Origin of the sequence: Methylophilus sp. TWE2, assembly GCF_001183865.1 — a bacterium.
Lineage (GTDB): Bacteria > Pseudomonadota > Gammaproteobacteria > Burkholderiales > Methylophilaceae > Methylophilus.
In genome coordinates, this window is sequence record NZ_CP012020.1 from 1,830,661 (window position 1) to 2,061,346 (window position 230,686).

Here is a 230,686-nt window from a genome sequence, read left to right on the forward strand (position 1 = left end):
TACCTGGAAGACTTTCTCTTTCCACCACAACGCTCACGCTCACCTGTGAAATCACTTTCCGGTGGTGAGCGCAATCGTTTACTGTTAGCACGTCTGTTTGCGCGCCCGGCCAATGTACTTGTGTTGGATGAACCAACCAATGACCTGGATATTGATACACTGGAGTTATTGGAGACTCTGTTACAGGATTATTCGGGCACCCTTTTTCTCGTCAGCCATGACCGGGCTTTTCTAGAAAATACCGTCACTCAAGTGATTGCTTTTGAAGGAGAAGGCAAGTTAACCGAATTCGGTGGTGGATACGATGACTGGTTAAGATTCAGCCAGGCTCGCTTGAGTAAACCCGCTCCAACGCAAAAAAAATCTGCTGTGGTTGCGACGTCAAGCACACCTACACAGACAGTCACTTCCAGAAAAAACTTGAGTTTCAAGGAGCAGCGTGAGCTGGAATCGCTCCCCGCAGAAATTGAGGCATTGGAACAAGAGCAATCAGAGATTCAGGCACAATTTGCGCAAGGTGATATTTACAAACAGGCGCCAGATAAGGTCAAACAGCTACAGGACAGGCTTGATGAGATCGAAACACTGGTGCTGGAAAAAATCACGCGCTGGGAAACATTGGAGAGCTTGAGTTAGGGCCTACCTGCGGGGACTTAAAAATAAAACAGCCGAAGGATCACTTCGGCTGTTTTATTTAACGGGGACTAAACGGAATAACTGCCACGTGCGGTATCGGCACGATGTGTTTGGCCATTTTTACCGTAAAACTGTGGGGCAGCGCTCTTGCCGTTCAACGCATCCAGTTTTTCCTGGTTACGCTGAAAGTTTTTGTTAATCAAAATGCCATTGAGGCGATTGAGCTCTTTAGCCTGGACCAACTGTTGTTGGAAGCTGACCCATGCCTGCTCTAGCACAGTGCTGGATTGTTTTTTCAACCAAGCAGACATGCCCTGCTCATTAGGCTCAAACCCAGCGGCAGCAAGCGCCTCATAGCGGGCGTTGGCAGCTGCGCCCAGGGCTTGCAGCAGTTCAACGCGCTTGTCGACCATCTGCTCTATAGCATCCAGATCAGCAGACACCAGGGCGGACTGCTCAGACTGCAAATCATTCAAAAGCTGTGAAACCAGCGCTGCGTCTTTCTCAAAACTGACTTGAGAAGATAAATGATTTGCAGAAGTCATGAGGGTCACCCTTTATTGTTTGGTTGTATCAAATCTTTGACGCTCTGCAACAGGCCATCTGCCACTTTAGCGGTATCTACCGAAAAGTCACCACGCGCAATTGCAGCTTTAATTTCTTCAACCTTGTTGGCATCAAACACTTCGCCAGCTGCCAACCCGCTCTCCAGCGATTGCAACTGCACAGATGCAGAAGACAAGGTCACGTTATCTGTTGAGGCAGCAGTTGTGGATACACCTGCTGCTTTGTCGCTGCCTTTATTGGCAGTACTTTTATCCAACGTTGGCTTGTCTACGCCAACACCCAGTTTTTTAATAGAATCTGAAATGTTCATGCCGTACCTCTTCTGATTTTGAATATGTTCAGGGCTTATCACATCCATCACCCTCATTCGTTAACAGTACTATCGGCATAGTTTAAGCGAACTTTAGTGCTTAATATAGTTTTTATCGCATGTTTATAAATTTCAGACATTTTCAATTAAAAAAACGTTACCCATCTGGTTAAAAACGCACGTCAACCTTACCAGAAGACTGTGCAACGCCTTTGATAATCTGGCCACTGCTGACTTTGACATCCACCACCTGGCCGACATTCGCGGTTTGCATGGCAGTACCATCTGCAGTGATGACAAACCCGTCGCCACGGCTATTCAACTGTACTGTTTGTCCCTGTCTAATCACCGGGATCGCCTTCAGTAGCTCAGGTCTTAATACTGTGCCCAGTGGCAAATTGAGTGCAGCCTGCTTGCCATCAAGCATAGACACATCTGTAATAATCCCTGCAGGTAACTTGCTCAAATCCCCGGATTGCATGACCACATCCGTTGTTTGCACGGGTGAGCCCTGGCTTACAGGCAAGCCTGTCACGGCATATTCACCCCATACCTGAACATCAGCCTGTACATAGAGTGTCCAGGGTTTGGTTTCAGATTGCAGGCAACGGACACCGATGTGGGTTTTACCCCATAAACGGGCACCTTGCACAGTAAACCCTTCCATCAAGCCGCATTCAGCAATGCGGATACGGCTGTCCAATGGCTGGATCTCAATATTCACCTTGCCCGGATACCCTTGTGTCTGGCCCTCTACATACTGCAATACAGTTTGATATACGCGGCTGTGCATGTCACTCGCAGGAACCACTGCGCGCTGATTGGCAATGACAGCGCGGTCGGCCGATTGCACAGGTGAGCTCATCAACCATAACAGGCTGAAGATGACTGACATCAGAAGTTGGACTGGGCGTTGTTTCATGTGCACCATTCTACGCATCCGGGGCAAACTTAATTGCGGAAATAGAGAGGATTTCCTGCGTTTAATTCAAGAATCATTGTATAGGTGACAGCGTACACTAGGCATAGCTAGTAAAAGTCATGTGCGTGAACCAAGCCCGCTTAACTGGTTAACGACCGCAGATGACAAGAACTTTAGAGGTTCGAAAAAATATTCGAACAAGGCTTCAGAGTACAGCCTGGAAAGGACAAGACGATGATGAACAAACTGGACGCTTCACTGAATTTTCATCAGACCGCATTGCGCGTGCGCAATCAGCGTCAGGAGCTGTTGGCTTCCAATATTGCCAACGCGGATACACCACAATACAAGGCGCGTGATATCGACTTCAAGTCTGCCATGCAATCTGCTCTGCAGCAGAGTACTTCAGGCAAATCTGCTGCCAATGCTGGCGCGATGCAACAAACCAATACCAGCCATATGAATGGTCAGGGCAGCAACGGGTATGTGGGGAGTGCCAGCGACCCGCTGTTCCGCTCGGTGGTGCAAGGTTCTGTCGATGGCAACACGGTAGATATGGACGTAGAGCGTAATGCCTATGTGGATAACGGCATCCGCTACGAAGCCAGCCTGACCATGATCAGTGGCCAGATTAAAAAGATGCTGTCTGCCATTAACGGCCAGCAGTAATTAAAGGAGGTCTGTCATGTCTCTGTTTAACGTATTCAAAATTTCCGGCTCTGCCATGAGTGCGCAGTCCATGCGCCTGAACACCGTGGCCAGTAACCTGGCTAACGCCGACAGCGTGGTCAGTTCTGATGGCAAGCCTTACCAGTCCAAACAAGTGGTGTTCAAGGCGGTGCAGGACGCTGCTAACCAAAGCAGCACGGTTGAGGTCGACCGGGTGATTGAAGATACCAAGCCAGGCAAAATGGTCTACGACCCCAAACATCCGATGGCCAATGCCGACGGTTATATCACCATGCCTAATGTCAACGTGACTGAAGAAATGGTGAACATGATTTCAGCCTCACGCGCCTATCAAAACAACGTGGAAACCATGAATGCGGCAAAAACCATGTTGCTTAAAACATTGAATATTGGTCAATAACCTTTAGAAAGGGCACTCGTATGACCACCGTAAATAGTAACAACCAGGTTTCACAGGATTTACTGAACTCAGTGAATACCCGCAGTAAGACCAGCACTACAGATGAAACACAGGATCGTTTCATGACCCTGTTGATCACGCAAATGAAAAACCAGGATCCGCTGAACCCGATGGACAACGCGCAGGTGACTAGCCAGATGGCGCAGTTGAATACTGTGACCGGGATCAACAAGCTCAATGAAACCATGAGCAGCCTGATCGGTAGCGTACAACTGGGCCAAGCCTATCAAGCAACCAGCATGATAGGCCGCAATGTCCTGGTGGAAGGTAAAACGCTAACCCATACAGAAACTGGCGGCTATTTTGGCGTCAATGTGCCTAATGGCGCAGATAGCCTATCAGTCGCGATTAAAAACGGGGCTGGCACGACGATTCGTACGCTGACCTTTGGCAAACAGGATGTTGGTGTGAACGCATTAAGCTGGGATGGAAAAATGGACGATGGCACAGTTGCACCAAGTGGCGAATACTCCTATGAAATTACGGCAAAAACCGCTGACAAAACCGTCAGCAGTACCGCGCTAAGCCTGGCACAGGTGCAAAGCGTCACTACCAGCACCAGTGGTGCCAAACTGAATTTAAGCAATAACACGACAGTGTCTGCATCAGACATCTCAGAGATTTTCTAATTCTTAATATTTTGAGTCCTTACCTAGGAGAGATAACATGGCTTTTTCACAAGGCTTGAGTGGTTTAAACGCAGCATCCAAAGCACTTGAAGTAATTGGTAACAACGTGTCTAACGCCAACACGGTTGGTTTTAAACAGTCTCGTGCAGAATTCGCTGATGTGTTCGCAGCCTCACTGAGTGGCGCAGGCGCAACGCAAATTGGTATTGGTACCAAAATTTCAGATGTCGCGCAGCAGTTTACCCAAGGTAACATTACTTCCACCAATAACACCCTGGACGTCGCGATTAACGGCGCAGGTTTTTTCCGCTTGAGCAACAACGGTGCGATTACCTATACACGTAATGGCCAGTTCCAAATGGATAAGAACGGCTATATTGTGACCAGTGATGGTAAACGCCTGATGGGCAACAGTGCAGACAACCTGAATGGTTCCAGTCCGGTAGAGATTCAGATCGACACCAGCGACTTGCAACCTGTGGCCAGTACTAGAATCACCGGCACATTGAACCTGAATTCAGCCAGCGCAAACATCGATCAAGCAGTCACACCATTCAGCTCCACTGACCCAACCAGCTATACCAACTCCACCGCGATCACGGTGTATGACAACCTGGGTAACTCACATAATGTACAAAACTACTATGTGAAAACCGCGGCCAACACCTGGAGTGTATACACCACAGTAGATGGTACTGATGTGACACCAGTGCCTACCCCATCCATGGTATTTAATGCGGGTGCCTATGACTCAACCAACTCCAGCGTGACGCCTATCAGCTTTACACCTACCACCGGTGGCGCCACCATGAATATCAGTTTTGATTACTCCAAAAGCACGCAATATGGTTCTTCTTTCAGCGTGAACAAGCTGAGCCAGGATGGTTACAATTCAGGCCGCATTGCCAGCTTCACCATTGGCGATGACGGCATTATTCAAGGTCGCTACACCAACGGTCAATCCAAGGATCTAGGCCGCGTCATCCTGGCAAACTTTGTCAACCCTAACGGATTGCAATCCCTGGGTGGTAACCAGTGGATGGCCAGTTTCGAGTCTGGCGACGAGCTGATCGGTGCGCCAGGCAGCAGCACGTTGGGCTTATTGCAATCCTCTGCCGTTGAAGATTCTAACGTTGACCTGACCGCAGAACTTGTGAACATGATCACAGCACAGCGTATCTACCAGGCCAACGCGCAAACGATCAAAACACAAGACCAGGTCATGCAAACACTGGTCAACATGAGATAGTGACTGTTAACGATTAACCTTCTGATAGAGGCTGCATTATGGACCGTCTGATTTATACCGCAATGACTGGTGCCAAGCATATTCTTGAGCAACAGGCGACCACTGCCCACAACCTGGCAAACGCAACCACCACCGGCTTTAAAGCCCAGGTGGATAGTTTTCGCGCCGTGCCTGTGTTGGGCGATGGCCTGCCTACGCGTGCGTTTGTGGTCGATGCCACAGTAGGCACCGATTACAAATCTGGCAGCATACAGCAGACAGGCCGCGACCTGGATGTCGCTATTGAAGGCCCTGGCTGGATCGCCGTGCAACGGGCAGATGGTTCAGAAGGTTATACCCGCAATGGTTCCCTCAAGATTAATGAGAATGGCCAGTTACAAACCGAATCGGGCATGAATGTGATGGGGGATGGCGGCCCGATCAGCATCCCGCCTAATGTGATTATCAGCATAGGTGGTGATGGCACGATTTCCGCCGTCAATGATTTAACAGCACCGGGTGCCACCAACATCCTGGGCAGGATCAAGCTGACCAACCCGCCTGAAGCCTCGCTCAAGCGTGCCGCAGACGGCTTGTTTGTGACCAGCAATGGTCAACCAGCACCTATGGACGTGAACGTTAAAGTGACCAATGGCGCACTCGAAAGCAGTAATGTGAATGTGGTAGAAACCATGGTCAATATGATCAGCCTCGCGCGGCAATTCGAAATGCAAATGAAAATGCTGGAGAACGCGCAAAACAACGCAGGAAAAGCAGACCAGCTCTTCAGTATGAATGGCTAATGCTTGGACTAATATTGCAGTATGAACAAGGCTTTAAGCCCTAGGAGTGAATGATGATACGCTCATTATGGATTTCCAAGACCGGTCTGGATGCACAACAAATGCAAATGGACGTCATTTCAAACAACCTGGCCAACGTCAGTACCAGTGGTTTTAAGAAATCACGTGCCGTGTTTGAAGATCTGCTTTATCAGAATTTGCGCCAGGCCGGCGCCCAAAGCTCACAACAAAGTCAGTTGCCTAGCGGCCTGCAATTGGGTACAGGCGTCAAGCCAGTAGCGACAGAACGCATTTTCACCCAGGGCAACCTGCAGCAAACTGGTAATGACAAAGATGTGGCCATTCAAGGCCAGGGCTTTTTCCAGATTTTGCTGCCAGATGGCACGACTGCCTACACGCGTGATGGTTCATTTCAAGTCGACAGCCAGGGGCAACTGGTGACAGCCAGTGGCTTTCCGGTTCAACCGGCGATTAACGTTCCACTGAATGCACAAAGTATTACGGTTGGTCGCGATGGCGTGGTCTCCATTACCACGCCCAACTCCACGGCCACCACCCAGATAGGCCAGCTTCAGTTAGCTACTTTCATCAATCCGGCCGGCTTGCAGGCAAAAGGTGAAAATATGTTCGTGGAGACCACGGCGTCCGGCAATGCCAACATCAATACGCCGGGGACGAATGGCGCCGGCCTGTTGACACAAGGCTACGTGGAAACTTCTAACGTGAATGTGGTGGAAGAGCTGGTGAGCATGATTCAAACACAGCGTGCTTACGAAATTAACAGCAAGGCCATCACTACATCTGACCAAATGTTGCAAAAGCTGTCGCAAATGTAATGTTTATCTGAGATCCATACGAATGTTGAAAAATGCCCTTATGAGCCTGTTACTCTGCCTTGCGCTATCCCAGCTGTTAAACGGCTGTTCAATCACGCCCTCGACGATTGTACAAAAACCGGAAACGCCGCGCATGGCGATGGCACGCCCCGATGCCAGAACAGAGGGAGCTATTTTCAACAGTGCCGCTTACAGACCTTTATTTGAGGACCGCAGACCACGTTATGTCGGGGATATTTTGACCGTACGCATTACCGAGAATACCTCGGCCAACAAAGGCTCCGATAACGAGCAAACCAAGGATGGTTCAGTCACAGGTGCGATCACCGGGCTGTTTGGTCACAACGTGCCTAAAGCATCATTCAATGCCGCCTCCGCCCTCTCTTTTGAAGACAAGGCCAGTGCCAATGCCAGCAATGCCTTCAATGGTTCTGTCACCGCCACAGTGGTCGATGTGCTGCCAAACGGTTATCTGGTCATCAGCGGTGAAAAACAGATTGGCTTTGACAAGGGCACCGAATTTGTCCGCTTCTCCGGTGTGGTCAACCCTGACCTGATTACCGTGGGTAATGAAGTCATGTCTACAAAAGTGGCGGACGCACGTATCGAATATCGAAGCAATACCAAAATGGATGCTGCGGAAGTACTCTCCATGTTCTCCCGCTTCTTCCTCAGCATGATTCCGTTGTAGGAGAGACGCATGCAGACACTTAAATACCGTTTACTCACTGGGCTGGCAAATCTGATCGTTGCATTCAGTCTGCTGGTCATCAGCCCGCTTGCCCAGGCAGAACGCATCAAGGACATCAGCAATATTCAGGGCGTCCGCAGTAACCAGCTCATCGGCTACGGGTTGGTGGTGGGCCTGGATGGCACCGGTGATATGACCGTACAAACGCCGTTTACCGTACAAAGCATCATCAGCATGCTCAATCAGATGGGCGTCACCGTACCACCTGGCACCAATCTGATGCTAAAAAATATTGCAGCAGTGATGGTCACCAGTTCTCTTCCAGCGTTTGCCCAGCCCGGTCAAACCCTGGATGTCACTGTCTCCTCCATGGGGAATGCCAAAAGCCTGCGTGGTGGCACCTTGTTGATGACGCCTTTAAAAGGCGCAGATGGCCAGATTTATGCCATGGCCCAAGGCAATCTGGTGGTTGGCGGCGTAGGTGCAGCTGCGAATGGTAGCCAGACCCAGATCAACCATTTAAGTGTAGGCCGTATTTCAGAAGGTGCCACCGTTGAACGCGCCTTGCCTAATACCTTGTTGCATCAGGATATTGTCAAACTCGAACTGAAAGAAAGCGACTTCTCAACCGCCAACAATGTGGTTGAAGCCATCAACAAGAAGTTTGGCCCGATGACCGCCCAAGCCGAGAGTGGCCGCGTGATCCAGGTGCGTCCGCCTGAAAGCATGAGCCGCGTCTCTTTCCTGGCCAACCTGGAAACAATTAACGTTGCCCTGGCTGCGACGCCCGCCAAGATTATCCTCAATGCACGCACTGGTTCGGTGGTCATGAACAAGGCGGTGACGCTGGATAGTTGCGCGGTTTCCCACGGCAACCTGTCTGTGGTGATTAACACTTCCCCTGTCATCAGCCAGCCTGGCCCATTCTCCAACGGCCAGACAGTGTCGACGGCAGTGTCAGAAATCAATATCAACAAAGAACCTGGCAAGGTACTCAAGCTGAATAACGGCGCAAACTTGTCTGATGTGGTGAAAGCCTTGAATGCGATTGGCACCACCCCTCAGGACTTGCTGGCCATTTTGCAGGCCATGAAAGCAGCAGGCGCCCTCAACGCCGAGCTTGAGGTTATCTAGCGGGAGGCAGTGATGCAACCACGTATAGACCCTACTACTCAAAGTCTGGCCATAGACGGCAATTCACTGAATGGCCTCAAGCGTGCCAACAATGACTCGCCAGAGGCGATCAGAGCGGTTGCACGCCAATTTGAAGCGGTACTGATGAACATGATGCTGAAAAGCATGCGTGACACGGTGCCGCAAGACGGTATCACCGATAGTGAACAAGGCAAAATGTTTACCAGCATGCTGGATCAGCAGTTGAGTACACACTTGAGCCAAAAAGGTCTTGGCCTGACAGATGTGCTGGTCAGGCAGCTCAGTAAATTCAGCCAAAAACCAAGTGACGCAACAGAGGCTGGCAAAGACGCCAAATCCTCTGGCAAGCTTGACTCCACTGCCCCACTCACACACAGCAGCCACGCTGGTGCCAAGACCGTATTAGCGCAAGCGGCCCAGAAAATACGTGAGGCCTATCAGCAATGGGAATCCACAGACAGCGATGCCGTGAATAACAACCGGGACGACTGGGCACAAGGCATTCCGGAGCTGCCACCCCTGGTCGCTGACACCCAGGAAAATATACAGAGCTTTACCCTGCCACAGGCACCTTTAGCCACGGCCATGCGTGAAGTGGCGGGTAAAACCCAACAGTTTATCCAGAGTATGTTGCCACATGCCCAGGCAGCCAGCAGTGTATCGGGCATTCCAGCAAAATTCATGATCGGCCAGGCGGCATTGGAAAGTGGCTGGGGCAAGCACGAAATCAAAACTGGCAACGGCACCAGCAGCCACAACCTGTTTGGCATTAAGGCGGATGCCAGCTGGAAAGGCAAGGTGGTTAACAGCACCACCACTGAATATATCAATGGTGTGAAGCAAACCCGTGTCGAAAAATTCCGTGCGTATGACAGCTATAGCGATGCATTCAAGGATTATGCAAAACTAATTTCACAAAATCCGCGTTACCAGCAAGCCATGAATAACACGCATGATGCCAGCGCGTATGCCCATGCCTTGCAGCGTGCAGGCTATGCCACCGACCCACAATATGGCAAGAAACTGACGCAAGTCATCAAGCATTTACAAGGTTAAAAAAGAAACTGCCCTAAAGAAACAAAAATAATTGCCGTTAGGCATATTAACGATCACTTTAAAGTCGTGCCTGACTCTCTGCAGGGGGCTGGTACATGAGGAAAAAACATGTCAAATGTACTCACCATTGGTAAGAGCGCACTCAACGCCGCACAAGTAGGCATTGCCACCGTTGGCCATAACATCGCTAATGCCGCGACGCCGGGCTACAGCCGTCAGGTCGTTGTACAGGCAGCGGCACAGGCGCAAAACTTTGGTTATGGCTTTGTTGGCCAGGGCGCCAATGTCGTCGGCATACAGCGTGTTTACAATGAGACGTTGGCCAAACAGGTGATTAATGCCACAGCAACGGCCAAATCCAGCAGCGCCTATTACAGCAATATCAGCCAGATTAATAACCTGCTGTCAGACAGCACCGCTGGCTTAAATCCTGTGATCACGAGTTTCTTCAGCGCGGTGAGTGCCGCCGCTGCAAACCCAAGCGATACAGCGACACGCCAGACATTTATGTCTTCAGCGCAGTCCATGATCAACCGCTTCAACTCGGTAAATAACCAGCTTCAGGATATGCGCAACAGCATTAACACGCAGATCACAGCGAGCGTAGACACGATCAACAGTTATGCCTCACAAATCTCCATCCTGAACGACACGATTAACAAGGCGCTCAACTCTACAGGCAATCCACCCAACGACCTGATGGATCAACGCGATCAACTGGTTGCCAAAATCAGTGAACAAATCCAGACAACGATCATTAAGCAAGATGATGGTTCTTACAATGTATTTGCGGGCAGCGGCATGCCACTCGTGGTCGGCACGACGCAATATTCTTTGTATACACGAGCAAGCGATACCGACCTTGGTCGACTCGAAGTTGCCTATGGTAACCCGGCGAGTCCAAAAATCCTGAGTAACGAAACGCTGACCGGCGGGATACTTGGCGGTGTACTTAAATTCAGAACTGACACGCTGGATGTTGTACAAAACCAGATTGGACAACTTGCCTTGACGTTAACCAGTCAATTTAATGCGCAACAAACCCAGGGGCTGGACCTCAACGGCATTGCTGGCACCAATCTATTTAATACCATCCAACCACAAGTGTCACCAAGTAGCCACAATCCAAGCACCTCGCCGCAAATTACAGCGTCATTTGACAAAACCAGCCTGGTGACAAGCAGTGATTACAGCGTGAGATACACCTCAGGTAACTATGTGATCACACGGCTCAGTGATAATACGTTGATGCCAGAAGGCAATACAGGCGGAGTGAGCCTGCCGCAAACATTCAATGGCATCACGATTGATGTTGGTGCAGGTACTCCGGCAGAAGGGGACTATTATCTTGTTCAGCCTACCCGGGGCGCTGCCAGTAATCTTTCTTTAAATTTCACTGATGTGAGTAAACTCGCACTCGCCGATGCCACGGGTGGTCCAGGGAACAACGTCAATGGCCTGCTTTTAGCAAAGTTGCAGACCGGTTATTTCGTTGACGGCGGCAACACCCTTACCCAAGGCACAGTGCGGCTGGGAGGCAGTGATACCGATCCGGTATATGGCACTTACTCAAGATCATTTTCTCAAATGGTGAGTGCCGTTGGCACCAAAACCAATGAGCTGAGCATCACCAGCCTGGCAGACGCAACTGCACTTGAGAATGCGACCAATGCGATGCAATCGGAATCAGGGGTTAATTTAGACGAAGAAGCGACGGATTTGCTACGCTACCAGCAGGCCTATCAGGCAGCCGGAAAAATGATGCAAATTGCAAGCCAGCTATTTGAAGTATTACTGCAAATGGGTCAATAAGCTTTTCAAGGATAGGCGATCATGAGAATCAGTACCAATACTATTTTTCAATCTGGCACGAACCGGTTAATGGGCCTGCAAACAGATTTGAACAAGTTGAGTATTCAGACTGCCACTGGTAAAAGAGTAAACTCCCCTGCCGATGACCCTGTGGCTGCAGCCAGATTGTTAGAGCTGAATACCGCAAAAGATTTAAATGCGAACTTTGCCAGTTCGCGACAAACAGCAGAAACACTGTTGGAAACCTACGAGACTAGTCTCACCAATGTGACTAATACCATTCAGGCGATCCAGTCAACGGTCATTTCCGCAGGGAATGGGTCATACACAGACTCGGAACGCGCAAAACTCGGCAATGAGTTAAAAGGTTACCTGGATACTTTATTAAACCTGGCCAACAGTAAAGATTCACAGGGTAATTACATGTACGCAGGCTATGCGACACAAACAGTGCCTTTTGAACTGAATACTGTGAGTGGTCAGTATGAGTATAAAGCCAACTCAACACGCACTGAGTTACAGGTAGACATACAAAGTAAAATGACTGTGACCTACACAGGCGATCAGATTTTTGGTCCAGATGGCGCCAATGTATTCAAAAGCCTGCAAGACATGATCACTCTATTGCAGACCCCCATTACGGACAGCACAACGCAAGCGACTTATTCTGCTGGCCTTGCATCGACAATTGATCAAATGCAGGGCTGGCTGAATAACGTACTGGATGCTCGCTCAGAAATTGGTAGCAACCTGAATTTTATTGAGACCATGAACACCACAGGCGAAAGCTTGAACTATCAGTATGATGCATCGATTTCTGAACTGCAGGATCTGGATTACGCGCAGGCCTTGTCAGATATCTCCAAGAAAACAAGCATCTTGCAGGCAGCACAAAAAGCATTTGTCGCCACCTCAAATATCTCCCTGTTCAGCCTGATTTGATTCTGAATACCTGGGCTGGTTAGCGCAACACCTGTAACATCAGTTGCTGCGCATCTATCAGCCAGCGGTTGACCGGATTCACTAAGGCAGGCAGGCTGAGCAGCGTCATCAGGAAACCCACTGAAATAGTAATCGGGAAGCCGATACCGAAAATATTGAACTGCGGTGCCGCTTTGGTGAGTATCCCCAGCGCCATATTGGTAATCAGCAAACTGGCCACCACGGGCAGTGACAACATCAAGCCTTGCGAAAATATATGCCCACCCAGTGTGGCGATGGCCTGGCTATTGAGTTGCCAGTGTTCGAGTGCTATGGGCATGGTTTCAAAACTCTGTAACATCACAGCCACCACAATCAGGTGGCCATCCAAGCTCATAAACACCAATAGCGTCAGCATGGTCAGAAACTGGCCAACGGCAATGGTTTGCCCCTGGGCCTGTGGATCATAAAAGCTGGCAAAGCCCAAGCCCATGCTCATGCCCATCATGAAACCGGCCATTTCCACGGCGGTAAATAGCAGGCGCATGACAAAGCCCATGCTGATACCTATGAGAAACTGTGCCAGCAAAGAAAGTAGGCCCTGCCAGGAAAACACTTCAATGGCGGGGACCTGAATAGAGGGGACAATGGCAAGGGTGATGACGAAACCAACGGCAAGCTTGATGCGCTTGGGAATGGCAGGATGGCTAAATAGCGGAACGACGGCCAGGCAGCCCAGGATACGGGTCAGTGGCCAGAATAGCTGGACAATCCACAATTGCAGATCTGACGCATGGATATTCAGCATACCGTGTAAGCGTCTGTTTAATTAACCATTTGTGGGATCATGGTGAAAATATGATGCATATAATCCACCATAGTCATCAACATCCAGTGGCCCGCCAATAGTAACACTGCCATCACGCCGACCAGTTTGGGAATAAAAGACAGTGTCTGTTCATTAATCTGCGTGGCGGCCTGAAAAATACTGACGATCAGGCCTATCATCAGCGCTGTGCCCAGCACAGGTGCTGCCACCAGCAATGTGGTTTGCATGGCCTCACTGCCCAATGAAACAACTTGCTCAGGACTCATGACCTACTCCTAGGATTCAAAATAAAAAGGTTAAATAACAAAGCTTTGCGCCAGCGAACCCAGTATCAGTTGCCAGCCATCCACCAGTACAAACAGCATGAGTTTGAATGGCAAAGACACAATAGACGGTGACATCATCATCATGCCCATAGCCATCAGGATACTAGCCACCACCATATCGATAATCAAGAATGGGATGTAAATGGCGAAACCAATCTGGAAGGCCGTTTTCAACTCACTGGTCATAAATGCCGGTACCAGTATCCTGAGCGGTACGTCTTCTGGCGTCTGGATAGCTTCTGTATGCGCCATATTGGCAAACATGGCCAGGTCACTCTCACGCGTTTGCTTGAGCATAAAGCCTTTCAAAGGCAATACACCGCGCTGCAAAGCTTCCTGCATGGTGATTTTGCTTTCTGACAATGGCTGGTAGGCGTCGGTATAAATCCTGTCGAAGACCGGCCCCATGACAAAAAAAGTAATGAACAGCGCCAAACCAATCAATACCTGGTTGGATGGCGCAGACTGCGTTCCCAAGGCTTGGCGCAATAAGGACAGTACAATGACGATTCTGGTAAACCCCGTCATCATCAGCATGGCTGCCGGGATAAAGGTCAGCGAAGTGAGAAGGATCAGTGTTTGCAGGCTCAGTGTATAGTCCTGGCCTCCGCCAGGTGCAGGGGTCACTGTGCCAATAGGCAAGCCCTCTGCCGCCCAGGATAATCCTGGCAGAGCCCACAACAGCCCCACTGGCAGCAACACAGAAAAAATAGACTTTACAACTGAAAATACCCGCATGTACATGGCACCCGAAACTTGCTTGTCCCTGGCGTGTAATGCCTGGCACAAGTCCATCAATAAGTAGGGTTATGGTACGCCAGCGCTGGTAAAATCAAAGGTCGGAAATGAACGACTCAAGACTTGTTTTTGAGGGATTTGACGGTTTGTTGCACCGTGGCCTGCATGGCCTGTTGTAAACGTACAGCAAAAGAAGCATTCGGATCTACCCCATGGGAGGATGTTGCGTTCGCGCCCTCCTCTGCTGGCGTTTCAGTGATCACTGGGTCCACCTCGCCCAGGGCCGTCATTTGCCCGGCATTGATGCCAACCACTAGCCAGCGACCTGCTACTTCCAGGACAACAACACGTTCCCTTGGGCCTAACTGCAAGCCACCGACCTGTTTGATCACGCCACGATGGGCCATGTTTTGTCCTGGCATGACGCGTCTTAACAGCCATGCGATGGCGGCAATCACCAACAAGACGATTACGGTGCCAAATACCATGCGCCCCAAGCTATCACCGGTACTAGGGACGGCAGATGCCGTCGTTGCAGGCACAGCTGCGTACGCCACTCCAGTGGTCATCATGCTGCCCATCCAGGCGAGTAACAGCTTGCTGCAATACTTCATGGCACGATTATCAGACATCCAGTTAACGGTTCAGTTTGCGGATACGTTCGGCCGGCGTGATGATATCGGTCAAGCGGATACCAAACTTGTCGTTCACCACGACCACTTCACCCTGGGCGATCAGGCAGCCGTTCACGAGTACATCCATAGGCTCGCCCGCCATGCCGTCCAGCTCAACCACCGAACCCTGTGCCAGTTGCAACAGGTTCTTGATCGAGATCTTGGTACGACCCAGCTCTACCGTCAACTGTACCGGGATATCCAGGATGAAATCAATATCATTCTGCGTCCCTTCCAGTTTATTGTTAGCGCTAAACTCGTTAAATACCGCGGTCTTGCTGGTTTGTTCCTGTAGCGCTGAAGACTCAGCCTGGGTCTGTTCGGCTAATGCCGCCCCCCAGTCATCTTCTGCAATCGTCTGTACATCACCGGGATCAGATACTCCCATGGCAGCCATCGCTGCATCCATATCCTCATCAGCACTATTCGTGGCGGGATCCATAGCCATTATGACTCTCCTTGCAATTGCTCCTGACTACCGTCAGCGCGAATTAACTTTTCAACCTTGAGGGCATATTGCCCGTTAAACACTCCATAACGACATTCCATGACCGGAATGTTGTCAATCTGTCCTTCTATCGTGTCACTGATATTAATCGGTAACACATCGCCTTCTTTCAGCTCCAGCAAATCTGCCACGGTCATCTTGCGTTTCGCCAGGTTTGCCACAATTTCCACTTCTGCTGCCTGTATCTGTTGCGTCATTAGCTTGACCCAGCGCTTGTCGCCACCCAGATTTTCACCTTGCAGTGGTGATGTCAGCAGGTCCTTGATCGGCTCGACCATGGAATAAGGCACGCAGAAATGCATTTCACCGCTATTGGGTCCCAACTCAATATTGAAGGTAATCGCGACGACCACTTCGTTAGGCGTGGCAATATTGGCAAATTGCGTATTCATTTCAGAACGCAGGTATTCGAACTTGACTGGATAGACCGGTGCCCAGGCTTTTTCATACGACTCGAACATGATATTCAGGATACGCTGGATAATGCGCTGCTCAGTGGCCGTAAAATCACGACCTTCGACACGGGTATGAAAGCGGCCATCGCCCCCAAACATGTTATCTACGACCAGGAACACCAGTGTTGGATCAAGCACCAGAACGCCTGTTCCCCGCAAAGGGTTCATATGAATGAGGTTCAGGTTGGTAGGTACCACCAGGTTACGGATGAAATCCGTATATTTGATGATCCGTACCGGGCCGACCGACACCTCTACCGTCCGGCGCAAAAAATTGAACAGCTCTACGCGCAATAACCGTGCATATCGCTCATTGATCATTTCCAGCGTGGCCATCCGGCCGCGCACAATCCGCTCTTGGGTCGCCAGGTTATAAGTACGTACGCCGGACTCGTCCTTGCCAGACGAATCACTTTCGTCATCCCCCTCAACACCTTTGAGCAGGGCATCAATTTCGTCTTGAGATAGGAACTTGTCAGCTGACATAATGATTCACTTTAAACAACAGGCTTATACCATTACTGGATCACGAATGAGGTAAACAATACTTGGGTCACTTTAACCGGTTTGCCATGTGCGGCGAGCGGCTTTTTGAGTTCGGCCAGCAACTCTTCACTCAGTTGAGTCTTACCTTCCGGCGTAGAAATATCGGAGGCTTTTTTACTGGTTAACAGTAACAACACACGGTTACGCAACGCGGGCATCTGGGCTTTCATTTTTTCAGCCAGCTCGGCACCTTTGACTTCTATTGTCAAATCCAGCTGCAAGAACTTGTCATCCGGGTCGGGTAACAGGTTCACGGTAAATGTTTCAAACTGCACATACGTCGGCGCCGTTTTAGGGTCAGCATGACCACCAGCCTCTTCAGGTGCCTCTTCTGCCTCTTCTTCACTCACCGCTTCGTCTTCTGCGCCTTCGGCTTTTTCGGCCTTATCGCCATGTTTATCCTTGGCTTGATGCGCCTCCGGCTTTTTCATCAGGAAATAAGCAGCAGCACCGCCACCAGCAGCCAACGCCAGTACAACGGCCAATATCACGATCAATTTCTTCTTGGATTTAGGCGCCGCCTCTGCTGCGCCTTCTGCTTTTGCTGGTTCTTGAGCCATGACACAAACCTTTCTTACGTAAAACTTTAAGTGTTTATGATGACATTATGCGCAACACTGCGTGGTGGAGATTGCCAGATAAAAGGGTTAAATCGGCGCTTAATCTGGATTTACGGCAGGCCGGCTTGCGATGCGCTTGCCGACCCTGGGTATTTGATGGGGTGCGTTAGACGAAAGTATCAACCAGGCCGCGTGCAACCGTCGTTTTCACGGCTGTTTGAAGGGCTGCACCGTCTGGCTCACCCGTGGTGCCTAAAGACGACGGGCCGCCCTGGCGTGTGGTTTGCTGCTCAAAATGCTGCTGTGCCTGTTGACCATCACCGACAAAGGTTTGGCCTAACTGCAAGCCTTGTGACTGCATGCGGTCACGTAAATCCTGCATGCCATCTTCAAGCGCCTGACGCACTAATGGGTTATCAGTAATAAAACTGGTGTTGACGGACTGGTTATCCACTTTAAGCACGACCTGGATAGGTCCCAGGTCAGGGGGAGACAAGGTCAGGCTGGCCACATCATCGCCACTGCCTACCATATTCATGACATGCTGGTTCATGGCCGTTTGCCAACGCTCATTGCCAAATGGAACTGCCATTTGCGACATGGCCACCTGCGTGGTTTGGGCAATCCCCGCCGCATTCAACCATGAACTATTAGGTAACGCTTGCGCGACTGGCTGTGATGCCAGATTCAAAAGGTCTGCCGACACCTCTGTGCCGCGTCCCTCTTTGATTGCAAAGGCCGCAGCGCCGGTTTCCCGGCTAGTGTCAGCCATCAACTTGGCATTCACCAAGGTTTCTGGCAAAACAGCGTCTTTTCCTGTAGAAGCCTGTGGCGTATCACTCAACACCTGCTTGAAGTCCATGCCTTTATCCTCTGCTGTGGTGTGCACGGCAGGTCCGGCTGGCAGAGGGGTTGTGGATGCTTTCTCCATAGACTCAGCGGTCTGTGGCAAAGTATTGGTGGTGACCGTCTCAGGGAGGAGTTGCTTGTCAATCGTAGCCACACTAGCAACTTCTGCTGCGGCATCCTCTACCAATGCTACCTTTGGTTGTGTCTCCGCTGGCGCAGATGGACGCATGGCAATCATGGTTTGCATCCACGGCGAAATGCCGGCTGGGGGCTGGTCATTAGCCGCCAGCTCTGCGAGCAAGCGTTTCTTGCGTTCCTGCGGTGTTTCAGTCACGGCCGCGGTATCTTTCAATACCTCGGTTTCTGTCTGTGCCGGAACACTCTCTGTCGGGGCTGCTGTTTCAGCAGGCTTTTGCTCGTCCTGTTTACTAGAGGATGCTTTTGGGGTATCCGCGTCGTTCTTGACAGTATGACTATTGTTGGATGGCTGGGAGGATGGTGGTGTTTTGTCTGCTGCAGTCGCTTTGGGAGTTTCCGCTTTGCTAGAAACCGGGATGACTGGTTTGCTGCTTTTCTGCATCTGCTTGCGCAACGCCTGGGCAAATTCATCGGAGCCACTATTTTGTGGTTCCTGTAATGCCTGGCTGGCAGATGCGGTCTTGACGGCATCTGCCCCTGTATTCAGTAAAGCAGCTGAATTTAAAAACGCCATATGACTCTCCCGGACTCTCTCTGTTTACAGACGTGACCGTTTGGCACGACTGGCAAACTCATCCATCATTTTCTGGTCACGCTTGTTTTCTGCTTTCGCCTGCAAGGTTTCTGCACGCGTGATCAGGACTTCAAAAGATTTTTGTTTGCGCTGTTTTTCCTGCAATAGCTGTCGTTTGTGCTGCACATTCGCCTGGCACTGTTCGATTTGAGCATTTTGACTCCTTACCGCCAATTCCAATTGCGAGAAAAAGCCCTGAAAATTGCGGTATAAATCTGCTTTGAGTCCTTTTTGTGCGGCTGACTGCCATTGTTGCTGGTATTCCTGCTGATATTGTTCCAGCATGGTACGCTGCTGCTCAGCCTGTTCCAGCTGCTGCATGGCCTGCGCCAATATTTGCATGGCCGTTTCCACTTCATCTGCAGCCAGCTGGTTCAGCAAAGCCAGCGTTTGGGTAGACTGTTTTGCCATAAAATACAGCTCACGCTAGGCAATTGTGTTGGCCAGTTGCTGCAAGCTCTCTTGCATATAGGCACACTCATCAATATCTTGCTGTAAAAACGCATTGATCTGGTCGCGCTTGTGAATGGCGATATCCAGCATGGGATCAGACCCTGGCTGGTAAGCCCCGACAGCAATTAAATCCTGGTTGCGTAAATAGCGTGAATAAAGCTGTTTGAGTAATCTCGCCGCCTGCTGGTGCTCTTTACTGGTGATATTGTGCATGGCGCGGCTGATCGATTGCTCAATATCAATCGCGGGATAATGTCCACTTTCTGCCAGGTTACGATTCAGTACAATATGACCATCCAGGATCGCACGCGCCGAATCGGCAATCGGATCCTGCTGGTCATCGCCTTCGGTCAGCACGGTATAAAAAGCGGTAATAGAACCCTCGCCCCTGGCACCATTCCCGGTACGTTCCACCAGTGCCGGCAATTTGGCAAAGACTGATGGAGGATAACCTTTGGTCGCTGGCGGCTCGCCAATTGCCAGGGCGATTTCACGTTGCGCCATGGCATAACGGGTCAACGAATCCATGATCAGCAATACGTTTTTACCCTGCTGGCGAAAACGTTCAGCGATCGCCGTCGCATAATTTGCCCCCTGCAAACGCATCAGCGCAGACACATCTGCCGGTGCGGCAACCACCACGGATCTAGCCAGGCCTTCAGGGCCCAAAATCTGTTCAATAAACTCCTGGACTTCACGGCCCCGTTCACCAATCAGACCCACCACGATCACATCTGCCGTCGTATAGCGGGCCATCATGCCCAGCAATACGCTCTTACCGACACCGGAACCGGCAAACAAGCCCAGACGCTGACCACGGCCAACGGTGAGCATGGCATTGATAGCGCGCACGCCCACATCTAAGGTATCTTCGATTGGGGCACGCATAAGAGGATTAATCACGCGGCCATTCAATGGCGCGGTCACTTCGGTTGAAATCGGGCCCAGGCTATCAAGCGGGTTGCCAGCAGCGTCTACCACACGGCCGAGCAAGCCATCACCCACAGGGAAATGACGTGCACGGTCTTGTGCACGGCGACGCGGCGGGCGGCCAAATTGCGGTTTGGGTAAAGTCTCCGTCACTTCCATGCTGAAGACTTTGGCACCTGGGGTCACGCCATCGACGGCAGTTTGTGGCATCAGCAGCAAGTTTTCACCATCAAAACCAACCACCTCGGCTTCTACACGCCCACCATCTTGCAAAGGAATATAACAAGCTCCGCCAATCGGCATCTTAATGCCGGTGGCCACCATCACCAGGCCAGTAACTTTCACGATACGTCCGGCCACCTCCAGGGGTTCCACCAGGTTAATCAGCTCGGTACAGTCTTTAAGGTAACTTTGCCAACGCTGGTTATGTATATTGTCCTGCGCTACGCGCTTAGCCTCGGCCATCAGCACCTGAGCTAAATCTATCACGGCTTCTGTCGTTGGCTTTGGCTCATCGGCAACCAATGGCGTGACATCGTCACCGCGTGCTTGGCTGAGGGGATTAGTGATATCTTGTTCGGTAGTTGATGTCATAACTTGGATCAATCGCTATTCTGACTCTCTGGCGTGATTATGGGTGATCATCGACTACTCAGTGCTATTCAATGGTTTGTGCCAGTCGTCAAAACGCGATAAGCCCTGCACCAGTCGTTTCCATCGCATCTCATTCGTCGCATCAATCTGGTTCTCTGCAGTTTCTACCAGACAGCCACCACGTTCAATCTGGGCATCTTCCACCAATTGCCAGCCCTGCTCCCGCAGTTCTTCACCGATATGGCTGCGCAATACTTTGGCATCTTCGTGATTCACAATAATTCTGGCAGGCTGTTTGACCTGTGGCAGGTAATGCATGGCATCGAGTACGACAGGAATGACAGCTTGCGGATCTGCCTGCAGTTTGGTTTTCATCATGGCCTTGGCCAGATCCAAGGCCAGGCTTAAGACAGATTCAGCAATATTCACATCCTGCATGGCCAGGGCCTGCTGGAAATTGGCTGACATTTGCAACAGCTGTGTCCGCTCTGCGTCTAATTGCTTTTCAGCGCGCCCCATGCCATCGACATAACCGGTTTTAAAGCCTTCTTCATAAGCTTCCTGACGGACTTGCTTGAGAATCTGACTGACTGTGCGCGCATTTTCCTCTGCCTGTGCACGATCGCGTTTAACACGTTCACTGGAATCAGAGTCATCAAAGCTGGCCATCTCCCAGCGCTGGTAAGCACTCATTTGCTCTTTTGGAATTGCAGAAGCTACCATATGACACTTTCCTGACTGAATGCTTTAAACATATTGTTCGCTGTCACCTTTGCCTGCCAGCATGATCTGGCCTTCATCAGCGAGGCGACGTACAATTTGCAGAATTTGTTTTTGCTGTCCTTCGACTTCTGACAGCTTGACCGGACCGCGGCTTTCGAGATCTTCACGCATCATGTCAGCCGCACGGGAAGACATATTGCGGAAGAATTTTTCCTTCATCTCGTCTGAGGTGCCTTTCAGGGCCACAATCAACATATCGGACTGTACTTCACGCAACAACACCTGTATGCCTCTGTCGTCAATTTCCATGATGTTGTCAAACACAAACATCTGGTCCATGATTTGCTGGGCCATGCCATCATCGTAGCTTTTGAGGCCGTCCATCAACTTGGCTTCATGTTCGCCGCTGATGAAGTTCATGATCTCGGCCGCTGTTTTCACGCCGCCAATGGCCTGGCGCTTGATATTGTCATTCCCCGCCAGCATTTTGAGCATGCCTTCATTGAGTTCGCGCAGGGCTGTCGGCTTGATACTATCCAGGGTGGCGATACGTAAAATCACATCCTGGCGCAGACGCTCAGTAAAGTGTCCCAGAATTTCTGCAGACTGCTCAGGTTCCAGGTGCGACAGGATGGTCGCGATAATCTGCGGATGTTCATTCTTGATAAAGTCCGCCACACTGAACGCATCCATCCACTTCAGGCTTTCAATACCGGCTGCATCCTGCGATTGTGGAATACGGTTCAACAAGTTAGAGGCTTTATCATCGCCAAAGGCTTTAATCAGTACCGAGCGGATATAGCTGTCTGAATCCAGGCCAAAATCGCTGCTGCTGGCAAAGTCCACCATGAACTTCTCCAGCACCTCTTCCACTTCTTCACGAGGCACGGGCTTCATGGACGCCATGACGATGCCCAGGCGTTGTACCTCTTTAGGCGTCAAATGCTTCATGACCTCGGCGGCTTCATCTTCACCGAGCGCCAGCATTAGAATTGCACTTCTGTTTAATCCCTGGTCGCTCATGCGTTATTTCTCCGCCGAAGTCCAGCTGGAAACCACTTGGGCGACCATACGTGGATTTTCTTTAGCTACCTGCTTGGCGGCTTCTAGCGTTTGGTCTAGGCTGCTGGGCAAGGCAGTAGCATCACCACTCAAGGTGACCAAGGCATCCTCGCCATCAGCACCGGCGCCCGCAGCGACTGCACCATCAGGGCCGCCCAATGCGGCAGTGCCTGCCAATGCCAGCTGTTTTTTGTCTGCGCCTGTCAACTTATTCGCCATGGGCTTAAGCAACTTTTTGTAAATCATCATCAGCACAATCAGGCCGGCGATAAAGCGCAAGGCATCTTTGCCGTACTCGATAGCGAGTGGATCTTTCCACAATGGAGGCTCTGCCAATTTTTCCTGGGCTTCGGCAATAAAGGGGGTGTTCACCACAGAGATGCTGTCACCGCGCTCTTTATTGAAACCCATTGCCTGCATGGCCAGGTCGCTGACCTGCTGCTTCTCGGCAGCATTCAAGGCGCGGTAAGTGGTTTTGCCTGTGCTGTCCACGACCGGAATATGGTTGACCACCACAGCCACATGCAAGCGCTTGATACCGCCCTTGGGCTGCTGGATATAGCTGACAGTCTTATCCAGCTCATAGTTGGTTGTCGTGTCTTTTTGTGTGTTTTGTGGCGGAGCAGGTGGCGGAGTCGGCGTAGCACCCTCCTCGCCTGGCGCCTGCGCACCAGGAGCATTAATCGGTGCTGTAGACTCACCTGGAGGTTGGTTAGATAGCGCGCCTGGCACAGCACCGTTGTTGCCGCTAGCGCTTTGAGACTCACGGCTTTGCGCACTACGGATCGCCATATCATCAGGCTTGGTATTGGGTTTATAAGACTCGTTGGCCTGCTCGGTCATGGAGAAATCAATTTCCGCACTGGTTTCCGCATGGACATTTCTGGCACCTACGATAGGCGTGATGATGGCCTCAACGCGGCGCGCAATGCTGTTTTGCATACTTTCCACATACGCCATCTGCTCAGGGTCCAAACCGTTCTGCTTGATCTTATTGGCATTGTCAGATAGCAGATTGCCGTTCTGGTCTACCACGGTGACATGGTCGGCAGACAGATTAGGAACACTACTGGCAACCAGGTGTACCACGGCGGCGACTTGCTGTGCATCCAGGCGGCGGGCATTATGCAAGTTAAGCAAGACGGAAGCGGTTGGGTATTGTTGCTCACGGACGAATACACTAGGCTTGGGAATCGCCAAGTGGATACGGGCAGCCTGTACAGCCGAAATAGACTGGATACTGCGTTCCAGTTCACCTTCGAGACCACGCTGGAAGTTCACCTGCTCGACGAACTGCGAGACCCCGAATTTTTGGTTCTCAAGCAATTCAAAACCGATATTGCCGCCTTTGGGCAATCCTTGAGCAGCCAGTTTCAGGCGCGCCTGGTGTACTTGGTCAGCAGGGACCAGAATAGCGTTGCCACCTTCAGCAAACTGGTAGGGAATATTCAGCTTCTCAAGTTCAGCGACAATGGCTCCGCCATCTTTATCGGCAAAATTCGAAAACAACACGCGGTAATCCGGTTTCTGGCTCCACAACCAGAAGACGACCATGACAGCCACAATCGCAGCAATCCCCGCGACCAGCAACAGCTTCTGCCCCAGTTGACCGAACATATTCGGTGTACTGTTGGACTCATCATTTGTCGTAAGTAAGGCAGCATCAGCAGCCATCTAAACCTCCATGTTTACTACTCTTGGTATTTCGGCCTTTATCCACTGCGGGATTGCCAGGCCAGAAACACTCTCCGGAACTTGAGCACCTGTTAAGGACAACTCACATGGATCACATTATGCGCTGACTCACTATTTTCAAATTGCCAAATAAGACGGATTAATGTTGCCTATTTTTCAGAGCAGTCCCGATAGTGGAATGCTAAAGTGTCTACCATGACGATTAAGGGCTTTATCTGCCCTGATAATGAAAGGAGACCACCATGAACGCAGGCGGTATTGATGCACAACGCATCACGTCCATGCTGGCACAATTACGTGCAGCGGCACAAAAACCTGAAGGCCTGGGTAACAGCGCAATTGCCACCCCTGTCCAGAAAACCAATGCAGCCAGCCCGACGAGCCAGGTCAGCTTCAGTGATGCCCTCAAGGCCTCACTGGACCAGGTCAACAATATGCAATTGCAGTCCGAAAAACTGGGCAAAGATTTTGCCATGGGCGATGACAGCGTCAGCCTGTCTGATGTCATGATTTCAGGCCAGAAAGCCAACATTGCTTTTCAGGCAACCGTCCAGGTGCGTAATAAACTGGTCTCAGCCTATCAAGACATGATGAATATGCAGGTGTAAACCTACCTCATCTATGGCTTCATCTATGCAATTGGATCCAGATCTTAATCTGGCTCACTCAAACCGCAGGGGGTTCCCGCATTTCCCCTTGTTCCAGTTGATACAACCAGGCCAGTATTTCAGCGATTGCCTGGTATAACTGTGGCGGGATATGGGTATCCAGTTCCACCTGCATCAACAGGCTTAACAAGGCTTGCGACTCATGCACATAAACCTCATGCTCTTTGGCAATGGCAATAATCCTTTCAGCCAGTAAACCGTTCCCTTTTGCCACCACACGTGGTGCCAGATCACCAGCTTCATAAGCCAGGGCCACTGCAGACTGGGTGTAGGCTTTATCCCGCTGCATATTGCCGCCTTTGTGCTTTTGTCTCATCCCCAAGAATCTGTAACGCCTCCAGTTTTAAACCGGCAGACTGTAGATTCATGGCTAACTGGCTACGACTGGCCTGCATAGTGCCGAGTGCCTGCGAATCACTAGGCTGCACACGTATGCTGAAACGTCCGTTGACCATCGCAATATTAACAGTCACTTCCCCCAGGTTGGGCAAATGCAAGGTCAGGTCGCTTTGCAGGCTATTCAATACAGGCTCATCTGAAGATTGCGGAGAACTTTCCTGCTCGTTGACCTGCCATTTCATAGTTTGGCCAGGCCACACCTCGCCATGCCAGATCACGCGTTGCTGCTCGAGGACTTGCAGTTGCTGCGCCACCATTTCCGGAGGGGCAAAATGCGGTTTGTTTTGCGGTTCTTGCAGCAACTGGTGCCAGGGGCGGCTGCCCAAGGTCGCTTCTTTTAAATGGGACTCATAAAACAGGCCTGAATGATCCATGGCGTGCTTGAGGTCATTCGCTAGTACCTGCGGCTTCTGCGGACTATGACTGACCACGGCTTGCGCTTGCAGCGCTGAGGTTTGGTGGTCAAACGCCGACGAATTCAACCAGCGCTGCAAATGCTTGGCAGGACTACTCAACTCCACCAGACTGGCTTGCCCGGCAGCGGTTTTTGCCATGTCCTGCAAATGCTCTGCATGATCAGGCTGCGACATATCAGTCAACATAGCTGTTTGCCCCAGGTTTACTGGACCGCTGTGCGGATGATGAGGCTGCAGCCCCCATTTAACCTGCGGTAATCCCTCTTTACCTGCACTTTGTTGCGCCAGGCCAAGAAACTGCATCTGTAAGGTCTGCTGTTGTACCAGATGTGCGGGCAACTGCATTTGCACCAGCGCTGGCGGTTGATTGGGAAGCTGGATTTGAACCTTGAATTGTGCCAGTTCAGCGGCTTTGCCTGCACCGGCCTCTTTTTGTACGATCAGTCCGGTAAATTGCATGCCGGGACGCATGCGCTCCCACAAAGGCGCTTCGGATTGGGTGCCTTCTACGGGCAGAATCGAAGAAACAGCACGCAAGTTCTCTGCTTCATTGGCAATGAAACGTTGAGTGATCACTTGCGGGATGGGGAGCATCTAGGTCACATCCGGTGGGATACGCGCATGCAACTGCGCGTCAAAGATCATATCGGTAATCCGGTGCATCACTGGATACAGTAGATTGCGGATTTCTGCATCATCCGCCAGGATCTTCTGTACCAGCACTTGCTTACGGGCATGATATTCCGGTGCAAGACTTTCAGACGCCAGACGCATGTTCTGCTCCAGTGTCTTCACTACCTCAATCTTAAGCATGTAAGATTGTTCCAGTTCAGTCACCTTTTCCCAGGCATTCTGCCTGGCCGCAATAAGCATCTGCTCCATCAGTTTTGCAGCGGATTCATACGTATTAATCAGTGCCTGTGACATCTTAAGCTCCGGCAGTGGCCAGACGGCTGGCTTGCCCCATATGTTTTAATTCGTGAGTTTTCTGGGCAACCATCTGGCTTAACGCCATGTCTGCCTGGGCTGGTCTGGCAATCGCTGTTTTCTCCAGCGCTTCCCAGGCCCCTTTTAATTCCATCAGCAATTGCTGGATTTCCTGTACTTTTTTCACGTCCTGGCGCACGCTGGCTTCCATCAAGCTACGTGTCATGTATTGGTAAAGCTCATCCAGTTTTTGAGCAATATCACCGCCAGCACGCTTGTCCAGGCAGGCACGCAAACCACTGTCTACAATCGTCACCGCTTGGGTAAGGTATTGGCCTTTTTTTGCAATATCATGCTGCGCCATGGCTTGTTGAGCATGAATGCAGGCAGTAATGGCGCCATCATATAACATCACAATCAACTTCAATGGGCTGGCATCCACCACACCGGTTTCCAACCCTACGCTGGCATAAGCATTGACACCTGATTTTTTCATCCCAAACATTTTTTACTCCGTATTCTGCTTAAAAGCGCATGGTTAATATCAATTGCCAATCGCTCCCTGCAGACAACTACCGCTTTGACTAACTGTTGGCGCTGATCGCAGCCAGTTGTGAAGTCAGGTTAGTACTTGTGGTTTGCAAACTACTGAGCAGGGCATCCAGCTTTGCATACTGGGCGCGGTAACGTGCTTCAATAGAAGGCAGCTTGGCATTAATATCATCGGCCTTTTTATTCAAATCTTTAATCGAAGAGTTCAATCCGTCTGTTTTTGTGGTCAATGGACCATCAGATTTCAGCCACTCTCCCAATACGCTGCTGAGCTCACCTGCCAGGCCTTTGCTAAACGTAATGGTGCCGCGGCTACCTGTCGCCGTGCCTGTCACACTGATTTGCAAGCCATAGCTGGCATTTCCGCCCGCGCCTGTTAGCACCGATCCTGTGGTATTTGCCGTCACGCCATTGATGGTACCGATCGCGTTGATGCCATTTCCACCTAGCTGTGTGATGTTGACCGCATAGGTGCCCGACTGCGTATCGGCTTTACTGCCCATAAACGTGACCTGGGAGTCAGTCGTCGTGGCAGACGGTGAAAACAGCTTGGCCACGTCACTCACATTATTGGTGATGGCTTTTTGTAATTTGGTACTGTCTAGCGATAATGAGCCATCCGAGCCCATACTCACCCCGATATCCGACAAGGTTTTATATGTCGTCGCTGTAGGCGAGGAGGCCGATAGCATGGACTTAAGCTTCACCATCATATTGCGCGCCGTAGAGTCGCCAAGTAACACGCCATTGGCACTCGAACCCGCGGACACAAACTTGGTCAGGTTACGCATACTGGTATTCAGCGAATTATAGGCATCCACGAAGCTTTTTACCGAACTCTCTATCGTCGTTGTATCTGTATCGACGCTCAGTGCATTGGCCGTGGAGGTGACCCCTTTCAGGGTCAGGGTCACGCCCTGGATGACATCAGAAACGGTATTGCTTGACTTGCTGATGCTCAAGCCGTCTACAGTAAGCAGCGCATTCTTGGCCGCGACCAACTGGGTCATGCTATTGCTGGTTGCCAGCGGATCATAAGCCAACGCAGACAGGCCGGTGCTATCGGTATTATTACCATCATTATCCGCCACCGAAATCTTCAGGCTGTTTACCTCACCGGTATCCTTGGAGGTAATCACCAGTCGGTTGCCACTGCCATCATTGACGATGGAAGCGGTGACAGAGGCGTTTTTGGCATTAATCGCATCGCGTATCCCTGCCAGCGTATTGTTGCTGGAAGTGATGTCAATCTCGATATCTGATTTGCTGGCATTGGCGGTGAAAGAAGCTGGCGTACCGCCGTCAGCGGCGGTGTAGGTACCAAAAGAGATCGTCAGCTTACCTGTACCGATAATGTCTGTGGCGCTACTGTAAGCGGCAGAGGCAAGCTTCTGCGAAGTTGCCAATTGCGTGACGCTCACACTGTAGTTGCCCTTGACTCCCGTTCCATCAGCAGTCGCACTGATGGTGTTGCTATCAGAGGCAGTGACTGTTTGGGCATTGAATTTAGCTGCTGTGGCTAATTTGTCTACCGCGGTCTGAAAAGTACTTAATCCGCTTTTCAGGGTACTGTAAGCGGAAAGTTTGGTGTTGTAAGAGGATATCTTGGTTTTAATAGCGGTGAGAGGCTGCTGCTCGATCTGCATTTGAGCAGTGACCAACGAATCGATCGGCAGACCAGATGCGCCTGTAGAGGATACAATTGATGCCATTTTTAATCTCCCAACCTTTATTTAAACGCGATATCAGGCTGTTTGTCTCACCACCAGCCCACGTAATTTATCCAGCGTTTTACTGATGGCCAACACTTCCTCATTGGGAATCTGGCGCAATACCTGTTGTGTTTCGGTATCCACCACTTTCACAATGATACGGTCGGTATCCTCATCGATAGAAAACTCTATCGTTTGCAACGCCGGGGCTACATACTCATTTAACTTCTTCACTGCACCACTCAGTGCAGCTTTATCGTTCACATCTACGGCAGCGCCTTCAGAGGAAGCCTCAGCATATTTAACCAGCTTCAAACTGCTGGCTGCCCGGATTCCCTGTAATCCACCACCGACACCACTGACTGTTGAATCACTCATGATGCTGCTCCTTTTACCTAGGCCAAATCCACAGGAGCTAGGCCTGTGGATTTGGCATTACCATCGGATGAATTAACCTCTCAGTAATGACATCACGTTGTTAGGTAACTGGTTAGCTTGTGCCAACATCGCAGTACCAGCTTGTTGCAGAATCTGTGCACGTGTCATCTTGGCGGTTTCTGCAGCAAAGTCAGCGTCAGTGATACGGGACTTAGCAGCTGCCATGTTCTCAGAAGCCACACCCAGGTTGTTCACTACGGAAGCGAAACGGTTCTGGTAAGCACCCAAGGTCGCACGGTTAGTGTTCAAAGTTGTCAACTGTGCATCAATCGCAGTAATTGCTGATGAAGCTGCCGCCGCTGTAGACAAGGAACCAGCCAAGGAAGCCGCTGCAACAGAAGCTACGCTGATGGTATCACCGCTGTCAGCACCAATCTGGAAGCTGTAACCTGTACCAAAGGCTGCCTGACCGTTAAATTTGGTTGCTGTACCCAAACGAGTCAGTTCTGACTTCAATTGACCGAATTCTGTATTCAGGTTTGCACGGTCACCAGAACTGTAGGAACCGTTAGCAGCCTGTACAGCCAGTTCACGCATACGTTGTAATGCGTCTGTTGCACTTGCCAAACCACCTTCTGCAGTTTGCAGGAAGGAAATCGCGTCGTTTGCGTTACGTGTTGCAACTTCCATACCGCGAACTTGTGAGTCCATACGGGTTGCAATCGCCATACCAGCCGCGTCGTCTTTGGCGCTGTTAATACGCAGACCAGAAGACAAGCGTTGAATAGAAGTATTCAGGCTTGACTGGTTAGCAGTCAGGTTACGTTGTGCGTTCAATGAAGCCAGGTTGGTGTTAATTACTGAAGCCATGTTAAATCTCCTTTAGAGTCGTATATCCAGTTAAGTGTCAAATCGTCATGTTACTTTCAACGTTGATCGCTATTTACCACTTAATGTTTGCTATCTAGCGTTGTTAGTTGTGTTATCGACCGCTTGCGAAATTTCTTTAATACTTGTTGCAAATTTCTTTTTCGATCAATCATGCACTTGAAACTATTTACGACCCCTCCACCAAAATCTTTAGCCTTTAATCAAAAACTGCACAAAATTGTTTATACCAATGCATTCTATAAAAAGAAACGCCATCACTATTAACCGAGCTAAACAGAGAATCAGTCTTAATTCGGCTTTTAAACACACCCTTAGCCAACAAGCATTCATGCCACCCATCTCTCATAAGATATAAGGCCCCTTTTCCGCGCTTATCTACAAATCATTCCAAAGCAAAGCCATCCATAATCAGGCTATCCATTTCGCATACCTTATATATAGGCCTTATATATCTAGGTAGCAAAGATTATGAAGGAGTTTTGCATGGCATCCGTTTATGTAGGTATGACTGTAGACATTCTGCACCATGGCCATATCAATATTATTGAGCAGGCGAGGAAGTATGGCGACGTGACGATTGGCCTTTTGTCAGACGCAGCGGTGGCAGACCATAAACGCCTGCCCTACCTGACCTATGAACAGCGCAAACAGATCGTCAGCAATATTCGTGGTGTAGTGAATGTCGTGCCGCAGGAAGAATGGGATTACGCGCCTAACCTGCTCAAATACAAACCAGACATCATGGTGCATGGTGATGACTGGCTGGAAGGTCCTTTGGTGCCCTACCGTGACCGCGCCCGTGCAGCGCTGGCTGAATATGGTGGCCACCTGATCGAGATTCCTTATACACGCGGTGTGTCTTCCAATGAAATGTTGAGCCAGATCCAGGCCCTTGGTACCACACCGGATATCCGTCGCCGCACCTTGAAACGCCTGCTGACGGTCAAACCGCTTTCACGCTTTATTGAGGCACACAACCCGATCTCGGCATTGATTGCCGAACACGTCACAGCACAGCGCAATGGCAAAACCTGCCAGTTTGACGGATTCTGGTCCAGTTCATTAACGGATTCCACCGCGCGTGGCAAACCTGATATTGAAGCAGTGGAGATCAACAGCCGCTTATCCAATATCAATGACATCTTTGATGTCACCACCAAACCTTTAATTATGGACGCCGATACCGGCGGCAAACTGGAGCATTTTGAGCTCAATGTGCGCAGCATGGAACGCCTGGGTATTTCTGCCACCATCATCGAAGACAAGATCGGCCTCAAAAAGAATTCTTTGTTTGGTAATGAAGTACCGCAATTGCAGGACGAGATCGAGCCTTTCTGCGAAAAAATCGCTGCTGGGCGCGCTGCGCGTGTCAGCGATGATTTTATGGTGATTGCGCGTATCGAGAGCCTGATTCTGGAAAAAGGCATTGCCGATGCCGTGCAACGCGCACAAGCCTACGTCGGTGCGGGTGTAGACGGCATCATGATTCACAGCCGCCAGAAAACGCCAGACGAAGTCTTTGAATTCGCCAAGATTTTCAAATCAGAGTTCCCAACGACGCCTTTAGTGTGTGTGCCCACCAGTTACAACACCGTGACGGAAGAAGAACTGGCCTTGCGCGGTTTCAATCTGGTGATTTATGCCAACCACATGATGCGTGCGGCCTATCCGGCCATGCAAAATGCGGCCATGGAAATCCTTAAAAACGGCAGGACCGCAGAAATTGAGTCCAGCCTGATGTCGATTAACGATGTACTGGAACTGATCCCAGGCACTAAATAGGCGTCACCAAATAAGCGGGAGACCAACATGATACATGCCGAGGACTTTTTAAGCGCGTTGCAAGCCGAACAGGTACAGTTCTTTGCAGGCGTCCCTGACTCGTTACTCAAAGAGCTATGCGCCTGCTTTTCAGACAAACTGGCCGCAGGCCAGCATGTGATCGCAGCCAATGAAGGTGGCGCCATTGGGTTGGCCATCGGTCAATACCTGGCAACCAGACAACCGGCCCTGGTCTATATGCAAAATTCCGGCCTCGGCAATATCGTCAATCCAATTGCGTCATTGGCAGATCCACAAGTCTACGGTATTCCTATGTTGCTAGTCATCGGCTGGCGTGGCGAACTCGATGAACATGGCCAGCAGATCCACGACGAACCCCAGCATGTCAAACAAGGGCAGATCACCCTGTCTCAGCTGGATGTCATGGATATTCCATACCAAGTCATGACCAGCGAGATCGAATCTGCCCATGCACAAATTCAGACATTATTGAATCAGGCCATTGAGCGACAAGGCCCGGTTGCCCTGGTGGTACGCAAACAGAGCTTTGCGCCCTACAAAAAAGCAGAAACAAAACCTGAACCGGTCGCCACACTGACTGAGAAATTGCCCACACTGGAAAGCCGCGAACACATGATCCAGCAGATCGTCTCCGCATTACCAGCAGAGGCGGCAGTGGTGGCCACCACAGGCATGGCTTCACGCGAATTATTTGAATACCGCAAAGCCCAGCAGGCCGGACATAGCCGTGACTTCCTCACGGTAGGCGGCATGGGGCATGCTTCACAGATTGCCTGCGGCATTGCCTTGGCGCAGCCAGACCGACAAGTCATTTGTATTGATGGCGATGGCGCTATGCTGATGCATATGGGCAGCCTGACCATCAGTGCACAGCAATCTAATCTGCTGCATATCGTATTAAACAATGGTGCCCATGATTCCGTCGGTGGGCAGCCTACCATCGCCGCACAATTACCATTGGCTGAGATTGCCAGTGCTGCGGGTTATGCGCGGGTCTTCAGTGTTTCTGGGACAGAAGATCTAAAAACTGTGTTGCAACAGGCAGTGCACAGTAGAAAAAGCAGCTTTATAGAAGTGCTGTGCCGTAAGGGCGCACGTGCAGATCTGGGTCGTCCAACGCGCACCCCTACACAAAACAAACAAGACTTCATGCAGTTTTTAAACGAGGTGGAATATGCCTGAAGCCACCATTCATAGCCATGTCGCTGCGCAAAATGCACGCAAAGCGCTGTTCACAGCGGGGCCTGCCAGTTTGCTGGAGGAAAACCTGCTCGGTCTGCGGCCCTGTTTTGGCCGTGGTGACCAGGATTACAGCCAGGTAGATGAAGCTGTGCTCACCGCACTGAAAACCATGACCGGCCACGCCCAAATTGCGCGTTTGCAAGGTTCTGCCAGCCTGGCGCTTGAAATTGCCAGCCTGAACTTCCTGTATGGCAAGGTATTGGTCGTAGATAGCGGCTATTACGCCCAGCGCCTGGTCAGCTTCGCACAAATGGCGCAACGCAATGCCGGCCAGGTCTCATCAGTTACGGTCTGCGACTGGCAGGAAATCACTACCGCCAATGGCAACTACGACTGGGTCGTCGCTTGCTATACCGAAACTAGTGCCGGATTATTGTTACCCATAGGCGATTTACGCACCCTGGCAGACCGCGTGGGCGCCCAGTTGATGCTGGACGCGACTGCCTCTATCGGCCTGGAAGCCGATCACGGGCTGGCAGAGGTCATTGCCTACAGTTCTTGCAAAGGCCTGTTTGGCCTGACAGGCGCCTCATTTATTGCCTTTAACCAATTACCTAAAAACGAAATCGATTCGTTTTACCTCAGCCTGGCCACACACCTCGATCGGCGCATGACGGGTCCCTACCACGCCATCGCCTCTTTATACGAGGTGCTACCCAAACATGCTGATTTACGCGAGGCTGTGTTTATCAACAAGGCCAGGATGCTAAAAAAAATTGCATCTTATGCCACGCATCCTATGCCCTACCAACCCGCCTTATGTACTTGGGTCGATGCCAAGGTAACCAGCCAGGATGCACGTGCAGTGCTATACCAACCTCGCGGCATCAGCCATGGTAGCGTGGTATGTCATTTGGGAGAGGCGCATCTGGGCAGCCAGGCACGCGGCGATATTCTTGATTTACTGGAGTTACAGCCATGACGGCACCACAAAAACGCATTATGGTCGATATGTCCGCCACGCTGATCCACCATGGCCATGTCCGCCTGTTAAAAGCCGCCAAACAATTGGGTCATGTCATCGTCGCCCTGACCACGGATGAAGAGATTCGCAGCAAAAAGGGCTACGAACCCGAACTCAATTATGCGGCGCGCGCAGAGGTGCTTCTAGCCATGCGTGATGTGGACGAAGTGGTCCCCAGTCCATGGCTGCTAGACGATGCTTTTTTAGCGTTGCACCAGATTGATTTACTGGTACACGGTCACGATAACAGCAACCCGATTGCAGCCGAAAAATTACATATCCTGCCGAGAACCGAGGGCATCAGCAGTACGCAGCTGCGTGCCCGCGTGCTCAAGGCAGTCAGTCAAAAAATGGAAGCGAACGTATGAGTAACCTTTGGCAAAACATTTGGGAAAAACGCAGCTTGCAACCGCAACATGCCATCACGCTGGATACGCTGATTGCATTGGACGGTTTTGATAGTGGTGCAGGCAAAATCGCCCTGCCCGACTGGCAGGAATATACCCACCGCATCAGCGAAAAACTGGGCATGCAGTCCGGTGATTCTGTCTTTGAGGTCGGTTGCGGTGCTGGAGCCTTTTTATATGCTTTGCGTCAGCAATATCCGCTTAGAGTTGGCGGGCTGGATTATGCAGCCGGATTGATTCAAGCGGCTCAACAAGCCATGCCGGATGGCGACTTCAGTGCACAATCGGCACAAACCATGGCCATTGATCCTCAATACGATTTTGTCATTGCCAATAGCGTATTTCATTATTTTGACGAAGCGATGGCCGCAGAAGTGTTTAATGCCATGTGGCAAAAAGCCAAGGTTGGCGTCGCCATACTGGATATCCCACATGCCGCGACTAAAGAGGAATGTGAACGTGCCCGCCGCGATGCGCTGAGCGAGGCAGAATATGAAGAAAAATACCGCGGCTTGCACCATACCTATTACAACCCAGACTGGTTTGCCAATCAATTGCCGGGCAAACCTCACCAGGTATTTGAAAGCTGCGTGCCTAATTATGCACAAAGCCAATATCGTTTCAGTGTCATTTTCTCAAAACGCTTGCATGGATAAACCATCATGACGAATACAAATTCACGTCGCCCCGTGTTCACCTTCTTTTATACCGACAATTGTGAGCGCCAGGCGTTAGCGCCTGTGGCCGATGAAATGGCCAACCGCGGTTACCCGGTACAATGGAGTATGGACTCGAAGCAATATGCCGAAGTCGGTGTGTATTGCGAGCACGCCTGTAAACCCAATGCCGGTTTCTCAGTCGTGTTACTGCATGACTTGGCGCAGCGTCATGATATCTGGCCACACTTCTGGCATTACGAACCCTGGACGGCATTTGACATGGGTATCTTGCCGGGACCCGCTTGGGTGGAGCGTTGGCAAACACAAGCCAACTTCAAACAAGCACGACCCAAATTGGGGATGTTTGATCTGGGCTGGCCCAAAGCAGACCTGGTGTACCGCAACCAGGAAACCTTCAAGCAGGAAGCGCAAAAGTTGCGCGAACAACTGGGGCTCAAATACGAGCATTCCATCCTCTATGCGCCTTCATGGGAAAACCACGGCAAGCAGGACGAGTTTGTGCAAAGCCTGAAGGACCTACCGGTCAACCTGTTGCTAAAACAGGCCCCCTGGTCAGAAAAATACCGCTGGGTACTGAACAATATTGACGAGATGGATGCCTTGCACAGAAACTGCGCAGACAACGTGTATGTGATAGACCGTGAAATCAGCATCATGTACTGCCTGGGCCTGGCCGATGTGATGGTCTCGGATGAGTCCAGCGTACTGACCGAAGCTTTGCTACTGGATGTGCCGGGCATTGCCGTGACCGACTGGCTGATCCCGGATACCAACCCACCGCGCCACGCCAGTGTGCCCTATGATTACGTGATTAAAACAGTGAGAGCAGACCTGCGCAAAACCGTAGAACACGTGCTGCAGCACTCTGCGGAGTACCAGCAGCAAATCGCGTTCAACAAACAGCACCAGTTTGCCCATTTAGGACAAAGTGCCACCTTAATTGCAGATAATATCGAAGCAGCCTTGTCTGGTGAGACTGAATTACCGACGCCAGCTATCAAGGCGCAAGTCGATATCGACCGCATCACCTACCAGCATGCCGAGAAACTGGCCGCCGAAGGTGACCTGCAACTCTCTACCCAGATGATGCTGGAACTGATTAAAAAAGACAGTGGCTGCTGGGAGCCGTATAACGACCTGGGCACCCTATTGGTCAATCAGGGGCAACTGGAAGATGCTGAACTGCTACTCGAAAAAGCGGTGCTGCTGGCACAGGAAAATCCTACCATCCCATTGAGTAACCTGACCGAAGTGTATTGTCTGCAACAAAAGGCCGACAAGGCCTTAGCTACCCTAGCTAAGCTCAGCAAATATACGCCTAACCCTGGTGGCTCAATCCCGCATATCCGCCGTTGCATGGAAACCATGTTTTAGGTTTACACTACTCACTAAAAAATCCGGCCTCGTGCCGGATTTTTTATGGCCTTTAACGCTGCGAGTCACATATAAAAAAAGCATGCACATTTCTGTGCATGCTTTATGCCGATTACTCACAGACTAAGTAAACAGCTGACGCACTGGCAACTCTGCACGCGTAAACTCAGCGGTTAAACCGTTCACTTGATGCTCAGGGGCACCTTGCGTCATATTTTGCAGGCGGTTGAACACACTGATAAAGGCCTGCAACTGGTCATCCCTATAGTGGTATCCATTGAGTTCCAGCACCGCCAACGTCAAGCTGCCAATATTGCCTGGAGTGCCGGCATGTGGTTTGGCGCAACTGCGAACGCGATGCAAGGTGAGGAACAAGCCACGTAATGCTACAAATGCCACAGGCAAAGGAATCGCAAAATCCCACTCCAGGTCAAAGAAATGTCCCTGCCCGCTCTTGTCCATGACAAAGTTAGTGGGGGTGGCATCAAAATACTGCGAAGGCAATAATGCTGAATACCCCGCAAATTCTGGCAAGGTCTTGCCAGCATTGAGGGTAGCAGCTTCCAGGCCTTTCAGCCAGGGCGAAGCCCAAGCGGCCAGGTCTTCTACACGCCAGCCAGGACGGTTCATGAGCTGGGTGAGTTTATCCATCCACAACTGACCGCCATGATAAGGCGCCTGCTCCCAGGCAGCCTGCAGCAATCGTGCTGTTTCGCCGGTATTGCGGGTACGCGTCACCACCCCCTGCCCGTCATACACGAACTGGGTTTCCTTGCTAAATACCGCCTGGCGCTGGCTGCCATAATGCGCGGCCAATACTTCAGGATGTAACTTAGCAGACTGGCGTTGCGGGTAAGCCACAAACATAAATGAGTTGGCGACATCTTCTACCAGATTGTTACGTGCAATCACTTGCCAGGCATTTTCCAGCGAGAATGTTGGATGGCGTGGGGATTGCCTGTCATGCACGACAGAACCTGCCGCCAGTGCACCAACATCCCAGCCAACTGCACGATGTGCCTGGTTAAAACCTTCCGGGTAAATCACGCTGACCGGGGTTTTGTAGTCAGGCAATGGCACATACAATTCAGTGGTTTCAAAACCGGCACTGCGGATCAATGCATCCAGCTCCACGCGGCCAAAGGTAATCGGGCTGGTTGTGCTGTAAGAATCATTGATGCCGTACATGGCCTGTCCCATATGGTCTTCAGGCGCACCGCAGAAATATTTGAGGCCAAGCTGATTTTCAATGGCGACAATCAGCATGCCATCTTCTTTAAGGAAAGACTTGGCAGTCTGCAACAGGAAGCGCAAAGGATCGGGTTCCTTGACATACACCTGGGCATATTCAAGCACGCCGATCAACGTCACCACATCAAATTTCTCGTCCGTTTCAAATGACTGGATCAAATCAGAATAAATCGTCACATTCTTGAGATCTGCGCACCGCTGGCCAATGACGCGGGCACGGTTCGGGCTACCTTCCAGCGCAACTACCTCACCGCCCAGCTCACCCAGGAAGCGCGTGATCGCACCACAACCCGCGCCAAGCTCCAGAATCTTGCCGTTGGCAATCTTGTCTGCAAACGGGCGTAACAAATTGGCACGCTGTGACGTCAAATGGTAGTAGCTAGGCCAATCTGTCGCTTTGGCTGACAACTCAGTAGAGAATACGCTCTTGTCACGGGACTGGCGGATCATGTCGTACAAACGCTGTTCTGCATTGCCGACATCCTGATAGCCAAAGGCTTCGGTTTGCGCACGCTGGTAGAAGTTATCTTCAGCACGGTAAATATAGGGGCCTTTACTGCCCTTGGCCGCAGCGCCAGTTGGGGTTACAGCCTGGCGATACTTTAGCTGCAAGGCATCCGCATCTGCGGTGGCCAGGCCGTTCTGGCGGGCAAAAGTAATCACATCCAGCACCTCGCTGCTGGGTGCTGTCAAGGACAATACTTCAATATAAGCCTGCCAGTAAGCGGCCTGCTGAGGTGCCAGGATCACGGCTTGCTCCAGCAAAGGCAATGCGTCTGTGGTTTTACCAGTCTGCGTCGCTAGCAAGCCCAGCTGGAAATAAGTCGGTGCATGTTTGGCGTCAATATTCAAAATTTCCTGATAAAGGCTCATCGCCTGTGCAGACTCGCCTTTCTCCTGCATTTGTACCGCCAGTTGAAACACCTCTGCAATCGAATCTTTCAATTCATTGGCTTGAGGAGTTGGGTTGAGTGTTGTGTTCATAGAATAACCTTTATCAGGGGTTTCAGTCACAGAGGTGACAGGAGAGTTCGAAGAAATTGCAAATGGTGTAGCCGCTTGGCCTTGGCACCAGGTTTGCCACATATGGCGTAGCGCTTGTGATAATGCTTGCGCCAACGGCGCTGGTTGCGCCAGTGGCGAACCGGCAAAGCGTGGGCGCAACTGCGCGCGCAGGCTTGCCAGGGCTTGTAAATCAGAAAGTACAATCTGTGCTTGTTGAAGAAGATGCTGCGACTGATCTGCCACCCAGTCTTGTAATCCCAGATGTTGCATCAGAGCCATGGCACCGCGACTCGCCAGTCGGTCACCCGCCACGCATAGGGTAGGCACACCCATCCATAAGGCATGTGCGGTCGTCGTCACGCCATTTGACGGGAAGGTATCCAGGCACACATCTATCAGGTGATACTGTTTCAAATAACCCGCCATGTCTGTGCGCGGGAAAAATGACAGACGGTCTGCTGTGATGCCAGCCTGGGTAAACCAGTCTTGCAGATGGTTATAACTACCTGCCTCACCCATGCCGCCCAACACCATGCGGCTACCTGGATGAGCTTGCATCAATGAGGCCCAATGCTCAACCGCGGTATGGGTAATTTTGTTCGGGCGGTTAAAGCAGCCAAAGGTTAAATAACCATTAGTTAATGCAGGCAGGTCATTCACTGCTGGTGCTTGCGGATGCGGCTCAAACGGTGCATTCACAGGTAATTGAACCAGTTTCTCGCTGAACTGCTGATCAAACTGACCAGGCGGCAACAAGGCGCTATCGGCCAGGTAATAATCGATGGCAGCCAGGCCTGTACTATTGAGGTAACCCAGCCAGCTGACCTGCACAGGCGCTGGTTTTCTGGCAAAAGCCAACAAACGGTTACCTGAGGTGTGGCCAGACAAGTCAATTAGGATATCAATGCCATCTTCACGGATGCAGTCAGCCAGTGCCTCATCAGACAAATTTGCAACGACACGCCACTGTTTGAAATAAGGCCGCATCTCGGTTGTGACTTCATCTTCTAGCGTGTAATTGGCGTAAGCAAACAATACCAGCGTGTTATCTTGTGCCAGGGCAGGCAATAACGGCAGCAGGAAATGCGCAACCGAGTGTGCCCGTAAATCTGCAGAGACAAACCCTACACGTAATGGACGCTTGGCATCTCGCGAATTGGCGTGTTGTTGCCAATGTGTTTTCAGAGGAGTTTCGTATAACTCGGCATAGGCGGCATGGGCTTGCTCTAAGGCGGCAGTATCTACGCTTTCAGCATGGGTCATGCAAAACAGCAGGTTACTGAAACAGTCCGCATACTCAGGCTTGATCAGCAAGGCCTGCTTGAATTGCTGAATCGCTTGTTCGACTTCACCCAGGTCTTTGAGCACTATGCCCAGATTGTTATAGGCCGCCGCATAGTCAGGCTTAAGCTGGATGGCATTCCTGAAAGCTTCAGCCGCTGCCACCAGATCATTCTGCGCTTTGAGCACCAGGCCATAATAGCAATGCTCCTCTGCATCCCCGGCATTCAGCAACAGTGCTTGTGCAGCGGCGTCACGCGCATCCTTTTTCTGGATCATGAGCACATCAGCCAGCATTTTCCAGCCACCAAGCCAGGCGGGATACTCTTGCAGCAAGGTTTGCAAGGCTTGCTCCATCTGTGCGTAGTCTTGCTGCTCAAACAGTTTGAGAATCGCCTCTTGTTGCTGGATTGAAGGGTGTGTATTTGGTGCAGCTTCCGGCAAAGCGATCTGCCATTCCTGCATCAGGGCTTGCAATGCTTGTGCATGCTGGCCATGACGGATAGCGGTTGCCACCACTTGCTCCAACGCGGCCTGTTCATGGGTAGTGTGTAAGGCTGTGAGATAGCTGCTCAACAATTGCCATTGTGCAGGCGCCAGAGCATATGCTTGGGCAAAGTGTGCGATAGCTTGTGTCTGCTGGCCTGTGTGCCATTCAATCAGGCCCAGGTTATGCATCGCTAGCGCATGCTGGGCATCCACCGCCAGAATTTCCTGGTAAAGCTGTTTGGCAGTGGTGAAATCCCCCTGTTGCTGTGCGGCTGAGGCCAAGTCGAACACTTCTGCCATGGAGTCTTGCAAGGCGCTAGAAGCCGGTTGCTCAACCGTTACAGGCTCCCATTTCTGACGGTAGCTCAGGTAGGTTTCACGCCAGCGTGCACTACCAAACGCGCCGCCACTTTGGTGGGTCATACGCACAGGCCATACGCCTAGCTTCAAGCCAGCCTGCGTAGCTGTACGGCAGAAGTCAAGATCATAGAAATGAAATTCGAATTGGGGATCAAAACGTACGCCACTTTCTAATAGCGTTTTCTTTTGCGCCGCAAGGAATACACCATCCATAAGCTGGCAATCACCAGCAGCATCGCCATAACTGGAAGACGGCCCAAACGCGTGCATGCCATGGCTGACTGCACCGCGCAGGTATTTGGCATCGTCCCAGGTGAACTGCAAATCAATAAAGCACCAGCCAGGCTGGCCAGGTTGTATGCGTGCGTTACCAGCCACGCCGATCACATCAAAGTGTGTGAGCCCACGTTGTATGGTTTGTACAAAGGTATTTTCATCGAGCCAGACATCGTCGTGGATCAAGACCAGCAGCGCATTCTCTGGCGCGGCTGCGATGGCCGCATTAAATACCTCGGACAAGCCCCGCGTATTTTCATAGGCAACTACTGGCACCAGGCGCTTATCTTGCTGCATATGGCGCTTGAGTGAACGGCCCAAGGCTGAGTCACGCCAGAAAGCGGTTTCGGTCATGCGGGTAGCACTGACGACCCAGACGGGCTCACTGCCGGAAAAAGCTTCTTGCACGGGTGCCTTTGCCAACAATTGCTGTGGCTTTAAGGCAGGCAGCACCTGTTGCCACAGGCCAAACAGCAATTGTTCAAAATCCTGCGCAAACTGTTTGGCATTCATTAATGGCGAAGCCAACACCTGTGCGCGCAAAGTTGCCCTTAGTAAGGACAAGGCATCCAGATCACTGGCGAAGGTAATTGCCTTGTGCACATACTCTTCCCGTGTGTTGGCAATCCAATCCGGCAAACCGGCACAATGCATAAAACTGGCACCCTGACGGGCAATCAGCGTATCGCCAAGCAACGTCACGGTAGGCACACCCATCCACAACGCTTCGCAGGTGGTCGTACCGCCCGTAAACGGGAATGTATCCAGAATCACATCAATCTGGTGATGATTACGCAGGTATTCTTCCCTTGCCACCATCCCGTACAAGGTGCAGCGTGTGGCTGCAATGCCATATTTTGCCAATCTTGCCAGGGCCTGTTCGCAGATCAATTGATCGCTGAACGCCTTGGTTTGCCAGAACAATCGGGCGTTGGGCAGTGCTTGCAGGATTTCGCCCCAGCAGGCCAATACCTCATCGCTGACTTTGCTGTAATTCTGGAAACAACCAAAGGTGACCGCACCGGTACTCAGTGCTGGTAAAGGATTCACTTCAATCTCAAACGGCGGCGCAGTGAAACACATGCGTGTGTGTGGCAGGTGCACCACCTGCTCGGTAAATTGTTTGGCTACGTCGGCATTGATACTGACTGGATCGGCAATCACATAGTCCATGACTGGCAAACCGGTTGTCCCCCAGTATCCCAGCCATGTCGCCTGCACTGGGGCAGGTTTATGGGCAAAAATAGGTAGACGTGTACCGCCAGATAAACCAGACAAATCCAGCAGGATATGGATGCCGTCTTCACGAATATGTTTGGCTGCCTGGGCGTCGGTGAGGCCAGCCAGCGAACGCCACTGGTTACATAAGTCTTTGAGTTCGTGCGAGAAGGCATCTTCACGGCCATCTGTGGAATATCCATAAATCTCCAGTCGGCTGGCATCAAATGTCTGCAACCACTGGTGCAGGAAGTAACCAACGGGGTGTTTACGTAAATCGGCAGAAACCAGGCCAATACGCAAGCGCTGCTCCTGGGCATGCACTTGCCAGCTATCGTAAGGCGTCACTTCCTTCATCATGGCCGCGCCCAGCCTATGAGCGTAATCCAGGCTCTCATTGAGCGGCAAGGTATTGCTGTAACTATTGGCAAACAGCAGGTTTCTGAGTGCCATCATATGGCCAGGTTCAATGACGAGTGCTTTTTGCAGGGTACGGATGGTGGTCTCAATCTGCCCCATATCCAGGTAGACATTGGCCAGGTTGATGTAACCTGCCATAAATTCAGGATGAATCCGCAAGGCTTGTTCTAGTTTAGCAATCGCCTCTGTGTAGCGGCCCAGCATGCGCAGGCTGATACCATAATTACTCAAAACACTCTCAGAGTCCGGCAACTGCTCCAGGGCTTTTTCAAAGTGCTGGCAAGCCTTGTCAAAGGCATTCCTGGCGTTCTCGATCAGGCCCAGGTTGGCTTGTACATAAGGGTTATCCGGATCAGCTTGCAACGCTTTGTGGCAATAAGCTTCAGCCTCAGCATATAAATGCTGGTTGAACATTTCAGTGGCCAGGTTATTGAGTGCCTCTGCGCTGAAATCCTGTTTCAGCATGATCTGGTCAATATAAGCCTGGTACTCCCGCATGCGGTGGGTTGCGCGATAGAGTCTGGCCAGGTTTTTCAATAATGATAATTCGGCAGGATCCAATGCCAGGCCAGCCAATAACCACTGTTCAGCCTCTTCTGTATCACCGTGTTGCAAATACAATGCACCCAGATGGCTATAAGCCTGTACATAGTCGCGCTGGAGAGCGATGGTCTGCTGAAAAGCATCCATCGCTTCTGTGGTATTGCCCAATTGCTCCAAGGCCACCGCCATATTGAAAAAGATGACGGCATTATCGGGTTCAATCTCCACCGCTTCACGGTAATATTGAATCGCTTCCAATGGCTTTTCTGCTTCATGCAGCAAGGTCGCCAGTTCAAAATTGACACGGCCATCCTGCTGATGAATATTCAGGCCACGGCGCAACACTTTTTCTGCCTCTTTCAATTTCCCTGTCTGTTTCAGCACGCTAGCCCAGTTAGCATAGGCCTGGCTGAAAGCGGGGTTTAACTTGAGTGTCTGGCGATAATATTTGATGGCTTGGGCATCGTCTTGCAATTGTGCATAGACATTGGCCAGGTTATAAAGGACCTCGGCATCTTTTTTCAGGCACTTGCTTGCTTGCAAAAACGCCTCAGCGGCGGCCGTTAAATGATCTTGTTGTTGATACAGGCTGCCAAGTAACTTCCAGGCCAAGCCTTCTTCAGGAAACTCACGCGTAATCTTTTGCGCCAGCGTCAGGCACTGCACCCACTCGCCCTCCTTCCAGGATTGCATCAGCGCTTGCATCCAATGGCTGCAATCCTGCGCAGTTGCGGCAGCTGTCGATTGCAAATGGCCCGGCGAGTGTTTCATAAAAGAGAAGTCCAAAGATTTTCTCTTATTATTCAAAACTATGAAGCAGATGCATCGCTTAAAAAAAGCGGAAAAAACCAGTTATCTTCACTGTTCGCCTGATGCGCATTTGAATGGTATTGCCCGCTAAGCCGCATGGATATTGGCCCCATGGGCAAAAAAGGAGGTTAGGCTGTGATTGATGCAAGAAAATGATTATTCAAGAAAAGATGGAATCCACCGTAAATGTTGGCCAGCATAAAAAAACCTCCGAAGATATCGGAGGTTTTTTCTAGGCAACCTGCTCTTGCGGCACCGGAATATCAGGCTCCCAGCGCACCAAGGTATACAGATCACATTGCAAATAAGCACACAGCTTATTCAAATGGTCGGTGCTAGCATTGTAGGTCTGGTCTTTTAACATGCGATGCAATGTCATGCGGCTGATCCCGCTGGCATCTGCAATTTCGGTAATGGTGATGGTTCTGCCCCACTCTAATTGTTTTTTTAAAATAACCGTCTTTAACTCTACGTAAATCACACAACTTCCTGACAACTTTTGATTGTTCGCGTTTTACTACCGCTTTGCTAAACTTGGGTAAAGTTTAGCTGACGCATAGATGCTGGAGATTGACCAATATCAATCCCTCCTCAAAAACGCAATGACCTGAGGACAACCAACATTATACAATTTTATAAAGTGTTGGCGATGAGTGAAATGACGCATGTCATACTGATTTGGTTCACGCAATAGAGGATGACTTTACACGCTTTAATGCGAATACATTTTTAAAGGCTAAAATTAACGTTTTCCCCTACCCAATACTTGCGAATAGGCACGCGTCAGTTCCGCGCCCATCAGGAATATCTGCGCTGAGTAATAGACCCAGATCAATAACACTAAAATAGACCCAGCCGCCCCATAAGCACTGGAAAAGGCACTGTTGCCGATGTAGATGCCGATCAGCCACTTGCCGATGGTAAACAAGACCGCCGTTATCACAGCGCCTATCCACACTTCTTCCCATGCAATGTGGGCGCGTGGCATGGTTTTGTAAATCATGGCAAACATGCCGGTGGTCAACGCAAAACTGAATAAGGTATTTAGCACGCCTGCAATCAACATCCAGCCTGTAAACATCGGCGACCACCATTTGCTAATGGCGGCCAGCCCGGCACTAAATACCAATGACACCATCAACAGAAAGCCTATCCCCAGAATCATGCCAAACGATAGCAGTCGCACACGCAATAAGTGCCATAAGCCGCTGCCTTCGCGCACAGGCGCTTTCCAGATACGGTCTAACGAATCCTGCAACTCACCAAACACAGAAGTCGCCCCTACAAGTAATAACACCACACCAATCACCGTTGCAGCGATGCCTTCGGTGGGATGACTCACGCTCTCTAGCAGGGTTTGTATCGCCATGGCTCCGCGTTGCCCCATCAGACTATGCAATTGGCCGATAATCTCGCCACGTGCTGCATCCTGGCCAAACACGAGGCCTGCAATTGAAATCACAATCAACAACAGCGGTGCAATCGAAAATAGCGTGTAATAAGCCAGCGCAGCGCCCATGCTTTGCGCGTAATCGTCACGCCATGCATTAAAGGCTGTTTTAAAAAGAAGCCAGATTTGTTTAATCGACATGCCAGAAACGCTTTTCATTACTTTGTCCATCTTGAGTGACTAATGCTTTGCAAATAACATAAGGATAGTAAATTCTGAGGAGGAGGTGCATCAGTTCATGCCGCGCTAACATGTCAGAAAGGGCTGACGAGCGGTCTAATTTTTTGAGCTGGTTGACTGGAAATGAAAAAAGGACTTAGAAAAGCTCTAAGTCCTTTTTGATACTGGTGCCCGGAGCCGGAATCGAACCGGCACAGCCGTTAAGCCGAGGGATTTTAAGTCCCTTGTGTCTACCAGTTTCACCATCCGGGCGAAGTCTGACAAGTTTTGTATTCTAACACCTGATCAGCTTTGCATAGCATGGGTGTTTAAAGAGGAATATGGAGCGGGAAACGAGTCTCGAACTCGCGACCTCAACCTTGGCAAGGTTGCGCTCTACCAACTGAGCTATTCCCGCATATCTGGAGGCGCGAGCCGGAGTCGAACCGGCCTAAACGGCTTTGCAGGCCGCGGCATAACCGCTTTGCTATCGCGCCAGAACCAACAACATAAAAACAACTTATGTTAAAAAGGGAAAGCTGCGCTTTCCCCAGAATTTGGAGCGGGAAACGAGTCTCGAACTCGCGACCTCAACCTTGGCAAGGTTGCGCTCTACCAACTGAGCTATTCCCGCGTATTTCCTTGCGTCATGCGTCGTAAGGAAGCTGGCATTTTAATGATTTTAAGACCGGTGTCAAGGAAGATTTTGAAAATAATGTTTCTTTTTATACTTGCTTTTTAAGGGCTTCTAACAATTCAAGTTGCTCATATTTTTTACTCGTGTGCCAGACAAGGCGCGATTAAAAAATTTGCGAGCACGCGATTCAAGCATTGCCTGCTTACCCCATGATATGGGCAACGCCGTATTGCGACGGAAATTGAATTGATAGAAGTACTGTTTAGATGGTTTCGCGTATTGCCGGCCACGCTGCACGCAGGTAATACCCCATAGAAACCAGGGTCAGCAAAGCGGCAATCACGATCAACCATTCGCCCAGCCATTGTATATTTACCCCAAACAGCGGGTCGTACCAGAGTAGCAAAATAATGGCGACCATTTGTGCGGCGGTTTTGATTTTACCGACCATAGCAACGGCGACATTGGCACTTTTACCGATGCTGGCCATCCATTCGCGCAAGGCACTGATGGCAATCTCACGGCCAATAATAATTAGCGCCACCACGGCACCAACCCGATGCAATTCAACCAACACAATCAGGGCTGCGGCCACCATGAGTTTGTCTGCAACCGGGTCAAGAAAGGCGCCAAACTTCGACATCTGGTGATATTTGCGTGCCCAGTATCCGTCCAGCCAGTCAGTCAGTGCCGCCAGGATAAACACGCTAGCAGCAGTTAAATTCACCCAATGTGCGGGCATTGCATCAGGCGTCACGGCATTCGCTGGCAGGTAAAAGATGCCAACAAACACCGGAATCATGGCAATGCGCAACAGGGTAAGTATATTCGGGATATTCCACATGTTATTTTTGATGGCTGAATACTAAGGACTTAATGCAATCGCTCGTAAATGGTTTGTGCCAGGGCTAGGCTAATGCCTTCCACTTGGGCAATCTCGTCTATGCTAGCACTTTTTATCGCATCCAGGCCACCAAATCGCGTCAACAAAGCTTTGCGGCGCTTGGCCCCTACCCCTTCAATCTCTTCCAGGCTGGAGGTAATCCGGGCTTTGGCACGTTTGGCGCGGTGACCGGTGATGGCAAACCGGTGCGCCTCATCACGAATTTGTTGCAGCAAGTGCAAGCCTGGGTTGTCCACGGGTAAATTCAGCATTTCACCGGTATCCGAGAAAATCATGGTTTCAAGACCGGGTTTGCGCTCTTCGCCCTTTGCAATGCCAATCAGCAAAATGTCGTCGAGACCCACCTCTTGCATGACTTCCATCGCCACACCCAACTGGCCTTTGCCACCATCAATAAAAATCAGGTCTGGGCGCTTGCCTTCTCCCGCCGCGACTTTGCGGTAACGGCGCGTCAGCACATCGCGCATGGCCGCATAATCATCGCCTGGCGTGATACCTGTGACGTTATAGCGGCGATATTCGCTGTTTTGCATATCACCACGGTCAAACACCACGCAACTGCCCACCGTCGCTTCACCCATGGTATGGCTAATATCAAAGCATTCAATGCGCTCGGTGTTCTCGGCCAGGTTAAGTGCCTCACGCAACGAGACCAAACGTGCCTGCTGATTGGCCGAAGTCGCCAGCCGTTGTTGTAGCGCCAACTCAGCATTGGTCTGCGCCATCTTGAGCCAGACTTTTTTATCGCCAATCGCATTGGTCAGCACGCGGATTTTGCGTTCGGCCTGCTCACTGAGCATGGTTTCGAACTCGGTTTTGTCGATCTCCGCCCCGCACACCAGCAACGGCGGCGTGTTTTGCGCCACATAATACTGGGTAATAAACGCCTCTACCGTTTCTACCAGCTCGGCATCCTGCGCGTTCTTGGGGAAAAAGCTCTTGTCGCCCAAATGGCGTCCACCCCGGATCATCACCAGGTTAATGCAGTGCTGGCCCTCAATCTCAGCGCAGGCAATCACATCCGCATCACTCACGCTAAAGTCACTGACAAACTGCTTGGCCTGCACCTGGCGCAAGGCCTGAATACGGTCACGCAACACCGCTGCCTGTTCATACTCCATCGCCTCGGCAGCGGCATTCATCCCATCCGCCAAAGAATCCATCACCTCACTGGTTTTACCGAGCAGAAACAGCGCCGCGTGGCGCACATCACTCGCATAATCCTCCTGCGAAATCAGGTTCACGCATGGCGCGGTACAACGTGCAATCTGATACTGCAAACAAGGCCGCGAACGGTTAGCAAACACCGTGTTTTCACAGGTGCGCAGCTTAAACACCTTTTGCAGCAGCTGTATGCTCTCGCGCACCGCTGGCGAGCTGGGGAAAGGCCCAAAATACTGATGCCCCTTGCGCTGCGTGCCCCGGTGAAATGCCAGCCGCGGAAACGCATCGCTTGTGAGGCTAATATAGGGATAAGACTTATCGTCGCGAAACAACACGTTATAACGCGGCATGATGCTCTTGATAAGGTTATTCTCAAGCAACAAAGCCTCCGCCTCAGAGCGCGTAACGGTTGTCTCAATATTGGCAATCTGCGACACCATCATTTTGGTACGCGGACTGGCGAGGTTTTTATTAAAGTAACTCGAAACCCGCTTTTTTAAATCTTTGGCTTTACCTACATAGATCACAGTATTTTCCGCGTTGAGCATGCGGTAAACACCAGGCAGATTGGGTAGGTTTTTGAGGATGGGCTTCGGGTCAAACATGACGGCATTTTAGCATCATGAGATTTGTGTGGGTTCAATATGCATGCAGCCATTAAATCTCTTACTTACAACAAAACTCAAAGTAAAGACTCGTGCACCGGTTTGTGAGACTCGCAAGATCTCTGCTTTAAATAACTCACCATATCAAACGTATGCTCGTTTGATTGTTGTAGCCAATTAACATCTTCTAAAAGTTAGGTACATGTGTCTACTATTTTAAGGCAAGTCCACAGTCCCGCTTGAATGATGGGTTAGGGTTTAGAAACGTGACCACAAATGCCCCCTGAGATTACGCCTATTAAAGCAATAACAATTAATAGCATTAAAGATTTTGTACTGCCAAATATAACAAGTATTGGTAAAACCCCCAGTAGGCCAGACAGTGCGCCATAGAGTAATTCTTGATAACGTTTTGATTTACTGTAACTTGGCATTAATGAGTTAAATATTAACCCAGCCAAAGAAGCTGGGATTATTCCGATTAAGTAGGCAAATATAATAATTATGAAGCCATCTTTATGTGCAGTAGGTGAAATTAGTAAAAAGGGTACTGCCCCAATAAGCGGCCCAAAAAAAGCAAAAGTTATAAAAACCCTTCGCTTTGAATGTGCAAAAAACAAATAGTTTTTTGTTTTGGCTGTACTTGCACAACTAACAGAATTACTTAGAAGACTTTTACAGTTTGGACAGATGTTAAACTGACTCGCTAAATCCCAAGACTTGTCTGATTCAGGAATAATGAGACGACACTTCTCACATGTAACTATTCTCAAATTGAGCCCTAACGTTTGAATTGAGCGGCCTGCGCGGCTTTTCGCGCAGGTCCGCTCGAATGATGGGTTGGGCCATGGACGTTCAAAAGAATGGCTCCTCAACCAATTCGGACGGACTGACTTTAACCGTCACGCCGTATTTCTCGTTTACGTCATTAACCAAGCGGACAAACCAAGGCGGCGCCTTGGGAGACAAGAAGACTTCTTCGATAAGAACTTCAAGAGCGCACGGCACAATCTTTCCGAGGTCTTGGCACTCGAAGTCCAGAAGCAACGCTCTAACTTCTCTTTCGTGCTCGAAGGATTTTCGCTTTCGCCAGAATGCATCATTGACGCCGGCGTAGTTCTTTTTCAGGTCGATGTATTTGATGCGGCCAATGTCTATCGATGGGTCTCGACCGAGGGACACGTATAGGCTCTGATATGAAGTTCGGACAGCTACAGCGTTGGCAAGAAAGCTAGAGTAGAGGCGCCACATCGCCTCAGATTCGTGTTCGCTTTCATGCCAGCAACTGACAAAGGTCCTTCTCTTATGAGCTTCGCCGCCCGCTTCCAGATCACTCAGAAGCCTTTGAGCTTGCTCGTCCACTTCGCTGTCTGATAGCTCGCACTTGTATCCCTCAGGAGGGTTTTTGATTGCTGAGCGGAAGAACTCCAAGTAGTGCGAATCCCACTTCGCCTTATTCTTCTTGAGTCCCTTCGCACCTTCGAATATGTCTTCAAAGCAGTCAGTGCGCGTGAAGTACAGGCCACGAGAGGAAAGTAGGCTCACATATTTTGTGAAGTCCATGTAACGCCATAACTTACTGGATTGCTCTGGCACATCGTAAGGTCGTGGCGAGAAGTAATGCCTGACAGCTGTCTCTTTGAGCTTGTTAATGCAACCGTCGCATACATACAGAGGGCTATCGTCGTACCCATAACCAAGGTGTGACGTATCACCCTCCCTAAAGGAATGGCCGCAAGATACGCAGTGGTCATGGTTCTCGAATGACAGACGGCGAAGCTCCGTCGTAAGCCTATTTGTCATCTGCTGCATAGCGATCTCGTGAGGGCCCAACGTTTGAATTAAGGGGCGCCGTTAGGCGTCCCGCTTGAATGATGGGTTAGGCTTCATTGTGTGGGGCATCACTCACGCGAGTTAAATCCATGTGACTAACTGCCCACTTTTCGAATGAAGCGCGTAAATCTTGTTGTGGACCCTCCTTGGCAACAACATATGCACAAGCCATGTAGGCGCCCACAGTTCCCGTATAAGCTTCAAGTACTGATAGGGCGTCGCGTTTCTCCAATTTGTCCCCGCGGACCTTTTCCAAGAATTGAACCAACGGTAGAAGTTCGTTCTCCGAAATTACAGTGCGAATGTTGTGACCGAGTTTATTTCGAAGTGCGTTTAGGTGCTTCAGGCTCGCCATGAAGTTGTATTGCTCTGGGAGTTCCCAAGACTCGATAATAGAAAGTTTTTGGCTGAATGTGAGTCGGGCATTTTCAATAGAAAGGCCTGAGCGCATATTGGCTCCTACAAAAGCTTCAATATAGTTTTCTAAAACTAAATGACAGCACAGAAGATAACCAACGGTTGTGTAACTAATATCTGAAATCTTGTCCCACGTAACAGAACCTTCAATAAGAGGACCAACTAGCGGAGGAAGTGGTGGCAGTTTCATATAGCCTAACGTTTGAAGTAAGGGGCTGGCGACAATGCTGGCTCAACCCTCGTTATTAATAATTGCTTATTCAAAGCGCAATTTCGCCAGTCCCGCTTGACTGATGGGTTAGGACTATTCAATTACTGATACCCTATCAGTAACGCACAAGTGAGCTGTTTTAGTTTTTTGCAACTTTTCGACTAGCTGATTTCTCAAAATCTCCATTTCCTCACCACTTTCAATAAATGCAAGCTCTTTTGGGTGAAGAAGGGTTACTACTAATAACTTTACAAACCCAAAGGGAGTGTCAAAACCTTTGGGAATAGTTTTTGCTGGAAATCCAATCACTAATCCCACCTCATCTTGCTCATTTCTGAACAGTGAAGGGGCTTCAGGAATAGGCAAGATGGTTGAGACTGTTTCATACCGTTCAATCAGTTGGTCAAAACCACCATGATAGGCTACGTTCTGACTCACTTGATGGACTAAGTCAAAGAGCCATGAACCTGAAATATTCTCAATCGTGCCTACCATTTCAGCGCAAACCTCAACTCGAAAACCAAGTGGAATTTTTTCATCTTCAAACGGGTCACATAGGCCATCACTTACAATAATGATTGATTCTGGGCGCCTAATAACTTTCCAAGCTTGGCGCAAGTTGGGCCAACTAGGGCCTCCCATAAAGGCGGGATTAATAAGAGGTGCTATTACGTCGGAATCAACATCCCCCAGAGTTTTGTAAAATGCGTCTCGTGCTTCGTAAGTAGCCTGAAAAATAGCTTCAGTGTCTGTATTAGCTTCAACTTCAGAGATGGACGGATTTAAGTCATCTTCGATAGGAGCTTCGTTGTTTCGGCGTAATAGTTTATCTAACCATTTCATAGATAGTCCTAACGTAATGTAGACACCGAAATCGGTGTATATCCTGAAGCAGAGCTATTGTTAACATCAACCATTGCTTTCAATAACGCTTTGTTTATATTTATCAATTTAATAATCAGCAGCAAAAATATTTGCTCAGCTTAGTAAGAAAACACACCCAACTAAAAGCAACAAGCTACCCTAACAACTCCCCACCTATCGCCCAATCCTCATACTCAACCTCTTCAAACACGATATAAGTGTAATTAGCTGCTTTATGTGCATGCTTTTGCAGGGTTTCAGTAATCTCTTTGGCAATTTGTTTTTTCTGCTCTTTGGTGACAGAGCCGGCTAGTTTGACGTTGACATAAGGCATATTGACGCTCCTTTTGTGGTTGATTGAATAATCTTTAAATTAGTGGTGATGACCTGCACCGCCGCGAAGAATATCTCTGATGAGGTTGAGCGTGACCACGAGCAGCAGTACTGAAATCAGGATAGACAAGATGGGGTCTATGCTCATCCAGCCGGTAAAGTAGATGACCACCCCCGCGACCACGGCGGTAACCGAGCCGAGTAAGTCGCCTAACACATGCAAGAAGGCGGCGCGGTGATTTAAGTTTGCATCACCGCCATGATGTTCATGTTGATGGTGCATGTGCTTGGCAACAACGACGTTAACCAGTAAGCCTACAAGGGCAATAATGCTGACATAACCGCCTGCGACTGGCCGCGGGTTTTGCAGGCGTTCGATGGCTTCGTAGACAATCCAGCCAGTGACCAGCAGCATGGAGACGGCGTTGATCATGGAGACCCTACGCTCAGTTTGCTTGGAGGCTGGATGCCCGGTACGTGCCTGATGGGCTGCCCACATCGCCAGGCCAAGTGCCAGCACATCAAACAGCATGTGCCAGGCGTCACTGAGCAAGGCTAGCGATTGTGTCCACCAGCCGCCGACAAACTCGACCACGGTAAAGATGGAAATCGCGAGAAATGGCAGCGAGAACGGATTGCCATGTTCGTGATCATCATGGCTATGCGCATGGTCATGGCTGTGGTCATGCCCGTGATTATCTGCGTGATCGTGACCATAAGGGCAGCGACCAGATGAGTGGGAATGTTCGTGAGGTGTATGGCTAGGTTTCATGGTTGCATGCTAATGCAAATTAGCTGTTTTTCACAATAGGGCACTTCTATAAATTCAATTTACGTCGCGATACGGCGTTGCTCGCAAAAAACTCTTTCTTACATATTGCTTATATGCTGCGTCAGATTTTTTTAATCGCGCCTTGTCTAGCTCATGAATTCTAAACGTAAGCAACTTGATTTTATAAAAGCACCCTATCGACTTTCCGACATAAAACAGTCTCTGTTGAAAAATCTGGGATAATGCTGGCTTGTAGAGAAAATCACCATGTTAAGTTACAGACACGCCTTTCATGCTGGCAATCATGCCGACGTTTTAAAACACTGGATGTTCACCCTGGTGCTGGATTATTTTAACCAGAAGGATAAGCCTTACTGGGTGATTGATACCCATGCGGGCGCCGGGCTGTATCGCCTGGATAGCAGCGTGGCGAATAAAACGGCGGAATACTTGGATGGCATTTTGCGTTTGCAGCAAAGCGAGGCGCCTGAGGCTTTTAAGGTTTATCTGGAGGCTGTGGCGGCGGCAAATCAAGATCAGACCAAGCTCTACCCGGGTTCACCCTGGCTGGCAAGTCATTTGATTAACCCGGTGGATAAATTACGCTTATTTGAGTTGCATCCGGCCGATGCGGCTTTGCTGGAACAGCAATTTTCAGCACAAAAACGGCAAATCACCATTCAACCGAAAGACGGCTTTGAAGGCATCAAGGCCTGTTTACCACCGCCGACTAAACGCGGTATTGTATTGATTGACCCGCCCTATGAAGTTAAAGACGATTACTCACGCGTGGTCAACTGTATTAAGGACAGCCTGAAGCGCTTTGCTACCGGCACTTACCTGATATGGTACCCTCGCCTGCAAAGGCCTGAGCCGCAACAAATGATAGACAAGCTACGCAGCCTGGATACCGATTACCTGCATGTCACGCTGGATGTGCAGAAACCCGCCGCCGATGGCTTTGGTATGCACGGTAGCGGAATGTGGGTGATTAACCCGCCGTGGACACTGCGTCAATCCTTAGAGCCGCATCTGGATTGGCTGGCCAAGACCCTGGCGCAAGATACAACAGCACGTGCACATTGCGAGGGTCGCCAGCGTTAATAGCGGATTCTGGCCCTATGCTGCACATCCAGCTCAGTGTCTAAAGAGACTGTGAAGGTGTGGACGGCGATAGTTTGCCGGGTGGAGGTTTGTATGCGCACACGCCACTCGCCGGCTGTCACGTTGCTCTTATAGGTGTAACCCCTATAGCCGCTATCACGCCCGCCAGTCAATGAGAACCCTGGTGTGGAAACACTGACCCACTCCCCGCCGACTTTCTTCTGCCAGTCATGTAACAATTTGGTCTGCAAGCCCTGTGGAGCAAACACTGCCGAGAAACACACCAGCTTTTGGCCTGGTTGCAGATAAAAATGATCGCTATCGACACGCCAGAATTGCCACCAGGGAGATTTTTCAACCGTCATCCAGTAGCCTTCAGGGGTTTTCTCCAGTTCATAAGCTATGACCACGGCCTGCTTGACCAGCGGCACGGGCGGAATCATGTCGGCACGATAGGCCAGCATAAGCAAGCCTGCGATCAACCATACTGGCCAGATACGCCCGACATGTCGCGGTGCACGCTGGTATAACACATAGGTGACCGTCGCGCCGAGCAAGGTACTCAAATAAAACCAGATGGCATGTACGCTGCCAAATACAAACGGAAAGGCAAAATTGCACCAAAGGATGGAGCACAATCCAAACATGCTCCAGCACAGGCTGAACCGGCGGTATTCACCTTCCATGAATTCATTGGCAACCAGCAATACCCCTAATATCAATGTGACGACCCAGGCCAGTCCATAACTTGAACTCTTGAAATAAAGAATAAACAAGGCGCTCAACAGGCTGCCAAACAAAAACTGTAATATCCAGTATGGCCAATCCTGGACTGGCCAACTGGAAACACGGTTTTGCAGCCACTGCCAGTTTAATAGCCGTTCACCCAACCGCCTGACGGAAGAATAGGGTTCAGCCAGCTGGTGCATGAGCAGCGCTGCCACCAACAAATACAAGGCAAAGATCACCATATCAGACATGGCTACCTTTTTGCCGATGGTAATGGCATCCCAGACAAAGCCGCCCACAAAAAATGAGATGGGCAATATCATCCGGCTACGCGCCAGCAAACGTGATAGCCTGCCAGGTGATGAGTGATCAGAAATGGTCATGCAGATAAAGCACTATGGAATACAGGACGTCGGCATTTTTATCATAGATAACGCCAACGACAATAGTATTTTGCACCCTAAAAAGTAAACTTTCTTTGATAATCAAATTTAGCCTGTTAAACTTTAAATTATCTTAAGAAAAGTCCGTTAACTATCAATATAGGTTAGATTTCGCTTTGCGAAACGCTAGCTAGCGGCAACCCCTCATCGATTATCAAGCATGCGAGATTTAATCAGACAGTTAAAACAGAAAGTCACAGAGATAAAGTCTGTCAGTAATGAAACTGAACAGGCTTTAATCCGTGTTGTTTTTGTCAGTTTTATCACGCTCTATCTTTTCTTCAATCACAGCAGTTATGAACCGATCTTGCTGTGCTTGGTTTATCTATGCTTTGGCTTCCTAATGTTATATAACATCCTGAAGGATCCGGAGAAAAATGAAAAGCGGCAATGGACGGCTATGATTATGGATATCACTGCCACGTCGTTGGAGCAAATGATTTCAGGCGCCATGGCCGGCGTGTTTATTGGCGTTTACCTGTGGCTGATTATTGGTTATGGCTTGCGCTATGGTACCAAGTTTTTTAAAGGCTGTTATTTGTTTAGCCTGATTGGTTTTGGCGTGACGCTTTACCTCAACCCTTATTGGGTGGAGCACCAGCATTTGGCTTATGGCTTCTTCCTCACCCTTTTGCTGATCCCTCCACATACCTTGCGCCTGCAAATCAGCCTGGAAAAAGCGACCAAGGAAGCCGGCCAGGCTAACGAAGCCAAGACCAACTTTGTTTCCAACATCAGCCATGAAATGCGCACCCCGCTAAACGGGATTATTGGTGCCAGCGAGTTACTGGCGCAAACCAAACTGGATGGCAAGCAATCCGAGCTGTTAAAAATGGTAGGCACCTCAGCCTCCAGCCTCAAAAAACTGATTAACGATGTGCTGGATATCAGCAAGATTGAAAAAGGCAAGGTAGAGCTGGAAGACATCACTTTCTTCCTGCCAGACCTGGTTCAGCGATTGCAACTGATGTTCCAGCTTGAGGTGGGGCGAAAACAGTTATGGCTGAGATTTGATCTTGGCCCAGAAACAGAACGCCACTATGTGGGTAGCCTGCACCATATCGAGCAAGTACTGGTCAACCTGATTGCCAATGCCATCAAGTTTACACAGCATGGCGGTATTGATGTCACGATCAGTGATACCAACCAGCTGACTTTCCGCATTCGTGATACTGGCATAGGCATTAAAGCCGAAGTTTTGCCGATGATCTTTGACAGCTTCACCCAGGCAGATAGCAGCATCACCCGACGTTACGGTGGCACTGGTTTAGGCACTTCGATTGCCAAACAGCTGGTTGAGGTGATGGGTGGCAATATCGAGGTTTCCAGCCAGGTCAATGTGGGGACTACCTTTGTGGTCAATTTGCCACTGATGCACGCAGCAGCACCGGCACAGCCTGTCAAAGACGAAATCAATCTGGATAGTCAGTCAAATGTGGTGCCGCTGAGTAGCCATAACAAGTTCCGCAAGAAAATTCGCGTACTGATTGCGGATGACAATGTGGTCAACCGGTTAATCCTGAATGAAACCTTGCAAAAAATGCACTGTATCGTCAAGGCCGTTGAGAATGGCGATGATGCCCTGGATGCGTTGGAGCATCACCAGTTTGACCTGATGATACTAGATTACAACATGCCGGAAATGAACGGCCTGGAAGTGTTTAACATTTACCATGCACTACCGGGCAGCAAACCGTTGAGAACAGTGATTCTCACCGCGGATGCCACAAAAACGACACAAGAGCGCTGTTTACGTGCAGGCGTATATCAGGTGCTGACCAAGCCAGTCGTCTCGCGGCAAATCCAGACCTTGATAGAAGCGATTGCCAGCACGATAGACACTGAGCAATCCGCACAAACCACGCCCGTCCGCCGCAAAAAATCCAAGCCGGCAGAAACGCGGGCTGCGTCTGCTATCGCAGATCAAAAGTTTGTGGACGCAAGATCTCCTGACTCACCCATGAGGTCTTTAAAGCCAAAATCTGCCCCCCTCATTGCCAGCCTACCCCCCACTGTGGAACCATTGCTGGACGATGAGCGCATGGCTCATTTGCTCAAGCTGGGTGGCAGTGAAGCTTTTCTCCACAAATTGATTACAGAGTTTTTAGAGACTACCGATGAATTGATGCGTTCACTGGGCACGCATTGCATGGACCTTAACTTTGAACAAGTGCATAAGCTGGCACACATATTGGCAGGCGAGTCTGCCAATATGGGCCTGATTCCTTTGAGTAAACACAGTCGTCGCCTGCTGGGGTTAAGCATGGAAGATGCCCAGACCATTTCCGGCCTATATCAAGCCGTGGCAGATTGCTATGATGAGACACGCGTACAGTTGCAACACCAACGTAGCAAGCTCTCACCCAAACGCTCCAACAAATAAGCCGGGCACCTTCACCATGTTCACTCACTATTGATTCACTACCTGGGGCTGCGGCGCATTTGGGATAGGCTCAGCTTCACTGGTACTAGCAATTGTACTTTCTTGATTGTCGGGGAAAAGACGTGACTGGGCGCGGTAGAACCTGTCCATCACCTTCAGATCGCGCTCAGTCAACCGCAAGGCATTCTCAACCCACACCTCCACGATATCCTTGAGTTCGTCATAGCTTAACGGATTGATCCTGGCCTTGGCTTTTTGCGCAGATAAAAAGCCTTCTGCGCGCTTGTTATTCTTATGGATAAACTCATGCACAGCCTGCTCGCCCTCACCATCCTCGACAACGATATCAATCAACCCCATCTCCAGGCACTCTTCAGCGGTATAGCGCTCACATCCCAGAATCATCTTGTCTGCGACAGCCATACCAGCCTTGCGTGCAATAAAGCTATATGCCCCCATACCCGGAATCATGTTAAAGAACAGCTCAGGAAAGCAAAATACCGCTTGTTTTTCAGCAATCAGCAGGTCACTGGTGAGGGCTGCTTCTATGCCAGCGCCTAACACTTCGCCTTGCAGCAGGGAGATTTTTGTCACATGGTCCAGCTGGAAACGAAATGCGCGTTGTGCCACCACATCAATACTGAGTTTGGCATAGGCCTGTAATTGCGCCCTGTCTTGCTGGCGGATAGCCGCAGCCATTTTTTGTAAATCGCCGCCCATATTGAAATAGCCTGGGGTCGCCGAGGCAAAAACAGAATAGCGGATTGGCAATATCGTCTCCGCATCCGTCTGCACATAGCCGCCGCTGCGCTGGATATCGGCATGGTGCTCATGCAGATTCATCAATAAATCATGATTAATGCAGGGAATACGCTGAGGTTGATGCAAATAACTCCACAGTGCTTGGCGTTCAGCATCAAAACGGCAAAAGACCTGACCGTAATCATGTGACTGTAAACGTTGTTGATAATTAACCAGGCCTTGTTCGAACGGTTTCATGAGTTTCTCCTTGGACATTGAAAATCTGTTGAGTGAATCAGGGAATTGACGTATGTGCATCATAGACGTCAGCCAATACATCATAATCAAAACAGAACTGTGCCGTCAGGAGAGTTCTCAGGATTTACAGTTGCAAGGATATTTCCGGCCGTAAAAACAACAAAGGGAGCTCACGCTCCCTTTGATCATGCCTTCAATACAACAGCTACGCCGTTTCTTTAATTGGAATGATTTTCTTCACATTTTCTAGCGAGCCAGCATATTGGGTCATCTGGTTAAAGTTGAGGTATTTGTAAATCTCTGCCGTGTTGGTCAGCTTGGTGCCCAAGGTATCCAGGTACTCTTGCATGGTTGGGATACGACCCAGTTTGGCACAAACCGCTGCCAGTTCAGCAGAGCCCAGGTAAACACGGGCATCTTTACCCATACGGTTATCAAAGTTACGGGTAGAGGTCGAGAACACGGTCGCCTTGTCAGCCACACGTGCCTGGTTACCCATACACAGTGAGCAGCCTGGTACTTCCGTGCGTGCACCAGCGACACCAAAAGTTGAGTACACGCCTTCGGCTCGCAATTGTGCTTCATCCATACGTGTTGGTGGAGCAATCCATAAACGGGTCGGGATACCACCAGCCCCTTCAAGGACCTTGCCAGCCGCGCGGTAGTGACCAATGTTGGTCATGCAACTACCAATAAAGACTTCGTCAATCTTGTCGCCCACCACAGCAGATAATGGCTTGATATCATCCGGGTCATTCGGGCAAGCCACCAGTGGTTCTTTAATCTCACTGAGGTCAATTTCGATGACGTGCGCATATTCGGCATCAGCATCAGGCTGCAACAGTTCCGGTTTTTCCAGCCATGCTTTCATGCTGGCAATGCGGCGCTCCAGCGTGCGTGCATCCTGGTAGCCATTTTCTATCATGTTCTGCATGAGCACGATATTGGAGTTGAGGAACTCAATCACCGGCTCTTTATTCAACAGCACAGTACAACCGTTGGCTGAACGCTCAGCCGAAGCATCAGCCAGCTCAAACGCCTGCTCCACCTTAAGGTCGGGCAATCCTTCGATTTCCAGTACGCGGCCGTTGAATACGTTTTTCTTGCCCTGCTTGCCAACAGTCAGTGTGCCTTCCTGGATGGCTGCGTAAGGAATCGCATTCACCAGGTCACGCAAGGTAATGCCTGGCTGCATTTGGCCTTTAAAGCGTACCAGCACTGATTCAGGCATATCCAGCGGCATGGCGCCAGTAGCTGCCGCAAACGCCACCAAACCAGAACCAGCCGGGAAGCTGATGCCAATCGGGAACCGGGTATGCGAGTCACCGCCAGTACCCACAGTATCCGGCAGGATCAAGCGGTTCAACCAGGAGTGGATCACGCCATCACCTGCGCGCAAGCTGACGCCGCCACGGCTGGACATAAATTCAGGCAACTCATGCTGCAATTTGATATCGACTGGTTTCGGGTAAGCCGCCGTATGGCAGAAACTCTGCATGACCAGATCGGCACTAAAGCCCAGGCAAGCCAACTCTTTCAGCTCATCACGTGTCATCCCGCCCGTGGTGTCTTGGGAACCTACAGTGGTTGCTTTAGGTTCGCAATAGGTACCTGGGCGCACGCCCATACCTTCTGGCAAACCACAGGCACGACCCACCATTTTTTGCGCCAAGGTGTAGCCTTTACCAGTATCTTTGGCAGGGATGGATTTAATAAAGATGTCCGTGTCACCCAAGCCCAGCGCTTTACGTGCATTGGCAGTCAGGCCACGGCCAATAATCAATGGGATACGGCCACCTGCACGCACTTCATCCGGCAAGGTGATTGGATTCATTTCAAATGTGGCCAATACTTCACCTGCCTCAGACAATACTTTGCCTTCAAATGGCTTGATCACAATCACGTCACCGGTGTTCAGTTTAGAAACATCACACTGGATAGGCAAAGCGCCTGAGTCTTCTGCAGTGTTAAAGAAAATCGGTGCAATCTTGCTACCAATCACCACGCCGCCTGTGCGCTTGTTGGGGATGTAGGGAATATCGTCGCCCATCCACCATTGTACGGAGTTGATGGCCGATTTACGGGAAGAACCTGTCCCGACCACGTCGCCAACATAGGCCAGCGGCAAGCCTTTTTGCTTCAGGCCCTCAATCACTTTGAGCCCATCAGACATGCGGTTGATCAGCATGGCTTTGGCGTGTAATGGGATATCCGGACGGCTCCATGCATCTTGCGCTGGACTCAGGTCATCAGTATTGGTTTCACCATCCAGCTTGAACACCACCAGTTTGATTTCTTCAGCCAAAGCAGGCTTGTTGGTAAACCATTCGGCATTGGCCCAAGCCGTCATCAAAGCCTTGGCATGCGGGTTACCTGCCTTCATTTTGGCGTCGACATCATGGAAAGCGTCAAACATGAGGATGGTTGTAGACAAGGCCTTGACAGCATTCGCGGCCATTGGGGTATCCAGCAAAGCCACCAGTGCCTGGACGTTGTAGCCCCCCAGCATGGTACCTAACAGCTGTACGGCTCTTTCTGCACTGACTAAAGGTGAAATCGCAGTGCCATTTGCAACATCTGCCAAAAAGGCCGCTTTGACATAGGCCGCCTGGTCAACACCTGCAGGAATACGGTTTTCCAGCAGATTTAACAGCAAGGCTTCCTGCCCGGCGGGAGGAGATTTTAATAACTCGACCAATGCAGCGACTTGTTCCGCATTGAGGGGTAAAGGAGGTAGATTTTGCGAGGCGCGTTCTTTTACGTGGGTTTCGTATACTTGTAACATGATGTAGGCTCTATCAATAAAACAAAGTCGGGGGATGGGCCAGCGCTTATCTGTAACGACATGACCAGAGGCTGACCGCGAGGATTTCTTCTTGTTTGATTATAATCCAGTCCATAGGCCAGAATGTTAACTGCTTGTAACATTCCGGCAATTGATGCAAATGACAGCCGCCGACAGCAACAAAACAACACTACAGTCAGGGGGTACTGTCTCCATATAACTCTTTGGCAAATGGGGTACTACAGCTCTTACCGTAGGCGGAAGATTCCCATTTATCCAGCAATTCTTTTTGATAGCCTTTGCCATGCTGTTTCTCCAGATAGGCACGCACCTCAAACACATCGGCAAAACCGTTGTGATCAGTGTCCATCATGGCGACCTGATCTTCCAGGCTAGGGCCACTGTACCGGCCTGTACTATCAGTGAAGTATTCCAGCGCAGATTCGGCATGCACGGGCAAACTCAATACTATGGCCAAGCCAACTGCGAACCCAATTACCCCAGTATTCATTTTTATCATACTCACTCCATTTTGACGCTTAGTAGTATGACGTATCTTTCACCAATTCGTGCCCGGTCTCTGTGATTGCACTCACATTATCGGTAGCCACTTATACCGCTTGCAACGCAATGGTTTTTTTCCATAGTGCCGGACCGGTCTGGTGTACGGACTCACCATCCGCACTCACTGCCACCGTCACTGGCATATCCACCACTTCAAATTCATAGATGGCTTCCATACCCAAGTCTGCAAAAGCCAGCACGCGGGATTTTTTAATCGCCTTGCTGACCAGATAAGCGGCACCACCCACCGCCATCAAGTACACCGACTTGTGCTTGGCAATCTCTGCCAAGGCCTCTTCGCCACGTTCGGCTTTGCCAATCGAACCCAGCAATCCGGTATTCAGCATCATATCGGTATAGCTATCCATGCGCGTCGCCGTGGTCGGACCTGCCGGCCCCACGGCTTCGTCACGCACGGCATCGACCGGGCCAACGTAATAAATAAACTTATTGGTAAAATCTACAGGTAGTGGTTCACCTTTGGCCAGCATGGTCTGGATACGTTTATGCGCAGCATCGCGCCCTGTCAGGATTTTACCTGTGAGCAACAAGGTATCTCCGGTTTTCCAAGTTTGCGTTTCCTCACGTGTCACCGTTTCCAGGTTCACGCGTTTAGCTTGCGGGCTGGGGGCCCAATCCACATCCGGGTAAACATCTGCACTCGGTGGCGTTAACTCAGCCACACCGGACCCATCCAGCGTAAAGTGCACATGACGTGTCGCTGCGCAATTAGGAATAATGGCCACGGGCAAACTGGCTGCATGGGTTGGATAATCCAGGATTTTCACATCTAATACCGTGGTCAGGCCACCCAGGCCTTGTGCGCCTATCCCTAGCTGATTAACCTTTTCATAAAGTTCCAGGCGCAATTCTTCAATGCGGTTTTGCGCACCACGTGCCTGCAACTCCTGGATATCAATCGGGGCCATCAATGACTCTTTAGCCAGCAGCATGGCTTTCTCAGCACTGCCGCCTATGCCTATCCCGAGCATGCCTGGTGGGCACCAGCCAGCGCCCATCTTGGGCACCACTTCCAGCACCCAGTCAACAATGCTTTCGTTAGGGTTGAGCATGACCAGTTTGGATTTATTTTCCGAGCCGCCGCCTTTGGCAGCCACCTGGACTTCGACTTTATCCCCCGCCACCATTTCAATATGCGTAATCGCGGGCGTATTGTCTTTAGTGTTTTTACGTGCCCCGGCGGGGTCATTCACGATAGACGCTCGCAGCGTATTGTCGGGATGCAGGTAAGCACGGCGTACGCCTTCGTTAACCATTTGCTCGATGGTCATGTCCCCCTCAAATTGCACCTGCATGCCTATTTTGACAAACGCCACCACAATGCCGGTATCCTGGCACAAGGGGCGTTTGCCTTCGGCGCACATACGGGAATTGGTCAAAATCTGCGCAATGGCGTCCCTGGCAGCAGGTGAGGCCTCTTTTTCATACGCCGCTGCCAACGCCCGGATATAGTCTTCCGGGTGGTAATAAGAGATGTATTGCAAGGCATCGGCAACACTCTCGATAAAATCTTGGGTTTTAATCAGGGCCATTTTCTGTGTCTTTCAGACGGGCATTTCAACGGGCATTGCTTTTCTGATAGGCAATGGCAGGACTCACATCTTTACGCAAGATTTTACCATTTTTGGTCCGTGGAAACTCCTTGGCCAGGTAAACCATTTTAGGCGCCTTGTAAGCCGCCAGATGTTGTTTACCAAAGGACATCAGCTCTTCGGGTGCGATTTCAGCATCCGGTTTAGGGATCACATAAATCACTACCAGCAGTTTGTCTTTTTCAATTTCTTCACCGACAGCAGCACAGTCCGCCACGGCAGGATGGCCTTTATATACACGCTCAATTTCATAGGGCGAAACGCGGTAGCCAAAGCTCTTGATAATGTCATCTTTACGGCCAAGGAACCACAGATAGCCGTCAGCATCGTATTTGGCATAGTCTCCGGTAAAGAAATAGCCATCGTGCTTATATTTGGCAGTCTCTTCCGGCAAGTTCCAATAGCTCAGGAACAAGCCTGGGTCATTATCTGGCACGCAAATCATCCCCTCCTCACCTTCGGCCACGGGCTCGCGAGTTTCGGGATTCAGCAAGACAATCGCATGACCAGGCTGCGGGAATCCCGCCGAGCCAGCCCGGATCGGACGGAAAATACTTTGCGACAGGTAATAAGAAAACTCACTCATCCCAACCGCTTCATAAATATCCAGCCCGAAACGCTCACGCCATTGGCTCAACACCTCGTCAGACAAATGCTCTCCCGCGCTCATAAAATGGCGCACGCTGGGGATATCCACTTGTGTTGCTGTCGTTTTTTGTAGCAGCTGACGGTAAATCGTGGGCACACCAATAAAGATGGTTGCCTTGTGTTTGGCGATCAAATCCAGCCATTTTTGCGCATCATTTTTACCTTCGTGCACAATCACGGTCTTGCCCAGGTATAACGGATCCATCAGGCCGGTGCCCAGCACATAAGTCCAGTTAAACTTGCCGGAATGCATAATGCGGTCTTGCGCCGTCTCACTGTAATTAAACCAGTATTGCGCCGCTGGCTGGCGCCCAAGCAAAGCACGGTGCGCATGCAATACGCCTTTAGGATAACCAGTGGTGCCTGAGGTATACACCAGATAGGCCGGATCGTCACCGCGGGTAGCATAAGCAGGCGTCACTTGTTGCACGGCCTTTAATGCGGTCTCAAGAGACAACACATTGAACCCTTCGACAGGCACCATTTGATCGGTCAACTGGGTGAGCAACACATGCTTGAGATTGGGTGTTTGCGCAATATTCTGCTGCATTTTGGCTGACATGCCGGCCCAGGCTGCTGCATCCGTCACCAATACCACCGCACCGGAATCTTTTGCCAGATAAGCCACTTCTTCTGCGGTTAGCAAGGTGGAAGTGGGCACAGAAATCGCCCCGGTTTTCATCGTGCCTAAAAAGGCAGTCGGATAATCCAGGCTGTTAGGCAAGCGGATCAGGACACGGTCACCAGGCTGAACGCCTAAATCACGCAACATCTGGGCAAACCGATCAGTTCTCTCCGCCAGCTCGGCAAAGGTAATCGTACCGGTACCAAACGTGTCGTCTTCCACAATCATGGCAATTTCATCGGCTTTTGGCGTACCCATGTGACGATCACTGCACGCCACCCCGATATTGAAAAATTCAGGGATTTCCCATTGCCATTGTGGATAAGGGGCTAACTGTGTCATGTTCAAACCTTTCCAATCACTCTATGCACGCATGGTTGATGCGATGCTGTTATATGCATTTCTTTTGAAAATGCTTTTTTCAAACCTATCAATACGTTTAAATTCAGAATTTAGCGATGAAGTGCTAGGCGCACAGCGCGCAGAAAGCGGAATGTACTTAAAGTACATGAGCATTTCGAGCACTGCGCAACAACGCAATTCGCCCGCGCAGCCATTGATTTAAAGCAAGATGCCATAAGGCCAGTTTTGGCGTACAACCTGCGCCGGCATCAACTGCAATACATGCAATGCAAATTCCATGTCACTCACCTTAAGCGCGCGTAATGCATGCGCTCTTAATAATGTCTGCAATGCCTTACCAAACATCGGCGGATCCAGCATCTCACCCTCAAACTTGATCGCCCCACCCAGCAAGGCATCCGCTTCAATCGCTGCTTTCAGGATGGCCACTTTCTGGTTAATTTCAGTCGGTGAAGGGGTATATGCGGTTTTACACAAGTGGATATGGCCCGGATGAATCACCTGCTTGCCGGTGAGGCCCATGGCCGCCTCCTGGCAAGCGTGCTTGTACACCACACGCGACTCGTTATCGCCATGCAAATCCAGCCAGCGGCGCACATCGTGCGGCTCAACAAATTTATCGGGCATGATATTGCTGCCGATCAGTGTTTCCACGCCGCCGATCACGCCTTTACCGGCAATCCTCGCCTCAAAAATCAGCTGGTTGATAAAGTAGAACAACTCTTCAATCCAGTGCTCTGGCGTAATATGGATACCCAGCGCTTTGGAAAAATCGTGGATACCAAACACCACATGCTTCACAGTGTCGTATTGCATTAAATCCGGCGCAATCTTGAGCGACTTCGGGTGCTCAATAATCGGCTGTATGGTGATATGCGGATTGATACTGAGTAAAAAGCTGGATAAATCACGCACTTCCGCAGCACCGTAGGACTCACCCGCCTTTGCCAGCATGACGACGTCGATATACTCGCCCATGTCACGCACCAGTTTCATGTCTTCTTCGTACTCATCGGTACGGAAAGAGTTGGCACGGATGGCGATGGTGACGCGTTCATTCACCTTGCGTAGCTTGGGTAGCTCCTGGCGCAGCAAGGTACGGCTCATTTCTTTTTGCCGGCAGCCATCTTCCAGGTCAAAAATCAGCGTATGCGCATTGGTAAAGTGCGCATGCTTGACCATGCGGTTGGCTGCCTGCTCCATATCCTCATAAATGCCCAGACTAGGCGCATATTTCACCGGCGGGTAATACAGCTGTATGCCTGGCCAGTAATCTCCCAACGCCCTGGCATCCAGCGCAATTGGTTCCTCTCCCATATGCTGACTCATGCTGCTTCCTGTTCTGCCGAAGGTCGGCTGGCTCTTAGTTTTTCAAGAATGATGCTGGATTGCGCCATGCCAGGTTGTGGATTGACGCCCTGAACCAGATCCCAGAACACGTTATCGGGCAACTCAAGCAAGGCATCCAGCTGTTCCATTTCAGCCAGTGTCAGCCCGCTAAAATGCTCACTGACAAACCGTTGCAAGACGATATCCAGCTCCAGCATGCCCCGACGGCAACGCCATGCCAGGCGCCGTTGCTCTGCTTCACGTAAAATTTCAGCATTTAACATCGTCCACTCCTATAACACCTTGATACCAAATATTTTCTTACCGGGTTTGGCTTCGCTGTGCGCTTTGGCTTTTTCAATCTTGAGGTCTTTAATCGCTGCAATGGCCGCGTTTGGATTCAGTTTTTTCGGGCAAACATCCGTACAGTTCATGATGTTGTGGCAACGGTATAAACGGTATGGGTCTTCCAGATTTTCCAGGCGCGCGTCCTGTTCCTGATCACGGCTATCGGCAATAAACCGGTAAGCCTGCATGAGGCCGGCCGGGCCGACAAACTTGTCCGGGTTCCACCAGAAACTGGGGCAGGAAGTCGTGCAGGCACCGCACAAAATGCACTCATACAAGCCATCAAGCTTGGCCCGGTCCTCAGGGCTTTGTAAACGCTCAGTGTCTGGCGGCGTGTCATGGTTTTGCAGGTACGGCATCACTGAGTGGTAGTTATCGAAGAACTGTGTCATGTCGACGACCAGATCACGGATTACAGGCAGGCCGGGCATGGGTCGCAGCACTACAGGCTCTTGCAACTCGCTCAATTTTGTAATGCAGGCCAGTCCATTTTTACCATTGATGTTCATGGCGTCACTGCCACACACGCCTTCACGGCATGACTTACGCATACTCAGCGTTTCGTCCAGCTCTTTAATGCGCATCAGGGCGTCCAGCAGCATTTGGTCGCTGTCTTCCAACTGGACATCGTAGTCCTGCATATAAGGCTTTTTATCCACGTCGGGATTGAATCGGTAAATTGAGAAAAGCATATCAATACACCCTTTTTTTCAATTCAAATGGTTCTACCGTCAGCGGTTTCAAACGCACGGGTTTGTAAGCCAGCTTTTGTTCATTGGCAAAATACAGCGAATGACTGAGCCATTGGGCATCATCGCGCTCAGGATAATCTTCACGTGCATGGGCACCACGGCTTTCCTGGCGGGCATTAGCTGCTTCCATAGTGGCGAGCGCAACCTGCATCAGGTTATCCAGCTCCAGTGCTTCGACACGGGCCGTATTAAAGACTTTGCTTTTATCGGTAATTCTTAAGTGCTGGGCGCGCTGGGCGACTTGTTTGATCGCATCAACACCGCCTTCCAGCAGATCAGGAAAGCGGAACACACCGCAGTGTTTTTGCATGGTTTGGCGCATGGCCAGACCCACTTCTGCCACCTTCTCCCCCTCGCTCGCACTTTCCAAGCGGTCCACACGCGCCAGCGTGGCATCCGCCACATTGGCTGGTAATGGCTTATGTGCTTGATTGGCAGCGATGTCTGCCGCCATTTTGTCACCGGCAGCTTTGCCAAAAACCACTAAGTCCAGCAGAGAATTAGAGCCCAGACGATTCGCGCCGTGGACAGAGACGCAAGCACATTCGCCGACGGCATACAGCCCATTCACTACGCGCTCAGATTGGCCATCGTGCACCACTACCTGACCATCCAGATTGGTCGGGATGCCGCCCATCATGTAATGTGCCGTAGGCACCACAGGGATCGGGTCATTCGTCGGATCCACACCGGCAAAGGTTTTGGCGATTTCACGGATACCAGGCAAGCGCTTGCTGATAATGTCTTCACCGAGGTGATCCAGTTTGAGGTAGACCGCATCTTTGTGTTTGCCTATGCCGCGGCCTTCTTTAATCTCAGTCGCCATGGCACGGGATACGACATCGCGGCTTGCTAGGTCTTTGGCACTGGGCGCGTAGCGCTCCATAAAGCGCTCGCCGTCACTGTTGACCAGGTAACCGCCTTCACCGCGTACGCCTTCGGTAATCAATACGCCAGCATTCAATACGCCGGTCGGGTGAAACTGCCAAAACTCCATGTCCTGCAAAGGCAAGCCTGCGCGTGCCGCCATACCAAGGCCATCCCCGGTATTGATATACGCATTGGTACTGGCCTGGAAAATACGCCCACCGCCGCCCGTCGCCAGCATGGTGGCCTTCGCGTGGATGACGTGGATATCACCGGTTTCAATTTCGAGCGCAATCACGCCCAAAACATCGCCATCAGCATCCCGAATCAAATCGAGTGCGAACCATTCAATCAGAAACTGGGTATTGGCTTTAACATTGCGCTGGTAAAGCGTATGCAACATGGCATGACCGGTACGGTCAGCCACGGCACAGGTACGGGAGATCGGGGTTTCACCAAAATTGCGTGTCATACCGCCAAAGGGGCGCTGGAAAATACGGCCATTTTCCAGGCGGTCAAACGGCATGCCAAAATGCTCCAGCTCGATAATCGCCTTGGCTGCATTGCGGCACATAAACTCAATCGCATCCTGGTCGCCCAGGTAGTCCGAGCCTTTGATGGTGTCGTACATATGCCATAACCAGCTGTCATCGGAGACATTGCCGAGCGCGGCTGCAATCCCGCCTTGTGCCGCCACCGTGTGTGAACGGGTGGGGAACACTTTGGAAAGTACGGCCACATCGGCACCGGATTCCGCCAGCTGCAGTGCAGCACGCAAGCCTGCCCCGCCGCCGCCGACAATAACGGCATCTACCTGATGATGCTGTAGTTTGCCTGCACCTGTCATATTAGAATCAGCCATGCTAGTCACCTTAAAAATCCATCCCAAATAAAATCCATACCACAGCTAACCCATTGCCCCACACGGCGAGATTCACCAGCCATTGCAGCACTGCGCGAATACCCAAATGTGGCACATAATCCCTGAACACATCGCGGACACCTAACCACGCATGCAGCAACATGCACACAAAAAACCAAGCCGTGAGCAGTCGCCACCAAAATGGCGCAAACAATGCCTGCCACTCACTGAAACTCTGTGGCGACAACCACATCATCCTCAACCAAAACAGCAGCAAAACCAGCGCCATAGACAGTGCGCACAACCGCTGGGTCAACCAGCGTCGCATCCCGGGATATTTGGCCGTTAGTAACTCAAACAACATGCTGGCCTCTCTACCAAATCGCCCAGATCACAAACAACATGGTCACCGCAACCATCCACAAGACCACCCGGCTGGAAAAACGGGCTTTCTGCAAGGTGGTCATCCAGTGCACATCCATGGCCAGATGGCGAATCCCGGCATAAAAATGGTGGAAAAAAGCCGCTGCCAGCACAGTCACCAGCAACTTCACCGGCCATTGCTGAAACTGTGTCACGACCCTGGCGTAACCCTGAGCGCTGGAAAGAGACAAATACAACGACCATAGCAACAGTGGCTGGATCAGGAACAGCAACACGCCGCTGGCGCGGTGCATAATCGACACCACGGCGTTCACCGGTAACCGGATCGTGAATAAATCCAGATTCTTCGGGCGCTGTTTCTTTTGCTTCTTAACAATCATGCCGGCTCACTCACCTGCTTTGGCGGCACGCGCAACTGCACCACCCACGTATTCCATCAAACGCGGATCAAATGGCTTGGGGATGATGTAGTCTTTGCCAAAAGACAATGACGTCAGTTGATAAGCTTCCAGCACTTGTGGCGGCACGGGCTCGCGCGCCAACTGGCTCAGTGCTTGCGCCGCAGCTACCTTCATCTGCTCGGTAATCTGTTTTGCCTGCGCGTCTAGCGCACCACGGAACAGGTAAGGGAAACACAAGGCATTATTCACCTGGTTAGGAAAATCACTACGGCCGGTGGCCATAATTGCATCATCCCGCAAGGCAAACACCTGGCTAGGCAATATTTCAGGATCAGGATTGGCCAAGGCAAAAATCACTGGTTTAGCTGCCATGGTGGCGACCAACTCGGGCGGCAAGCCATTTTTGGCAGACACGCCAATAAACACATCAGCGCCCTGCATAGCTTCTGCGAGTGTTTTCACCTTGCCAGCTTCAATCGCCAACTCACGGTTATTGTCATGCAAATCGTCACGGTCGCTATCCAGCACACCTTTGCGATCGACCATGGTGATATTGGTCGCGCCCATTAACTTGAGCAATTTTGCACAGGAGCAACCCGCCGCACCCGCGCCTAAAAACACAATCTTGGCGCGGGGCAACGTTTTGCCTTGGAGATCGAGTGCATTTAATAAAGCAGCTGCCACAATAACGGCCGTGCCATGCTGGTCGTCATGGAAAACAGGAATATCCAGGCGTTTCTTTAATTCATTTTCAATATAGAAACAGTGCGGAGCGGCAATATCTTCCAGGTTAATGCCGCCAAACGTAGGCGCAATATTGACCACGGTCTGGATAAATTCATCCGGTGTCGCGGCATTGACTTCAATATCAAACACATCAATATCGGCAAAACGCTTAAACAACACACCCTTGCCCTCCATGACTGGCTTGCCTGCCAAGGCGCCCACATTTCCCAACCCCAACACGGCGGTGCCATCGGTAATGACCGCGATCAGGTTACCTTTATTGGTGTACTTATAAGCATTGGCCGGATCCGCTTCAATTTCGAGCACAGGTGCCGCAACCCCAGGCGTGTAGGCCAACGATAAATCCTGCTGTGTCGCACAAGGCTTGGACGACTCCACGCTCAGCTTCCCAGGCTTGGGAAACTGGTGGTAATCCAGCGCGCGTTGCTTTAAATCGTCCATTCATCAACCTCTTTCTTCAATGATGCAGTTACCTTGCACCTACAAGACCGTTCAAAACACATTTTGGCTAGGTGGATGATCGCAGCCATTACAACCAGTACAGCCCGCGATATCCAACTTGCGAAAATGCGCTTTCAAAAGTCACGCCCTTTATTCAGAATGATTCAAAACTTCAGTAGCAAGGCGAATGAGCGAAGACAGTGCGAGTCGCACGGCAAGCGAAATTCAACGCCGCTAATGAAGATTTTTCAATCATTCCAATTCACTCATATAGTGGTGGTCGTCCGTCAGACACAACCCCAAGCGCCACTCCATCGGTTTATCGCCATAAGTAAACGACACACGTTCTATGCTCAACAGTGGGTAGCCTTCTTTCAAACCCAGCGCCTTGGCGACTTCCGCGTCAGCAGCCACCGCCTTGATACGTTCTTCCGCGCGTATCATGCGGATACCGAACTGCGACTCATACATGCTGTACATGGAGCCATTGCTCTCCTCCACCTTGGCACGGTTCAATCCTTTGAAGGGTGCGGCTGGCACAATGATGTGGTCATAAATTAAGGGGCGACCGGAAAACGTCAATAACCGCTTCACATCTATCGTCGTCGCGCCCGCTTTCATTTCCAGCACCTTACCAATATGCACACTGGCCTTGCTTTTAACGCAGGAAAGAAACTCGTTCTGCAGCATTTCTTTCTGGCCATTTTCTGCGGTCAGGCGCAAGAAGCGCAGCTTGACGTCATCCTGGTTATGCGTCGCAACAAAAGTACCCTTACCCTGGCGGCGGATCAGGATATTTTCTGTGGCAAGGCTATCAATCGCCTTGCGCACCGTGCCCTGGCTGACCTTATATCTTTGCGCAAGATCAATCTCACTCGGAATCATATCTCCTGGACGCCACTCCCCACCAATCAGGCTTTGCGTGATCAACACCTTAATCTGGTCATACAGCGGCCGGTAACTTGGTGACCCTAACTGCTTATCCATAGATTCGACTCCGTTCATGATTCGCATTATTTATTCGCATCTGTGTAAGTTTTTTAATTTATATCACAGCGCTTTTTTGTTGTCCACTATTTTATATCTTATATAAGACATAAGATATTTGTTGACAGAGTTTTTTTATTCATGAATAATGAATCTAATTTCTTGCCGTAACAAAGGAAACCCTATGTCATATGCACTCAGACCAAGGCGCTCGATGCTATATGTTCCCGGTTGCAATCAGCACTACCTGGAACGCGCACGCACACTCGCAGCGGACTCCGTCATCCTTGACCTGGGCGACCCCATTTTGGTCGACGCCAAGATTCAGTCACGCCAAAATGTAGTCAATGCAGTCAAACAAGGCGGCTACGGTAAAAGAGAAGTGGTTGTACGTGTGAATGACCTGCATTCCATTTGGGGCCATGACGATATTCAGGCCGTGGCGAACATTGGTGCCGATGCCATTCTGTTCCCTAATATAGAATCGCGCGAAGATGTGTTGCAGGCACAACAGTTACTGGATGAGGCCGGCGGCAAAAATGTCCCCATGATGGTCATGATAGAAAGTCCGCTCGCGGTATTGAATGCCAAGGAAATTGCCGCTGCATCAGAGCGCGTGATCTGTATGGTGATGGCGACCTCTGACCTGATTTCGCAATTGCATGCCCGCGTCACCCATGAACGCTCCGCGATCCTGACCTCTTTATCACTGGTGATCCTGGCAGCACGCGCTTATGGCAAAGGCGTGATTGATGGCATCACCTCCGACTTCAAGAATATGCATTCGTTTGAATACGCCTGCCGTCTGGGGCGTGATATTGGCATGGATGGCAAATCACTGGTGCATCCGGCTCAAATTGCTTATTGCAACGATGCCTACACACCTCAACGTGCTGAGGTTGAGCATGCCAGGTTGATCATCAAGGCCCTGAAAGAGGCAAACGAGGCCGGGCGTGGCACGGTCGTGGTCAATGACAAGCTGGTAGAGCATCACCATATCAAAGCGGCACAACGGCTGATACAGTTGGCAGAAGCCATCAGCGAACTGGAAGAAGAATTTATTTAACCATCATGACACTATTGAGACGCCACACAGGAGGACACCATGCAGACTAAGATTCATGCAGGACGTTTCTTCGAGGACTTCAAGCTACACGAAATGATCCAGCATGCCACGCCGCGCACAATCACCGCAGGCGATTGCTCGCTGTATATCGCATTGACTGGCGCACGTAATCCGTTGCACTGTAGCGAGCCACTGGCGCAAGCCTTAGGCTATCGCACCACACCGGTGGATGACCTGCTGGCGTTTCATATTGCGTTTGGCAAAACCGTGCCAGATATCTCGGTCAATGCTGTGGCCAACCTGGGTTATGCAGATGTTCGGTTTATCCAGCCCGTTTACGTGGGCGATACACTCACCACTTCTAGCGAGGTCATTGGGCTGAAACAGAACTCTAACGGCAAAAGTGGCGTCGTCTGGGTACGCTCTACCACAGTCAACCAGCAACAGCAACCTGTGCTCAGCTGGATTCGCTGGGTCATGGTGCACAAGAAAAATCTGGATACATCAGCACCAGAAACTGTCATTCCCGAGTTACCAGAGTTTGTGAGCACTGAATCATTAGCCATCCCCGCCAACTTTAAGCTAGATAGCAGCCTGGCTAAGGCCACAGGTGGCCAATACTGGTGGGATGACTACGAAGTGGGTGAATGCATGCGTCATCCGTCCGGCCTGACGATTAATGAAAGTGACCATACCATGGCCACACATTTATACCAGAACAATGCGCGCCTGCATTTTGATGCTCACCTCATGCAAAGTACACCGCAAGGCCAGTGTCTAGTATACGGCGGAGTGGTCATCTCGGCCTGCCGTGCGCTGAGCTACGAAGGCCTGGAAAACGCGATTGCGATTGTGGCCATTAATGGTGGCACCCATGCCAACCCGAGTTACTCAGGTGACACCATTTATTGCATGACCAAGGTACTGGACAAATGGTCCCTGCCTCACCAGGAGCTGGGCGCACTACGTTTACGTATGGTGGGCGTCAAAAATATGCCACCTGCTACCCTTGAGAACATCAAAACCACGCAGGGCTACCACCCGCATGTGGTACTTGATCTTGACTATACCGTTCTTATTCCACGCAAAGGAAACTAAACATGGCTGTTCATCCAAACCAAGCTCTTTTTGGCGGTGAGAAACCGTTTCCGGTCATTCCAGCTTGCGAGCATTTTGCCGGCAGCGAAAAACTGATACTGAAAGCCCTGTCCCTGCAAGATCCAGCCACGCCTAATGGTGTAGGCCCGGTATTTGATATTACCTGTGATTGCGAAGACGGTGCGGCCAGTGGCCAGGAGCAGGCCCATGCCGAGATGATCGTACGTGTGCTGAATTCTGAAGCCAACAAATACAGGATGGCCGGAGCGCGTATTCACGACTACACCCACCCGCACTGGAAAAAGGATATTGATATCCTGGTCAGTGGCGCAGGCGAGGTGCTCAGCTATCTCACTATTCCCAAATGTACCGATATCGCGCAAGCACGGGAGATGATCACCTATATTCAGCAGGTGGCGAAACAGCATGGCATTCGTCGTGAAATTCCGGTCCATATCCTGATTGAAACCCATGGTGCCCTGAGACAGGTACATGAAATTGCGCAACTGCCCTGGCTGCAGGTGTTGGACTTTGGCCTGATGGACTTTGTCAGTGCCCATCACGGCGCCATCCCGGCCACAGCGATGCGTAGTCCAGGCCAGTTCGACCACCGTTTGCTGGCGCGCGCCAAAACCGAAGTGGTTTCAGCAGCACTGGCCAATGGCGTGGTCCCCGCGCACAACGTTACTCTGGACCTGAAAAACGTGGAAGTCACTTACAGTGATGCCTCACGCGCACGCAATGAGTTTGGCTTTATGCGCATGTGGAGTATCTACCCCACCCAGATTCAGGCCATCGTCGATGCCATGAAACCAAACTATGACGAAGTGACCGATGCCGCCAATATTCTGCTGGCAGCACAGGCCGCTGACTGGGGTCCGATCCAATATGCAGGTGAATTACATGATCGTGCGACCTACCGTTACTTCTGGGAAGTGTTACAAAAAGCCAAGCAAACGGGTGTGACCATGCCAGAAGATGCGGAACACGCATTCTTTTAATACTCAGCCACAGAGATCATAGAGCGCACAGAGAAAATCCGAGATGTTTTTTATTCCGCTTAATGGACCTCTCTGTGCCCCCTGAGCTCTCTGTGGTAAAAAAATAAGGGTTTAACTATGCAACAAATCACTACAGCAGGTGCACGTTTCCGCGCAGCGCTGGCAGCCGAAAAGCCGCTACAAATCATAGGCGCGATTAATGCCTACCATGCCATGCTGGCCACCCAATCCGGGTTTAAGGCCATCTATCTGTCTGGTGGCGGTGTCGCTGCGGGTTCTTTAGGTCTGCCTGATCTCGGCATTTCTGGTCTGGAAGATGTGCTGGTAGATGTCCGCCGTATTACTGATGCTGTGGATACCCCATTGCTGGTCGATATTGATACCGGCTTTGGCGGCGCATTCAACATTTCGCGCACCATTAAAAGTGTCGCCAAGGCTGGCGCAGCCGCCGTGCATATTGAAGACCAGGTCAGTGCCAAACGCTGTGGCCACCGCCCCAACAAGGCAATTGTCAGCCTGGACGAAATGGTAGACCGCGTCAAAGCGGCGGTGGATGCCAAACCTTATGATGATTTTGTCGTCATGGCTCGCACCGATGCACTGGCGGTAGAGGGTTTGCAATCCGCCATCGACCGCGCCTGTGCCTGTGTGGAAGCCGGGGCCGACATGATTTTTCCGGAAGCGATGACGGAATTAGGCATGTATAGGCAGTTTGTAGATGCCGTCAAAGTCCCCGTATTGGCGAATATCACCGAATTCGGTTCTACGCCTTTGTTTACGGTAGAGGAGTTGGCCACCGCTGGCGTAGGCATGGTGCTGTATCCATTGTCTGCATTCCGTGCCATGAACCAGGCCGCACTCAAGGTCTATCAGGGGGTGCGCAAGGATGGCACCCAGAAGAATGTTTTAGACCTGATGCAGACACGTGCCGATTTGTATGAGCACCTGGGCTATCACGCTTTTGAACAGAAACTAGACGCGCTTTATAAGAAATAGATTCGTAACTACAAGATTGAGTGATTTAAGGAGGTTTTTATGAATACCACCACTGATCCCACTATTCCTGCCACCGACGCCCCCAAACGCAAAAAAGGCGTGGCGCTGGCAGGCGTGGCTGCGGGCACCACGGCCATCTGTACCGTGGGGCATAGCGGTAATGACCTGCATTACCGTGGTTACGATATCATCGAGCTGGCTAAACATGCCACATTCGAAGAAGTCGCTTATTTGCTGATACACGGCGAGCTGCCCACCCAACCACAACTCACCGCTTATCATCAAAAGCTCAAAAAGCTACGCGGCCTGCCCAGTGCACTTAAAGCCGTACTGGAACAGATTCCAGCCAATGCGCATCCCATGGATGTGATGCGCACGGGTTGCTCAATGTTGGGGACACTGGAACCAGAATCCGTTGACCGTAATATCGCGGGCGCACAGGCATTAGGTGACCGCCTGATTGCCTGTTTTGGCTCCATCCTCATTTACTGGTACCACTTTAGCCACCGCGGTGTCCGTATTGAGGTGGAAACCGACGATGACTCTATCGCGGCACATTTCCTGCATATCCTGCATGGCAAAAAACCTTCCGAGTTGCATATCAAGGCCATGAACACCTCACTGGTGTTGTATGCCGAACATGAGTTCAATGCCTCCACCTTCACCTCCCGTGTGATTGCGGGGACTTTGTCGGATCTATATTCGTGTATCACCGGTGCCATCGGCGCCCTGCGCGGCCCCAAACATGGCGGCGCCAACGAGGCGGCCATGGAAATTATCGAGCGTTACCAGAATCCCGATGAAGCTGAGGCAGATATCAAGGCCCGCATGGCACGCAAGGAAATCATTATTGGCTTTGGTCACCCGGTCTATACGATTGCGGACCCCCGTAATGAATCCATTAAAGCCGTCAGCAAGTCACTCTGTGAAGATGCCGGCAATATGAAGTTGTTCGATATCTCGGCCCGCATTGAAGAAATCATGTGGAACGAGAAAAAAATGTTTCCTAATCTGGACTGGTACAGCGCATCCAGCTATCACATGATGGGCATTCCTACAGGCATGTTCACGCCGATTTTTGTGATTTCACGCACTACCGGCTGGGTTGCGCATGCCATAGAGCAGCGCATCGACAATAAGATTATTCGTCCGAATGCAGAATACAACGGCCCAGATAACCGGCCATTTGTGGCTTTGAAAAAACGTTAATTTTTTGCCACAGAGGACACAGAGAGCACAGAGAAAATCCTGCTTTTGACCTCCTCTGTACACTCTGTGTCCTCTGTGGCTTCATTTTTTTATTTGAAAGAATCTATTATGTCCTCCCATATTTCTAACGTCCGCCCTGACCCCGACCAGGTGATTGTGGATATTGCAAATTACGTAGCAGATTTTGAAATCAAGTCCGATGAGGCTTATGACACGGCTCGAAACTGCCTGATGGATACCTTGGGCTGCGGTTTCGAGGCCTTGGATTATCCAGCCTGCACCAAATTACTGGGGCCAGTCATTGCCGGTACCATCGTGCCCAATGGCGCCAAAGTACCTGGCACCTCTTACCAGCTGGACCCAATCCTGGCGGCCTTTAACATCGGCGCCATAATTCGCTGGCTGGACTTTAACGATACTTGGCTGGCAGCAGAATGGGGACACCCTTCTGACAACCTGGGTGGTATCCTGGCCTCGGCCGACTATATTTCGCGTAAAAACGTTGCTGAAGGCAAGGCACCGCTGACCATGAAAGATGTGCTGACAGCGATGATCAAGGCACATGAAATTCAAGGCGTGCTTGCTCTGGAAAACAGCTTTAACCGTGTCGGCCTGGACCACGTCATCCTGGTTAAAATAGCTTCAACCGCTGTCGTCACCAAATTACTTGGAGGCAATAAACAAGACATCATTAATGCCGTGTCTAATGCGTTTGTCGATGGCCAAAGTTTACGTACCTACCGTCATAGCCCCAACACTGGCTCACGTAAGTCCTGGGCTGCGGGTGACGCGACTTCTCGCGCTGTGCGCCTGGCATGGATGACCTTGCAAGGTGAAATGGGCTATCCCAGTGCACTGACCGCTAAAACCTGGGGCTTTTATGATGTCCTGTTCAAGGGTAATGCCTTCAAGTTTCAGCGCCCTTATGGCAGTTACGTCATGGAACAGGTACTTTTTAAAATCTCCTTCCCTGCTGAGTTCCATGCCCAAACCGCTGTTGAATGTGCATTCCAGCTGAATAAAGAGGTTGGCAACCGTCTGCAATCACTCGACGACATCGCTAATATTGAGAAGATTGTCATTACTACTCACGAATCAGCGATCCGTATTATCGATAAAACCGGCCCCATGAACAATCCGGCTGACCGCGATCACTGTATTCAATACATGGCTGCTGTCGGCTTGCTCAAAGGCAGCCTGACTGCGTTGGATTATGAGGATGAAGCGGCTGCAGATCCACGCATTGATGCTTTGCGCGATAAAATGACTTGTGTGGAGAAAGCAGAATACACGCGTGATTACCTTGATCCGGAAAAACGCTCCATTGCTAATGCCATCCAGATCTTCTTTAAAGATGGTACGCAATCTAGCAACATCGCAGTGGAATACCCGATTGGTCATCGCCGCCGCCGCGGAGAAGGCATCCCGGAGCTGGTGAAAAAATTCAAGGTCAATCTGGCACGGCGCTTTGATACAACGAAGCAGGCGGAGATTCTGGCTTTATGCCAGGATCAAGCTAAACTTGAAGCCACAGCAGTCAACCAGTTTGTCGATATGCTGACCGTCTAAAAACATACAACTAGACGGCATTCGAGGGGGCGCATTCAAGCGCCCTTTTGATTGGGTTGAATCTTGATCAAGCCATTTTTGATCATAAAAAAAAGCGACCCGAAGGTCGCTTTTTTCAAATCAAACTATTGATTATTGATCAACAATCAGTTTTTGTTGTGACAACAGATTATTGATAATTGCCGCATCAGTGCTTTGACCAGAGGTCAGATCCACACCGCTCAACACAATCTGCTGGGTTGTGTTTCCACTGCTAAAGCTACCAGACACATTGTGGGCATCATTCGCAAAGCCACCATTTGAACTAATATGAATGATAGTATCGCTACCAGATTTCTCAAAGTGCATGTAGTTTTGCAGATTGTTTGGATTTTCGCCTTGTAGCAAATCACGAATATCCAGTACATCACCACCCTGTGCCACTGTCGCCTTGTTAAAGTCGGTAATCGTGTCACGTGCAGGATTACCAGCAACACCTTCATCACCGCTATCCCATTTGAAGACATCTACACCAGCACCCCCTGTCAGCGTATCGTTACCTTTACCACCAATCAGGATGTCATTCCCCTCATTACCATTCAGGGTATCGTTACCAGCACCACCACGTAGAATGTCGTTACCAGCACCACCGTTGAGAGTGTCATTACCGTTGAAGCCATAGATAATGTCATTACCAGATGTACCGGTCAGAACGTTGTTGCCAGCATCTCCTCCAGTGATCACATTACTGTTGCTTGCACTACTCAACAAATCAATATTGATCAAATTGGCTGATGTTGCAGAATCCTGCAGGTTTGTACTGTCGGTTGCAGTAATTGTAAAGCTTTGCAGCAAGCTTAGATCTACCAGTTGCTCATTAACCCTCACAGTCGACAAGAACTCGTTTAATGCCAGATTGTCAACAGTTCCGCCATCAGCAGCTGTAATGACCATTTTTCCGCTTGCGCCAAGTAAACCAAGGAACCCGTTATTTTGTGTGTAATTCACTGACAAGCCCAACTCATTAGCTACCGCTTGTGAGAAAGACATATAGGAAGAACCCAGAGTTACCCCAAGCAATGTGCTATACGCAATGGTCACATTTGTAATGTTGTTATTCACGTCACTTGCGGTGAATGCTTGACGGCTAGAGAAGTTAAGCAAATCAACATTCAACAAGCCAGGCAGTGTCAACAAACCAGATGCTCCCAAGGCATTACCCACCTCAGGCGCGACAGCTGGAGTTGGCACATAAGTGTTATTTTTAGCAACATTCAATGTCAAATCAGCGGTGCTAGTATCACCATCATTATCACTCAAAGTGTAAGTCACTTTGGTGCTGTCAACAGGCTGTGAGGTACTAGAAGTTGTAATCTTGATGTTATCTAGCAACCCACCAGTACTGTTTGTATCTACAGACTTGAACTCAATACGCATCTGGTTACCTGTACCTGTGAAGGTATATGAGAAATTACTCATTGTCAGGTTTTTAGTGTTGACTGTGTCAATCACTTTACCGTCTACAAGCACCTGGATCGCTGAGTCAGTACCTGAAGTGTAACCTGAGCGTGCTGCGTAATCAAAACTCAAGACAACAGTTTCATTTTTACCAGGGTTGATCAGCGTATAGATATTGCTATCGCCCCTGAAGTTCTCAAGCTCAAGCACGTTGCCGTAGCTGCTTGACAAGCCATAAGTAGTACTTGGGTTAACTTCAATCTTGCCGCTTGGGTTATTCGTAAACCATCCTGCAGGCAGATCAGTATATTGACCATTACCACTTGCATTAAAGGTTGTATCTACCAAAGTGATCTTGGTCTGACCAGGCGTAAATGTGTACTTACCGTTGTCCATGTCAACCACAAAGTTGCCTGAAGCAGTTTTCACAGTCAGCTCATGTGTGCTTGTGTTGTAGGTACTGTTATTTGTACCAGCCACTGTAACCGCACCTGTTTTAGCATCAAAGGTATAAGTCGTACCTTCAATAACAAGCGATTTCACGTAACCTCCATCAGCACCGAAACCGCCGCCATCAGTCAGTGAACCTGAAACTGGGGTAGCCACAGTCTGACTCAAAACTGCATCAAGTTGCGCAAAGTTAGCCACACGAATTGCATTAGTATCAACTTCCGTGATGCCGTTGTATGCAATCTGGTTCATACTGTTAGAAACTTGAGTATCTGAAACGCCACTTCCAATACCAAGTGCGTATTCATTAATATCATTAGCTTTCAGGAATGCCTCCCAAGCCTGTCTATCAGCATCACCTGTTTCACGCCCGGCATTGGGCTCACCATCAGAGAAGAAATAACCCACATTTTGTCCACCAGCAACTTTACCGCTGGAATTAAATGCTGATTTTGATCCATCTAATGCTGAGTCATAATTTGTCCCCCCTACCGCTGACAAGTTTGCAAGCACCTGTTTAGCTTCATCAATCGTTACCCATGTAGATGTTTTCTGAGAAGATCCATCAGCGAAGGTCACAATCATGACACGTACATCACCGCCTAAATTGGCATACTGATTAAGCAAGGTGTTGATAGAAGCTACCACACTATCCAGACGGGATGTGCCATTGACACCGTCTCTGATCGCCATACTGCCAGACACGTCAAGGGTCAACATGATATTGGTGCCTGCTGCACCATTAGCAGTGACGGTCTGATTCGTTGCCGTCGGTGCATCATCAGATACATTCACCGTTATAGAGCCAGTGGTTGTAGTGTCAGTATCTTTTGCGTTAACCCCAAACTTCAGAGCCAGAGAGTCCTCGCCTTGTGCTGGATGATCAATCGGACCTGACAAGCGCACTGCATAGTCACCTTTGTTATCAATGGTGACACGAATCACTTCTTGGCCATTGGCTGAACCAATCAATGTGCCTGTATTGTTACCAGACCAAGTAATGGCCACGCCGCCAGAAGTGTAATTTGTAGTTGGCGCGGTCAGGGTTACGCTTTGTAGATCACCATTAGGATCGGAGATACCCATACTACCTGAAGCAATCACATTCTGATCACCAGAGTCAATCAGTCCATTTGGTAAGCCATCTTCAGAAACACTAGCTGTTGCGTCTAAGGTCACAAACACAGGTGACTGATTCAATGTATATGCATAGTTGTTACTTGGCACGCTCGGGTTGCCAGCATTATCAGTAGCTGTAACGGTGTAATTATGCAGTCCTTTATCGATGTTAGATGCCGGAGTGAATACCCATTTACCATCTTTATCGGCAGTGGTTGTTCCAACAATCGTACTACCATCAAAAATTGTCACCGTGCTACCTGCTTCGGCTTTACCACTTAACGTTGGTGTAGGATCATCAGCTACACCACCACTTGGTACATTATCTTTAACTGGACCAAAATCATCAAAAATATTGTCAATTGTTGGTTTGTTAGGCGCAACCACGTCAACCGTGTAAGTTAATTGAGTTGTAGCTATACCAACGTTACCTGCAATGTCAGTTGTAGACACTTTTGCATCGATTGTTTTATCAGCATCTGCAACCAACTCTGAGCCTGGAACACTGACAGTGAAACCTAGTTTGCCATCTGGACGGGTAATGACCACGGTGTTGTAGTCTTTACCATTGATGGTCACCACCACTGGATCACCCAGTTTGGCTTCGCCACCAACAGTACCAGTCACAGGCTGATTTACGCCTGGCTGAGACTCAGCGATGTTAATGATGCCATCACCACCAAAGTTAGCATCGAGCGCAATGGTTGCTGCTGGCGGAGTTAAATCTGTTGTGTAAGTGAGTTGAGTGGACTGGCTTGCAGTGTTACCAGCATTGTCTGTCACCGTCACACGCGCATCTATCGTCTTGTCTGCATCGGCAACTAACTCAGAACCTGGCACGCTGACGCTGAAGCCTAATTTGCCATCCGTACGGGTAATAACCACTGTGTTGTAGTCTTTACCATTGATGGTCACCACCACTGGGTCACCCAGTTTTGCATCTCCACCCACAGTGCCTGTCACAGGCTGATTTACGCCTGGCTGAGACTCAGCGATGTTGATGATGCCATCACCACCAAAGTTAGCATCCAGTGCAATCTCCGCTTTCGGCGGGGTCAGGTCCAGGCTGTAAGTCAGCTGGGTAGACTGGCTTGCTGTGTTACCAGCATTGTCTGTCACCGTCACACGCGCATCTATCGTCTTGTCTGCATCGGCAACCAGTTCGTTACCTGCAACGTTGACACTGAAACCCAACTTGCCGTCTGGGCGCGTAATCACTGTCGTTGCGTACTCTTTGTTGTTGATGGTCACAACCACTGGATCACCCAGTTTCGCGTCACCACCCACAGTACCAGTCACTGGGGTGATGGAAGTCGCTTTCGCTTCTTCAATGTTGATGATGCCATCACCACCAAAGTTAGCATCCAGTGCAATCTCCGCTTTCGGCGGGGTCAGGTCTACTGTGTATGTCAATTGTGTCGATTGAGTGCGAGAGTTGCCAGCGTTATCACTTACAGTCACTTTGGCATCAATCGTCTTGTCAGCATCAGCAGCCAATTCATTACCTGCAACGTTCACACTGAAACCCAGCTTGCCGTCAGGACGTGTAATCACCGTCGTCGCGTACTCTTTGTTGTTGATCGTTACAACAACAGGATCGCCCAGTTCAGCATCACCGCCAACAGTACCTGTTACGGCAATGGTTGTTGTTGCTTTTGCTTCTTCAATATTGATAATACCGTCGCCTGCAAAGTTCGCATCCAATGCAATCGTTGCAAACAGGTTAGGGTTGATCGCCAGTTTGTAATCTTGCGTATCAGTTGCTGTTGCACTATTACCCGCAGCGTTCGTTGTCGTCACGCTCGCAAATATTGTGCTGTCAGCATCTGCTGCCAAATCAGCACCTGGAACATTGATTGAGAACTTGCCGCCATCCAGCACGGTGCCAGTAAATGGCTTGTTGTTAATCGTCAAAGTAACGATATCACCAACCTTGAACTGTCCACTGACTGTACCCGTCACAGCAATTGATGCCGCGGTTGACTCAGCAACGTTCACGATACCATCACCAGCCACGTTTGCATCCAGGCTGATTGCCAACGCAGGTGGCAACAAGTTCACTGTGTAAGTTTGTGTGTCGGTTGCTGTTGCACTGTTACCAGCGGCGTTCGTTGTCGTTACGCTTGCAAATACTGTTGCATCAGGATCCTTCGCCAAGTCTGCACCTGGAACATTGATCGAGAATGTGCCATCGGTCGCAACTGCGCCTTTAAAGTCTTTACCATTAATTGTGACCGTCACAATGTCGCCAGCTTTAAACTGACCACTCACGGTACCAGTGACAGGAATTGCAGCGGCTGTAGATTCAGCCACGTTCACAATACCATCACCAGCTACGTTCGCATCTAGGCTGATCGCTACTGCTGGTGGCGCGGTGTTCACAGTGTATGTCTGTGTATCAGTTGCTGTTGCACTATTACCCGCAGCGTTCGTTGTCGTCACGCTCGCAAATATTGTGCTGTCAGCATCTGCTGCCAAATCAGCACCTGGAACATTGATTGAGAACTTGCCGCCATCCAGCACGGTGCCAGTAAATGGCTTGTTGTTAATCGTCAAAGTAACGATATCACCAACCTTGAACTGTCCACTGACTGTACCCGTCACAGCAATTGATGCCGCGGTTGACTCAGCAACGTTCACGATACCATCACCAGCCACGTTTGCATCCAGGCTGATTGCCAACGCAGGTGGCAACAAGTTCACTGTGTAAGTTTGTGTGTCGGTTGCTGTTGCACTGTTACCAGCGGCGTTCGTTGTCGTTACGCTTGCAAATACTGTTGCATCAGGATCCTTCGCCAAGTCTGCACCTGGAACATTGATCGAGAATGTGCCATCGGTCGCAACTGCGCCTTTAAAGTCTTTACCATTAATTGTGACCGTCACAATGTCGCCAGCTTTAAACTGACCACTCACGGTACCAGTGACAGGAATTGCAGCGGCTGTAGATTCAGCCACGTTCACAATACCATCACCAGCTACGTTCGCATCTAGGCTGATCGCTACTGCTGGTGGCGCGGTGTTCACAGTGTATGTCTGTGTATCAGTTGCTGTTGCACTATTACCCGCAGCGTTCGTTGTCGTCACGCTCGCAAATATTGTGCTGTCAGCATCTGCTGCCAAATCAGCACCTGGAACATTGATTGAGAACTTGCCGCCATCCAGCACGGTGCCAGTAAATGGCTTGTTGTTAATCGTCAAAGTAACGATATCACCAACCTTGAACTGTCCACTGACTGTACCCGTCACAGCAATTGATGCCGCGGTTGACTCAGCAACGTTCACGATACCATCACCAGCCACGTTTGCATCCAGGCTGATTGCCAACGCAGGTGGCAACAAGTTCACTGTGTAAGTTTGTGTGTCGGTTGCTGTTGCACTGTTACCAGCGGCGTTCGTTGTCGTTACGCTTGCAAATACTGTTGCATCAGGATCCTTCGCCAAGTCTGCACCTGGAACATTGATCGAGAATGTGCCATCGGTCGCAACTGCGCCTTTAAAGTCTTTACCATTAATTGTGACCGTCACAATGTCGCCAGCTTTAAACTGACCACTCACGGTACCAGTGACAGGAATTGCAGCGGCTGTAGATTCAGCCACGTTCACAATACCATCACCAGCTACGTTCGCATCTAGGCTGATCGCTACTGCTGGTGGCGCGGTGTTCACAGTGTATGTCTGTGTATCAGTTGCTGTTGCACTATTACCCGCAGCGTTCGTTGTCGTCACGCTCGCAAATATTGTGCTGTCAGCATCTGCTGCCAAATCAGCACCTGGAACATTGATTGAGAACTTGCCGCCATCCAGCACGGTGCCAGTAAATGGCTTGTTGTTAATCGTCAAAGTAACGATATCACCAACCTTGAACTGTCCACTGACTGTACCCGTCACAGCAATTGATGCCGCGGTTGACTCAGCAACGTTCACGATACCATCACCAGCCACGTTTGCATCCAGGCTGATTGCCAACGCAGGTGGCAACAAGTTCACTGTGTAAGTTTGTGTGTCGGTTGCTGYTGCACTGTTACCAGCGGCGTTCGTTGTCGTTACGCTTGCAAATACTGTTGCATCAGGATCCTTCGCCAAGTCTGCACCTGGAACATTGATCGAGAATGTGCCATCGGTCGCAACTGCGCCTTTAAAGTCTTTACCATTAATTGTGACCGTCACAATGTCGCCAGCTTTAAACTGACCACTCACGGTACCAGTGACAGGAATTGCAGCGGCTGTAGATTCAGCCACGTTCACAATACCATCACCAGCTACGTTCGCATCTAGGCTGATCGCTACTGCTGGTGGCGCGGTGTTCACAGTGTATGTCTGTGTATCAGTTGCTGTTGCACTATTACCCGCAGCGTTCGTTGTCGTCACGCTCGCAAATATTGTGCTGTCAGCATCTGCTGCCAAATCAGCACCTGGAACATTGATTGAGAACTTGCCGCCATCCAGCACGGTGCCAGTAAATGGCTTGTTGTTAATCGTCAAAGTAACGATATCACCAACCTTGAACTGTCCACTGACTGTACCCGTCACAGCAATTGATGCCGCGGTTGACTCAGCAACGTTCACGATACCATCACCAGCCACGTTTGCATCCAGGCTGATTGCCAACGCAGGTGGCAACAAGTTCACTGTGTAAGTTTGTGTGTCGGTTGCTGTTGCACTGTTACCAGCGGCGTTCGTTGTCGTTACGCTTGCAAATACTGTTGCATCAGGATCCTTCGCCAAGTCTGCACCTGGAACATTGATCGAGAATGTGCCATCGGTCGCAACTGCGCCTTTAAAGTCTTTACCATTAATTGTGACCGTCACAATGTCGCCAGCTTTAAACTGACCACTCACGGTACCAGTGACAGGAATTGCAGCGGCTGTAGATTCAGCCACGTTCACAATACCATCACCAGCTACGTTCGCATCTAGGCTGATCGCTACTGCTGGTGGCGCGGTGTTCACAGTGTATGTCTGTGTATCAGTTGCTGTTGCACTATTACCCGCAGCGTTCGTTGTCGTCACGCTCGCAAATACTGTACTGTCAGCATCAGCTGCAAGATCAGCACCAGGCACGCCAATCGAGAATTTGCCACCGTCAAGCACACTACCCGTAAAGGTCTTGTTATTGATGGTCAGGGTCACTGTGTCACCCACCTTGAACTGGCCACTCACAGTACCAGTCACAGGAATAGAAGCAGCTGTAGATTCCGCAGCGTTCACAATGCCATCACCAGCCACGTTTGCATCCAGGCTGATTGCCAACGCAGGTGGCAACAGGTTCACTGTGTAGTCTTGGGTATCGGTTGCGGTAGATGTATTACCTGCAATATCAGTAGTTGAAACTTTGGCATCAATTGTTTTATCAGAATCAGCCGCCAGATCAGCACCAGGCACGTTGATGGAGAACTTACCACCAGCCTGAACAGTACCCGTGAAATCTTTGCCATTGACGGTCACAGTGACTACATCACCTACTTTAAATTGCCCACTGACAGTACCAGTGACTGGAATCGCAGCAGCTGTAGACTCAGTGATATTGACAATACCGTCACCAGCCACATTTGCATCCAAACTGATTGCGAGTGCAGGAGGTGTCAATGCTACAGCATAGGCTTGTGTATCAGATGCTGTGGTACTGTTGCCAGCATTGTCTACAACAGTAATTTTTGCCTCGACAGTACGGTCAGCATCAGCAGCCAAATCTGCACCGGGCACATTAATCGAGAACGATCCATTTGCAGCAACCGCGCCCGTAAATTCTTTACCATTCACTGTTAACGTAACAATATCACCTGCTTTGTAATCGCCGGTAACCTTACCAGTCACCGGAATTGCAGCAGCATTGGACTCTGCAATATTGATAATACCGTCACCAGCAATGTTCTGGTCCAGAATAATTGTGAGTGCAGGCGCGTCAATATCGACGGTAAACGTCTCACTATTTTTTACTGTTGAGTTACCTGCTTGATCTGTCACAGTAATCACTGGGGTATAAGTCCCACTTGGCAGAGCGGCGCCTGTAAGATCGACAGTCCACACAGCGGTGCTGTTTGGACCAGCAGTCACTGTCGCAACATAATCTTTACCATCAATTGTAATGACTACACGATCAGATACTTTTTCTGTGGTACCAGTCAAGGTTGGCGCACGATTGTTGGTGTAGTTATCCGTCTGGCTTGCACCAGTGTCATCTTTTACGGTTTCTGGCAATTGACCGCTGATTTTAGAGGCATCTGGAGGGGTGCCGTCTACAATAAAAGTCTCGCTATTTTTTGTAGAGGAGTTACCAGCAAGATCAGTGACCTTGATTGTTGGGGTATAGGTGCCATCAGCTAGTTGGGCACCTGTGAGATTTACATTCCAGATACCAGTGCCGTTAGGACCAGCACTGACAGTAGCGACATAATCTTTGCCATCAACGGTGATAACAACTCGATCAGTGGCTTTTTCAGTTGTACCAATCAACGTTGGCGCACGGTTATTTGTATAGTTATCAGTCTGACTAAATCCAGTGTCATCTTTAACGGTTTCTGGTAACTCGCCATTGATCTTGCTCAGATCCGGTGCAGTACCATCAACAGTAAAGGTTTCACTTGGCTTAGTCGTCTCATTACCTGCCAAATCTTTCACTGTAATCGTTGGAGTATAAACAGCGTCTTTGAGATTTGCACCAGTTAGGTCCACCGTCCAAACAGCTGTCCCGTTAGGTCCGGCCGAAACGGTAGCGGTATAGTCTTTACCATCAAGGTTAACTGTAACAGTATCTGTTACTTTCTCAGTCGTCCCAATCAGGGTAGGTTGACGATTGCTAGTAATATTGTCGGTTTGGCTGATGCCAGTGTCATCTTTTACAGTCTCAGGCAACTCGCCTTTAATGTCATTAGCATTTGGTGGGGTCCCATCAATAATCGCCGAGTCGGAATTTGGAGGCGATGTCTGGCCGGATTGATTGGTAATGGTTGCTGTGACAACAAGAGTGTCTCCATCAGCAGGGACAGGGACAGAAATTGTTACGAAGCCATTTGCAATGTCTGTACCAGTTAACGGGCGAGTAATCGTCCCGGTGTTGTGCGTTAAATTCACCACATCGCCAGGCTCCATTCCAACTGGCAAGGTCACACGAGCATTAGTGAACCCTGGATTACCCGACAGTGCCAGCTCATTTTTATTCAGATATCCGTCGTTGTTGACATCGCCCTCAAGAGAAACACCAGGTGCTCCGCTAGCAGGCGTTAAAAAAACAAAGTTTGGCGGAATACCACCCTGAGTTGGGCCGCCAACAAAGCCATTACCGCCGTCATAATTTGCTGCACCGGGCCCTTGAGTTTGAATGCGATCCAAATTAACAAAACTGGCATTACCATCACTACCAGCAGCACCAGCGGCAGGATCTTCAAGTACTTCAGTAATATCACGGCCTTCATTTAATGCAGTCAATACTGCATCAAATACCGCTTGATTTACTGCGTTTTCGGTAACATCTGAGACATCCACTTGCGCTAGATTGTCAGTAATCTTAACTGTTTGCGCTTCCGCAATATTGACAACCTCGCCATTTGCCAATTTCACAGAGACGATAGCACCAGAAGCAGTGATAACTTTATCCCCTGCATGTAGCGCTTCACCTATTTTCAGCATATGACGATTGCCGTTGGTATCTACTACGATAGCCATACCCTGAATATTTGTAACAGTTCCAATTACTGTAGCCATTTTTATCCTCACTTATGGTTGAGACAATTCTGATAGTGTCGTATTAAACTTGAATACAAAACGGAAATCTATTGTACTGAAGTACAATATTTGATCGAAGCACGCACGCCATTTCTCTTAGATCAATAAAAGAGAGACATAAAAAAAGCGGCGCCTATTGGCACCGCTTTTTTACTTTGGATTAACCAAAGTCTTTAATAATTACACTTACCGATTACTGTGCAACAGACTGGAAGCGTATGATTTCTACACGACGGTTAGCGTCATTACCATTCACAGGGTCGTTCTCAGCAATTGGCTGCGAGAACCCGTATCCTTTGACAACAAGGCGCTGTGCATCCATGCCTTTTTTCACCAGATAATCAGCAACAGCTTTGGCACGCTTCTCTGAAAGCAGCAAATTGTACTTCTCTTTTGAAGTGTTACGTTTATCAGTATGGCCTGCAATCTCAACCTTGTCATTACCCCATTCTTTAATGACATCATAAACAATATCCAGATCGGCATAAGACTCTGGCAAGATGATTGCGCTGTTTGCCTGGAACAAGATACGAGGTGTAAACTTCATTGTCGCTTTTTCTGTCTTGGGCTTAAATGCCTCACCTTCCCAAGGCTTAGCGTTTGCTAACAATGCGGCCTTGTCTGGCACGACTTGTGCTGGTACTACCGCCTTACAGACGTTTTCACGGTCCATGTACTCTTCACGCGGATACTCACCAACATCAGTACGTGTGACTCCAAGCTTGCTTAGCAAAAGACCTTGTCCAGCATAAGTCCTGGCATAAGCCGTATTCAAATCCATTTCAGCATTAGTGAAATTACGACGGGCCTGGAAATATTCGTTTTCAGTATCCAACAAGTCAAGCAAGGTACGCTGACCGATATCATATTGTTTACGATAAGCCAGACGGGCATTTTCAATCGAATCCTGATGTTGCTTGCGGTAAGCTACTTGCTCACTTAACTGCTTGATATTGTTGTACGCAATGGCTACCAGTTGACGCGTATCAATACATGCTTTATCGCGCAAATCATGAGAGCGATTCAAGGTTTCAACAGCGGAGTCCAGATTAGACTTATCGGTAAAACCATTAAAGATGTTCCAGCTTGCGGTCACCTCAAGTGTATCTGCAGCTAGAGTACTGTTTCTGCTTTTATCGTTGACATCAAGTATCTTACGCCCTTGCAAATCCAATCTTGGCATGAAAGGCGCTTTACGACCTGTCACAGATTTTTCAACTGCAATAATATTTTCGATGGCCGCCAGAATATTAGGGTTCTGCTTGTAGGCTGTTTCCAGTACCTGATCGGCACTCTGCTGTAGACCATCACCGGTCATCATCACCTCATTGAGATTTTCAGGGGGTAACTCACCAACAAGGCGTTGAAAACGTGCTGAAACATCATAGAGGTTATTCGTTTCTGTCACCAGATTTGCCTCAGCGAGGGCCAGACGACCAGTCGCTTGTTCAAGATCCACCTTTTTGCCTACACCAGCATCCACTCGCGATTTGATTTTGTCAAAAACCTGCTTATGCACAACAAAATTGTCTTGCGCATAAGAGACTAAACGACGGAATCGAATCAAATCATAGTATGCAGCTGCAGTGTCTAGTGCAATCCCTTGCATCTGCCCTTGTAATTCGTAAAAGCGTGACTTGGCCACATGATCTAAACGGCCAACCTCTGAAGGCGTCGCTAAACCGTCAAAAAGCATTTGACGTAAGGTGAGCGTAGACTGCTGGTTGGGTGTATTGGTATTGTTGACATTAGGTACCAGCCTTTCCTGATTCCTAAATGTTTGATCAACCGTCAGGTTTGGCAAATATCGACCTTTGGCCGCTGCCTCATCCAGCTCTGCCGCTTTAAAAGCATGAAAGCTGGCTTGTACCTCCGGGTTTTCTGCTACCGCTTTCTCAATGATTTTTTCAAGGCTTTCGGGGCTTGCTGCCCAAGTCACTGATGAATATGAGAACACGCCCAACATGAGCGCAAAGGTAATTTTTTTTAGTTTCATGTGCAGACTCTTAACAAGTTATAAAGATTCATCCTCAATCAGTATAACCACGGAATTATGTCGGCACAAGCATTGATAGCCTATCGAAGCGATAGGCTAAAGAAAGTTTTAGTGAAAAAAGTCACAAATTTCGGTTGTAAGAAACCACAAAACAGTAAAAAGTCCCCAAATAAACGTTAATTTTCTAATAAAAACATAAAATAAAAAAAATTATCAATTAAGAGTTAAGCGGTACTTTATTTAAGAAATTTTCTTTCATATCATTTTCATGCGAAAAATGCCCTTGGTTTGCCTGGCCTTGTAATACTAAGGCCAAATGCAAACGATCACGTACCTTCAAGGTATCAAATACTGAAGTAAGATGCGCTTTGACAGTTCGCTCAGAGATTGAGAGCGCCCTGGCAATCTCTTTGTTACTATTGCCTTTGGCCGCTTCCAGAGCAACTTCACGTTCACGCTTAGTCAAGCCCTCAAGGACCTCTTCCGCAGCATTTGCCTGACGATTAACTCGTGTAGTCAATGTAATCAAATGCTTTAGCAGATCTCTTCCCAGCCAGACGCCACCTTGTGACACGACGCTGTATACTTCTTTAAGGACATGATGATGTGCATAGGCATGCAAATAGCCTACAGCCCCCACTTCGAGTGCTTGCATCGCTTCTGCTTGATCAGGGTTATTTGATAAAACAATCACTTTGGCAGAGGGTAGAAAATTCAGTACCTGCTGCACATGCTGCCGCCACTGGGCGCCATGTTCAATTTGGGCATGTACCCAAATCACAGAGGCCCCGGCAATATCTGCGGAGACTACCTCTGAGATTGTCGTTGACTGAGGAAAAGCTTTAAGCCATGACTCTATTGACTCTTTTAATGTTGTTATAAATATATGCTTCATAGTATTAGCGCTCAGTTAATGCGTAAGATTTAGCTTTTAACACTGGTTTCAATAAGTATGACAGCACTGTTTTCTTCCCTGTCAAAATGTCAACCTGTGCCACCATGCCAGGAATAATGGGCAAATGATCGCCCAGATTATTCTTGTTTGTCCTTACCTTAACGACATAATATGCGTTTCCTTTATCGTCTATGGTGGAATCTGCTGCAATATCTTGCACATATCCATCTAAACTGCCATAAATAGTGTAATCATACGCCGTCAACTTCACCACTGCAGGTTGTTGCGGACGGATAAATGCAATGTCCTTGGTTTGAATTTTTGCTTCAATCACCAGCGCATCATCCGAAGGCACCACTTCCATGACCTCTTTGCCTGGTTGAATGACGCCCCCTACAGTGTTGTAATAAAGTTTACTGACTTTGCCATTGACGGGAGATGTCAACGTTGATTGCTTGACCTTATCAGAAAGCGCCAGGCTTGACTGTGTCAGGCTATTAATCTTAGCTGTCGTTTCATTCAAATCTGTCCGAACCTTACTTAAAAATGATTGTTGCGCCTCTGACACCTTGCGACGTGCTTCGGAAATGGCAGCAGTCAATCTAGCCATTTGTGCTGAAGCCTGGTCGATATCCCCTTTGGCGCGGTTGGCATCACGCTCCAGCCTGAGAATTTCGATCTCGGAAACAGCCCCACTGCTTAACAAAGGTCGATTAGCAGCAAGCTCTTTATTAGTGGAGTCATAAGTTTTGATCGCCACTTCTTTTTTGAATTGTACTTCTGACAGCTCGCGTTCGCGCTGCGACAGCTGATCCCTGGCAATATTGATTTGGGAATTCAATTCATCACGTGCGGCATTAAACAGCTGCAGCTCCTGTAAATAAGTATCCGGGGCTTTCTCTTGCACCTCAGTCGGCGGATTAAAGCTACCACCATTAGCCAGTGCTTTCAATCGTGCTTCTTTAGCCCTCAGTGATAAATACTGACTTTCGTTTTCTTTTAAGGAAGAAATGGCCCGGGTTTCGTCGATCTTAATGAGCGGTTGCCCCCGTTTAACAGTAGCACCCAATTGCACCAGAATATCGACAACGATACCACCATCCAGTGACTGCACGACTTGCACTTGACGCGACGGAATCACACGTCCTTCCCCACGCGTCACTTCATCGACTTGCGCCAGGCTTGCCCAAACCAGCAACACCAGCAAAATGGCAAAAATACCATACATGATAAGCTTGGCGTGCAGCATAGTGTCTTCCACCATGACATCATGCGCTTGCTCGCTCCACGTGCGCGATTCTGCCGTATCGGTTTTGACTATTTTATCGACAAGCGCATGCACGGGTTTACCAAGTCGCACCCAAATACTGTCTGGCTTGGTGATCTGTCCGATCTGATCGTATATTTTTTTTGCCATCTTATCTAGCCTTACCCACTTTGCCTGCACGCAATGCGGCGGTCACATCTTCTTTATTACCGTCAGCCACAATCTGGCCAGAATCAATCACAATCAAGCGTTCCGCCAGCTCCAGCATGGCATTGCGGTGACTGATGACAATCAGTGTTTTGCCTGCAGCAGCTTCAGCAATGTTACGCTTCACGGTTTCTTCACCAGAGTGATCCATGGCACTAGTGGGTTCATCCAGTAACACGATTTGCGGTCTGGTGACAAATGCTCTGGCAATACCAACACCCTGACGCTGACCGCCAGAGAGTGTATCGCCACGCTCCCCCACTTCCAGGTCAAAACCCTTAGGATGTGTATTCACAAATTCTGCAATACCGCCGACTTGTGCAGCTTGCAGAACAGCCTGGTCATCGGCATGCTGATGACGCAAGGTAATATTGTCGCGCAGCGTACCGTAAAACAGATGATTATCCTGCTGGACATAACCAATACAGCGGCGCAATTCTGCCGGGTCAATCTGTCGTGCATCGATGCCATCAATCAAGATCGCGCCTTCGGTTGGCTGGTAAAGCCCCAAAATCAACTTGTTGATCGTGGTTTTACCGGAACCCATACGGCCAATCAAACCAACATGCTCTCCAGGACGAATCCTGAAAGAAATACGATTTAGCGCCAGCTCATCTGAACCGGGATATTTAAAGGAAACATTTTTAAACTCAATTTCGCCTTTAAATGCGGGCCTCGATAGAAAACTGACCTCTTTGCTACGCTCTACTGGCTTACTCATAATATCTTCAAGAGATTTTAAAGAAGTAGCGGCGGTATGGTATTGCGTAAACAAACTGGCAATTTGAGAGATGGGCGCCAATGCGCGGCTTGTCAATTGTGAGCAGGCAATCAGTCCGCCCATGGTCAAATCACCATTAGAAATCAGGTAGACACCAAGGATGATGATGGCCACACTGATGATTTGCTGTAAGGCATAAGAACCGTTAGTGATTGAAGAAGACAACAATTTGAGTTTGCTGCCGACTTCAGATAAGAAGAGCGCACTTTTTTCCCATTTTCCCTGCATCTGCCCTTCGACACCCATGGATTTGACGGTTTCCAGTCCAACCAGGCTTTCAATCAGGGCGGCATTGCGCTGGGCACTTGCACGGTACATGGTTTCAGATAAATCGTGCATTTTGGTTTGCACGCTTAATGAATAAACCAGAACGATGGTCCCTCCTACCAAAGCTGGCAAGACCATATAAGGACTGATCCAGGCAATCACGATGAGAAAGATAATGCCAAAAGGTAAATCAATCAGCGTGACCACCGTGGCCGATGTGATGAAATCCCGCACGCTTTCAAATGAACGCAAATTAGAAGCAAACGATCCGACAGAGGTAGGCTTCGCTTCGTACCGCGTGCCAAGTACCTTTTCCATGATTTGCGAGCTAAGTTTTACATCGATGCGGGCACTGGCCCAATCCAGGAAATAGGCGCGCATAGAACGCAGCAACAAATCCCCCAGTACGATCAGGCCAACCCCAATCCCAAGCACCCATAATGTCTCTACCGCCTTGTTTGGTACGACGCGGTCATACACGTTCATGGTAAACAGCGGCATAGCGAGCGCAAATAAGTTAATCAGGAAAGCCGCAACCATCACGTCGCGGTAAATGCCTTTATTCTCGGCCAGCGTCCCCCAAAACCAGTGCCTAACTTTCACTCTGCCGACTTCTGGCGTGCGTGCGTCAAAAATAAAGTTCTGCTTGGTGACCAAGGCATACCCGGTGTATTCCGCTGCCAGATCAGCCAGGCTCATGGTCAGTGGTTCAGGAGACAGATCTGGAAATACGACTTGTGCGAAATGCTGGCTATCATCCACTTTGAGCAATTGGCAGGCTCGATTGTGATTGAGTAACAGTGTGATATCAGCCTGCGGCTGCAGCAATGCGGGAATGGCTTCCTGTTTGACGCTGACATCCAGCCGCAATCGTTCGGCTGAGCGTTTAAATAATTCGGGGTTAAGTTTGCCATTTTCCAGCGGCAGGCCAGAAGTCAAGGCATCCCGTGTCGTCGCCAGGCGATTGTGGCGGCAAATATAAAGCAGGCACTCCAGCAGAGTGTCTTTCTCGGTTTTATTAAAAAATTGCGTCGTTTCCATGGTAGCTGACTTGTTATTATCCTTATCCGAGCAAAATCATTTTCTGATTGACCGACTATTGATTGTAGGGAGGGTCAGGCAAGATCAAAACGACGAGTATATGGCATAACACCCCCGAATTACAAAAATTGACAGTCTCACAGCACCCCGAACTGTAGATCCTCCTGCACAAAAGGCCCGGTCACCGCTTCTATGCCCACCGCGTTTAAACTATCAAGCTCTTGCTGATCCTGAACGCCCTCTGCGATTGGCACAATCCCCATGGTGCGTACCATCATGCACAAACCACGCATCAAGGACTGCTGCTGCGGCCTTAAATGGATGTCGCGAATCAGCGACGCATCAAACTTGATGTAATCCAGCCCAAGCTCATGCAAATCGCCCAGTTGCGCCAAGCGGGTCACGACATGTTCCACGCCCATCATGCATCCCAGCGATTTCACCAGGTGGACGAACTCCCTAAACCTTATAAAGTCACTAAACGCTGCTTCTTCGGTCACTTCAAAGCTCAGGCGGGACGGCTGTTTAACTGTCAGAATCAAGGCTTGCAGTTTGTCCTTGTATTCATCACTTCGCATGGCGGCGGCCGATACATTGACACTGAGGCCGGCATTATTTTTCGTCAGCATGTCTACCGCATACTCCAGTGCCAGGCCATCCAGCGTTTGGATCATATCGAGTTGGCTGGCCCAATCAATAAATGCGCCAGCTGCCAGCCACTGATCTCCTTCATCAATACGCAGGCGCAATGGGCACTCGTAGTGGTACAAATGCTGATCTCGCTGCATCACCGGGAAACACGCCAGCTTGATCTGTTTGAGTTCAATCGCCAGCAGGAATTGTTCTTTCCATTGATTGAGGTAATTTTTCCTCGAGGTGACGATACTGTTGGCATTCATCAAGCGCATAGGCACAGCCGCCTGGTCTTCAGCCAAGTCCAGAATAAACTGCATCACACGATGCACATCAACAAAATCATCGCCTTTTTTGGTTTTAGTATGCGCGAGCACAAACTGAAACTGTAACAACTGTTGTGCCGCGTTCAATTTTTCCAGCACCAGCTTTAACTCCGTTGTCACGGCAAAATCATCCAGCGGCTGACGGCTGAAAATACCGAAAACACCTCCCGAAAGACGCCCGCAAACCACATCCTGGTAATGCACCATCTGCTGTTGAACGGCATCACCTACTTTCTTAATTAACTGGTTGGTCACACTATAGCCCAACTGCTTGTCGATCTCAGGCAGATTACGCAGTTGAACCAATATCAACATGCCCTCAACAAAACCATCATTTTTAAGGGCAACTGAAGCGGTATTGGTAAAATGCGACTGGTTCATCAACCCAGTGACTTCATCATAGTTGATTTGCTGGTTAAAGGTATTCAGGCGCTCGGATTCCGCCGTGACCATGGATTTGACACGATCGGACAGCGTATTCATGGTACGCACCAACTTCTGGAACTCCTCAGTTGCCGGCTCTTCAATCGTGATGTATTTACGTTCGCCCAATGCCTCGGCTTGCGCAATGACATCATCCAGTGGTTTGAGAATTCTCTTCAGCCAAAAGCCCGAAACCACATAACTTAAAAAGGCGACGACCAGTGTCCACAAAACAGCATGTCGCGAAGTCTCCCACAACTGGTCATAAGCCAGCGAGGGTTCGCTCTCTAGCACTAAAGTACCATACTGTTGCCAGCCGGACTGGATATTGGCAATGCCTGGCTGAATGCTGATGGGAAATACAGACTGGAACCAACGTGGCGCAACAGAATGCGGATTTTGATTGACCCGCTCTATCATGGTCTTGTTGTCGGGAGAAATGATCGCGATACGGCGATAGTGCCCCATATCGAATTGGGCACTGACAATCAGCTCCACTGTCACGTTGTCTTTTTGGATATTTGAAAGCGTAATTGCCAGGCCATTCGCATTATCATTATTTTTCTTTTGCAACTGTTCAGCCATAAATCGATGGTCATCGTATACGCTTAAGAACAAACATCCCGCCGCAACCATTAAAATAATGACAGAAATCGCAATTCGTATTTGTTTTACCAAAGACATTTGAAAGCCCTCTTACTTTCCTGGGGTAAACCGGCCAACCACCCGGCATCAGCACAGGTGTTGTTTACTAGCCTAGCACTAAGCCCCCATAATAACCACAGCCCTAACAGGTTTTTAATCATTCCAGCCCATCCTGTCGCATACGTGTCAATACGTCCCGCCATTTGGAAATATTGGAAGGAGAACCTGCACGCATATTCGGGTTATTGGCCACGAACAACCCTTTATCATTAAAACTGAAGACCGGAGCCAAATCTCCACGCCTGGAAGCAGGCAATAATTCAAAATTAAGATTATCGAGTACCAGCGGGTCACTCGTGGGCGAGGCGTAATAAGTCAATACCATATGAGGGCGAATAGCACCGCTAGGCATGCGCGCACGGACATAGGTCAAGCGCAACTTGTCTTGTGACACACCTAGTTTCTTCAGCAGGGTATATTTAGCGATACTAAAGTCCTCACAGTCTCCAGCGCCTTTACCAAACGTTTCCAGCGGGCTGGCCCAATAATCTTCCATCCCCCACAGGTTAAAATCATCAACAAACAATACGTGCTGGTTGGTGAAGTCATTCACCATAGCGACCTTGGTCATTTCGCTGGCCCCTGAAATCTGGGCAAATAACTCATTGAGTCGCATGACATTCTGGTAGGCCTCTTCGCCATAGCGTGCCCGGATTTTTTCCAGCATTGCCAGCACATAATCATCCGCCAGGGTCGGCGTCCATAGCAAACTCAACGCCAGGCACAAGCCTGTCAGCAGTCGAACCAAAGATGAATGTACGTGGCGTCTCATGTGAAATGTATTCTCAGTGAGCGATTATGTCATGGCAAAATCAAGCACAATTTACCAAACAAAGCGGTTTTAATCGACAAATTCCGTCTGCTTTGCGCCATCTCTCACAGACGGCAAACGATATTCAGCAAAGACAAGCGGATGCGGATTGGGTAAAATATCGGCTTTTGAATCAATAAGCTTTTTACTCATGACGTCTCTCACCACGCTCAATGCGCTGTCCCCGCTGGATGGCCGTTATCAATCCAAACTCGACCCTTTGCGTCCGTTTTTCAGTGAATATGCGCTGATTAAATACAGAGCCTTGGTTGAAGTGTCATGGTTAAAAGCACTCAGCGCAGCCCCCGAACTGGCCGAAATCGCGCCATTTAGTGCAGAAACAATCGCCGAACTGGACGCCGCCATTGCAGCCTTTAGTGAAGCAGACGCGACGCAGGTCAAAGCCATTGAAGCGCGTACCAATCACGACGTCAAGGCACTCGAATACTGGCTCAAAGAGAAATTTGATGGTAATCCTGAAATCAAAAAGGCCAGTGAGTTTATTCACTTTGCCTGTACCTCAGAAGATATTAACAACCTGTCACATGCGCTGATGCTTAAATCGGCGCGTGACAGTGTCATGCTGCCTAACCTGCAAGCGGTGCATGCACGACTGACTGAACTGGCTAACGCCTTGGCAGACCAGCCGATGCTGTCCCGCACGCACGGTCAAACAGCCAGCCCCACCACCATGGGTAAGGAGCTGGCCAATGTGGTCTACCGGCTGCAACGCCAGTTCAAACAATTGCAAGCCAATGAAGTGTTAGGCAAAATCAACGGTGCAGTAGGCAACTTTAACGCACACTTGTCTGCCTACCCTGAGTTCGACTGGGAAAGCTTTGCCAAACGTTTTGTCGAATCCCTGGGATTGACCTACAACCCTATGACCATCCAGATTGAGCCACACGATTACATGGCTGAACTGTATGACACCTTGGCACGCATCAATACTATTCTGATCGACCTCAACCGTGATATCTGGGGTTATATTTCTGTGGGCTACTTCAAGCAGAAAGTCAAAGCGGGTGAAATCGGCTCTTCGACCATGCCACACAAGGTCAACCCGATAGACTTTGAAAACTCAGAGGGTAACCTCGGCCTGGCGAATGCTGTCTTGCGTCACCTGGCTGAAAAGTTGCCGATTTCACGCTGGCAACGCGACCTCACCGACTCCACGGTATTGCGCAATATGGGTGTTGCGTTTGGTTACACCTTGCTTGGTTATGATTCCTGCCTGCGTGGTTTGAACAAGCTAGAAGTCAATCCGCAACGCCTGCTCGAAGACCTGGACAACAGCTGGGAGGTCCTCGCAGAACCAATCCAGACTGTGATGCGTCGGTATGGCATTGAAAACCCTTACGAGCAGTTAAAAGAATTGACGCGTGGCAAGGGCGGCATTAACAAGCAATCGCTGCATGCTTTTATTGAGACCCTGCAAATTCCGGCTGAAGCCAAGCAGGCATTGTTGGCACTGACGCCTGCAACTTATACCGGCAAGGCTAGTCAACTGGTTAAACATATCTAAACTGATGTTCCGTTGACCAGTGATTTTGTCTTCCTTCCTCAATATCCGGGTTTAGAACAAGTCGCAAGAAACATTTTTTGCCGCTTGTTCTGCGCCACGTCTAGATGCTGGCTGTTACTTTCACTCTTTCTGGCATGTTTTTCCATCAACGGCCAGGCGCAAGAAAGCGCCTGGTTTGAGGTCAAGCCGGGTGACAGCTATCAAACCCGCTTCTTGCTCACCACCGACATTCCATCCGATCAACAATCAACTCTGCGTGAACTGTTACAAAAACACCTGAGCATCCATGAAGCGATGCAAAATCCGCGCATGAACGAGAGTGAATGGCGGCGTTTGATACAAAAAACCCCGCAGGAAATTGCCGATTTACTGGCGACAGAAGGCTATTTCAAAGCCAAAACAACGGTTTATCAACCTGCTGCCCAAGTCGCAGAGTTTCGCCTTATCTTGCCCCAGCAAGCGAAAGTGAGCACAGTAGACGTGGCGATCACAGGTGAAATACAGCAAACTAAGCATCAAAGCACACTGGAAACCGCACAAAAAAGCTGGCCGCTGCCAGTGAATAGTGTGTTCACGCAATCCGCGTGGAGCTCGGCAAAAAAAGAACTGCTCGGGAGCTTGCTGCGGGCAGAATTCCCCAATGCAAAAATCACACGCTCGCAAGCGCTGGTCAATCCGCAAACGCAAGCAGTCTTTATCCAGCTGGCCGTAGATTCCGGCCCCGCAGTCCGCTTTGGACAAGTCCGGATTCATGGACTGCAGCATTACAAGGAATCTATGGTTCGCCCATTGAACACCATTAAAACAGACACACCCTATCGCCAGGCCGATTTACTCACTTTGCAAAATAGTTTTATGAGCACGGGCAAATTCCGCTCTGTGGAAGTTTCAGCCAAGACAGACTCTTTGAATGCTGACCATACGGCCGATGTGGATGTGACAGTGAACGAACTGGAACAAAACACGGTGCGTATCGGTGTAGGCGCCAGCACCAACACCGGCGCACGCATTGTCTTTAACTACACAGACCGCAACCTGTTTAACCGTGGCCTGCTATGGGACAGCAGCCTCAGGCTGGAACAACGCCTGCAAGCCGCCACCTCAAACATCACTTTTTTAACTGACGAAAAAGGCTTCCGTGACAGCATCCAGAACAGCGTCATCCGCACAGACCTTGAAGGGCAAACCACAACCGCCTTACAAAATGGGGTACGCCGTTATTGGGGTCAGCCCAATATTTTTGAGCAATATGTAGGAGCAAACCTGCTGTATGAGTTCCTGACGGTGGATGGGGACGCTTCCCAATTCAACAAAGCAGCGACGCTGGCCTACGGTTTAAATATGCGCAGACTGGATCATCCACTCGCTCCCACCAAAGGCTGGATATTAAATACCCAGTTTCAACTGGCACCTTTGGACCGGTTGTCTGATGGCCGCTTCCTGCAATCTCAGGCGAGGTTGCAGGCGTTTTACCCGTTAACACAATCAACCCAGTGGCTGGGCCGCATTGAAGTGGGCACGGTGACTGGCGCACGCAGTGTCCCGGCCACTTATCTGTTTCGCGCGGGCGGCGACCAGTCTGTACGAGGCTATGCATTTCAGTCGTTAGGCGTCAAAGAGGCTGACGCAATTGTGGGTGGACGCGTATTGCTAACGGGCAGCACAGAAGTGGTGCAATGGCTAACGTCCTCGTGGGGAGCTGCGCTGTTTGTCGATTTTGGGAATGCCGCTAACAGCTGGAAAGATTATGACCCTGTGCTGGGGTATGGCTTGGGCGCGCGCTGGCGCAGCCCGATTGGGCCGGTTGGCGTGGATATTGCACACGGACAGGAAACCGGGGAATACCGTTTGCATTTTAACCTGGGAGTGAATTTCTGATGTTGCGCATGCCTGGGCTCAATTACTTATGTCGACTAATGCTGACCACCGTGCTTTGCCTATCACTGGTAATCACACCACAGATCGTTTGGGCGGCTAATGTGCTATTGGTCACCAGCCTCAAAGAGTTTGAAACCGACCTCGGCAACGCAACAATCAAAGTGGACGGCATAGACTCGCATATGAAACTGGGAGTGACGCCAAAGGGTGAGCTGAATGTCACCCAGTTTTCAGCCAGGCAGGTCACACTACGCTTTAAACCTGCGGCAGAAGTGCCGCCTTCTGTTCCCAGCACAGGCCAGAAACAATTGCCGCAGCATATTCACATTCCACTGCCCTTTCATTTACTGTCGGGGCACATTGAACGACTGACCATCATTCAGGGCGAAGAAACGACAGATATTACCCACATCCAATTTGACCTGGATGCCGAACCAGACGCCATGCAATTCCGTATTGGCAACGCAGATAGCCCATGGGGCAAGATCAGTACGCATTTCCAGATGCAAAACAAGGCTCCCTTCTCTTTGAATGGCTGGATGGATATCCAGCAGGCAGTGGGATCATTGCCTTATCACTTACGCGCAAATCTCAGTGGTGATTTCACGCGTGTCAACCTGACGGCTAATCATCACTACCAGCCGCAAACGCGACCGTTTGCAATCATCCCGGCCAATCAACAAAATACCGATATAGTTGAACTGAGCGCGTCCATCGGGCTGGATGAACACCGCACCAGCCATTTCCAGTTTCATCTCAAGCAATTGCAAGCCAGGCATATCCATCCGCAATTGGCTGGCCAAATGGATTTAAACATCGTGGCAGACGGCAACCTGACCGAGCAAGGCCAGATCATGGTCAAGGTAGATGCGGGCAATAGCCGCCTGCAAGCACAACCATTGATGATTCGCGGCCAGGCCGCATTGCAGGGTGGGCAGTTAATGCAACTCGACCTTTTGGCACAACTGGATAAAAATACGCTTACGATCCATACCTCGCCATCAAGCAAGCCGCGAGAACCCCGCCTGGCCTGGCAAGCTGACCTGCTCGACCTGACGCAACTGATGCCAGGCTTTGCCGGACAGGTCAAAGGCCGTGGTGAGATTGTGCAAGCGGATGACGGTTTTAAAACAAGTTACAAAGTGTCTGGCCAACAGCTGCAATTGCCGAATGCGCTTAGCCTGACTGGCTTTGAAGCACATGGACAGGCTTCCAGCCAGGCGCAATCCTCTATTGAAAATCACGTCACACTCAAAGAATTATCCCAACAGGATGCACAAGGCATAGCCAGTCCGCCGATTGACGCCGAAATAAACCTCAGCGGCACCCTGGCGCAACACCAACTGAGGCTAAACATACGCGACGCTGATCCCATATTGCATAGAAACCTGCTACTGGCAGTGAACGGCAGCTGGCAAAATGCCCTGTGGCAAGGCCAGCTCACGCAATTGCAGGATGCCGATGCCAAGATTTTCCAGCTGGCAAAGTCAGCCTCCATGCGCTGGCAAAGTGAGTCAGGCTTTCAATTGCAAGACCTCGACCTGCATGTTGGCGACGGTCAATTGCAGCTGTCACAATGGCGTTACCGTCCGGCAACACCAGCCAACCCAGTCACCCAGCAAGCAGCGGAAAAAGTGCAGCTACAAACACAAGGCAGACTGAACAACTTCCCAATCCAGGCGCTGATCCATTGGCTTATTCCCGCGCAGACAGAACCATTGCCAACCGAACACCTGCGACTCTCTGCACAGTGGGACTGGACATTGGATAGCCAACTCAATGGCAATCTGCACTTACAGCGCAATTCTGGTGACTGGCAGGTTTACGACCAAACAAACAACGCCTGGCAAGGCCTGGGGATACAAACCTTGGTGGCTGATATCAGCTCACACAATAACCGTCTTAGTATGCAAAGCACCATTCAATCGAGCGGCGCTTTAGATTTGCAGTTTTCAGCGAACACCGTCGTCACACCCACCTTTAATGGCCTCGTGATCGAAAAAGCAGCCCCTGTGACAGCGCAACTAAAGGCCAACCTGCCGCAATTAGGCTGGCTAACTAAGCTGCTGCCTGACATTCAGCCCTCGGGCCAACTTTCAGTCACTGCCCAAGCGAATGGCACGCTTTCCCGTCCACAATTGCAAGGCGAACTCCAAGGTAAATCTCTATCGTTTCAGATTCCATCACAAGGTGTGTGGCTGGAGCAAGGCCAGGTACATGCCACGATGACGGACGATCAGGTACACTTTGACCAGATTCACTTTGCGGGCAAAAGTGGGGAATTAACGGCCAATGCGACTTTAAAGCTCCAACCAGAGCGCTGGCAACTGGATGGCACCATGCAATTAAACAAGTTACAGGCTCTGTCTCGGGTAGACCGCTGGGTCCAACTTAGTGGCGATACCAGTTTGAGCATGAACAGCCAACAAACCACACTTAGCGGCAGCCTCAAAATACACAAAGGGCTATTTGAACTGCCTAAGGCCGATAAGCCTACACTGGATGAAGACGTAGTGATTGAATCACCACAAGCCAGCCAGGCCCCCCCTGCCTCCACCCTGCTGTTCAAAAACTTTATGGTGGATTTTGGGGACAAGCCACTGGTATTACCTTTTAAGGAATCAGAGCAATTCATGCTGCGCGGACAGGGCCTGAATGGCGCACTCAGCGGGAAATTACAATTGAATGGTTTGCTCAACGAGCTGGCCGCCGCTGGTACGCTGGAAATCACCGGCACTTATCTCGCTTACGGGCAATCGCTGAACATTGAAACCGGCCGACTGATCTTTAGCGGCAAGTTACCTAACATTGGCCTGAATATCCTGGCGACACGGCAGGTAGAGTCTACAAAAGTCGGCATACAAATCAATGGCAGTTTGCAAACGCCACAACTCAAACTGGTTTCTACCCCTGAAACCAGTAATGAAAACAAGGTTTCGCTATTGGTCCTGGGGCAACCCATGTCACAAGTCGGCAGCAATGATATGGCCTTGCTATCTGTGGCGGCAGGCGCATTATTATCCCAAGGCGATTCTGTCTCCTTGCAAACCAAAATTGCCCAGGCAGTTGGCCTCGATAGCATAGACGTACGCGGCACGGGCCCGACCAACTATGCGGTCAGTGTCGGCAAACGCATTAACCGCAATCTGGTCATTGGCTACGAAAAAAGCATTGTCGGCCTGCTAAATGTTGGTAAACTCACCTACCAACTGACCAACCGCATTTCCATCGAGACCAGAACGGGTTCTGATAACGCACTGGATGTGTTTTATGGATTTAGTTTTGACTAATTAAGCCCTTTATACGCATGAATAACGACAAAACCAATCCAAGACTAGCAGTCCTGATTGATGCGGACAACACGTTTAACGTGATTCCCATTATTGATGCGCTATTTGAAGAAATTTCCAAGTTTGGCGATGCCAGCATACGTCGCATTTATGGCGACTGGACACAGCATCAGCTCAGCCGCTGGAAAGAAGTACTGCCCAAACACGCGATACAGCCGATGCAGCAATATGCCAATACCAAAGGCAAAAATGCGACCGACAGTGCACTCATCATTGACGCCATGGACTTACTCTACACCGCGCCACTGGATGGCGTCTGTATTGTTTCAAGTGACAGCGACTTCACCCGGCTGGCAATCCGTTTCCGCGAGTCAGGCAAATGGGTGTATGGCTTTGGTGAAGCTAAAACGCCTGAATCCCTGCGGGCAGCGTGTAACCAGTTTGTCTTTATCGAGATTCTTTCACAAGACAAAAAAACCGACGCGGAAGATACCGTTACATTAACCAATAGCGATAAAATCTTAGTAGACAAAGCAGAGGGTTCTGCCAAAAACACGGCCGCTGTACCAGAACTGGTGACGCTGAGCCCTGTGGTTAAAAAGACCTCTCAACAGTTGGCGATGGACACAAAACTGGTCTCCCTGATTCGCTCGGCGATTGAAGCGTTGTCTGATGATGACAGCTTTGCCAACTTGAGCGAGGTCAAAAAACATATCATTAAAAACTACTCGGCATTTGATTCCAGAAACTATGGCTATGCCAAGTTTAGCGAGCTTATCCAGACCATCGGTTTATTTGAGCTAGATACAAAAAAGCAGCACGTTAAAGACAAACGAAAAAAATGACAGACATCCTGATTCTTTATTATTCACAAGGCGGTGCCGTCAAAGAAATGGCGCAGCTCATTGCCCGCGGCGTTGAAAGTATCCCCGGAGCGAATGCCCGTCTACGCACGGTGCCCAAAGTCTCGGCTAATTGTGAAGCAACCGAGGCTCAGATTCCTTCCTCTGGCGCCCCTTATGCCTCATTGCGTGACCTTGAGGAATGCGCCGGGCTGGCGCTGGGCAGCCCTACCCGTTTTGGCAATATGGCCGCTCCCATGAAATATTTTCTCGATGGCACCTCCGGCTTGTGGCTCAAAGGTGCACTGATTGGCAAACCAGCCGCAGTATTCACCTCCAGTGGCTCGCTGCATGGCGGTAATGAAATGACGTTGGTGACCATGATGATTCCGCTGATGCATCATGGCATGCTGATGGTAGGCTTGCCGTACTCCGAGCCACAGCTTGGCACCACCAAAACCGGTGGGACGCCTTATGGGGCGAGTCATATCGGTGGCGCCATGGATGATCAGCCGATCTCTGATGATGAGAAGAAGTTATGCCTGGCCTTAGGGAAACGCCTGGCCGAAACTGCACTCAAATTGCAATAACGTTTTAGGAAGCTTAAGTATGTCTGCCGCCCTTGCCCACGAAGCCCGACAATTTTTATTCTCCACCCGCCATGCCATTTTATCGACCCATTCGATGAAATATCCCGGCTTTCCATTTGGCTCGGTGGCGCCATTTGTCTGTAACCAGCAAGCAGAGCCAGTCATCCTGATCAGCGCCATCGCCGAACACACCAAAAACATCCTTGAAAACCCGAAAGTTTCGTTACTGGTATTTTCTGGTGCAGATGATTTGCAGGCCAATGCGCGGTTAACACTGATGGGTGAAGCCGTGCATTGCGACAAAGAGGATGAGGACTTACGGGCACGCTATTTGCGCTACCTGCCACAGGCCGCTGGCTACTTTGATATGCACGATTTCCATTTCTACCGCATCCAGATTGAGCATGTGCGCTATATTGCAGGATTTGGCCGCATGGGCTGGTTTGAAGGCAACGCGCTGAATGAGGAACTGGCTGATAGCATGCTGGCTGCACAAGAGGGTGGCATTGTGACCCACATGAATGAAGACCACAAAGACAGCCTGCTGCAATATTGCCAGCATGTGCATGGCGTCACGGCTGACCATGCCGAAATGATCGGCCTCGATGCAGATGGCTTTGATGTGCAATATCACCAGGGGGAGGAAACGCAGGGCCTGTTGCGGTTTTCGTTTGAACACCCGGTATTAAACGCCATGGATGCCCGCAAAGCCTTGGTAGCCTTATCGCAAGCGTGCAAATCATGATACCGCGTCTTTTATCCAGCAGCCGCATTGCGGCGAGTATCAGCCTGCTCGGCTTGATTGTGTTATGCCTGGGGTGGGAAATATTCTGGGCGCCGCTCAGGCCTGGTGGTAGCCTGCTGTTCCTCAAAACGCTGCCGCTTTTGCTGCCCGTCTTTGGCATACTGCGTGGTAAGCGATACACCTATCAATGGTCGGGCATGTTGATTCTGTTTTACTTTACGGAAGGCGCTGTCAGAAGCTGGTCAGAGACCGGCCTTTCACGTGGCCTGGCAATGGCAGAAGTCTTACTCAGTTTGGTATTTTTTGCCAGCGTGATTGTGTATGCCAAATATACCGGTCAGCGTTATCAAGCTGCCTGAGAGCTGGCAGATGAGAGTGCCTTTACAATAAATTCTTTCATGCACGGGCGCTGACAAGCCGGGTAAACCTTATATAATATTGCGCATGAGAATTCTGTTATCCAACGATGATGGCTACCTGGCACCAGGACTGAACATACTAGCCTCACACCTAAGTAAAATTGCTGATATTACGGTAGTGGCCCCTGAGCGTAACCGCAGCGGCGCCAGTAATTCACTGACCCTGGACAGGCCATTAAGCGTCAAACAGGCGGCTAATGGTTTTTTCTATGTCAACGGCACGCCCACCGATTGCGTCCATATTGCTCTGACTGGCTTGATGCAAGAGATGCCAGACATGGTCATCAGTGGCATTAATGATGGCGCGAATATGGGGGATGACACTATTTACTCAGGCACGGTTGCCGCTGCAACCGAAGGTTACCTGTTAGGCATCCCGTCTTTTGCGGTCTCCATGTCGCAGCATCAACCCACGCATTTCGAAACCGCAGCCCTTATCATTGTTGACCTGGTCAAACAATATAACCACAGTGAGTTCACTGAGCCTACCTTGCTCAACATTAACGTGCCTGATGTTCCGTTTGAGGAGATTAAGGGCCGCCAAATCACCCGCCTGGGCAAACGGCACAAAGCCGAGCCTGTTATCCAGCTGCAAACGCCACGTGGAGAAACGGTCTACTGGGTAGGCGCTGCCGGGCAGCCGAATGACGGTGGTGAAGGCACTGACTTCCATGCGGTGGCACAAGGCTATGTGTCCATTTCACCGATACAGGTAGACCTGACCAAGCATTCGCAGATTGCGCCCATGCAACAATGGCTGCAAGCCAAAAATTAATTCCTATGGCGATCGCACGAACTTCCAATAAAACCGGTATAGGCATGACCTCATCACGCACACGTGAGCGCATGCTTGCGCGGCTGCGTGAACAAGGCATACAGGATGAAGTCGTCATTGCCGCGATGGCAGATATCCCGCGTCATATTTTTGTCGACGAAGCATTATCCATTCGCGCCTATGAGGACGTCTCATTACCGATTGGTTATGGCCAGACCATTTCGCAACCTTATATTGTGGCCAAAATGACGCAAATCCTGCGTAACGGCAAGCCTCTAAATAAGGTGCTCGAGATAGGCACTGGCTGTGGTTACCAGACTGCGGTACTGTCGCGTGTCAGCACAGAAGTTTATTCCCTGGAGCGCATACGTCCATTGGTCATGAAAGCCAGAAACCACTTGCGCACGCTCAAATGCACTAATGTCAAACTTGATCACGCCGATGGTAGCCTGGGTTTGAAGGACTATGGCCCGTTTGATGCCATCATGGTGACCGCGGCCGCCAGCCATGTCCCACAGGAACTCGTTGAACAACTCGCTGTTGGTGGCCGTATGGTGATTCCGGTCGGCACGACAGAACAAGTGTTGCATTTGATTGAGCGCACAGCGCAAGGCATACAAAACACCGCACTGGAAGCAGTCAAGTTTGTTCCATTATTGGGAGGCACAGCATTATCATGAGATTACGCACTTTGCTTACGGTATGGGGCACCGCCTGTACACTCGCAGCCTGCGCACTCAACTCGCCCATGCCACGTGCGCCAGTCACCAGCAGCTCAGTCTCGCAAGAAAACAAATCTGCCACGCCAGTGACCCTGGGAGCAAACCAGTATCTGGTGCAAAAAGGCGATACACTATATAGCATAGGTCGCAAATTTGGCATCCCATTTACAAAACTGGCGGAATTTAACCAGTTACAGTCACCGTATGAAATTCATATCGGCCAGGTACTGAACCTGAAGGCAAGTAGTACCAATACTGCCAATAACAAACCCAACGATACTGCCAGCGCAACGGATGATGCTGAAGTCGTGACTTCAGCCATCTCACGCCCAGAGCTCAGCCCATCTGCGGACACAGCCGCTGCACCGACGACGGCACCAAATAGCACCGCACCTGCAACTGCAGATGCTGGAAAGAATGTTGCCAGCGACCTGGAAGCCATTGCAGACGCCGACATTCAATGGCAATGGCCATTGCCAGGCAAAGTCAGCGCAGGCTTCGACGCACAAACCAACAAGGGGCTGAATATCACCGGCAATCCCGGCCAAGCCATCACTGCAGCAGGCGCTGGCAAAGTGATCTATAGCGGCATGGATGTGCGTGGTTATGGCAAGCTAGTGATCATCAAGCATAATAGCAATTTGCTTTCAGTCTACGCCCACCAGGGCAATTCGCTGGTCAAGGAAGGGTCATTTGTAGCCTCTGGCGAAAAACTGGCAACCCTGCCTTTGCCTACAAATAACAAGCCGGCTATGCTGCATTTCGAGATCAGGCAAAAAGGCAAACCAGTAGACCCGGCAACCTATTTACCTGCCAATCCGGCAGCAAACAGTAATACCTAATGCCCGCCGCAGCCTGGCGGGCTTATTTGAAGCAAGTCCACTTGGGAATCCACGCGAAGGCGTATTACCATTGCTTGAAGGAGCGCTGTATGGATCCAAATCGTTACAGCAAGAACCGCACTATTCGTCCGGATGGACCATGGCAGATTCTGAAGGCAATGCTGACCTTGGGATTAATGGTTTGCGCCTTTATCGGTATTGCCGTACATGTTTTTGGCAGTGACCAAGGCCCCTCAGACTGGCTACAATGGATAACTGCCTCGCCATTGAATGCTGCCCTGCTTGTCATTGGATTACTGGCCGCTTTTGCGTTTCACCGCTACATCACCCATATCAGCACCCAACAACGGCGTTCCGCCAGTGACCTGCCGGTCTATGCCATGATGTTGCTTGGTGCTTATTTTGTTTACCAACTGATCACTACCGGTCACTGGTAATCAATAACCCCGCCATCTCGGGCAGGGCTGACTTTCAATCAAGCAATCAAGCCGTTTTAGCCATCACCAGAGGTTGCACACTGCACCGGTTCAATCCGCTCACAATGGCTTTGATCGAGGCAGTGACGATATTGGTATCCATACCCACGCCATAACATACCTTACCCTGGCAAACCACCTCAACAAAAGCACATGCCGTGGCTTCGCCAGCAGAAGGACTTGCTCCCAGCGAGCGCTCTTCAAAGCTGCGCACCTGAACCTGTATGCCAATATTGTGTAGTGCATGAATCGCTGCATCCACCGGCCCATTACCGTGTCCGCTGACAATGGTCGGCACGCCGTCCACCGCAATATGCATGCGGATAGCCTGGCCTTGTACATGTGACTCCAGTTGATAATCCTGGAAGTGGATAGGCATGACGGCTGATACATAATGCTGGTTAAACAGTTGCCACAGCTCGGCATGCCCGACCTCGCTACCATGCTGGTCGGTGTATTGCTGCACCACGCTAGAAAACTCGACCTGCATGCGTCGCGGCATAATCACGCCATAATGGCTTTCCATCAGGTAAGCGACGCCGCCTTTGCCAGACTGGCTATTCACGCGAATAATTGAGTCATAGTTCCGCCCCAGGTCTTTAGGATCAATCGGCAGGTAAGGCACATTCCAACGGGCCTGTGAAGACTGGCTGGCAAAGCCTTTTTTAATTGCATCCTGGTGTGATCCAGAGAAAGCCGTAAATACCAGGTCACCTGCATAAGGATGGCGCGGATGAATTTCAATCTGGGTGCACTCCTCCACTGTGCGGCCAATGGTATCAATATCGGAAAAATCGAGGCCAGGATGCACGCCCTGTGTATACATATTCAGTGCCACCGTCACCAGATCGACATTGCCGGTGCGCTCACCATGCCCAAACAGGCAGCCTTCCACGCGGTCAGCCCCGGCCATGATGCCCAGCTCAGTCGCGGCCACGGCTGTGCCACGATCGTTGTGAGGATGCAGACTCAGCACAATACTGTCACGGCGGGCCAGGTTGCGGTGCATCCATTCAATCTGGTCAGCATAGACATTAGGTGTTGCCACCTCTACCGTGGCTGGCAGGTTGATAATGATCTTGCGCTCAGGCGTTGCACCCCACGCCTCAGTCACTGCGTCACAGACTTCCTTGGAAAACTCAAGCTCTGTCGCGGTAAAGGTTTCAGGGCTATATTGCATGATGACCTCGGTCTCAGGCATGTCAGCCGCCAGTGCCCTGACCAACTTGACCGAATCCACCGCCATGGCCTTGACTTCCGCCTTGCTCATATTGAACACCACATCTCTAAAGGTGGGAGAAGTCGCATTGTAAATATGCACAATCACTCGCTTCGCACCACGGATTGACTCCATGGTGCGACGAATCAGGTGCTCACGCGCCTGGGTTAATACTTCGATTGTCACATCGTCAGGAATACGCTTTTCCTCAATCAGGCCGCGCACAAAATTAAAATCGGTTTGCGAAGCTGATGGGAACGCCACCTCAATCTCTTTAAAGCCCATCTGACATAACATATTAAACATGCGCAGCTTTTTCTCCGCATCCATCGGCTCAAACAATGACTGGTTACCATCGCGCAGATCGGTACTCATCCAAATAGGAGGGTGCGTAATCACCGCATTCGGCCATTGACGATCAGGGAGTTGGACAGGAGGAAAGGCCTGATATTTTTTTGCGGATTGTGTCTGCATGATGTACTCCAAAAGATTTGTTTTTGACATGAGACATCATAGCGACTTGGCAAAAAATTAAATTGCTAATTGATTCAAAAAATCAAAATATTAAAAATATTATTTCAATATATAAATAAATTTTGTAATATTATTTCAATATTAAAATTAAATAGAAATTTTTATGAAATTAGACCGTTTCGACAAGTCAATTTTAAGCATCCTGCAAACCGAAGGCCATATCAGCAACCAAGACCTCGCCGACCGTATCGGCCTCTCCCCTGCGCCTTGCCTGCGCCGGGTAAAAGCGCTCGAACAAGCCGGGCTGATTCTCGGCTACCAGGCGATAGTTGACGCTAAAAAGCTAGGCCTGAGTCTGATGGCGCTTATCGGCATTTCGATGGATCAACACACCCCAGAGCGCTTTGCCAATTTTGAAAGCAGCATTACGCAAATCCCCGAAGTGCTGGAATGCCTGCTCATTACCGGCCAACAATCTGACTACCTATTGAAAGTGGTCGTGAAAGACATGGACGACTACCAACACCTGCTACTGCATAAAATCACCAAGATTGCAGGCGTCACCGGGGTGCATACGAGTTTTGTATTGAGAAATGTGGTGGCACGGACGAAAGTACCAGTGGAGTGATCTTTGAGCAGAGGAGATACCTGGAATTCTTTTGTTCATTAGCCATTTCACATTCCCTAAGAGTTAGGTCGATGTGTCTACCTTTTAAAGCAAGCCCTCAGTCCGCAGGCATAGCTCTCTTGAGAGTGCTATAGACTTGCACAGTGGCTCCAATGGTCCCCAATTTTGAAATTCAGCGGCAACCTGAGGCGGTCCGCTCGAATGAAGAGTTGGGCATCTATTTTGCCCACATAAAACCTGTAAAACTGTCAGAATCTATTATTTGAATTTCGTGTTTCTCTGTGTATTGTTTACCAAACCAACCACTGTATGCGATTTCCACTGGAATTGAGGCCTTGTAGCGCCAGAAGCCACCTACCTCTCCCTTCGTAGTCCCGAATGAGCAAGAGATTTTATCGCCATTATGTAATATACGAATCTTTCTATCCGGCTCAAAGCAGGCAAGCCACTTCCTCCTATTGTCATCACTAGCATCTTCCCCTAAAGCACGATTTAGCAAAGAAGGGTCGGTTGATATCGTTATGTCTCTGGCCGGAATCTGTCCAGAGTTCAGTAGTACCAAATCGTAGGCGATCATTACATTTCCCGCTTGATGGGTCCTAACTGAAGCAGTTACTAGTGGACGAAATGCCTTTCTCCAAGAAAATATTGATGTCCCTAAAGAGGCAATAGAAATAATGAGGGCGACTCCGGCAATTAGCGTGTCTACGCTCAGCTTAAGCAGCATCCCGCATACGCTAAATTCCATAACAATGCTCCTTGGAAATGCCCAACTCTAATTATAGAGACAGATAGGTCTCAATAATAAAAATTGGATTTTTGATATAAATGGCTAAATCGCTCGCTTCTTATTGGTTTCGTTGTTTATGCGTCACCTTATTAAATTACTAATACAGAGACAGAGCATTACTTTTTTTGTGATTGTAGACGATGGAAGAAAACTTTCAAATTTATGCTGCGACATACAAATAGTGATGAAAATGAATCACCTCAAAAAAGCAAAAAGCCATGCTGATCATGGCTTTTTAAGCTTAGGTGAATTCAGCAATTATTGCTTACCGTCTTCCGCCTTGTAGTACTCTCTCACCGCAGTCATGTCAAACTCACGCGCCCATTTGATAATCTCATCCAGTGCGGGTGCGCCAATCTCACCGACTTGCGCATGGATGCCAGCACGCTCACGAATCACTAACAAGCCTGGAATCTGCTTAACTTCAAAATAATCAGAGATTTCAGGATCAGTTTCGGTATTGACCATGCCAAACACGATGTCAGGATTTTTTGCTGCCGCCGCTTCGAAGGTGGGCGTAAAAGCCACACATGGATCACACCACGGTGCCCAAAAATCGACAATCACAAACGCGTTATTCTCGATGGTTTCTTTAAAATTTTCTTTAGTCAGCGTAACGACTGCCATAGGATCTCCATATCCAATCAATGTATTTTTTATAGTGTCATTTTAGCAGAGGATGGCAGCCACGCTAATCGCTTTTACTGCCATGCTGCAAAGTTTAGAGAATGGCCTGATCCCATTGACCATTGAAAAAGAGCTCATTGAGCGGTTTACGGCTACGTGGAGCAGTCTCACGCTCTTTGGTTTCACCACTCAAGCTTTCAACCTCAGCCTGGTAGCCGACAGTGACCATGGCCAAAATCTGGTAACGCTCAGGCACGTTAAACGTAGTTCTGGCTTTATCGGCATCAAAGCCACCCATCTGGTGCGCCATCAGACCCAGCGCAGTGGCTTGCAGGCACAGATTTTCAGTAGCAGCGCCGGTATCGTATGGTGCCCATTTGTTGGGTTTGTCGTTATGACTAAACAGGGTATCGGCGCAAATCAGTAGCAATAGCGGCGCATTGACGGCCCAGCTCTGGTTTCCAGGTACCAGGCAATCATAAGCGGCCTGCCATGCTTGTGAATTCTCGTTCTTATTACACACGACATAGCGCCATGGCTGATCACCGAAGCATGAGGGTGCCCAGCGTGCAGCTTCAAGAAGGCTGACTACCTGGTCTTTGGTGACTGGTTTGCTTGCATCATAGGCACGGCCGCTCCAGCGGTTGGCAATCAGTTCATGAATCGGTTGCTGTGTAATGGCTGGTTTCTGCATGGACATATCCTCATAATTGTTTTTTCAATGAATAGAGTAATTCCAGCGCCTGTTTAGGTGTCAGGTCGTCCGGTTGTATACGCTCTAATTCTGCGACCAGTGGATGTAATGGCGGTTCCTCTGGCTCAGGGTTACCCGCAAATAAATCATTTTGCGGAGTAGCTGCAATGGTCTGGTTCTCCAGCTGCTGGAGCTTGCGTTTGGCCAATTGCACAACTGATTTTGGGATACCTGCCAGCTGTGCCACCTGTATCCCGTAACTCATGGTCGCAGCGCCTTCTTCCACCTTATGCAAAAAGACGATGCCTTGCCCATGCTCAACGGCATCCAGATGCACATTGGCCGCATGTTTGGCTTCATCCACAATCCGCGTCAGTTCAAAATAATGCGTGGCAAACAAAGTCAGTGATTTATTTTTTTCCAGCAATTGTTTGGCGACAGCCCACGCGAGGCTGAGGCCGTCAAACGTACTGGTCCCGCGGCCGATTTCATCAAGCAGCACCAGGCTGTTGGCAGTCGCGTTATTGAGGATATTGGCGGTCTCGGTCATTTCTACCATAAAGGTAGAGCGACCGCCTGCCAAATCGTCAGAGGCGCCAATGCGGGTAAAGATGCGGTCTATCTCGCCAATGACTGCACTTTGTGCAGGCACAAAACTGCCGCAGTAGGCCAATAAGACGATCAGGGCCGTTTGCCGCATAAAAGTCGATTTACCACCCATATTGGGGCCTGTAATCAGCAGCAACTGCCGGTAGGGATTCAGGCAAACATCATTGGCAACATAAGGTTGGGCAATATTTTCTACCACTGGATGGCGGCCAAGCTGTATATCCAGTCCACTTTCGGCACGGAAGCGGGGCTGCACATAATTGAGCGCCCGCGCGCGCTCCGCAAAACAGGCAAGCACGTCCAGCGTGGCGACTGCGGTAGCAATCCGTTGCAAGGTGGTGACATGCGGCAGCAAGGCATCCAGCACCTGCTCGTAAAGCATTTTTTCGCGTGCCAGTGCACGCTCGTTGGCACTCAGCACTTTATCTTCAAAGGCTTTCAGTTCTGGCGTAATAAAACGTTCAACGTTTTTCAATGTCTGGCGGCGGCGGTATTCCGGTGGCGCGCTCTCAGCTTGCAGTCGGCTGATCTCGATATAGAAACCATGCACACTGTTATATTCCACCTTGAGGTTGCTAATGCCGGTACGCGCTTTTTCCGCAGCCTCAAATTGCAATAAGAAATCACCGTGGTCGGTCTGAATAGACCGCAACTCATCCAACTCGGCATCGTAACCTGTCGCAATCACACCGCCCTCACGCAGCACGGCAGAGGGCTCGGCTTGGATCGCTTGCACTAATATCTGCAAGGCCCCGGCTGGCGCCTGCAACTCGGTGAGCAAGCTCAGTAACAAACCAGTTTGTACTTGTGGCAAGCTGCTGACCAGCGCGGGCAATTGCAACAAACTATCGCGCAAGCCAGACAAGTCACGCGGCCTGGCAGATCTGAGCGCCACACGTGCGGTCATGCGCTCAATATCGCCAATCGGGTGCAAGGCCTGCTGTAATGCACTATCCAGAAATTGTTCGAACAGTTCAGCCACAGCCAGATGACGTTGCTGGATGGCCTGCTGGCTACGCAGCGGATGATGCAGCCAATGCCGTAGCAAACGGGCGCCCATGGCGGTTTGCGTGGAGTTCAGCAGCGAATACAAGGTCGGGCTGGCCTCACCACGGATAGTGGTATCGATTTCCAGGTTACGGCGCGTTGCAGCATCCATTTGGAGATAATGGTTGCTTTGTTCCACACGCAAACCTGTAATATGCGGCAGCGCTGTACGCTGGGTGTGCTTTACGTATTCCAGCAAAGCCCCTGCAGCCGTCACTGCAGCAGGCATTTCACCGCAGCCAAAGCCTGTCAGGTCATGCGTATTAAATTGTTGCGTCAGGCTACGCTGCGCTGTCTCCAGGTCAAACTGCCAGGGTGCCAGCCGTTTTTTGGCACATCGCGCTTGTTGAAATACATCAGCAGTGTGATCTTCAGCAATCACTAATTCCGCAGGATGAATACGCTCCAGCTCTTGCGACAAATGTCCAGGCGCAATTTCACTTAATACAAATTCGCCTGACGCCAGGTTCAACCGCGCCAGGCCCAGCACGCCCTCCCCTTTGGCCACACACAGCAAGGTATTGTCTCTGGTTTCATCCAGCAAGGCAGCGTCGGTCAGGGTGCCCGGCGTCAGGATACGTGTCACCTCACGTGCCACTGGCCCTTTGGATGTTGCCGGATCACCTACCTGCTCGCAAATCGCCACCGCCTCACCCATTTTTGCCAGCTTGGCCAGATAGCCCTCAGCAGCATGGTAAGGCAAGCCCGCCATCTTGATCGGCTCACCATTGCTGGCACCGCGGCGAGTCAACGTAATGCCCAGCAACCGCGCTGCCTTTTCTGCATCCTCAAAAAACAGCTCATAAAAATCACCCATGCGGTAAAACAGCAGCATATCGGGATACTGTGCTTTCAACGTCAGGTATTGACGCATCATGGGGGTGTGGTTTTCGAAGGACATGCGGCTATTTCAGAACGATGATGATAATGTAAAGTGACTTTAGCAAAACCCTAGCATCTTACAACAAATGCGGCACGCATCACCATTGTGCTTTATATGCGTTACATCAATATGTGGTCGTAGCCAGCGCTTATACTTGATTCATTGCTCAAGCTGACAAACATAGCTACAGGGGGATGTCGATGAAATTAACGTTCATGGGGGCCACTGGCACCGTCACCGGTTCCAAATATTTGCTTGAAGCAGAAGGTCAGCAAATCATGATTGATTGCGGCTTATTCCAGGGACTCAAACAGTTAAGGCTCAAGAACTGGGCATCCTTGCCTGTGGATGCCAGCAGTATCCATAGCGTTATCCTCACACACGCGCATATGGATCATAGTGGCTACCTGCCTTTACTGGTAAAGCATGGATTTTCCGGCAACATCTACTGTAGCCATGCCACTGCAGATTTGTGCAAGATATTGCTTCCAGATTCAGCCCACCTGCATGAAGAAGAGGCTGCATTCGCAAACAGGCGTGGCTTTTCCAAACATAAACCTGCACTGCCACTCTACACACAGGAAGATGCGGCTGAAGCCATTAAATTGCTCACGCCGATTGAGATGGAACAGGAAATTGAGCTTGGGTCAGATATAAAACTGATGCTTTATCCTAGCGGCCACATTCTGGGGGCAAGTTTCGTGCAAATCACGCATGCACAGAAAACCATTGTGTTTTCAGGCGATATCGGGCGCTCAGATGATGTACTGATGCCCCCGCCTGCTTCCATCAAGCATGCCGATTTTCTGGTGGTGGAATCCACTTACGGCAATCGTCTCCACAGCCCTGAGGACCCCAAAATAAAACTTGCCAATATTATCCAGCATGCTTATCAGCGCAAAGGGGTGATTGTTGTCCCGGTATTTGCAGTTGGGCGGGCGCAGGAGTTGCTGTATTACATTCACATGCTCAAAGCCTCAGGCATGATCCCGGAGGATATCCCGGTGTACCTGAACAGCCCGATGGCCGTCGAAGCGACTGAGATTTACCACCACTATCCGACAATGCACCGCTTGAACCAGTCGCAAACAGAAGTATTGTTCCGGACGGCACATCTGGTGAACAGCATTGAAGAATCGAAACGCTTGAATACCCTGGATGGCCCCATGATTATCCTGTCCGCCAGCGGCATGGCTTCAGGCGGGCGTGTGATACACCATTTGAAACAATTCGCGCCGGATCCACGCAATACTATTCTGTTTGTAGGCTTTCAGGCGGCTGGCACGCGGGGTTATGCCATGCTGGATGGAGCAAAAAGCATCAAAATCCACGGTGAGTATGTGCCCGTGCGTGCCAGGGTGGAGTCGATTTCAAATCTGTCAGCACATGCCGACTACATGGAAATTCTGGAGTGGTTGAAAGGCTTTGATCAGCCCCCCAGGCAAACTTTCGTGACGCATGGCGAACCAGTCGCTGCCGATGCCATGCGTATGCATATTAAAGAGACGCTGCATTGGGAGGTCACGGTCCCGGAATACCTGCAGACCGTGACATTGGATTAGCGCTTACTGTGCGCTGGCAGACTTGAGGCGCTCGCTCAGGTGGGGGGCGCAGACTTGCAACATCTGGCCAAAGATCTTTGGGTTGGCAGCCACAATGTTCCCTGTACGCAACCAGGTTTCGTTACCTTCAAAGTCACCCACAATGCCGCCAGCCTCTTGCACCAGCAAGGCACCTGCTGCAATATCCCACGGGGAGAGGTTGATTTCAAAAAAACCATCCGCAAACCCGGCAGCAACATAAGCCAGATCCAGAGCAGCAGAACCGGGGCGGCGCAGACCTGAGGTTTTCTTAGCCATATCGCGGAAAATATTGATATAGGTTTCAAAGTAGCTAAAGTCTTTGAACGGGAAACCTGTAGAAATCAGCGCCTCCTGTAATTTGGCACGCTGGGTGACACGGATGCGTCGATTATTCAAAAAGGCACCACTACCTTTGGTGGCGGTGAACAGGTCATTGCGTACCGGATCGTAAATCACAGCCTGGGTCAGCACGCCTTTTTCCTGCAGGGCGATAGAGATACAGTAGGCCGGAAAGTTGTGCAGGAAATTGGTGGTGCCATCTAATGGATCGATAATCCAGATGCTGTCGGACTCGCTGTTGGATTTACCGCTCTCTTCACCATAAAATCCATGGTTAGGGTAAGCATCCTTCAATACCGCAATAATGGCCTGCTCTGCACCACGGTCTACTTCACTGACAAAGTCATTGGTATCTTTCTGCTCGATTTTGAGGGCGCCAATATCCATGGCGGCACGGTTAATGATTTTGCCAGCTTCACGCGCGGCGCGGATGGCGACATTCAGGGTTGGATGCATGCTGTGGGATTCTTGATTACACTGATAAAATGCTATTTTAGCTTTTTAAGCGCTGTGTCACAAACACAACGACCAAATATACGCATGTCCTCTACCCTAGAATCCAGCATTTTTAACAATATCCGCGTCGTGCTTTGCCAAACCAGCCATCCTGGCAATATCGGTTCGACCGCGCGCGCCATGAAAACCATGGGCCTGCGCCGACTCTATCTGGTACGCCCCAAACATTTTCCAGATGGTGAAGCCAAGTCACTGGCAGTCAATGCAGGAGATGTGCTGGATGATGCCGTCGTCACGCAAACCCTGGAGGAGGCATTAGCCGATTGCCAGTTTGTGATCGGGGTCAGCGGCAAGGAACGCTCGCTGTCGCAACAGGTGATGACCGTACGTGAAGCTGCCCAAGAGGTGAAAGCAGTAGCAGGCACAAGCCAGGTGGCACTGGTCTTTGGCACTGAAATGAGCGGACTGAGCAACGCTGAAGCTGACCGCTGCCATGTGCTGGCGACGATCCCGGCCAACCCGGAATACACCTCACTCAACCTGGCTCAAGCGGTACAAATCATGTGTTATGAAACGCGCATGTCAGTGACCACCGGCGAATTACACTATCAGGAAAAACCTGTCGAACTGGCGACACAGGAAGACCTGGAGCGCTTTTACGAACACATGCGTGACGTGCTGGAGCATATCGGCTACATCAATCCACGCGCGCCAAAAAAACTGTTTGAGCGGCTGCGCCGGCTTTATGGCCGGACCAGACTGGAAAAAGAAGAAGTCAACTTGCTGCGCGGGATTTTGACACTGACGGTCAATCCCAAAAAGCATACCAAGTACTAATCAGCAACGATGGGCGCTAGCCCGATTTTTTGCCGTGCCTGATTGCAAATGTCAGAACCTGCGGCAAATTCGCGGCAGGTACTCGAACGCAAGGCGTAAATCTGGCAGCCAACTGACTTTCCTACCTCGCCTTGCAACGCAATACAGCGGACGGGGGTTTGCTCCGTGCCTTGCATGCAGACATAGGTATCATTGACCTTGCGCGTCAGGTGCGCCGGTACATTGCCCATGGGGTGCGTATCAGTCTCAGCCCAATAAAAAGAAACCCGGAAACTGGCGCAGCAGGCACCACAGGATTGGCATGCGTCAGACATGAAGCTCGCACTCAGATAAAACTTTTATTGTACCGAGTTGCCTCAGTGCTTCCAATCTGATTTTTAGACGGCCTCTTCAGTTAATGGCATAATGCGCGCATGTTTAATCACATCAAAGAAGATATTTCGATTGTGTTTGACCGCGACCCGGCAGCACGTACCCACTTCGAAATTTTGACCACTTATCCTGGTGTTCACGCCCTGATTCTGCATCGTTTCAGCCACTGGCTATGGACTCACCGCTTATACTGGCTGGGACGCGCCCTTTCTCACTTTGGGCGCTGGATTACCGGTATCGAGATTCACCCGGGGGCCACCATAGGCCGCCGTGTTTTTATCGATCATGGTATGGGCGTTGTCATTGGTGAAACCGCCATTATTGGCGATGACTGCACGCTCTATCACGGCGTCACCCTGGGCGGCACCAGCTGGAACAAGGGCAAACGTCACCCTACCCTCGAATCTGGCGTCGTCATTGGCGCCGGGGCAAAAGTCCTCGGTCCGATTACCATCGGTAAGAATGCCAAAATCGGTTCTAATGCCGTGGTTGTCAAAGATGTGCCTGAGGGCGCAACTGCGGTAGGTATTCCGGCCCGCATTCTCGAAGAAGAAAAGGCCAAGCAACGTCAGGACGCCGCGCAAAAAATGGGCTTCAATGCCTACGCGGTGGGTAATGACGAGAATGACCCCATGATCAAAGCCATCAACAGCCTGCTCGATCATGCCCACAAACAGGAAGCCGAGATTGCCGAACTCAAAACGCAGTTAGCCAAACTCAGCGATGCCGAGACCGACAGCAATGTGGGTGAAGCCTTTGCCAAAAAGCCTGAATAACAGCGCATCCCTGGGTCATTTTTGTTAGCCAAAGACTGTTCCCAGGCTGTTCCACGTTATTTCATTTCATACAGAACTTTTCAGTCATAATAATTGACTAAAACAGTAGGTTATTATATTATTCACCTCTGTTTTAAAAGGTCATCTTAAGATGCGATTAACCACCAAAGGACGTTTTGCTGTTACTGCAATGCTGGATATTGCGCTGTTCGAAGCAGACAAGCCTGTGACACTGGCTGGCATCAGCGAACGCCAAAGCATTTCCCTGTCTTATCTTGAACAGTTATTCAGTCGTTTACGCAAGCAGGGGCTGGTTTCCAGCGTGCGCGGTCCAGGTGGCGGCTACCGCATTGCCAAAGCGCATCACGAAATTTCCGTATCTGACATTATTACGGCGGTAGATGAGCAAATTGATGCCACCCAATGTGGCGGTAACGAAAACTGTCACGATGAAGGCCGTTGCATGACACATGAGTTATGGGCCTCACTCAATGGCAAGATTCTTGAATATTTATCGGGCGTGAGCCTGGCTGACATGGTCGATATGCAACGCAATAAAGGCGCGGGCACTGTCGTATTTTCACCTAGAAAATGTGGATCTGAAGCAACAATCGCTGCTTAAGGCCTGGTGATTTCCATGAAAACCGCTTTCTTTGACCATAACAGTACCACCGCGCTTAAATCGCAGGTGTTGGAGGCCATGCTGCCCTGGCTCACACAGCCTAGCGGCAATCCTACCAGCCGTCATGTCTATGGGCGCAATGCGAAAGACGCCATGGACCTGGCCAGAAAGCAGATTGCAGATTGCGTCGGTGTTCAAGCTTCACAAGTGGTATTCACCTCTGGCGGAACAGAAGCCAATAACTTTGCGATCAAGGGCATCACAGCCAACTTGAGCCCTGCGCAATTATTAATCAGCGCCATTGAACATCCCTGTGTCACCCGCCCCGCCCAATCATTGGCCTGGCATGACTGGAAAGTCGCCCAGCTGGCAGTCGATCATCAAGGTGTAATTGACTTGGCGCAAGCGGAGCAAGCCTTAAAAACACGTACAGGCCTGGTGTCTGCCATGCTGGCGAATAATGAAACAGGTGCCATACAGCCGATTGCTGAATTGGCCGCCCTGGCAAAAGCCCACGGGGCGCTACTGCATACTGATGCGGTGCAGGCATTCGGTAAAATTGAAGTGAATATGAGCATCTTAGGCGTACATGCCATGACCATTTCCAGCCACAAAATTGGAGGACCGGTGGGTGTGGGCGCGCTGATTCTGGATAAACGCGTGGATATCGCGCCATTATTACACGGTGGTGGTCAGGAGCGTGGTTTACGCAGTGGCACCGAAAACGTGGCGGGTATTATTGGTTTTGCGCAAGCTTGCCAATTAGCGATGCAGACTTTGGTTAGCCGTCAGGACAACGTGATCAGTTTACGCCGCCAGCTGGAGGCAGGTTTAAAGACAATCGGGGCCAAGATTTTTTCGCCCGATGTTAGGCGCTTACCCAATACCAGTTTTTTTGCCATCTCGAATATTGAAGGTGAAACACTGGTCACTGCGCTCGATAAAGCAGGATTTGCTGTCGCCAGCGGTTCCGCCTGCTCCAGCGACAGCACAGAGCCTAGCCATGTATTGCTGGCAATGGGCATAGAACCAGACCTGGCGCGCGGCGCAGTGCGTGTCAGCTTGAGTGATAGCAATAGCAGTGAAGAAATCACACAGTTTTTAGCAGCGTTGCAACAACAAGTGCAACGACTCAAAGGATTAAGTGCCGTTGCGGCATAAGACTTTTATTGAAAGAGCAAACATGTCTGAAAGAAAGCCGATTTACCTGGACTATTCTGCGACTACACCGGTTGACCCCCGTGTTGCGCAAAAAATGATTCCTTACCTGACCGAAGACTTTGGCAATCCCGCGTCGCGTAGCCATCCGTATGGCTGGACGGCCGAACACGCTGTTGAAAATGCACGTGAAGAGGTTGCCAAACTGGTGAACGCCGATCCGCGCGAAATCGTGTGGACTTCTGGCGCGACCGAGTCCAACAACTTGGCCATCAAGGGTGCTGCCCACTTTTACGCGGGCAGCAAGGGTAAGCACATTATTACTTCTGCCACAGAGCATAAAGCTGTGCTGGACACCGTGCGGGAGCTGGAGCGTGAAGGCTATGAAGCGACTTACCTGCAACCTGAAGCCGATGGCCTGATCTCGCTGGAAAAATTCAAGGCTGCCATTCGTCCGGATACCGTAGTCGCATCCATCATGCTGGTCAACAACGAAATTGGCGTGATTCAGGATATTGAAGCATTGGGTAATGTCTGCCGCGCAAACAATATTATTTTCCATGTGGACGCTGCACAAGCCACTGGTAAAGTGGTGATTGACCTGGAAAAACTGCCGGTGGATTTGATGAGCTTTTCTGCACACAAAACCTACGGCCCCAAAGGCATAGGCGCACTGTATGTCCGCCGCAAGCCACGTATCCGTATCGAAGCACAAATGCACGGCGGTGGTCATGAGCGCGGCATGCGTTCAGGCACCCTGGCAACGCACCAGATTGTGGGCATGGGCGAAGCCTTCCGCATTGCGCGTGAAGAAATGGCGAGTGAAAACGAGCGTATCCGCATGTTGCGTGATCGTTTGCTCAATGGCCTGCTACAAATTGAAGAGACTTATGTGAATGGGGATCTGGATCATCGCGTGCCACACAACCTGAACGTAAGTTTCAACTTTGTGGAAGGTGAGTCACTGATCATGGCGATTAAAGACATTGCCGTGTCTTCAGGCTCTGCCTGTACATCGGCCAGCCTGGAGCCTAGCTACGTTTTGCGTGCGCTGGGCCGTTCAGATGAGTTGGCACATAGCTCAATCCGTTTCAGTATCGGCCGCTTTACGACTGAAGCCGATGTGGACTACACGATTGAGCTATTGAAGAGCAAGATTGGAAAATTGCGTGAACTGTCCCCATTATGGGAGATGTTCAAGGATGGGATTGATTTGTCCAAAGTTGAATGGGCAGAGCATTAAAATTGATCTTTCACCGCCTGGCGGCGTTGTCGGAATGCTTGTTTAGATGAACTAAACGGCACATTCCTCCGCCTTCCCAGACAATGAAATCTTAAATTTTCGAGTGTTTGAAAGTTAATTAAAAATTAAAGCCAAAGCCATGTTGCGAAGGCATTTAATTTCAAGGAGTGTTAAATGGCTTATTCAGATAAAGTGTTAGACCACTACGAAAATCCACGTAACGTGGGTTCCATGGACAAAAATGACCCGAATGTCGGGACCGGCATGGTCGGCGCGCCTGCGTGTGGTGACGTCATGAAGCTGCAAATCAAAGTGAACGATGCAGGCGTGATTGAAGATGCCAAGTTCAAGACTTATGGCTGCGGCTCTGCAATTGCTTCGAGCTCCCTGGTCACCGAATGGCTGAAAGGCAAAACGCTGGATCAGGCACAAGAGATCAAAAACTCTGCGATTGCAGAAGAGCTGGCGCTGCCACCAGTTAAAATCCACTGCTCCGTCTTGGCTGAAGATGCCATCAAATCTGCCATTGCGGACTTGAAATCCAAACAAGGTCATTAACATGGCAATTACGCTGACTGAAACCGCTGCCAACCGCGTTGAGAAGTTTCTTGCCAACCGTGGCAAGGGTGTCGGCTTGCGCCTGGGGGTGAAAACCACCGGCTGTTCGGGCATGGCTTATACGCTGGAATTCGTGGATGAGCTACTGCCGGAAGATGTGACCTTTGAAAGTCACGGTATCAAAGTCATTGTGGACCCGAAAAGCCTGGTGTATATCGATGGCACCGAGCTGGACTTCACCAAGGAAGGCTTGAACGAAGGCTTCAAGTTCAACAACCCGAACGTGAAGGACGAGTGTGGCTGCGGAGAATCCTTTACCGTCTAAGCTGGTCAGAGGACGTGATTCTTGCCCTCTTTCAGTTTTCTTTAAAAGTATGCAAAACTACTTCGCATTGTTTCAACTACCGCAGCAATTTGAGTTAGACATGGCTCAACTGGATAACCAGTACCGTAAATTGCAGGCTGAAGTGCATCCCGATAAATTTGTGAATGCTTCGCCTGCTGAACGCATGCAGTCCATGCAGATGGCCACACTCGCAAATGAAGCCTATCAGACATTAAAACAGCCTACCTCCCGTGCTCGTTATCTGTTGCAGTTGCAGAACATTGCTACCGATGAAGAAAACAACACCGCCATGCCCGCTGACTTTTTGATGGCCCAGATGGAATGGCGCGAAGCGATGGACGATGCCAGGGTTAGCAAGGATATTTCTGCACTGGACGCCTTATTGAAAGAGATGCGCACCCAGGCTAAAACCTTGCAGGGGCAAGTAGCCAATCAGATTGAGTCAGCACCAGCCCAGGCTGCACTCACCGTACGCAAGCTGCGTTTTATTGATAAAGTGAGTGAAGATGTGAATCAACTAATCGCTCAGTTGGAAGATTAGTTTCATGGCCTTATTACAGATTTCTGAACCCGGACAATCCCCAGCCCCACATCAGCATAAACTGGCAGTTGGTATTGATCTAGGCACAACAAACTCCCTAGTCGCCACTGTGCGCAGCGGCATGAGTACAGTGTTGCATGACGAACATGGTCATGCATTGCTGCCTTCTGTTGTGCGTTACCTCAATGACGCCGTGATTGTCGGTCACGAGGCGCAGGCTGCGCAAAGCCAGGATCCAGTGAATACCATCGTGTCGGTCAAACGCTTTATGGGGCGTGCATTGCATGACATCACCGATAGAGCGCATATCCCATACCACTTTGTTGAAAATGACAGTTCACAAGGCATGCTGGAACTCAAAACCCGCGCAGGGTTGAAAAGCCCAGTGGAGATTTCTGCCGAAATCCTCAAAACACTCAAAGCCCGTGCCGAAAAAGCTTTGGGCGGTGAACTCACGGGGGCCGTCATTACCGTCCCCGCCTATTTTGACGATGCCCAGCGCCAGGCCACCAAAGATGCTGCACGCCTAGCAGGGTTGCATGTATTGCGCCTGCTCAATGAGCCGACGGCAGCGGCGGTCGCCTATGGGCTGGATAATGCCGCCGAAGGCGTCTATGTCATTTACGACCTGGGCGGTGGCACCTTTGATATTTCTATCTTACGCTTGAGCAAAGGCGTGTTTGAAGTACTGGCCACCAATGGCGACTCAGCCCTGGGGGGGGATGACTTCGATCATCGCATTTACTGCTGGGTGCTGGACCAGGTACGCAGCAAAACCAAAGATTTTAAACCGCTTACTGAAGAAGACACGCGCCTGCTGTTGACCAAGTCACGCCAGGCCAAAGAATGGCTGACCGATAACCACGAAGCCAATATTGTCTGCAAATTGAGTAATGGTGTATTGGTCGATGAAACACTAACGGTGAATCAATTCGTCACGCTGACGGAACACCTGGTCATCAAAACATTAAGTCCTACGCGCAAAGCGATGCGTGATGCAGGCTTAACCTCTACAGACATTAATGGCGTGGTGCTGGTAGGCGGCGCGACCCGTATGCCGCATATCCGCCATGCGGTACAAGCCTTTTTTGAGCAGGAGCCGCTGACCAACCTGGATCCTGACAAAGTCGTCGCCCTGGGGGCAGCGATACAGGCGAATGTGCTGGCAGGCAACCGCAGTGACGATGAGTTATTGTTGCTGGATGTCACCCCGCTTTCACTGGGTCTGGAAACCATGGGTGGACTAGTCGAAAAAGTCATTCCTCGCAACTCGACGTTGCCGATTGCACGTGCACAGGATTTCACCACTTACAAGGATGGCCAGACCGCCATGGCCATTCATGTGGTTCAGGGCGAGCGTGAACTGGTCAGTGACTGCCGCTCGCTGGCACGCTTTGAACTGCGTGGCATTCCACCGATGGCAGCTGGCGCAGCGCGTATCCGTGTCACCTTCCAGGTGGATGCAGACGGGCTGCTATCAGTCAGTGCACGCGAGCAAACCAGCGGTATTGAAGCCAACATCACCGTCAAGCCATCTTATGGCCTCAGTGAAGACCAGATTACGGGCATGCTAAAAGATTCGTTTGGTGCTGCTGAGAGTGACAAACAAGCCCGTATGCTGCGTGAAGCGGTGGTCGATGCACAACGCCTGGTCGAAGCGATTCAGGCAGCCTTGGCAGAAGATGGTGAGACGCTGCTCTCTGCAGATGAACGACACCAGATACAAACTCATATCGACGCTTTATTGACTTTATGCCAAGGCGACGATAGCCACGCCGTCAACCAGGCGACTGAAGCGTTAAACCATGCCACCGAGGCATTTGCTGCCAAGCGCATGGATGCTTCAGTACAAAAAGCCCTTACCGGTAAAAACCTGGATTCACTGGAACTTTGATATGCCAAAAATAACTATCTTACCTCATGCTGAAATCTGTCCAGAAGGAGCGGTGATTGAAGCAGATCAAGGTACCTCTATATGTGATGCCTTGCTTAAGCATGATATTGATATTGATAATGCCTGTGGTGGGGTATGCGCTTGTACCACCTGCCATGTGATTGTGCGGGAAGGCTTTAACAGCCTGAACGAAATCGAAGAAGATGAAGAGGATATGCTGGATCGTGCCTGGGGCTTGCAGCCGCAGTCCCGTTTATCTTGCCAGGCTATCATGCAAGAGACTGACGTCACCGTTGAAATTCCCAAATACAGCATCAACCTTGCCAAAGAAGGTCATCACTGACCTCACTTCTCTTTACCATAAAAAAGCCGATGCATTGCATCGGCTTTTTATTTACTGAATCACTGCTTTATCCAACGAAGGTCTCTTCCAGGAAGTTTACTTTGCCTGTCGCAATATCATAGATGGCACCCACAATACCGATCTGCTTGGTTTGCAACATATCATCGACAATATCACTGCAACGGATAATCGTATCAATTTGGTATTTCACGTTCAGTGTGCCAATTTTCTCAACAAAATCAGCATTCTTTGAATTACGATGATCCGGGTCAGCCACGGTTTTTTCATGACGGATGGAAGGCTTGATCAGGTTGATAATTTCACCAATATGCCCATCCTTAAAGTCATCACATGCTGCTTTCACTGCACCGCAGGACGTATGCCCCATAACCACAATCAGTTTGCTACCCAGGTATTTGCTGGCAAATTCCAGGCTACCAATCGCCTTATCAGACGCAATATTACCCGCCAGGCGGACACTGAAAATATCGCCAAGTGCCTGGTCAAACAATAGCTCTACAGGGGCACGAGAGTCACTGCAACTCAAGAAAGAGGCAAACGGGTGTTGTTTGTCCTTGGTAATCTGGATCAGCGTCTGGAAATCTTTATCCTCTTCACGGTCACTCGTAAAACGGCGGTTGCCTTCGATCAAAATATCCAGTGCTTCACGCGCGGTCATTTTGTCGCGGTCCAGTAACGGGTGTTTGTACATATTACGTATCCTCTATCAAATAATTATGGTGACGCTTGTTATGAGGCTAATGCCCCAGTAGATGTTTGGGCGGATTGTATTGTATGGTTTCCACCTCAATATTTTTTAATTTGGCATGTTGCTGATAATCATGGATAAACTCGACGACATCATAGGCAATGGATTTGCTGTTAGTACAATCAATTACGACCTTGCTGTTGGCCGGAATGCCTTCCAGCACCTCTAGAATGCTGGCCTTGTTAAAGAAGGAAACTTCTTCCGCCAGCACTAAGTGGAATACTTCCCTGCCCTCTACGCTTGAACGAGTCTGCTTGATGTAATGTGAGTTACGGTAGCTGTGGTGCAAGGTGAAGAAAACAGCCACCACCAGACCCAAGCCAATACCTGTCAGCAAGTCAGTCAATATAATGGCGATGATCGTCACAATAAAAGGGACAAACTGCTCCCAGCCCAGTGCATACATTTGCTTGAACAGGCTGGGTTTTGCCAATTTGTAACCCACCATAATTAGAATGGTCGCCAGGCTTGCTAATGGGATCATGTTAAGAAAACTGGCGATGGTCAATGCACTCAGCAACAACCAGAAACCATGCAATACCGCTGATAGTTTGGTTTGTGCTCCAAACGTGATATTCGCACTACTACGTACAATCACCTGGGTGATTGGCAAGCCGCCAATCAGGCCTGACACCATATTGCCCAGACCCTGTGCCTTAAGCTCACGATTAGTTGGCGTCACACGTTTCAATGGATCGAGTTTATCCGTTGCTTCTACGCACAACAGGGTTTCGAGGCTGGCAACAATGGCCATCACCAGTGCAGTCTTAATGACTAACGGCTGTGCAATCTGGCTAAAGTCAGGATGGGTAAAGAAACTGGCAAAATCACCCAGGCTTTTCGCCACTGGCAAACTGACAATCTGGTCCGGATTTAGTGTGAAATCCAGCCAACGATTGGCAAAAGCCCAGTTTAAGGCAATGCCAACCAACACCACCACAATCGGTCCTTGCAACAGCTGGAATATTCTATGTTTCTTGGTCAGCACCGTGTCCCATAGAATCAAGATCGCAAAAGACACCGCTGCAATCAGGATAGCGCCTGGCGTTAACAAATCCCAAGCCTGCAAGATATCGCTAAACGTGTTGTGACCACCGGCTTCTTCAAACGCTTCATCCCCTTCAAAGTCGGCATCGTAGCCAAAGGCATGAGGAATCTGCTTCAGGATAATCAGCAGCCCAATACCCGTCAGCATGCCTTTAATGACTGAAGAAGGCACAAAATAGGCAATGAAACCTGCCTTGAACTGTCCCAGCAAAAACTGGAAAACGCCTGCCAGCACAACGGCTGCCAGAAAAGTTTCGTAAGAACCCAGATTGCTAATTGCTGCCAGCACAATCACAGCCAGGCCAGCCGCCGGGCCACTCACCCCCAACTGCGAGCCACTGACCAGACCAACGACAACACCCCCGATAATGCCGGAAATCACACCGGAAAATAGCGGTGCGCCCGATGCCAGCGCAATCCCCAAACAAAGTGGTAGTGCCACAAAAAATACAACAATAGAGGCTGGCAAGTCTCTATTAATGTGCTTGAACAAGTCTAGCGGTCCGGACGCTGGGACGGAGGTTGACATGATGTGTATCCTTCACAAACTTAAGTTAATTTTTATTTTAATAATACACAAAACCCCGCAATCCTGCGGGGTTATGGTCTATCGTACATCTTCTAATCGTTATTCGTAGGGGCAATGTACGGGCGCTTACCGATAAAGTTTAAGCGCATTTGCTGGTGCTTGTCGTAGCCTTTTTCCGGGCTGTCGGTGACAATCCCTGCCCCCACCCATTTTTCATCCTGACTTTGCTTAGCAGTCGGGATTTTGGAATAAGGACGCTTGCCTAACGAATGGTTGTGCTGCATCTGGTTAATGGATGGTTCTTGGTCTAGTGATTCTTCTGCATGGGCAGAAGCCATTAAACCAAATGTCACCAAGAGTGCCAATAATAATTTGCTCATTTTTCGCTCCTTCATCATTTATTTGTATACATCTTTCCAGATGTAAACTGATTATGTCGCATGAACCTTACTCAACGCTGACTAGTAAGCCCGCTTGCCCAGGGAGTGCATTTTCAAGGTTTGCTGGTGGTTAGTATTGTCCACTCTCAGCGTGGCACCCACCCAAGCCTGCTCAGCATCAGTTTTAGCTACCAAAGGTTGTTGATACGGACGTTTGCCCAGAAAATGTACATGATGTATGTTGTGAACACCGTCACCGGAATTGGTTTCAGCCGATTGTGCTGGCAATACCCAGGCAAAACCCAAGATCATTGTGACAACAGCAGATACTTTACGCATATTCTTTCTCCTTCATGGTTAATCAATCTATTTACTCGCTTCAGTGAATCTTGATGCATTCACGATGGTTTGCATTTTGCCCGGCTTCTGGCAACAAAAAATCTCCCGATATAGGTAGTTCGGTATATACTAAACGGCATATGCCAAATGAGAGTCCATCCCCGCCCACAGAAAGCGCGTTTGCCTTACGCAACGCGTTGAAACAAACACAAGTGCAAATCGCTCATGAAAGGTTGTTTGAGGGATTCGGGCAAAGGCTGTTCACGAGTGGATGGTCTGAAGAGCTGCTGCAATGGCTGTTAGACGAGATGTGCATGCAATTTGGTGCCCCACATGGCTTGATCAGCCAGCAACATGCAGGTGCGCTCAAGATACTGGCGCAGCGTGGCAAAACCTTTCCCATAGGTGCGCGCGTGCCCATGCTGGGAGCGCTGGCAATGTGGCTCAAAGAACCCATCCATTTCGAAGTGCATAGCCAATTCGTCCCCAGCCTGTGGACGATACAGGGCAATACAGAGCCAGCACTGCACTGCTATCACTTGCCGATTGCCTGCCAGCAACGCGCGGTAGGATTGCTTGGCCTCATAACAAGCAACTCTTTAAACGCGAACAGCCTGCAAGTGTTGCACAGTATCTGCGGTTTGCTGGGCTTTGCCTTGCGCGGTCAGACTCAAACTGCAGCCGCAATTGATGACAGCTACCTGCAAAAACTCACGCCTCGCGAGCGCGAAGTGTTTGCCCTGCTGCCTTCCGGCGCCAGCAATGCATTATTAGCAGAGAAACTGGGCATTTCACCAGGCACAGTCAAGATTCATATCGAACGGATTCTAAGCAAACTGGACCTGAATGACCGTACCCAGGCTGCAGTCAAGGCTGTGGAAGCTGGATTCAAAAGTGACGGCTTATAATCGTGAAAGCCTTATTGCATGCCATCCACAATCTCTCCAGCCGCATGGATCACCTGTGGCAGGACTTATCATTGACCATCAAAGGCATTGTGCTCAATGCACTGCCCTTGACTGTACTGCTGGCTTCGCTTGCGCTTATTTTTGAGAGTGAACAACAGGCAGCCTTGCTGGAAAGGCGCGTGCAAAATGCGCTACAAATCCAGCAAGATATCCAGACCCTGCAAACCCTGTTACTGGAAGCATCTACCGGGGTGCGTGATTTTCTGCTGACGGGTAACCGCCAGTTTCTGGCGGGCTATGAAAGTGCTAAGCAAAGCATGCCTGAGCTGCTTGATTCTCTGGAACATAACCTGGATGATCAGTCACAACAGCAACTGTTACAGGTAATTCACCCCCTGGTCGCCAAAAACCTGGATGACCTGGCTGCCCTCGCCAGCCACAGAAAAGAAAAAGCTGACGAAGCCCTGATCGAAAAATTCAGTTCACAGGGCAATGCGTTAAATGAACTGAGGGCTCATCTGGAACGAATGAGCCAGCGCGAATCGGCGATTGTCGAGCAGGATAAAAAAGAAGTCGTTTACGAACGAAAGCGTAATTTACGCATCACGCTGATGGCTGTGATTGCCGGTGTGCTGGGTTCACTGATTGGCGTCTGGATATTCAGCCAGACCATTGTCGCCCGGGTGCGGACCATACGTGACAGTGCTATCCACCTGGTCAAAGGGGAACCATTGGCGTTACCCAGCATCAGCCGTGATGAACTTGGCGAACTCACGAGTGAGCTGGAACATGCCTCGCAACTCCTGACCCAGAGTGCACAAGAAGCCCACCAGGCGCGCGTAGAAGCCGAAGAAGCCAGCGCCGCAAAAAGTAATTTTTTGTCTCGCACCAGCCACGAATTGCGTACCCCTCTCAATGCCATCCTCGGATTTGCGCAAATTCTCGAAAATGACTTGCCGGAAGGGCGGCAAAAAGACAGTGCGACGCTGATACATAACGCGGGGCAACACTTACTGAAGCTGATTAATGAAGTGCTGGATATTTCGCGTATTGAAAGCGGCGATATCAGCATGTCGATGGAAGTCATCGCCCTGAATAACTTGCTAGAAGAGGCTTACCACTATTTAAAACCTTTGGAAAAGCTGCGGGACATCACCATAGAAACACATTTTGAATCCGCATTGACCGTGCGCGCGGACAGGCAACGGCTGTTACAAGTCATTCTGAACCTGCTGGCTAACGCCTTGAAATACGGCCCGGAAAATACCAGTGTGGCCTTCAGTGCTTACCGCCATCACGGCAACATCCGTGTCGATGTGCAAGACCAGGGACCAGGCATCCCGGCAGACTTACGTTCCCGCTTGTTCACGCCTTTTGACCGGCTGGGCGCTGAGCGCACAGTGACAGAAGGCACCGGCTTGGGCCTGGTGCTCAGTAAACAGTTAATGGATGCCATGGGTGGCCAGATTGGAGTGGCAGAGGATAAAAGCCTGTTCTGGATCAGCTTGCCTGAGGCAAAGCAAAAGGCCACGGTGCCTGCCACCAAACAAGCGGCGGCCATTGATGCTTTACCACACAGCACCTCTGCCACTTCGCCAGTCGCAAAACGCCATGTGCTGTATGTGGAAGACAATCAGAGCAACCAGGCACTGATTGAAGCGATCATCAGCAAACACAGACATCTCAAGTTACACCTGGCCGCCAGCTTGCAGGAAAGCATGATCTGGTTACGCGATATGCAACCGGATTTATTGTTGTTGGACCTTAACTTGCCCGATGGCTCGGGTGAGACACTGATCAAACATATCCAGGCCAGCCGAAAGGACTTGCAACAGATTCCGATATTGATATTGAGTGCCGACGCCCTGCCGGAAACGATACAACGGCTAAATGCCTTGGGAATTACCCATTACTTCACCAAGCCATTGAATGTCGCCGCATTCAACCAGTTACTATTAAAATTATTGCCAGAATAAAATTCTGAGAGCTACCGACATGAATATCGAACAACTACGCGCTTCCAAAATTTTAATCATTGATGATGCCGAAGCAAACCTGAGGCTGCTGGAAGAGCTGCTGACCAAGGAAGGCTTTGAACAAGTCATCAGCACCACAGACCCGACCAAAACCATGGACCTGGTCAGCGCCTTCCAGCCTGACCTCATTTTGCTCGACTTAATGATGCCGGTACTGGATGGCTTTGCAGTCTTGGACCAGCTCTCGCATCATCTGGGTCAGAATGAATACCTGCCTGTGCTGGTACTCACAGCAGATGCTACCATCGCGACTCGCCGCAAGGCCTTGGCATTGGGTGCAAAAGACTTTTTAACCAAGCCTTTTGACCCAATGGAAGCCATGTTGCGTGTCTGGATATTGCTTGAGACTCGCTGGTTGTTTACCCAGCTCAAACAGCATCAACCCAACTTGCAATTACCAGGCTACTCAAGCTGATATTTTACTCGTTTGCCAAAGGGGCAAGGTAAGCGCGTTTGCTCGCAAACTGCAAACTCGTTTGCGCACGCTGTGCCTGCAAATGAGTATCTTTTTTCAAACTGGCGCCCTCCCATGCCTGATCTGCATTTGCAGCAGACTGCTCAAGCAGCGGTCTTTTCGCAACATTTTGCGTAACAACAGCCTGATCCGCCATGGCAGATCCAGCAAATGACAATGTAACCAAACCAATTACACCAACTAATTTCACTGTTTTCATCGTAATCTCCTTTAATTGACACTTCGTTGTTGCCGCCCTGTTGAGACGGATTTCATGGTGTTCACTGTAGCGCACTTGTCTTACATGAGACTTTCACAAAGCTTTCACAAAGCTTTCACCAAGCTGAACGTGTTTTCAAATCACTTTTAACAATACCCTCTCAGCCTTAAACCCCGTTTTACATGAGGCGTTTTTCAATCTACTTGCATTCCAACGCATTCAATTTGCATCTTTTTTTGTGCCAACTTTCGGTCATTAGAATGACTATTAGCCTCAAATTTGCACAAGAAATCCATTAACCTGCCCATCGTTGTCGCTTCAAATACTCATGGAAAATCTGGGTTAAAAACAGGTGAATATATCTGTTGAGGCCTCAATAAATGGACAAGGGATACTTTAAAAACCTGGCAAACGCTACAATATTAAATTGAGCCTTTAATCACCCACTGACATGCAATTTTTATCTCATACCTCCACCGCCAGATTGCCCACCCAGTTTGGTGAATTCGATATCCATGTATTCACTGACAGCCGCAATGGTTTGGAGCATGTCGCCCTGGCTTATGGAAAATTGCAAGGTGCCACCGACCCGCTGGTCAGGGTGCACTCAGAGTGCCTGACTGGAGATGTATTCGGCTCTACGCGTTGCGATTGTGGTGAACAACTGCACCATGCCCAGCGCCTGATCCACGAAACTGGCCAGGGCTTGATCCTCTACTTGAAAAACCATGAAGGGCGCGGCATAGGCCTCAGCAATAAAATGCTTGCTTACGCCCTGCAAGACCAAGGCATGGATACCGTAGAAGCCAATGTCGCCCTGGGCTTGCCAATAGATGCGCGCACTTACGAAAGCGCAGCAGACATGCTGCGCTACTTCGAGATTAATAGCATCCGCCTGCTTTCCAACAACCAGGAAAAACGAACTGCTTTGCAGTCTTTCGGTATTACGATTAATCAGCAAGTCCCTTTATTGACCATGCCTACCACGGAAAATCTCAAGTATTTGCAAACCAAGTCAGTCAAGCTCGGGCACCTGATTCCAGACTTGTGATTAGCCACTCATCGCCTCATAAATAAAGGTTATAAGCCATTCACCAAATGTTATAACCCGCTCCTTGCGTCGGAGTTATACTGCTTTTTCCAATAATCATAAGCAGGAGAGCGACGAGATGAAGCAAGAGACCCTATCTATCCATGGCGGCTATGAACCTGATCCCACCACCAAAGCAGTGGCAGTGCCTATTTATCAAACGACCTCTTATGCGTTTGACAATACCCAACATGGCGCAGACCTGTTTGACCTCAAGGTACAGGGCAATATTTACACCCGCATTATGAACCCGACCACTGCGGTTCTTGAGGAGAGAATTGCTCAACTGGAAGGCGGCATTGGCGGGCTGGCGCTGGCTTCCGGCATGGCCGCAATTACCTACGCGATTCAAACCATTGCCGAAGCAGGCGACAATATTGTTTCAGTCTCCACGCTCTATGGCGGCACCTATAATCTATTTGCGCATACCCTGCCCAAACAAGGTATAGAAGTCAGGTTCTTTGATTATCGCGACCCGGCCTCTTTAGAAAAACTGATCGACAGCCGCACTAAACTGGTGTTTGCCGAAACCATAGGCAACCCGCTCGGCAATGTGGTCGATCTGGCGGCCATCAGCGCCGCCGCCCATAAACATGGCGTACCGGTGATTGTTGATAACACCGTCGCCACGCCCATTCTGTCGCGTCCATTTGAGCATGGTGTGGATATTGTGGTGCACTCGCTGACCAAATACATCGGCGGCCACGGCAACTCGATCGGCGGTATCATCGTCGATAGCGGCAAATTCCCATGGGGCGAGCACGCTAAGCGCTTCACCAGCCTCAACACCCCTGATCCCAGCTACCATGGCGTCAACTACGTCGAGGCATTAGGCCCCGCCGCCTACATCGCCCGCGCCCGCGTCGTGCCCTTGCGCAACACCGGCGCCGCCATCAGCCCGTTCAACAGCTTCCTTATTCTGCAAGGCCTGGAAACACTTGCACTTAGAATCGAACGCCACAGCACCAACGCACTAGCTGTCGCTACTTACCTGAAAAACCATCCCAAAGTGAAATGGGTCAGATACGCCGGGCTTGAAGACCACCCCGACCATGCACTGGTAAATAAATACCTCAACGGCCACGCCTCAGGCATCTTGTCTTTTGGCGTGCAAGACGGCCGCGAAGGCGGCACCCGTTTTATTGACGCGCTGCAACTGTTCACTCGCCTGGTCAATATTGGCGATGCAAAAAGTCTCGCTTGCCATCCAGCTACCACCACCCATCGTCAACTCAATACAGAAGAGCTGGCACGCGCTGGCGTGAGTGAAGATATGGTCAGGTTATCGGTAGGCATTGAGCATATTGATGATTTGATTGCGGATTTGGAACAGGCGTTGGCGAAGGTCTAATTTAAAGTTGATCCAAAACTAGCCATGTAGTTTTTTTCCACTTTGGGCAACGATTAGAGCACAGAGGAAATGCTTTGCTTTTTCATTTATGAAAGATGATGTCAGCAGAAATCTAAAATTCCAGGTCACCAAAGTAGGGGGAAATATCTTGCCCAAGCTTAAACTCGATGTCATTATATAAATACTATTTCAGTGATTATTTGATATTGTTACTCGTGGACAACAAGTTGCCCACCCTACTCGACTATTAATAAAAACATAAAGATATGCTAGGTACTCATAGAAATAATCGAATATAGAGAATAAGTTCGTTAGGCCGACACTTCTTGGATAAACATGACAGCCTTTGAATACATTGACACAAACAAAGAATGGCTGCTCTCTGGAATAGGGGTAACACTTTTAGTCGCAGTGGGAGTGGCAATCAAAGCACTCTGGAATAAGTACAGGAGTAAAACACAACCGCCGGCGACAAGCATTCCTCTGCCAGCTTTTGACTTAAACGGCTCAACAGCAAAGCTTACAAGAACACCAATCATCGGCGGCGTTCCGCATGGCTTAGTGAAAGCGACAGGCGGAGGAACATTTGAAATGACTGATTGCCTGATTCAAGTAAGTGGTCCAAATGTTGAGTACCCCGCACCGACTGGAGAACTCTCGACTACATCCAACTCCGAGCTTACGCATTCGGCATTGGAGCTTGCTAATCAACTCGAGCAGTTCCAAGCTGAGATCAGCCTGGAACAAGACCAAGCATTCTCAGAAAACAAGCTAGCCGATTTACGTCAGATACACGAAATACAAAATCAAAAATTTAACATGCATCTTCGCAATCGTAGCCTGCAAATTCTTTGCGAAATGCTGCACCGACTACCCCCAATCGAACGTCGTACGTTGCCAGTAGAAATGCGGTGTGGAATCGATGCTGCACTACACGGCAAGCTTACTGGAACACGCCCTGCAGCAGGCCTGGCATCATTTTTTGAGTTGCTTAGTAAACGTCTCCAATAGAAAAATTTATAACGACATGTACTATTGAGTAATGCTTTCGCGCAGCGGCGTAACTAGCGGTTCAAAGCGGACAAAAATACTCCGCATTTCTGCCGGTTAACCTGGGCGTTAGCGGTTAGGAATCAAGAATGACTTCAGAAATCAAGGACACTGCTGAGCAGGTGATCCGTCGAGCAGAAGAGATTCTGCAAACGGCTCAGCACGGCCTCGACGATCTAAAATCAGGTAACGGCTCGAAAAGATTTTCTGGGCTTCAAAATCTATTGGTTTTTGGACGCTCGGTAACTTTCGTAATCCAAAATCTGCGCAGTGTGGTTGAGGATTTTGATCAGTGGTACAACCCAATACAGGAAGAGCTCCGATCTGATGAAGTGATGAAGTACTTTGTTGAACTGCGAAATCAGATTCTGAAGCAAGGGCGTCTACAAATCGCGATGGAGATTTCGTCACTGTCACTCTCCACCAACGATCTTCAAAAACTCGGCACTCCACCACCCGGCACAAAGGGTTTTTTCATTGGGGACAAGTTCGGTGGCAGCGGCTGGACTATTGAACTCCCTGATGGCTCTGAAGCGAAATACTACGTCGAGCTGCCAAGGAGCATTGCTGAGGTGAAGCAAGTCTTCGCTGAAGTGCCAGAGTCAGCAAGGGCAGCCATAGAGGGCAAGAGTGTTGAAGAACTTGGTGAGCAGTATTTGGCCAAGCTTGGGGAGATTCTAGACTCATGCCGCAAACAATTTCTTGGAGCGCCAGCGCAAAAGATCGGAGGTAAGCGTCTTCCGCCATACCTTCGGATCATAAAATGAACCACGCACTAACAACAGCCCTGCAGGGTGGGCAATTTGTTGCCCACACGTTCGATCCCACGCAAATTGATTCGATATCGCATCACCGCAGCGCCAACCCTTCTGAAGCAATTAACCTTTTACGGTAGTCACTGACCGCGAGTAACGGTTTTTATGTGATGACAATGCGCTTTGCCTGCGGAAGCTACTCTGTAGCAACGCCATTATCGTACGTATAAATCCGCATATAGACCTTAAATTAGCTCATCTTAGTCCCTGCTTTTATTATCCTTAAAGCAATCAAAATATGCCGTTTGGTATATACCAACCTACCTATATCTATAGACGATTTATGGAAAATGTCCGCGCATAATGCAAACCATCGTGATTGAGCAACGTTTTAACAGATTGCCATCACATTGACTAACACATAGGAGAACAAACATGCGTAACGTTATTTCTGCAATTGCTTTAGTAAGTGGTTTTATTGTGGCTGCCCCAGTGGTGGCTGTGGAACAAAATGGTGGGATTGAAAAAACACAAACTGCTCAACATTTTTTGAGCAAGCGTCCATATGCTCAACCAATGTTTGCCAAAGCTGACAGTGAGCAATCCTGGGTAGGCGCAACACTGGTGGTGGATGGTAACAACGGGCGTGCAAGCGTTCACGATATGCAAAAACTGCACATGATTGGTAAACGCGCTTTTTAATCTGGGGCATCGGGTCCACGCGAAAAAGTGAAGCGCCCCAATTGCTTTAGGACAAATTTAGGAGATTACAAATGAAAAAATTATTTTTAACCGTATTGGCTTTAGGCTTTGTGGCGCAAGTAAATGCAGCTGATTTACCGGATAACGAGCAACGTATCGGCCAGTCGCATCACAATCACTTTATCGGGAAACGTCCCTACAACAAAATTGTTGATAAACCAGCTAAGGGGGCTGATCAAGCCTGGGAAGGTACTGGTTTAGTGGCTGAAGACCCTGAACAAGCTGAAAAGAAATTGATGAAACATAACCAACATCAAATGAATTTTATGGGTAAGCGGCCATATCTTGCGCCACATAATCCAGACTGATGTCTGAATCGCAAACGATTTTAAATCTCTCTCTGATACCCGCCTGTTTTTTGGGCGGGTTTTTTTATTCCTTCGCAGGCCAAAACGATCAAGATGCTGGCTACTGCCTGTGATTCAACAATAGCCCAGTACGAACCTTACCTCACTTTTAATCGCGACTTGAAAGCAGGGGTTTTTGATGAAAACTGGGGCGTCATTTTGATTTCGTGGATGGTGAATTTGGTGGTGGCTAAAGATTGTTTTATATTGTGACGCCTGGGCAACGAGTTGCCCATCCTAGTAGACTGTTAATTTTGATAGCCTTACGTGTGGGCAGCTGGTGCCTACCTTTTCGATTGGATGAAAAATGCTTAAAAATAAAAATATTGTCCTAACATACTTAAAACTTCTTGGTTTAATTTTAAGCCTTTCTCTCTTTGCTGGTTGCGCCGCAACCGGGCAAAGTTTCTCAGGCTTTCAATCAACATCCGACAAGTCAGCAGTCATAGTTATTTATCGTCCAGACTTATTCCGGGCTGGTGGTCAATCTGTAAAGGTGTCAGTAGACAACAAAGAAGTTGGTGTCTTACGAAATGCAGGTTGGCTTTCTTTTCCAACAACTGATGGTGAGCATTCAATTACGCTGGATGAGCGATTCAGACTCTGGCAAAAGGGCACGGTGTTAAAAGTTGAAGCTAAGCAGGGTGAGCAAATTGCACTGCGCGTATTACCAGGGGGAATGACAGGTATCTTCCCGATGCCTTCAGGTCCAGTCACGACATTTGGTCCATGGACAATTCAACAGGTGTCCACCGAGGTTGCCTTAGCAGAGTTGAAAAGCCTTAAAGAATCTAAATGAATCGTTTAAAGCGTGCTCCGCTTTAGATATGGCTTTATATCCACGATAAACCTGCTTAACTTTAGCACCGTAGGGTGGGCAACTTGTTGCCCACGCGTTCAAGTCATTCTCGACAAACGATGAGTATCTTCCGCCATTCAACAATTGTTGATTACCACAAATACAAAAAAGCGCAGCCATAATCGCTGCGCCTTTGTATTTACTAAGTCAAATTAAAACACCCGCAACTGTGTCGGCTTCAAGTAAACCGTCTCGCCCTGCTTAAAACTCAACTGGTTAAACTGCTCCCGGCCCAGTTCCACATCCACATATTGCTCGTTGTCTGAACGCTTGATTTCCAATCGCACCAGTGAGCCCACAGAATGCACATAGGTGAGCGATCCGGCAATACTTTGTGCGTCGGCTTCTCGGCTCACGGCAATCTCATAGGGGCGCACAAAGCCTTTGCCTTGTGGGGTTTCAAAGGCGTTTACGTTGCCTAAAAACTCATATACAAACGGTGTGGCTGGGTTGTCATATACGGCTTGCGGCGACCCCACCTGCTCTACCTGGCCATGGTTCATGACGACGATGGTATCAGCGACTTCGAGCGCTTCTTCCTGGTCATGCGTCACAAATACACTGGTCACATGCAATTCATCATGCAAACGGCGCAGCCAGCGACGCAGATCTTTACGCACTTTGGCGTCGAGCGCGCCAAATGGCTCATCCAGCAACAGCACTTTTGGTTCTACGGCCAAGGCACGCGCCAGGGCGATGCGCTGGCGCTGACCACCTGAAAGTTGTGGTGGGTAGCGGTCAGCCAGCCAATCAAGCTGTACCAGCTTGAGCAAATCATGCACGCGTTTCTTGATCTCGGCATTGGATGGGCGCGTTTCTTTGGGGCGTACACGCAGGCCAAATGCGACGTTTTCGAATACGGTCATATGACGGAACAAGGCGTAATGCTGGAACACAAAGCCGACCTGGCGCTCGCGCACATCAGCATGGGTAGTGTCTACGCCATCAAACAGTATCTGTCCACTGTCTGGGGTCTCAAGCCCGGCGATAATGCGCAACAAGGTAGTTTTACCGCAACCGGAAGGGCCCAATAACGCGACTAGCTCACCAGACGGCACTTGCAAATTGATATCACGCAAGGCACTAAACTGGCCAAAGCCCTTATTGATTTGTTGTATGGTAATGCTCATGTTAAGCCGTCACTTCCTTTTCAATAGCGGCTGCATCGCGAGATGCCTGCCATTCGACATAGGTTTTCAAAACTAAGGTTACCAGCGCCAACAGCGTGAGCAGTGAAGCCACAGCAAAAGCCGCCGCGTAGTTATATTCGTTATACAAAATCTCAACATGCAAAGGCATGGTGTTGGTGAGCCCGCGGATATGGCCTGAGACCACAGACACCGCACCAAACTCGCCCATGGCGCGCGCATTGGTCAGGATCACGCCGTAAATCAGGCCCCATTTCACGTTAGGCAACGTCACATGCCATAGCATTTTCCAGCCCGATGCGCCTAAGACCAATGCAGCCTCTTCTTCTTCCTTGCCTTGCGCCTGCATCAGCGGGATCAATTCGCGGGCGACAAACGGGAATGTCACAAAAATGGTCGCCAACACAATGCCGGGTATTGCAAATATCACTTTCAGGTCATGGTCAATGAGCCATTCACCAAACCAGCCTTGCAGGCCAAAAATAAGCACAAAGATCAAACCGGCAATCACAGGTGAGACGGCAAACGGCAGGTCAATCAAGGTGATCAGGAAACTTTTACCTTTAAAGTCAAATTTGGTAATTGCCCAGGCTGCGGCCACGCCAAACACCAAATTCAGTGGCACCGAAATCAGCGAGGCAATCAGGGTCAGCTTCATGGCGGATAAAGCATCTGCTTCAGTAATCGCAGCCAAGTAAATGCCCCAGCCTTTGCGCAAGGCTTCGGCAAATACGGCGGCTAGTGGCACCAGCAAAAACAGCCCGAGGAATGCAAGAGTCAGCCCAATCAGGCTCCAGCGTACCCATGCTGGCTCAGACGTGGCACGCTTGGAAGCGACCTTGCCCTGGTATTGTTGAAATTGTGTGGTATGCATAAATGTCTATTCAATTAAATATAAAGCGTGCGTCAGTAATTATTTATTGCCATGGCGGTGATTACTCCACCACTGCAATAGATTAATCAATAACAGCAACACAAACGAAATCACCAGCATCACCACTGCAATCGCCGTTGCCCCAGCGTAATCGTACTGCTCCAGCTTGGTAATAATCATCAGCGGCGTGATCTCGGAGATCATAGGCATATTGCCCGCAATAAAAATCACCGAACCATACTCGCCTACCGCGCGGGCAAATGCCAGTGAAAAACCGGTGAGCAAGGCTGGCCAGATGGCTGGCAGAATAATCTTGTAAAACGTTTGCCAGCGATTCGCCCCCAAGCTAGCGGCAGCTTCTTCAGCTTCGGCACTAAAATCCTCTAATACCGGCTGCACGGTACGCACCACAAACGGCAAGCCAATAAAGGTGAGTGCAACCACCACGCCCAGCGGGGTAAAGGCGACCTTAATACCGTGTGGTTCCAGCCATTGACCTAACCAGCCATTGGGGGCATAAATCGCTGTCAACGCAATACCAGCCACCGCGGTCGGCAAGGCAAACGGCAAATCAACCAGGGCATCCAGCACTTTTTTGCCGAAAAACTGGTAGCGCACCAGTACCCAGGCCGTGAGCAGGCCAAACACCAGGTTAATCAACGCCGCAAGTAGTGAAGCGCCAAAGGTCAATTTATACGTCGCGACGACACGCGGTGTAGTCACAACTGCCCAAAACTCATGCAGACTGAGCTCGGTGGTGCGTAGAAAAACAGCCGCTAAAGGGATAAGGACGATAAGGCTCAGATAGACCAGCGTGTAGCCGAGCGACAAGCCAAAGCCGGGGAGTAAATGTTTCTTTTTATGTGATGCCATGATGTATGGTGACCAGTGAGACAGGCGCTAATATAGCCGGACTCTTTAAAAGAATTAAAGAATAAATAATCATTAATTTATAATATAAAGTTATAAAGAATGGATAACGCGACCAAATCACGCAACCTTGGGTGAACGATGCTGATACTCGTCATTAATCACTTTGGCCACCACCGGCGCTGCCAGCAGGTTACCCTGCAACACGGTCGAGCCAGCTGCAATCGCAATATCCAATTGCTGTTGTGTTTCGATGCCCAAAATCACAGGCGTACTGCCCAGATCCTGCACAGTGGACACTAATCCTTTCAAGGCTTTGGCGAGTGCAGGCTGTTGTGCTGCCTGGTGAATCACGGAGACGTCAAACTTGATGTAGTCATGATGTGCACTCCACAATCGGTACAGCTTGCTCTGGTGCCCACCCACATGGTCAAACGCAATCCGGTAGCCCAGCGCACGGTAGTTCTCGATAGCTGAAATCAGATGTTTGTCCTGCTCGATCAAGGACTCATTGATCTCAAGCACTACACGATGTGTAGGCACAGAGTATTTATGCAAAATTTGCTCAAACACCTTGCCGTGTGCACTAACTTCCAGCAACAACTTGGGATGCACGTTTAAAAACAGCAATCCGTTTTCCTGATGAATCGCCCTGAAGTTAAGCACATGCTGCGAGCGGCATACGCGGTCAAACTGCACCAGCTTGCCGGACTGCTCGGCATAGGTAAATGCAAACTCAGGCGTACTGCCCAGCGTGCCAAACAAAGACGGGCGTATCAGGGCTTCGTAACCGTAAATATCGCCTTGCTTGGCATCATAAATCGGCTGAAAAGCAGTTTTAAGATGCACACCGATAAAGGTGCTCTCATACTCACCCGAACTGGCTTCCAGCAACCCCAGTTCTTCCAGGTCCAGCGACAGTGCCTGCTTTAATTCTGCACGTAGCTGTATGACGTGTTCAGGCTCCTGGTTAGGTTGACGTTGTGTCATGATGATTCCTTCCTGCGATACAACTGCTATTTCTGATAAATCTGGTCGAAAATGCCGCCATCGCTAAAATGCGTATTTTCGGCTTCATTCCAGCTGCCAAACGCTTGTTTGACTGTAAATGTATTGAGCTTTTTGAAGGTGGGTTGCGCCACTTCAGTCACTTGCGGGCGCAAATAATGCTTGGCAGCAATGGCCTGGCCTTGCGTTGAAAAGTGGAATTCCAAATAAGCCTGTGCTACTTTGCGTGTGCCTTTTTTATCCACTACTTTATCCACCAGCGCGACTGGGTTCTCAGCCAACACGGTGACTGAGGGGTACACCACCTCATATTTATCTTCACCCAACTCCTTTTGCAGCAAGTAGACTTCATTCTCAAACGTGACCAGCACATCGCCAATCTCCCGCTGGGCAAAAGTCGTGGTTGCCCCTCGGCCGCCGGTATCCAGCACTGGGACATGCTTGAACAACTCAGTCACAAACTGGCGGGCTTTGGTGGCATCGCCGCCTTTTTGCGTGATATAGCCCCAGGCAGCCAGGTAGCTATATTTACCGTTACCAGAAGTCTTGGGATTAGGAATGACAGAAGTCACACCTGGACGGATCAGGTCATCCCAGTCTTTGACTTGTTTAGGGTTACCTTTACGCACCAGAAATACGGTTGGCGATGCACTTGGTACACTGTTATTTGGCAAGCGGGTTTGCCAGTTAGCCGGAATCAATTTGCCTTTTTGCGCCAGGATATCAATGTCTGCACTGCGGTTCATGGTAATCACATCGGCTGGCAGGCCATCCACCACCGAGCGCGCCTGCTTGGTCGAGCCACCATGCGACTGATTAATGGTCACCGTTTCCCCGGTTTTCTCTTTCCAGTACTGCACAAAAGCCGGGTTAAAATCTTTATAGAACTCTCGCGTCACATCATATGAAGCATTCAACAATTCGGCGGCTTGCAGTGACACACTGCTCAATAACATGGCCAACAAGGTACTGCGCAAGACAAACGGCATAGATCACTCCCTTTTTATGATGAGACTGGGGAGCACTATAGCGGCAAACTTATATTTTTAAAAAGAATAAAAAATAATATATTTATAATATAAAAATATATAACAACTTGACTTAACCTCTCTTGAGCCTCTTAGCTATAGGTATTCACATGCCGGTTTGGTTAAAACCTGTTTAAGAAGCAAAACATATAAATAAATAATTAACGATTCTAGGGTTAGCCCTATTCAAGCTTGTAGGATTATTTTATAGTTTAAAAAGATTAATGCTGACCAGACACCTGGAAGCCAGTCGCCTAAGCGGGCGACTGGCTTTTTTTTTCGTCTGTAGCCAGCCTCAGCAGTTTAAATACAGGATTGGATAGCCGATGGAAGAGATCGCGATTGAACACATCGTGCAACAACTGGCCAGCATACGTGAACGCGCATTGCAGCAGCGACAACGCTTGTCTCAACCACCCAAGCTGCCCGCGCGCAAGGCCCTGGGAAAATGCGTAGAGTGGTTAGCTGCCTCGCTATTTCCTAACCGTCTGGGCGACTCTGACATTCAGCCACATGCCATTAATTTTTATGTAGGGACAACGCTGGATAAAGCTCTGCGTGAATTGCAACAACAAATCCGTCTTGAGCTTGCGTTTAAAGCGCCGGGGACCGCCGCCAGCCAGTTCAATGCACAATCACATGCCCTCACGCAAACCTGTGCCGAGCAATTGCCTGTGATTCGCCAGCAGCTGGATACCGACCTTGAAGCCGCTTATCAAGGCGACCCGGCCGCTGACAGCGTAGATGAGATACTGGTCAGCTACCCCGGCATCCTGACCCTGATTCACTACCGTATTGCGCATGTGCTTCACGGCCTGGGTTTGACCATTATTGCGCGCCTGATTACCGAAATTGCCCATTCACAAACGGGGATTGATATTCACCCCGGTGCAAAGATCGGCGACTACTTCTTTATCGACCACGGCACGGGTGTAGTCATCGGCGAAACAGCCATTATCGGCAACCATGTGCGGCTCTATCAGGCAGTGACGTTGGGGGCCAAGAATTTCCCTAAAGACGCCAATGGTCACCTGGTCAAAAAGTTTGAACGCCACCCGATTTTAGAAGACCACGTTGTCGTCTATGCCGGAGCGACGATCTTGGGCCGTATCACCATCGGCAAGCATTCCATTATTGGCGGCAATGTCTGGGTGACACGTAGTGTGCCTGCCAATAGCCATATCACCCAAGCGCATTCGGATGCCAAACCGATCCCGGCTGCCGCTTGACGTTTACCTCAACTTTTAGTCGCTAATGTTTAGCTAACTTCATAAGGAGAATCATAGTATGTCCGAACAACCAACACAGAGCGCCTTGGGCGATGTCGCCGCACGGACGCTTGCCAATGCAACCAAATCGGTGCCTATGCTCAGCACCATCAGCCCACGCTGGCTGGTGCACCTGCTGAATTGGGTCCCCGTTGAAGCTGGCATTTACCGCGTCAACAAAGCCAAAGACCCGAATGCCATCACGGTAGATTGCTCAAACAAAGATGAAAAAGAGCTGCCAGCGACCTTCGTGGATTACGAAGAATGGGGCAGAGAATATGTGCTAAACGCAGTGAACACTGTGGTCGATGTGCATACCCGTGTCTCTGATCTCTATAGCAGCCCGCATAACCAGATCAAAGAGCAGTTGCGCCTGACCATTGAAGTGGTGAAAGAGCGCCAGGAAAGCGAACTGATCAATAACAAAGAGTACGGCCTGCTCAACAATGTCGCCAAGTCACAAACCATCAAAACCCGCAATGGCTTCCCTACCCCGGATGACCTGGATGAACTGCTGACCAAGGTTTGGAAAGAACCCGCCTTCTTTCTGGCGCACCCGAAAGCGATTGCTGCGTTTGGCCGCGAGTGTACCCGCCGTGGCGTACCACCGCCGACCGTGTCCCTGTTTGGCTCACAGTTCCTAACTTGGCGTGGGATTCCATTGATTCCAAGTGACAAGCTGCCTATCGTCAACGGTAAATCCAAAATCCTGTTACTGCGCGTCGGCGAGAGCAAACAAGGCGTGATTGGCCTGTATCAGCCTAACCTGCCAGGCCAGCAAACCATGGGCCTGTCAGTACGTTTTATGGGCATCAACCATAAAGCGATTGCGTCTTACCTGGTCTCGCTGTATTGCTCACTGGCAGTATTGACTGAGGATGCAATTGCCGTACTGGAAGATGTCGGAGTTGACCATTACTATGACTACAAGTAATTCATTCGATTTAGGCAGCTTTGAGCCTGAGGCCATCTTGGCCTCATTGCCCGGCGAGCACCCCAAAATGGCGGCTGCACTGGGTGTGGGGCGCGAGCTGGAAAATACAGGCGTGCTGGATACCGCCACCCTGACGCAACTGGTCAACGATCTTTACGCCGAGGGTTTTCCGGCCACCGCACCTTTTGCGGCGGCAGACTTTGCGCAATCACTGACTAATAGCCCCACGCCACAACCATCTGTGCCCGCCACAGACTCATTAACGACGAAACTGGGTCATGCGGGCGGCAACTCCCTGGGGATAGCTTCACCAAGCTATGTGCAAGCGCAAGGTCAACCTGTGACCCAAGAAGCACAGTCGCAGCAGCTCACCTATGCGCCAGGCGTAGAAGGCCTGGGTAGCGATCCGCTGCATAACCATCCGGCACACCTGAGTATATTGCAACCGGAGGCAGCTTACTTGGCACCGTCAGCTTTTACCGGGTTGGGGATAGACATCCCATACCAGCAGGAACTGGATCACTGGCTTGGGTCGGGCACCACCCAGGTACCAGCGTCTGCAGCACCCACGCAACCAACCAGCAACTCGTCTGCTACCGGCTCGCAATCATTTTACTTTTTGCAGGCGAAACCAGACGTTATCGGCAGCTTGCCCGCCTCTGCGCATCCTGCGTTTGACGTGCACGCCGTGCGTCGAGACTTTCCGATTTTGAATGAGCGTGTGAATGGCCGTCAGCTGGTGTGGTTTGATAACGCAGCGACCACGCAAAAACCACAGTTAGTGATAGACCGTATCAGTTATTTCTACCAACACGAAAACTCCAATATACACCGTGCTGCACATGCGTTAGCTGCTCGTGCCACCGATGCTTATGAAGATGCACGCGAAACCGTGCGCCGCTTTATCAATGCGCCGTCAGTAAACAATGTGATTTTTGTACGCGGGACCACGGAAGCGATTAACCTGGTCGCTAAAACCTGGGGCAAAAAACATCTGGGGGTAGGAGACGAAATTGTGGTGTCTCATCTGGAACATCACGCCAATATCGTCCCTTGGCAGCAGTTGTGCCAGGAAACAGGCGCCGTGCTGAAAGTCATTCCGGTGGATGACAGTGGTCAGATTTTGCTGGAGGAATACCAGAAACTACTGACCGCGAGAACCAAACTGGTGTCGTTTACGCAAGTCTCGAATGCCTTGGGCACGGTCACGCCTGCACAGGAAATGATTGCCATGGCACACCGTGCCGGGGCAAAGGTATTGCTGGATGGCGCGCAATCGGTGTCACACATGCGCACAGATGTGCAAACGCTGGATGCGGATTTCTTTGTCTTCTCGGGGCACAAGATCTTCGGCCCTACCGGTATTGGTGCACTCTATGGCAAGGCAGATGTGTTGCAGGACATGCCTGCCTGGCAAGGCGGCGGCAATATGATCCAGGATGTGACGTTTGAGAAAACGATCTACCACGCTGCGCCAGCCAAGTTTGAAGCAGGTACGGGTAACATTGCCGATGCCGTCGGGTTGGGCGCAGCATTGAAGTATGTGGAGCATTTAGGCATTGAGAACATCGCGGCTTACGAGCATGCCTTGCTGGAATATGCTACGGCAGCCATGTGCCAGATTCCTCACCTGCGTTTGATAGGCACCGCCAAACACAAAGCCAGCGTTTTATCCTTTGCATTAAAAGGCTATCAAAGTGAAGAGGTTGGCGCCGCGCTCAATGAAGAAGGCATTGCAGTGCGCTCAGGGCATCATTGTGCGCAACCTATCCTGCGCCGTTTTGGGGTAGAAACCACAGTGCGGCCTTCATTGGCGTTTTACAACACTTATGAAGAAATTGACCGCATGATTGCGGTATTGCAGCGCCTAGCGTCTTACAACGCTTAAGACAATTGTAAACCTCCGACGTGTATGCATTTCCAGTGGGATGCATACACAGCTTTTTCCTTGGCAGTGACAACCAGCTGTTGTGACATCCGGTCTAACCCCTGTAAAATCCCTGTCTCAGGCACAGACAAGCGATAAAGCAGACCGATGAAATTTGATCCGCGCAATAACAAGTTCACCGCGATATTCACCAGGGAAATGCTGGAGGCGACGCTTCCGTCAGTCCTGCTGATCTGCCTGGCCCTGTTTTTTGCCTATAAATTCATAGACCCTGCCCCACCCCGTAAAATTGTGATTGCCACCGGCAATGCAGACCTCAACTACAACGCTTTTGCTGCCATCTACGGGGTTTACCTGAAAAAAGAAGGCATTACCCTGGAGACGCGCAAAACTTCCGGCGACATTGAAAACTTGCGCCTGCTGAAAAATCCGGATTCGGATGTGGACATCGCCTTTATCCAGGATGGCGTTGCGCATACTGAAGGTGCAGGCACGCTGTTATCTCTGGGGAGTTTGTATTACCAGCCAGTCTGGATATTCTGCCGTTGCAAAAAAGAGGTCACGCATTTGTCTGCACTAAAAGGTAAACGCATTGCGATTGGCTATGTGGGTGACGGTACCCATGCCCTAGTCAGTACCTTGTTATCGGAAAGCGGCATTGATACTGCAAACGCAAGCCTCAAGGCGATTGGTGGAGATGAGGCCGCGGAGGCATTGCGTCAGGGGAAAGTGGATGCAGCCTTGTTTGTGGATGTGGCCAATGCAAGCCTGGTTCGTGAGCTCCTGGGGGAACCACAACTGAAACTGCTGAGTCTGGATACTGCCGAGGCTTTTTCACGCAAGTTTGCGTTCATGCATCATCTGGTTCTACCCGAAGGGGCGATGGACCTGGCGCGTAACCTGCCACCCCATGATGTGCACCTGGTGGCGCCTACTGCTACGCTGGTCGTCAAGGAGAGCATGCATCCGGCACTGGTCTACCTGATGATGAAGGTGATCTCACAGGTGCATGGCGGTCCGAGCATGTTTAACAGCAAAGGTGAGTTTCCTTCGGCCAAGGATACTGACTTCCCGCTCAGCACCCAGGCACTCAACTTTTACAAATCGGGCCTGCCGATTATTGATAAATACCTGCCATTCTGGGCAGCGACATTTGTTAACCGCACGCTGATTGTGATTCTGCCTTTGCTGGCATTGCTGATCCCGCTGACCAAGATTATCCCGATGGTGTATGTATGGCTAGTCAAGCGCAAATTGTTCCGTTATTACGGCGAGTTGCGTTTTCTGGATACGCAGTTACAAGACATTCAAAGCGCTGAAGATGTGCAGCAATGCCTGGAAAAACTCAATGAGATTGAAACCAAAGTGGTGAATGTGAAATTACCGGTACCTTTCTCACAATATGCTTACGAACTGCGTGCACATATCGAGTTGGTCAGGTCCAAACTGAATCACCACAAATTGCGGTCTGTAGACAGCTGAACATGCCTGAGGAATGGTTTAGGCCCCGTTGTTGACCCACTCTTGCAGCGCCTGCTCTTCCATGGGCCGTGCATATAAAAAACCTTGTACCAGGTCACAGCCCAGGCTTTTCAGGTAATCAGCCTGCGCTTGTGTTTCCACGCCCTCAGCCACAATCTGGTAGTGCAGGTTTTTACCCAACACCACTATTGCACTGGTCACCGCTTCTGAACGCTCCTTGCCCGGCACATCATTCACAAATGAACGGTCTACCTTTAAATAATCTCCGGGTATATCTCGCAAATAAGCCAGGCATGAATAACCGGTGCCAAAATCATCAATCGCCAGTTTGACGCCAAGCTGTTTGAGTGCCTGCAAACTTTCAGTGCCTTTGCAATCGGAATGCACCAAAGCACTTTCAGTCAACTCGATCACCAGCCGGTCCGCAGAGAGCCCTGTTTCACGTAACACCTGCAACACATAGTCAGTAAAGCCTGGCGACCTCAATTGCATTGGGGATACATTGACCGAGACCTTTACTTGGCTCAAAGCGCCAGTTTTCCACGCAGCAACCTGCTGACAGGCCGCTTTTAACACCCAGGCACCCATAGGCACAATCAAGCCTGTTAGTTCAGCCACGCCAATAAATTTGTTAGGAGGAACAACACCTTGTTGTGGATGTTGCCAGCGGATCAACGCCTCCACACCCACGAGTCTGCCGGTCAGAAAGTCCATTTGTGGCTGGTAAACGAGGTAGAACTCCTGATGGGCAATCGCCGCCTCCAGCTCACTGGCAAAGGCCAGCTCTTCTGGTGGCAACACCTGCTCATGCATGACCCCTTTGTGGTAATAATTCAGAGTCATCACAAGCACGATAGCGTTTAATGCCAGCGTGATAAGCAAAGGGGTCAGATGAGGGTCATGCCCGAACAGCACACCCATCCCGCCAAGTGCAATCGCGCACAGGAAAAGGACTGCGACAATCCAGCGTAAATGTTGCCCGGTATCGTCCAATAGCAATAAATAACTCAGGGACGTTTGTGAGACTTGTTTGGCAATCAGCGACATGGCACACAAGACACCGGTAACAGAAGCTAATAACGAGAGCTGCCCGTACGCATCCGGGATGTGGTAAGCCTGTGCCAATAGCCCCGTCACTGGCATGAGTATCGCAATAGACAGAATGGTTTGGCTAGTACGGTTAAAACGAAAGTGGCAAAGCAGGTAGCCGAACAAAACAAGTAAGGACATGATGAAGTCTGTTACCGCCTGCCGATGGCTGGCATCCCCCCAGAAATGATCTTTGGAAAACACATGACTGTAAGAGGTATGGCTGCTTAACAGCGCATACACCTGTACAAAAAACCATAGTAAAACAGCACTGACCAGCAACTTAGTCATGCGTGACCAGCGCCAGGTGTCATAGACTACGCACAAGCTGGCCACAATAAACAAAAGGGAACTGATGCTCTGCAATACGCTTAGTGCAAACGTGGCTTGCAACGGAATAAGAGGCAAGCCAAACAGTATGCTGAAAATACTGGCAAGTGCTAGCCATGGCGACTGCTTCTGGACTATACGGAGAAATCGATGCCGCATGTACTGACGTTGCGTCGTACACTCTTGAACACTTTCAGTGAACCAGTCAATGCTGGGTACTGACATGCTGCCCCCTATTTCGGTCTGTTATTGTCACCTGCCGCAGCAGGTCGTTTTGTCTATACTATAGGGCAACTATATTGATATAAAAGCGAAAGAAAAAAGGAGTTTGTTATCCTTTAAATCGAATTAAAGCGATTCAGGCATGATTTGCTACAGAATCATGCGTTGATATATCAGAATGAATATCAACACACTGAGGTCATCCACATTACAAGTACACTGCAGCCTGTCCGACCTTAAACCTCTGCACTGAAGTGGATAGAAACCCATTGCTGCAGTGCTTGCGCTTCCAGCGCTTTGGAAAATAAAAAGCCCTGGGCAATGTCGCAGCCTATGCCTTTGAGAAAACTGGCCTGCGCCTCATTTTCTATGCCTTCGGCAATAATGCGGTAATCCAGGCTTTTGCCCAGGCTGACGATCGCCTGAATGACAGCCTCAGCCTTATTGTGTCCGGGGAGCTCCATCACAAATGAACGATCCACTTTCAGATAATCACCCGGAATGTCACGCAGGTAAGACAAGCAGGAATAGCCCGTACCAAAATCATCAATGGCGAGTTTGATGCCGGCCTCTTTCAAGCGATGCATCATGCGCAGGTTTGCACCATCATCCTGCACAAAAGAACTTTCGGTCAGCTCAACCACCAGTCTGTGAGGCGGGAGTCCGGTTTCTTTGAGTATCTGCAAAATATCTTCCACCAGTGTCCCTGACTGTAATTGCAGCGCAGAAACATTCACTGCAATCTCTGCCTTGCCCAGTACCGGATGATGATTCCACTGTGCCGCCTGCGTACAAGCCGTGCGCATCACCCACTTGCCCAAGGGCACAATCAGGCCGGTCAACTCAGCCATATGGATGAATTTATCTGGAGAAATGATGCCTTTTTCAGGATGCCGCCAGCGCACCAATGCCTCTACCCCTTTTAATTTTCCTGTATTGAAATCAACTTGAGGTTGGTACACCATATAAAACTGCTGGTTATCGAGGGCAGTCTCTACCTGGCTGGCAAAGTCCATATCTGCTGCTGGCAAAACAATTTGTTCGCTAGCCTGCCCTTTACGGTAATAGGTGGCGGTCATGGTATAGATAATGGCCAGAATGGATACCACCACGACCACAGGCAGTGCGCGCAACATATCTTGACCAAACTCAACACCGGCCCTGGCCAGCATAATGGCAAAGAAACTCAGGAACACAATGCTGAAGCGTATCTGCTTGCCGTTATCATCCATCAACAGCAAGTAACTCATAGGCGGATGAGAAGCATGTTTTGCCAGCAGGCTAAAGGCACACAATAATCCGCTCAAGGTGGTCAAAGGCGACATGATGCCGTAAGGCCGCGCAATGCCACACAAAAAGCCAAGTAAGGGGATCAGCGGAATCATGACCGCCACATATAGAATGGCCTGGCTCGTCGCCAGCCAACCGGAACGCTGGAATAAATAAGAACTCGCAACCAAACAAGCCAGTAAGGCGCCCGCCGCATACTCCACAACAGGGGATCCCTGATGCACCTGCAAATCATTGCTAATCCTCAGCAGATGCGCAGTGTCATTAAAATCTGCCGCATAAGGGGATAGCTGAACCACGAACAAACTGATGGTCACCAGTGACATGGTCAGCATGGCGAGGTTGTTGCGGCCATTTTCCAGTAGCAAATTGTAACTGACCAAGATAAAAGTCAGATAAGTGAGTAACTGCGCCAGCCAGACATTGTTCTCTACATCGAGTAGGTAATGCGGGAAACCCAGCAAGCCGCAGACCATGCTGGCCATGGCCAAGAAATGAGTATTGTCCTGCACTTTACGTACAAGACGATGGCGCATGAATTGTCGCTGCGCTGCGTTATCAGTGAGTGGCGTTGTCAGTTCGCCAATCCCGGTGTCACTCATTATTTACCCTTTAATCCCTGTGATCGAATCATTCTGCGCCTTAGGCACAAAAGATTCCCTGAGTCATGTCATTAAACCTTAAAACTCAACAAGGTTATCGGTTAAATAAGCGGATAAATTGAGACCTAATTTAAAAAAATTTAATATTCAGGATGATCAAACAGCGCATCATCAGGCTGCTTCTAATACACGTTGCATGCCATCGGCACTATTGCGCGTATAAACAACCTTCAGTCCACGTTTGTGAGCTAGATGCTTGATACGGTACATCATGGAATGATTGAGCCAGCCGGTGACTAGCACAATCACGTTAACATTCACAGGTAACTCACGTTTGACATCGCCAGGTTTACGGCCAGTCCAGTGATCAATTTTATCGCCCCCTTGCGCTTGCAACACCTGTTTGATGCCTTCAATACGGTCACCACCAACCACTAATGCTTTTGACATGAAACACTCTCCTTATGTAGAGAAAGAAAAAGGCATTGGGTAAATGCCTTTTTCTCAAATGAACTAGAGCAGTTCAACGCTTACTTCTGGTAAATATCGTCAAACACACCACCATCGGCAAAATGTGTTTTCTGGGCTTTTTGCCAACCACCAAACACCTCATCAATCTTGATCAAATTGACCTTTGGGAACTGTTTCTCATATTTCTTGGCCACAGATTCCAGTGTTGGACGATAGTAATTCTTCGCTGCAATTTCCTGACCTTCTTCACTGTATAAATACTCCAGGTAAGCTTTGGAAACGGCTTCAGTTCCATGTCGTTTGGCATTTTTATCGACCACTGTCACTGGAGGCTCAGCCAGAATAGATAAGGAAGGCACCACGATATCAAACTTGTCAGGCCCTAACTCTTTCTGCGCCAGAAAAGCCTCGTTTTCCCAAGCCAGCAACACATCACCAATACCGCGCTCGACAAAAGTCGTGGTTGAGCCACGCGCACCGCTATCCAGTACGGGGACGTTTTTAAACAGCTTCTTCAGGAAATCCTTGGCTTTGGCATCATCGTTATTGTTTTGCTTGAGCGCATAGGCATAAGCGGCCAGGTAGTTCCAGCGGGCCCCACCCGAGGTTTTCGGGTTTGGCGTAATCACTGAAGTACCCGGTTTGACCAGGTCGTTCCAGTCTTTGATGTTTTTTGGGTTGCCTTTACGCACTAGAAACACAATGGTAGACGTATACGGTGAGCTGTTATGTGGCAATCTTTTCTGCCAGTCAGGCCCAAACAAACGGCCTTTGCTGCCCACTTCGTCTATGTCGTAAGACAACGCTAGGGTCACCACATCTGCCTGCAAGCCATCAATCACCGACCGTGCCTGCTTGCCAGAACCACCGTGTGACTGTTTGATAATCACATTGTCACCGGTTTTATCTTTCCAGTACTTGGCAAACGCGGCGTTGTAATCCTGATACAACTCGCGGGTGGGGTCATAAGAGACGTTCAGCAGGTTAACCTCGGCGGCATTGGCGAGTAGGGGCAGCAACAGTGTCACCCCAAGCATGACATGTTTTAAATGCTGTTTCAGTTTCATCATAATCCTTTAATTTGTTTAGAAAGCCAGCAAGGTCAGCTCGGTGTAGAGAAATTCGGAATCGGTATCCCGATCAGCCTGCCCGGCCACTCTTCTGGAGGTGTCTTTGACAAAGTCTCCGCCCCAGAAATAGGCATAACCCAGGTTGAGGGAAGCATACTGATTCAGCGGGAAACGGACACGTAAATCAAACTCTTTGCCTAAATCCCGCCCTGAATTGCCCGTCGTATCACGCAGGTTGGCGCCAGCGTTCCAGCGATCTGTGGCGCTATCCAGGCGGTACCAGCTAAAGCCGGTATCCACTTTCACGTTTTCCAGCCAAGAGAGTTTTGGTTCAAACTCCAGGCGGATCTTGGGCGTACGAATGTTTTCCATCTGGATATAGTCATCGTTAGACCAGGGACGAGCAAAACCGAACAAACGCTCAAACCGCTGATTTTTGCCATCCGTAGGATTTTTGTCACCGCTAGCCACGCCATAGAAAGCACTAAAGCGAGGTTTCCATGGGTGTTTGAAGTTATAGCCTATTTCTGCGTTGTAGGCATAAGCATCATGATCCAGCTCTGCCGTGACCCTGCCAGCGGCGTTTTTCTGGTCCTGATGTCCCCACTGTTTGATATAACTCGCATCGTAATCAAATTGTGTACCAGGAATCACACCATACACACGCAATCCACCGGTATGGATTTCACGGTTAATTTGCGTATTCAATGCAGCAGGTAATCCATTCGAGTCATACTCTACCCTGTCGCCATCCTGCTTCAGCAAAAAGTAAGAGGGCTCAATCGTCACAAACTGTGACCAGCGACGCCAGTTACCAATCACGCCGTAGAAGTTCTGTGAGTGGTCGACCTCATCCAAGCGCTTGGTGAAACGCTGAACGGGTTGCACCGCGTGAAATTCCAGCTGCCAGTCGTTTTTCTTTTCACCGATATTGGCTCGCACACCCTGAAAGGTATTCGTGGTGTTGCGCCACTCATTACGCGCAATCAGGCGGCGGTCACCAGCTTCCCAGGCATGGCGCCCGGCACGCACCCAGAATGGCCGGTGATTACCCAGGTCGTCTTTGCCAAAAATACTTTCCTTGTAATACAGCTCCAGGTAAGCCTGGAGGAAGTCGGCCTGGTTGACATCCCGGGTGTCATAGGCGCGGTCGTAATCGCCATGATTCCTACGAGAATCCTGTACCTCAATGGCGAAACGGAAGGGGTCAAGCACATTTTTCAAGCCAACATAAGCCCTGGTTCGCAATAACAATGGCTCATCAATATTTTGTGCGTTTCTTCTGAAGTCATTATCACGATGTTCAAACCGCGCCCGGTATTCAAACCCCATATCCAGCCAGTCAATGTCTGCGAGCGCATCGTAATCCTTAAGCCAGGTTTTGTTTAACTGCTTGACGTAACGAGGAGGCTCGCTCTCTTTTTGTGTGCCATAACTGCGGCGCTCTACGTAATAACCATTGGCCGCTCTGGCTGCCGCTTTTTCTTCAGCCTTGATTTCTTCCAGGCGTGCTTTTACTTTTTTCTGTTGTTCAATATCCTCAACTTGAGTCTCTGCCAGCTGCACCTCTTCTGCCGAGGCCAAGCCACTACCCAGCCACCACACACCCGCGGTCGCCAGTGCCAGACTTATTTTTTTTAACTGCATGTAATTCTCCCGTAATTTAATGACTTCCAGCAGCCTGGTCAGCACTCAATAAAATATATCTATTACTTCTTTGGTTTGACTTGATGGTCGAAACGAACCTTTTCCCGACGCTCAATTTGCGTCACTCGGCCATCATGGACTGTAATCTCAATAGAACCATACCCAGTGTCTCGCTGAACAGCCGCAATCGCTGCTGCTACAACAACTAAAATGGCCTCGTCGGCTTGCGCCTCAGGTTTGTTTAATACTGTAGACATGATGCCCCTCGCTGCACTGAATGAACGGCATTATTTCAGAGTATTTATATTTTAAAAAATAATTATTTGTTATTTTAATATTACTTTTAACTATATAATAAGTAAAAAAAATCCCGCAATACTGCGGGATTTCAGTTTAAGTCTTTTATGATTGATTAGAAGTTGTACTGCACCTGCACACGGATAGCATCAGCAGTAAAGCTCTGATAGTCTTGCGTTCCGGCTCGGTTACCTGTGACTAAGTTATTACGTTTCATACGATGGTACTCAGCCATAATCTCGACCTCAGGTGCAAGTTGCCACTCCACACCCAACTCCCAGTCATTAACTTCGTTTTTAGGTGCGTTTTGTTCCGCTTTATTATAACCATCAAAGTATTGCCATTTGATAAATGGAATCAAAGTGCCATTGGTATCCAGAAATTGGAAATTATCAATCTTGTACATTGCTTGTACGTAGCCGCCTTGAAGATGTTTTTCTTCAATACGATTCTGCGCAACGTCCAGACCAGGTGTTGTACCCCAGTTCCATTCTGCTTGAATTCCGAATGGCTGCGGATACATGATAAAGCTGACGCCAACACGCTCATCTTTGATACCTTTAGTGGTTGTCACACTATCCTTGGTAAACACACCAGGTGCAGTAACGCTTGTGGTAGCCGTTCTTCTGTAAGCACCCGTCGAAGGTTGATAATCTCCAGAATAAGCCTGAATACCGGCTTCGTAAATTTGACCAGATTCTGTTTTCCATGGGTAAGTTGCGCGAGCTACAAAATGATAGTTGTCATTCACATCACTACGGTTTGCACCTTGACCGTTATAAAAGCCGGCTGCCAACATACCGTAGTTACCAGAATGCTTCAGGCCTTTATCGTTGATTTCTTTAAATAAGGCTTGAATGTTTTCTGGCGTGTAATAGTAAAACGCACCGGTATCTCGCTCATCACGAACCGCACTGTTCAGCGCATCCACACGATCCATAGCCAACCGGTTTGAAGAAGATTGCAGGTTTTCGAAGCCGTAAGGTACTTTAGATTGACCAACACGCACACGGTGTACCCTGGCTTTATCAATATTGATATCACCGTAAGCATCGCGTAACTGAGCTATGTTACCAGTTGTACCTGCCGAAGACGCAAAGTCTGGCTGAATGTAGTAACTCAAGTGATCGCCAAAATCGCCAAAAATGATAATACGGGCCCGACGGATTAAAAAGTTTTTATCCGAGTTGATGGATTCGTCTGTACCCACAGAGCGATCAGACCAGAGATCAACAGGATTAGCACGGTCATCACCATCATCACCAATCATTTTGGTGACACGGTTTTGAACATAGCCGCGAATATTCACACGGCTTGTCCAGCTTTTACTTTCTTTCTTTTTCTGCACTTCAACTTCGTTGCTGCGTCCCTTCATCAACAGGGCGCCTTCTTCCTCAGTTAAAACACCCTTGCTAATCAAAGCTTGTACCAGATCATTGGTTGAGTCAGCGTAAGCAATAGAACTCATGCCCGAAAACAAACCGCTGACAACTGTCGCCATGACCAGGCGACGAAAACCTAAATTCATTATTTTCCCCTATAACGATGACATGTGTATCGGGGACGTATTCTGAACAATCAATATGACAATTTAATGACAATGCTTACATATTTCTTACAGACGGACTATATAAAAGAATAAGCCGCCAAAAGGCGGCTTGTCATATCTGAAAAGTGGGAGGTTTTATCAAGACTCTGCACGCATATGCGGGAACAGGATCACATCACGGATACTGGGACTATCGGTAATCAGCATCACCAGGCGGTCAATCCCTATGCCGCAACCACCTGTCGGTGGCATGCCATACTCCAGGGCACGGATAAAGTCGGCATCGTAGTACATAGCCTCCTGGTCACCTGCTTCCTTGGCTTTCATTTGTGCATGGAAACGGGCTGCCTGATCTTCCGCATCGTTTAGCTCGCTAAAACCGTTCGCCATCTCACGGCCGGTGATAAACAACTCGAAACGCTCGGTGATTTCCGGGTGCTTATCAGATGCACGAGCCAGCGGCGAGACTTCAACCGGGTAATCAATAATGTAAGTCGGTTGCCAGAGTTGGCTTTCAGCCGTTTCTTCAAACAGGGATAACTGCAATGAACCCAGGCCAGCATGATCAAACGGCTTCACACCAAACTTCAACAACTCTTTGCGCAAGAAATCGGCGTCATTCAGTTGGTCTAACGAATATTGAGGCGCATATTTCTGAATCGCGCCAATGATGGTCAAGCGTTCAAAAGGCTTGCTTAAATCCACCTCTTTACCGGCATAGCTCAATACTGCTGTGCCATTCGCAGCAATCGCCGCTGCGCGAATACATTGTTCTGTAAAGTCCATCAACCACTGGTAGTCAGTGTAGGCCGCATAAAACTCCATCATCGTGAACTCGGGGTTATGACGGACACTCAGGCCTTCGTTACGGAAGTTACGGTTGATCTCGAACACCCGCTCAAAGCCGCCCACGATCAGGCGTTTTAAGTAAAGTTCTGGTGCGATACGCATAAACATCTGCATATCCAGGGCATTATGATGTGTGATAAACGGCTTGGCCGAAGCGCCACCAGGAATCGGGTGTAGCATGGGTGTTTCCACTTCCAGAAACTCGTTATCATTCATGAACTGGCGAATGGCCGCGACCACTTTGGAGCGCGCCTTGAAGGTGGCGCGCGTTTCTTCAGAAGTAATCAAATCGACATAGCGCTGGCGGTACTTAATTTCCTGGTCTTGCAGGCCATGGAATTTTTCCGGCAATGGACGGAGTGATTTGGTCAGCAATCGCAATTCAGTAACATGCACAGAAAGCTCGCCAGTGCGGGTTTTAAACAAACGGCCGCGTGCGCCCAAAATATCACCCATATCCCAGTGTTTGAAGCTTTCATAAAGCTCTTCACCAATTTCATCGCGTGCGATATACAGCTGGATACGCGCGGTGCTATCCTGGATGGTTGCGAAACTGGCTTTACCCATCACGCGTTTGAGCATCATACGGCCGGCAACCACGACTGGGATCTCTTGCGGGTCCAGCGTTTCTTTATCGGTTTCCGCATAAGCAGTTTGTAATACAGCAGCTTTATGCTCAGGCTTGAAATCATTTGGGAAAACAGCGGCTTGTTTAGACTGCGCCTGTTCCCGCATCAAGCGTAACTTTTCTCGACGTTCCGCGATCACATGATTTTCATCGACGACTGACTCTGTCGTGCTGTCTGGGTTGGAGTGTTGTGCTGTCATAAAATATCCGGCAATCGCCTGCGTAATCTTAAACTCTATATTTTAGCATTGTTACATCTTGGCACCTCTAAAAATTCAAATTCCGTTGCGATACTGCGTTGCTCATAAAAAATTTCTCCTTACATATCAATCATATGCGGCGTCAAAATTTTTTATTCTCGCCTTGTCTGGCTTAGCAATTTGATTTTTTAGAAGCACACACCTATTTTTTTGGCTCTTGTGTGAGCCGCGCTTGCCGTGTCGGCAAATGAATACGGATCATAAAACCATACGGATTCAGGTTAGCTGCTTTCACAAACCCGCCATGGGCTTCTACAATGTGCTTAGTCATTGCCAAGCCAATACCATGACCATCCACCTGTGAGGCACGACGGCCTCTTACAAACGGCCTGAAAATCTGTTCCAGCTCCTGTGGGTCAACCCCCGCGCCCTGGTCGCGCACTTCCAGCGTCACCTCTCCAGTGCGTGCGCTGTGCTGCAATTCAATGGAGACAATGCCCTCTTCAGGCCCATATTTCACGGCATTCCGAATGACATTATCGATCGCCCTTTGCAGCAATTCGAGCTGACCTTCTACCACCACATCATCTTCAGGCATGTCCAGACGAACTTTGGCTTCATGTTTTTCGAACAAGACGTCCCCGACAATGCCTGTTAACAAACCTTTTAAATCCACCTCTGTTTTTTGCAACTTATGCATGCCGGATTCAAAGCGGAAAATTTCCAGCAGCTCGGCAATCATTCTTTCCATGCGAACCGCTTCCAGCTCTACACGCTGCAATGAACTTTGCATTTTTTTAGGATTTTGCATGACCAGGCCAACGGCCATTTGAATTCTGGCAAGCGGTGAGCGTAATTCATGCGAAACATGATGCAACATTTTTGACTGGCTTTTGATCATGTTATCAATGCGCGATGTCATCAAATCAAACGCCTCAGCCAATTCTGAAAACTCGTCATGACTGGCAGTAATTTTCGGGCTGACCACTCCCGGCAATTCTCCGTTTGCTGCACTTTTGAGATGTTCGAGCAGCAATTTAACAGGGTGAGAAATAGACCAGGCCAGAATACCTGCAAACACAGCACTCGCTATCAAACAAAACAAAAGTGCTGAAATCGGAAAATTTAAAGATAACTGCGCATAATTTAAAACCCGCCATGTCCCTAAGCTGGTTTCATCCTGTTCAATGACAGCCGGTGGACAGCTTGCGGTTGGCAGACAAGGTTGTTGAACCTCGCGATGATGCAGGGCCTTCTGGTTTAATTCCCACTGGACAATATTACCAACGGTAATGACCGTAGAAATAAGCGCCAAGAATAATGCTGCAAATAACTTCCAGAACAGGCGCCCCATAGGCCATGTAACTAATGATTACTCTCGAACAAGCTGGTAACCGACCCGGTAAATGGTCTGTATCACATTCACACCGCCAGAGGCATCAGAAATTTTTTGGCGAATACTGCTAAGGTGTACATCAATGCTACGGTCGTACTTGACTAAAGGGCGGCCTAAGGCCTTGATAGATAAGTCCTCTTTGCTGACAATCGTACCAGCATGCTTGGCGAGAATTTCAATCAGGCTGAATTCGGTACTGGTGAACACAATTGGCTTGTCAGCCCAAAATACTTTCCTGCGCTCGCTAGAAACAACCAGTTGCCCCACGACAATATCGTTACCTTTGGGCATATCAGCGGTCTGACGACGCAAAATAGCACGAATCCTGGCCACCAATTCTCTGGGTAAACAGGGTTTTTGCACATAATCATCGGCACCATCTTCGAGGCCTTCAATGCGGCCTTCATTGTCATCTTTTGCCGTTAACATCAACACAGGGATATCGGAGTGCTGCCTGATATTGCGCAAGGTCTGCATGCCATCCTGGCCAGGCATCATGACATCCAGAATGACCAGGTCAAATTTACCTGCCAGCACATACTGCTCACCCGTTAAGCCATCGTGGGCAGTCGTCACCGTAAAGCCTTCTTGCGTCAGGAACTCCTTCAGCATGTTAGCTAATTCAACATCATCATCAATTAACAGCAGCTTGCTCATTTATGTCCTCTTACAGATAGGAATGCTTTTCATTTATCTTTAGCCTTGGAATCTTATCGAACAATCAAATTGATTAACAAGCGTAAATACGATAATTTTACCCAAGTTTGCAAAGCGTGTCTCAGCAAAGCGTGTCTCAAATGTAAATATTGATTTAAATATATTCAGAAGGTTCATGTTGCAAAACCTTATTCTGCAGTAAACGCCTCACACAACTGGCTCAATAACTGGCCAAATAGCGGCAACACATCTTCAGCACTATGCGGGCTATCATCATCCGTGGTCGCGACCAAATAACTGATGGTGACTTTATCCAAGTTCTCACGGTACTCCAGCCAGTGTTCAGACTCTGCTTCTGCAATCAATTTAAACTTGTGAAAACCGGACTCAATGATTTCGGCCAGCAGCTCTGGCGCCAACCCGTCGAACAAGGTTTTGGCAATGGTTATTTGCGCCCTGCCATAGTCTGGCTGCAATCCATCCTGGGTCAATGGCATGAACAGGAAGGCATAAATCATCAACCCAAAGCATTGATACACACCCAGCATTTCAAAATCACTTTCAAGTTCATCTGCCGGATGGCGGCCAGCCGTCTGGATAGCCCTGAATGTCAGGAAACTTGCCAGGTAGTGTGCCGAATCTTCAATATCGGTATTGGCCAATGCTGAGACAGCCTCCGCTTCAGACAAGTGATCTGCACGTGTCTGCGCCTGGCATAATTGATGCATTAACCTTAAACGCTGTTCATAAGTCATTTCCATATTTGAATCCTCGTCCTAATTGTAGTACTACTCAATCTCGGGCAGGGCTTCCAGCTTTTCCTGTACATCAAGCCATTCCGCCTCAATTGAATCCAGTTGTTTTTGATTTTGCGCTTGCGCAATCAGTAATGCCTGCAGTGTTTCGCGGTGTTCAACATTGTAAATATCACCATCCGCCAATTTGCTTTGCAAGGCCTGCTTTTCTTGCTCCAACTGCGCCAACTGAGTTTCAAGTGAGGCCAGCGATTTGAGCAAAGGCCTGCGCTCAGCCAGGCGTGCCTGCCTGTCAGCTTTTTGCTGATGATAACTGTTTTGTTTGGCAGGCGCCGCCTGACTGGACACCGTCGCTGTCTGTGCCACATTAAGCAAGAACTGCTTGTAATCCTCAAGATCACCATCAAACACCGCGGCTTGACCTGCGGCCACCAGCACAAATTTCTCGCAACAGGTGGCTAACAGGGTACGGTCATGTGACACCATCACCATTCCTCCCTCATAGGCCTGCAACGCCATCGACAAGGCATGACGCATCTCAATATCCAGATGGTTGGTCGGCTCATCTAGTAAAATCAGGTTAGGCCGCTGCCAAATCAACATTGCCAATGCCAAGCGGGATTTTTCACCTCCAGAGAATGGTCCGCAAGGCATTCTGGCCATGTCACCCCTGAAATCAAAACTCCCAAGGAAATCGAGCAGCTCTTGCTCCCTGGCTAATGGGTCCAGCCGCTGCAAGTGTTGCAATGGCGAGTCGCTGGCAACCAGCTGTTCCAGCTGATGCTGGGCAAAATAACCGATGCGCAGGTCCTTGCCTTCCACGCGCTCACCTGCCAGCAAGGTTTCCGATTGTGCCAGCGCTTTAATCAGGGTGGATTTACCCGCACCATTCTTGCCCAGCAGGCCAATACGTTCACCAGGACGGATCGCCAGGTGCGCCAACTTGACCAGAGGCTTATCCGCATAACCAAGCACAACCTGGTTCATGACCAGCAATGGATCCGGTGCGGGGCTAGCCTCCCGGAAACCAAAACTGAAGGGTGAGTCTACATGCGCGGCACTAATCAGCTCCATCCGCTCCAGGGCCTTAATGCGGCTTTGCGCCTGGCGCGCCTTGGTTGCCTGAGCCCGAAAACGATCAATATATTTCTGCAGATGTGCCATTTGCTGCTGTTGCTTCTGGTAACTGGCTTGCTGCAAAGTCAATTTTTCAGCTCGCTGGCGCTCGAAATCACTATAGCCGCCACGATACAAGGTCAGTTGTCTCTGTTCGATATGCAGAATATGGTTGACCGTATTATCCAGAAACTCGCGGTCATGTGAAATGAGCAACAGCGTGCCACGGTAGGCATTGAGCCAACCTTCCAGCCAGATCACCGCTTCAATATCCAGATGGTTGGTTGGCTCATCGAGCAATAGCAAATCCGACCGGCACATCAACGCGCGCGCCAGGTTCAAGCGCATGCGCCAGCCACCGGAAAAGTCACTGACCGGCTGGCTTAATTGTGGCTGTGAGAAACCCAAGCCCGCGAGTAAGGCGCTGGCCCTGGCCTCGGCACTGTAACCGTCGATGTCTGCCAGGCATTGATGCCATTCGGCCACCTGCAGCGGATCCTGTTGCTCACTGCCCAGATGCGCCTGCAAGGTGCGTAACTCTTCATCACCATCCAGGGTGTAATCGAGCGCAGATTGTGATAATGCCGGGGTTTCCTGAGCAACATGCGCAATCACCCAGGAGGGTGGCATCAGCAATTCGCCTACATCGGCAACCAGCTCACTACGCAGCAAGGCAAACAGGGTAGATTTACCCGCACCATTTGCCCCGGTCAGGCCTACACGGTGCCCCGGATGCAATTGGAAGCTGGCATTTTCAACCAGGGTTTTACCTGCTCGGGAAAAAGTCAGTTGTTTAAACTGAATCACTGACAGTCACTTTCATCTGAAACAGAATCGCAAAAGAGTGGCATTTTAAACGAATCATTCATGCTCAGGCTGAATAATTCAACCGCAACCGCGTGCTTACACTGCGGCTACGCAACTGTTTTCGAGTAAAATAGTCTGTTAAACCATCAACCCCTCACCCTTGCTTAACGCCCTTATGCCCTTGCAAAAAATCAAACGCTGGCTGGTGTCTTTCCTGATTGTCATCTTTGTCATATTGGCGGGCATTATTGGCACTATTCAATTCTACGTATTTCCACACATAGACGATTACCGCGGAAAAATTGAACAAGCGCTCAGCGAGTCACTCAAGCAGCAGGTGACCATTGCTCATATTGCCATCCGCTGGCGCGGCCTGGCGCCCCAAGTGACACTGGGGAAGGTGGTTGTATTTGATGCCGAGCATAGGCCAGCCCTTGAGCTGTCGAAGGTCACCACGCGCCTGTCCTGGAGCAGCCTGGCGACGCTCTCCCCGGCACTGATTAGCCTCAGCATAGACTCGCCCAATTTAGTGGTGAGACGCACCGCTGACGGTGAATTGTTTCTGGCAGGCATTTCCATGTCTGGCCAAGGCAATCCGGCCTTTGCCAACTGGTTGCTGGCACAACGGCGTATCAAAATTTCAAAAGCCACGGTCACCTGGCTGGATGAAAAAAGACAAGCCCCGCCGCTCTTACTCAAAGATTTGAATATTCAAATCTTGACTCCGGTCTGGCAACGCTTGCTGAACCGCCATAGCATTCATATTGATAGTCTGGTTTCAACCGGGACGCGGCAGAGGATCACCGTCGAGGCCGTGGTAGTAGGGAGCGATGTCGCCAAACCTGAGGCATGGCACGGCGAGATATCCCTACGCCTGCCAGACACAGATATGGCAGCCTGGGGCCCATGGCTGGACCTACCAGTCAACGTGAATGCGGGCAAAGGTAACCTGACCACCACACTGGCATTTGATGCCTTGCAACTGCAACGATTAGCTGCGCAAGTGCAGCTCAAGAATGTCGCCGTGACACCGGCCAATAAATCCCAGACGTTCGTGGCTAAAAGCATGTCTGGCGAGCTACGCTGGCAGCGCGTTGACCAACGTTTTATGCTGGCACTCAAACATTTCTCAGCGGATATACACCCAGGAGTGGTGCTGGAAGATACCAATGGTGAGCTGCAATGGGATAGCCAGGGCCATGAAGGGGTGCTGACCGCGAAAAAATTTACACTGGCCCAAGGCGACCTATTTGCGGAATGGCTCCCGGCCGACTCTGCCGTTGCCAGGTATCTTGAGAATATGGCACCCGCTGGTCATGCTTCGCAAATCAAGGCACGCTGGTTGTACAAGCAGAATCAATGGCGTGACTATTCAGTCGCAGCCGACTTCAATAGTCTGCATAGCAAAGCCTACGAAAACATCCCAGGGTTGGATAACTGGTCAGGGCAACTGTCCTTACGTCCGAATGCGGGCAGCATTGAGTTTGATACCAGCAAAGCGAGTATTGAATTGGCTGGGCTGTTACGCTGGCCATTACCGATAGATCGCCTGCAAGGTGAAGTCGAATGGCGCAATAACGGCCAGAAAACACTGATTAGCACACGTAACCTGCACTTTAGCAACCCACACCTGGCCTTGCGTACCAACCTGGAGTATCAGCTAGGCGCAACAGGTGGCGACACCATACAGCTGCAAAGCCAGATTGAACGCGGCGACGCCAAGTTTGCACCGTTTTATTACCCGCTCATATTAGGGGAATCGACCTTACACTGGCTAGACACTTCTATTCTAAGCGGGCAAATCAAGCACGGTGAAGTGATCGTTAAGGGGCGGGTGCAAGACTTCCCCTATGTGAATCAAGCACATCACTCCGATCCCTCCGTCGGCTTATTCCGTGTCACGGCACAAGTTGATAATGCCAGCCTGGAATATGGCACCGATTGGCCAGTGATCCAAAATATCGAAGCGCTGCTTAAATTTGAAGGCAAGCGCATGGATATTAGTGTGAAAAACGGCACGACGGTTGGGCAGCATATTACACAAGCACAGGTGGAAATCCCCAGGCTGGATGCCGACTGGCCTATGCTGAATATCAAAGCAGCGGCGACCGGCACGCTTGAGCAAGGCATCAAGTTCGTGAACACCAGTCCCGTGCGTCAGGTCACCATGGGATTTACAGACTACCTGAAAGCAAACGGCAACGGCGAATTAAAGCTGGCATTACAGGTGCCCCTCAACGATGTCGATGCCAGCCTGTTCCAGGGCGATTACAACATCAAAAACGGGCACATTGCTGCCAACCCGCAAATTGCCATGCCAGAAATGAGCAACATCAACGGTCATTTGAAGTTCAATGAAAAAGGGCTACAAGCACAAGGCATACAGTTATCAATGTTTGACAATCCTGCCAGTGTCAGCCTGAATACCCGGCCTGATAAATCTGTCGTGATCCAGGGTAGTGGCCGCATCACTGATGCGGCGCTCAGAAAACTGGATAACAATACGATTACCAGAGCCTTGCATGGCAGCACAGACTGGAAAAGCAACTTGTTGATCCAGGCGCCTAATATCCGGTTGGATATTCGCTCTCAACTGCTTGGCATGGCCATTGATTTACCTGAGCCTGCTAAAAAAAGCGTCGACACCCCTGCAAACTTAACTATCCGGTTGCGCCAGGAAACCGGCCAGCCGGACAAGATTGCCATCCTCTACAACGACTGGATACATGCCAACTTTCTGCGTAACCCCAATAACCAGGCGACACCGTTCACTGCGGGCGAAATTGCCATCAACACCCCTCCCCGCCAACCTTCTGGGAACGGCATCAATTTGCGTGCGGATTTCCAGAAACTGAATGTGGATGAATGGCTGGCATACCTCAACCAAAGTAGCAACAACCAGGCCAGTGGCGCTTCGTCATTGTCTTTAAACCAAATCGAACTGACGGCTGGTACTTTGCATGTGTTCGACCGTAACCTGCATCAAATCAAGCTCAATATGACACCTGACAATGAACGTTTGAAGCTTTCTATCCAAAGCCAGGAGTTGGCAGGCGATGCAGATTGGCTGCCTGGCAAACCCAGCAAATTGGTCGCAAAACTGAATTACCTGCGCATTCCACGCAGCATGGACACCGACAATACTCCCAACACGGCAGAAATTCGTCATCAGGACACAGGCTACCCTGAGCTGGAAATTACTGCTCAAGACTTCCAGTTTGGCGACAAACAGCTAGGCAGCCTGGACCTGAAAGCATTCAACAGTGGCGAAAGCTGGGTGATCCAGCGCATGAATCTCACCAATCCTGATAGCCAACTCACGGCCGATGGGATCTGGCGCAACTCCATCCGCAACCCGCAAACCCAGCTCAAATTCAAGCTGGCCTCGAGCAACCTGGGCAAAACCCTGCAACGATTCCAGTCCAGCGGTGAAATGGTCAAGGGAGGAACAGGCAATATGAGTGGACAGCTGGGCTGGCCAGGTAGCCCGCATGAGTTTGCCGTAGAAAGGCTGGATGGCAACTTTACTATGCAGCTGGAAAAAGGCCAGATCCTGAAAGTACAACCGGGCGTTGGCCGCCTGCTCGGACTATTGAGTTTGCAAAGCCTGCCTCGCCGATTGACGCTAGATTTTCGCGATCTGTTTAGCGAAGGCTTTGCTTTCGATAAAATCACTTCAACCGCAAATATCAGGGATGGTATTTTACGCAGTGACGACCTGTTTATGACCGGGCCTGCCGCAGAAGCCACTATCAAAGGTGAAACCAATTTAAAAGCAGAAACACAACGCCTGCGTGTTAAAGTCGTTCCTCATATCACTGACTCAGTCTCACTGGCAGCACTGGCGGGTGGCCCCATTGTCGGCGTGGCCGCATTTGTCGCTCAAAAGCTGTTAAAAGACCCGCTTAACAAAATCAGTGCCAGTGAGTATATGATTACAGGGACCTGGGATAACCCGCAGGAGGCGGATATAGATAAAAAGGCACCTACTGCCCCTTCTGTTCAACCCTTAAACAATCAGCGTTAATGCGAACATCCTAATTATTTCATCGGAAAATAGCCATGGCAGAAAAGAAAACCAAAAAACTGAAATCTACAGCCAGTGATGACATCGTTAAAGTCGCCGCCGTTCAAATGGCATCCAGCCCCAACGTATCAGCCAACCTGGTAGAAGCCAAGCGGTTGATCGAAATGGCTGCCAAGGCAGGCGCAAAACTGGTCGTGCTCCCGGAATACTTCTGCATTATGGGGCTGAAGGATGTGGACAAGGTCGCTATCCGTGAAAAGCAGAATGAGGGCCCCATCCAACAGTTTTTGAGCAAGACAGCCAAGGCCTACAAAATCTGGATAGTGGCTGGCTCTGTCCCACTGGAAAGCCAGCACGCAAACAAGGTCCGCAATAGCTGCCTGGTTTACAACGATAAGGGCGAGCAAGTGGCTCGTTATGACAAAATCCACCTGTTCGGTTTGGACATGGGCACGGAACACTACCATGAAGAAAACACCATAGAGCCTGGGGACACCGTAGTGACCCTGGATACGCCTTTTGGTCGTATTGGCTTGTCTATTTGCTATGACTTACGTTTCCCTGAGCTGTATCGCGCCATGGGCGAAGTCGACATGATCGTCGTGCCATCCGCCTTTACCGAAACCACAGGCAAGGCTCACTGGGAAACACTCATCCGCGCCCGCGCGATAGAAAACCTGACCTATGTCATCGCTTCGGCACAAGGTGGTTACCACTTATCCGGCCGCGAAACACATGGTAATAGCATGATTGTTGACCCTTGGGGCGTAGTACTGGACCGGCTGCCACGTGGCTCAGGGATTGTGATTGCCAATGTTAACCGCAATTATATTAAAAACCTGCGCCAGAGCCTGCCCGCCTTGAAACACAAAACCATTAAGGCAATTTCATGAAAACACTGAGCGCCCTATTGGCACTCTTAAGCAGAAATAGGCTCCAACCTTAACAATTGAAACGACTTTAAATTGACTATGCAAACCCTACTGACCACCGCCAATGACCTGTTGCTCCGCCCGGCCGGGCTAGACCAGACTGCGTTAACCAACGTCCTGTCTGGCATGATGACGCACAACATCGACTATGCGGACCTGTATTTTCAATACAGCCGTAGCGAGTCATGGGGCCTGGAAGAAGGCCAGGTCAAATCAGGCAGTTTCAATATAGACCAAGGCGTGGGCGTACGTGCGGTGAGCGGCGAGAAAACCGCCTTTGCCTATTCTGATGATATCCATCTGGATGCCTTACAGCAGGCGGCACAAGCGACACGAGCGATTGCCAACCTGGGCCAGGAAAAAACCGGCCACAGCATTATTACGCGTAGCCATACCCCGCTCTACCTGCCACAAGACCCAATCGCCAGCCTGAGTGCGGACGCCAAGGTCAAACTGCTTGAAAAACTCGAAAAATATGCCAAAGCGCAAGATCCACGCATCACTCAGGTCATGGCCTCGATTGCGGCCGAATACGAAGTGGTACTGGTCGCGCGCAGTGATGGTGTGATGGCCGGTGATGTACGTCCCTTGGTGCGCTTATCCCTGCAAGTCATCGCTGAACATAATGGACGCCGCGAGCAAGGCTCCAGCGGTGGCGGTGGCCGTTTTGATTACAGCTACTTCACCGACGAAGTGCTACAAGATTATGCACAAAAAGCTGCACACCAAGCCCTGGTTAATTTAGATGCGCGTCCCGCACCGGCTGGCAGCATGACCGTGGTGCTTGGCAACGGCTGGCCAGGCATTTTGCTACATGAAGCCATCGGCCATGGCCTTGAAGGCGACTTTAACCGCAAAGGCAGCAGCGCTTTCAGCAACATGATAGGCAAGCAAGTCGCAGCCAAAGGCATTACCATCGTCGATGACGGCACCATCGCCGACCGTCGTGGTTCATTGAGCATGGATGACGAAGGCAACGCCCCGCAAAACACTGTGCTGATTGAGGACGGCATTCTGCGCGGCTACATTCAAGACACACTGAATGCTCGCCTCATGGGCATGGGCCTTACTGGTAATGCGCGCCGAGAAAGCTACGCACATATCCCCATGCCGCGCATGACTAACACCTACATGCTCAACGGCGACAAAGACCCGCAAGAGATTATTAAGTCCGTGAAAAAAGGTTTGTATGCCGCTAACTTTGGCGGAGGTCAGGTCGATATTACCAGCGGGAAATTCGTCTTCAGTGCAGCGGAAGCCTACATGATTGAGGACGGCAAAATCACCTATCCAGTGAAAGGTGCCACCCTGATTGGTAACGGTCCGGACGTACTGACCAAAGTCAGTATGGTTGGTAACGATATGGCGTTGGATAGCGGCGTTGGTACTTGTGGTAAAGAGGGTCAAAGTGTACCGGTGGGTGTGGGACAGCCTACGCTGAAGATCGATGGGTTGACTGTAGGTGGGACATCTGCTTAACAAGTAGATTTAATTTTCTTGGCTTATAAAATCACTTCAGTGTTCGCACCCGCATGGATGCGCCACATTACTAATGTAGATATGGCATTTCTAGAAAAAATTGAGCAAATATTTAATTAATCACTTTTTAGATTAAGGCGCATTTTTATTGACTATACCCGACATAATCTCCAATAAAAAAGATGAAGCCTGACCTAATAAATAAAGAACTATAGCTCCTATTACCCCTCCTACTACTGCCTGCATCAACCAATGTAGATTTTCTTTATCCGAGCGTATAAATTTGATGTTTGGAAATGATATATGTATCAATCGAAGGCAAAAGTGATTCAAATACGTCCATGTATTTGAAAAAATCAGTAACATAAATAAAAAAGTAAGAATATATGCATTTTCTACTGTCAACTTAGGTGCTATTTTTGATGCCGCCCAGAGACTCAATAGAAACCCCAAAGTGACTCCAGAAATTTGTACTCCCAGAGCAGTCCACGCCGAATAGGCCCATCGATTTTTATTTTGGAACTTTGCCAGTCCCTCTTGGATTGAAGAAAAAGATGCGTCAACCCAATCTCTATTGTCCGACGTCGCAGTTAAATATGATGTATTAGGGTCTTTTTCATCCAAGCGAACTTCCAGAACTGTACCAATAGCTCTTTGCGTTCTTAAGCTTTCAAAAGCTTCAATAGTGATAATAATTCTTTCTACAGATTTCGCTATTCGGTAATACCTGAGCAAATCATCAATTGTGTAAACACGATACCCTTTATCATCAAACCGAATAATGAAAAATAATAAAGCCTTTTGATCGTCAGCATCTTCATCTGCAACTGAACTATTGTATAAATTAAGTCTTTCAAAAAAAAGTGATGCTAAGTTAACTAAGTCTTGTTCATTGATTGTTATGTTTCGAATATGTTCATCTCTTAAAAAATGTGCCATTATCGCCCCCTATACATCTATTAGTATATTCTTAATAACAACGATCAACTGCACCCTCCAACTCACACTAGGGTTGAATTAACGTCTAAAATCCAAAACATTTTCAAATACTCTGCCCTCGCCATACTTAAGCCTTGTAGGGTGGGCAATTAATTGCCCACGCGTCGAGAAGCATCTCAATACATCCGGCACTACCATTATCTCTATGTTTTTCTAGCTATCCATGTTTTAAGGTGCAATTTACATAGCGCGACAATTCCATTAGTTTTTGGCTTTATCGCGCGTGGGCAACAAGTTGCCCATCCTACAGGCTAAGCTTTTGTAAAATTTCTGAGTCCTAACCAAGCAATATAAACATAACAAATCACCGGCAATATAAACGCGTGATGCAAGCCCAAACTATCGGCCAGCAAGCCGGTCAGCAAAGGCACAATCGCACCACCCAAAATCGCCGTAGCCAACAAGCCTGATCCTTTTTTCTCCTGCCCATCTTTGAGGCCTTTAATCCCCAGCGTGAAAATGGTTGGGAACATGATGGAGTTACACAGGCCGACTAATGCCATGGTGGCAATTGCCAAGGTGCCAGTGGTTTGCATGGAAACCAGAATCAGCACGACGGCGAGCAAGGCATGCGTCATCAGCACTTTGGCGGGGGCAAACATTTTGAGGGTAAAGATACCGATAAATCGGCCTATCATGGCGCCGCCCCAATATAGCGCGACCAGCGGAGCAGCTTGTGTTTCTGCCACATGGCTGATTTCCATCACGTAATTAACCAGGAAGCTGCCAATCGCTACTTCGGCACCCACATAGGCAAAAATACCAATCACGCCGAGTAACAAGCCTTTTTCTTTCAAGACTTCCAGCCAGCCACTTTCATCTGCTTCTGTCGTTTCCATTCCAGATAAATTGATTTTGGATAGCACCAGCGCAATGATGATTAGCACGCCAGCGATCAAGAAATACGGATACACCACGCCTTCGGCGTAGACCGAATTGGTTAAGCCGGAAAGAATGAAATAGGCGCCAAAGAATGGCGCCACAAATGTCCCTAATGAATTAAAAGCCTGCGCCATGGTGAGGCGTGAAGAAGCCGTTTCTTTAGGGCCGATAATCGCTACACATGGGTTTGCTGCGACTTGCAGCAAGACAATGCCTGAGGCAAGGACAAACAAGGCCGCTAAAAACAGGGCATAAGTATGTAGCAACACGGCTGGGTAAAACAGCAGGCAACCTAATGCTGCCAGGGCAAAGCCAATCACCATGCCTTTTTGATAACCCATTTTTTCAATTAACTTGCTAAAGGGGATCGAGGTCAAACCATAGGCAGCAAAAAAACAGAACTGAATCAGGGCGGCCTGGGCATATGTGAGTGAGAAAATGGACTTTAAGTAGGGAACCAGAATGTCGTTTAAACAGGTGATAAACCCCATCATGAAAAACAGGATGGTGAGCGAAGTCAGGGCTTTTTTATACATGGGGCTCTCAATGCAATACAAAACGCATGCACTACAACATAAAACGGCCTGATTGGGAAGCCTAGGCAGGAATTTTCAATAGTGAACCGCCCCCTGTTACGGCTAGAAACCTCATGGACAAGACTGCCCTGATACGGATGGTATGCGTTGCAGTATTGAGTCCAGCGTAGAAGAAACAAGCTGTTGTGATGCCGCCTCCTGCAGCATCGGCACGGCCTTAGGACCGCTTATCAACCCATGATACCGTTTTTGAAACTCGCGTAAGCTACAGGCTAACGTCTGCATACGTGACATATCCTGTTCGGCTGGAATGGCAAACTCGTTTTCTGCACCATAGCCATGAAACAGGCTGGTTTCCAGGCCTACCACCAGCGCCAGCACGTGGTCACCCTGGAACTGCTCATCAAATAACAAATCCAGTGCTTGCTGGTCTTGTAACCTTTGCAAACCATCAAAGCGCCAGCCAAATTTGCCATCAAACACCCACTCTGTCATTTCTCGTGGGCCGACCTGTGCACTCTTGCTTAGCTCCTCTGGGTGAGATTCATACAAAGCGAGCATCAGTGCCCGCAAATCTTCGCTATGTGCCGACATGACTTGCTTAGGCGAGTCTACTTTGATGGCTTGGGCAGGCAGCCTATCCGTTTTTTTGAAATGATTTTTCTTGGCAGTATGGCTGGCTGAAGCTTGATCAGGTTTTTGCGTCACGCTTGCTGCAAATACGGTACTGAATATCCCCACAGAAACCACGAATACAGACATCAATCTCCAAAAACACATCCCTGAACCACCTTCTCTTTGATTTAGATTAAATTAACTGATAAAACAAGCGCTTATCATGGCCTTGCACTATTGACGCTTATTGCCGGACTGCCTAATATAAACATTGAAAGGCCACAAGCCTTCGCTACTTTACCCACCTCTAGACCAAGGAGAACTGTATGGCAACTAGCAAGACCTCTGATACGTCCGCAAAAAAATCCACTGCTGCAAAAAAAGCAGCGCCGAAAACAACCGTCAGCAAAACTGCAAAACCTGCAGCGACCCGCAAGAAAACCGCCAAACCCACCATTACCACCAGCGAGGACCGCTACAAAATGATTGAGGTAGCTGCTTATTACATCGCCGAGAAAAACGGATTTGGGCATGATCATTTGAATTATTGGTTGCAGGCCGAAAAACAAATAGATCACCAACTTAACGCTTAATCATATCGAAGCCAGGCCGCAATTAGTGTTCTCTAAAAAAGCTCAGCTGGCTTCGTCTGATCATTTTTCAAGCAATACTATCAATCACTTGTCTGGTGTTTTCGCTGGTTAGTAAACGACCGATAAACACTATCTTTACGAGCAAACCGTATATCGGCACCACTGTGTTTAACGTACTCCAGATAAGAAATAATCACTGGGTGACTCAAACGTATTCCATATGCAATATAGGGATAATCCGACAACGGCACATCCCGCTCAAAAAATTTCCAGTGCGGGCTTTTGTTGTAAAAACGCTCCACTAGACTTGTGACTGCCACCAACTGATATTGCCCACGTGGACCAAGCGCAAGCCAGGGACCACCTGAGTCGCCCACTGTAGGCATTGCCAGGTGCTGGTCATATTCCAGGGTTTTCAAATTCAGGCGATTCACAGCAAGCAAGACATTATCCAGGTGTGCAAGCTCTTGGGTGTATTCGAATTGTGCACGCGATTTGAGGTGCAGCATTTCGTCCTCCAACTGGTAAGGCGCAGGCAGAATTTCTGTGAAATCTTTTACCGACTGTATGATTGACCGCTCGGCACAGCGAGGTTGTCGAGTATCAGGTTCAAGATACCCACGCCCATATCCGCAGATCATGAGCTCATCTGGCAGGGGCTCATCCTGCATAATTTCTAGCGGCTGTATATTCTCGGGCACAGTCGCATCAAATACTAACACTGCAACATCAAGGGTGATATCTTCGGAGACTTCTTCATAAGGCCGGTAAAAGGTCTGCCGAATCCTCACATCCTTGAGACCTAATTGATCTGACTGTGCAATTGTGACATCGGGCAATCCGTCAGTGGCTCCCAGTTTAGCTTCGCGTAAACAATGCGCAGCTGTGATGAGGGTGAGAGGCTTTACCCCTACGACAATCGCACTACAAACCGAATCGTAATACTCCCAGGACTCTGTGGAATGTAAAAAATGCGCATGCTGAATATTGATTTTAACCGTGGATATCGCCTGGGCAGGGAAGGTTTCACCATGTATCAGTGCCCACGTGGAACCTGGCCATGCAACAAACAACAGCATAAGCCATGAGTTCCATAGGCATTTGGCAGAAAATACCCTACCCTTCAATACTCTAGCCATAGCGCGTAGCCTTGATGACAGACTGACACCCATACTACGCTCTCAAATTATTGTGACAAGTTTTTTTGGGCGTTATTTCTCAACACAATTGGACCAAAACAGGTTTCTAGTGCTGGATCATCGTCATCGCATGAAATAAACGAATATCCATCCGGCCGGAATAGTAAATAAGATACCACCTCTTTATTTGTTTCAGTGACTTGCTTAGTACAGTCTTTTGCTTTGTTGCTCTGAGTCACGCGATGAGTCAGCTTAAAGAAACCATGCTCATCTGGTTGTGGTGTCACTTCATACTTTGCTTCCAGTTGCTCATCACCGCTGGTAAAGGCGGCCACACCATCTTCGCGAAACCAGTAAGTTTCTATACATTCCGTATCAGGCAGCTTGGATTCCCAATAGCCGATCAAAGGGTGTTTAAGAGAGCGTGGGTCTTCAGCATGCGCTGAGGGACAATTTAGCAAAGAAAATACCCCCAAGCTCAAAGCTAGCATGCAATATAAAGTTTTTTTGTGTTGTATGACTGTCATGATTGTCTCCTGAAGGCCTTGCACAATTTACGTGATTATTTAATTTTTAAAGCAAATGTACGGTAACGATGCTCTACAATCATCAAAAGCGATACCTTGCCTTATGAAGATTGTCATAAACATCGCCTCTGTGACTTGAGCAGGCAAAAAAAAATCCCCAACAGTGGTTGGGGATTTTAATGTCAGGAATAACTAACAGCAGTATTCGTGAAAAAATCTACTTCATCACACGGTTACGGTATTCACCGGTACGTGTATCGATCTCGATTTTGTCGCCCTGATTGACAAACAAAGGCACTGGAATTTCAAAGCCGGAAGCAATCTTGGCTGGTTTCATCACTTTACCGGAAGTGTCGCCTTTCACAGCTGGCTCGGTGTAAGTGATTTCACGCACCACAGTGGTTGGCAGCTCGATGGAAATCGCTTTGCCTTCGTAGAAACGCACTTCACATGGCATACCATCTTCCAGATATGGCAGTGCATCTTCCATAAACTCGGCATCCACATCGTACTGGTTGTATTCAGCGTCCATAAATACGTAGGTAGGATCAGCGAAGTAGGAATAAGTCACTTCTTTCTTTTCCAGCACGATCACATCAAACTTGTCCTGCGCGTTGTAGACGTTTTCGCTAGGCGCTTCAGTCAACAAGTTTTTCATTTTCATTTTCACCACAGCCGCGTTACGGCCGGATTTGTTGTATTCAGTTTTTACAACCACCATTGGGTCGTTGCCAATCATCACGACGTTGCCAACGCGGAGCTCTTGAGCAATTTTCATAATAAGCCTTAATTTGTATGCGGGATTTGAAAGCGCGGAATTATACCCGATGTGTACGGTATTTCTCAATAAAAATCACCAAGTTAGTCGCCAAATCGACTTGTTGTGACTGGTGCAGCTTGAACGCCTGCGCATGCTGCCTGAATTGTGGCAATACAGATAGCAGAGACTCCCAATCAGTGGCTTGCCAGCTGCCTTGTGCCCAAGCTTGCATGGCATGTTGGATGACTGCAGAAAGCGGTGTTTCTGCCTGTGCCAAGTAATGTTGCATAAACGCTTTTAATTTCACCAAGTGGGTCTCTTCGCTTTGCTGGTAAGGCAACCAGATCATGGGCTTACCCGCCCATATCGCACGGATCCAGCTATCTTCACCCCGCACAAAGTTGAAATCGCATAAGTAAAGCAACCGGTCGTACTCAGCCTGCGACAAAAACGGGATGACGACAAACTCGGCTTGCTGGCGCTGAATATGTTGTCCCACTTCCAGCCTAGTCACACCAAGTACGTTTGCCAGCATGGGGGCCACAGGTTCAGGCACCATGACGCGCACTGCCTGGGTGGAGTGTTGCAGGCTGTTGACCAGCCCGGCCAAGGGCGCATGCGCATAGCAAAACAGCGAAAGTGATAATTTGCCCGCAGCGGGGACCAATCCTAAATCCTCCCAACTGGCGTGCGTTTGCAGCGTCGTGAGGCTGGCTTCCCGCAGTAATCCGCCTGTCAATGGCGTAAAACCCGGATAGAAAAAATGTCGTACGAGCCCGTTGGCTTGTGGTGAAGGTTGCGCATGAAAGCCTTCTACCCAGTTTTCGGCCGATAAATAATCGACATTCACCCAGATAGACGACTGTTGTGGCATCTGTTGCTGATACGCCTCAGGCAAGCCACAGCCAAAGGTTTCTATCACAACGTCCGCTACCTGCCTAAAGTCAGCGTTCTCTGTCCAGTGTTTTAAGGTAATGCGCGCATGCCCCGCACAGACAAAACGCTCTGCCAGCGCCAGGTCATCCACCCATAAACAGATATGCCGGCCATGCTCTTCTGCCAGTTGCTGCGCCAGGCGCCAGCACACGCCAATATCGCCAAAATTATCAACGACCTTGCAAAAGATATCCCAATGGGAGCGTGGCAAATCAGTAGACATGGGGATGATAGTTAAATCAGGCAGGCAATCATGTGCGGATAGTCTAACCGAACAGCACGAAAACTTCGATGCCAGCCGTTTAATCGGCGAGTACGGTATCAGCTTGAGCCGTTTTCAGCCAAGTCAGTTGTAATACCTTGGCATCGGTAGAAGCCCGGTGTTGTTGTAATGCCAGGCTCTCAAGGATATGTTGCTTGGTATCGTGCCAGGCAGCTTTCTGCTCCGGGGTCAGCGTCAGGCTTAAATCTTCCAGCTTGAAGTGAGGACTCAGACCGGCGGCTTCATACAAACGGTGTAACCAGACAAAATCCTGATACCAGCCATCGGTATATACCGTTTTGCCATTGAGTATATGATTCAAATGCAAGGCAATCTCGCGTGGCGTCGCGCCATCATCCTCCAGAGACTGGCGGGATTGATGGTGTAGCTTTTCGGCCTCTTTATCCCAATGCAACCAGTCCGCATGTGGCTGGACTTGCGCACTCCAGACATGGCCTTCCGTATCGACGTAACCGATCTCGACCGGGTAACTACCCGCGCCAAAACCGGAGGCTTCAATATCTAATATGACTGGAGGAACCATCAACTTACCTGAGTGTATCTTCTCTATAATTTTATCTGCACTTGCTGCTAGTATCTTAGTATTCAACGGCAGAAAAACAGCGTGCTTTAATTAAACCCAGATTTTCCATTAGGCGATTTTCAATCTACTTGAACGTCAACTTGTCCATTTTGTGTCTTTTCTGCGCAAATTATCGGTCAATAGAATGACTATTGCCCTCAAATTTCCCCAAAAAACCCATCAAACTGTCCAGCGTTGTCATTTCAAGTCCTAATGGAAAATCTGGGTTAAAGTAGAATTATACGCACTTCATGGAGTTGGGGACTGAACTTCCAAGGACCTGGCTGGACAAACTTACGAGTTTCAAACTACTTAAGGGAAAACAATGCATAAAATAATGACGATCTCTCTGTTAATCGCTGCCTTGGGCACATCCGGTTGTGCAAGCATGACTGAAACCCAAAAAGGCACAGCCAAAGGGGCTGGTATCGGCGCGGCAGCAGGCGGTGTCATTGGCGCCGTTGCAGGTGGCGGCAAAGGGGCTGTTATCGGTGCAGCCGTAGGCGCTGGCGCTGGCGCAATTGCCGGCAACATCTGGTCCAAAAAGATGGAGGCCCAAAAACAGGAAATGGAACAAGCGACGGCTGGCACAGGGGTTGCCGTCACCAAAACAGAAAACAACCAGCTGAAACTAGAAATTCCGAGTGACATCTCGTTTGATAAAGGCAAAGCCAACATCAAGTCGAATTTCCGCCCTATCCTGGACAAGTTTGCAACCGGTTTGCAAAATAATGCAGCAGCCCGCATCACGATTATCGGCCATACCGACAGCAGTGGTTCAGATGCGATCAATGATCCATTGTCCGTGAATCGTGCTGCCAGCGCCCGTAGTTACCTGGTCGAACGCGGCATTGCAATCAGTCGCATCACCATTGATGGCCGTGGCTCACATGAGCCTATTGCAGCCAATGATACTGAAGCGAACCGGGCGAAAAACCGTCGTGTAGAGATTTTTGTGGCAGAACCAGAGGCTCAGGCACAAGCCCCTCAGGCGGCACCAAAATAATCTTCAGCTCAACACAAAAAAGCCGACTCCGCAGTCGGCTTTTTTATTTGCTTCTCCCAATCCTCCAAAAATCGGGAGGTTGCAGGAAATTACGTAATAAACAAAGGCGCTAAAAACGCAAAGAAACTGCCAATCAAAAAGATCACCACAGAAACCCAGTAAATCCAAAGGCTTTGTCGGCGAGTTTGCATGCATAATGCAGCCAATTTTGCATCTGCCGGGCAAGGTAACAAGCGAGCACGCCATTGCATCCAACCTGCCAGCAATAACATGGCGCCCGCTAGGCCAAACACCAACGGCTTATGTTCGCTGATCCAGATCAATTGTGGAAAATGACTGATCAGACTGGTCAAGGTAGCCACTGAACCAATCGCCACCAGTGTCGCTGGCAAGGCGCAGCAAATCAACGTAGAGCCACTGGTAAACAGCGACAACAAGTTGAGACGTTTGCTGGCTTGCAGCTGGTTAATTTCTGCTGCCATTACTTGCCTGCCTTCTCGGCTTTAGCAATGTCCGCCTGTATGGCATCGACCGTCTGGTTTACACGTTCCAGTTTGCTGACTGAATAACCTGCATCCTCAATCACCTTGCTAAATGCATCATTCGACACATCCTGCCCCTCTTTCAATTGCAGCGCAACCACGCGGCTCTTGAGGTCCACAAACGCAGACTGTTTTTGTGGCAAGGCATTGAGTTTTTTCTCTATGCCTTTGGCACAAAAGGCACAGACCATGCCATTTACTTCGGCTTTGATCGTGGTTACGGCAAACGCCGCAGGCATGATGGCAGATAACATTAAAGTCACTAATAATTTTTTCATTTCAATATCCTTTAAAAATAACAGGTTAAAACACAAACATGGCATTCAAGCGCGGTGCAAAGCCCTCGCCCTGCCATGGATTGGTCACACCAAATTCAAGAAAATAGTTTTTGTTAATCAACCGCAATGCAGGGGTCACCTGCAAGCCAGGGTCATTGTTGCGCATGGTTTTGGCCTCAATCACAAACCATGGCTGCGTTTCGTTAAAGCCGGTTTCATAAAACGAAAACCCGGCCTGAACGGCTGCAGTGTCATAGTTCATGTGAGGTGCCCGGATCATGCGGGCTTTGGCCAGGAAATACAGCCGGGTGGATTCGATATCAAACTGCAAGCTGGGTGTGTAGGCGAAGCCGTCATACTGGCCGCGCGCTTCGCCTATACTGCCATTGAACCAGATATTGGCTTGAGCGGCAGGCAGGTTCCAGCGTTTGATAATGCCGGTGTAATTGATGCCGGAAATCGTGGTTGCCCGCTCACCCTTGCCCGACATGCGCATCTGCTCGACGCCAATGGCATGCCCGAACGTGGGCGAATAGTTCAACATCCATTCCTGGTTATAGCGACCGATTTCGGTCATGAGCATGGCGCTGTCTTCAAACCCCATGAGTGCCGCCGCATGGACGGGCAACATCATCTGGCTTAAAACAAAGGCGCCTGATGCAACGATGTGTTGCTTAAGCATAAAGCCTCCATATTCAAACAAACAAAACGATGGACGGAATTGTCCTGAGTGTTAGCTGAATATGGGTGGCTTGATGGCGGGAGGATAGGTTTGACTATGCACAGGATCTGCTGCAAATAATGGTACAGCAGCAGATTGTGTCAGGATGGCAATACGCGGGAAAGCGTCTAAACGTGCGACGCCAGCACTCATCACGCAAAACCCGCACACCGTGCAAGCATGATGACTGGCAGGTGCATGATCGCCTGTTGAATCATGTCCGGCAGGGCCGTCAGCCTCAGTGCTGTGTGCAGCCATATGATGGCATGGCATTGCCTGTGTCTGGTCATTGGTCGCAATGACTTGTTCCGCCAATGCCATTTGCAATGACATGACGTTGGCGGCCATGACAAAGCATGGCAACCAGCAAATCAGGAACAAGCAGAGACGTTTACGCATATACCGCTAAGATAAAGCCCGTCATCAATTAGTTCAAGCTTCTATGCAAGTTTTTACGCATAGCGGATATCGATGATTTCATATTCGGTTTCAGCCGCTGGTGTGATAACGCGTATGGTATCGCCCAGATTCTTGCCCAATAAGGCTTTCGCCATCGGTGAAACCCAGGAAATATAACCTTGTGCCGGATCAAGCTCATCTTGCCCCACAATGCGGATAGTCATTTCACTATCATCATTCAAATTGAAGAGCGTCACCCAGGCGCCAAAATAGACTTTTTCGGTATTGGTCTGCGTGTTGCTGTAAACAATTTCAGCCGCATCCATGCGCTTGGTCAAAAAACGGATACGAGAGTCTATCTGGCGCAGGCGCTTTTTACCGTAAATATAATCGCCATTCTCACTACGGTCTCCATTACCGGCTGCCCAGCTCACGACGCGCACAACCTCTGGTCTATCCACTTTAATCAGGTACTGGAACTCCTTTTCAAGTGCAGCATACCCTTCAGGCGTAATGTAATTCTTTTGTTCAGCCATTGCATCCTATATCCGTTTTGCACATACGCCCGTAGGCGTCTGCATTTATTTTGTGCATATCATACAACGTAAACAGTCTTCACCGCGTCCGCTTTTTGCTCCTGAATGTCGCTATATGAATCTTTTGTGAAGCTTTTATTAAAACGCTTCATTTACTGGTTTATTTTACGTAAATGGACTTGTACGCCACAAAGCGCGGCGTGCGGGCAACGCAATGTTGCTGGTTAACCAAGTATGATCCTGAGGAATTGCATGAAGAAATCCATCGCTCATTTGAATGTAGGCACCCGTTTATTTTTAGGTTACGCGCTGCTTATCCTGTTTACTGCCTTTATTTTTGTCATCGCCTGGCGAGGCTTCAACCACATTCACCAGACCTGGCAGCATTTTGAAAATGTACAGCTGGTCAAAAGAACACAAATCGAAAATGCCAGCAAAGGCTTAGGCGATGCCATTCATCATTTTAAAAACTATGTGCTACGTGGTGGACGAGAAGCCAGTAAATTTGAGCGTAGCATGGAGGATATTGAGCAAGCGATGTCAGCTTACAAAGCCACGGGAGAGCTAAATACCCAAGAGCAGGAAATTTTAGGCAATATTGCTTTGGCCTTGGGCACCTACCGCGATGCCATGAAACGTTGTGAAGCACTGAAAAATGATGGCATGAGCGTGACCGAGATTGACGCCACGGTGAAAGGCGCAGACAAGCCGTTGAACCATTCATTGCGTTTGCTGATGGACATGAATATTGCCGGGGTAACCGAGGCTTCCAGCCAGTTTGCGTCCACCATCGCTCGTGCCAACAAACAAATTGAAACGGCTTTATTGGTGGCGGTCATCATGGCGATTGGTATTGCCTGGAAAATGACACGCTCGATTACCAACCCGCTCAAACAAGCGTTGAGCTTGTCGCAACATATTGCTAATGGTGAATTCATCACGCAAGACTCGCATACCAGCAACGACGAAACTGGCAAACTGCTGCGCGAAATGCACCGTATGCAATCTACCATCCAGCGCATTGTGGAGTCGCTTAATGAAATGTCAGCCCAGCATCGCGCCGGGATGATCGATTACCGCATCGACAGCCAGCCGTTTCATGGTGCCTACCAGCAGCTCACTAAGGGTATTAACCAGATGGTAGAAGAGCATATCCTGGCACAAACCAAGTCGCTGCAGGTGGTGACGGCCTTTGGCCAGGGGGATTTTAACCAGCCACTAGAGACTTTCCCTGGCCAGCGTAGCTATATTAACCAGAGCATTGAGCAAGTACGCCAGAACTTCCAGCTACTCATGGAAGATGTGCACACTTTGTCGCAGGCAGCTAAACAGGGCCAACTCAATATTCGCGTGGATGTATCGCGTCATCAGGGTGAATTCAAACAGATTGTGGCTGGCTTTAACCAGACACTGGACGCCGTTGTCTCCCCACTGCAAACCACGGCACGCTACCTGGACCAGATGGCCGCAGGCAATATTCCTACCCATATCGAAGAGCATTTTGTGGGTGACTTCAACCTGGTGCAAACCAGCCTGCAACATTGCACAGGGGCTATCCATCAACTGATTGCCGATGTGCATCACCTGGCCTCAGCCGCCCAGCAAGGCCAACTGAATACGCGTGTCAATATTGAAGCCCACGCAGGTGACTTCCGCAAGATTATTCATGGTATCAACCAGACGCTGGATGCGGTGGTCTCACCTTTGCATGTGGCCGCAGATTGCGTCAAACGGATTGCGGCTGGCGATATCCCCGCGCCCATCCATAACCAATATCATGGCGACTTCAAGGTGCTGATCAACAACCTTAATACCTGCATTCTGGCTGTGAATCGCCTGGTGGAAGATACGCGCCAAATCGCGGATGAAGCACAGCAAGGCCAGTTATACAGCCTGGTGGATGTCACCGCCCACGCCGGTGATTTCAGGCAAGCCTTGCAAGGCTCGCATGATATTTTGCAGCGCATGGTCGCACCGATACAAACCGTCAAGCAGGCGGCAGAAACTATTCATGTCGCTGCTGCGGAAATTGAAAAGGGCAACAATGATCTTTCACGTCGCACCGAAACCCAAGCCAACGCGCTGCAAGAAACCTCAGCGAACCTGGAAACCTTGACCAACAATATCCGCCAAACGGCTGAGCATGCCCAGCAGGCCAGCCTGCAAGCCAACCAAGCAAACCAGATGGCACTACAAGGCGGCGAAGCATTCAATGCCTTAACCACCACCATGCAAGGCATCAATGAAACCTCGGCCCAAATTGCCCAGATCACCAGCGTGATTGACAGCATTGCTTTCCAGACCAATATTCTGGCGCTAAATGCTGCGGTAGAAGCCGCCCGTGCCGGCGAAGAAGGCCGTGGCTTTGCCGTGGTGGCAGGTGAAGTACGCAACCTGGCACAACGCTCTGCCGCTTCGGCCAAAGAAATCAAGGAGCTTATCGCGGCATCCGTGAGCCAGACGAATGCCAGCGCCAAGCAAGTCAGCCAGGCTGGCCACACCATGCATGAAATCGTGCATGCCGTCCAGCAGGTTTCTAAAAGCATACAGGCTATTTCCGAGGCCTCAAGCCAGCAAAGTAGCGGCCTGGAGCAAATCTATGAATCCATGACCTCGATTGATGAAACCACACAGCAAAATGCTGCATTGGTGGAAGAAGCAGCTGCAGCGGCCGAGAGCATGCTGGAACAAGTGCACACCTTGGTTGAGTCAGTGAACCAGTTCAAGACTGAGGCACATGAGTCACATGTGCGTGATCATTTGCGCCTGATTGCATAACGCTTCTACCCATAAAAAATGCTCCTAAAAGGAGCATTTTTTATTTAAACAACATCAGTCTTCCTTGACTTCTTCGACATCATTCACAAAATGACTGGTCTCACCAAAACAGCTGGAGGGCACGCCTTTATGTTCTTCATAGTGCAGGCGAACACGCTCTCCGGATAATGCATTGATTTTCGGGATGACAGCGGGATCGCGTACCGTGAAATAAAATTTTTCAGCCTGCGTGCCTGGCACGGTCACAAGCACTAGCTCTCCCTCCCAGGTTTTACATAGCCAGCCCTTGTGCGATAGTTTCTGCACATACCCCACACGCTCACCGTCAGAATAGATCCAGGTCAGGCTGCCCCAGGTATACAAGCTGAGCAGAGCAATAGGCAGCACGAGGATCAGGAACGTCCATTTTATAAATTTGGCAAAAGCCGACATGTCACTACTCCGTAAGTTTTTATCGTTTGTTGGTCGCATTATCTTATAAAATGTTGCGCTCAAGATAATAATTGCTTCTGACTACTTTACCTCATGACCAACCCTGTTGATTACCCTGAGCCTAGCACGGTGATTTTATGTGCATCGGCGCGCCTGGCTCAAGGCATCCGGCAATGGTTATCCTCAAGCTATCAGCAGCAAGGCCTTTCACAATGGCAAGCGCCACAGGTATTTCCATTACAGGACTGGCTTAACCAGCGCATAGAGCACGCGATCTTGAGCGGCCAGATTGACGTCGCCGAGGCACCACAGGGCATGCTTTCCGGCACACAGGAGGCCTTGTTGTGGGAACAAGCCATCCAGTATACTTTACGCCAGCATGAAGCCCTGGACCTGTTCAATACTAATGGCCTGGCCAGCGCCGCCATGGAAGCCAACCGTTACCTGATTGAATGGAATATCAGCTTGGACATGGCCTCAGCGAACGAAGAAACACGCCAGTTTATGCAGTGGCGCCAGCAGTTCCAGGCGCTATGCAAACAAAGCGGATATCTGGAAAGTGTGCGTTATCAGAGCTGGCAGCTGGCACAATTGCGGCAACACAAGCTACCCCTGCCTGCCCGCATTCAACTGGCCGGTTTTGATCGCATTAACCCACATGTACAGGCTTTTATCAATCTGCTGCAAACCACCGGTATAGAGGTAACCGCATTCAACAATGGCTCGCCGGCGCTCAGCCTCCAACGTATGGCATTTGCAGAACCCATGGACGAAATACGGGCCGCGGTTCACTGGGCGCAGCAACAATTAGTCGCCAATCCGCAAGCTAGGCTGGCCATCATTGTGCCGGAGCTGGATGCATTGCGCGACACCATGGCCAACTTGCTCGACGATACTTTTCATTCAGAAGCCCTACATCCTGCACACACGGAAACGCCGCGCTGCTATGAATTCTCACTGGGCTTGCCGCTTAACCGCTGGCCGCTGGTGAATAGCGCATTAAGTTTATTGCGGTTAGCGTTTCAATCAGCGCCCATGCCACAATCGGCGCTTTCATCGCTGCTGGCAGATATCTACTGGTCGCAAGCACTTCACGAAGCCGACGCCCGTGCTACGCTGGATGCCGAGATGCGTCGCCAGTTACCGTTACAGGTACATGCCTATACCTTTGCCCGCTTTGTCGCACGCAAGCAGCAGGATGAATACCCGATTTTGTGCCCTGCCCTGCATGCCGATTTAACAGCGTTGCTGAATCACGCAAAACAGGCGCCACGCAAGCAATTACCTTCTGCCTGGGCCACCAGTTTCAACGCACTGCTGCAAGCCACACATTGGCCGGGCGAACGCAGCTTGTCCAGCCATGAGCATCAATGCCACATCAAGTTTAAAGATGTACTGACGCAATTCTCCACCCTGGATACCTGGCTGGGGGCTGTCGACGCCGTCAGCGCCCTGCACAGGTTGACGCAATTGTGCCAGGCGCAGATTTTCCAGCCACAAACCGTCAGGCTGCCCAATATCACCGTCATGGGTATGCTGGAGGCCAGTGCGCAGCCGCTGGATGGTGTATGGATCATGGGCATGAACGACCATGTGTGGCCGCCACTATCTCGCACCAATGCGCTAATACCCGCCGAATTTCAGCGACAGGCAGGCACGCCCAATGCCAGTAGCGAAGTGCAAATGGCGTTTGCCAGCCAGATTCACCAGCGACTGTTGCAATCTGCCAAACAGGTGATTTTTTCTTATGCCCGTCAGGAAGGCGACCGGCTGTTACGCATGAGCCCATTGGTACAGGCGATTCCAGAAACATCCGCCACGCCGCTCTCCGCCACGCTTGCTGAAACATTGGCGGGTAGTAACACACAAGACTGGCAATGGCTGGAAGACCATCAGGCACCACCAGTACAAGAAGGCGAACATATCAGCGGCGGGACAGGTTTGCTCCGCGCCCAGGCGCTCTGTCCAGCCTGGGCGTTTTACCAATACCGTCTTAAGGCACGCAAACTGGAAACGCCGCACAATGGCCTGGATGCTATGCAACGCGGCGACCTTATTCACCGTGTGCTGGCGGCCTTCTGGACGCAACAGGCCACGCTGGACTGGCAAACTGTTGATGCAGAAAACTTGAAATCCAAACTCGACAACATTACTGCAGAGGTGATTGCCGAATTTAACCAGGCATACGCACAACCATTCTCCGCCGTGTTTTGCCAACTGGAGGCCGAGCGCCTGAGTAAACTGGCACTGACCTGGCTATGGGAAGTCGAGCGTGAACGACCACAGGCATTTACCGTGACACTGGTCGAGCAAACCTTTAAACCGCTCATAGAAGGCATACAGGTCAAACTGGTGATAGACCGCGTGGACACGCTGGCCGATGGCCGCCTGGTTGTGGTGGATTACAAGACGGGCAGCATGCCAGACTTTAAAAACTGGGCTTCGGACAAAATCAGCGAACCCCAGTTACCCATTTACGCCGCTTTCCTGTTACAGGATGCAGAAATAGCCGCCGTCTGCTTTGCCAAACTGCGTCTGACCGATGGTGGGTTTGCCGGGGTGGCAGCCGAGGACGATATCGTGCCTGGCATTAAAGCCTTTAACCATGAGAAAAACACATTGTTTGATCGTGAGCGGTTCCCTTACTGGCCGTCTGTACTGTCACACTGGCGCACGCAAATCACACGCACGGCACAGGCGCTCAAGGCGGGTGACGCTGCCGTGGTGTTTGAGTCTGAACAAGACCTCGGTTATTGCGATGTGCTGCCCCTGCTGCGTTTGCCCGAACGCCAGCTTCAGTTTGAACACCAGCAAACTGGAGGTGGCGTATGAATATGCCCGACACCGACTTCCAGCAAGCATTAGCGCTGGATGCAGCCAACCGTCAACGTGCGCTGGACGTCGAATCTTTTATTGTCGAAGCGCCAGCCGGTGCCGGTAAAACAGAATTACTGACCCAGCGCTTTCTCAAATTGCTGCAAACCGTGCAGGCGCCGGAAGAAATCATTGCCATCACCTTCACCAATAAAGCGGCTTCGGAAATGCGGGCACGCATTCTGGATAGCCTGCTGCTGGCCGCCGGTGGCGAACCGCCCGATGCGCCGCACAAGCAAATCACCTTTGCATTGGGTCAGCAGGCCTTGCAACGCTCGGCTGAATTGCAATGGCACTTGCTGGAAAGCCCTGCCCGCCTGCGTATTTACACCATAGACTCGCTGTGTGCCAACCTGGCACGGCAAATGCCTTTGCTCAGCCGCTTTGGAACACAACCCGCCGTGACCGAAGATGCCTGGGCCTATTACCGCGAAGCCGCCAACCTGGCGCTACAGACCATGGATGAAGAGTCCCTGGGCGAGCCAGTGAGACGCGTATTGCGCTATATGGACAATGACCAGGCTAGGCTCGAAGGCCTGCTGATGTCCATGCTGGCTAAACGCGAACAATGGCTGCATCTGAGCCAGACTAATGACCAGGGCCAGGCACAAGCGGCCTTGATTTATCTGATTGAAAGCGAACTACAAGCTGCGCTCACCGCGTTACCCGCCCGACTGCAACAGGCGCTGATGCCGATTGCGCGTTATGCGGCCAGCCAGTTGCCAGTAGACCATGCGTTGTCAGCATTGCTGGACTGGCAAATACCTTTTGCAGCCACCATAGACCATTTACCAGGCTGGCGTGCACTGGCTGACTTGCTGTTGACCAGCAGTGGCGGCTTGCGCAAGCGGCTGGATAAAAACATGGGCCTACCGGCCACCGATGAGGCCAAGCCTTATAAAGAGGCATTGACCGAGATCCTGAACGGGCTGGCACAAGACAGTGATAGCGAACGCGCCCTTGCACGCATCCGCTTGTTACCGGCAGCGGACAACGATGATGACGGCATGATCCAGGCCTTGAGCCAGCTGTTGAATATCGCTGCCGCGCAGTTGTGGCTGTGTTTTCAGGAACAGAACGAAGTCGACTTTGTCGAGATCGCACAGCGTGCGCTGAAGGCCTTGCAAGAGGGAGATGAGGCGACCGAGCTGGCCATGCGGCTGGATTACCGTATCCAGCATTTACTGGTCGACGAGTTTCAGGATACCAGCCCGATGCAGATTGACCTGCTCAAAGCGCTGACGCGTGGCTGGCAACCCGGCGATGGCCGCACCTTGTTTGCGGTCGGCGACCCCATGCAGTCGATTTACCGTTTCCGCAAGGCCAATGTAGGCCTGTTCCTCAATGCGGCATCGCATGGCATCGGTGATATTGCACTGGCACCACTGAAACTGTGGCGTAATAACCGCTCATGCCCGGCTGTAGTCGACTGGATCAACCAGACGTTTGCTGACATGTTGCCTGCAAACGATGCACCGCAGCAAGGTGCCATTTCCTACAGGCCCTTTGTGGCCACGCGTGCCGAGTCTGACGGTGCAGGTGTTTTTGTGCACCCGCTGATTGCACCTGTGAATAATGAGGACGAAGAACCAGCAGATCTCCGTCACCTCGAAGCGGAACAGATTATCCGCATCATCCAGCAGACACGTGCTGAAAAGCCGGACGCCACCATTGCCGTGCTGGTACGTGCGCGCAAGCATTTGCATGCACTGGTGACGGAAATGCGCAGGAATCATCGCGAGCTGAGCTTCCAGGCCGTTGAAATTGAAGAGCTGGCCAACCGCCAGATTGTGCAGGACCTGCTGACGCTCACGCATGCGCTGCATCAACGCGCCGACCGTGTGCACTGGCTGGCATTGCTGCGAGCCCCATGGTGTGGACTGACACTGGCCGACATGCATGCGCTCATTGGCCAGGACGGCCAGCGTAGTGTCCTCAGCCTGCTGGCTGACGAAGCCGTCCTAGCGCGTTTGAGCCAAGACGGCCAGGCCCGAGCACGTCATGTCCATGATGTCATGCAGAGTGCTCTGCACTGGCGGGGCCGCACATCCATCAGCCGCTGGGTGCATAACACCTGGCTACGCCTGGGCGGCGCGACTTGCCTGTGGAATGAAAATGATGTGCAAGATGTACAGGCCTTTTTTGGCCGCATCGCCGCGCTGGAACAACACGGCCAGTTCAGCCCGCAGGCACTGGCCGAGGATGTGCAAAAGTTGTACGCTGCTCCTGACGCAAAAGCCGATGCGAGCTTGCAGTTTATGACCATACACAAATCCAAAGGGCTGGAATTTGATACTGTCATCCTGCCTGGCCTGGATAGCAGCAACCCACCGGATGACGCCAAGCTGGTCATCTGGGAGGAAGTCTCTATGGAAGACGGCAATACCGAGCTTGTCGCGGCCCCTTTTGTGCCCACACCGCTCAAACGCCAGCAGGCCACTATCACCGCCTACGATTATTTAAATGACCTCGATAAAACACGAGCGTCGTATGAAGATGCCCGTGTGTTGTATGTGGCTGCCACCCGCGCCGAACGGCAACTGCATTTACTCGGTGCCGCCAAATCAGACAAAAACGGTGAACCGCAAGCGCGTAAGAGCAGTTTCCTGCACCTGCTGTGGCCCGCCATCCAGCAATGGTTTACCAGCGAACACGATATCGTCAGCCGCTACCCGAGCGCACGACAAGAAGTCGATATCCGCCAGTTTGTGCCCAAACTGATTCGTTTACGAGAGGCCAGCACACCAGCCATGTTGCAGGTAACCAAACAAGAAATGCAGATAGCTTACCCAGCCGCAGCAGAAGACGAGAGTACCCACCGCCTGGAAGCCGATATCGGCACCCTCACCCATCTGTACTTGCAAGTGATTGCCGAACAAGGCCTGGCAGCCTGGCATGCGCATGAAGAAAATGCATTCTTATCGCTATTCCCTGCAATGCAGCGATGGTTTAAACAGCAAGGGTATATAGACAGCGAGGCTAATCAGGGTGCTAGCCAAGTCACCACCTTATTGACGACCACCCTGCAATCTGCCGATGGTCGCTGGGTATTACAGCCGCATACACAAGCCGCCTCGGAGTTAGCGATTGAGCAACTCAGCGAGCGCAAAAAGGTCATAGACCGTACCTTTATCGCAGACGGTGTACGCTGGATAGTCGACTATAAATCCATGCCAGTCTCTGCCAAGGATGACCTGCCCACATTGGCAGCTGCATTCAAGCCGCAACTTGCAGCCTATGCACAATTATTCCAAGATGAAGGCCTGCCGATCAAAACCGCTATTCTGTTTTTAAGCACAGGCCAGATAGCACCTGTAGAGATACTTTAAGGACACATGATGCCAGAAAAAAACACATTAATAGAAAAACAAGCCATTTTAGAAGCATTCAACTTCCGCCATGCCTGTAAGGAATTTGATGCCAACAAGCAGATTCCTGCTGAAGAGTTTGAACTGATCCTCGAAGCCGCCCGCCTCTCACCCAGCTCGTTTGGTTTTGAGCCCTGGCATTTTATTGTGGTGCAAGATAAAACCCTGCGCGAAAGCCTGAAGAAGCATGCCTGGGGCGCACCACTCAAGCTGGATACCGCTAGCCATTTTGTTTTGTGCCTGGCCATGAAGTCACCTTTTTTAGACCCCAAAAGGCCTTACCTGCCAAAGTTTATGCGTGAAGTACAACATCACCCACAAGAAGTGGCAGAGATGCGCCTGGGCTTTTACACCCAGTTCCAGCAATCAGACTTCGACCTGACCGATGAGCGCAAACTGTTCGATTGGGCCAGCAAGCAATGTTATATTCCTCTGGCAAACATGATGACCGTCGCCGCCATGCGTGGCATAGATTCCTGCCCGATTGAAGGTTTTAAACAGAAAGAAACCGATGCCTTGCTGGCCGAACAGTTTGGGGTCAATCTGCAAGAATACGGATTAGCTTATATGGTGGCCTTTGGTTACCGTAAAGTTGAACCGAAAGCCAAGACACGCAGAGATTTGTCGCAAGTGGTTAGCTGGAAGTAACCGTCCCCAGGGCCATTCGGATAACGCCTGCTAGAGTATTTATCGGCGCATATCACGGTTCAGGCATTGGCCTTAAAGAGCTATTTAAATGTCTTGGCACCCTTTGATAGAGTCTGATTTCAAAATAAATTCAAAGGGGCAATGGATGAAATCTGTATTTAAAAATATGTTCGCTTGCAGTGTACTCATATTGGCAACTATGACTGCCCATGCGACGATAGATCATTTGGCTTTTGAGCGTGTGGTTGCGCATGCTGACCTGACTATTACACCAGACAGGATGGCTTCTTCGGAGGATGAGCAGGCGGACAGTTCAGATGCAGACACCATGCTTGCCTGATCTGTGATGCAGTTAAAATAAAAAGGCCGATAAAGGCCTTTTTATTTTTAATCTCTCTCACAAAACCGCTGTTGTATCTGATATTGCTGACCGATTACGCCGCCTCATTTTTGAAATGTCTGCGCACGTACCACGCAACAAAGATTAATCCCAGTGCAGCAATCACATAATGAGATTCATGGAAGTACACTTTCAAATCTTCCCAATGTTCACCGGCTTTCATGCCAACATAACCCAGCACCCAGCACCAGATCAGTGAGCCAACAAAAGTGTAAGCAATAAAGCGTGTCATATTCATGCGCGCCACCCCTGCCGGGAAGGCAATAAACGTGCGCACAGCAGGCAATAGGCGTGCGATGAAAATAATGATCTCTCCATGATTGGCAAACCAGCGGTCTGCCATGTCGAGGTCTTTTTTGCTGATGAGCACATATTTTCCGAATTTTTCAACCAGCGGACGGCCGCCGTACATGCCGAGGTAATACGCCGGAATTGAGCCGACCACACAGCCAACTGCCCCTGCCAGCGCAATGCCCCACAGCGTTAAATCGCCCTTACTGACCAGAAACCCTGCAAATGGCATGATGATTTCAGAGGGCAAAGGAATACAGGCGGATTCAATCGCCATCAGCAACACAATACCGCCATAACCCATGCTGGCAATCACGGCAATAATCCAGCCCGCCACAGCCGCAACAAACTTTTCTAACATTACATAAATTCCTTCAAAAGTGTTTTCACTAATTCTACACGGTGATTGAGATTACCAAGTTGCACAGTGACACGTAATTTATCCGGTCCATTCATGCGGCAGCGTTTATCGCGTTGCAGCAGATTAATCAGTTTCATCGGGTCAATATCCGCCTTGGGGTTGAATTGCAGCTGAATGGCCGCATCCGAAGCATCAATTTTGACAATCCCCAATGGTTTAGCTGCGATGCGCAAGCGGTGGCAAGCAATCAACGCTTCACCAGGCTCAGGCAGCAAACCAAAACGGTCTATCAGTTCTTCCTGCATCGCGTCCAGCGCGTCATCGTCTTCGCAGTTGGCCAGGCGTTTATAAATCACCAGCCGCTCGTGCACGTCCGGGCAATAATTGTTGGGTAGCAAAGCAGGGGTATGCAGGTTGATTTCGGTAGTGACGCCTAAAGGCGCATCCAGGTCTGGCTCTTTACCGGCTTTGAGCTGTTTAACAGCGTGATTGAGCATCTCTGAATACAGGTTAAAGCCGATTTCCTGCATTTCACCACTCTGGCTGTCGCCCAGCAACTCACCGGCCCCACGGATTTCAAGGTCGTGCATGGCAAGATGAAAGCCTGCGCCCAGGTCTTCGAGTAGTTGAATCGCATCCAGCCGTTTTTGCGCTTGCGGCGTGATATTACGGTGCGGATCCGTCAACAAATACGTGTAAGCCTGATGGTGGCTACGACCGACTCGGCCACGTAACTGGTGCAATTGCGCCAGGCCAAACATATCGGCCCTGTTGATGATCATGGTGTTGGCGGTGGGTACATCAATGCCGGTTTCGACAATGGTGGTACACAATAACAGGTTGGCGCGTTGCTGGTAAAAATCGCGCATCACATGCTCAAGCTCGCGCTCGCGCAACTGGCCGTGGCCAATGGCAATGCGGGCTTCGGGGACGATTTTTTCCAGTTTTTCCTTCATCACATAGATGGTATCCACCTCGTTATGCAGGAAATAGACTTGGCCACCGCGCTTGAATTCACGCATCACCGCCTCGCGGATAATGCCGTCAGAATAAGGCGTATGGAAGGTTTTAATCGCCAATCGTTTTTGCGGCGGCGTAGAAATCACTGAAAATTCGCGCAAGCCTTCCATCGCCATGCTGAGCGTACGCGGAATCGGTGTGGCGGTCAGCGTCAGCACATCCACCTCGGCCCGCAGCGCTTTCATCTGCTCTTTTTGCCGCACGCCAAAGCGGTGCTCTTCATCGAGAATCGCCAGGCCTAAGTTCTTAAATTTTACGTCTTTCTGGATCAGCCTGTGGGTACCGATGATGATATCAATGCTGCCATCGGCCAGGCCCTTGAGTGCTTCGGCCTGCTCTTTGGCGGTGCGGAAACGGGAGATTTCAGCAATCTTGATCGGCCACTCGGCAAAACGGTCCACAAAGTTCTGGTAATGCTGCTCAGCCAGCAACGTGGTTGGCACCAGCACCGCCACTTGACGGCCGCCCATCACGGCCACAAACGCAGCGCGTAATGCAACCTCGGTTTTGCCAAAGCCGACATCGCCGCACACCAGCCTATCCATGGGGCGGCCAGATTGCATATCTTTGATGACCGCTTCGATGGCATCGAGTTGATCAGGCGTCTCTTCAAACGGAAAGCCTTCGCAAAAGGCTTCGTAATCATGCAGCCCCAGTGTAAAGGCGTGGCCTTTACGCGCAGCGCGTTGTGCATACAAGTTAAGCAACTCGGCGGCGGTATCTCGGATTTGCTTCAGGGCTTTTTTCTTGGCTTTATCCCATTGCCCACTGCCCAGGCGATGCAAAGGCGCACTTTCAGGCGGCCCGCCGGAATAGCGTGAAATCAGGAATAATTGCGAGACAGGCACGTACAGCTTGTCATCGCCAAAATATTCAATCAGCAATAGCTCGGTTTCGCCTTCGCCAAAGTCGATATTCACAAGGCCTTTGTAGCGCCCTACCCCATGCTGCTCGTGTACCACCGGGTCATCAATCCGCAACTCGGACAAGTCTTTGAGCATGCCTTCGGCATTGCGCGCTTTTTCCTGATTACGGCGTCGCTGCTGGCGCACGGTGCTGGCATAGAGTTCTGCCTCGGTGACAACGGCCAATGCGCCCGCGCGTGCATCCTTGTCCACCATGCCTTGATGCAATGGCGCCACCCCCAGCATAACCGGGAAGTTGGATTGGGCAAACCCGGCCCAATCTTCAGCCAGTGAAAAGCTCAGACCGTGATCGCTGAATAGTTGCGCAATGGTCTCGCGGCGACCCAGGCTCTCGGCGGCAATCAATACCCGCCCGTCAAATTGCTCAATAAACGCTTGCAGCTTATGCAGGGGCTGCTCGGCGCGACGGTCTACATCCACCGGTGGCAAAACGGTTTGTTGGGCAATTTGCTGCGTAACAAACGCGAAATCATGCGTGCGCTTAAAAAACTCATCGGCTTTTTGTAGCAATGTTTCCGGGCGCAAGATGGGTTTTTCTGCGTCATGTGCCATCAGGCGGTAACGCGTACTGGCATCCGCCCAGAATGTTTGCGCTGCCTTGTCCAGGTCCCCATGCAGGCAAAGAACTGTTTGAGTGGGTAAATAATCAAACAGCGTCGCCGTCTGTTCAAAAAACAGGGGTAAATACCATTCGACCCCGCCACTGGGCGTGCCTTTGCTCACATCCTTGTAAATTTTGGCGCGTTGCGGGTCGCCCTCAAAATATTCGCGGAACTGGCTGCGAAAGCGCGTGATCGCCGCTTCATCCATCGGGAACTCACGCGCAGGCAGCATGCGGATTTCAGGCACTGGATAGACACTGCGCTGGGTGTCGATATCAAATGTGCGTATGGTTTCGATTTCGTCATCGAACAAATCTATGCGGTAGGGAAAGGCGCTACCCATGGGGAATAAATCCACCAGCCCGCCGCGCACACTGAACTCACCCGGCGCCATCACTTGGCTCACATGGTGGTAACCGGCCTGTGCACATTGATTGCGCAAGGCCTCCACATCCAGCCGCTGGCCTTTTTTGAGCATAAACGAATGCGCTGCCAGATATGCCACAGGCGGCAGGCGCAATAATGCGGTTGCCATCGGCACAATCACGACATTGCTCTGGTTCTGGCTCAGTTGATACAAGGTTGCCAGGCGCTCGGAGGTCAAGTCAGGATGCGGAGAAAACACGTCATAGGGTAGGGTTTCCCAGTCTGGCAACAGATGCACAGCAATCTCTTTGCCAAAGAACGGAATTTCATCCATCAGCCGCTGTGCTTCAAACGCACTTGCCGTTAAGACCACTAACGGCGTGTTTGTTGCTTTTAAACCACAAGCCAGCTCGGCTAATGCCTGACTATCCAGGCCCTGACTTTGAAAAGAAAAGCGCTGCGGATGCCCGATGACGGGGAATGAAACTGCCATAAAAAATTAGACTCTTATTGCTCAGGTTAGATGAGTATTTGTTGGCGAATCTGCCGAGTTTGTTATTATAACTGCAAGCGTCGATCGGCTGTCATGGAATGACACCATGGACGCCCGAGCGAATAAAATGCAGCACGGAGAATAAACATGAACGACAAACAAGCCGTCGCGCTGGAAGCTGCCAGCTTCGTCAAAAGCGAGATGATTGTAGGCCTGGGGACAGGATCCACAGCCAACTACTTCATTGAAGCACTGGCTGAGCGCCAGAAAACAGAAAATCTGCGGGTGACCACCGTTGCTAGCTCAAATATCAGCATGATCAAAGCACAAAGCGTTGGCCTGACTGTGCTTAGCCTGGCTCAACTGAGTCAAATAGACCTTTATGTGGATGGCGCTGACGAAATCACGCCCGACAATACCCTGCTCAAAGGCCGTGGCTATGACCTGGTCATGGAAAAACTGCTAGCCAAGGCAGCCAAACAGTTTATTGTGGTGGCCGACAAAAGCAAGCTGGTGGATCGTATAGGTACCAACTTTCCGATTCCAATTGAAGTCATGCCTTTTGCCTGGCAGGCGGCCAAGCGCAGCATTGAGGCGATTGGTGGTGTGGGTGATTTACGGCCAAATGCCGCTAAAGACGGCTTGTGCATCACCAGCCATGGCAGCCTGGTACTGGACATGCGTTTTGATGCCAGCCTGGATGCTCATGCATTGAATGCATTGCTCAATAACGTCCCCGGCGTAGTAGAGCATGGCATTTTCGCTCACCTTGCAGACACTATCCTGATTGCTGATCAAGGCAAGATTGAAACGCGCGTTTAAGCGTTCGTATTGATGCAGCATTATCCAGGCAAGTCAGGGCACGTGAGATGGCTTAAAACCATGCTGGCTGTATTGTGTGCTGCGCTTCTAGGCTGTAGTGACAGCAATACGCCTAAACAGCTCGCACCTACAAAACCCAAACCAGATCCATATACCATCCGGTTTGTGACCATTAACAGCCCCAGCACTTACTTTATTGATAGTCAAAACAATTACGCCGGGCTGGAATACGACCTTGCCAAACGCTTTGTCGAGTTTTTAGGCCCCCCCTATTCCCTCAAGTTTATCGTCGTCGATAGTTTTGACAAGGTATTTCCTACCTTGCTCAGAGGAGACGCCGATATTGCTGCTGCTGATATCAGCATTACTGCTGCGCGTAAACGCCAGGTGTTGTTCGGCCCGGCATTCAACCAGGTGCAATCCATGGTCGTGTTTAACCGGGAGAACAACAGGGAGCCCAGTAAGGCTGAGGCACTTTTACAAAAACGCATCGTGCTACCCAAAGGCACCAGCTTTGTAGAACGTATGCGTGAATTACAGTCCAAATTTCCTGCACTAACCTGGAGAGAGTCTGGCAAGCTCAGTTCAGAACAACTGATTGAAGCCGTAGCCCGTAACGAGATCGACTTCACCGTGGCAGATAATCACCTGCTTGCCATCATGCAATACAACTATCCTCAACTGGATGCCGGCATGATGCTGGGACAAGTGGACAAAATCGCGTGGGCGCTCAATAAATTAAACGATGAGGAGCGGCTTAAACAGGTGGAAGCCTTTTTCAAGAAAATTGAAAAAGACGGTACCTTGCGTAACTTGCTTGACCGCTACCATGGTTATACCAAGCGCCTGAAACCAGTAGATATCACCGCATTTTTGAGCAAATCGCAAACACTGCTGCCCAAATATATACGTCTTTTCAAAAACGCACAGGAAATCACTGACATCGACTGGCGCTTATTAGCCGCCCTCAGTTACCAGGAATCTCACTGGGACAACTACAGCACCTCCCCGACCAATGTGCGCGGTCTTATGATGCTGACAGAGCAAACCGCCAACATGATGAATGTATCCGACCGCCTGGATCCCAAACAAAGTGTCGTTGCCGGTGCCAAATTTTTCCTATGGATGAAAGACCGCATCCCAACACGCATTCCCGAGCCGGACCGCACTTTTATGACTTTAGCTGCCTACAATAATGGCGTTGGTCATCTTGAGGATGCGCGCATTATCGCGCAACGGTTAGGGCTGAATCCAGACAGCTGGGCCGATGTGAAACGTGGTTACCAGTTACTTAACGACCCGGCCTATTATGTCAATGCCAGACACGGTTATTGTAGCTGTGGCGCGCCTGTGATCTATACTGAGCTGGTCAGGAGCTACTACCAAATTATGCAAAAGTACTTCCCCCCTTACGACCCTGGTGTAGATCCATACAAGATCGCAGATATAAAAATGCCCTGGTTGTTGGCCAGGGCATCTTAAAAAATTCAGACCCTTAAGTTTTGTTGCACTCAACCACCAAATGGTGTTCTGTTGGCATATAAAAACCATCCCCAGAATCCGGGTGATCTAGCACATGATGTTCCACCAACTTGAAATCACTGGCGCATAGGTCTTTGGCTTTGGTTTTGCACTCCTCTAAACTGCTGTTGAATTCACTGCAAGTCAATTTAAAACCTTGTTTACCATTGCCTGCGTCAAACGGGGTGGATTGCACGCTGGCGGAAAAAATGAACAGTACTAAAGGGATAAAACGTGGTGATTTTTTCATGATCTCAGCTCCTGTTTAACAAATTTCATAAATTTGTCATACCAATGTCACTTTTCTGTGGAAGACATATACGTATGTGCTTAGGAGTTAAGTAAAGTTGCATGAAATTTTTGTGACATGCGGTTTCTGATAATAAGTACAATTTTCTGAGCCACTGATCGCAACAATTGATGCCATGTCACACACACTAGTTAAAAGTAAAAATGCCTTGGCTATCAACCAAGGCATTTTAAAAACAGCGATTGAATCTGTTAACCAAGCAGGGTCTTGCCGCCCATATAAGATTGCAGCGCTTTAGGAATTGTCACGCTCCCATCGGCATTCTGGTTATTCTCAAGTACAGCCACCAGCGTACGGCCCACAGCCAGTCCAGAACCATTCAAGGTATGCAGTAATTCAGGCTTGCCATTCGCATTTCGGAACCGCGCCTGTAACCGTCTTGCCTGGAAAGCCTCACAGTTTGAAACAGAAGAAATTTCGCGGTAAGTATTCTGTGCAGGCAACCAGACTTCAAGATCATAGGTTTTGGCTGCGCCAAAGCCCATATCGCCAGTACATAGCGAAACCACGCGATATGGCAATTCGAGCGCCTGCAATATGGCTTCTGCATGGCCAACCATTTCCTCCAATGCCTGATAGCTGGTTTCAGGATGGACGATCTGTACCATTTCGACTTTATCAAACTGGTGCTGGCGTATCATGCCTTTGGTATCGCGACCATAAGAACCCGCTTCGGAACGGAAACAGGGGGTATGGGCAGTCAGTTTAATCGGCAGTGTATCCAACGGCACAATCTCGTCGCGGACTGTGTTAGTCAAAGTCACTTCAGAAGTTGGAATCAGGTATAATTTGCTGTCATTATGCGGTGTCGCAAACAGGTCTTCTTCAAATTTGGGCAACTGGCCGGTCCCCACCAAGGTTTCGCGGTTCACCATATATGGCGTGTAGCACTCGGTATAGCCGTGTTTGTCGGTTTGGGTATCCAGCATAAACTGGGCAATTGCGCGATGAAGTTTGGCGATCTGGCCCTTCATTAAGGTAAAGCGTGCACCAGACAATTTAGCACCAGTATCAAAATCCAGGCCCAGCGGCGCACCTACATCAGCATGATCTTTAACCTCAAACTCAAAGCTACGCGGCGTTCCCCAACGGCGCACTTCAACGTTTTGCGTTTCATCCTGTCCCACTGGCACGCTTTCATGTGGCAAGTTAGGCACATTGAGCATCAGTGCCTGCATATTGGCCTGAATATCATTTAACTGTGCTTCTGCGGCTTTCAGCTCATCGCCTAAACCAGCGACTTCGGCCAAAATCGCACTCGCATCTTCCCCTTTGGATTTTGCGATACCGATTTGCTTGGAAGCCGCATTGCGTTTGGCTTGCAGATTCTCGGTATTGGTCTGGATGGTTTTGCGCTGGGCTTCAAGCGCTTTGAACTCTTCTGCAGGAAAAGCAAATTTGCGTGCCGCTAAACGGGCGACCACATTGTCCAAATCATTTCTAAGTTGTTGTATGTCTAACATAAGTTCTTTCTTAATTTAACCGCCGATACACGCGAATAAACACCGATAAAATTGTTTTTTAGACTTGATCATATCGGCGGATGATTATCTTTTCGCCTTTTTATCCAGCTCTTTCAAGTGCTGTAATTTTTCGCCTATTTTACCTTCCAAACCGCGTGGTGTGGGCTGGTAAAACTGTTGTGGCGGCAAATCATCAGGGAAATAATTTTCGCCGGCAGCATAGGCCTCTGGTTCATTGTGCGCATAGCGGTATTCTTTGCCATAGTCGAGCGCCTTCATGAGTTTGGTTGGCGCATTTCTTAAATGCAATGGCACGTTACGTGATTTATCTTGTGCCACAAATGCCTTGGCCTGGTTGTAAGCCATATACCCGGCATTGCTCTTGGCTGCCACTGCCAGATAAATCACGGCTTGTGCCAGCGCCAGCTCGCCTTCAGGGCTACCCAGGCGTTCAAATGTCACCGCAGCATCATTGGCAATCTGCATGGCACGTGGGTCCGCCAGGCCAATGTCTTCCCAGGCCATACGGATAATGCGTCTGGCCAGGTATAGCGGGTCTGCCCCACCATCAATCATGCGCATAAACCAGTAAAGCGCGGCATCGGGGTTGGAACCGCGTACTGATTTGTGCAAGGCAGAAATCTGGTCGTAAAAGGCTTCGCCACCTTTATCAAAGCGGCGCAGCTTGCTGGCCATGGTTGATTGCAAAAACGATTCATCGATAATGGTAACATTGGCCGCCAACGCGCCATTAAACAGCCCTTCGGCAAAATTGAGCAAGCGTCTTGCATCACCATCGGCGTAGGCTAATACCTGTTCCTTGACTTCGTCAGCCAGTGCCACATTTGGTGCAACCTTGAGCCGCCCGCGCTCAAGCAATTCTGCCAGCTCGTCTTCAGTGAGCGCATTTAACACAAATACTTGTGCCCGGCTCAATAACGCACTATTAACCTCAAAAGACGGGTTCTCCGTTGTCGCGCCAATAAAAGTAATGAGGCCACTTTCAACAAACGGCAAAAAAGCATCCTGCTGGCCTTTGTTAAAGCGGTGTACCTCGTCGACAAACAGGATGGTATTGCGGCCCGTTTGTTGCAAAGTAAGCTCGGCACGCTCCACTGCTTCACGGATATCCTTAATGCCGGACAATACCGCGGATAATGGCACGAATTCAGCATCAGCTGTTTGCGCAATCAGACGGGCCAGCGTGGTTTTTCCTACCCCTGGCGGCCCCCACAGAATCATGGAGGGCAGCTTGCCAGACTCAAAGGCGCGGCGCAAAGGTTTGCCTTCACCCAGTAAATGTGTTTGCCCGACCACCTCATCCAGAGTCTTGGGGCGTAACTGCTCAGCCAGCGGTACGGAAGAAGGTGTTTGTGGTTCAAACAGGGAAGACATGATGATTGAAGCGCAAGCGTTTATTCGCCAACGACATCCACCCCTTTGGGAATCGAAAACAGGAACTGGTTGGTGTTGAGGCTGGGATTGACTTCAACGTTTGAGAAAACAATGTGTGTGCTTTGCCCGAATGCATCTACCAGGCGCATTTCAGCCAGTTTACTATGATCAAACGAAATAATGACGACCTGAAAACCGCTATCCTTTTGCTTGGGTTTGGCCTGCACACGCTGCATGCCATCAAAATCCAGCAAGCGGCTCAGGCGGAATGTTTCTTCCACGTTTGGTCCGCCAGCCAGCAAAGCGGCTGGGCTGGTACCCAACACTTTATCCACGGTGCGCACGGTGACTTGCTGTAAGTCGACATCAAACAGGAATACCTGCTTACCATCACTGATGATCTGCTGCTCGTATGGCTTCTGGTAATCCCAGCGAAATTTATTCGGACGTTGCAACAACATGGTGCCGTTGACCTCTTGGACCTTTCGGCCTTTCTGGTCAAACACGGTTTGCTTGAAATTGGCCCGCATGGCCTGGGTACTCTGGTAGAACTGTTTTAAATCATCGACACCGTCGGCAAATGCCGTTGACATCACACACAGGCTGCATACAGCGAGCAGCGTCCTGGTCCATCTGTTACTCATGGTCTCCTCCGGCTTTCACTAATACCTCACGGTTGCCATTGCTTTGCATGGCAGAGACCAGTCCGGCACGTTCCATATCCTCGATCAACCTGGCAGCACGGTTGTAACCAATGCGCAGTTGACGTTGTACGGATGAAATCGAGGCGCGGCGTGTTTTAAGCACGATGGCCACGGCTTCATCATAAAGGGGGTCTTTTTCACCGCCTGCACTGGCATCCCCACCGCCCAGGCTATCCATGTCGCCGCCTTCGGTCTCATTGGTGAGAATACCTTCAATGTAGTTTGGTTCGCCTTGCGCCTTGAGGAAATTCACCACATTGTGCACTTCACCATCACTGACAAAGGCGCCATGGATACGCTGCGGGTAACCGCTCCCTGGCGGCAGGTAGAGCATATCCCCCTGCCCCAGCAAGGTTTCGGCGCCCATTTGATCCAGAATGGTACGTGAGTCAATTTTGCTTGATACCTGGAAGGCCACTCGTGTAGGTACGTTGGCTTTAATCAGGCCGGTAATCACGTCTACAGAAGGCCGCTGTGTCGCCAGTACCAGATGTATCCCAGACGCACGCGCTTTTTGCGCCAAGCGCGCAATCAACTCTTCAACCTTTTTGCCAACGACCATCATGAGATCGGCCAATTCGTCGATGACGACGACGATCAAAGGCATTTCATCCAGCGGCTCCGGCTCATCCGGCGTCAGGCTGAATGGATGCGGAATCGACTGACCCTGTTTTTTTGCATCCTGGATTTTCTGGTTATAGCCAGCCAGGTTCCGCACGCCCAGCGTGGACATTAATTTATAACGACGCTCCATCTCAGCCACACACCAGTTCAGCGCATTGGCCGCCTGGCGCATGTCAGTCACCACAGGTGCCAACAGATGTGGAATGCCTTCATAGACAGACAATTCCAGCATTTTGGGGTCAATGAGGATCATGCGCACACGGCTGGCCTCAGACTTATACAGCAGGCTCAGAATCAGCGCGTTAATCGCGACCGATTTACCAGAACCCGTTGTACCTGCAACCAGTACGTGCGGCATTTTTGCCAGGTCAGCCACAATCGGCTTACCGGCAATATCTTTACCCATGGCAATGGCGATGGGAGAGTTCAAATCGGCATAGGCCTGGCTGCCCATGATTTCAGTCAAGGATACGATCTGGCGCTTGGGATTGGGGATCTCCAGACCCATATAACTCTTGCCCGGAATCGTCTCTACCACACGCACGCTAATGACAGACAGCGCGCGCGCCAAGTCTTTGGAAAGGTTGGTGATCTGGCTACCCTTGACGCCTGGTGCGGGGTCGAGCTCGTAGCGTGTAATCACAGGACCTGGCTGTGCCGTCACCACTTTGACTTCAATACCGAAATCCATGAGCTTGCGCTCAATCAGGCGTGAAGTGAAATCCAGCGTTTCAGCAGATTGCAACTCTACTGACTGGTTAGGCGCATCCAGCAAGTGCAGCGGTGGCAAGCCTTCTTGCTCAATCGCTTCAAACAGCACTGCCTGTTTTTCCTTGACCACACGCTCACTGGGCTCAATCGTCACCTCTGGCACAGTGATTTCGACCGGTTTACGGTCTTCGATGCGTTTCCGTTCAGCTTCCACAAACTCTTCACGCGCCTGCAGCGCCTGGCGCCCCATCTTACGGTCTTGCCAGTCCTGGTATTTGAGCAGGCCCCACTGGTAAAACTGGATCACCCACTCGCCCAGTTTTTCACTCATGGTGATCAATGACAAGCCGGTAAAGAGGCTAAAGGCCGTGGCAAACAATACCAGCAGCAGCATAGTGGACCCGGCAAAGCCAAACATATTGCGTAACAAATGATCAATGCCACTGCCAATCACGCCGCCCTGCTTGAGCGGGAAATCAGCTGGCAGGCTGACCAGATGGCCAGACTCCAGGGCAGCAGAAGCCAGTAACATGAGCGCAAACCCAACACCGTTTAACCACCACTCGGTTTTCTCGGTAGTCTCCAAATGCAGGCGCTGGTACATCAACCAGACAAAGAAAAAAGCCAACACCACAAACCACCAGGATGAAAAACCAAACAAGGAGAGCAAAATATCCGTGACCCACGCACCGACAGCCCCTCCGGCATTATGTATGGTGTCATTCTCGCCAACCGCATGGGTCCAGCCTGGGTCCTCATGCGAATAAGTCGCTAAAATGACGGCTAGAAATACGCCGAGCGCAGCCAGGGCTATCCATGCGACTTCCCGCACGAGCCTGGCATCACGCAGTTGCTTTTCCGTCGAAACTTTTTCAAGACGGACGTTAGCAACTTTTTTCTTATTAAAAAACAATATGTTGTCTCTTTCTTTGCAAGAGTGAACTTAAATGATTATAACAAAATCAAATTGCAGACAGGCATTCTAGCTTTTAAAATACATTCAACGACAATAAGGAGACATCCATGGACATTGGTATCAATAACGAAGACCGCCACCAGATTGCAGACGGCTTATCAAAATTGCTGGCAGATACGTACACCTTGTATCTGAAAACGCACTACTTTCACTGGAACGTGACCGGGCCAATGTTCAATACCCTGCACCTCATGTTTGAAACCCAGTACACCGAGCTGGCACTGGCAGTAGACCTCGTGGCTGAGCGTATCCGTTCGCTGGGCGTCTATGCGCCTGGTACTTATGCCCAGTTCTCCAAACTGACTTCGATTGATGAAACGGTGGATGTACCCAAGGCAAATGACATGATTCGCGAGCTCGTGGCTGGTCATGAAGCGGTTTGCCGCACGGCACGCAGTGTATTCCCAGCAGCAGAAAAAGCATCAGATGAAGCGACTTCTGACTTGTTGACACAACGCCTGCAGTTGCACGAGAAAACAGCCTGGATGTTGCGTAGCCTGCTGGAATAATGTTGTAACACTTTTCTTCAGGATGGGCATTTAAAAAAACACGCCCATCCCCATCTATATAAAAATAATTCATCCTTTGGAAATCTCATCATGGCAACAAAACATGCCCGTTTAATGATTCTCGGCTCCGGCCCGGCTGGCTATACCGCTGCAGTTTATGCGGCCCGTGCAAACCTTAACCCTGTCCTGATTACTGGCCTTGCCCAGGGCGGCCAGCTCATGACCACCACGGAGGTCGATAACTGGCCAGCGGATGCCAATGGCGTGATGGGACCGGAGCTCATGGCGCGCTTCCAGCAACATGCTGAGCGTTTCAACACCGAGATGATTTTTGACCATATCCACACCACCCATCTCAAAGAAAAACCGATTCGCCTGGTGGGTGATAACGGTGAATACACCTGTGATGCGCTGATTATCGCCACAGGGGCTTCTGCCAAATATTTAGGATTACCTAGTGAAGAAGCCTTTGCAGGTAAGGGTGTGTCTGCGTGTGCTACCTGTGATGGTTTTTTCTACCGCAACCAAGAAGTTGCGGTCATCGGCGGCGGCAATACGGCGGTGGAAGAGGCACTGTATCTGGCCAATATCGCCAGCAAGGTCACCCTGGTACACCGCCGCGACAAATTCAAGGCTGAGGCCATCCTGGTCGACAAGCTGATGGACCGCGTCAAAGAAGGCAAGATCGTACTGGAAACTTTCCACACGCTGGATGAAGTTTTGGGCGACAACACCGGTGTGACCGGCATGCGCCTGAAAGACGTTAACTCCGGCAATACCAAAGAAATTCCGCTCAAAGGTGTATTTATTGCTATTGGCCACCAGCCCAATACACAAATCTTTGAAGGCCAGCTGGAAATGGAGGGCGGCTACATTGTGACGCAGGCAGGCCGTCAGGGCAATTTCACGGCGACTAATATCCCCGGCGTATTTGCCGCAGGCGATGTGCAGGATCATATTTACCGCCAGGCGGTGACCAGTGCCGGTACCGGTTGTATGGCGGCGCTGGATGCCGAGCGCTATTTGACCAGCCTCGAGTAAACTCTCAGGTTTGCAACGAAGAAGCGCACTCCGGTGCGCTTTTTTATTTTAGAATTGTGTTATGTCACAAGAGTTGCCGGACAAAGACGAAAATGATCTTTCACTGTTTTATGAAGCAGTGAAAGGCGCTCGCCCGGTGAAAACAAACCGCATTTTGCATACGCCCAAAAAACCGAAACCAATTCCACGACAGCTCATACGCGACGAACAGCAGGCGCTGGTTGACTCTCTCAGTGATCACTACATACCTGCCCACGAACTCGAAAGCGGCGAAGAGTTGCTGTATTTGCGTGAGGGCCAGTCGCCCATGGTATTGAGCAAGTTGCGCCGCGGTCATTGGGTCGTACAGGCACATATAGACCTCCACGGCCTGATTAGCGATGAAGCGCGCCTGTATGTTTCTGAGTTTATTGCGGATTGCAAAAAACGTGGCTTGCGTTGTGTGCGCATTGTGCACGGCAAAGGCTTGGGCTCACGCAACAAAGAACCTGTACTCAAGCACAAACTACGTAACTGGCTCATGCAAAAAGATGAAGTCATTGCCTATGCCCAGGCCCGCGCCAACGACGGTGGCAGCGGTGCGGTCATCGTCCTGTTAAAAGCCTGATTGCTAACACCTGAAAGAAAAGCGCGACGCCGAGACTGACGTCTTGCTTACTCACAGATATTCATTACCAGTAATCGCGATTGTGGCGCGGACCGTGGCCTCTCATCACTACCGGACGATAGACAGCTGGTGCGGGCATCGGCTGAACCTGCATCATATTTGGTCTGACCTGCACTGCCACATCTATCACCGGGCCAGGATTTCTGTCCATCAGTGTCGAATATTGGCGGCCCTGATATTCATAATTCACCATATAACCGGTGGTCACCGTTTGCCATTGGTCTACCATGGCACATTGTTGAACTGGACGATTGACGATGCGTTCGTTGCCATAAGTATTCTGGTTACCCACGCGGTCGCCGACGATCGCACCCACACCCGCCCCGACCGCTGCAGCGACAACTTTGCCACTGCCACGACCGATGGTACTCCCTAGCAAACCACCGGCAACGCCACCGACAATCGCCCCCGTATTGGAACGGTTAGACTCATACACTCGCTCCTGCACATAGGCAGTCTGGCATTCCTGACGTGGCTGATTGACCTGCTGCACTTGTGGCGCGACTGACAGCACTCTGGCCCGGTCTATATATTCAGCACCGGCAAATGCACTCTGGCTCAGAGCCATCATGACTACACTGGATACGATCAGTTTACGCACTCTATTTCTCCTCTTGTGAATGACTGCAAGTTGCAGTTACCTCGTTAACGAGCATTCAATCACGGGAGATGACCGACAGATGTATCAGATAAGGTGAAGTTTTGTATCTGACCCGATACAGATTACTGGCTACTGTTGGCCAGTTTGAGCAACTCGCCACGCTGCTGGATTTCAATCACACCACGTCCCATGGTGAGCCAGCCCTTTTGTTCCAGGCGCTTTAACTGACGGCTGATCACTTCGCGGGCGGTGCCTAACTCATCGGCAATCTGCTGATGGGTGCGTTGTATGGTGTTATTACCCATATCCAGCAGGCACTTCGCCAGGCGCGCATCCAGCGTCTGGAAGGCAACTTCATCCAGCAGCACAATCAGGTCACTGATCAATGCACCATAATTTTGCATCACATATTGCCGGAACACCGGCGAATCAATCATCAGCTTATGGAAAATGTTCTCCGGAATGATGACATCCTCAATCGGCTCTTCGACAATAGTAGAAGCCGGATACTGGCTATTACCCAGCAGGCAAGTGGTGGTAATGACACAGGTTTCGCCTGCACTCACACGATACAAGACAATTTCACGACCGCTGGCAGACATTTTATACACGCGGGAGCGACCCTTAAGTCGTAGCACATAACCGCTGCAATGATCGCCTTCACGATAGCCTATGGTACCTATGGGTGCTTCAACAATACGCGCATATTGCGTCAGCAGTTTTTTTGCAGGCTCTTCCAGCACTTCAAGTTCCGGAAACAAGCCTATCCATGACAGTGATTGCATCATCCAATATCCCCAATTGATTTTTTTGCGATTGTCACGGCAATACTCAAGCCACCATGCAATCGTTTTATGCGACAAACTTTATCATAAATTGATTTGAAAGCATTACCATCCTGTATCAGATAAGTGTTAAAGCGTACACAATCTGTGACAACAGGTTTATGATTGAATCTCATATTAAAAACACGATAAAAATAAAATGATCTTCAAGGGGTATTATGCAAACTTCAGAGATAGCGGTGGATTTACTTGATCAATTAAGAGCTTCAGCCGATCAGGCCAGCCAGCTTATGAAAGCCATGGCAAACACTGATCGGCTCATGCTGTTATGTCAGTTGTCGCAAGGTGAAAAATCAGTCAGTGAATTGGAAGCCTGCTTGAATTTAAGGCAACCCAGCCTGTCACAACAATTAACAGTGTTACGCGAAGCACAACTTGTGATTACCCGCCGTGAAGGCAAAAATGTGTATTACAGTATTGGCAGTCCAGCCGCTTTAGCGGTTATCCGGGTATTGCATGACGAGTTTTGCCAGAAAGAAGCGTCACCACGCCTCAAAAGTGCATAGAACTAAACGGAATCAAACATATGGAAATTAAAGAAATAGACCAGCGTTACCGGGTGAGTGACCAGTTAACTACAGCCGACCTGGAGACGCTGGCGGTGCAAGGCGTGAAACTGGTCGTCAATTTCAGGCCAGATGGCGAAGGCGGAGAGTCACAACCCGCAAGTACCGAACTTGCCTCAAAGGCAGCAGCCTTGGGCATGGCTTATGCGCACATTCCGGTGGTGCCTAACCAGGTGAAACCTGAACATGGGCAGCAGCTTAAATCTTTACTGGATGCACACCCTGGGCCTGTACTCGGTTTTTGCCGGACAGGTAACCGTGCTAACCAGGTGTATCAGCTGGCACAACATGCGCAGCCAGGCTCAACGCCCACCAACCCCAAACCCGCTTGCTGCAGTCAGCCGCCTGAACAGGAAGGCCTGCTTAACAAAGTCAAAAACTGGTTTAATTAATCCAAAAGTATTTTAAAGTAGTCAGAAAAATTTCATACCATGCAAAAAACCAATTTTGACATTGTGATTGTTGGCGGTGGCTCAGCAGGTTGTGCCATTGCAGCCAGCCTGAAAAAGCGTGCCCCCGAACTTGACATTGCCATCATAGAGCCTTCCGAAAAACATTATTACCAGCCAGCCTGGACCCTGGTGGGTGCTGGCGAATTCGATGTGCAGAAAACCGTACGCCCGATGGCAGAGTGTATCCCCTCAGGCATTACATGGCTTCAAGCCGCAGTCACCAATTTTGATCCGGAACAGCAACGGGTCGCAGCGGACAAGCTCGGCAATATCAGCTATCAGCAACTGGTGGTCGCCGCTGGCCTGAAGCTTCACTGGGAAGGCATTAAAGGTTTAACCGACACTCTGGGCAAAAATGGCGTCACTTCAAACTACAGGGTAGATTTGGCGCCGTATACCTGGCAACTGGTGCAACAGTTGCAATCCGGTGAAGCGGTATTTACACAACCGCCTATGCCCATTAAATGTGCAGGCGCGCCGCAAAAAGCCCTCTATCTTTCCTGTGCCGAATGGTTAAGCAAAGGGCAACTAGGCAAGATCAAAGCTTCCTTTTATAGCTCTACCCCAGCATTATTTGGCGTCAAGGAATATGTAGAACCATTGATGCAATACATCCGAAAATACCAGGTTGACCTTAAGCTCAATACGACTTTGGTTGAAGTAGACGGCCCAGGCAAAACAGCATGGTTTAATGTGAAAGATACGGATGGTAACGTCCAACGCATCAGCAAGTCCTTCGACATGTTGCATGTGGTCCCGCCGCAAACCGCGCCGGACTTTATCAAGCAAAGCCCTCTGGCCAATGCCGATGGCTGGGTTGAAGTGGATCAGCACAGCTTGCAACATGCGCGTTACCCCAATATTTTCGGGGTCGGCGATTGCACCAATACACCTAATGCAAAAACAGCGGCTGCGGCACGAAAACAAGTCGTCATTGCCGCAGAGAATCTTTTGGCTACGCGTGCTGGCCAGGCGCTACCTTCCCGTTATGACGGCTATGGCTCTTGCCCGCTAACGGTTGAAAAAGGGAAAATCATCCTGGCAGAATTCGGCTATGGCGGCAAGATCGTACCGACGTTTCCCTGGGACTCCACCAAGCCACGCCGCAGCGCCTGGTGGCTCAAAAAATACCTGTTACCATGCATCTATTGGAACCTGATGCTCAAAGGCCGTGAGTGGCTGGCCCGTTGCGGGGCTTGCGGCTAAGCACAATTAGGCTTTTTTAGCAGCCAAAAAAACCTGTAGCCATTGCAGGGTCAGCGCGACGCCAAATCCGTTGACCTCACTGGCGACCGCACCCAAGCCTTCTTTATGGCTATACGAGGAGAGATCGACGTGGCACCAGGGCACGTCCCCCTCAATAAACCTGCCTAAAAACCGCGCCGCCAGAATATGGTCTGCGTCACTGTCCATGGTGCATTGCTTGATATCTGCAATCTCGCTATCCAGTTCGCTGTCGTAATCCTCTGCATAGGGGAAAGCGACCACACGTTCACCACTGCTGGCACCCGCCTCAACCATCTGCTGCGCCAAAGACTCGCGATTGGCCACAATCCCGCTCATGCGTGAGCCCAAGGCAGTTTGCATACTGCCGGTCAGTGTCGCGTAGTCCAGCATTACGTCTGGCTTCTCACGGCTGGCCAGCGTTAGCGTATCTGCAAGCACCATGCGGCCTTCAGCATCGGTATGGACAATTTCTATCGTCATGCCATTGAGTGCCGTAATCACATCATTTTGCTTGTAGGCGTTGGGTCCGATATGGTTTTGCGCCAGTGCCAGCCAGCAATCAACATTCATCGCTAACTGCTGTGCGCTAATAGCCTGCAACACGCCTACGGCTACTGCGCTGCCGTTCATATCCTGATGCATGGCCTGCATATATTTAGCCGACTTTAAATTGTGCCCACCCGTATCAAAGCAAATCCCCTTGCCCACTAGCGCAAGCGTTTTCTTGGCTTGTGGATGTCGGTAGGAAAGCTTGACGATGGCGGCATCTTGCGGCTCTGAGCCCTGTGCCACGGCAACAAACGCTCCTGCGCCCAATTGACGGAGCGCTTCCGTGTCCCATTCGGTATATTGCCAGCCCTTTTCATTCGACATGGTTTGCAAGCACTGACGGTATAAAGCCGGCGTCAGCATATTAGGCGGCGTCATGGTCAGCGCACGGCAGACGGTATTGCCAGCAACCAGCGCGGTGACTTCATCAGCCCATGCCATATCCGCGACGCCAAATACGCCGATTTCACGTAACTTCTGCCCCGAGTGTTTTTGTTTTAACACTGGCAGCGGTTGCGCATTCACGAGGGTGACATAAGCGGCCAGACGGGCAAATAATGATGCATGTTTTTTTGCACAGACCGCCAGTGCGATACGTTCCGGGTGTTCCGCCAGCAGGGGTTTAACAGCGCTACGCAATGCCGTATTCATGGCAAATGTAGACGATTTCGCTTCCAGCTGGCACACACTGACCAACGTCCCTTCTGCCAGCTCCAGGGTCACTGGCTTTTCCTTGAGGTCGGTAATATCCAGCCCTGCACGTTTTAGTTTGGCATTGAGCGCATCCGAAAATGGCATGGAAGAAAACAATTTTTCTTCAACCACAATCAGAATATGCTTGGCAAAACCTGACAGCAAGGTTGAATTGACTTCGGAATTTTGTGACCACTCGATGCGCATATTGTTAAAAAACACTCTTATATAAAACATTAAATAAACGTAGCAAATACCTGTAGTTAGGCATGGATTTTTCATGCAAAACTTGACCAAAAGCGCCAAAAAAGAGACACTTACAGCTGATAACTAGGTTGCTGGGACGCATCAATAATATTCAGCAACGTGATACCATAAAAGCAGTATCCAATTTCGGAATCCCTTCTTGGTAATCAATACTTTCTCAGCGCTAGGCATGGCTCAGTGCTTGATGCTAAGTGCTAGATTATACGCATAGCGACTTAAAACTCGGAGAATCCTCACGCATGGCAACGCATTCGCAAGCACACCTCAATGAAACTGACGCACAGGAAACGCAAGAATGGCTAGAAGCCCTCAGTGCCGTCATTGAGAATGAAGGGCCAGAACGCGCCCACTTCCTGCTGGAAGCAATGATTGATCAGGCTCGCCGTTCAGGCGGCCATTTGCCTTATAAAGCAACCACCGCATACGTTAACACCATCCCTACCCACCTGCAGGCCAAACTGCAAGGTGACCCGGAGATGGAACGCCGTATACGCGCACTGATCCGCTGGAACGCGATCATGACCGTATTGCGCGCGAATGAAAAATCACCAGGCATTGGCGGCCACATCGCCAGCTTCCAGTCAGCGGCAACATTGTACGATGTTGGTTTTAACCACTTTTTCCGCGCAGCCAATGAAAGCTTTGGCGGTGACTGTGTCTATTTCCAGGGCCACTCCTCTCCAGGCGTGTACGCCCGCGCTTTCCTCGAAGGTCGTATTACAGAAGAACAAATGGACAACTTCCGCCAGGAAACCGGCGGCAATGGCTTGTCCAGTTACCCTCACCCATGGCTGATGCCTGATTTCTGGCAGTTCCCTACCGTTTCCATGGGTTTAGGTCCATTAGCGGGTATTTATCAGGCACGTTTCCTCAAGTATCTACACAACCGCGGTATTGCCGATACGGCTGATCGCAAGGTCTGGGTATTCTGTGGTGACGGCGAGATGGATGAGCCGGAATCACAAGGCGCGATCTCACTGGCGGCACGTGAAGGTTTGGACAATCTGATTTTTGTGATCAACTGTAACTTGCAGCGTCTGGATGGCCCGGTGCGCGGCAACGGCAAAATCATCCAGGAACTGGAATCCAACTTCCGTGGCGCCGGCTGGAACGCGATCAAGGTCATCTGGGGTTCCTACTGGGATCCACTGTTGGCGATGGATAAAGACGGCCTGTTGCGTAAGCGCATGGAAGAATGCGTGGATGGTGAATACCAGAACTTTAAACAAAAAGGTGGCGCGTACACACGTGAGCACTTCTTTGGCAAATATCCTGAGCTGCGTGAAATGGTAGCTGCGATGTCTGATGCAGACATCTGGCGCCTGAACCGTGGTGGTCACGATCCACACAAAGTGTTTGCGGCTTATCAGTCTGCAGTGAACCATAAAGGCCAGCCGACCGTCATTTTGGCCAAAACCGTTAAAGGCTACGGTATGGGTGAAGCCGGTGAAGGCCAGAATACCACCCACCAGCAAAAGAGCATGGATATTGCTTCATTGAAAGCTTTCCGTGACCGTTTTGACCTACCATTGACTGATGAACAGGTAGAAAACCTGTCTTACTACCGTCCGGCGAAAGACAGCCCTGAAATCAAATACATGATGGAACGTCGTGCTGCCTTGGGTGGCTTTGTGCCTAGCCGTCGCCGTAAAGGCAACGAGCTGACTGTGCCTGAACTGTCAGCCTTTGAAAACATGCTGGGTGCTACCGGTGACCGTGAAATTTCCACCACCATGGCGTTCGTACGTATCCTGTCTACCCTGGTGCGCGATAAACAAGTTGGTAAATACGTGGTGCCTATCGTGCCTGATGAAGCCCGCACCTTCGGTATGGAAGGCATGTTCCGCCAATTGGGTATTTACTCTTCTGTCGGCCAGCTCTACGAGCCGCAAGACTCTGACCAGGTGATGTTCTACAAGGAATCACAAAGCGGCCAGATACTGGAAGAAGGCATTAACGAGGCTGGTTCATTTGCCAGCTGGCTGGCTGCAGCGACGTCTTACAGCGTCACCGGCACGCAGATGATTCCGTTCTACATTTACTACTCCATGTTCGGCTTCCAGCGTATCGGCGACTTTGCCTGGGCCGCAGGCGACAGTCGTGCACGTGGCTTCCTGTTGGGTGCCACCGCAGGCCGCACAACATTGAATGGTGAAGGCTTGCAGCACGAAGATGGCCATAGCCACCTGATGTCTGCCACCATCCCGAACTGCATTTCCTACGACCCGACCTTTGCTTACGAGCTGGCCGTGATCATTCAGGAAGGCATGCGCCGTATGGTGCAAAATCAGGAAGATGTGTATTACTACATCACGCTGATGAACGAGAACTACAGCCACCCAGCCATGCCGGAAGGCAGTGCGGAAGGCATCCTCAAAGGGATGTATAGCTTCAGTAAGTCCAAAGCCAAAGGTCCTAAGGTACAACTGATGGGCTCAGGCGTGATTTTGCGTGAAGTGATCGCTGCGGCTGAGTTGCTGGAAAAAGACTGGGGCGTGTCCGCCGATGTATGGAGCGTGACTAGCTTTACCGAGTTGCGCCGTGACGGCATTGATGCGGAACGTCACAACCTGCTCAACCCGGAAGCCAAACCTAAACTCAGCTACGTGGAAGAGTCGCTCAGAAAAGCTGAAGGTCCGGTGATTGCCTCTACCGACTACATGCGCAGCTTTGCCGACCAGATTCGTCCGTTTGTACCCAACAGATTCGTGACCCTGGGTACAGACGGTTACGGCCGCTCAGACTCACGTGAAGCGCTGCGTAGCTTCTTTGAAGTTGACCGCTACTATGTCGTGCTGGCTGCTCTCAAAGCACTGGCTGACGACGGCAAACTGCCTGTCGCCAAAGCGACTGAAGCCATCAAAAAATATAATATCGACATTACTCGTGCCAACCCGGCCACGATCTAAGGTCACGACATAAGGAAAGTACAAAACATGTCTATCAAAGAAGTACTGGTGCCTGATATCGGCAACTTTGACAGCGTCGACGTGATTGAAGTCCTGGTCAGCGTGGGTGATACCGTTGCCAAAGAAGACTCACTGATTACTGTTGAATCTGACAAGGCTTCCATGGATATCCCCTCCTCACTGTCTGGTGTGGTGAAGGAAATACACATCAAGGTGGGAGATAAAACCAAACAAGGCGCATTGATCCTGACACTCGATACTGCAGGCGAAGCGGCACCGGCAGAAAAAGTGGCTCCTCAGCCTACGGCCACACCAGTGGTGGCGACTGTGACTGTGGATGAAGCCAAGGTTGCCATTCCTGAGCCTACGCGCCCAGTCGCAGAAGTGCCTCAGGTGATCCAGCCGCAAGCCACCCCTAACCCGGTGGCGGCCAGCAGTGTTGCCAGCGATGGCAAACTGGCCCATGCCAGCCCTTCCGTACGCAAGTTTGCGCGTGAACTGGGCGTAAACCTGTCCCTGGTTAAGGCCAGCGGCCCCAAGAACCGCATCCTGCAATCTGACGTTCAAGCTTATGTCAAAGGTGAGTTGTCCAAGCCACGTTCTGAAAACATGGGTGTGGGCGGTGGTTTAAGTACTTTGCCGATGCCGGTGATCGACTTCAGCCAGTTTGGCAGTATCGAAACCAAGCCACTGTCACGCATCAAGAAATTATCCGGGGCCAACCTGCATCGTAACTGGGTGACCGCGCCGCACGTGACACAGTTTGATGAGGCCGACATTACTGACCTGGAAGACTTCCGCAAATCCATGCTGGCTGAGGCGGAAAAGCGTGGCGTCAAATTGACCTTGCTGGCTTTCCTCATGAAAGCGGTAGTCAATGCCCTGCGTACTTACCCTAACTTCAATGCCTCACTGTCACCAGAGGGCGATAGTCTGATCCTCAAGCAGTATTACAACATCGGGTTCGCCTGCGATACGCCAGACGGTCTGGTCGTGCCTGTCGTGCGTGATGTGAACCAGAAAGATGTGATGGATATCGCACGTGACCTGGCTGACCTCTCTGCCAAGGCCCGTGAGCGCAAGTTAAAGGTAGAGGAAATGCAAGGCGGCTGCTTTACCATTTCCAGCCTGGGCGGTATCGGTGGCACCATGTTCACGCCTATTATCAACTGCCCTGAAGTGGCGATCCTCGGTGTTTCCCGTGCTGCCATGCAGCCGGTTTACAACAAAGACACTGGCGGCTTTGATCCGCGCCTGATCATGCCATTGTCATTATCATACGATCACCGTGTGATTGACGGTGCCGATGGCGCACGCTTCACCAGCCACCTGCGCGTGATGCTGAGTGATGTGAGACGTTTATTGCTCTAAGCTAGTAAATGCAACACAAAGGGCGCTTTAAGCGCCCTTTGTGTTTTAATTTAGCGGTCTCTGCTGCATAAAATCACCGCTCTTGATCTGCGCTTTATCTTCTACTGACCATTGGTATAAGTAAATCCAGACAGTGTCATAACGCTTGCCATTGATGGCATTAATGGAAACATAGCTGCGCTTGTATTCTGCAGGCTGGATATGTTGCTGCGCACACTCTTCGTAATCATCCAGCACGTTCAGCATGGTTACTGGATCATGTAATCTATAGATCTCTCCATACACGCGATCGCTGTCAGATTCTGAAGTAATCACACCAGGATAATAAGTGATATGGAACATGCGGCCTTGAAACCAGCCCTCTGTTATAAATTCTGCGTTCTCGGCCAGATACCTCGCCATCGCATTATGGTTACCTTTACGCAAAGTGCCATAAACAAATAGTAAATCAGACATAGCAGGTCTTTAGAATAAGGCCAATTGTGGATGATTGGCTGTCGCTTGCCAGGCGGCAGGTACAGAGAGCAAGTCAGTACAAAAACCGGTCCGCTCTCCCGACATGCCTAATTTATGGCAACTGAGTTTAAAGCGATGCGCAAGCAGATCAGCAAAAATACCTTCGCCACGCATGCGCTGGCCAAAACCGCTTTGGTAGGCTTTTCCACCCCGGCTTTGCTTCACAATGCTCATAACATGGCTGGCTTTGAGCGGAAAATACTGTTGCAGCCATTGCTCAAACAAGTCGCTCAACTCATGAGGAAGACGCAAAAACACATAACCCGCTTTTCGGGCGCCAGCCGCATGTGCTTTTTCCAAGATCTGCTCCATATCGCAATCGGTGAGCGCAGGGATCACAGGTGCGACCATGACGCCGGTAGGAATGCCTGCTTCGCTGAGTTTGCGTAAAGTTTCAAACCTGCGCTCCGGGGCTGCGGCACGAGGTTCCAGCCGGCGTGCTACTTGTCTGTCCAGCGTCGTAATGCTGACGTAAATACTGGTCAACCGTTTGGCAGCCATGGGCGCAATCAGGTCAATATCGCGCTCGACTAGCGAAGATTTGGTAACCAGACTGAATGGATGATTGGCTTCGCTGAGCACCTGGATAATTTGCCTGGTCAATTGATATTCTCGTTCAATCGGTTGGTAACCGTCCGTATTCATGCCCAGTGCAATCGGTTTGCATTGATATTTTGGATGTGCCAGCTCTTTTTTCAGGAGTGCTACGGCATCAGCCTTCATTAACAGCCGCGACTCAAAATCCAGCCCTGGCGACATGCCTAAATAGGCATGCGTAGGACGTGCGTAGCAGTATATGCAGCCATGTTCGCATCCGCGATAAGGGTTCAGGGTACGGTCAAAAGGCAGGTCGGGCGATTGAATGTAGTTGATGACCGACTTAGAGGCATCCAGCATCACTTCAGTCCGTAATGGGGGCGCCTCTTCATCCAGGCTCCCCCAGCCATCATCCAGTGACTCACGGGTATGTGGATCAAAACGGCTGACCAGATTACTACTGGCCGCACGTCCTTTATAAATAAGAGGTTTTTCATTCATAACACACCATTCCTGAAAAAAGGCCTCTGACAAATGCTATTCGTTGTTGTTTTACCCTGCCAAAACCTTAAGCTGACAAATTGAACGCATTAGCGTTTTTCCGATATCCACTGGCATGCCAATGCACTCCAATAAGGAAGCGATTGCAGGGCCAGCATAGAGACCCATAATTGCGCATCCAGATTGCTAAAGCCACGTGAGTAAAGCATAGCCGCTGCACAGAGCAGCAGAGAAACCAGAATCGTCAGCTCTTCTTTGATTGGTGCGATGAGCTGCCAATTGCTCAGTTTGGCCTTGGTTTTATTGGTCACGACGAACACACCCGCCTTGTGCGTCAGGCCACTGATGATCCCTCTGGCAATTGCATGTGATAAACCCAGGCTCGCCAGCGATGCGCCAAAGATATCCATCCAGCTGCAATGCATGGTCTTGCGGTATAGCACTGGTCCCAAAATGGCCTTGATCGCCAGGAAACACAGGATAGGCACAATCATCACCACCACTGGCAAGCTGAAGTATTTAGGAAACGTCAGCATGGCAATCGTCCAGCCAATAGAGCCAATGGTAAAAAGTAGTTGCAAGGCTTCACCAAACCAGCCGAACCAGCCAGTTAAAAAGTGGTAGCGCTGGCTGAAGTTGAGTGATGATTTGCCCAGTAGCTTGGGCATATGGTGCTTGAGAATCTGCATGGCACCAAATGCCCAGCGGTTGCGCTGGGATTTAAGCGCCTTGAAGTTAGCTGGCGTGAGGCCACGGCCAAAGGTTTCGTCGATATAGCGCAGCTCCATATTATTTTCGAGCAAACGTAAACCGAGCTCGGTATCCTCACAAATACACCACTCAGACCAGCCGCCCAGTGTTTGCAGCGATTCTCTACGGATGAGCGTCATCGTACCATGCTGGATCAAGGCATTACGCTCATGGCGGTGATGCATGCCAATCCGGAAAAAGCCTTCAAATTCCCAGTTACACATGCGGTGGAAGAAGCTATGTTCCCACTCACGGTGCGCCTGAGGTGCCTGCACTACTGCCACCTGAGACTCCAGAAAATGCGGCACTAGGTCAGACAACCAGTCGGGCGTGACCACGTAGTCAGCATCCACCACGCCAACCACTTGCGCATCAGGATGGGTTTTATCGAGCGCAAAATTCAGCGCACCCGCTTTAAAGCCTGGCCATGAAGGCAAGTGATAAAAATGGAAGTTATCCGGCATATTGGCCATGTAAGCCTCTAGCGGTTTCCATTTGGCTTCATCCTTGGTGTTGTTATCCACCACAATCACTTCATAGCGTGTGTAGTTCAAATGACGCAAGCTGTCGATGGTGGCGATCACCATTTCCGGCGGCTCGTTGTAACAAGCCAGATGGATAGAAACAAATAATTCCTGGTCCGCGGGTAAGGGCTGCGCACGTTTAAACAAGCGCCGCCAGTAAGGCTTAAACATCACTTCACTAAACTCGGCCGCGTAAATCATCAGGACCATGGAAGTCAGTGCGATGCCTAAAATCAGACCTACCAGCACGACAAAGTCACGTAGCGTATAGTAATAATCCCCTGGCAGGTTCCAGGCAATGGTCAGCGTAGTAATACAGGCCTGGAACAAGATCGCCATTGATAATACACCACCAATGCCCCAATGCTTGAAACGCCAAGCAATAAGCATCAGCGGAATAAATGCCAGTACCGTTGACCAGGTCGCCTTGGCAATCCAGCGTGTATTAGGCGGTACAGCACCTTGCAAAGAGTACTTCTGGTGACGGTCAGCGTTATACATGCCCCAATAAGCCCCCGCCCAGCCTTCCAGCGCCACTTTCCAAGGCTGATCAAATGCTTCCATCAAGTAAAAATCCAGGTCCTCAATGGAGTTACGTGCCAAAAACTCGCGGATAAAACGTGCCTGGTTCACCTCACTGGCAACGGAAGCGCCGATAGATGGCCCACGGCTAGGCCAGCCGACTTCGGTAATTACAATTTTCTTGCGTGGATAGGCTTCCATTAACTGGTTATAACGCTCAATCGTATATTGCACTGCCTTCTCGACCGGCACACCTTCATGGTACGGCAGCAGGTGAACTGCAATATAGTCTACGTGTTTAACGAGTTCAGGGTTTTTAATCCAGACGTGCCATGGTTCGGCAGTAGATACCGGCACATTGCTATGCTCACGCACAAAATCCAGGTAACCAATCAATGACTGTACCGGCAAGTCATTACGTAACAAAGCCTCGTTACCAACAATCACGCGGTCAATATTGCTGTAGTTGTCGAGCTTCTCCAGTAGCGCAGAGACTTCACGCGTATTCTTCATGTTGTCGGTATCAATCCACGCCCCGGCGATCACGTTCATATTGCGCTTGGCAGCGAGGGGAATCACCTCGTTAAGATCCAGCGATGAATACATGCGGATATGACGGGTATGTTTACGCATCAGGTCGAGATCTTCTGCCAATTCGGCCGTACTCGGATGCTGGCCTTCGAGCGGGCTTTGATTGGCGCGATAGCCGGTGTAAGCAAACCCATTCACAGTAGGTTTCACATTAATGAGCGGCAAGGCACGGTTTGTCAGCGCCCACAAGCCGAAATGCAAGGCCGAAAACAGAATGGCAAATACCAGGCCAGGAATTAGTTTTTTAAACCAGGAAACGATCACTTCTCACTCTTTCCATCAATGAATGATGTGTTTATTTAAATCTTCTATTCACGGCCAAGTTGCAGACTTCTGGCTGGCAATACAAACAGGGCCAGACCACATACCCCGCACCACCACCAGGCCATGATATTGCCGGGCTCCATCATGGCGACAGCGACGGCCATATTGGCAGCCATTATCCCCATGACAGCAGTTAACCAGAAACCCGCTTGATTCAAGGTTGCGACAGACGCCTGGCGTACAGTCGCCGAGATCAGCGAAATCGTCATCAACGCCATTGGCAAGCAAACCAGGATCAGTGGGAAATCGAGATATCGACCATTAATCGCCAGGCCAGCACTGGTCAATAAAAATGTGAGGGCGAGCAATCGTAACAAGGATTGTTCGAGACAGATGTACACCTTCAATCCCAACCATTGCCGCAATTGCAGCCATACCAGCGCCCAGCCTAACAGCACCAGCCCGCCTAACATGGCATATTCGCCGGTATTGCGCGCAGCCATATGGATATAATTGATTTGCAAATATGCGTGCAAACCTGCGGCCAAACCAGTCAAGACAATTAATATTTTGTGGCGGGCAGACAACTGCGTGTACTGCCCCCACGCCGCGCCAAGCAGTGCCAGCACTAGTGCAACCAGATAGGGTTTAAAGCCATCAGAACGTTCAGCCATGGCACCTTGCAGACTGAATTTTGGCTGCAGGTCAGTATCCAGCACGCCCCAGTAGCCGCCAACGGTGCCTTCAAGTTCACGCTTCCATGGCTGGTCTACCGCCTCAATCACATTGTATTGCCAATGGTTTTGCTGCGCAGCATTTAAAAACCCGCGCATGTAGAGCGCCTGGTTAATGGCGCTGGGTTTGGACCAAAAACGCTGGCGCCCTTGTGAGGGCCAACCGGTTTCGCCAATCAGGATTGGCTTTTTAAACACGGTGCCCAGATGCCCCATGACAGAAGCAGTATGTGCAACCGCCTGCTCAATCGCAACCGGTTTGTCTTCCCAGTAAGGCAGAATATGCACGGTAACAAAATCGACATCCTGCTCCAATGTCGGATGCTTGAGCCAAAACTCCCAGACATCAGCATAGGTAATGGGTGTTTTGGTATTTGCCTTGGCCCATTGCAGGTATTCATGCATTTTGGGCTCAGACTGCTCACCACGTAGCAATACTTCATTGCCCACCACCAAGCCACGTACAGTGTCAGGGTATTGGTTGGCCTGTTGTACGGCAAGTTGTAACTCTTTCATATTTAAGTCATCAACCCAGCCGATCCAGACACCCAGAATCACCTTCATACCTAATTTTTGTGCGGCTTTGGGCACATAATCCAAGCCTTGTGATACTGAGTACGTGCGTACGCACTTTGTGACTTTGGATAATGCCTGCAAGTCCTGCTCGATCTGCAGAGGGTCCACAAAACTATCTTTAACCGTTGGATTCATGCCCGGCTTGTAGTATGGCGCATACGAAACGCATTGCAATGGCAATGCCTCCGCAACAGCATCAATCAATACTTTTGGCTGTTGCAGACGCCATACATAGTAGAAAGAGCCGATCAAAAACAAAGTCAGCCAGACAACCGGTGAAACTCGAGATAACAAACGCTGCAATATGATCACCCTGAACGGAATTGCTAAAAAATAGCAGTTATTCTCTCATAAATACCCACCCCTTGCGTCCTGCTTTTCAGCAACGAAAGGCACAAATACTCCAAAAGAGACTTGGTAAATTAGTCAATTGGACTTATGATAAAACGTATTCAAAAGTCTCGCTAAAAACACAGGCTTTTAAACCTCTCACGCCAAAACAACTATCTCAGAAGTCATATGAACGTTAAATCCTGCTTGACCACACTCGTGTTGCTTTCGTCATTTTCATTGCCAGCGCTGTCAGCCACAGTTGCCAGCCCTGATTACAGTGGTGAATACCTCTGCAAAGGCAACAACGTCACTGTGGGTGACTACGAAGTCACCATCTACCTGAAAAAAAATCGTCGCAACAGCACAGCCAATGTGTCTGTGTATGACCTGGCGACCCACACCGAAAACAAACAAAGCTACACCGGCCAGGCCATTACCCGCGGCAGGCAACTGGCAATGACTTTTAAATTGTCTGATGCCAAATATGCCGAGTTTTCGACGGGGATGGGCCAATTTACCAAGGTGGGTAAAAGCGGCTGGTCATTTAAAAACGACTACTATGAACCAGACGATACTGGTGGCAATTATGGTCATGAAACCTGCACCATGAAACCATTGCAAACCACGCCTAACACTACACCAGCCAACAAGCGCTAGTAGATGGACAGCCTGAAAGTGAACTCGTTCTTTTGGTGATAAAATAGCAAAACTAATCGGAATATAAGGTTTTCATGAGTCAAATGGTTGAAATAGTGGTGCCGGATATCGGCAATTTTGAGAGTGTCGATGTCATCGAAGTCTTGGTGGCTGTGGGTGATACCATTGCCAAGGAAGATTCCCTGATTACCGTGGAATCTGACAAAGCCTCCATGGACATTCCTTCGTCACATGCCGGCGTGGTTAAAGAACTCAAGGTGGCCGTCGGTGACAAAGTAGCCAAAGGCAGCCTGATCTTACTCTTAGAGAGCGCCGAAACAACAGCTGCACCAGCCAAGCCAGCAGAAGAACCTGCCCAAGCTAGACAACCCGAATCAGCACCAACCGCCCCAACTCAGGCACCTGCACCAGCCACTGCGACAGGTAACAATGACATCACGTGCCAGGTCATGGTACTGGGCTCAGGCCCAGGGGGCTACACTGCCGCCTTCCGCGCGGCTGACCTCGGCTTAAAAGTAGTACTGGTCGAACGCTATCCAACCTTGGGTGGTGTGTGCCTCAATGTTGGTTGCATTCCATCCAAGGCTTTATTGCATACAGCCAAGGTGATTACCGAAGCAGAAGAGACCGAACACCACGGCCTGAGTTTTGGCAAACCGAATATTGACCTCGACAAACTGCGTGGCTGGAAAGCCAATGACGTGGTTGGTAAATTGACAGGTGGCCTGGCACAAATGGCCAAGGCACGCGGTGTTACCGTCGTCAACGGTGTCGGTAAATTCAGCAGCCAGAACCAAATCGCAGTGACAGCGGCTGATGGTAAAACCACTTTGGTCGGCTTTGAGAACGCCATCATTGCGGCAGGCTCACAGGCCACGAAATTCCCTGGCGCACCAGAAGACGAGCGCATTATGGATTCTACCGGCGCATTGGCATTGGCAGATATTCCTGGCCGCATGCTGGTCATTGGCGGCGGTATTATTGGCCTGGAAATGGGTACTGTCTACGACGCACTGGGCACAAAAGTCAGCGTCGTCGAATTTATGGATGGCCTGATCCCAGGCGCGGACCGCGACCTGATCCGTCCATTGCAGAAACGCATGGAAAAACGTTTTGAAAGCATCATGGTTTCAACCAAGGTGTCTAAACTGGAAGCCAAGCCTGACGGGATTTATGTAGACTTTGAAGGCGCAAATGCTCCTAAAGAAACACAGAAATATGACCGCGTGCTGGTCTCTATTGGCCGCCGTCCCAATGGTAAAAATATTGGTGCCGAAAACGCTGGTGTGATCGTCGATGACCGTGGCTTTATCGCTGTTGATAAGCAGATGCGCACCAACGTGCCAAATATCTTTGCCATTGGCGATATCGTTGGCCAGCCCATGTTGGCACACAAAGCCACGCATGAAGCCAAAGTGGCCGCTGAAGTCATCGCCGGACACAAAGTAGAATTTGTTGCCAGCGTGATTCCATCCGTTGCATATACAGACCCTGAAATCGCCTGGGTCGGTCTCACCGAAACCGATGCCAAAGCTAAAGGCATTGAAATCGAAAAAGCCAGCTTCCCGTGGGCAGCCAGTGGCCGTGCGTTGTCAATTGCAAGAACTGAAGGCGTCACTAAGCTGATTTTCGATAAAGACACGCACCGTGTGATTGGTGCGGGTATTACAGGTGTCAACGCTGGAGAACTCCTTGCAGAAGCCGTGCTGGCGATTGAAATGGGCGCTGATGCACACGATTTGGGCCTCACCATACACGCTCATCCAACCTTATCCGAAACAGTCTGCTTCGCTGCAGAACTCAAGGAAGGCACGATTACGGATATGCTGCCGCCGAAAAAGCGCTAAGAGATTCAGTAAAAGCTCTAACAAAAAGCCCGCAATTGCGGGCTTTTTACTTTAGCTACAGGCTTAATTTACTGGCAAGGAATCTCTTTCAACACCGTATCCGGAAAGCGCGAACGTGACTTTTCCAAGCTGGCGAATTGCTGAGCCGATACCTGTTGTAGCTTGATCACCGCCTGGCCCCCGTTGCGCGGCGCTTTAATCAGCAATTTTACGCCTTTATTTTTGAGGTCTGCCATCAGTTTATCTGCCAGTTTTTCATCGCGGAACACACCAAATGAAATCGCATTACGCCATTTAGGGTCATCCTGCACAATAAAGAAATCCTCAACACCCAGTTTTCGCAACTCATCAGCCTTGGCCTGGGCGGCTTCAGGCGTCGCCAATGGTGGTTTGTATATCCAATAGCGGACATTTTCCTGGCCGCTGCTAGTCATATTGGTTTGCGTTTTAATATTCAGTTGCTGCGCTGCATTGGCAGCTTCAGTGACGCGTGACATATTAAACCCGCTCCATTCATAACAAGCCGTTTGTACTGGCGCGTGAGTTTCTGCAGGTTTAGCAGGTGTTTTTTCAGGGGCTTTAGGTTCAGCCTGTTTGCTTTCCGTCTTAGGCGAGTCAGGCGAGCTTGGCATCATGGCAGCTTGGGCGGGTGAAGGCTCTTCCGGCGTTACCGTTGATTCAGCAGGTTCAGGCGTAGGCGCGATCACCCGCTTTGGGTAAGATTCTAATGCCTTGGCGTCTAACAGTTTGATTTGTTCAGGATGCAATTCCGGCTTCAGGCTACTGACCGCTGGCGATAACGCATCGCGTTTAAAGTAGGCAAACACAGCCACATTGATCAATAGCAATATCCAGAATAGTCGTTTCATTGCACTGTACTTTTCATTTATCTGTATTCCTGGCCAGGCAGGCCAACCCCTTTAATACCAGATTATCCACAATAATGGCCTGTGCTGACAATGCATGGGGCAAATATCTGCGCAACAACTGCGCATCGCCGCCACTGAGTAGCAATAATGGTGGTGTCCCGGCCTGTTCCGACAACCGT

General features: G+C 50.0%; 201 protein-coding genes and 4 tRNA genes (2 of these 205 running past the window's edge). 86 read left to right on the forward strand and 119 right to left on the reverse strand.

What is annotated here, in order from left to right; genetic code table 11:
* Nucleotides 1–636: the final stretch of an ATP-binding cassette domain-containing protein gene (locus tag ACJ67_RS08780; protein WP_049638749.1), read on the forward strand. Its footprint begins 1,272 nt before the window's first position; 636 of the gene's 1,908 nt are visible here — the last part of the coding sequence; its start codon lies off the left edge, out of view; the stop codon is at nucleotides 634–636.
* A 68-nt stretch (nucleotides 637–704) separates the two neighbouring features.
* Here the strand turns inward: ACJ67_RS08780 and ACJ67_RS08785 are convergent, their stop codons facing one another.
* From ACJ67_RS08785 to flgA, 3 genes are all read right to left on the reverse strand, one after another.
* Nucleotides 705–1,181, reverse strand: a complete 477-nt coding sequence (locus tag ACJ67_RS08785; RefSeq protein ID WP_049638750.1) for a flagella synthesis protein FlgN — start codon at nucleotides 1,179–1,181, stop codon at nucleotides 705–707.
* A 5-nt stretch (nucleotides 1,182–1,186) separates the two neighbouring features.
* On the reverse strand, nucleotides 1,187–1,513 hold the full coding sequence (gene flgM, locus ACJ67_RS08790; RefSeq protein ID WP_049638751.1) for a flagellar biosynthesis anti-sigma factor FlgM: 327 nt from the start codon (nucleotides 1,511–1,513) through the stop codon (nucleotides 1,187–1,189).
* Nucleotides 1,514–1,682: 169 nt separating this feature from the next.
* Nucleotides 1,683–2,435, reverse strand: coding sequence for a flagellar basal body P-ring formation chaperone FlgA (gene flgA, locus ACJ67_RS08795; RefSeq protein WP_049639849.1), 753 nt, complete (start codon nucleotides 2,433–2,435; stop codon nucleotides 1,683–1,685).
* A 234-nt stretch (nucleotides 2,436–2,669) separates the two neighbouring features.
* On the opposite strand from flgA, the gene flgB reads away from it, so the two are divergent.
* From flgB to flgL, 11 genes are all read left to right on the forward strand, one after another.
* Complete coding sequence (gene flgB / locus ACJ67_RS08800) at nucleotides 2,670–3,104, forward strand: flagellar basal body rod protein FlgB (protein WP_049638752.1); 435 nt, start codon at nucleotides 2,670–2,672, stop codon at nucleotides 3,102–3,104.
* Nucleotides 3,105–3,120: 16 nt separating this feature from the next.
* The gene (gene flgC, locus ACJ67_RS08805; protein WP_049638753.1) at nucleotides 3,121–3,525 is read left to right on the forward strand and encodes a flagellar basal body rod protein FlgC; all 405 of its coding nucleotides are present in this window, start codon (nucleotides 3,121–3,123) and stop codon (nucleotides 3,523–3,525) included.
* Nucleotides 3,526–3,545: 20 nt separating this feature from the next.
* Entirely contained in the window at nucleotides 3,546–4,214 is a 669-nt protein-coding gene (locus ACJ67_RS08810) for a flagellar hook assembly protein FlgD (protein WP_049638754.1), read from the forward strand.
* 37 nt (nucleotides 4,215–4,251) lie between these two features.
* Nucleotides 4,252–5,463: a flagellar hook protein FlgE gene (gene flgE / locus ACJ67_RS08815; RefSeq protein ID WP_049638755.1), complete on the forward strand. Its 1,212-nt coding sequence runs from the start codon at nucleotides 4,252–4,254 to the stop codon at nucleotides 5,461–5,463.
* A 38-nt stretch (nucleotides 5,464–5,501) separates the two neighbouring features.
* A complete protein-coding gene (flgF, locus tag ACJ67_RS08820; protein WP_049638756.1) occupies nucleotides 5,502–6,245 on the forward strand; it encodes a flagellar basal-body rod protein FlgF in 744 nt (247 codons plus the stop codon).
* Nucleotides 6,246–6,298: 53 nt separating this feature from the next.
* Nucleotides 6,299–7,081: a flagellar basal-body rod protein FlgG gene (gene flgG, locus ACJ67_RS08825; protein ID WP_018985040.1), complete on the forward strand. Its 783-nt coding sequence runs from the start codon at nucleotides 6,299–6,301 to the stop codon at nucleotides 7,079–7,081.
* A 40-nt stretch (nucleotides 7,082–7,121) separates the two neighbouring features.
* Nucleotides 7,122–7,772, forward strand: a complete 651-nt coding sequence (locus ACJ67_RS08830; RefSeq protein ID WP_049638757.1) for a flagellar basal body L-ring protein FlgH — start codon at nucleotides 7,122–7,124, stop codon at nucleotides 7,770–7,772.
* 9 nt (nucleotides 7,773–7,781) lie between these two features.
* Complete coding sequence (locus tag ACJ67_RS08835) at nucleotides 7,782–8,906, forward strand: flagellar basal body P-ring protein FlgI (protein ID WP_049638758.1); 1,125 nt, start codon at nucleotides 7,782–7,784, stop codon at nucleotides 8,904–8,906.
* Nucleotides 8,907–8,918: 12 nt separating this feature from the next.
* Nucleotides 8,919–9,983 (forward strand): flagellar assembly peptidoglycan hydrolase FlgJ, encoded by a 1,065-nt coding sequence (gene flgJ / locus ACJ67_RS08840; protein WP_049638759.1) that lies wholly within the window; start codon nucleotides 8,919–8,921, stop codon nucleotides 9,981–9,983.
* Between the two features lie 108 nt (nucleotides 9,984–10,091).
* Entirely contained in the window at nucleotides 10,092–11,795 is a 1,704-nt protein-coding gene (gene flgK, locus ACJ67_RS08845; protein ID WP_049638760.1) for a flagellar hook-associated protein FlgK, read from the forward strand.
* Nucleotides 11,796–11,816: 21 nt separating this feature from the next.
* Nucleotides 11,817–12,737 carry a flagellar hook-associated protein FlgL gene (flgL, locus tag ACJ67_RS08850; RefSeq protein WP_049638761.1) on the forward strand — a complete coding sequence of 307 codons (921 nt, stop codon included), beginning with the start codon at nucleotides 11,817–11,819 and terminating at the stop codon, nucleotides 12,735–12,737.
* 19 nt (nucleotides 12,738–12,756) lie between these two features.
* Here flgL and fliR read toward each other — a convergent pair whose 3' ends face one another.
* The 13 genes from fliR to fliF all read right to left on the reverse strand — a co-directional run bounded on the left by fliR (nucleotide 12,757) and on the right by fliF (nucleotide 24,409).
* The gene (gene fliR / locus ACJ67_RS08855; protein WP_049638762.1) at nucleotides 12,757–13,524 is read right to left on the reverse strand and encodes a flagellar biosynthetic protein FliR; all 768 of its coding nucleotides are present in this window, start codon (nucleotides 13,522–13,524) and stop codon (nucleotides 12,757–12,759) included.
* A gap of 17 nt (nucleotides 13,525–13,541) precedes the next feature.
* Complete coding sequence (gene fliQ / locus ACJ67_RS08860; protein ID WP_018985033.1) at nucleotides 13,542–13,811, reverse strand: flagellar biosynthesis protein FliQ; 270 nt, start codon at nucleotides 13,809–13,811, stop codon at nucleotides 13,542–13,544.
* A 30-nt stretch (nucleotides 13,812–13,841) separates the two neighbouring features.
* Nucleotides 13,842–14,609 (reverse strand): flagellar type III secretion system pore protein FliP, encoded by a 768-nt coding sequence (fliP, locus tag ACJ67_RS08865; protein ID WP_049639850.1) that lies wholly within the window; start codon nucleotides 14,607–14,609, stop codon nucleotides 13,842–13,844.
* 116 nt (nucleotides 14,610–14,725) lie between these two features.
* On the reverse strand, nucleotides 14,726–15,241 hold the full coding sequence (gene fliO, locus ACJ67_RS08870) for a flagellar biosynthetic protein FliO (protein WP_231587136.1): 516 nt from the start codon (nucleotides 15,239–15,241) through the stop codon (nucleotides 14,726–14,728).
* A gap of 4 nt (nucleotides 15,242–15,245) precedes the next feature.
* Nucleotides 15,246–15,731 (reverse strand): flagellar motor switch protein FliN, encoded by a 486-nt coding sequence (gene fliN, locus ACJ67_RS08875; RefSeq protein ID WP_018985030.1) that lies wholly within the window; start codon nucleotides 15,729–15,731, stop codon nucleotides 15,246–15,248.
* Entirely contained in the window at nucleotides 15,731–16,732 is a 1,002-nt protein-coding gene (gene fliM, locus ACJ67_RS08880) for a flagellar motor switch protein FliM (RefSeq protein ID WP_049638763.1), read from the reverse strand. Before fliM ends, fliN begins: the two co-directional genes overlap by 1 nt.
* A 32-nt stretch (nucleotides 16,733–16,764) precedes the next feature.
* Nucleotides 16,765–17,352 carry a flagellar basal body-associated FliL family protein gene (locus ACJ67_RS08885; RefSeq protein WP_049638764.1) on the reverse strand — a complete coding sequence of 196 codons (588 nt, stop codon included), beginning with the start codon at nucleotides 17,350–17,352 and terminating at the stop codon, nucleotides 16,765–16,767.
* A 166-nt stretch (nucleotides 17,353–17,518) separates the two neighbouring features.
* Nucleotides 17,519–18,913 carry a flagellar hook-length control protein FliK gene (locus ACJ67_RS08890; protein WP_049638765.1) on the reverse strand — a complete coding sequence of 465 codons (1,395 nt, stop codon included), beginning with the start codon at nucleotides 18,911–18,913 and terminating at the stop codon, nucleotides 17,519–17,521.
* Nucleotides 18,914–18,937: 24 nt separating this feature from the next.
* On the reverse strand, nucleotides 18,938–19,384 hold the full coding sequence (fliJ, locus tag ACJ67_RS08895) for a flagellar export protein FliJ (protein ID WP_049638766.1): 447 nt from the start codon (nucleotides 19,382–19,384) through the stop codon (nucleotides 18,938–18,940).
* Nucleotides 19,385–19,399: 15 nt separating this feature from the next.
* The gene (gene fliI, locus ACJ67_RS08900; RefSeq protein WP_156171706.1) at nucleotides 19,400–20,821 is read right to left on the reverse strand and encodes a flagellar protein export ATPase FliI; all 1,422 of its coding nucleotides are present in this window, start codon (nucleotides 20,819–20,821) and stop codon (nucleotides 19,400–19,402) included.
* A 183-nt stretch (nucleotides 20,822–21,004) separates the two neighbouring features.
* Complete coding sequence (locus tag ACJ67_RS08905) at nucleotides 21,005–21,673, reverse strand: flagellar assembly protein FliH (RefSeq protein WP_049638768.1); 669 nt, start codon at nucleotides 21,671–21,673, stop codon at nucleotides 21,005–21,007.
* 24 nt (nucleotides 21,674–21,697) lie between these two features.
* The gene (gene fliG, locus ACJ67_RS08910) at nucleotides 21,698–22,696 is read right to left on the reverse strand and encodes a flagellar motor switch protein FliG (protein WP_049638769.1); all 999 of its coding nucleotides are present in this window, start codon (nucleotides 22,694–22,696) and stop codon (nucleotides 21,698–21,700) included.
* Nucleotides 22,697–22,699: 3 nt separating this feature from the next.
* The gene (fliF, locus tag ACJ67_RS08915) at nucleotides 22,700–24,409 is read right to left on the reverse strand and encodes a flagellar basal-body MS-ring/collar protein FliF (RefSeq protein ID WP_049638770.1); all 1,710 of its coding nucleotides are present in this window, start codon (nucleotides 24,407–24,409) and stop codon (nucleotides 22,700–22,702) included.
* Nucleotides 24,410–24,672: 263 nt separating this feature from the next.
* Here fliF and fliE point away from each other — a divergent pair, with 263 nt between their 5' ends.
* The gene (gene fliE, locus ACJ67_RS08920; RefSeq protein WP_049638771.1) at nucleotides 24,673–25,038 is read left to right on the forward strand and encodes a flagellar hook-basal body complex protein FliE; all 366 of its coding nucleotides are present in this window, start codon (nucleotides 24,673–24,675) and stop codon (nucleotides 25,036–25,038) included.
* A gap of 58 nt (nucleotides 25,039–25,096) precedes the next feature.
* On the opposite strand, the gene ACJ67_RS08925 is transcribed toward fliE, so the two are convergent.
* The 7 genes from ACJ67_RS08925 to ACJ67_RS08955 form a co-directional block, all read right to left on the reverse strand.
* Nucleotides 25,097–25,387, reverse strand: coding sequence for an EscU/YscU/HrcU family type III secretion system export apparatus switch protein (locus ACJ67_RS08925; protein ID WP_018985020.1), 291 nt, complete (start codon nucleotides 25,385–25,387; stop codon nucleotides 25,097–25,099).
* A complete protein-coding gene (locus ACJ67_RS08930) occupies nucleotides 25,374–26,507 on the reverse strand; it encodes a flagellar hook-length control protein FliK (RefSeq protein WP_049638772.1) in 1,134 nt (377 codons plus the stop codon). Before ACJ67_RS08930 ends, ACJ67_RS08925 begins: the two co-directional genes overlap by 14 nt.
* The gene (locus ACJ67_RS08935; RefSeq protein WP_018985018.1) at nucleotides 26,508–26,840 is read right to left on the reverse strand and encodes a flagellar protein FliT; all 333 of its coding nucleotides are present in this window, start codon (nucleotides 26,838–26,840) and stop codon (nucleotides 26,508–26,510) included.
* Between the two features lies 1 nt (nucleotide 26,841).
* Nucleotides 26,842–27,345, reverse strand: a complete 504-nt coding sequence (gene fliS / locus ACJ67_RS08940) for a flagellar export chaperone FliS (protein ID WP_049638773.1) — start codon at nucleotides 27,343–27,345, stop codon at nucleotides 26,842–26,844.
* Nucleotides 27,346–27,424: 79 nt separating this feature from the next.
* Nucleotides 27,425–29,104, reverse strand: coding sequence for a flagellar filament capping protein FliD (gene fliD / locus ACJ67_RS08945; protein WP_049638774.1), 1,680 nt, complete (start codon nucleotides 29,102–29,104; stop codon nucleotides 27,425–27,427).
* A gap of 33 nt (nucleotides 29,105–29,137) precedes the next feature.
* Nucleotides 29,138–29,482, reverse strand: a complete 345-nt coding sequence (locus ACJ67_RS08950; RefSeq protein ID WP_049638775.1) for a flagellar protein FlaG — start codon at nucleotides 29,480–29,482, stop codon at nucleotides 29,138–29,140.
* 72 nt (nucleotides 29,483–29,554) lie between these two features.
* Complete coding sequence (locus ACJ67_RS08955; RefSeq protein ID WP_049638776.1) at nucleotides 29,555–30,352, reverse strand: flagellin; 798 nt, start codon at nucleotides 30,350–30,352, stop codon at nucleotides 29,555–29,557.
* Nucleotides 30,353–30,856: 504 nt separating this feature from the next.
* Between ACJ67_RS08955 and aepX the strand changes: the two genes are divergently transcribed.
* Genes aepX through ACJ67_RS08985 form a run of 6 tightly spaced genes read left to right on the forward strand, consistent with a single transcriptional unit; the run spans nucleotide 30,857 to nucleotide 36,843 of the window.
* Nucleotides 30,857–32,155, forward strand: coding sequence for a phosphoenolpyruvate mutase (gene aepX / locus ACJ67_RS08960; RefSeq protein ID WP_018985013.1), 1,299 nt, complete (start codon nucleotides 30,857–30,859; stop codon nucleotides 32,153–32,155).
* A 27-nt stretch (nucleotides 32,156–32,182) separates the two neighbouring features.
* Nucleotides 32,183–33,358, forward strand: coding sequence for a phosphonopyruvate decarboxylase (gene aepY, locus ACJ67_RS08965; protein WP_049638777.1), 1,176 nt, complete (start codon nucleotides 32,183–32,185; stop codon nucleotides 33,356–33,358).
* Complete coding sequence (locus tag ACJ67_RS08970) at nucleotides 33,351–34,340, forward strand: hypothetical protein (RefSeq protein WP_049638778.1); 990 nt, start codon at nucleotides 33,351–33,353, stop codon at nucleotides 34,338–34,340. Before aepY ends, ACJ67_RS08970 begins: the two co-directional genes overlap by 8 nt.
* Nucleotides 34,337–34,750 carry an adenylyltransferase/cytidyltransferase family protein gene (locus tag ACJ67_RS08975; protein WP_049638779.1) on the forward strand — a complete coding sequence of 138 codons (414 nt, stop codon included), beginning with the start codon at nucleotides 34,337–34,339 and terminating at the stop codon, nucleotides 34,748–34,750. Before ACJ67_RS08970 ends, ACJ67_RS08975 begins: the two co-directional genes overlap by 4 nt.
* Entirely contained in the window at nucleotides 34,747–35,445 is a 699-nt protein-coding gene (locus ACJ67_RS08980) for a trans-aconitate 2-methyltransferase (RefSeq protein WP_049638780.1), read from the forward strand. The genes ACJ67_RS08975 and ACJ67_RS08980 overlap by 4 nt, the downstream gene beginning before the upstream one ends.
* A 6-nt stretch (nucleotides 35,446–35,451) precedes the next feature.
* Nucleotides 35,452–36,843, forward strand: coding sequence for a CDP-glycerol glycerophosphotransferase family protein (locus ACJ67_RS08985; RefSeq protein ID WP_049638781.1), 1,392 nt, complete (start codon nucleotides 35,452–35,454; stop codon nucleotides 36,841–36,843).
* Between the two features lie 123 nt (nucleotides 36,844–36,966).
* Here ACJ67_RS08985 and ACJ67_RS08990 read toward each other — a convergent pair whose 3' ends face one another.
* The 15 genes from ACJ67_RS08990 to ACJ67_RS09055 all read right to left on the reverse strand — a co-directional run bounded on the left by ACJ67_RS08990 (nucleotide 36,967) and on the right by ACJ67_RS09055 (nucleotide 53,845).
* On the reverse strand, nucleotides 36,967–44,457 hold the full coding sequence (locus ACJ67_RS08990) for a tetratricopeptide repeat protein (protein ID WP_197080593.1): 7,491 nt from the start codon (nucleotides 44,455–44,457) through the stop codon (nucleotides 36,967–36,969).
* Nucleotides 44,458–44,728: 271 nt separating this feature from the next.
* Nucleotides 44,729–44,977, reverse strand: coding sequence for a helix-turn-helix transcriptional regulator (locus ACJ67_RS08995; RefSeq protein WP_018985006.1), 249 nt, complete (start codon nucleotides 44,975–44,977; stop codon nucleotides 44,729–44,731).
* Nucleotides 44,978–45,238: 261 nt separating this feature from the next.
* Entirely contained in the window at nucleotides 45,239–46,105 is an 867-nt protein-coding gene (locus ACJ67_RS09000; protein ID WP_156171664.1) for a YihY/virulence factor BrkB family protein, read from the reverse strand.
* A 186-nt stretch (nucleotides 46,106–46,291) separates the two neighbouring features.
* A tRNA-Leu gene (locus ACJ67_RS09005) sits at nucleotides 46,292–46,378 on the reverse strand.
* A gap of 69 nt (nucleotides 46,379–46,447) precedes the next feature.
* Nucleotides 46,448–46,523: transfer RNA gene (locus tag ACJ67_RS09010), tRNA-Gly, on the reverse strand.
* A gap of 5 nt (nucleotides 46,524–46,528) precedes the next feature.
* Nucleotides 46,529–46,602 (reverse strand) — tRNA-Cys (locus ACJ67_RS09015).
* Between the two features lie 61 nt (nucleotides 46,603–46,663).
* Nucleotides 46,664–46,739 (reverse strand) — tRNA-Gly (locus ACJ67_RS09020).
* Between the two features lie 265 nt (nucleotides 46,740–47,004).
* Complete coding sequence (gene pgsA / locus ACJ67_RS09025) at nucleotides 47,005–47,586, reverse strand: CDP-diacylglycerol--glycerol-3-phosphate 3-phosphatidyltransferase (protein ID WP_018985004.1); 582 nt, start codon at nucleotides 47,584–47,586, stop codon at nucleotides 47,005–47,007.
* 29 nt (nucleotides 47,587–47,615) lie between these two features.
* On the reverse strand, nucleotides 47,616–49,415 hold the full coding sequence (uvrC, locus tag ACJ67_RS09030; RefSeq protein WP_049638782.1) for an excinuclease ABC subunit UvrC: 1,800 nt from the start codon (nucleotides 49,413–49,415) through the stop codon (nucleotides 47,616–47,618).
* 251 nt (nucleotides 49,416–49,666) lie between these two features.
* A complete protein-coding gene (locus ACJ67_RS14835; protein WP_156171665.1) occupies nucleotides 49,667–50,188 on the reverse strand; it encodes a hypothetical protein in 522 nt (173 codons plus the stop codon).
* Between the two features lie 82 nt (nucleotides 50,189–50,270).
* Nucleotides 50,271–50,978, reverse strand: coding sequence for a hypothetical protein (locus tag ACJ67_RS09035; protein ID WP_082163988.1), 708 nt, complete (start codon nucleotides 50,976–50,978; stop codon nucleotides 50,271–50,273).
* A 316-nt stretch (nucleotides 50,979–51,294) separates the two neighbouring features.
* On the reverse strand, nucleotides 51,295–51,855 hold the full coding sequence (locus tag ACJ67_RS09040) for a hypothetical protein (RefSeq protein WP_156171666.1): 561 nt from the start codon (nucleotides 51,853–51,855) through the stop codon (nucleotides 51,295–51,297).
* 114 nt (nucleotides 51,856–51,969) lie between these two features.
* Nucleotides 51,970–52,719: a hypothetical protein gene (locus tag ACJ67_RS09045; RefSeq protein ID WP_082163989.1), complete on the reverse strand. Its 750-nt coding sequence runs from the start codon at nucleotides 52,717–52,719 to the stop codon at nucleotides 51,970–51,972.
* A 175-nt stretch (nucleotides 52,720–52,894) separates the two neighbouring features.
* Entirely contained in the window at nucleotides 52,895–53,074 is a 180-nt protein-coding gene (locus ACJ67_RS09050) for a 4-oxalocrotonate tautomerase family protein (RefSeq protein WP_049638785.1), read from the reverse strand.
* Between the two features lie 39 nt (nucleotides 53,075–53,113).
* Complete coding sequence (locus ACJ67_RS09055; RefSeq protein ID WP_049638786.1) at nucleotides 53,114–53,845, reverse strand: cation diffusion facilitator family transporter; 732 nt, start codon at nucleotides 53,843–53,845, stop codon at nucleotides 53,114–53,116.
* A 267-nt stretch (nucleotides 53,846–54,112) separates the two neighbouring features.
* Here ACJ67_RS09055 and ACJ67_RS09060 point away from each other — a divergent pair, with 267 nt between their 5' ends.
* Nucleotides 54,113–54,949 (forward strand): 23S rRNA (adenine(2030)-N(6))-methyltransferase RlmJ, encoded by an 837-nt coding sequence (locus ACJ67_RS09060; RefSeq protein ID WP_049638787.1) that lies wholly within the window; start codon nucleotides 54,113–54,115, stop codon nucleotides 54,947–54,949.
* On the opposite strand, the gene ACJ67_RS09065 is transcribed toward ACJ67_RS09060, so the two are convergent.
* Nucleotides 54,946–56,061, reverse strand: a complete 1,116-nt coding sequence (locus ACJ67_RS09065) for a DUF2914 domain-containing protein (RefSeq protein WP_049638788.1) — start codon at nucleotides 56,059–56,061, stop codon at nucleotides 54,946–54,948. The two genes, ACJ67_RS09060 and ACJ67_RS09065, sit on opposite strands and share 4 nt — an antisense overlap.
* A gap of 403 nt (nucleotides 56,062–56,464) precedes the next feature.
* On the opposite strand from ACJ67_RS09065, the gene ACJ67_RS09070 reads away from it, so the two are divergent.
* Nucleotides 56,465–58,504, forward strand: a complete 2,040-nt coding sequence (locus tag ACJ67_RS09070) for an ATP-binding protein (protein WP_231587137.1) — start codon at nucleotides 56,465–56,467, stop codon at nucleotides 58,502–58,504.
* Nucleotides 58,505–58,531: 27 nt separating this feature from the next.
* On the opposite strand, the gene ACJ67_RS09075 is transcribed toward ACJ67_RS09070, so the two are convergent.
* The 13 genes from ACJ67_RS09075 to ACJ67_RS09140 all read right to left on the reverse strand — a co-directional run bounded on the left by ACJ67_RS09075 (nucleotide 58,532) and on the right by ACJ67_RS09140 (nucleotide 73,219).
* Entirely contained in the window at nucleotides 58,532–59,503 is a 972-nt protein-coding gene (locus tag ACJ67_RS09075) for a crotonase/enoyl-CoA hydratase family protein (RefSeq protein ID WP_049638790.1), read from the reverse strand.
* A gap of 205 nt (nucleotides 59,504–59,708) precedes the next feature.
* Nucleotides 59,709–62,288, reverse strand: coding sequence for a bifunctional aconitate hydratase 2/2-methylisocitrate dehydratase (acnB, locus tag ACJ67_RS09080; protein ID WP_049638791.1), 2,580 nt, complete (start codon nucleotides 62,286–62,288; stop codon nucleotides 59,709–59,711).
* Nucleotides 62,289–62,484: 196 nt separating this feature from the next.
* Nucleotides 62,485–62,808 carry a hypothetical protein gene (locus ACJ67_RS09085; protein WP_049638792.1) on the reverse strand — a complete coding sequence of 108 codons (324 nt, stop codon included), beginning with the start codon at nucleotides 62,806–62,808 and terminating at the stop codon, nucleotides 62,485–62,487.
* Nucleotides 62,809–62,899: 91 nt separating this feature from the next.
* On the reverse strand, nucleotides 62,900–64,405 hold the full coding sequence (locus ACJ67_RS09090; RefSeq protein WP_049638793.1) for a fumarate hydratase: 1,506 nt from the start codon (nucleotides 64,403–64,405) through the stop codon (nucleotides 62,900–62,902).
* Nucleotides 64,406–64,430: 25 nt separating this feature from the next.
* The gene (locus tag ACJ67_RS09095) at nucleotides 64,431–66,080 is read right to left on the reverse strand and encodes an acyl-CoA synthetase (protein ID WP_049638794.1); all 1,650 of its coding nucleotides are present in this window, start codon (nucleotides 66,078–66,080) and stop codon (nucleotides 64,431–64,433) included.
* Nucleotides 66,081–66,299: 219 nt separating this feature from the next.
* Nucleotides 66,300–67,430, reverse strand: coding sequence for a CoA ester lyase (locus ACJ67_RS09105; RefSeq protein ID WP_018984989.1), 1,131 nt, complete (start codon nucleotides 67,428–67,430; stop codon nucleotides 66,300–66,302).
* Complete coding sequence (locus ACJ67_RS09110; RefSeq protein ID WP_049638796.1) at nucleotides 67,427–67,714, reverse strand: succinate dehydrogenase assembly factor 2; 288 nt, start codon at nucleotides 67,712–67,714, stop codon at nucleotides 67,427–67,429. The genes ACJ67_RS09105 and ACJ67_RS09110 overlap by 4 nt, the downstream gene beginning before the upstream one ends.
* A gap of 9 nt (nucleotides 67,715–67,723) precedes the next feature.
* Nucleotides 67,724–68,470, reverse strand: coding sequence for a succinate dehydrogenase iron-sulfur subunit (locus tag ACJ67_RS09115; RefSeq protein WP_049638797.1), 747 nt, complete (start codon nucleotides 68,468–68,470; stop codon nucleotides 67,724–67,726).
* Nucleotide 68,471: 1 nt separating this feature from the next.
* On the reverse strand, nucleotides 68,472–70,259 hold the full coding sequence (gene sdhA, locus ACJ67_RS09120) for a succinate dehydrogenase flavoprotein subunit (protein WP_049638798.1): 1,788 nt from the start codon (nucleotides 70,257–70,259) through the stop codon (nucleotides 68,472–68,474).
* Nucleotides 70,260–70,269: 10 nt separating this feature from the next.
* Nucleotides 70,270–70,623: a succinate dehydrogenase, hydrophobic membrane anchor protein gene (gene sdhD / locus ACJ67_RS09125; RefSeq protein ID WP_049638799.1), complete on the reverse strand. Its 354-nt coding sequence runs from the start codon at nucleotides 70,621–70,623 to the stop codon at nucleotides 70,270–70,272.
* Nucleotides 70,624–70,633: 10 nt separating this feature from the next.
* Nucleotides 70,634–71,023: a succinate dehydrogenase, cytochrome b556 subunit gene (sdhC, locus tag ACJ67_RS09130; protein WP_049638800.1), complete on the reverse strand. Its 390-nt coding sequence runs from the start codon at nucleotides 71,021–71,023 to the stop codon at nucleotides 70,634–70,636.
* Nucleotides 71,024–71,029: 6 nt separating this feature from the next.
* Nucleotides 71,030–72,232: a malic enzyme-like NAD(P)-binding protein gene (locus ACJ67_RS09135; RefSeq protein WP_049638801.1), complete on the reverse strand. Its 1,203-nt coding sequence runs from the start codon at nucleotides 72,230–72,232 to the stop codon at nucleotides 71,030–71,032.
* A 252-nt stretch (nucleotides 72,233–72,484) separates the two neighbouring features.
* Nucleotides 72,485–73,219, reverse strand: coding sequence for a GntR family transcriptional regulator (locus tag ACJ67_RS09140; protein WP_018984982.1), 735 nt, complete (start codon nucleotides 73,217–73,219; stop codon nucleotides 72,485–72,487).
* Between the two features lie 184 nt (nucleotides 73,220–73,403).
* On the opposite strand from ACJ67_RS09140, the gene ACJ67_RS09145 reads away from it, so the two are divergent.
* The 6 genes from ACJ67_RS09145 to ACJ67_RS09170 all read left to right on the forward strand — a co-directional run bounded on the left by ACJ67_RS09145 (nucleotide 73,404) and on the right by ACJ67_RS09170 (nucleotide 80,158).
* Nucleotides 73,404–74,285 (forward strand): CoA ester lyase, encoded by an 882-nt coding sequence (locus ACJ67_RS09145; RefSeq protein ID WP_197080594.1) that lies wholly within the window; start codon nucleotides 73,404–73,406, stop codon nucleotides 74,283–74,285.
* Between the two features lie 39 nt (nucleotides 74,286–74,324).
* The gene (locus ACJ67_RS09150) at nucleotides 74,325–75,383 is read left to right on the forward strand and encodes a MaoC family dehydratase (RefSeq protein ID WP_049638803.1); all 1,059 of its coding nucleotides are present in this window, start codon (nucleotides 74,325–74,327) and stop codon (nucleotides 75,381–75,383) included.
* Nucleotides 75,384–75,385: 2 nt separating this feature from the next.
* Nucleotides 75,386–76,384: a CoA ester lyase gene (locus tag ACJ67_RS09155; RefSeq protein WP_049638804.1), complete on the forward strand. Its 999-nt coding sequence runs from the start codon at nucleotides 75,386–75,388 to the stop codon at nucleotides 76,382–76,384.
* A 117-nt stretch (nucleotides 76,385–76,501) separates the two neighbouring features.
* Nucleotides 76,502–77,380, forward strand: coding sequence for a methylisocitrate lyase (prpB, locus tag ACJ67_RS09160; protein WP_049638805.1), 879 nt, complete (start codon nucleotides 76,502–76,504; stop codon nucleotides 77,378–77,380).
* 39 nt (nucleotides 77,381–77,419) lie between these two features.
* Nucleotides 77,420–78,589 (forward strand): 2-methylcitrate synthase, encoded by a 1,170-nt coding sequence (gene prpC / locus ACJ67_RS09165; protein ID WP_049638806.1) that lies wholly within the window; start codon nucleotides 77,420–77,422, stop codon nucleotides 78,587–78,589.
* 108 nt (nucleotides 78,590–78,697) lie between these two features.
* Entirely contained in the window at nucleotides 78,698–80,158 is a 1,461-nt protein-coding gene (locus ACJ67_RS09170) for a bifunctional 2-methylcitrate dehydratase/aconitate hydratase (protein WP_049638807.1), read from the forward strand.
* A gap of 132 nt (nucleotides 80,159–80,290) precedes the next feature.
* Here the strand turns inward: ACJ67_RS09170 and ACJ67_RS09175 are convergent, their stop codons facing one another.
* The 8 genes from ACJ67_RS09175 to ACJ67_RS15120 form a co-directional block, all read right to left on the reverse strand.
* A complete protein-coding gene (locus tag ACJ67_RS09175; RefSeq protein WP_082163991.1) occupies nucleotides 80,291–90,865 on the reverse strand; it encodes a retention module-containing protein in 10,575 nt (3,524 codons plus the stop codon).
* Nucleotides 90,866–91,079: 214 nt separating this feature from the next.
* Nucleotides 91,080–92,882: a TolC family outer membrane protein gene (locus ACJ67_RS09180; protein ID WP_049638809.1), complete on the reverse strand. Its 1,803-nt coding sequence runs from the start codon at nucleotides 92,880–92,882 to the stop codon at nucleotides 91,080–91,082.
* 217 nt (nucleotides 92,883–93,099) lie between these two features.
* Complete coding sequence (locus ACJ67_RS09185) at nucleotides 93,100–93,777, reverse strand: response regulator transcription factor (protein ID WP_049638810.1); 678 nt, start codon at nucleotides 93,775–93,777, stop codon at nucleotides 93,100–93,102.
* Between the two features lie 4 nt (nucleotides 93,778–93,781).
* Nucleotides 93,782–95,194, reverse strand: coding sequence for an HlyD family type I secretion periplasmic adaptor subunit (locus ACJ67_RS09190; protein ID WP_018986643.1), 1,413 nt, complete (start codon nucleotides 95,192–95,194; stop codon nucleotides 93,782–93,784).
* A gap of 1 nt (nucleotide 95,195) precedes the next feature.
* Nucleotides 95,196–97,340, reverse strand: a complete 2,145-nt coding sequence (locus ACJ67_RS09195) for a type I secretion system permease/ATPase (protein ID WP_049638811.1) — start codon at nucleotides 97,338–97,340, stop codon at nucleotides 95,196–95,198.
* A 137-nt stretch (nucleotides 97,341–97,477) separates the two neighbouring features.
* The gene (locus ACJ67_RS09200) at nucleotides 97,478–99,406 is read right to left on the reverse strand and encodes an EAL domain-containing protein (protein WP_049638812.1); all 1,929 of its coding nucleotides are present in this window, start codon (nucleotides 99,404–99,406) and stop codon (nucleotides 97,478–97,480) included.
* A 118-nt stretch (nucleotides 99,407–99,524) separates the two neighbouring features.
* Nucleotides 99,525–100,199, reverse strand: a complete 675-nt coding sequence (locus ACJ67_RS09205) for a transglutaminase-like cysteine peptidase (protein ID WP_049638813.1) — start codon at nucleotides 100,197–100,199, stop codon at nucleotides 99,525–99,527.
* Nucleotides 100,200–100,268: 69 nt separating this feature from the next.
* A complete protein-coding gene (locus ACJ67_RS15120) occupies nucleotides 100,269–100,391 on the reverse strand; it encodes a hypothetical protein (RefSeq protein WP_018986637.1) in 123 nt (40 codons plus the stop codon).
* On the opposite strand from ACJ67_RS15120, the gene purB reads away from it, so the two are divergent.
* The 11 genes from purB (at nucleotide 100,390) to ACJ67_RS09260 (ending at nucleotide 112,303) form a co-directional block, all read left to right on the forward strand.
* Complete coding sequence (gene purB, locus ACJ67_RS09210; RefSeq protein WP_049638814.1) at nucleotides 100,390–101,763, forward strand: adenylosuccinate lyase; 1,374 nt, start codon at nucleotides 100,390–100,392, stop codon at nucleotides 101,761–101,763. The two genes, ACJ67_RS15120 and purB, sit on opposite strands and share 2 nt — an antisense overlap.
* Nucleotides 101,764–101,847: 84 nt before the next feature.
* Complete coding sequence (locus ACJ67_RS09215; RefSeq protein WP_231587138.1) at nucleotides 101,848–103,641, forward strand: autotransporter assembly complex family protein; 1,794 nt, start codon at nucleotides 101,848–101,850, stop codon at nucleotides 103,639–103,641.
* Entirely contained in the window at nucleotides 103,641–106,931 is a 3,291-nt protein-coding gene (locus ACJ67_RS09220) for a translocation/assembly module TamB domain-containing protein (protein ID WP_049638816.1), read from the forward strand. The genes ACJ67_RS09215 and ACJ67_RS09220 overlap by 1 nt, the downstream gene beginning before the upstream one ends.
* A 17-nt stretch (nucleotides 106,932–106,948) precedes the next feature.
* The gene (locus ACJ67_RS09225; protein WP_049638817.1) at nucleotides 106,949–107,776 is read left to right on the forward strand and encodes an NYN domain-containing protein; all 828 of its coding nucleotides are present in this window, start codon (nucleotides 106,949–106,951) and stop codon (nucleotides 107,774–107,776) included.
* Complete coding sequence (gene wrbA / locus ACJ67_RS09230; RefSeq protein ID WP_049638818.1) at nucleotides 107,773–108,363, forward strand: NAD(P)H:quinone oxidoreductase; 591 nt, start codon at nucleotides 107,773–107,775, stop codon at nucleotides 108,361–108,363. The genes ACJ67_RS09225 and wrbA overlap by 4 nt, the downstream gene beginning before the upstream one ends.
* Before the next feature lie 19 nt (nucleotides 108,364–108,382).
* Nucleotides 108,383–109,108: a HugZ family protein gene (locus ACJ67_RS09235; RefSeq protein ID WP_049638819.1), complete on the forward strand. Its 726-nt coding sequence runs from the start codon at nucleotides 108,383–108,385 to the stop codon at nucleotides 109,106–109,108.
* A complete protein-coding gene (locus ACJ67_RS09240; protein ID WP_049638820.1) occupies nucleotides 109,105–109,467 on the forward strand; it encodes a DUF2069 domain-containing protein in 363 nt (120 codons plus the stop codon). The genes ACJ67_RS09235 and ACJ67_RS09240 overlap by 4 nt, the downstream gene beginning before the upstream one ends.
* A gap of 85 nt (nucleotides 109,468–109,552) precedes the next feature.
* Complete coding sequence (gene surE / locus ACJ67_RS09245; RefSeq protein ID WP_049638821.1) at nucleotides 109,553–110,302, forward strand: 5'/3'-nucleotidase SurE; 750 nt, start codon at nucleotides 109,553–109,555, stop codon at nucleotides 110,300–110,302.
* A gap of 5 nt (nucleotides 110,303–110,307) precedes the next feature.
* On the forward strand, nucleotides 110,308–110,982 hold the full coding sequence (locus tag ACJ67_RS09250; RefSeq protein ID WP_197080595.1) for a protein-L-isoaspartate(D-aspartate) O-methyltransferase: 675 nt from the start codon (nucleotides 110,308–110,310) through the stop codon (nucleotides 110,980–110,982).
* Nucleotides 110,979–111,866 carry a peptidoglycan DD-metalloendopeptidase family protein gene (locus ACJ67_RS09255; protein ID WP_049638822.1) on the forward strand — a complete coding sequence of 296 codons (888 nt, stop codon included), beginning with the start codon at nucleotides 110,979–110,981 and terminating at the stop codon, nucleotides 111,864–111,866. Before ACJ67_RS09250 ends, ACJ67_RS09255 begins: the two co-directional genes overlap by 4 nt.
* An 89-nt stretch (nucleotides 111,867–111,955) precedes the next feature.
* Nucleotides 111,956–112,303 carry a hypothetical protein gene (locus ACJ67_RS09260; RefSeq protein ID WP_049638823.1) on the forward strand — a complete coding sequence of 116 codons (348 nt, stop codon included), beginning with the start codon at nucleotides 111,956–111,958 and terminating at the stop codon, nucleotides 112,301–112,303.
* Between the two features lie 46 nt (nucleotides 112,304–112,349).
* Here the strand turns inward: ACJ67_RS09260 and leuA are convergent, their stop codons facing one another.
* Nucleotides 112,350–114,035, reverse strand: a complete 1,686-nt coding sequence (gene leuA, locus ACJ67_RS09265) for a 2-isopropylmalate synthase (RefSeq protein WP_049638824.1) — start codon at nucleotides 114,033–114,035, stop codon at nucleotides 112,350–112,352.
* A gap of 163 nt (nucleotides 114,036–114,198) precedes the next feature.
* Here leuA and ACJ67_RS09270 point away from each other — a divergent pair, with 163 nt between their 5' ends.
* On the forward strand, nucleotides 114,199–114,663 hold the full coding sequence (locus ACJ67_RS09270) for an Lrp/AsnC family transcriptional regulator (RefSeq protein WP_049638825.1): 465 nt from the start codon (nucleotides 114,199–114,201) through the stop codon (nucleotides 114,661–114,663).
* Between the two features lie 217 nt (nucleotides 114,664–114,880).
* Here the strand turns inward: ACJ67_RS09270 and ACJ67_RS09275 are convergent, their stop codons facing one another.
* The 4 genes from ACJ67_RS09275 to mutS all read right to left on the reverse strand — a co-directional run bounded on the left by ACJ67_RS09275 (nucleotide 114,881) and on the right by mutS (nucleotide 119,331).
* Nucleotides 114,881–115,411, reverse strand: coding sequence for a hypothetical protein (locus tag ACJ67_RS09275; protein ID WP_049638826.1), 531 nt, complete (start codon nucleotides 115,409–115,411; stop codon nucleotides 114,881–114,883).
* 300 nt (nucleotides 115,412–115,711) lie between these two features.
* Nucleotides 115,712–116,080, reverse strand: a complete 369-nt coding sequence (locus ACJ67_RS09280) for a co-chaperone YbbN (RefSeq protein WP_049638827.1) — start codon at nucleotides 116,078–116,080, stop codon at nucleotides 115,712–115,714.
* 94 nt (nucleotides 116,081–116,174) lie between these two features.
* Nucleotides 116,175–116,774, reverse strand: a complete 600-nt coding sequence (locus ACJ67_RS09285) for a nitroreductase family protein (RefSeq protein ID WP_049638828.1) — start codon at nucleotides 116,772–116,774, stop codon at nucleotides 116,175–116,177.
* 10 nt (nucleotides 116,775–116,784) lie between these two features.
* Nucleotides 116,785–119,331 carry a DNA mismatch repair protein MutS gene (mutS, locus tag ACJ67_RS09290; protein WP_049638829.1) on the reverse strand — a complete coding sequence of 849 codons (2,547 nt, stop codon included), beginning with the start codon at nucleotides 119,329–119,331 and terminating at the stop codon, nucleotides 116,785–116,787.
* 182 nt (nucleotides 119,332–119,513) lie between these two features.
* Here mutS and ACJ67_RS09295 point away from each other — a divergent pair, with 182 nt between their 5' ends.
* Entirely contained in the window at nucleotides 119,514–120,875 is a 1,362-nt protein-coding gene (locus tag ACJ67_RS09295; protein WP_049638830.1) for an MBL fold metallo-hydrolase RNA specificity domain-containing protein, read from the forward strand.
* Nucleotides 120,876–120,878: 3 nt separating this feature from the next.
* On the opposite strand, the gene ACJ67_RS09300 is transcribed toward ACJ67_RS09295, so the two are convergent.
* The gene (locus ACJ67_RS09300; RefSeq protein ID WP_049638831.1) at nucleotides 120,879–121,691 is read right to left on the reverse strand and encodes an inositol monophosphatase family protein; all 813 of its coding nucleotides are present in this window, start codon (nucleotides 121,689–121,691) and stop codon (nucleotides 120,879–120,881) included.
* An 84-nt stretch (nucleotides 121,692–121,775) separates the two neighbouring features.
* Between ACJ67_RS09300 and ACJ67_RS09305 the strand changes: the two genes are divergently transcribed.
* Entirely contained in the window at nucleotides 121,776–122,528 is a 753-nt protein-coding gene (locus tag ACJ67_RS09305; RefSeq protein WP_049639856.1) for an RNA methyltransferase, read from the forward strand.
* Here the strand turns inward: ACJ67_RS09305 and ACJ67_RS09310 are convergent.
* Nucleotides 122,525–122,842 (reverse strand): YkgJ family cysteine cluster protein, encoded by a 318-nt coding sequence (locus ACJ67_RS09310; protein WP_049638832.1) that lies wholly within the window; start codon nucleotides 122,840–122,842, stop codon nucleotides 122,525–122,527. The two genes, ACJ67_RS09305 and ACJ67_RS09310, sit on opposite strands and share 4 nt — an antisense overlap.
* Nucleotides 122,843–122,941: 99 nt before the next feature.
* Here ACJ67_RS09310 and cysE point away from each other — a divergent pair, with 99 nt between their 5' ends.
* The 9 genes from cysE to fdx all read left to right on the forward strand — a co-directional run bounded on the left by cysE (nucleotide 122,942) and on the right by fdx (nucleotide 130,381).
* Nucleotides 122,942–123,676 (forward strand): serine O-acetyltransferase, encoded by a 735-nt coding sequence (cysE, locus tag ACJ67_RS09315; RefSeq protein WP_049638833.1) that lies wholly within the window; start codon nucleotides 122,942–122,944, stop codon nucleotides 123,674–123,676.
* Nucleotides 123,677–123,827: 151 nt separating this feature from the next.
* Entirely contained in the window at nucleotides 123,828–124,298 is a 471-nt protein-coding gene (locus tag ACJ67_RS09320) for an Rrf2 family transcriptional regulator (protein WP_049638834.1), read from the forward strand.
* A gap of 15 nt (nucleotides 124,299–124,313) precedes the next feature.
* On the forward strand, nucleotides 124,314–125,459 hold the full coding sequence (locus tag ACJ67_RS09325) for a cysteine desulfurase family protein (RefSeq protein WP_049638835.1): 1,146 nt from the start codon (nucleotides 124,314–124,316) through the stop codon (nucleotides 125,457–125,459).
* Between the two features lie 22 nt (nucleotides 125,460–125,481).
* Nucleotides 125,482–126,699 carry an IscS subfamily cysteine desulfurase gene (locus ACJ67_RS09330; RefSeq protein WP_049638836.1) on the forward strand — a complete coding sequence of 406 codons (1,218 nt, stop codon included), beginning with the start codon at nucleotides 125,482–125,484 and terminating at the stop codon, nucleotides 126,697–126,699.
* 174 nt (nucleotides 126,700–126,873) lie between these two features.
* Nucleotides 126,874–127,257: a Fe-S cluster assembly scaffold IscU gene (gene iscU, locus ACJ67_RS09335; RefSeq protein WP_049638837.1), complete on the forward strand. Its 384-nt coding sequence runs from the start codon at nucleotides 126,874–126,876 to the stop codon at nucleotides 127,255–127,257.
* A gap of 1 nt (nucleotide 127,258) precedes the next feature.
* A complete protein-coding gene (gene iscA / locus ACJ67_RS09340; RefSeq protein ID WP_049638838.1) occupies nucleotides 127,259–127,582 on the forward strand; it encodes an iron-sulfur cluster assembly protein IscA in 324 nt (107 codons plus the stop codon).
* Between the two features lie 49 nt (nucleotides 127,583–127,631).
* Nucleotides 127,632–128,144, forward strand: a complete 513-nt coding sequence (gene hscB, locus ACJ67_RS09345) for a Fe-S protein assembly co-chaperone HscB (protein WP_049638839.1) — start codon at nucleotides 127,632–127,634, stop codon at nucleotides 128,142–128,144.
* 4 nt (nucleotides 128,145–128,148) lie between these two features.
* Nucleotides 128,149–130,038 (forward strand): Fe-S protein assembly chaperone HscA, encoded by a 1,890-nt coding sequence (gene hscA, locus ACJ67_RS09350; protein ID WP_049638840.1) that lies wholly within the window; start codon nucleotides 128,149–128,151, stop codon nucleotides 130,036–130,038.
* A gap of 1 nt (nucleotide 130,039) precedes the next feature.
* Nucleotides 130,040–130,381, forward strand: coding sequence for an ISC system 2Fe-2S type ferredoxin (gene fdx / locus ACJ67_RS09355; protein WP_049638841.1), 342 nt, complete (start codon nucleotides 130,040–130,042; stop codon nucleotides 130,379–130,381).
* A 67-nt stretch (nucleotides 130,382–130,448) separates the two neighbouring features.
* Here the strand turns inward: fdx and ACJ67_RS09360 are convergent, their stop codons facing one another.
* The 4 genes from ACJ67_RS09360 to ACJ67_RS09375 form a co-directional block, all read right to left on the reverse strand.
* On the reverse strand, nucleotides 130,449–131,093 hold the full coding sequence (locus ACJ67_RS09360; protein WP_049638842.1) for a carbonic anhydrase: 645 nt from the start codon (nucleotides 131,091–131,093) through the stop codon (nucleotides 130,449–130,451).
* Nucleotides 131,094–131,139: 46 nt separating this feature from the next.
* Nucleotides 131,140–132,726: a SulP family inorganic anion transporter gene (locus tag ACJ67_RS09365; RefSeq protein WP_049638843.1), complete on the reverse strand. Its 1,587-nt coding sequence runs from the start codon at nucleotides 132,724–132,726 to the stop codon at nucleotides 131,140–131,142.
* 92 nt (nucleotides 132,727–132,818) lie between these two features.
* Entirely contained in the window at nucleotides 132,819–133,106 is a 288-nt protein-coding gene (locus tag ACJ67_RS09370; protein WP_049638844.1) for a hypothetical protein, read from the reverse strand.
* A gap of 81 nt (nucleotides 133,107–133,187) precedes the next feature.
* Nucleotides 133,188–133,445, reverse strand: a complete 258-nt coding sequence (locus tag ACJ67_RS09375; protein WP_049638845.1) for a hypothetical protein — start codon at nucleotides 133,443–133,445, stop codon at nucleotides 133,188–133,190.
* A gap of 53 nt (nucleotides 133,446–133,498) precedes the next feature.
* Here ACJ67_RS09375 and ACJ67_RS09380 point away from each other — a divergent pair, with 53 nt between their 5' ends.
* From ACJ67_RS09380 to ACJ67_RS09390, 3 genes are read left to right on the forward strand one after another with little or no spacing between them, the layout of a single operon-like run.
* On the forward strand, nucleotides 133,499–134,353 hold the full coding sequence (locus ACJ67_RS09380; RefSeq protein WP_231587139.1) for a LuxR C-terminal-related transcriptional regulator: 855 nt from the start codon (nucleotides 133,499–133,501) through the stop codon (nucleotides 134,351–134,353).
* A 2-nt stretch (nucleotides 134,354–134,355) separates the two neighbouring features.
* Nucleotides 134,356–136,329, forward strand: coding sequence for an ATP-binding protein (locus ACJ67_RS09385; RefSeq protein ID WP_231587140.1), 1,974 nt, complete (start codon nucleotides 134,356–134,358; stop codon nucleotides 136,327–136,329).
* 19 nt (nucleotides 136,330–136,348) lie between these two features.
* Entirely contained in the window at nucleotides 136,349–136,804 is a 456-nt protein-coding gene (locus tag ACJ67_RS09390; RefSeq protein WP_049638848.1) for a response regulator, read from the forward strand.
* A gap of 4 nt (nucleotides 136,805–136,808) precedes the next feature.
* Here ACJ67_RS09390 and ACJ67_RS09395 read toward each other — a convergent pair whose 3' ends face one another.
* Nucleotides 136,809–137,063, reverse strand: coding sequence for a hypothetical protein (locus ACJ67_RS09395; RefSeq protein WP_049638849.1), 255 nt, complete (start codon nucleotides 137,061–137,063; stop codon nucleotides 136,809–136,811).
* A 451-nt stretch (nucleotides 137,064–137,514) separates the two neighbouring features.
* Here ACJ67_RS09395 and ribA point away from each other — a divergent pair, with 451 nt between their 5' ends.
* The 7 genes from ribA to ACJ67_RS09430 all read left to right on the forward strand — a co-directional run bounded on the left by ribA (nucleotide 137,515) and on the right by ACJ67_RS09430 (nucleotide 143,217).
* The gene (ribA, locus tag ACJ67_RS09400; protein WP_049638850.1) at nucleotides 137,515–138,114 is read left to right on the forward strand and encodes a GTP cyclohydrolase II; all 600 of its coding nucleotides are present in this window, start codon (nucleotides 137,515–137,517) and stop codon (nucleotides 138,112–138,114) included.
* A 118-nt stretch (nucleotides 138,115–138,232) separates the two neighbouring features.
* Entirely contained in the window at nucleotides 138,233–139,504 is a 1,272-nt protein-coding gene (locus ACJ67_RS09405; RefSeq protein ID WP_049638851.1) for an O-acetylhomoserine aminocarboxypropyltransferase/cysteine synthase family protein, read from the forward strand.
* A 336-nt stretch (nucleotides 139,505–139,840) separates the two neighbouring features.
* The gene (locus ACJ67_RS09410) at nucleotides 139,841–140,515 is read left to right on the forward strand and encodes a hypothetical protein (protein ID WP_049638852.1); all 675 of its coding nucleotides are present in this window, start codon (nucleotides 139,841–139,843) and stop codon (nucleotides 140,513–140,515) included.
* Nucleotides 140,516–140,643: 128 nt separating this feature from the next.
* The gene (locus tag ACJ67_RS09415; protein WP_049638853.1) at nucleotides 140,644–141,321 is read left to right on the forward strand and encodes a hypothetical protein; all 678 of its coding nucleotides are present in this window, start codon (nucleotides 140,644–140,646) and stop codon (nucleotides 141,319–141,321) included.
* A gap of 423 nt (nucleotides 141,322–141,744) precedes the next feature.
* A complete protein-coding gene (locus tag ACJ67_RS09420; RefSeq protein WP_053092893.1) occupies nucleotides 141,745–142,011 on the forward strand; it encodes a hypothetical protein in 267 nt (88 codons plus the stop codon).
* Between the two features lie 71 nt (nucleotides 142,012–142,082).
* Nucleotides 142,083–142,379 (forward strand): hypothetical protein, encoded by a 297-nt coding sequence (locus ACJ67_RS09425; RefSeq protein ID WP_049638854.1) that lies wholly within the window; start codon nucleotides 142,083–142,085, stop codon nucleotides 142,377–142,379.
* Between the two features lie 346 nt (nucleotides 142,380–142,725).
* Complete coding sequence (locus ACJ67_RS09430) at nucleotides 142,726–143,217, forward strand: hypothetical protein (protein ID WP_049638855.1); 492 nt, start codon at nucleotides 142,726–142,728, stop codon at nucleotides 143,215–143,217.
* Nucleotides 143,218–143,429: 212 nt separating this feature from the next.
* Here ACJ67_RS09430 and ACJ67_RS09435 read toward each other — a convergent pair whose 3' ends face one another.
* From ACJ67_RS09435 to ACJ67_RS09455, 5 genes are all read right to left on the reverse strand, one after another.
* Nucleotides 143,430–144,407, reverse strand: a complete 978-nt coding sequence (locus ACJ67_RS09435) for a sulfate/molybdate ABC transporter ATP-binding protein (RefSeq protein WP_049638856.1) — start codon at nucleotides 144,405–144,407, stop codon at nucleotides 143,430–143,432.
* A gap of 1 nt (nucleotide 144,408) precedes the next feature.
* The gene (cysW, locus tag ACJ67_RS09440; RefSeq protein WP_049638857.1) at nucleotides 144,409–145,299 is read right to left on the reverse strand and encodes a sulfate ABC transporter permease subunit CysW; all 891 of its coding nucleotides are present in this window, start codon (nucleotides 145,297–145,299) and stop codon (nucleotides 144,409–144,411) included.
* A gap of 39 nt (nucleotides 145,300–145,338) precedes the next feature.
* Nucleotides 145,339–146,172 (reverse strand): sulfate ABC transporter permease subunit CysT, encoded by an 834-nt coding sequence (gene cysT / locus ACJ67_RS09445; RefSeq protein WP_049638858.1) that lies wholly within the window; start codon nucleotides 146,170–146,172, stop codon nucleotides 145,339–145,341.
* Between the two features lie 117 nt (nucleotides 146,173–146,289).
* On the reverse strand, nucleotides 146,290–147,159 hold the full coding sequence (locus tag ACJ67_RS09450; protein ID WP_049638859.1) for an EAL domain-containing protein: 870 nt from the start codon (nucleotides 147,157–147,159) through the stop codon (nucleotides 146,290–146,292).
* Nucleotides 147,160–147,185: 26 nt separating this feature from the next.
* Entirely contained in the window at nucleotides 147,186–148,166 is a 981-nt protein-coding gene (locus tag ACJ67_RS09455; RefSeq protein ID WP_049638860.1) for a sulfate ABC transporter substrate-binding protein, read from the reverse strand.
* 365 nt (nucleotides 148,167–148,531) lie between these two features.
* Between ACJ67_RS09455 and epsC the strand changes: the two genes are divergently transcribed.
* From epsC to ACJ67_RS09475, 4 genes are all read left to right on the forward strand, one after another.
* Nucleotides 148,532–149,434, forward strand: a complete 903-nt coding sequence (epsC, locus tag ACJ67_RS09460) for a serine O-acetyltransferase EpsC (RefSeq protein ID WP_049638861.1) — start codon at nucleotides 148,532–148,534, stop codon at nucleotides 149,432–149,434.
* 58 nt (nucleotides 149,435–149,492) lie between these two features.
* A complete protein-coding gene (locus tag ACJ67_RS09465; protein WP_049638862.1) occupies nucleotides 149,493–150,407 on the forward strand; it encodes a family 2A encapsulin nanocompartment shell protein in 915 nt (304 codons plus the stop codon).
* On the forward strand, nucleotides 150,394–152,295 hold the full coding sequence (locus ACJ67_RS09470; RefSeq protein WP_049638863.1) for a family 2A encapsulin nanocompartment cargo protein cysteine desulfurase: 1,902 nt from the start codon (nucleotides 150,394–150,396) through the stop codon (nucleotides 152,293–152,295). Before ACJ67_RS09465 ends, ACJ67_RS09470 begins: the two co-directional genes overlap by 14 nt.
* Before the next feature lie 147 nt (nucleotides 152,296–152,442).
* On the forward strand, nucleotides 152,443–153,777 hold the full coding sequence (locus ACJ67_RS09475; protein ID WP_049638864.1) for a TAXI family TRAP transporter solute-binding subunit: 1,335 nt from the start codon (nucleotides 152,443–152,445) through the stop codon (nucleotides 153,775–153,777).
* Between the two features lie 18 nt (nucleotides 153,778–153,795).
* Here ACJ67_RS09475 and ACJ67_RS09480 read toward each other — a convergent pair whose 3' ends face one another.
* The 12 genes from ACJ67_RS09480 to ACJ67_RS09535 form a co-directional block, all read right to left on the reverse strand.
* Nucleotides 153,796–155,421: a bifunctional diguanylate cyclase/phosphodiesterase gene (locus ACJ67_RS09480; RefSeq protein ID WP_231587141.1), complete on the reverse strand. Its 1,626-nt coding sequence runs from the start codon at nucleotides 155,419–155,421 to the stop codon at nucleotides 153,796–153,798.
* A gap of 233 nt (nucleotides 155,422–155,654) precedes the next feature.
* Nucleotides 155,655–157,310 carry a bifunctional diguanylate cyclase/phosphodiesterase gene (locus ACJ67_RS09485; RefSeq protein ID WP_049638865.1) on the reverse strand — a complete coding sequence of 552 codons (1,656 nt, stop codon included), beginning with the start codon at nucleotides 157,308–157,310 and terminating at the stop codon, nucleotides 155,655–155,657.
* 171 nt (nucleotides 157,311–157,481) lie between these two features.
* Complete coding sequence (locus tag ACJ67_RS09490) at nucleotides 157,482–157,760, reverse strand: DUF2325 domain-containing protein (protein WP_049638866.1); 279 nt, start codon at nucleotides 157,758–157,760, stop codon at nucleotides 157,482–157,484.
* A gap of 80 nt (nucleotides 157,761–157,840) precedes the next feature.
* Nucleotides 157,841–158,851, reverse strand: coding sequence for a sulfate ABC transporter substrate-binding protein (locus tag ACJ67_RS09495; RefSeq protein ID WP_369799077.1), 1,011 nt, complete (start codon nucleotides 158,849–158,851; stop codon nucleotides 157,841–157,843).
* A 15-nt stretch (nucleotides 158,852–158,866) separates the two neighbouring features.
* Nucleotides 158,867–160,498, reverse strand: coding sequence for an alginate export family protein (locus tag ACJ67_RS09500; RefSeq protein ID WP_049639859.1), 1,632 nt, complete (start codon nucleotides 160,496–160,498; stop codon nucleotides 158,867–158,869).
* Between the two features lie 62 nt (nucleotides 160,499–160,560).
* Nucleotides 160,561–160,755, reverse strand: coding sequence for a YezD family protein (locus ACJ67_RS09505; protein WP_049638868.1), 195 nt, complete (start codon nucleotides 160,753–160,755; stop codon nucleotides 160,561–160,563).
* A gap of 155 nt (nucleotides 160,756–160,910) precedes the next feature.
* Nucleotides 160,911–162,323 (reverse strand): porin, encoded by a 1,413-nt coding sequence (locus tag ACJ67_RS09510; protein ID WP_049638869.1) that lies wholly within the window; start codon nucleotides 162,321–162,323, stop codon nucleotides 160,911–160,913.
* A gap of 159 nt (nucleotides 162,324–162,482) precedes the next feature.
* Nucleotides 162,483–164,021: a lysine--tRNA ligase gene (gene lysS, locus ACJ67_RS09515; protein WP_049638870.1), complete on the reverse strand. Its 1,539-nt coding sequence runs from the start codon at nucleotides 164,019–164,021 to the stop codon at nucleotides 162,483–162,485.
* Between the two features lie 202 nt (nucleotides 164,022–164,223).
* Entirely contained in the window at nucleotides 164,224–165,336 is a 1,113-nt protein-coding gene (locus ACJ67_RS09520; RefSeq protein WP_231587142.1) for an ATP-binding protein, read from the reverse strand.
* A 57-nt stretch (nucleotides 165,337–165,393) separates the two neighbouring features.
* On the reverse strand, nucleotides 165,394–166,074 hold the full coding sequence (locus ACJ67_RS09525) for a response regulator transcription factor (RefSeq protein ID WP_018986574.1): 681 nt from the start codon (nucleotides 166,072–166,074) through the stop codon (nucleotides 165,394–165,396).
* A gap of 188 nt (nucleotides 166,075–166,262) precedes the next feature.
* The gene (locus tag ACJ67_RS09530) at nucleotides 166,263–166,835 is read right to left on the reverse strand and encodes a hypothetical protein (RefSeq protein WP_049638872.1); all 573 of its coding nucleotides are present in this window, start codon (nucleotides 166,833–166,835) and stop codon (nucleotides 166,263–166,265) included.
* A gap of 27 nt (nucleotides 166,836–166,862) precedes the next feature.
* Nucleotides 166,863–168,752 carry an ATP-binding cassette domain-containing protein gene (locus ACJ67_RS09535; protein WP_049638873.1) on the reverse strand — a complete coding sequence of 630 codons (1,890 nt, stop codon included), beginning with the start codon at nucleotides 168,750–168,752 and terminating at the stop codon, nucleotides 166,863–166,865.
* A 175-nt stretch (nucleotides 168,753–168,927) separates the two neighbouring features.
* Between ACJ67_RS09535 and ACJ67_RS09540 the strand changes: the two genes are divergently transcribed.
* From ACJ67_RS09540 to tldD, 3 genes are all read left to right on the forward strand, one after another.
* Nucleotides 168,928–172,779, forward strand: coding sequence for a YhdP family protein (locus ACJ67_RS09540; RefSeq protein ID WP_049638874.1), 3,852 nt, complete (start codon nucleotides 168,928–168,930; stop codon nucleotides 172,777–172,779).
* A gap of 35 nt (nucleotides 172,780–172,814) precedes the next feature.
* Nucleotides 172,815–173,672: a carbon-nitrogen hydrolase family protein gene (locus ACJ67_RS09545; protein WP_049638875.1), complete on the forward strand. Its 858-nt coding sequence runs from the start codon at nucleotides 172,815–172,817 to the stop codon at nucleotides 173,670–173,672.
* A gap of 78 nt (nucleotides 173,673–173,750) precedes the next feature.
* Nucleotides 173,751–175,190, forward strand: a complete 1,440-nt coding sequence (gene tldD / locus ACJ67_RS09550) for a metalloprotease TldD (protein ID WP_049638876.1) — start codon at nucleotides 173,751–173,753, stop codon at nucleotides 175,188–175,190.
* A 132-nt stretch (nucleotides 175,191–175,322) separates the two neighbouring features.
* On the opposite strand, the gene ACJ67_RS09555 is transcribed toward tldD, so the two are convergent.
* The 3 genes from ACJ67_RS09555 to ACJ67_RS09565 all read right to left on the reverse strand — a co-directional run bounded on the left by ACJ67_RS09555 (nucleotide 175,323) and on the right by ACJ67_RS09565 (nucleotide 178,369).
* Nucleotides 175,323–176,129 (reverse strand): hypothetical protein, encoded by an 807-nt coding sequence (locus ACJ67_RS09555; protein WP_049638877.1) that lies wholly within the window; start codon nucleotides 176,127–176,129, stop codon nucleotides 175,323–175,325.
* Between the two features lie 311 nt (nucleotides 176,130–176,440).
* Nucleotides 176,441–177,607 (reverse strand): sugar MFS transporter, encoded by a 1,167-nt coding sequence (locus ACJ67_RS09560; protein WP_049638878.1) that lies wholly within the window; start codon nucleotides 177,605–177,607, stop codon nucleotides 176,441–176,443.
* Nucleotides 177,608–177,718: 111 nt separating this feature from the next.
* Nucleotides 177,719–178,369, reverse strand: a complete 651-nt coding sequence (locus ACJ67_RS09565) for a hypothetical protein (RefSeq protein WP_231587143.1) — start codon at nucleotides 178,367–178,369, stop codon at nucleotides 177,719–177,721.
* Between the two features lie 179 nt (nucleotides 178,370–178,548).
* On the opposite strand from ACJ67_RS09565, the gene ACJ67_RS09570 reads away from it, so the two are divergent.
* Entirely contained in the window at nucleotides 178,549–178,815 is a 267-nt protein-coding gene (locus ACJ67_RS09570; RefSeq protein WP_049638880.1) for a DUF2934 domain-containing protein, read from the forward strand.
* 80 nt (nucleotides 178,816–178,895) lie between these two features.
* On the opposite strand, the gene ACJ67_RS09575 is transcribed toward ACJ67_RS09570, so the two are convergent.
* From ACJ67_RS09575 to ACJ67_RS09595, 5 genes are all read right to left on the reverse strand, one after another.
* Nucleotides 178,896–179,954: a serine protease gene (locus ACJ67_RS09575; protein WP_231587144.1), complete on the reverse strand. Its 1,059-nt coding sequence runs from the start codon at nucleotides 179,952–179,954 to the stop codon at nucleotides 178,896–178,898.
* A 47-nt stretch (nucleotides 179,955–180,001) separates the two neighbouring features.
* Entirely contained in the window at nucleotides 180,002–180,481 is a 480-nt protein-coding gene (locus ACJ67_RS09580) for a hypothetical protein (protein ID WP_049638881.1), read from the reverse strand.
* A gap of 217 nt (nucleotides 180,482–180,698) precedes the next feature.
* Entirely contained in the window at nucleotides 180,699–181,259 is a 561-nt protein-coding gene (gene efp, locus ACJ67_RS09585) for an elongation factor P (protein WP_018986563.1), read from the reverse strand.
* A 40-nt stretch (nucleotides 181,260–181,299) separates the two neighbouring features.
* Entirely contained in the window at nucleotides 181,300–182,400 is a 1,101-nt protein-coding gene (gene earP, locus ACJ67_RS09590) for an elongation factor P maturation arginine rhamnosyltransferase EarP (RefSeq protein WP_049638882.1), read from the reverse strand.
* A 79-nt stretch (nucleotides 182,401–182,479) separates the two neighbouring features.
* Nucleotides 182,480–182,983, reverse strand: coding sequence for a hypothetical protein (locus ACJ67_RS09595; RefSeq protein ID WP_049638883.1), 504 nt, complete (start codon nucleotides 182,981–182,983; stop codon nucleotides 182,480–182,482).
* 376 nt (nucleotides 182,984–183,359) lie between these two features.
* Here ACJ67_RS09595 and ACJ67_RS09600 point away from each other — a divergent pair, with 376 nt between their 5' ends.
* A complete protein-coding gene (locus ACJ67_RS09600; protein ID WP_369799078.1) occupies nucleotides 183,360–184,028 on the forward strand; it encodes an OmpA family protein in 669 nt (222 codons plus the stop codon).
* 89 nt (nucleotides 184,029–184,117) lie between these two features.
* On the opposite strand, the gene ACJ67_RS09605 is transcribed toward ACJ67_RS09600, so the two are convergent.
* The 5 genes from ACJ67_RS09605 to greB are packed head-to-tail and all read right to left on the reverse strand — an operon-like array spanning nucleotide 184,118 to nucleotide 186,504.
* Nucleotides 184,118–184,510 carry a hypothetical protein gene (locus ACJ67_RS09605; RefSeq protein WP_049638885.1) on the reverse strand — a complete coding sequence of 131 codons (393 nt, stop codon included), beginning with the start codon at nucleotides 184,508–184,510 and terminating at the stop codon, nucleotides 184,118–184,120.
* Complete coding sequence (locus ACJ67_RS09610) at nucleotides 184,510–184,848, reverse strand: heavy-metal-associated domain-containing protein (protein ID WP_049639861.1); 339 nt, start codon at nucleotides 184,846–184,848, stop codon at nucleotides 184,510–184,512. Before ACJ67_RS09610 ends, ACJ67_RS09605 begins: the two co-directional genes overlap by 1 nt.
* Before the next feature lie 25 nt (nucleotides 184,849–184,873).
* A complete protein-coding gene (locus tag ACJ67_RS09615; protein WP_049638886.1) occupies nucleotides 184,874–185,530 on the reverse strand; it encodes a hypothetical protein in 657 nt (218 codons plus the stop codon).
* Between the two features lie 51 nt (nucleotides 185,531–185,581).
* Nucleotides 185,582–185,968: a DUF2946 family protein gene (locus ACJ67_RS09620; RefSeq protein ID WP_049638887.1), complete on the reverse strand. Its 387-nt coding sequence runs from the start codon at nucleotides 185,966–185,968 to the stop codon at nucleotides 185,582–185,584.
* Between the two features lie 53 nt (nucleotides 185,969–186,021).
* The gene (greB, locus tag ACJ67_RS09625; RefSeq protein ID WP_049638888.1) at nucleotides 186,022–186,504 is read right to left on the reverse strand and encodes a transcription elongation factor GreB; all 483 of its coding nucleotides are present in this window, start codon (nucleotides 186,502–186,504) and stop codon (nucleotides 186,022–186,024) included.
* 252 nt (nucleotides 186,505–186,756) lie between these two features.
* On the opposite strand from greB, the gene ACJ67_RS09630 reads away from it, so the two are divergent.
* Complete coding sequence (locus ACJ67_RS09630; RefSeq protein ID WP_049638889.1) at nucleotides 186,757–189,282, forward strand: methyl-accepting chemotaxis protein; 2,526 nt, start codon at nucleotides 186,757–186,759, stop codon at nucleotides 189,280–189,282.
* A 54-nt stretch (nucleotides 189,283–189,336) separates the two neighbouring features.
* On the opposite strand, the gene ACJ67_RS09635 is transcribed toward ACJ67_RS09630, so the two are convergent.
* A complete protein-coding gene (locus ACJ67_RS09635; protein WP_049638890.1) occupies nucleotides 189,337–189,714 on the reverse strand; it encodes a hypothetical protein in 378 nt (125 codons plus the stop codon).
* 93 nt (nucleotides 189,715–189,807) lie between these two features.
* On the opposite strand from ACJ67_RS09635, the gene ACJ67_RS09640 reads away from it, so the two are divergent.
* From ACJ67_RS09640 to ACJ67_RS09655, 4 genes are all read left to right on the forward strand, one after another.
* The gene (locus tag ACJ67_RS09640; protein ID WP_049638891.1) at nucleotides 189,808–192,546 is read left to right on the forward strand and encodes a PD-(D/E)XK nuclease family protein; all 2,739 of its coding nucleotides are present in this window, start codon (nucleotides 189,808–189,810) and stop codon (nucleotides 192,544–192,546) included.
* Nucleotides 192,543–195,917, forward strand: coding sequence for an exodeoxyribonuclease V subunit beta (locus ACJ67_RS09645; protein WP_049638892.1), 3,375 nt, complete (start codon nucleotides 192,543–192,545; stop codon nucleotides 195,915–195,917). The genes ACJ67_RS09640 and ACJ67_RS09645 overlap by 4 nt, the downstream gene beginning before the upstream one ends.
* A 6-nt stretch (nucleotides 195,918–195,923) precedes the next feature.
* Nucleotides 195,924–196,604 (forward strand): NAD(P)H-dependent oxidoreductase, encoded by a 681-nt coding sequence (locus tag ACJ67_RS09650; RefSeq protein WP_082163997.1) that lies wholly within the window; start codon nucleotides 195,924–195,926, stop codon nucleotides 196,602–196,604.
* Nucleotides 196,605–196,749: 145 nt separating this feature from the next.
* Nucleotides 196,750–196,944 carry a hypothetical protein gene (locus ACJ67_RS09655; RefSeq protein ID WP_049638893.1) on the forward strand — a complete coding sequence of 65 codons (195 nt, stop codon included), beginning with the start codon at nucleotides 196,750–196,752 and terminating at the stop codon, nucleotides 196,942–196,944.
* 94 nt (nucleotides 196,945–197,038) lie between these two features.
* Here the strand turns inward: ACJ67_RS09655 and ACJ67_RS09660 are convergent, their stop codons facing one another.
* Together ACJ67_RS09660 and mfd are read right to left on the reverse strand one after the other, a co-directional pair.
* Entirely contained in the window at nucleotides 197,039–197,656 is a 618-nt protein-coding gene (locus ACJ67_RS09660; RefSeq protein WP_049638894.1) for a DedA family protein, read from the reverse strand.
* Nucleotides 197,656–201,063 carry a transcription-repair coupling factor gene (gene mfd, locus ACJ67_RS09665; RefSeq protein ID WP_049638895.1) on the reverse strand — a complete coding sequence of 1,136 codons (3,408 nt, stop codon included), beginning with the start codon at nucleotides 201,061–201,063 and terminating at the stop codon, nucleotides 197,656–197,658. The genes ACJ67_RS09660 and mfd overlap by 1 nt, the downstream gene beginning before the upstream one ends.
* A gap of 147 nt (nucleotides 201,064–201,210) precedes the next feature.
* Between mfd and rpiA the strand changes: the two genes are divergently transcribed.
* Both rpiA and mltF read left to right on the forward strand, forming a co-directional pair.
* Entirely contained in the window at nucleotides 201,211–201,885 is a 675-nt protein-coding gene (gene rpiA, locus ACJ67_RS09670; protein ID WP_049638896.1) for a ribose-5-phosphate isomerase RpiA, read from the forward strand.
* Nucleotides 201,886–201,897: 12 nt separating this feature from the next.
* A complete protein-coding gene (gene mltF, locus ACJ67_RS09675) occupies nucleotides 201,898–203,367 on the forward strand; it encodes a membrane-bound lytic murein transglycosylase MltF (protein ID WP_049638897.1) in 1,470 nt (489 codons plus the stop codon).
* Between the two features lie 13 nt (nucleotides 203,368–203,380).
* On the opposite strand, the gene ACJ67_RS09680 is transcribed toward mltF, so the two are convergent.
* The 5 genes from ACJ67_RS09680 to ACJ67_RS09700 all read right to left on the reverse strand — a co-directional run bounded on the left by ACJ67_RS09680 (nucleotide 203,381) and on the right by ACJ67_RS09700 (nucleotide 209,526).
* Complete coding sequence (locus tag ACJ67_RS09680; protein ID WP_049638898.1) at nucleotides 203,381–203,656, reverse strand: hypothetical protein; 276 nt, start codon at nucleotides 203,654–203,656, stop codon at nucleotides 203,381–203,383.
* Nucleotides 203,657–203,907: 251 nt separating this feature from the next.
* Nucleotides 203,908–205,179 (reverse strand): serine--tRNA ligase, encoded by a 1,272-nt coding sequence (gene serS, locus ACJ67_RS09685; RefSeq protein ID WP_049638899.1) that lies wholly within the window; start codon nucleotides 205,177–205,179, stop codon nucleotides 203,908–203,910.
* Nucleotides 205,180–205,263: 84 nt separating this feature from the next.
* Nucleotides 205,264–206,574 carry a replication-associated recombination protein A gene (locus ACJ67_RS09690; protein WP_049638900.1) on the reverse strand — a complete coding sequence of 437 codons (1,311 nt, stop codon included), beginning with the start codon at nucleotides 206,572–206,574 and terminating at the stop codon, nucleotides 205,264–205,266.
* 20 nt (nucleotides 206,575–206,594) lie between these two features.
* Complete coding sequence (lolA, locus tag ACJ67_RS09695) at nucleotides 206,595–207,218, reverse strand: outer membrane lipoprotein chaperone LolA (protein ID WP_049638901.1); 624 nt, start codon at nucleotides 207,216–207,218, stop codon at nucleotides 206,595–206,597.
* Entirely contained in the window at nucleotides 207,211–209,526 is a 2,316-nt protein-coding gene (locus tag ACJ67_RS09700) for a DNA translocase FtsK (RefSeq protein ID WP_049638902.1), read from the reverse strand. The genes lolA and ACJ67_RS09700 overlap by 8 nt, the downstream gene beginning before the upstream one ends.
* Nucleotides 209,527–209,636: 110 nt before the next feature.
* Between ACJ67_RS09700 and ACJ67_RS09705 the strand changes: the two genes are divergently transcribed.
* The 3 genes from ACJ67_RS09705 to ACJ67_RS09715 all read left to right on the forward strand — a co-directional run bounded on the left by ACJ67_RS09705 (nucleotide 209,637) and on the right by ACJ67_RS09715 (nucleotide 211,746).
* A complete protein-coding gene (locus ACJ67_RS09705; RefSeq protein ID WP_018986535.1) occupies nucleotides 209,637–210,098 on the forward strand; it encodes a Dps family protein in 462 nt (153 codons plus the stop codon).
* A gap of 90 nt (nucleotides 210,099–210,188) precedes the next feature.
* Entirely contained in the window at nucleotides 210,189–211,139 is a 951-nt protein-coding gene (gene trxB, locus ACJ67_RS09710; RefSeq protein ID WP_018986534.1) for a thioredoxin-disulfide reductase, read from the forward strand.
* A 61-nt stretch (nucleotides 211,140–211,200) separates the two neighbouring features.
* Complete coding sequence (locus ACJ67_RS09715) at nucleotides 211,201–211,746, forward strand: Smr/MutS family protein (protein WP_018986533.1); 546 nt, start codon at nucleotides 211,201–211,203, stop codon at nucleotides 211,744–211,746.
* A 64-nt stretch (nucleotides 211,747–211,810) separates the two neighbouring features.
* Here ACJ67_RS09715 and ACJ67_RS09720 read toward each other — a convergent pair whose 3' ends face one another.
* Entirely contained in the window at nucleotides 211,811–212,407 is a 597-nt protein-coding gene (locus tag ACJ67_RS09720) for a glycine zipper 2TM domain-containing protein (RefSeq protein ID WP_049638903.1), read from the reverse strand.
* 122 nt (nucleotides 212,408–212,529) lie between these two features.
* The gene (locus tag ACJ67_RS09725; RefSeq protein ID WP_049639863.1) at nucleotides 212,530–213,195 is read right to left on the reverse strand and encodes a Crp/Fnr family transcriptional regulator; all 666 of its coding nucleotides are present in this window, start codon (nucleotides 213,193–213,195) and stop codon (nucleotides 212,530–212,532) included.
* Between the two features lie 215 nt (nucleotides 213,196–213,410).
* Between ACJ67_RS09725 and ACJ67_RS09730 the strand changes: the two genes are divergently transcribed.
* From ACJ67_RS09730 to ACJ67_RS09740, 3 genes are read left to right on the forward strand one after another with little or no spacing between them, the layout of a single operon-like run.
* Nucleotides 213,411–213,758, forward strand: coding sequence for a helix-turn-helix transcriptional regulator (locus ACJ67_RS09730; RefSeq protein ID WP_049638904.1), 348 nt, complete (start codon nucleotides 213,411–213,413; stop codon nucleotides 213,756–213,758).
* Nucleotides 213,759–213,778: 20 nt separating this feature from the next.
* The gene (locus tag ACJ67_RS09735) at nucleotides 213,779–214,210 is read left to right on the forward strand and encodes a TIGR01244 family sulfur transferase (RefSeq protein WP_049638905.1); all 432 of its coding nucleotides are present in this window, start codon (nucleotides 213,779–213,781) and stop codon (nucleotides 214,208–214,210) included.
* Between the two features lie 39 nt (nucleotides 214,211–214,249).
* Entirely contained in the window at nucleotides 214,250–215,476 is a 1,227-nt protein-coding gene (locus ACJ67_RS09740; RefSeq protein ID WP_049638906.1) for an FAD/NAD(P)-binding oxidoreductase, read from the forward strand.
* Nucleotides 215,477–215,482: 6 nt separating this feature from the next.
* Here the strand turns inward: ACJ67_RS09740 and ACJ67_RS09745 are convergent, their stop codons facing one another.
* On the reverse strand, nucleotides 215,483–216,946 hold the full coding sequence (locus ACJ67_RS09745) for a leucyl aminopeptidase family protein (RefSeq protein ID WP_049638907.1): 1,464 nt from the start codon (nucleotides 216,944–216,946) through the stop codon (nucleotides 215,483–215,485).
* A gap of 299 nt (nucleotides 216,947–217,245) precedes the next feature.
* Here ACJ67_RS09745 and aceE point away from each other — a divergent pair, with 299 nt between their 5' ends.
* Nucleotides 217,246–219,915 (forward strand): pyruvate dehydrogenase (acetyl-transferring), homodimeric type, encoded by a 2,670-nt coding sequence (gene aceE, locus ACJ67_RS09750; protein WP_049638908.1) that lies wholly within the window; start codon nucleotides 217,246–217,248, stop codon nucleotides 219,913–219,915.
* A 27-nt stretch (nucleotides 219,916–219,942) separates the two neighbouring features.
* Nucleotides 219,943–221,286: a dihydrolipoyllysine-residue acetyltransferase gene (gene aceF / locus ACJ67_RS09755; RefSeq protein ID WP_049638909.1), complete on the forward strand. Its 1,344-nt coding sequence runs from the start codon at nucleotides 219,943–219,945 to the stop codon at nucleotides 221,284–221,286.
* 45 nt (nucleotides 221,287–221,331) lie between these two features.
* On the opposite strand, the gene ACJ67_RS09760 is transcribed toward aceF, so the two are convergent.
* From ACJ67_RS09760 to ACJ67_RS09775, 4 genes are all read right to left on the reverse strand, one after another.
* Nucleotides 221,332–221,742 (reverse strand): gamma-glutamylcyclotransferase, encoded by a 411-nt coding sequence (locus tag ACJ67_RS09760; protein ID WP_049638910.1) that lies wholly within the window; start codon nucleotides 221,740–221,742, stop codon nucleotides 221,332–221,334.
* 9 nt (nucleotides 221,743–221,751) lie between these two features.
* Complete coding sequence (locus ACJ67_RS09765) at nucleotides 221,752–222,840, reverse strand: PA0069 family radical SAM protein (RefSeq protein ID WP_049638911.1); 1,089 nt, start codon at nucleotides 222,838–222,840, stop codon at nucleotides 221,752–221,754.
* 89 nt (nucleotides 222,841–222,929) lie between these two features.
* Entirely contained in the window at nucleotides 222,930–225,491 is a 2,562-nt protein-coding gene (locus tag ACJ67_RS09770) for a glycosyltransferase (RefSeq protein WP_049638912.1), read from the reverse strand.
* A 44-nt stretch (nucleotides 225,492–225,535) separates the two neighbouring features.
* Complete coding sequence (locus ACJ67_RS09775; RefSeq protein WP_231587145.1) at nucleotides 225,536–227,113, reverse strand: hypothetical protein; 1,578 nt, start codon at nucleotides 227,111–227,113, stop codon at nucleotides 225,536–225,538.
* A gap of 207 nt (nucleotides 227,114–227,320) precedes the next feature.
* Between ACJ67_RS09775 and ACJ67_RS15035 the strand changes: the two genes are divergently transcribed.
* Nucleotides 227,321–227,791: a hypothetical protein gene (locus ACJ67_RS15035; RefSeq protein ID WP_049638913.1), complete on the forward strand. Its 471-nt coding sequence runs from the start codon at nucleotides 227,321–227,323 to the stop codon at nucleotides 227,789–227,791.
* 74 nt (nucleotides 227,792–227,865) lie between these two features.
* Nucleotides 227,866–229,638 (forward strand): dihydrolipoyl dehydrogenase, encoded by a 1,773-nt coding sequence (lpdA, locus tag ACJ67_RS09785; RefSeq protein ID WP_049638914.1) that lies wholly within the window; start codon nucleotides 227,866–227,868, stop codon nucleotides 229,636–229,638.
* Between the two features lie 68 nt (nucleotides 229,639–229,706).
* Here the strand turns inward: lpdA and ACJ67_RS09790 are convergent, their stop codons facing one another.
* Together ACJ67_RS09790 and ACJ67_RS09795 are read right to left on the reverse strand one after the other, a co-directional pair.
* Complete coding sequence (locus ACJ67_RS09790) at nucleotides 229,707–230,507, reverse strand: SPOR domain-containing protein (RefSeq protein WP_049638915.1); 801 nt, start codon at nucleotides 230,505–230,507, stop codon at nucleotides 229,707–229,709.
* A 13-nt stretch (nucleotides 230,508–230,520) separates the two neighbouring features.
* A protein-coding gene (locus ACJ67_RS09795) for a type III pantothenate kinase (RefSeq protein ID WP_049638916.1) crosses the window boundary here: on the reverse strand, nucleotides 230,521–230,686 show its end. 605 nt of this gene lie beyond the right edge of the window; the window shows 166 of its 771 coding nt (coding positions 606–771); the start codon falls outside the window, past its right edge — the gene reads right to left on this strand; the stop codon is at nucleotides 230,521–230,523.

Coding starts and splice junctions, on each gene's coding strand:
- ACJ67_RS08785 (WP_049638750.1), bottom strand. CDS start 1,181: ATGACTTCTGCAAATCATTTATCTTCTCAAGTCAGTTTTGAGAAAGAC.
- flgM (WP_049638751.1), bottom strand. CDS start 1,513: ATGAACATTTCAGATTCTATTAAAAAACTGGGTGTTGGCGTAGACAAG.
- flgA (WP_049639849.1), bottom strand. CDS start 2,435: ATGAAACAACGCCCAGTCCAACTTCTGATGTCAGTCATCTTCAGCCTG.
- flgB (WP_049638752.1), top strand. CDS start 2,670: ATGATGAACAAACTGGACGCTTCACTGAATTTTCATCAGACCGCATTG.
- flgC (WP_049638753.1), top strand. CDS start 3,121: ATGTCTCTGTTTAACGTATTCAAAATTTCCGGCTCTGCCATGAGTGCG.
- ACJ67_RS08810 (WP_049638754.1), top strand. CDS start 3,546: ATGACCACCGTAAATAGTAACAACCAGGTTTCACAGGATTTACTGAAC.
- flgE (WP_049638755.1), top strand. CDS start 4,252: ATGGCTTTTTCACAAGGCTTGAGTGGTTTAAACGCAGCATCCAAAGCA.
- flgF (WP_049638756.1), top strand. CDS start 5,502: ATGGACCGTCTGATTTATACCGCAATGACTGGTGCCAAGCATATTCTT.
- flgG (WP_018985040.1), top strand. CDS start 6,299: ATGATACGCTCATTATGGATTTCCAAGACCGGTCTGGATGCACAACAA.
- ACJ67_RS08830 (WP_049638757.1), top strand. CDS start 7,122: ATGAGCCTGTTACTCTGCCTTGCGCTATCCCAGCTGTTAAACGGCTGT.
- ACJ67_RS08835 (WP_049638758.1), top strand. CDS start 7,782: ATGCAGACACTTAAATACCGTTTACTCACTGGGCTGGCAAATCTGATC.
- flgJ (WP_049638759.1), top strand. CDS start 8,919: ATGCAACCACGTATAGACCCTACTACTCAAAGTCTGGCCATAGACGGC.
- flgK (WP_049638760.1), top strand. CDS start 10,092: ATGTCAAATGTACTCACCATTGGTAAGAGCGCACTCAACGCCGCACAA.
- flgL (WP_049638761.1), top strand. CDS start 11,817: ATGAGAATCAGTACCAATACTATTTTTCAATCTGGCACGAACCGGTTA.
- fliR (WP_049638762.1), bottom strand. CDS start 13,524: ATGCTGAATATCCATGCGTCAGATCTGCAATTGTGGATTGTCCAGCTA.
- fliQ (WP_018985033.1), bottom strand. CDS start 13,811: ATGAGTCCTGAGCAAGTTGTTTCATTGGGCAGTGAGGCCATGCAAACC.
- fliP (WP_049639850.1), bottom strand. CDS start 14,609: ATGCGGGTATTTTCAGTTGTAAAGTCTATTTTTTCTGTGTTGCTGCCA.
- fliO (WP_231587136.1), bottom strand. CDS start 15,241: ATGTCTGATAATCGTGCCATGAAGTATTGCAGCAAGCTGTTACTCGCC.
- fliN (WP_018985030.1), bottom strand. CDS start 15,731: ATGGCTATGGATCCCGCCACGAATAGTGCTGATGAGGATATGGATGCA.
- fliM (WP_049638763.1), bottom strand. CDS start 16,732: ATGTCAGCTGACAAGTTCCTATCTCAAGACGAAATTGATGCCCTGCTC.
- ACJ67_RS08885 (WP_049638764.1), bottom strand. CDS start 17,352: ATGGCTCAAGAACCAGCAAAAGCAGAAGGCGCAGCAGAGGCGGCGCCT.
- ACJ67_RS08890 (WP_049638765.1), bottom strand. CDS start 18,913: ATGGCGTTTTTAAATTCAGCTGCTTTACTGAATACAGGGGCAGATGCC.
- fliJ (WP_049638766.1), bottom strand. CDS start 19,384: ATGGCAAAACAGTCTACCCAAACGCTGGCTTTGCTGAACCAGCTGGCT.
- fliI (WP_156171706.1), bottom strand. CDS start 20,821: ATGGCCGAGGCTAAGCGCGTAGCGCAGGACAATATACATAACCAGCGT.
- ACJ67_RS08905 (WP_049638768.1), bottom strand. CDS start 21,673: ATGGTAGCTTCTGCAATTCCAAAAGAGCAAATGAGTGCTTACCAGCGC.
- fliG (WP_049638769.1), bottom strand. CDS start 22,696: ATGAGCGACCAGGGATTAAACAGAAGTGCAATTCTAATGCTGGCGCTC.
- fliF (WP_049638770.1), bottom strand. CDS start 24,409: ATGGCTGCTGATGCTGCCTTACTTACGACAAATGATGAGTCCAACAGT.
- fliE (WP_049638771.1), top strand. CDS start 24,673: ATGAACGCAGGCGGTATTGATGCACAACGCATCACGTCCATGCTGGCA.
- ACJ67_RS08925 (WP_018985020.1), bottom strand. CDS start 25,387: ATGCAGCGGGATAAAGCCTACACCCAGTCTGCAGTGGCCCTGGCTTAT.
- ACJ67_RS08930 (WP_049638772.1), bottom strand. CDS start 26,507: ATGCTCCCCATCCCGCAAGTGATCACTCAACGTTTCATTGCCAATGAA.
- ACJ67_RS08935 (WP_018985018.1), bottom strand. CDS start 26,840: ATGTCACAGGCACTGATTAATACGTATGAATCCGCTGCAAAACTGATG.
- fliS (WP_049638773.1), bottom strand. CDS start 27,345: ATGTTTGGGATGAAAAAATCAGGTGTCAATGCTTATGCCAGCGTAGGG.
- fliD (WP_049638774.1), bottom strand. CDS start 29,104: ATGGCATCAATTGTATCCTCTACAGGCGCATCTGGTCTGCCGATCGAT.
- ACJ67_RS08950 (WP_049638775.1), bottom strand. CDS start 29,482: ATGAGTGATTCAACAGTCAGTGGTGTCGGTGGTGGATTACAGGGAATC.
- ACJ67_RS08955 (WP_049638776.1), bottom strand. CDS start 30,352: ATGGCTTCAGTAATTAACACCAACCTGGCTTCATTGAACGCACAACGT.
- aepX (WP_018985013.1), top strand. CDS start 30,857: ATGGCATCCGTTTATGTAGGTATGACTGTAGACATTCTGCACCATGGC.
- aepY (WP_049638777.1), top strand. CDS start 32,183: ATGATACATGCCGAGGACTTTTTAAGCGCGTTGCAAGCCGAACAGGTA.
- ACJ67_RS08970 (WP_049638778.1), top strand. CDS start 33,351: ATGCCTGAAGCCACCATTCATAGCCATGTCGCTGCGCAAAATGCACGC.
- ACJ67_RS08975 (WP_049638779.1), top strand. CDS start 34,337: ATGACGGCACCACAAAAACGCATTATGGTCGATATGTCCGCCACGCTG.
- ACJ67_RS08980 (WP_049638780.1), top strand. CDS start 34,747: ATGAGTAACCTTTGGCAAAACATTTGGGAAAAACGCAGCTTGCAACCG.
- ACJ67_RS08985 (WP_049638781.1), top strand. CDS start 35,452: ATGACGAATACAAATTCACGTCGCCCCGTGTTCACCTTCTTTTATACC.
- ACJ67_RS08990 (WP_197080593.1), bottom strand. CDS start 44,457: ATGAAACACTCGCCGGGCCATTTGCAATCGACAGCTGCCGCAACTGCG.
- ACJ67_RS09000 (WP_156171664.1), bottom strand. CDS start 46,105: ATGAAAAGCGTTTCTGGCATGTCGATTAAACAAATCTGGCTTCTTTTT.
- pgsA (WP_018985004.1), bottom strand. CDS start 47,586: ATGTGGAATATCCCGAATATACTTACCCTGTTGCGCATTGCCATGATT.
- uvrC (WP_049638782.1), bottom strand. CDS start 49,415: ATGTTTGACCCGAAGCCCATCCTCAAAAACCTACCCAATCTGCCTGGT.
- ACJ67_RS09035 (WP_082163988.1), bottom strand. CDS start 50,978: ATGGACTTCACAAAATATGTGAGCCTACTTTCCTCTCGTGGCCTGTAC.
- ACJ67_RS09040 (WP_156171666.1), bottom strand. CDS start 51,855: ATGAAACTGCCACCACTTCCTCCGCTAGTTGGTCCTCTTATTGAAGGT.
- ACJ67_RS09045 (WP_082163989.1), bottom strand. CDS start 52,719: ATGAAATGGTTAGATAAACTATTACGCCGAAACAACGAAGCTCCTATC.
- ACJ67_RS09050 (WP_049638785.1), bottom strand. CDS start 53,074: ATGCCTTATGTCAACGTCAAACTAGCCGGCTCTGTCACCAAAGAGCAG.
- ACJ67_RS09055 (WP_049638786.1), bottom strand. CDS start 53,845: ATGAAACCTAGCCATACACCTCACGAACATTCCCACTCATCTGGTCGC.
- ACJ67_RS09060 (WP_049638787.1), top strand. CDS start 54,113: ATGTTAAGTTACAGACACGCCTTTCATGCTGGCAATCATGCCGACGTT.
- ACJ67_RS09065 (WP_049638788.1), bottom strand. CDS start 56,061: ATGACCATTTCTGATCACTCATCACCTGGCAGGCTATCACGTTTGCTG.
- ACJ67_RS09070 (WP_231587137.1), top strand. CDS start 56,465: ATGTTATATAACATCCTGAAGGATCCGGAGAAAAATGAAAAGCGGCAA.
- ACJ67_RS09075 (WP_049638790.1), bottom strand. CDS start 59,503: ATGAAACCGTTCGAACAAGGCCTGGTTAATTATCAACAACGTTTACAG.
- acnB (WP_049638791.1), bottom strand. CDS start 62,288: ATGTTACAAGTATACGAAACCCACGTAAAAGAACGCGCCTCGCAAAAT.
- ACJ67_RS09085 (WP_049638792.1), bottom strand. CDS start 62,808: ATGATAAAAATGAATACTGGGGTAATTGGGTTCGCAGTTGGCTTGGCC.
- ACJ67_RS09090 (WP_049638793.1), bottom strand. CDS start 64,405: ATGGCCCTGATTAAAACCCAAGATTTTATCGAGAGTGTTGCCGATGCC.
- ACJ67_RS09095 (WP_049638794.1), bottom strand. CDS start 66,080: ATGACACAGTTAGCCCCTTATCCACAATGGCAATGGGAAATCCCTGAA.
- ACJ67_RS09105 (WP_018984989.1), bottom strand. CDS start 67,430: ATGAGTCAGCATATGGGAGAGGAACCAATTGCGCTGGATGCCAGGGCG.
- ACJ67_RS09110 (WP_049638796.1), bottom strand. CDS start 67,714: ATGTTAAATGCTGAAATTTTACGTGAAGCAGAGCAACGGCGCCTGGCA.
- ACJ67_RS09115 (WP_049638797.1), bottom strand. CDS start 68,470: ATGCTTTTCTCAATTTACCGATTCAATCCCGACGTGGATAAAAAGCCT.
- sdhA (WP_049638798.1), bottom strand. CDS start 70,259: ATGGCTGATTCTAATATGACAGGTGCAGGCAAACTACAGCATCATCAG.
- sdhD (WP_049638799.1), bottom strand. CDS start 70,623: ATGTTGTTTGAGTTACTAACGGCCAAATATCCCGGGATGCGACGCTGG.
- sdhC (WP_049638800.1), bottom strand. CDS start 71,023: ATGATTGTTAAGAAGCAAAAGAAACAGCGCCCGAAGAATCTGGATTTA.
- ACJ67_RS09135 (WP_049638801.1), bottom strand. CDS start 72,232: ATGGACGATTTAAAGCAACGCGCGCTGGATTACCACCAGTTTCCCAAG.
- ACJ67_RS09140 (WP_018984982.1), bottom strand. CDS start 73,219: ATGGATAAGCAGTTAGGGTCACCAAGTTACCGGCCGCTGTATGACCAG.
- ACJ67_RS09145 (WP_197080594.1), top strand. CDS start 73,404: ATGTCATATGCACTCAGACCAAGGCGCTCGATGCTATATGTTCCCGGT.
- ACJ67_RS09150 (WP_049638803.1), top strand. CDS start 74,325: ATGCAGACTAAGATTCATGCAGGACGTTTCTTCGAGGACTTCAAGCTA.
- ACJ67_RS09155 (WP_049638804.1), top strand. CDS start 75,386: ATGGCTGTTCATCCAAACCAAGCTCTTTTTGGCGGTGAGAAACCGTTT.
- prpB (WP_049638805.1), top strand. CDS start 76,502: ATGCAACAAATCACTACAGCAGGTGCACGTTTCCGCGCAGCGCTGGCA.
- prpC (WP_049638806.1), top strand. CDS start 77,420: ATGAATACCACCACTGATCCCACTATTCCTGCCACCGACGCCCCCAAA.
- ACJ67_RS09170 (WP_049638807.1), top strand. CDS start 78,698: ATGTCCTCCCATATTTCTAACGTCCGCCCTGACCCCGACCAGGTGATT.
- ACJ67_RS09180 (WP_049638809.1), bottom strand. CDS start 92,882: ATGAAACTAAAAAAAATTACCTTTGCGCTCATGTTGGGCGTGTTCTCA.
- ACJ67_RS09185 (WP_049638810.1), bottom strand. CDS start 93,777: ATGAAGCATATATTTATAACAACATTAAAAGAGTCAATAGAGTCATGG.
- ACJ67_RS09190 (WP_018986643.1), bottom strand. CDS start 95,194: ATGGCAAAAAAAATATACGATCAGATCGGACAGATCACCAAGCCAGAC.
- ACJ67_RS09195 (WP_049638811.1), bottom strand. CDS start 97,340: ATGGAAACGACGCAATTTTTTAATAAAACCGAGAAAGACACTCTGCTG.
- ACJ67_RS09200 (WP_049638812.1), bottom strand. CDS start 99,406: ATGTCTTTGGTAAAACAAATACGAATTGCGATTTCTGTCATTATTTTA.
- ACJ67_RS09205 (WP_049638813.1), bottom strand. CDS start 100,199: ATGAGACGCCACGTACATTCATCTTTGGTTCGACTGCTGACAGGCTTG.
- purB (WP_049638814.1), top strand. CDS start 100,390: ATGACGTCTCTCACCACGCTCAATGCGCTGTCCCCGCTGGATGGCCGT.
- ACJ67_RS15120 (WP_018986637.1), bottom strand. CDS start 100,391: ATGAGTAAAAAGCTTATTGATTCAAAAGCCGATATTTTACCCAATCCG.
- ACJ67_RS09220 (WP_049638816.1), top strand. CDS start 103,641: ATGTTGCGCATGCCTGGGCTCAATTACTTATGTCGACTAATGCTGACC.
- ACJ67_RS09225 (WP_049638817.1), top strand. CDS start 106,949: ATGAATAACGACAAAACCAATCCAAGACTAGCAGTCCTGATTGATGCG.
- wrbA (WP_049638818.1), top strand. CDS start 107,773: ATGACAGACATCCTGATTCTTTATTATTCACAAGGCGGTGCCGTCAAA.
- ACJ67_RS09235 (WP_049638819.1), top strand. CDS start 108,383: ATGTCTGCCGCCCTTGCCCACGAAGCCCGACAATTTTTATTCTCCACC.
- ACJ67_RS09240 (WP_049638820.1), top strand. CDS start 109,105: ATGATACCGCGTCTTTTATCCAGCAGCCGCATTGCGGCGAGTATCAGC.
- surE (WP_049638821.1), top strand. CDS start 109,553: ATGAGAATTCTGTTATCCAACGATGATGGCTACCTGGCACCAGGACTG.
- ACJ67_RS09250 (WP_197080595.1), top strand. CDS start 110,308: ATGGCGATCGCACGAACTTCCAATAAAACCGGTATAGGCATGACCTCA.
- ACJ67_RS09255 (WP_049638822.1), top strand. CDS start 110,979: ATGAGATTACGCACTTTGCTTACGGTATGGGGCACCGCCTGTACACTC.
- ACJ67_RS09260 (WP_049638823.1), top strand. CDS start 111,956: ATGGATCCAAATCGTTACAGCAAGAACCGCACTATTCGTCCGGATGGA.
- leuA (WP_049638824.1), bottom strand. CDS start 114,035: ATGCAGACACAATCCGCAAAAAAATATCAGGCCTTTCCTCCTGTCCAA.
- ACJ67_RS09270 (WP_049638825.1), top strand. CDS start 114,199: ATGAAATTAGACCGTTTCGACAAGTCAATTTTAAGCATCCTGCAAACC.
- ACJ67_RS09275 (WP_049638826.1), bottom strand. CDS start 115,411: ATGGAATTTAGCGTATGCGGGATGCTGCTTAAGCTGAGCGTAGACACG.
- ACJ67_RS09280 (WP_049638827.1), bottom strand. CDS start 116,080: ATGGCAGTCGTTACGCTGACTAAAGAAAATTTTAAAGAAACCATCGAG.
- ACJ67_RS09285 (WP_049638828.1), bottom strand. CDS start 116,774: ATGCAGAAACCAGCCATTACACAGCAACCGATTCATGAACTGATTGCC.
- mutS (WP_049638829.1), bottom strand. CDS start 119,331: ATGTCCTTCGAAAACCACACCCCCATGATGCGTCAATACCTGACGTTG.
- ACJ67_RS09295 (WP_049638830.1), top strand. CDS start 119,514: ATGAAATTAACGTTCATGGGGGCCACTGGCACCGTCACCGGTTCCAAA.
- ACJ67_RS09300 (WP_049638831.1), bottom strand. CDS start 121,691: ATGCATCCAACCCTGAATGTCGCCATCCGCGCCGCGCGTGAAGCTGGC.
- ACJ67_RS09305 (WP_049639856.1), top strand. CDS start 121,776: ATGTCCTCTACCCTAGAATCCAGCATTTTTAACAATATCCGCGTCGTG.
- ACJ67_RS09310 (WP_049638832.1), bottom strand. CDS start 122,842: ATGTCTGACGCATGCCAATCCTGTGGTGCCTGCTGCGCCAGTTTCCGG.
- cysE (WP_049638833.1), top strand. CDS start 122,942: ATGTTTAATCACATCAAAGAAGATATTTCGATTGTGTTTGACCGCGAC.
- ACJ67_RS09320 (WP_049638834.1), top strand. CDS start 123,828: ATGCGATTAACCACCAAAGGACGTTTTGCTGTTACTGCAATGCTGGAT.
- ACJ67_RS09325 (WP_049638835.1), top strand. CDS start 124,314: ATGAAAACCGCTTTCTTTGACCATAACAGTACCACCGCGCTTAAATCG.
- ACJ67_RS09330 (WP_049638836.1), top strand. CDS start 125,482: ATGTCTGAAAGAAAGCCGATTTACCTGGACTATTCTGCGACTACACCG.
- iscU (WP_049638837.1), top strand. CDS start 126,874: ATGGCTTATTCAGATAAAGTGTTAGACCACTACGAAAATCCACGTAAC.
- iscA (WP_049638838.1), top strand. CDS start 127,259: ATGGCAATTACGCTGACTGAAACCGCTGCCAACCGCGTTGAGAAGTTT.
- hscB (WP_049638839.1), top strand. CDS start 127,632: ATGCAAAACTACTTCGCATTGTTTCAACTACCGCAGCAATTTGAGTTA.
- hscA (WP_049638840.1), top strand. CDS start 128,149: ATGGCCTTATTACAGATTTCTGAACCCGGACAATCCCCAGCCCCACAT.
- fdx (WP_049638841.1), top strand. CDS start 130,040: ATGCCAAAAATAACTATCTTACCTCATGCTGAAATCTGTCCAGAAGGA.
- ACJ67_RS09360 (WP_049638842.1), bottom strand. CDS start 131,093: ATGTACAAACACCCGTTACTGGACCGCGACAAAATGACCGCGCGTGAA.
- ACJ67_RS09365 (WP_049638843.1), bottom strand. CDS start 132,726: ATGTCAACCTCCGTCCCAGCGTCCGGACCGCTAGACTTGTTCAAGCAC.
- ACJ67_RS09370 (WP_049638844.1), bottom strand. CDS start 133,106: ATGAGCAAATTATTATTGGCACTCTTGGTGACATTTGGTTTAATGGCT.
- ACJ67_RS09375 (WP_049638845.1), bottom strand. CDS start 133,445: ATGCGTAAAGTATCTGCTGTTGTCACAATGATCTTGGGTTTTGCCTGG.
- ACJ67_RS09380 (WP_231587139.1), top strand. CDS start 133,499: ATGCATTCACGATGGTTTGCATTTTGCCCGGCTTCTGGCAACAAAAAA.
- ACJ67_RS09390 (WP_049638848.1), top strand. CDS start 136,349: ATGAATATCGAACAACTACGCGCTTCCAAAATTTTAATCATTGATGAT.
- ACJ67_RS09395 (WP_049638849.1), bottom strand. CDS start 137,063: ATGAAAACAGTGAAATTAGTTGGTGTAATTGGTTTGGTTACATTGTCA.
- ribA (WP_049638850.1), top strand. CDS start 137,515: ATGCAATTTTTATCTCATACCTCCACCGCCAGATTGCCCACCCAGTTT.
- ACJ67_RS09405 (WP_049638851.1), top strand. CDS start 138,233: ATGAAGCAAGAGACCCTATCTATCCATGGCGGCTATGAACCTGATCCC.
- ACJ67_RS09410 (WP_049638852.1), top strand. CDS start 139,841: ATGACAGCCTTTGAATACATTGACACAAACAAAGAATGGCTGCTCTCT.
- ACJ67_RS09415 (WP_049638853.1), top strand. CDS start 140,644: ATGACTTCAGAAATCAAGGACACTGCTGAGCAGGTGATCCGTCGAGCA.
- ACJ67_RS09420 (WP_053092893.1), top strand. CDS start 141,745: ATGCGTAACGTTATTTCTGCAATTGCTTTAGTAAGTGGTTTTATTGTG.
- ACJ67_RS09425 (WP_049638854.1), top strand. CDS start 142,083: ATGAAAAAATTATTTTTAACCGTATTGGCTTTAGGCTTTGTGGCGCAA.
- ACJ67_RS09430 (WP_049638855.1), top strand. CDS start 142,726: ATGCTTAAAAATAAAAATATTGTCCTAACATACTTAAAACTTCTTGGT.
- ACJ67_RS09435 (WP_049638856.1), bottom strand. CDS start 144,407: ATGAGCATTACCATACAACAAATCAATAAGGGCTTTGGCCAGTTTAGT.
- cysW (WP_049638857.1), bottom strand. CDS start 145,299: ATGCATACCACACAATTTCAACAATACCAGGGCAAGGTCGCTTCCAAG.
- cysT (WP_049638858.1), bottom strand. CDS start 146,172: ATGGCATCACATAAAAAGAAACATTTACTCCCCGGCTTTGGCTTGTCG.
- ACJ67_RS09450 (WP_049638859.1), bottom strand. CDS start 147,159: ATGACACAACGTCAACCTAACCAGGAGCCTGAACACGTCATACAGCTA.
- ACJ67_RS09455 (WP_049638860.1), bottom strand. CDS start 148,166: ATGCCGTTTGTCTTGCGCAGTACCTTGTTGGCCATGTTATTGAGCAGT.
- epsC (WP_049638861.1), top strand. CDS start 148,532: ATGGAAGAGATCGCGATTGAACACATCGTGCAACAACTGGCCAGCATA.
- ACJ67_RS09465 (WP_049638862.1), top strand. CDS start 149,493: ATGTCCGAACAACCAACACAGAGCGCCTTGGGCGATGTCGCCGCACGG.
- ACJ67_RS09470 (WP_049638863.1), top strand. CDS start 150,394: ATGACTACAAGTAATTCATTCGATTTAGGCAGCTTTGAGCCTGAGGCC.
- ACJ67_RS09475 (WP_049638864.1), top strand. CDS start 152,443: ATGAAATTTGATCCGCGCAATAACAAGTTCACCGCGATATTCACCAGG.
- ACJ67_RS09480 (WP_231587141.1), bottom strand. CDS start 155,421: ATGTCAGTACCCAGCATTGACTGGTTCACTGAAAGTGTTCAAGAGTGT.
- ACJ67_RS09485 (WP_049638865.1), bottom strand. CDS start 157,310: ATGAGTGACACCGGGATTGGCGAACTGACAACGCCACTCACTGATAAC.
- ACJ67_RS09490 (WP_049638866.1), bottom strand. CDS start 157,760: ATGTCAAAAGCATTAGTGGTTGGTGGTGACCGTATTGAAGGCATCAAA.
- ACJ67_RS09495 (WP_369799077.1), bottom strand. CDS start 158,851: ATGATGAAACTGAAACAGCATTTAAAACATGTCATGCTTGGGGTGACA.
- ACJ67_RS09500 (WP_049639859.1), bottom strand. CDS start 160,498: ATGCAGTTAAAAAAAATAAGTCTGGCACTGGCGACCGCGGGTGTGTGG.
- ACJ67_RS09505 (WP_049638868.1), bottom strand. CDS start 160,755: ATGTCTACAGTATTAAACAAACCTGAGGCGCAAGCCGACGAGGCCATT.
- ACJ67_RS09510 (WP_049638869.1), bottom strand. CDS start 162,323: ATGAATTTAGGTTTTCGTCGCCTGGTCATGGCGACAGTTGTCAGCGGT.
- lysS (WP_049638870.1), bottom strand. CDS start 164,021: ATGACAGCACAACACTCCAACCCAGACAGCACGACAGAGTCAGTCGTC.
- ACJ67_RS09525 (WP_018986574.1), bottom strand. CDS start 166,074: ATGAGCAAGCTGCTGTTAATTGATGATGATGTTGAATTAGCTAACATG.
- ACJ67_RS09530 (WP_049638872.1), bottom strand. CDS start 166,835: ATGGAAATGACTTATGAACAGCGTTTAAGGTTAATGCATCAATTATGC.
- ACJ67_RS09540 (WP_049638874.1), top strand. CDS start 168,928: ATGCCCTTGCAAAAAATCAAACGCTGGCTGGTGTCTTTCCTGATTGTC.
- ACJ67_RS09545 (WP_049638875.1), top strand. CDS start 172,815: ATGGCAGAAAAGAAAACCAAAAAACTGAAATCTACAGCCAGTGATGAC.
- tldD (WP_049638876.1), top strand. CDS start 173,751: ATGCAAACCCTACTGACCACCGCCAATGACCTGTTGCTCCGCCCGGCC.
- ACJ67_RS09555 (WP_049638877.1), bottom strand. CDS start 176,129: ATGGCACATTTTTTAAGAGATGAACATATTCGAAACATAACAATCAAT.
- ACJ67_RS09560 (WP_049638878.1), bottom strand. CDS start 177,607: ATGTATAAAAAAGCCCTGACTTCGCTCACCATCCTGTTTTTCATGATG.
- ACJ67_RS09565 (WP_231587143.1), bottom strand. CDS start 178,369: ATGTCTGTATTCGTGGTTTCTGTGGGGATATTCAGTACCGTATTTGCA.
- ACJ67_RS09570 (WP_049638880.1), top strand. CDS start 178,549: ATGGCAACTAGCAAGACCTCTGATACGTCCGCAAAAAAATCCACTGCT.
- ACJ67_RS09575 (WP_231587144.1), bottom strand. CDS start 179,954: ATGGCTAGAGTATTGAAGGGTAGGGTATTTTCTGCCAAATGCCTATGG.
- ACJ67_RS09580 (WP_049638881.1), bottom strand. CDS start 180,481: ATGACAGTCATACAACACAAAAAAACTTTATATTGCATGCTAGCTTTG.
- efp (WP_018986563.1), bottom strand. CDS start 181,259: ATGAAAATTGCTCAAGAGCTCCGCGTTGGCAACGTCGTGATGATTGGC.
- earP (WP_049638882.1), bottom strand. CDS start 182,400: ATGTCTACTGATTTGCCACGCTCCCATTGGGATATCTTTTGCAAGGTC.
- ACJ67_RS09595 (WP_049638883.1), bottom strand. CDS start 182,983: ATGGTTCCTCCAGTCATATTAGATATTGAAGCCTCCGGTTTTGGCGCG.
- ACJ67_RS09600 (WP_369799078.1), top strand. CDS start 183,360: ATGACGATCTCTCTGTTAATCGCTGCCTTGGGCACATCCGGTTGTGCA.
- ACJ67_RS09605 (WP_049638885.1), bottom strand. CDS start 184,510: ATGGCAGCAGAAATTAACCAGCTGCAAGCCAGCAAACGTCTCAACTTG.
- ACJ67_RS09610 (WP_049639861.1), bottom strand. CDS start 184,848: ATGAAAAAATTATTAGTGACTTTAATGTTATCTGCCATCATGCCTGCG.
- ACJ67_RS09615 (WP_049638886.1), bottom strand. CDS start 185,530: ATGCTTAAGCAACACATCGTTGCATCAGGCGCCTTTGTTTTAAGCCAG.
- ACJ67_RS09620 (WP_049638887.1), bottom strand. CDS start 185,968: ATGCGTAAACGTCTCTGCTTGTTCCTGATTTGCTGGTTGCCATGCTTT.
- greB (WP_049638888.1), bottom strand. CDS start 186,504: ATGGCTGAACAAAAGAATTACATTACGCCTGAAGGGTATGCTGCACTT.
- ACJ67_RS09630 (WP_049638889.1), top strand. CDS start 186,757: ATGAAGAAATCCATCGCTCATTTGAATGTAGGCACCCGTTTATTTTTA.
- ACJ67_RS09635 (WP_049638890.1), bottom strand. CDS start 189,714: ATGTCGGCTTTTGCCAAATTTATAAAATGGACGTTCCTGATCCTCGTG.
- ACJ67_RS09640 (WP_049638891.1), top strand. CDS start 189,808: ATGACCAACCCTGTTGATTACCCTGAGCCTAGCACGGTGATTTTATGT.
- ACJ67_RS09645 (WP_049638892.1), top strand. CDS start 192,543: ATGAATATGCCCGACACCGACTTCCAGCAAGCATTAGCGCTGGATGCA.
- ACJ67_RS09650 (WP_082163997.1), top strand. CDS start 195,924: ATGATGCCAGAAAAAAACACATTAATAGAAAAACAAGCCATTTTAGAA.
- ACJ67_RS09655 (WP_049638893.1), top strand. CDS start 196,750: ATGAAATCTGTATTTAAAAATATGTTCGCTTGCAGTGTACTCATATTG.
- ACJ67_RS09660 (WP_049638894.1), bottom strand. CDS start 197,656: ATGTTAGAAAAGTTTGTTGCGGCTGTGGCGGGCTGGATTATTGCCGTG.
- mfd (WP_049638895.1), bottom strand. CDS start 201,063: ATGGCAGTTTCATTCCCCGTCATCGGGCATCCGCAGCGCTTTTCTTTT.
- rpiA (WP_049638896.1), top strand. CDS start 201,211: ATGAACGACAAACAAGCCGTCGCGCTGGAAGCTGCCAGCTTCGTCAAA.
- mltF (WP_049638897.1), top strand. CDS start 201,898: ATGCAGCATTATCCAGGCAAGTCAGGGCACGTGAGATGGCTTAAAACC.
- ACJ67_RS09680 (WP_049638898.1), bottom strand. CDS start 203,656: ATGAAAAAATCACCACGTTTTATCCCTTTAGTACTGTTCATTTTTTCC.
- serS (WP_049638899.1), bottom strand. CDS start 205,179: ATGTTAGACATACAACAACTTAGAAATGATTTGGACAATGTGGTCGCC.
- ACJ67_RS09690 (WP_049638900.1), bottom strand. CDS start 206,574: ATGTCTTCCCTGTTTGAACCACAAACACCTTCTTCCGTACCGCTGGCT.
- lolA (WP_049638901.1), bottom strand. CDS start 207,218: ATGAGTAACAGATGGACCAGGACGCTGCTCGCTGTATGCAGCCTGTGT.
- ACJ67_RS09705 (WP_018986535.1), top strand. CDS start 209,637: ATGGACATTGGTATCAATAACGAAGACCGCCACCAGATTGCAGACGGC.
- trxB (WP_018986534.1), top strand. CDS start 210,189: ATGGCAACAAAACATGCCCGTTTAATGATTCTCGGCTCCGGCCCGGCT.
- ACJ67_RS09715 (WP_018986533.1), top strand. CDS start 211,201: ATGTCACAAGAGTTGCCGGACAAAGACGAAAATGATCTTTCACTGTTT.
- ACJ67_RS09725 (WP_049639863.1), bottom strand. CDS start 213,195: ATGATGCAATCACTGTCATGGATAGGCTTGTTTCCGGAACTTGAAGTG.
- ACJ67_RS09730 (WP_049638904.1), top strand. CDS start 213,411: ATGCAAACTTCAGAGATAGCGGTGGATTTACTTGATCAATTAAGAGCT.
- ACJ67_RS09735 (WP_049638905.1), top strand. CDS start 213,779: ATGGAAATTAAAGAAATAGACCAGCGTTACCGGGTGAGTGACCAGTTA.
- ACJ67_RS09740 (WP_049638906.1), top strand. CDS start 214,250: ATGCAAAAAACCAATTTTGACATTGTGATTGTTGGCGGTGGCTCAGCA.
- ACJ67_RS09745 (WP_049638907.1), bottom strand. CDS start 216,946: ATGCGCATCGAGTGGTCACAAAATTCCGAAGTCAATTCAACCTTGCTG.
- aceE (WP_049638908.1), top strand. CDS start 217,246: ATGGCAACGCATTCGCAAGCACACCTCAATGAAACTGACGCACAGGAA.
- aceF (WP_049638909.1), top strand. CDS start 219,943: ATGTCTATCAAAGAAGTACTGGTGCCTGATATCGGCAACTTTGACAGC.
- ACJ67_RS09760 (WP_049638910.1), bottom strand. CDS start 221,742: ATGTCTGATTTACTATTTGTTTATGGCACTTTGCGTAAAGGTAACCAT.
- ACJ67_RS09765 (WP_049638911.1), bottom strand. CDS start 222,840: ATGAATGAAAAACCTCTTATTTATAAAGGACGTGCGGCCAGTAGTAAT.
- ACJ67_RS15035 (WP_049638913.1), top strand. CDS start 227,321: ATGAACGTTAAATCCTGCTTGACCACACTCGTGTTGCTTTCGTCATTT.
- lpdA (WP_049638914.1), top strand. CDS start 227,866: ATGAGTCAAATGGTTGAAATAGTGGTGCCGGATATCGGCAATTTTGAG.
- ACJ67_RS09790 (WP_049638915.1), bottom strand. CDS start 230,507: ATGAAACGACTATTCTGGATATTGCTATTGATCAATGTGGCTGTGTTT.